This window comes from Ensifer sp. ENS02, from assembly GCF_014851885.1.
GTDB classification, from domain to species: domain Bacteria; phylum Pseudomonadota; class Alphaproteobacteria; order Rhizobiales; family Rhizobiaceae; genus Ensifer; species Ensifer adhaerens.
This window is the reverse complement of the sequence record NZ_JACVAO010000001.1, coordinates 722,538-890,803: the sequence shown is the minus strand read 5'-3', so window position 1 is coordinate 890,803 and position 168,266 is coordinate 722,538. Positions and strand designations below refer to the sequence as shown.

Here is a 168,266-nt window from a genome sequence, read left to right as displayed (position 1 = left end):
ATGCCATCCGCAACCCGCTGAATTTCGTCGGCTACGGCGAGCATTGCTGGGGCTTCACCGCAAGCGACGGTCCCGGCTGGACCAAGCGCACGGTGAACGGTGTCGAGCGGGAGTTCTTCGACTACATCGCCCGCGGCGCCCCCTTCGGTCCTGACGATGGGACCGTGTCGCCCTGGGCAGTCGTCGCCTCCCTGCCCTTCGCGCCGGAAATCGTCATTCCGACGGTCTGGAATTGTGCCCGTATGAATCTCGGCATGACCAGGCTTTACGGCTTCAGGCCCTCCTTCAACCGCAGCTTTCCGGCGGAAGGAACCGAATCCGGCTGGTGGGTCAGCCCCTATCATTTCGGCATCGACCAAGGCCCCGTGGTGCTGATGATCGAGAACTACAGGACCGGCCTGCTGTGGAACATCATGCGCCGCTGCGAGCCGATGGTGGTAGGATTGCGACGGGCAGGCTTCTCCGGCGGCTGGCTCTGACGGCCAAAGCAACAAAGGTACTCTGATGGACAGCCAGCCAGTGCCGATCAGAACAACCGCACTTCGCTTCGCACGGGCTGTCCGGATGCTGCTGACCTCCGAGGTCGGAGGCCGTGCCAAGTTGATGTTTGCCGGGCTTATTGCGCTGCTTTTCGGTCTGAACGGCCTCAACGTCGTCAACAACTACGTCGGCCGAAACTTTATGACGGCGATCGCCGAGCGCCAGATGAACGAGTTCATTCGGCAAGCGGTTTTCTACGTCTGCGTCTTTGCCGTTCTCACCGTCACCGGTGTTATCGCACGTTTTGTCGAAGAACGGCTGGCGCTGCTGTGGCGTGAATTCATGACGAGACGCGCCGTCGATCTCTATTTGGAGGAGGAGACCTATTATCGCGTGGAAGTCTCGGGGACGCTAAGCAATCCGGACCAGCGGATATCGGAGGACATCCAGGCGTTCACCGTCACCACGCTTTCCTACATCATCATGCTGTTCAGCAGCACGCTGACGGTGGTGACGTTCTCAGGCGTGCTCTGGTCGATCAGCCCGCTGCTCTTTGTCGTCGCTGTTTTCTATGCCGCCTGCGGCTCGTATATGACGATCGTGCTCGGTCGGCCGCTGATCGGCCTGAACTATGAGCGGCTCGACAGGGAGGCGAACTTGAGGTCGAGCCTCATGCACCTGCGCGAAAACGCAGAAGCGGTGATGGTGACCAGCGTCGAGGGGCAGCAGAAGACGCGATTGCTAGATCGCCTCGATGCCTTGGTCGTCAACATCTTGACGATTACCGCCGTCAATCGCAACCTGGCCTTTTTTACCAGCGGCTACAACTGGATGATCCAGATCATCCCGGATTTGATCATCGCTCCGGCTTTCATGCGCGGCGAAATCGAGTTTGGGGTGATTACCCAATCAGGTGCAGCCTTCGCCATGCTTGTCGGCGCATTCTCGCTGATCGTCAGGCAGTTCAACTCGATCTCGAATTTCGCCGTCGTCGTTTCTCGACTGAGCGCCTTGCTGGAGGCGATCGAGGAAAGCCGAAAAAGCAGCGTCTCGAGCATCGAACTGGTGAAGCAAGACGGCGATCTGGCCTTTGACCAGGTAACGCTGGGATCGGCAGTCACCCACCCATTGCTTCGCGATCTGTCGCTGTCGATCCCAATGGGAACGCCTGTGCTGATCTCAGGGCCGCATGCGGCCGCGGGGGCTGCGCTCTTCCGGGCCACCGCGGGAATTCCGACCGCCGGCACCGGGCGGATCGAGCGCCCGGAAAGTCTGATGTTTCTGCCGCAACGACCCTATCTGCCGCCGGGTCCTCTTCGGCAATATCTTCTGCCGCCTGGAAGTTCCGAAGGCATCTCCGATAGCCAGGTGCTCAATGTCTTGCGCAGCCTCGGTCTCGATGGGCTCGCCGATGGTGCCGAGGGGCTGGAGAAGGAACAGGATCGGGATATGTCCTTGGGCGACCAGCAGCTCCTGGCCCTCGCCAAGGTGCTTCTCGCCAGGCCACGGTATGTGTTTCTCGACCGGATCGAGGCAACGCTTGGTCGTGAGGCCTTGCGCAACACCCTGCGCCTTCTCCGCCAGAGTTCGATCACCTGCATCAACAACGGCGAGGAAGGCGATACACGCGACCTTTACGGCGCCTTCCTGGATTGCCGGGAGGATGGCAGCTGGACGTGGAAAGCCGATCGGACTTGATCAGCCCCATCCCGGCACGCAGTCAAGGCCGAGACCTGACCGGCATGCCCCGCCTGAGCGATCGCCCGATGACCGATTCTGACGCCGGCACTTACCGCGGCGCGACGATGCCCTGGTAGTAGTCGCCATCACCGCCGACGACCCGCGGCGGACCATTGTAGGTTTGTGAACAGGCGGCCAGCGTGGTGAGCGCAAGCAACAATACGATCGTTCTCATGAAGTCCCCTTCTGGCCTGCATGCCGGCTATGTCCTTGAGACTTGGGAGAATCTGAGGCGGAGCCGGTTAGAAAACAAGTACTGAAATGGTGGTATAACAAAATCTATGATCGTTGAAGATGCAATCTTCAACGATTGCCGCCCGCTATGGGGCGGCAATCCGGACACGGTCAACAATGGATGAATAGGTCGCCTAGATCGGGCGCTGCCGGTTGGTCTGTTCGCGCTCTCTCCAGTACTGCAGCCGAAGTCGCGGCGCCATGATCCAGGCGATGAACGGCGTGACGAGGAAACAGCTGACGACCACGATCGGGATCGCATATTTGGCGTTGGCCGTGAGGGCCGGTACCGACAGAACGATCAGGATCCCGATGGCGAACAGGATGGCGTTGATCATCAGGCCGACCATGATCGCGAGTTGCAGGCGGACGGACATTTCGACCTCCCGAAGCTTCGGGGCGCTACGCCCCTTAAGCGTGCATTTGCGCGGCGGATTGTAGCAGACAGCTCTCATTCGCGAAATGGTGGAGTTCGCGCGGCGTCTCGCCCCTGTCGCGGGCGCAAATCTGCTCTATGCTTTTAGGCGAGCGATTGAAGACGCACGCGCCGGCCCGGCAAGGCTCGGGGAACGTGGTCGATCCGCGCTCGCCCAAAGGAGATCGCATGACGAGCCCATACGAAACGCTCGGTGTCAGCCGCGACGCGACGCAAAAGGACATCCAGAGCGCCTATCGCAAGCTTGCCAAGAAGCTGCACCCGGATCTCAATCCGGGAGACAAGGGCGCGGAGGACCGCTTCAAGGCGGTTTCAGCGGCCTATTCCTTGCTTGGAGACGAAGACAAACGCGGAAAATACGATCGCGGAGAGATCGACGAGACCGGAGCGGAAACGCCGCCCCGGCACTACTACCGCGACTATGCCCAATCAGGCGATGCGGGGGCACGTTACGAAAGCGCGCATGGCTTTTCTGATTTTGCTGAAGCGGACGATATCTTTTCGAGCTTCTTTTCACGGCGCGCGGGCGGGCAGCAGCAGCGCCAGCGCGGTCGCGATACCCATTTCTCGATGGAGATCGCATTTCTCGACGCGGCCAACGGCACCAAGACCCAGATCACCCTCCCCGGCGGCGGACCGGCGCTCGACCTGACCATTCCGCCCGGCACGCGCGATGGCCAGACGCTGAGGCTGCGCGGCAAGGGAGAACCGGGTCGCGACGGCGCACCGGCCGGCGACGCGCTGATCGATATTCGCGTCCGCCCGCATCCGCTCTTTGCCACGGATGGTGACGACGTGCGCTACGAGGTGCCGATATCGCTGAGCGAGGCCGTGCTCGGCGGCAAGATCCGCGTTCCGACGATCGATGGTGCCGTGAACGTTTCGATCGCTCCGCACACCAACACGGGCAAGACGCTGCGGCTGAAGGGCAAGGGACTGCACAAGCCCGGCGGTGGCCATGGCGATGCCTATGTCAGCCTGAAGATCGTGCTGCCGCAGGCCCCCGACCCGGCGCTTTCCGCCTTCGTCGAAGGCTGGGCCGCCGGCAAGACGGAAGATCCGCGCAAGGGCATGGGAGGATGACCTATGAACGACCGTGAATTTTGCGAACATCTCGATATCGAGGTCAAGGTTCTGCGCATCTGGGTCGAGCAGCGCTGGCTGATGCCCCAGGAGGCTGACGCCGGCTGGCTGTTCGAGGATGCCGACCTTGCGCGCGCGCGTCTGATCCAGGATCTGACGGGCCCCATGGGGGTCAATGACAACGGCGTCGACGTGGCCATGCAACTGCTCGACCAGGTCCACAGCCTACGGGGTCGCCTAGCGGTGTTGATGAACGCCATTCGCTCCCAGGAGCCGGCGGTTCAAAAGCTCATCTTGTCGAGCGCCGAGGAGGATTAGGCAACGGCCGGCTCGTTCAGCAGCCCGATCGTTTCGGCGACAAACAGGGTATCGACGAACTCCGTAAGGTCGACGATCCGATCGTCCCGGAACGTGAACTTGTCGATGATCTCGGTTCGCTCGCGGGTCTGCGACGGGATGAAGCGAACAAAGCCGGCGCGGTGGACGATGACGGTATCGCCATCGGCATAGCAGCCGACCATCTCCATCTCGCTCAGGTCCCAGTTCTTGACGAGCGTCGTGAAACTGTCGCGCACTGTTTCCGGCGTGTTGACGGCCAGTGCCATCGTGCCGAGCCTGCCGCTTCCCACGATGCGGAAGCTGAAGTCCGGATCGAGTTGCGCCATCATGGTGTCGAGGTCGTTGACATCGCGGGCGAGATAAAGGGCCCGCACCCTGAATTCCAGCATGCTTCGCTCAGTCATGACAGCCTCCCCGTTTCTATTAGAACGAGTGTGTTTTAACTTTAGTGATCGCGCAAGTATTAGTGGTGTTCCGGCCCGCTTCGCACCGGTCGCAGTGACCATCGTTAGAGTTTTCCTAAAATGCAACCACCAGTTTTTACCCGCCTTCAGGTGAAACTGAGCGACAAGAATGAATTGCTAACGGGAAGGCAGAGAAAACGTGACACAGGTCGTCACAGTATCCGCAACGACGGCGGCTTATGCGGCAGAAGCGCTGAAGCCGTCTGCACGTGTGCGTGGCGACGGTCCGACCGATGAAGCGATCACGTTGCTCTCAGCGCGGCGCACCGAAGAGCCCAAGTTGACGCCGGTCTCGATCCCGAAGACCAAAGGCGCCCTGCCCCTCTCCTTCATGCTGGCCACGGCCGACGGCCGTCTGCCGGAGCGCTCGGAAGCCGAAGCCCTGCGCCGGTATCTCGAATTCATGCGCGATGACGACGGCGGTTCCGAGAAGCAGGAAAACGAAGGCCGGCAGGATGAACCCGCCGGCCAAGAGGATGAAAGCGACGCCGCCTGAGGCGGTATCGCGATTTCTCGGGTCAATGATGCTTTTGGCCGCCGGCTGCCTCACCGCCCTTGGCCGAGCCGACCGGGAACGTCGCATCGACCTTGCCGGCCTTTTCGAAGACGAGCGTGACGGGAACCGTATCGCCTTCCTTGAAGGGCGTCTTCACTTCCATGAACATCAGGTGCAGGCCGCCGGCCTTGAGCTCCACCGTTTCGCCGGCCGGCAATGCCACGCCGTCGTCGAGCTTGCGCATCCGCATCACGTCGTTTTCCATCTTCATCTCGTGGATCTCGACACGCGCGGCCGCAGGGCTCTCGACAGCAACGAGCCGGTCTTCACCTGCCCCACCGTTCTTGATCGTCAGGAAGCCGCCGCCGACCTTGGCGCCCGGCAGCATGGCCTTCACCGAGCCACCAAAGATATCGAGATCGCCGACCTTCGCCGAGCCGCCGGCCGCAGCCATATGTCCGCCATGGCCGGCGTGCGGATCGGCAGCATCGGCCATCGTCACCGTTACGGTCGGTGCCGGGCTTTTCAGGTCATGTGCGTTCTGGCCCTCGGCAGCCACCTGGTCCCAGACGACCTTGCCTTCGGTGCCGCAAAGCTGTGTGGTCGGGAAGGCCAGCACTGTCTCCTTGTCGAAGCCCGAGACTTTGCCGCGCACGACAAAGGTGTCGTAGTATTCGTTGGGAAGATTGCCGCCCTTCCACCGGATCTCCAGTGGGCCGGACGAGACCTTCTTGCCGTGATTGTCATAGGTCTTCTGGTAATCGCCCTTGATGATCTCGATTTCCCAGCCGGGCTTCGGCTGCGGTTGGGCGAAGACGAAGCCTTCCGGCAGCTTGATCTGTACTTCCGTCGTCGGCTTGCCGTCGCAGCCATGCGGAACCTGCAGCACCGCCTTGAAGGTGGTCTCCACCGGCGCCGTGTCTTTCTCGAAGGTGGCATGGGCGTGGGCGATGCCGCTTGCGGCAAGGGTAAGGCCGAGCGAAAGCAAAACGATCCTGGTCTTTGTCATGTCGTAATCTCCTGACCACGCGCCGGGCTTTGCCCGATGTCCGGTGGTCCAAGCCGCTTGAACGCGGCAAATTGTATTGGGATGCGAGAGGAGAATTACGAACGCGCCGGAGGCCCGCGCGAAGGCGGCAGCAACCGCAGATGCTGATGGGGTGTCGCGTATTCAGCGACAGCTGCCGAAACCTGCCACGCGCCCGTTTCGGCGCGAACGCTCTCGGTTGGCGGAGCCGGCAGCAGGATAGAGCCCGAAAGACGGCAGGCCTCGCAGACCGGGGCCATCGCCTTGCCCTTGCCGCTTTCGTGGTCGACGCCATCCATGCCGAAGCAGATTTCGGCGATCGTTCCGTCAGGCAATTGATAGGCGGAAATTTCGGCCGGGCTCAGGCTCTTGGCGCTGAGCGGCTTGTGGGCAAAGGTCAGGAAAACGAGCGCAAAGACGGCGATCAGCCGCACTGCTATCCCGAATTTTCCGTCGCGCCCTGTCATGGTTATCCCCGGTATCTGTCTTGGGTTATCCTCAACCGGAGAAGAATGCAAAGGCAGAATTGCCGCACCCTGCCCGGCTGCGTCTTTTGGTCATGCGACAAAAATGTGTTTCGGCGCGACACCGCCCCCTTGCCAAGCTCTGGCCTTCGCCGTTATCTGGAGACGATCTTGTTGGGAGAAGCCGGTTCACTCCGGTGCCGAAGGAGCAACCGCCCCGGAAACTCTCAGGCCAAAGGACCAGCAAGGTGCCGGTAGGACTCTGGAGAGAAGCGTTTTACGCTCGCCGAAGGGATAACAATCTCAGGCAAAGGGACAGAGGGGGCTCGAATCGACGGCGATTGACGCCGGAAGTGTGAGCCGGCGCGGGAGCGCCAGACCTGGAGGCCGGATTTGGAAAACAATCCTCATTTGAAACAGACGCCGCTGCATGCGCTGCACCTTTCGCTGGGCGCCCGCATGGTACCCTTTGCCGGTTACGACATGCCGGTGCAGTACCCCGATGGCGTGATGAAGGAACACCAGCACACCCGTGTTGCTGCCGGTCTCTTCGATGTATCGCATATGGGCCAGGTCATCGTTCGGCCGAAGTCCGGCAAGATCGAGGACGCGGCCCTGGCGCTCGAAAAGCTGGTGCCGGTCGATGTGCTCGGCCTTGCCGAGGGCCGCCAGCGTTATGGCCTCTTCACCAATGCCGAAGGCGGCATCCTCGACGACCTGATGATCACCAACCGCGGCGACCATCTCTTCCTCGTCGTCAACGCCGCCCGCAAGGACGCCGACTTCGAGCTCCTGAAGGCCGGTCTCTCCGATACCTGCGACGTGACGATGCTCGACGATCGCGCGCTGATCGCGCTTCAGGGCCCGCACGCCGAAGCCGTGCTCGGCGAACTCTGGGCTGATGTCTCCGCCATGCGCTTCATGGACGTCGCCGAAGCCGACCTGCATGACGTCACCTGCATCATTTCCCGCTCGGGCTATACCGGCGAAGACGGTTTCGAGATCTCCATTCCCGTTGCCTCCGCCGTCGATGTCACCCAGCGCCTGCTCGAACATCCCGATGTGAAGCCGATCGGCCTTGGCGCCCGCGATTCGCTGCGTCTTGAAGCCGGTCTTTGTCTCTATGGCAACGACATCGACACCACCACTACCCCGGTCGAAGGGGCGCTCGAATGGGCACTGCAGAAGGCGCGCCGCGCCGGTGGCGCCCGCGAAGGTGGTTTCCCCGGTGCCGATCGTATCCTCGGCCAGTTCGCCGCTGGCGCCTCGCGCCGCCGCGTCGGCCTGAAGCCCGAGGGACGCGCGCCGGTTCGTGGCGGCGCTAACCTCTTTGCCGATGCCGAGGGCAAGACCCCGGTCGGCCAGGTGACCTCGGGTGGCTTCGGCCCCTCGGTCGATGGCCCGGTCGCCATGGGCTATGTCGATGCCGGCCATATCGAGAACGGCACCACCCTTTTTGCGGAAGTGCGCGGCAAGTACCTGCCGGTGGCGGTCGCCGCCCTTCCCTTCGTCAAACAAACCTACAAACGCTGATCAGGAGAGAGCGCACATGTTGAAGTTCACTGAGGAACACGAGTGGCTGAAAATCGAAGCTGGTGTCGCAACCGTCGGCATCACCGAGCATGCCGCCGGCCAGCTCGGCGATCTCGTCTTCGTTGAACTGCCGGAAACCGGCTCGAACTTTGCCAAGGGCGATAGCGCCGCCACCGTCGAATCCGTCAAGGCAGCTTCCGACGTCTATTGTCCGCTTGACGGCGAAATCGTCGAAGTGAACCAGGCGATCGTCGACGACCCGTCGCTCGTCAACAGCGACCCGCAGGGCGCTGCCTGGTTCTTCAAGCTGAAGCTTGCCAACCCCAGCGATGCCGATGCCCTCCTCGAGGAAGCGGCCTACAAGGAGCTCGTCGCCTGATGAGCATGCCCAAGGATTTCACGTTTACGGACTACAAGCCGTATGATTTCGCCAATCGGCGTCATATCGGCCCGTCGCCGGCCGAAATGGACGAGATGCTGAAGGTCGTCGGTTACCCGACGCTCGATGCGCTGATCGACGACACCGTGCCGCCGTCGATCCGCCAGAAAACGCCGCTTGCCTGGGGCGCGCCGATGACCGAGCGCGAGGCGCTCGACAAGATGCGCGAAACGGCCAACCGCAACCAGAAGCTCGTGTCGCTGATCGGCCAGGGCTACTACGGCACGATCACGCCGCCGGTCATCCAGCGCAACATCCTGGAAAACCCGGCCTGGTACACGGCCTATACGCCCTACCAGCCGGAAATCAGCCAGGGCCGCCTCGAAGCGCTGCTCAACTACCAGACCATGGTCTGCGACCTGACTGGCCTCGACGTTGCCAACGCGTCGCTTCTCGATGAAGCGACCGCAGCCGCTGAAGCGATGGCGATGGCCGAGCGCGTTTCGAAGTCGAAGGCCAAGTCCTTCTTCGTCGACGAAAATTGCCATCCGCAGACGATCGCGCTTCTGAAGACCCGCGCCGAGCCGCTCGGCTGGCAGATCGTCATCGGCAATCCCTTCGCCGATCTCGATCCGGTCGACGTCTTCGGCGCGATCTTCCAGTATCCGGGCACCTACGGCCATGTGAACGACTTCACCGGCCTGATTGCCCGCCTGCACCAGACTGGCGCTATCGCGACCGTTGCCGCCGATCCGCTGGCGCTGGCGCTTCTGAAGTCGCCTGGCGAAATGGGCGCCGATATCGCCATCGGCTGCACCCAGCGCTTCGGCGTTCCGGTCGGCTATGGGGGTCCGCATGCGGCCTATATGGCCGTCAAGGATGCACACAAGCGCTCGATGCCCGGCCGCCTCGTCGGCGTCTCGGTCGACGCGCGCGGCAACCGCGCCTATCGCCTGTCGCTGCAGACCCGCGAACAGCACATCCGCCGCGAAAAGGCGACGTCGAACATCTGCACCGCGCAGGTTCTGCTCGCCGTCATGGCCTCGATGTACGCCGTCTTCCATGGACCGAAGGGCATCAAGGCGATCGCCCAGAGCGTTCACCAGAAGACCGTTCGTCTCGCCATGGGCCTCGAAAAGCTCGGCTACACGGTCGAGCCCGATGTGTTTTTCGACACGATCACCGTCGAAGTCGGCAAGCTGCAGGGCATCATCCTCAAGACCGCAGTCGCCGAGGAAGTGAACCTGCGCAAGATCGGCGAGACCAAGATCGGCATCAGCCTCGACGAGCGCTCGCGCCCCGTCACGCTCGAAGCCGTCTGGCGCGCCTTCGGTGGCGACTTCAAGGTGGAAGAGTTCGAGCCGGGTTACCGCCTGCCGCAGCCGCTGCTGCGCACCAGCGAATACCTGATGCACCCGATCTTCCACATGAACCGCGCCGAAAGCGAGATGACGCGCTACATCCGCCGTCTGTCGGACCGCGACCTGGCGCTCGATCGGGCGATGATCCCGCTCGGCTCGTGCACGATGAAGCTGAACGCGACCGCCGAGATGCTGCCGATCACCTGGCCGGAATTCTCGGAGATCCATCCCTTCGTGCCGAAGGATCAGGCGGCTGGCTACCAGCACATGATCGAGGACCTGTCGGAGAAGCTCTGCGCCGTCACCGGCTATGACGCGATCTCCATGCAGCCGAACTCCGGTGCACAGGGCGAATATGCAGGTCTCCTGACGATCCGTGCATACCACCTTGCGCAGGGCAACGCCCATCGCGACGTCTGCCTGATCCCGACCTCGGCGCACGGCACCAACCCTGCGTCGGCCCAGATGGCCGGCATGAAGGTGGTCGTCATCAAGGTCAGCGAAAACGGCGACATCGACATGGATGATTTCCGTGCGAAAGCCGAGCAGTATGCCGAAAATCTCTCGTGCTGCATGATCACTTACCCCTCGACGCACGGCGTGTTCGAGGAGAACGTGCGTGAGGTCTGCGAGATCGTGCACAAGCACGGTGGCCAGGTCTACATGGACGGCGCCAACATGAACGCCATGGTCGGCCTTGCCCGCCCCGGCGACATCGGTTCCGACGTCAGCCATCTCAATCTGCACAAGACCTTCTGCATTCCGCATGGCGGCGGCGGTCCCGGCATGGGCCCGATCGGCGTCAAGGCGCATTTGGCGCCATACCTGCCCGGCCACCCGGAAACGGACGGCCAGGACGGCGCGGTTTCGGCTGCTCCCTTCGGTTCGGCCTCGATCCTGCCGATCTCCTGGAGCTACTGCCTGATGATGGGCGGCGAAGGCCTGACCCAGGCGACGAAGGTGGCGATCCTCAACGCCAACTACATTGCAGCAAGGCTCAAGGGCGCCTACGAGGTGCTCTACAAGTCGTCGAAGGGCCGTGTCGCGCATGAGTGCATCATCGACACCCGTCCGCTGGTCGAAAGCGCCGGCGTCACCGTTGACGACGTCGCCAAGCGCCTGATCGACTGCGGTTTTCACGCCCCGACCATGAGCTGGCCGGTTGCCGGAACTCTGATGATCGAGCCGACCGAATCGGAAACCAAGGCCGAGATCGACCGATTCTGCGAGGCAATGCTTGCCATCCGCGAGGAAGCCCGTGCGATCGAGGAAGGTCGCATGGACAAGACCAATAACCCGCTGAAGAACGCTCCGCACACGGTCGAAGACCTGGTCGGCGAATGGGATCGGCCCTATTCGCGTGAGCAGGCCTGCTACCCGCCGGGCGCCTTCCGGGTCGACAAGTACTGGTCGCCGGTCAATCGTGTCGACAACGTCTTCGGTGACCGCAACCTCGTCTGCACCTGCCCGCCGCTCGAAAGCTACGCGGAAGCCGCAGAGTAACGACATCGACCGGCGGAGCAGCAATGCTCCGCCGGTTGTTTTCTCCGGCGTGGCCGCGCCCGGACGGATGCGCGCCTGTGCGCTCGACCCCATTCCCCCAAAAAAGTGGCGTGCAATACCGATCGCGTGAAGACAGCTGGCCTATCGGCGCGCGCTCATGCCCGGTGGCAGGATTGTGCTTTCGACCCAGAAGCGAATGAACGCTTCGGCGAAGCGACGATATTCGATGACCGAAGACGGCTTTGCCGCATAGGCATTGGCGCCGGCACCGTAGCAGTGAAGCACGTCGGCCGGATTGATCGAGGACGTCAGCACGATGATCGGGATGAGCGCAGTGGCACGGCTCTTGCGCACGCGCCTTAGGAGCTCGATCCCATCGCTGCCGGGCAGCTTGATATCCATCAGCACGTAGTCGAAGTGCCCGCTGGAGAGCTGTTCCACGGCCTCGTCCGCGTCGGTCACCAGGACGAGTTCGATCGATTTGTCGATCTGGGCAAAGGCGCGCATCACGAAACGCGCATCGTGCGCGTCGTCTTCCACCAAGAGCAATCGCTTTGGCGTCGAGGTCACCTTGTTCCGCCCTACTTCGCCTTCCTCAGCCACCTCGGAAGCAACACGACGAAACGTGCGCCTTCTCGGAAGCTCGTGTCAAGGCAGATCGAACCGCCATGGCTTTCGGCGATGCGTTTGGCGAGCGACAAGCCGATTCCCGTGCCGCCATAGACCGTCTCATCCTTGTGCAGCCGCTGGAACACTTCGAAGATGCGCGTCGCAAACCGCGGATCGATGCCGATGCCGTTGTCCTCTACGACCAGTTCCACCGTTTGGTGCAAAACGCTGCCGTGGATGCGGATGACCGGGGGGCGGTCGGCGTGCCGGTACTTGATTGCATTGCCGACGAGGTTCTGGACCAGGCGGCGCAGCAGCTCGGGATCCCCTTCCAGTTCCGGCAGTGGGCCTACCTCGAAGGTTGCGTTTGCGTCGTTTGCGTCACCGGCGAGAATCGTCAGCGTCTCCGAGACGACGTCGCTCAGCCGCACCTGGGTCCAGTCGGTGATGCGATGCGCGATCTGCGCATAGTCGAGCAGGCTGTCGACCACGCGGTTCATCCGCTGGACGCTGTCGCGCAGGTGCCGGGCATTTTCCGCAAGTTCGGTCTGATTGCCTGCCTTGAGGTCGTCTTCGATCATCTCGGAGAACATCGAGATGTGCCGAAGCGGCGCCTTGAGATCGTGGGAGACGGTGGCGGTGAACTGATCGAGCGCCTCGTTCTTGTGTTCCAGTTCCTGCCGTTGCCGCTCGAGCGCGAGCTCGGCGCGCTTCAGATCCGTGACATCGACACGCGCGACGACCGTGTTGCCATCCTTGGCCTTGATGTTCTCAACCCTCAGCCAGCGGTCGTCGGCATAGCGGTGGATCTTCGGCTTTCCGTCCGGATAGCGGAAATCGCGCAGACGCGAGGCGATCCATTCGTTGCCTTCGCGCGTGCCCGGCAAGGCGTCCGGGTAGTGACCGCCCTGGCGCGCCAAGAGCAGGATTTCCTCGGCGGTGATGCCGGGCTTGAGTGCCGGACCGGCAGGCCCGCAGATCGCCTGATAGGCCCTGTTATAGACGACCAGCCGTTCCTCCCTGTCGAAGATGGCAAAGCCTTCAGGCATTGCTTCGAGGGCTGCATTCAGCATCTCGGAAGCCTTCTGCCGTTCGCTCACCGCTTCGGTCAGGTCCGAAACGTCTCTGATGATACCGATAAGCGCCAGTTCCTCGCCTTGGTCGTTGATCAGGGGCGTGGTGCGCAGATGCCCGGAAAATGTCGAGCCGTCACGCCTGATATAAAGATAGTTCGAAGTCCGGGGGGCGGTTTCGTCCACGCGCGCCGCCCGGTTCTGCAGGCGCTTGGCATATTCCGCATCGGTCGCGTAGATCAGGCGCACGGATCTGTCGATGAACTCCGCGGACGGATAACCGAACTGGCGAAGTGCTGCATTGTTCGCGGAACGGATGATCCGCTCGGCGTCGATGATGATCACGGGATCGGGAAACGTTTCGTAGAGCGCCTTGAAGACGAGATCTTCGTTCAACGCCGCCATGTCCCTCTCCCTATTCCATAGATGTGTATCTCAGCAGAAAAAAGGCCCGGCGAAAACCGGGCCGACCTATTCAATTGAAGGAATGGTAAAACTCAGTTGGCGCGCACTACGGCGTCACCCTGTGCCGCAAGTGCGGCCAGATCGGCCGGCTTCAGCTCGACCGATTCGCCACATCCGCAGGCGGATGTCTGGTTGGGATTGTGGAAGGTGAATCCGGAGCGCAGCGTCGTCACTTCGAAATCCATCTGCGTGCCGAGCAGATAGAGCACGGCTTCCGGCGCAATCCAGACCTTGGCGCCCTGATGCTCGATCAGGTCGTCCTTGGGGTTCGGCTCGGTCACGAGATCGACGGCATATTCCATGCCGGCGCAGCCACCCTTCTTGATGCCGACGCGAATGCCCTTGGCATCGGCGCCGGAATTCTCGACGATCGCGCGCACGCGGCCGGCAGCGGCATCGGTCAGGCTCATCACGGCAAAGCCCATGGGCTCATTCTCCTTGTCGTCACCGGGGTAAAGGCCCGGCGCCTTACAGAATCAAATGTAGTATCCGTGCCTTAACGGATCAATACGCGAGGCTCAGTACCACCCGACGGCGACCTGTGCTTCCTCGGACATCCGGTCCGGCGTCCACGGCGGATCGAAGGTCATTTTGACCTCCACACCCGAGACGCCCTCGACGGCGCCGACGGCGTTCTCGACCCAGCCCGGCATCTCGCCCGCCACCGGGCAGCCGGGTGCTGTCAGCGTCATGTCGATCTTGACCATGCGGTCGTCTTCGATGTCGATCTTGTAGATGAGACCGAGTTCGAAGATGTCGGCCGGGATTTCCGGGTCGTAGACGGTCTTCAGCGCCGCGATGATGTCGTCGCTGAGGCGCGCAATCTCTTCGGTTGGGATTGCCGAATGCACGATGCCCTCGCGGACGTCGACCTTTTCTTCCGTTGCATCAAGGCTCATGTCGGCCTCCTGGACTTTCTCTAGTGGTTCAGCAGATTGGGATAAATCCCTGAACCTTTTACAAACTTCTTAGGCGAAGAACTTTCGTGCATGCTCCAGCGCGTCGACCAGCGCATCGACCTCGGCCCGTGTGTTGTAGAGCCCGAAGGATGCACGGCATGTGGAGGTCACGCCGAAACGTTTCAAGAGCGGCTGGGCGCAATGGGTACCGGCGCGAACAGCGACACCGGCACGGTCGATCACCATCGACACATCGTGCGAATGAATGCCGGCAAGCTCGAAGGCGAAAATGCTGCCCTTGTCGGGCGTGTTGCCGAAGACCCGCAGCGAATTGACCGACGAGAGGCGCTCGCGCGCATAGGCCGTCAGATCGGCTTCATGCGCCTGGATCGCTGCACGACCAAGCTTGTCCATGTAATCAAGCGCATAGCCAAGGCCGATTGCCTGCACGATCGGGGGCGTGCCGGCCTCGAAGCGGTGCGGCGGATCGTTGTAGGTAACATAATCCTCGGTCACCACCTCGATCATCTCACCGCCGCCGAGGAACGGTCGCATCTCCTTCAGCCGGTCCGTCTTGCCGTAGAGCACACCGACACCGGAGGGGCCGTAGAGCTTGTGGCCGGTCATCACGTACCAGTCGCAATCGATGTCCTGGACGTCGACTGGCATGTGCACGGCGCCCTGGCTGCCGTCGACGAGTACAGGGATGCCGCGCTCGCGGGCGATGCGGCAGATTTCCTTGACCGGAACGACGGTTCCGAGCGCATTCGACATATGGGTGATGGCGATGAGCTTGGTCTTGTCCGTCAGGCACTTGACGAAATCTTCGACGTGCAACGCGCCGTCGTCATCGACCGGGATCCAGACGAGCTTGGCGCCCTGGCGTTCGCGCATGAAATGCCAGGGAACGATGTTGGAGTGGTGCTCCATGATCGACAGCACGATCTCGTCGCCCTCGCCGAGCTTCGGCATGCCGTAGCCATAGGCGACCGTGTTGATCGCCTCGGTCGAAGACTTGGTGAAGATGACGTTGTCGACCGACGGGGCATTGAGGAAGCGGCGCACCTTTTCGCGTGCCGCCTCATAGGCTTCCGTCGCGGCATTCGACAGGAAATGCAGGCCGCGATGGACGTTGGCGTATTCGTTGGAATAGGCATGGGAGATCGCATCGATCACGACCTGTGGCTTCTGTGCCGATGCGCCGTTGTCGAGATAGACGAGCGGCTTGCCGTAGACGGTTTTCGACAGGATCGGAAAATCCTTGCGGATCGTTTCGACGTCGTAGGCGGGCACCGGTACAGAGTGTTCCATGTCTTCAATCCAATTTCGCCACGTCGCCGCGCGTCCCTGAGGACGCGCTAAGCGCACTGCAACATGTTGAAGTCCTGCGCAATTTTACCCCAAATCGACGCCGATTTAAGGAATTACGCAGACAGCCCGTCAGGCGTGCCTGTCGAGCCAGGTCGAGATGACCTCTTCCAGCGCCTCGACCAGCGCCTCGTCATCTTCCAGCTCTTCGACGATCTCGGCAACAAAGGCATTGACGAGCATGGCCCGAGCCTTGTTTTCCGGAACACCGCGCGCCATCAGGTAGAAGAGCTGCGTGTGGTCGATATCGGCAACCGTCGCACCGTGGCCGCACTGCACGTCGTCGGCGAAGATCTCCAGCTCAGGCTTCGCCGAGAGATCGGCGTCGTCGGACAGAAGCAGCGTGTTGCATGCCATCTTCGCGTCGGTCTTCTGCGCGTCCTTGGCAACCAGGATCTTGCCCTGGAACACGCCCTTGGCACGATCGAACACGACGTTGCGGATGATCTCCGTCGACGTGGTGTGCGGTACGTTGTGGCCGAGCGTGAAGGTCACGTCCGTGTGGCTCTCGCCGCCGAGCAGGTTGATGCCGCGCAGTTTGAAATCCGCACCCTCGCCGCTCGTCTTGCCATGGATCTCCTGGCGCACCAGCTTGCCGCCGGCGTTGATCACGAAGAGATGCAGCTTGGCATTCTTGCCGAGGTCGAAGCGGATCTGGCCGAGATGGGTATCGGCAGCGCCCTGCTGCTGCAGGATGATCCAGATGACATCGGCACCGTCGGCGAGCGTAATGTCGCTAACGGAGGAGACGAAGCTCTCGCCGTCTTTGGTCGACAGATGCCGCTCGATCACGGTTGCCTTGGCGTTGGCGCCGAACGTCACCGGGAAGCGCGTATGCGCCTGGCCGACACTCTGTACCAGCTGAATTTCCAGCGGATTTTCGACCGTTGCATCATCGCCGACGGCGATTTCGAGACCGCCGCGCACGAGACCGCCGTTGATGCGGCCGATCGCGTCGTCAAAGCCGAGCACAGCGAGGCCAGCCGTGGCCGAACCGTCGAGCAGGCTGTCGACATAGGAACGGACCGTCACGCCCTCGGGAAGGTTGCCCTTGACCTCGGCCTGGCCGTTTCGGACCGAAAACACCGTCGAGCCCGGAACCAGCGCGTCGATGCGATCGGCAAAAGCCGTCGGATCGGTAGCCGGCACCGCGCGCAGCAGCGTGCGCAGGTCGGTGTAGTGCCAGGATTCGACACGGCGGGTCGGCAGACCCGCAGTCCTCAGTTCGTGCACCAGCGTGTCGCGAACCGAAAGCACCGAACCGTCACCCGGCAGATCGCCGATCTGCGCGGTATAGGCGTCGACGAGCGCCGTCTCGGCCGCCGTCATCTTGATTGCCTGTTGCATATTCATTCGAACACTCCTTCAACAGGCTCTAAGCTGCGGCCTCGATGATATCCGCGTAGCCGTTGGCTTCGAGTTCGTGCGCCAGCGTCTTGTCGCCCGACTTGATCACCTGGCCCTTGTAGAGGACGTGTACGGTGTCCGGCACGATGTAGTCGAGCAGGCGCTGGTAGTGGGTGATGACGACGACGGCGCGATCCGGCGAACGCAGGGCGTTGACGCCGTCGGCGACGATCTTCAGCGCATCGATGTCGAGGCCGGAGTCGGTTTCGTCGAGCACGCAAAGCTTCGGCTGGAGCAGCGACATCTGCAGGATTTCGGCGCGCTTCTTCTCACCGCCGGAGAAGCCGACGTTGAGCGGGCGACGCAGCATTTCCGGTGCGATCTTCAGCTCGGCAGCGGCTTCCTTGACGCGGCGCATGAATTCCGGCGTCGTCAGCTCGTCTTCACCGCGATACTTGCGCTGTTCGTTCATCGCCACCTTCAGGAACTGCATGGTGGCAACGCCCGGGATTTCGACCGGGTACTGGAAGGCAAGGAAGATGCCCTTGGCCGCACGCTCGGACGCGTCGAGTTCCAGGATGCTTTCGCCGTTGTAGAGGATATCGCCTTCGGTGACTTCGTAATCTTCGCGGCCCGACAGGATGTAGGAGAGCGTCGACTTGCCGGAGCCGTTCGGGCCCATGATGGCGGCAACTTCGCCGGCCTTCACGGTCAGGTTCAGGCCACGGATGATCTCGGTGCCGTCTTCGGCGATGCGGGCGTGCAGGTTCTTGATTTCAAGCATTTCTATCGTCCTCTTGGGAAACGAACGTTCGTTCGCGCGCAAACTCTCGGTGCGCGCCATTCAATTTTCAGTCCAGGGCCTTAGCCCACCGAGCCTTCAAGCGAGATGCCGATCAGCTTCTGCGCTTCGACGGCGAATTCCATCGGCAGTTCCTGGATGACTTCCTTGACGAAGCCGTTGACGATCAGCGCGATCGCCGCTTCGGTCGGGATGCCGCGCTGCAGGCAGTAGAACAGCTGGTCCTCGGAAATCTTCGACGTCGTGGCTTCGTGCTCGAACTGTGCCGTCGAGTTCTTCGCCTCGATGTAAGGAACGGTATGCGCGCCGCACTTGTCGCCGATCAGCAGCGAATCGCACTGGGTGAAGTTGCGGGCATTCTCGGCCTTGCGGTGGGCCGAAACCTGGCCGCGATAGGTGTTTTCCGAGACGCCGGCAGCAATACCCTTGGAGACGATGCGGCTCGACGTGTTCTTGCCGAGGTGGATCATCTTGGTGCCACTGTCGATCTGCTGGTGACCGTTGGACACCGCGATCGAGTAGAACTCGCCGCGCGAACCGTCGCCGCGCAGGATGCAGGACGGATACTTCCAGGTGATCGCCGAACCGGTTTCGACCTGCGTCCAGGAGATCTTGGAGTTCTTGCCACGGCAATCGCCACGCTTGGTGACAAAGTTGTAGATGCCGCCCTTGCCTTCCTTGTCGCCCGGATACCAGTTCTGGACCGTCGAGTACTTGATCTCTGCGTCATCGAGCGCAACGAGTTCGACGACGGCGGCATGAAGCTGGTTCTCGTCGCGCTGCGGTGCGGTGCAGCCTTCGAGATAGGACACGTAGGCGCCCTCTTCGCAGATGATCAGCGTGCGCTCGAACTGGCCGGTGTTCTTCTCGTTGATACGGAAGTAGGTGGACAGTTCCATCGGGCAACGAACGCCCTTCGGCACGTAGACGAAGGAGCCGTCGGTGAAGACTGCGGAGTTCAGCGTCGCATAGTAGTTGTCGGTCGTCGGAACGACGGAACCGAGATACTTCTTGACGAGATCAGGGTGCTCGCGGATCGCCTCGGAGATCGACATGAAGATCACGCCGGCCTTCTTCAACTCTTCCTTGAAGGTGGTGACGACCGAGACGCTGTCGAAGACGGCGTCGACGGCGATCTTCGATTTCTGTACGCCGGCCAGGATCTCCTGTTCCTTCAGCGGAATGCCGAGCTTCTCGTAGACCTTGAGGATTTCGGGATCGACTTCGTCGAGCGACTTCGGGCCCGTCACGCCCTTGGGAGCGGCGTAATAGTAGATCTCGTTGAAGTCGATCTTCGGATAGCTGACGCGTGCCCAGGTCGGCTCGTCGAGCGTCAGCCAGCGGCGATAGGCCTCAAGACGCCATTCCAGCATCCATTCCGGCTCGTTTTTCTTCTCGGAGATGAAGCGAATGATGTCTTCCGAGAGACCCTTCGGGGCCTTCTCGACTTCGATGGTCGTCTCAAAACCGTATTTGTACTGGTCAACGTCAATCTGACGGACCTGATCAATGGTCTCCTGCACGGCAGGCATGTCGTTCTCCAATCTTGCCGGATCCAAGGTCCGGCAGCTTGTCAACACGATGCGCTTGGCACACCGCTTATGTAATGGCTAAAAGGCGCTTTTCACCCTGTTTGCCAAGCGGAAAATTGCTTTTCCGCAATTTCGTCCGGTCGTTCCGCTCAGGCTGCTTGCCCGGGCGCTCGTCTTCTTGCTGCTACCTTTGCAAAGACCGCGGCGCAACGGTCGATATCAGCCTGTGTCGTGCCCTCGCCGATCGAGATTCGAAGTGCGCCCTGGCGCGGATCGTAACCCATCGCCGTCAGCACGTGGCTCTGCCCGACCTTGCCCGAGGAGCAGGCGGAACCCGCCGACAACGCCACACCTTCGAGATCGAAGGCAATCTGCCCGGTCTCGGCCTTGAGGCCAGGGAGCGTGAAGAAGATCGTGTTGCCAACGCGCGAAACGTCGCGGCCGTGAATAACCACGTCGGTTGCCGCGGCCAGCATCTCGCCTTCGAGCATGTCGCGCAACGCGCTGACCACGCCCATTCGTTGGCCGACATCTTCGCCGACCTTCCGGGCGGCCGCTGCAAAGCCGGCAATCGCCACCGGATTTTCAGTCCCGGAACGGTGCCCCTTTTCCTGTCCGCCGCCGCGGATCAGCGGTGCGGGCATCATAACCTCGCCGCGCGCCACCAGCGCGCCGGCGCCCTTCGGGCCGCCGATCTTGTGCGAGGAGACGATCAGGAAATCGGCGCCGAGGTCTTCAATCGAAAGCGGCACGCGGCCGGCGGCCTGCACCGCGTCGACGACGAGAATGCCGCCATGGGCGCGAACGATCTCGGTGATCTCGGCGATCGGCTGGATGATGCCCGTCTCGTTGTTGACCAGCATGACGGCAACCATCGGCAAGCCGAGCTGGCGATCATGCGCGGATAACAGCTCCCTCAGCACCGGGAGATCGACGACGCCGTCTGAAATCACCGGGATTTCGCTGAGGGCTTCGCGCGGAAAGCGTCCGCCTTCGCGCACAGCCGGGTGCTCGATCGCCGAGGCATAGAGCCGGCCGATCTTCAGCGGCGTGCGGCCCATGCGGAAATCGGGCGTAAGCACCAGGTTGGCCGCTTCCGTGGCGCCGCTGGTAAAGATGACGCTGCCAGGCTTGGCGCCGCAGAGCGCTGCCACGTCGCGACGGGCGTTTTCGATCAGCGTGCGCAACGCGCGGCCCTCTCCGTGAACGGAAGAAGGGTTGCCAAGGAGGTCGAGCGCCGACAGGCAAGCCTCGCGCGCTTCGGGCAGAAGCGGCGCCGTGGCGTTCCAGTCCATATAGATGCGCGAACTCGACATGATTTCCTTCGCTAGATCAACAGGTCACAGGCCCGCAACCTCTGGCGATGCATTTTCCTTGAATTTTCCGCGCCGCTTGCCTTATGAGACGAAGCACAAGGCGGAATGCCCGCACAGAAGTTTTGAACGGTTCTAAACTAGGTTTTAGAAAAGCTGACTGCTTTCGTCAAGACTCATCGCGATCTGAACCCAAGATTCGAACCAGGAACACTCCCGGAGAGCCAATGCCCGAAATCATCTTCAACGGACCCGCCGGCCGCCTCGAAGGCCGTTATCAGCCTTCGAAGCAGAAGAGCGCGCCGATCGCCATCATCCTGCACCCGCACCCGCAGTTCGGCGGCACGATGAACAACCAGATCGTCTACCAGCTCTTCTATATGTTCCAGAAGCGCGGCTTCACCACGCTCCGGTTCAACTTCCGCGGCATCGGCCGCAGCCAGGGCGAATTCGACCACGGCGCCGGCGAGCTTTCGGATGCGGCATCGGCGCTCGACTGGGTGCAGAGCCTGCATCCGGATTCGAAGAGCTGCTGGGTTGCCGGCTATTCCTTCGGTGCCTGGATCGGTATGCAGCTCCTGATGCGCCGCCCGGAAATCGAAGGCTTCATGGCCGTCGCGCCACAGCCGAACATCTACGACTTCTCGTTCCTCGCGCCCTGCCCGTCCTCGGGCCTGATCATCAATGGTGATTCCGACAAGGTCGCGCCGGAAAAGGACGTCAACGGCCTCGTCGAGAAGCTGAAGGCGCAGAAGGGCATTCTCATCACCCACAAGACGGTGCCCGGCGCCAACCACTTCTTCAACGGCCAGGTCGAAGGCCTGATGACGGAATGCGAGGACTACCTCGACCGTCGCCTCAACGGCGAACTGACACCGGAGCCGGCCGCCAAGCGTATTCGCTGAAAACCCGGGCCACGTACAGGAGCGCCGCGTACCCCTTCGGGTGCGCGGCGTTTTCTTATGGACAAATGCGCCCCATGGTCGTGCGCCCGAAGGCTGCAACAACTCTCACCCGATAGGATGAGTTTCAGCGCCGTGTGATCGGCGTATAGTGCAAGTCTAGGCTGTCTGGGTGGGGCAGAGCCGAGCAGCATTCACGGGAGGGAGCCATGTCGCAGGTGTCGAATGTGTCGGCGTGCGAGCCGAGGTGGCTAACCCTGCCCGCCACTCCGCAGCTTCCGGCTGGCGGACGTGAGGGTGTTGTCGAGCTCGCGGACGCCAGGATCTGGCACGCGGTGTATGGTTCGGGTGCTCCCGTCATTTTGCTACATGGCGGGCTAGGCAATTCCGACTATTGGGGGCTTCAGGTCACGGAGCTCGCCAAAACCTGTCAGGTCATCGTGATGGACAGCCGGGGGCACGGACGCAGCTCCCGAGGTGGTGGGAGCATGAGCTATGAACTCATGGCAGGCGATGTCATGGCACTGATGGCTCACCTGACGTTGCCAAAGGCGGTCATCATCGGCTGGAGCGACGGCGCGATTATCGGGCTCCTGCTGGCGATGCGGCATCCGGATCTCATAGCCGGTGTCTTTTCCTTCGGGGCAAACAGCAATCCATCCGGAACACACGATTTTACCAAGAGCGTCGTCTTCAACGCCTATATCGCGCGAACGGGCGAAGAGTACGCCCTGCTGTCGTCGACGCCAGGGGGATTTAAGCGCTTCTTCGACGAGATGATGGCGATGTGGACTTCGCAGCCGAACATCACGGCCGACGACCTTCAGAAAATCCGGGTCCCTGTCTGGGTGGTGGATGGCGACCATGACGAAGCCATCAAACGGGACGACACGCTGTTCATCGCCGACAACATTCCGGGGGCCGGCCTGTTGATCCAGCCTGAGGTCAGCCATTTTTCGATACTGCAGAACCCGCACCAGTTCACCGAAGACATCCTCCGGTTTCTCCGAGAGAAATGCATCGGCTAGACGCCGGTCGTCTATGACCGCCCGATCCAGTGTGGAACGCTTGGGTTGACGACCGTGGTCGGTGCTTCGGCACATTCGACACGGTTGCGACCGTTGGCCTTGGCTGTATAGAGTGCCTCGTCGGCGCGCTGTATCACCGGATCGAGCGCCTCGCCGATGCCGACGGCCGTGACGCCGAAGCTCGCCGTCACCCTTGCTGCTTCCGGAAGTCCGCCGATCTGCTGGGACATGATCGCCGCACGCATGCCGTGGGCGACGACGCGTGCTTCGGACAGGTCCGTGCAGGGCAGAAACACCGCGAACTCTTCGCCGCCGAGACGGCCGGCGACGGCGCGGTTGGGCATCACGTCCATCAGCACCCGGGCGAATCGGCGAATGACTTCGTCGCCAGTGAGGTGGCCATAGGTGTCGTTGACCAACTTGAAGCGATCGAGGTCGGCAAGAATGACTGTTCCCGGCGTCTGGGTGGTGCGGGCGTGCAGGAGCGGCATGACCCGTTCGATGAAGCCACGGCGATTGTAGAGGCCGGAGAGCAGGTCGATTTCCGAGCGCGCCTGCGCGTCGTCGACAATCTCCTTGACCATCACGCCGAGCATGGCAAGGCCGGCGCCGACGATGAGGATCGCACCGAGCGCCTGCGAGATGAGCGCAAACGGGCTGGAAACATAGTCCTGGGCCGTTACGCCCGAGCCTGCGACGACCGCGGCATAGATCTTTACGAGGTAGTAGGCGGCCGAGAGCGCCAGCAGGCCGAACAACAGCCAGTCAAAGAAGGTGCGACGGCCGGAGCGAAGGACGACCGATGCCGTCCACGCCTGGATCACGACAAAGGGCGCCTGGTACGGGATCGCATGCTCCCAGGTGCCTCTCGGCAGGTCGTAGATCGCCAGGTCCAGGGAAACGCCGGCAACGAAGAAGGCGCCGAGCAACGGCACGCGCACCGGCACTTGATAGAAAAGGCCGAGGCCAAAACGCAGAAGACAGAAGCCGCCGAGCACGCAGGCAAAGGCGCTGACGGCAAAGAGCCGCGGGGTCGAGGAAAAGGGAACGATCGTTTCGCAGACGGCTGCAAGCGAGGCGACGGCAAATCCGGCAGCGCACCAGAGCGCCGCACGCCGCTGCCGGCTCTTTGCGGCAATGATGAGAAATGCGGCCGTGAAGATCTGCGCGATGATAAAATTCACGGCCAGCAGAGAAATCGCACCACCCATCGACGAACCCGAAACCCTCGTGCGGCACCAAGCCGCTCCTCGCCACCTCCAGTGGCAGCGGCTGAGATCCTAATTCGCTGTTGCGAAAATTTGATTAATCCGTTGGGATGACGGACTTATGGCGAAACGCGAGATCAACTTCAAGTTCTTGCCGCGCGCCGGCCGCCGCTGACCGGTTGCCGCGCGCCCGTCGTTCCCGGATAGGTAAGCGGCAGGCCTCGCAAGGCACGCACGGCGAGGTAGGCCCAGGCCTCGGCCTCCATCGAATCGCCGTTGAAGCCCACCGCCTCCGCCGCAAGCACTGTCGCGCCCTCTACTTCGGCAAGCGAAGCGAGGTCACGCATGATCACCGGATTGAGCCGGCCGCCGCCGCAGACGACATAGGTGACTGGCCGCTGTGGCAAGTGCCCCGCCGATTTGATGATCGCTGCCGCCGTGACATGGGCAAGCGTACGTGCGCCGTCGGCAAGGCCGGCATCGCTTCCGGCCGGTGGTGCAAAATCGTTCCGGTCCAGCGAGCGGCGCGTGGCCGCGGTGAAGAAGGCATTGGTGAGATAGCGTTCGGCAAGCGCCGGCAGCACCGTTCCCTCGCTGGCGATCATGCCGCCCTGGTCGAAGGGAATGCCGGCATGCGCTTCGACCCACTGGTCGATCAGCGTGTTGCCGGGGCCGCTGTCATAGGCAATGAGCGTCTCGCCTTCGCCAATGAAGGTCAGGTTGGAAATGCCGCCGATGTTGACGAAGACAACCGGTGCTGGAAGGCCGGCCGCGCCTCGCGCCAGTGCTGCGTGGTAGGCGGGGATCAGCGGCGCGCCCTGCCCTCCATGTTCCATGTCGTTGGCGCGCATGTCGTAGACGACATCGATGCCCGTTTCTCCGGCAAGGAGCGCGCCGTCGCCGATCTGCACCGTCAGGGCCTCGTCTGGGCGGTGCAGCACGGTCTGTCCGTGAAAGCCGAGCACGTCGATATCAGCCGCCGACAGGTTGTTCTGTTTGAGGAAGGTCCTGACCGCTTCTGCGTGTCGCAGCGTCAGGTCGTGCTCAAGCGCATCAAGGGCGCCCGGCCTTTGGTCACGTTGCGTGATCGCCTTCGCTTCAACCAGTCCCTGCTTCAAACGATCCCGAAATCGCGCGTCATAGGGAAAGCTGGCGGATGGTCCGCGCTCGACGACGGTCTCCCCGTCGGTTCGCAACAGGGCCACGTCGATGCCGTCCATGCTCGTGCCACTCATCAGGCCGATTGCGGTTCTTGTCTGTGTCATGCGGGTCAATATTTCCAGAATCACTTTTGAAGTGATTATGCGCAAAAACAGTGCTAAACGCCCGTTCGTTCAAAAACTCCCCCCGCAAGAGAGACAGATCATGTCCGGTTTCAAGTCCGATTTCCTTCACACCCTCAGCGAGCGTGGCTTCATCCACCAGATCTCCGACGAGACTGGCCTGGACGAACTGTTCCGGAAGGAAACCGTGACGGCCTATATCGGCTTCGACCCGACGGCGCCGAGCCTGCATGCCGGCGGCCTGATCCAGATCATGATGCTGCACTGGATGCAGGCGACCGGCCACCGGCCGATCTCGCTGATGGGCGGCGGCACCGGCATGGTCGGCGACCCGTCCTTCAAGGACGAGGCTCGCCAGCTGATGACGCCGGCGACGATCGACGCCAACATCGCCAGCATCAAGACGGTGTTCTCCAACTACCTCAGCTATGGCGAAGGCCCCAAGGACGCGTTGATGATCAACAACGCCGACTGGCTGCTCGGCATCAACTACCTCGAATTCCTGCGCGACGTCGGCCGTCATTTCTCGGTCAACCGCATGCTGTCCTTCGACAGCGTCAAGACGCGGCTTGATCGCGAGCAGTCGCTGTCCTTCCTCGAATTCAACTACATGATCCTGCAGGCCTACGACTTCGTCGAGCTGCACAAGCGCACCGGCTGCCGCCTGCAGATGGGCGGCTCGGACCAGTGGGGCAACATCATCAACGGCATCGACCTCGGCCACCGCATGGGCACTGAGCAGCTCTATGCCCTGACCTCGCCGCTTCTGACCACCTCGTCGGGCGCAAAGATGGGCAAGTCGGTCAACGGCGCCATCTGGCTGAACCCGGACATGCTGTCGGCCTATGACTTCTGGCAGTACTGGCGCAACACCGAGGATGCGGACGTCACCCGCTTCCTGAAGCTCTACACGACCCTGCCTATGGCCGAGATCGATCGGCTCTCCGAGCTTGGCGGCTCTGAGATCAACGAGGTCAAGAAGATCCTGGCAACCGAGATCACCGCCATGCTGCACGGCCGACCGGCCGCCGAGCAGGCGGCGGAGACCGCTCGGAAGACTTTCGAGGAAGGCGCGCTCGCCGCCGACCTGCCCTCGGTCGAGATCCCGACTGCTGAGCTTGAAGCCGGCCTCGGCCTGCTGACGCTGATCGTACGCGCCGGTCTTGCCGCTTCCAACGGCGAGGCTCGTCGCCATGTCCAGGGCGGTGCCGTCAGGATCAACGACGAGGCCGTCAGCGACGAGCGTCGGATCATCGGCACCGGCGACGTGACCGCCGACAATGTCGTCAAGCTGTCTCTCGGCAAGAAGAAGCACATTCTGGTGCGCCCGGCCTGAACCGGAGCGCCACTCAAGAATTTGAAGGGCCGGCCCGACAGCGCCGCGCGTCTGTTAAGACGCGCAAAGGTCGCTGTAGAACTTTGAAGTGCTGCATGTTTTGTCCTTAAATCGGCGACGATTTAAGGACATGCAGTGCGTCGGCCTTCTTCATTGGAACTCGAAGATGCTGCGGAAGACGCCCGGCGCGATGATCGACAAAGGATTGATCGTCAGCTTCGGCTGGTTGAACGGGCCGTTGAGCTTGAAGGTGATGCCGAGCAGGCCGCGGTCGCGGCCGTTGCCGAGCAGTACGCCGATCAGCGGCAGTTCGCCGAAGATGCGGTTCAGCCCATAGGCCGGCATGAAAGTGCCAGTCATGTCCATGATGCCATTGTTGTCGCGCACCGTTCCCTGGAAGGTCGCGCCGACATCGGTGCCGCGCAGTACACCGCCTTCGACGCGAATCGCGCCGCGATCGAGCGCCAGTTGCGCGAAGCCGCGTTCGAAGCGGGCCGAACTGACGTCGATGTCACGGCGCACGGCCTGGTTCAGGCTTCGGCCGTCGGCACCGGTGGGCGTCGACACCATCGATTGCAGGCGCTGCTCGCCGACCAGCTGGAACTTTCGGATATCGACGCTGCCGCGCCAGGAGCGTCCGCCACGGTCACGCAGTTTGAGATTGAGCAGGCCGCCGCGCATGTTCTGGTAGATGTCGGCAAACCGCGCCAGCGCGCCGGCATCGCCCGTGGTCAGCTCTAGCGTGTTGTCGGCACCGGCCTTGGCGAGCCGGGCAACCAGCGCCTGACCGCTGCTCGTCACGGCCGAGAGGTTGACGTCCTCGATCTGACGTCCGCGCTCGCCGTAGACCAGATTGACGTTCGAGAGCGATTCGCCATTGAAACCGGTGACGCGATCGAGCTGGGCCTTGATGGCAATGTCGTCGCCACCACCCTGGTTCTGGTCGCTTCCGGTCTTCAATTGCGCCAGGATCGGCCTGATATCGGCTGCAGCGCCGCTGAGCGACGCCGTGTAGCCGCCCCTGGTGCGGTCGATGGAGACTTTGAAGTCGTCGCCCTGCGCCAGGCGGACATTGTCGAGATCCGCCGAGAGCAGACCGCCATCGTCGATCTGCAGCTTGCCGCGCGCACCAAAGCCGTCGCCGGCAACCGCGAAATTGCTGATTGTTGCGATCTTGCCGTCCATCGAGGACGTGAACTGCGCCTCGGCCGGAATCCCGACGCCCTTGCTCCAGCCGATCCAGGGAAGCGAGAGCTGGGCTTTCGTGAGGTCGATCTCTGCCGTCTGCCGGCTCGCCTCGTCGATTGCAACGTCGATCGTGATCGGTCCGGAAACGATCCGAGAAAGCCCAGGTATCAGTTTCTGCCAGACACCCTGCTCCAGCGAGCCCGAAATCTCGCGCGAACGCTTGACGGTCGAACCGGAATCGACCGGTTCCGTCAGCGCGACCTTGACCTTCGCGCCTTCGATACGGGCATCCGCATCGAGGACCGCCTGCTGATTATCTACCCGAAATGTGCCGACCAGATCCTCTACGGCGCGCCCGAACATGGCCTTCTGGACCGTGACCTTGTCGAGCTGCATCTGTACCTGATAGAGCGGCTTCGGCGGCTTCTGATCCGAGATCAGGCCGAAACGGGCGCCCACGACGGCGGTCAGAGGACCGCTGAAATCTTCCGGCAGCAGCGGGGTCTTTTGCAGCGCCTGAATCGGCTTGTAGCTCACGAGCTCGGCGATCGCATCGGCATCGCCGCCAACCTCGATCTTCATCTCCGCCATCAGTGGTTTCGTGTAGACGTCGGGAAGGATGAAGTCGCCGCCGTTGAGCGCGACCGCGCGTCCAGACGGGAAGAAGGCGGTCCCCTTCTCGATCTCGGCTGTCATGCGCTGGCCGCTCAGCTTGAACTTGCCGGAGGTGTCGCGCAGCGGGGGTATCTCGCCGGTGATGTTGATGCGCGTGTCGTCGATATCGAAGTTGATATTGAGCTCCTGCTCGTTGAGCTTGAGCTCGCCTTCGTTGGAGGCGATCCGCCCCTCGGCGACCGATACTTCGATGCGGGCATTGGTGACCGTGCCGCCGAAGAGGTTGGCGATCGCCCAGCGCCGCGCGCCCTTGGCCAACCACCACGGCCACAATTGCTTGACGGCGGTCGCCTCCATGCGATCGCTGACCGAGGCGAAGCTGATCTGCGGTGATGTCTTGCCGAAGGCGACGGAAAGCGATCCGAACATCGAACCGAGCGGGGTCGACACGGCGAGCTGGTCGAAGATCAGTTGGCGCTTGTCCGCCACAAACCGGCCATTTGCCTTGGCATCGAAGATCAGTGGCGCGTCGGCGACGTCTTCCGGGGCGGAGCTTGCGTTCTTGAGCAGGAGGTCGATGGCAAACCCCTTCTCCGTTGTGCCGGCAATCTTGTCGAGGTCGATAATCGCCCCGGTAAACGGAAAGGTCGAACGGCCGATCTTGACGGCCGACGGCAGAATTTCGACGGACGAGCGCTCGAAGTCATAGGCGACGTCCATTTGCGAGGCATTGAGCGTCGAGACGAGGTTGCCCGCGTGGAACTCGCCCTTGGACGTGCGCACTGTCACGCGCAGATCCGGTTTCGCATTGCCGGCGGCCCGCGTCGCCTTCAGCGACAGCCCAGCCGATGCGACGACGCCGAAGGGCGGCTCCGAGCCGACTTTACCGTGGTAGAAGAACGGTGCGAGCGGCAGATTGGTGATCGACGCTTCGAAGCCGGTCATGTGCCCCTTGTCGCCAAGGGCGTCGGCGCTGAGATCGACGTCCACCCCGTCGACGGTGACGCTGCCCTTGACGCTCATCGAGCCGCCGGCGTCACGGTTGAACTCGAGCGCGTTGGCGACGACGGGCACGACGCGATCGCGGGAGCCGATGACGGAGAAGCTGAAATCCGACAGCGTGACCTTCTGGCTGCCGCGGCCGGCCGCCATCTGCGATATCCGGTCGACGTGGGAGAAGATTGCCTCCAGCGTATCGCCAACGTCGGCAATGCGGATCTTGGTGAGATCGAGCGGTTCGCCGCGCGGCAGCAACCCGGAATCGAAATCGCCGCCTTCCGCTTCGAGGTTGGAGACGGCGATGCGTCCGGTCATCAACGCCAGCGGGTCGAGCGCGATCGAGATCGCGCGGAGCTTGGCGACCGGCTGGCCTGAGGACGCTTCGCTGAGCGCCACTTCGCGGGCTCTGAGCGCAATCGCGCCGCTCGCGGTCATGCGCACCACAGTGCTGCCGACCTCTACGCGGTAGGCATCGCCGAGCGCTGCATTGAGTGCGGTGCGGGCGCGCGCGTTAAGCGTGCTGTCCATCACCCCGCTTTCGATGACGACAATGAGGATCGCCGCGATGGAAAGCGCGAGCAGCGATGTCAGCAGTGCGATCTTGGCACAGAAGCGCGCGGCTTTGTTCTTGCGCGGCGCGTGCACGATCATGGGTTCGTGCGCCTGCGCCGAAGGCAACGCATGCAACGCGACGATGTCTTTCTTGCGAAAGCCGACTTTTTCGCCGCGGATCTCACTCATCAGCGCGGGCGTCCTCCATACGATACGAGCTTCGTCGTCGCCCTCCGTCTCTGTCATTTCGGGGCGACCACTTCTCGCTTCTTGTAGACCACATGTCATCGTGCCGAGTCACCAAGGGACGCGGGACCATGCTGTGGAAAGCGACCACCTGCGATGGAATTCGCGCGCGCAGGCGACTGCAGCGTTTCGTAGCGGCCCATGCCGTCCGAAACCTGTCGAATCTAGCACAAATGCGCTGGACGGCAGTCGACGATTTTCGCTATGCCCAAGAGCGCCGCGCGCCTTGTGGCGCGCAAATGTCGCTCGACTAGCTTGAGCACTGCACGTTTTGCCCTCTGGTCGGCAAAGACCAATGAAAACATGCAGTAGCGCGCGATTGTCTGCAAAACTTGGCGGAAGGAAGGTTTAATCATGGCAAGACCCGCTCCCGGAGATGTCGCTCCCGACTTCACCCTGCCGCGTGACGGCGGCGGTACGATTTCGCTCTCGGCCCTGCGCGGCCGCCCGGTTGTTCTGTTCTTCTATCCGAAGGACGATACGCAGGCCTGCACGCTTGAGGCGATCTCGTTTTCGGAATTTGCCGACGACTTCGCCGCAGCCGGCATCGCCCTGATCGGGCTTTCGCCCGACTCGGTGAAGAAGCACGACCGCTTCGCCAAGAAGCACAACCTGACGGTGCCGCTCGCTGCCGACGAGGAGAAGTCGGTCGTCGAAGCCTATGGCGTCTGGGTCGAGAAGATGATGTACGGGCGCAAGTACATGGGTGTCGAGCGCAGTACCTTCCTGATCGGCGCCGACGGTGTCGTCGTCAGGGTTTGGGAAAAGGTGAAGGTGGACGGCCACGCCCGCGAGGTCCTTGACGCCGCAAAGGCGATCTGAGGGCGCCGATGGTCGAGTTGCCCGTGTTCCACAGCCTGCGGGGCGGTGCCATCGAAGCGATCCGCGCCGCCGACCTCGAGGTCAAGACGGCGCTCGCGCAGGAAGCCGCCCGGCGCTGGCAGCGCCGCACGCTGTCGCTGCGCTCGCCGCTCGACCGGCCGGTGCCGGTGCGCCCGGGCCGACCGGACAAGCCGGTGCTGACGCCGCCGACGCAGGTCAAGCGCCGGTCTCTCGGTTCGCTGAAGGGCCGAATCGCACTTCTGCACTCCATCGCCCATATCGAATTGAACGCCGTCGATCTCGCCCTTGATATCGTCGCCCGCTTTGCAACCGAGCCGGTGCCCAATTCCTTCTTCGACGGCTGGATGCGTGTCGCCTTCGAAGAGGCGAAGCACTTCTGCATGGTCCGCCAGCGCCTGAACGACCTCGGCGCCGACTATGGCGACCTGCCTGCCCATGACGGCCTCTGGCAGGCGGCGCACGATACGCGCAACGACCTGACGGCGCGGCTCGCCGTCGTGCCGCTCATTCTCGAAGCGCGCGGTCTCGACGTGACGCCAGCGCTTCAGGCCAAGATGCGCGAAACCGGCGACTTCGAGAGTGCGGCCGTGCTCGACGTCATCTACGAGGACGAGAAGGGCCACGTCGCCGTTGGCGCCAAATGGTTCCGCTTTCTCTGCGCCCGCGAGAAGAAGGACCCGGCAGCGACCTTCCAGCAGCTGGTGCGCGCCAATTTCCGCGGTCCCCTGAAGGCGCCGTTCAACGATATCGCCCGCGCCGAGGCCGGCCTGACGCCGTCGTTCTACCGCTCGATGACCGCTTCGACCAATCGATAGCGGACATCACCTTCCCGCAATCTTGCTTACCGATTGTTAACCCTAACAAAGTGTAATGATCCCCAGGTGATGCGAGGCAACGCGCACATGGCGGGAGAGAACGGGTGTCTGGACATCAGGCAAATCGTACCTTTGGAAAACGCAAGCAGAATCACGTCCTGATCCTGGCCAGCGGCGACAAGGTCCGGCACATGACCGTGCGCCCGTGGATGGCGGCGATCGCTGTCTCCTTTGCAGGCGTCTGCAGCATCGGCTATCTCGCGGCCACTTCCTATCTGGTTTTGCGCGACGACCTGATCGGCGGCACGATTGCCCGCCAGGCCCGCATGCAACATGAATACGAGGATCGGATCACCGCGCTGCGGGCGCAGGTCGATCGGGTCACCAGCCGGCAACTGCTCGACCAGCAAGTGGTCGAGGAAAAGGTCGAGAAGCTGCTGCGCCAGCAGATGGCGCTGACCTCGCGCAACGGAAAGCTCGGCGCCCTGGTCGAAAGGGCCGAAAATTCCGGCGTCACGACCGCAACCGATGCGCCTGCGGCCGTCGAGCCGCTTGCCTATGAAAAACGCGCCGATGCGAGCAGCAGCGGCAGTGTCAAGGCAATTGAGAAGCTGATGGGACTGAACGTTGCGCCGGTCAGTGCTGCAGCTGTCCCCGCCCTCGCCTATGCAGCACCCGATGCCGGCGAATCAAGTTCCGACCGCGCCGACCGGATTTTCTCAAAAGTGACGCTCTCGCTGAAAGATGTCGAGCGCGAGCAGATGACGCGGGTCCAGCGACTGACGGACGGCGCGGCGAAGACGTCGGATGCGATTCGCTCGATCGTCGGGCGCACCGGTGTCGACCTGCCCGTTGACGATGTCGCCGAGTTGATTCCGGCCAACGACATATCCGGCTCCGCCGAGACGGCGATCGGCGGCCCCTTCGTCGAGCCTGTGAACGATGACGATTTCGGCCGTTCGCTTGCCGCGCTCGATACAGCACTCCTGGAGCTAGACCGCACGCGCGCCGAGGTCCGCAAGCTGCCCTTCGGCAACCCCTCGCCGGCCAGCGACATCACCAGCGATTTCGGCAACCGGCTTGATCCGTTTCTCGGGCGTCTGGCGCTGCATGCCGGCATCGACTTTCGCGCAACGGTCGGCACGCGCATCCGCTCGGCAGCGCCTGGAACGGTGACCAATGCAGGGTTGACGGGCGGCTATGGAAACATGGTCGAGATCGACCACGGCAATGGTGTCGCGACGCGCTACGCCCACCTTTCCACCGTGCTGGTGAAAGCCGGCGACCGGGTGAAGGCTGGCGAAGTCATTGCCAAGTCCGGCAACACCGGGCGCTCCACCGGACCGCACCTGCACTATGAAATCCGGCTGAACGGCAATGCCGTGGATCCCATGCGGTTTCTGGATGCGAGCACCAAGCTTGCAAGCTATATGAACTGACGCTACCGCGCGGTTCCGCTTGACAAGAAATGCGACAGATTCGCCACTATTTACCTTTTACTGCTTCAACGTGCTGGATTTCTTGACTTTCGGCGGCGTTCAGCTTAAGAGCGCGGCCACGTGCTCGTGCGTTTTCCATCGATCGATCAGTGTTCTATTGAACCGGAACGGAAACAGATTTCCCTTTGACCAATTTTGCTGACCTTGGCCTGAGCCAAAAAGTTCTCTCCGCTGTCACCGATGCGGGCTACACAATCCCGACCCCGATCCAGACAGGCGCTATCCCGCCGGCGCTGCAGCGTCGTGATATTCTGGGCATCGCCCAGACGGGCACGGGCAAGACCGCTTCGTTCGTGCTGCCGATGCTGACGCTGCTCGAAAAGGGCCGCGCCCGCGCGCGCATGCCGCGTACGCTCATTCTGGAGCCGACGCGCGAACTCGCCGCACAGGTCGCAGAGAACTTCGACAAGTACGGCAAGAACCACAAACTCAACATCGCGCTTCTGATCGGCGGCGTGTCCTTCGACGAGCAGGACCGCAAGCTTGAGCGTGGCGCTGATGTGCTGATCTGCACGCCCGGCCGCCTGCTCGACCACTTCGAGCGCGGCAAGCTGCTGATGAGCGGCGTGGAAATCCTGGTCATCGACGAAGCCGACCGTATGCTCGACATGGGCTTCATTCCCGATATCGAGCGCATCGCCAAGCTGATCCCGTTCACGCGCCAGACGTTGTTCTTCTCGGCGACGATGCCGCCGGAAATCCAGAAGCTTGCCGACCGCTTCCTGCAGAACCCGGAGCGCGTCGAAGTCGCCCGCCCGGCTTCCACCGCTCAGACGGTGACGCAGCGCTTCGTTGCGGCGCATGCCAAGGATTACGAGAAGCGCGCGGTACTGCGTGATCTGATTCGCGCCCAGGACGAACTGAAGAACGCGATCATCTTCTGCAATCGCAAGAAGGATGTCGCCGACCTCTTCCGTTCGCTCGACCGCCACGGCTTCTCCGTCGGTGCGCTGCATGGCGACATGGACCAGCGGTCGCGCATGACGATGCTGGCCAACTTCAAGGACGGCAACATCAAGCTGCTCGTCGCCTCCGACGTTGCGGCCCGCGGCCTCGATATCCCTGATGTCAGCCACGTCTTCAACTTCGACGTTCCGATCCATGCGGAAGACTACGTCCACCGCATCGGCCGTACCGGCCGTGCCGGCCGCTCGGGCGCGTCCTTCACGCTGGTGACCAAGCGCGACACGAAATTCTCCGACGCCATCGAAAAGCTGATCGGCCAGAAGGTCGAATGGCTGAACGGCGACCTTTCCAATCTGCCTGAGCCGATGGAAAGCCACGATACCGGCCGCCGTGAACGCGGTCGTGATGGCCGCAAGGACCGGAAAAAAGATGGGGATCGCGGCTCCAAGGCCCGTTCCGATCATAAATCCGATACCGTGCGCGCCGATAGTGAGGCCGAAATTGAAACAGTCGTGGAAAGGGCGGAATCGGTGAAACCGGCACGCAGCGCAGAGAACAAGCAGGCACAGAACAACCGTGGCGATCGTCCGGTGCGTGCATCGAACCCTGCCAACGACGACAATCGCGACCGCCGCAACCGTCACCGCCGCGACTATGACGACGGCCCGACGCCCGTCGGCTTCGGCGACGAAATCCCTGCCTTCATGCTGATTGCCGGCAAGGCCTGATCCGAAAGGATGGGCCAGCCGGGCATCGATTTTCCGGGCTTCGGCTGCGGACTTGTCATCGTGCGCGATGGCAAGATTCTGCTCTACAGGCGCGTCAATGCGCCTGAGGCCGGGCATTGGAACATCGTCGGCGGCAAGGTCGATCACATGGAGCGTTCGCAGGCTGCGGCCTGCCGCGAGGCCGAAGAAGAATCCGGCCTCAAGATTGGCTCGACCGAATTCCTCTGCCTCAGCGAACAGGTGATCGACGCCGACCGCCAGCACTGGATCTCTATGATCTATGTGACCCGGGATTTCTCAGGTGAACCTCAACTCACCGAGCCGGACAAGCTTTCCGAATTCGGCTGGTTTAGCCTCGACGCCCTGCCCCAACCGCTATCCCGCTTTACCGCCGATGCCGCCGAAGCCTTGCGCAGGCATGAACAGGGCGTCGCCGCATAGCAGCCGCCCACCGGGGGCCGGTGTTCTTCGTACGTCCCTCGTTCTGCGCATTGCTGGTGCCGTTGTTGGCGGCGTTCCGCGGGCACCAACGGATCCGGGCGATGTCACTTAGGCGCGACGATGGGAAACGTGGTGATCGTGTCAATATTTTCATCTGAGGCGCAGCTGCCGCGCATAGGCTGGACGGCCTACTTCCTGGAGCGTAGCGCCGCCTCATAGGCAAGCCGAACCCACCGTGCCATCTCGTCGGGATCGTCGAATGCGTCGTCCGGAATGCTCCAATAGGGCATCTTCACCGGCTTGCCCTTGCCGTCATAGGCCCATTGCCGCGAACCGGCCGCCTCCAGCGCAGGCGCTGTTTGCTCGTCGCCCTTCAGCAGAATTTCGCCATCGACCTCAAGGGCGAAGATCACACCCTGGCAATACATGCCCTTGCCGCCGAACATCCGCTTGATGGTCACCGGCCCGAGGACCGCGAACATGTCTTCGATTGCGGCATTATCCACGCGTCTGTTCCTCCAAGATACCGCCGGCGGCGACGATCTGTTCCGGCGTGTCGAGATCGAGGCGCGCCGCCGCGCCGAGTTCGACATCGATGACCGGCAGCCCGCTCTTTTCGACAATGTCCCTTGCACCAACGTCTCCGACCAGTTGCTTGATCGCCGAAAACGTCTGTCGCGGCAGGATCACCGGATTGCCGCGCTGTCCGCCTGCGGTCGCGCGGATGATGGAGCGGCCACCTTCGGCGACGAAACGTTCGATGAGCCGGCGCAGATCGTCGCCGGTTATCCCGGGCATGTCTGCAAGCATCACCAGCATGCCCGGCGCCCGCGCCCCGACTGCCGAAAGCCCGGCCGTCAGCGAAGAGGCCATGCCCGAAATGTAGTCGGGGTTGGAAACGAACGTCACCGGCAGCCCTTGCAGCGCGTAGCGGATATCGGCCTCGCGGTGGCCGGTCACGACGCTGACCTTGCCCGGAGCGGCCTTAAGCGCGGCTTCGACGCTGCGGCGCACGAGCGGCACGCCATCGAAAGTTGCGAGAAGTTTATGCCCGCCGTCAGCGCCCATACGGCTGGCCCGGCCAGCGGCCAGAACGACGACTGAAACCGAGCCGGATGACAACTCCGTTGCATGTTCGCGTGGCTGCGGCCGCGTCGGGATCTCACTCAACAAGCCGCCGACGCCAAGGCCGGTAATATCGTCGAAACTCGGCCACTCGCCGGCAAGGATCCGGTCGAGGATCCAGTCGAAACCATTCTCGCGCGGGCTGCGGGCGCAGCCGGGTGCACCGATGACCGGCGTTTCGCCGACGCGGCCGAGAACGAGAAGATTACCGGGGTCAACAGGCATTCCCACATGATCGACCACGCCGCCGGCCCGCCGGATCGCCGCCGGAATGACGTCTTCGGGATCGGCGACCGCCGAAGCGCCGAAGACGATCAGCAGGTCGTGCGTTGATCGCATTTCGGCGATCGCCGCCCCCACGGCGTCTTCGCTATGCGCGACGCGCCGTTCGGTGGAGAGTTCGCTTCCGGCCTGTCGCAGCCGCGCCGCGAGGATGGCATGGGTCTTGTCCATGACCTGGGATTTGAGGTTCGGCAACTCCGTTGCTATCAAGGCCGCGCGGCGCGGCGCAAACGGCTTGACCTCGAAGGCGCGATGGTCGCGCAGAAGCCTCTCCGCCTGCTCGACGAAGGCGCCGGCGACCGCAAGCGGGATGATCTTGATCGTTGCGACCATATCGCCGGGCTGCACCGGCATATGGTCGTCGAGACAGGCGAAGGTGATGGAGGGATCTAGGCGGTTCAAGCGATCGACAATTTCGCGGCTCGCAACGAAGAGGCCGGCGACCTCGGAATAGACGTTGACGCGGCCGGTCGCTGCCCGCGAAAACCGGAGATGATCGGGGGCTACGGCCGCGGCAATGCGCGTGGCTGCCTCGTCTTCCGGGAGGTCACCGGCATCAAGGCGGGCGGCCACCACCTGCTCGACGCCTGCAGCGGTCAAAGCGACGATGTCGGCGGCTGTGACCCGGTGCCCCTTCGGCAGCCTGGCATCACCGACCTTCACCGCATGTGCGAGCATCGCGCCCTCTGCTTCTGCGACCTTGATCGGGCCGAACCTCATACTCCACTCCCTGCGGAAGCAACGTCCCGCCGTCGCAGCGCCTCGATGATTTCGGCGAGGATCGCAACCGCGATTTCGGCGGGACTTGCCGCGCCGATATCGAGACCGATCGGCGCACGGATGCGGGCCATGTCGGCATCGGCGACACCCGCATGCCGCAGTCTTTCGATCCGTGTGGCATGTGTCTTGCGGCTGCCGAGCGCACCGACATAGAAACAACCGGCCGACAGTGCCGCCCGGATCGGTTCGTCGTCGATCTTTGGGTCATGCGTCACGGCGGCAAGTGCTGTGAAGCGGTCGAGCGGTCTGAGTTTCAGGGCGTCCTCCGGCCAATCGGCGATGAGGTCGACGCCGGCAAAACGTTCCGGCGTGGCAAAGGCCGTACGCGGATCGATGATGGTCATGTCGAAGCCGGCAACGGGCGCAAGCTGCGCCAGGGCCTGTGAAATATGCACCGCGCCGATGACGAGGATGCGCGGCGGCGGCAGGTAGACATTGAGGAAGAAGGAGCCCTGCCCGGTTTCGACGATCCCGGCCCGGCCGGACCGCAAGGCACGGGCAACGGCTTCGCGCCAGGGTTCTGGACAGTCGTCGCCTTCGAGGTAGACGCGGACACCACCGGTAAGATCGCTGACGGTGACGGCGGCGCGGCGGGCCGCGCGCGCAAGATTGAGTGTTTCCAGGATCGCCTGTTCCATCGTCAGCCGTTAACCCGTTCCACGAGGACCCGGATCCGGCCGCCGCAGGAAAGCCCGACGCGCCAGGCGGTCTCGTCCGCGACGCCGAAGTCGAGAACGCGCGAGGTGCCAGAGGCGATCACGTCGGCCGCTTCGGTGATGACCGCGCCCTCGACGCATCCTCCCGAAACAGAGCCCTGAAAATTGCCCTCACTATCGATCACCAGATGGCTGCCGACCGGCCGTGGCGCCGAGCCCCAGGTCTCGATCACCGTTGCGATCGCCACCCGGCGTCCTTCCTTCAGCCAGGCTTCGGCGATGTCGAGCGGATCGAGAACATTGACTGCCTGCCTCATGCCTGCCACCTCCCATGCGCGCCGGTCACCGTGGCCCGGCCAGGATCAAGGAACCGCCGCGGGTCCGCCTGGCGGGAGCGCTGCCCGGACAGCGCCTTCACCAGTTCGCCAATCGATTCAAGATTGTGCACGGCCCGGAATTCGTCAACATGCGGCAGCATCGCCCGCACACCGCGCGCCCGCGCCTCGAAGCCGTCGAAGCGCAGCAGCGGGTTCAGCCAGATCAGCCGCCGACAGGATCGGTGCAGGCGGTCGATTTCGATTTCGAGATCGGCGACGTCATCGCGCTCCAGACCGTCGGTGATCAGAAGCACGATCGCGCCCTGCCCGAGCACGCGCCGCGACCAGCGCCGGTTGAACTCATGCAAGGTCTCGCCGATGCGCGTGCCGCCGGACCAGTCCTTGACCGCAGCGACGCAGTCGTCGATCGCCGCATCGGGATCGCGATTGCGCAATTGGCGCGAGACATTGGTCAGCCGCGTTCCGAAGAGGAAGGTATGAACGCGCCGCCGTTCCTCGGTCAGCGCATGCAGAAAGTGCAGAAAGATGCGGGTGTACTGGCTCATCGAGCCGGAGATGTCGGCGAGGACGACAAGCGGCGGATGGACGACGCGCCGCTCCCGAAACCGCGGCAGTATCAGTTCGCCGCCAAAGCGCATGGCGTCGCGCATGGTGGCGCGCGGGTCGATGCGGATCTGACGCTTCGAGGGGCGGAAGCGGCGCGTGACGACGCGGTCCATCGGTAGTGTCAATGCCGAAAGCGCGCGCTTGGCCTCGGCAAGCTCGGCAGCGCTCATCTGCGCGAAGTCGGCCTGGCGCAGAAGCTCGCGACCGGAGACCGTGAAACGTGCATCGACTTCGATCTCCGGTTCGTCGCGCGGCGGTCGATCGGCCTCGTGGCCAGAAAGCAGCGCGTCGCTGACGCGGGTCTCGCCTGCCCGGCGCTGCTGCCGTTCGCTCTCGCGTTCCGGCGCCAGCGGCGACATCATCGCGATCATTTTTTCGACGAGACCGCGCGACCGCCAGAACAAGCGAAACGCCTCGTCGAAGACCGGCTGGTCCTCGTGACGTTTGACGAAGACGCATTGCAGCGCGGCGTAGAACGCGTCGCGTCCACCGATCCCGATCAGCGCCACCGCATCGATGGCGTCGGCGATGGCGCCTGGTCCGATCTTGATGCCGGCGCGCCGGAGCGCGCGCGCGAAGAAGACAATATTGTCGGCAAGCCGTCCGTCGCCTGCCGCGATTGGCGGGGGAACATCGTCCCTGTGCTGTTCCCGCGCCTCCGTCATCAGCTTGCCGCCAGCAATTCCGCCTTGACCTCGGAGAGCAGCTTTCGCCCCTCTGCCCCCTCTATCCTGGCGATGTCGTCCTGGTATTTGAGTAGGGTGCCAAGCGTGTCGGCGATCGTCTCTGGATCGAGCGCCAGCCGGTCGAGTTCCGTCAGCGCTGTTGCCCAGTCGATGGTTTCGGCAACGCCCGGGTTCTTGAAGAGGTCGATCGTGCGCAGCCGCTGCACATAGGCGATGACTTCCCGTGACAAGGTGGCATTGCAGCCAGGAACCTTGCGGCGAATGATCTCCAGCTCCTGTGCCGCCTTGGGATAATCGACCCAATGATAGAGGCACCGGCGCTTCAGTGCGTCATGGATCTCGCGGGTGCGATTGGTGGTGATGATGACAACAGGCGGTTCGTGCGCCCGGATCGTACCAAGTTCCGGAATTGTCACCTGGAAATCGGACAAAACTTCCAGCAGGAACGCCTCGAAGGCTTCATCTGTCCGGTCGAGCTCGTCGATCAGGAAAACGGGGGCGCGTCCCGAATTGGAGGAAATGGCCTGCAGAACAGGACGGCGGATCAGGAAACGTTCGGAGAAGATGTCGCTTTCGACCCGCTTGCGGTCGACCTTGCCGGATGCTTCCGACAGGCGGATTTCGAGCATCTGCGCCGGATAGTTCCACTCGTAGACGGCCGAGGCGACGTCGAGCCCCTCGTAACACTGCAGCCGGATCAGCGGCCGGTCGAGCGCCTTGGCCAGAACCTTGGCGATCTCCGTCTTGCCGACGCCGGCTTCGCCCTCAAGAAAAAGCGGGCGCTTCATCCGGAGTGCAAGAAACAGCACCGTCGCCAGCGCCGTGCCGGCGAGATAATTATGTGCCTCCAGCAGTGCCATCGTCTCTTCGATGGACTGTGGCAGGCCCGTTGCCGCCTGTGTCGCCATGTCTCCTCCACCGCGGTCCGAATCGATCGCTGGATGCTGGAAGGGGGCGAAATCCACCGGCCAACTCAACGACTTAGAGCGATCTTCTCATGTTGCGATGAGCAGTCGACCGCTGAGCAAAAAACTTATAGCGAGTGGTATCCGCGGTCCACATAAATAAGCGGCGGGCGGGACGGCCCGATCGCGACGTCGACGACCTCGCCAAATAGTACCAGATGCGTGGCGATCGTCTTCACTTCGACCAGACGGCAATCGAAAGCGGCGGTGGCATTGACGAGGATTGGCGCACCGGTTGTAAGCCGTGTCCACTGTCCGAGCGCAAAACGCAGATCCATGTCGAGCTGGTCGCGGCCGGAGAAGCCATGGGCAAGCGCCCGGTGCTCGTCGCCGAGCAGGTTGAGTGCAAAGCTGTCGCTGCGCGTGAAGATATCGTTGCGCGGATTGGCGCCGTTCAGGCAGACGAGAACCGTCGGCGGGCTGTCGGAAACCGAGCAGGCCGCAGTCACAGTGACGCCGCGCCGCTCGCTGCCGTCAGCGGCGGTGATGATCTGCACGTGACCGGCCAGGCGGCTCATCGCGTCGCGATAACTGATAGGGTCCAGCCGGGTCTTCTCCAACACATCTTTCTCCGGGCGATGTCAGGCACATACATAGACGCTGGCGGAAAATATGAAACCCGCCTGAGGGAGAATCTTGCACATCTGCGACGTGGCCGTGACGCAGATTGAACCTTCTTCGCCAGGAGCGGCATCTTTTCCTTTGACGCCGGGAGGCACATCCTTAAAACATGCGGCAACGACCGTGCCTCGCGTCTGACGCGAGCGGCAACGGAACAGGAAGCTGTGGTGGCTCGCCGTAGGACTTTGCCCTGGATCGGTTCGGTCGGGAAAGCTTGCGGCGGCGGAGTAAGTGAATGCGTCGATCCATTGTCAGCAGCCTTATCCTTGCCGGACTGGTACAGGCAACGCCGGCTTTGGCGGCCGGCATCAAGGTGGCGGTCGTGGCGCCTGTGGAAGGTCCGTTCGCGCCGCTCGGCAAGCAGATTGTCGACGGCGCCGGCTTCAAGGCCGGTGATCGTGGCAGCGAGATCGTCGTCATTCCCGAGACCTGCGATACCGCCGGCAGCGAGGCACTGACCAAAGCGCTGCTTGCCGCAGGTGCCGAGGCCGCAGTCGGCTTTCTCTGCACCGAAAGCCTGGATGCGGCGCTTCCGGCACTGACCGAGGCGGGCTTGCCGGCGATCACGCTCAGTGTGCGCTCCGATATCCTGATGGAAGACGCGCTCAAGAACAAATGGCCGCTCTTCCGCCTCGCACCGAGCGGCAATGCCGAGGCTACGGCGATCGTCGATGCCATCGTCAACCGCTGGAAGGACAAGCCCATCGCGCTCGTCGACGATGGCACGATCCACAGCCGGGAACTGGTCGAGGCCGTGCGCGCAGCACTCGCCGAAATCGGCATGACGCCGGTCTTCAGCGACACCTACCGGCCGGCGCAGGAGCAGCAGATCAACCTCGTGCGGCGCCTGGTGAAAAGCGGTGCAACCCACGTCTTCACCGGCGGCGACAGGCAGGATACCGCCGTGATCGCCCGCGATGCCCTTGGCGAAGGCGCGAGCCTTACCTTGCTTGGCGGCGATGCCTTGAATGCGGCCGATCTCACTGTCCCGCTTGCCGATGGCGTGCTTGCGGTAACGCTGCCGGATGCGGCGCAGTCGCCGGAGGGCAAGCCCTTTGCCGACGAAATGCGCGCCGCCGGCATCGAGCCGGAAGGTTATGTGATGCCGGCCTTCGCCGTGATGGCGTTGCTGGAGGAAGCCAAGGACCGGGCAGCACAGGACGACAAGTCGCTGATCGAAGCGATCGCCGGCAAGGGGCCCTACCCGACCGTTCTCGGCCTCACCGCCTTCAACGCTGGGCACGAGCGCGCCGACAATCCCTACCGTTTGATGCAGTGGCAAGGCGGCCATTTCGCGCCCGCGGCCGCTGAAGGAGCCGCCCCATGATGCGTCCCGGACCGCTGAACCTGATCACCGATGTCAAAGGTCTGACGGTCGGCAACGCCGAGGACCATCGCCTGAAATCGGGCGTCACCGCGATCGTCTGCGACCCCCCGGCGACGGCTGCGGTCCAGGTCCTGGGCGGTGCGCCGGGAACACGGGAGACCGACCTGCTCGATCCGCACAATACGGTACAGACGGTCGATGCGCTCGTTCTTTCCGGCGGTTCAGCCTTCGGGCTCGATGCCGCGTCCGGTGCTCAGGCGGCGCTCAGGGAAATGGGTCGCGGCTTCGCCGTCGGCCCACACCGGATACCGATCGTACCGACGGCGATCCTCTTCGACCTCATCAACGGTGGCGACAAGGATTGGGGCCGCTTCCCGCCCTATCGCGAACTCGGCTTCGAGGCCGTCGGGCGGGCCGGCGCGACATTTTCGACCGGTTCGGCAGGCGCCGGCACAGGCGCGCTGACCGCGAGCCTGAAGGGCGGTCTCGGTTCGGCATCCACAGTTCTGCCGAACGGTATCACCATCGGCGCCCTCGTCGCCGTCAATGCGCTCGGATCCGCCACCGTCGGCGACACCGGGCATTTCTGGTCTGCGCCCTTCGAACTGGAGAGCGAGTTCGGCGGACTTGGCCTGCCCCACCCGATGCCGGCCGATGCGGCCGACATCCGCATCAAGTTCCGCGACCGTCAGGCCGCCGTCGCCAACACGACAATCGCGGTCATTGCGACGGACGCCGTGCTGACGAAGGCCGAAGCCAAGCGCCTGGCGATTGCCGCCCATGACGGCTTCGCCCGCGGGCTCTGGCCGGCGCACACGCCGCTCGACGGCGATCTGATCTTCGCGCTTGCGACCGGCGCCAGCGGCAAGACGCCGACAACAGAGGATTTCATCGATCTCGGCGCCGTTGCAGCCTCGACCATGGCGCGCGCGATCGCCCGCGGCGTCCACGACGCAACGCCGGCGGAAAACGATCTCATACCCTGCTGGTCAGAGCGTAGCTGACGCAGCTTTGATCGCAGGCATGTTGTTTGCGGGGCTCGGCGGTGCTATTCCCGCGGAAAACACGCTGGAGTGCGCCATGACCCACCCTATCCGCATTGCCCCGTCGATCCTGGCGGCCGATTTCTCCAAGCTCGGCCAGGAGGTTCGCGATGTCGTCGATGCCGGCGCGGACTGGATCCATCTCGATGTCATGGACGGTCATTTCGTGCCGAACATCACCTTCGGCCCGGATGTCATCAAGTCTCTGCGCCGCTACACCGATGCGACGTTCGACTGCCACCTGATGATTTCGCCGGCCGACCCGTTCCTCGAAGCCTTCGCCAAGGCCGGCTGCGATATCCTGACGGTGCACGCGGAAGCCGGTCCGCACCTGCACCGCTCGCTGCAGACGGTCAGGTCGCTCGGCAAGAAGGCCGGCGTGTCGCTCAATCCGGCAACGCCAGAAAGCGCGATCGAATACGTGCTCGATCAGCTTGACCTGATCCTCGTCATGACCGTCAATCCGGGCTTCGGTGGGCAGAAGTTCATCGACGCCACCGCGGAAAAGATCCGTCGCATCAAGGCGATGATCGGCGATCGACCGATCGAGATCGAAGTCGACGGCGGCATTGCGCCTGAAACGGCAGCCATTGCCACCGGCGCCGGCGCCAATGTTCTCGTTGCCGGCTCGGCGATCTTCAAGGGCGGCTCGGTCGAGGCCTATCGCTCGGCGATCGAAGCTATCCGTGCGCCGGCCGAGAAGGCCTATCGATGACGACACGCGCGGCAATTTCCGGCCTTTGTTGCCTGGCCGCGGCCGCCACTGCGTCGCCGGCGCTTGCTGGCGACTATGCCGCGCTTCAGCCGATCGGCTTTTCCGCCGATGGCAATGTCTTTGCCTTCGAGGAATATGGCGTTCAGGACGGCTCCGGCTTTCCCTATTCGACCATCTATGTGATCGACACGCGCAATGACAGCTTCCTGCCGGGTGCACCGGTGCGCGCTGTCAGTCGCGAAGATGGCAGCCCGCTGTCGAAGGCGCGCCATGAATCCCGCCGTCGGGCTGCGCCCCTGATCGATGCCTATCGCCTGGCCGATGCGCCCGGGTTGCTCGCAGCCTTCAACCCGATCACGGAAACCAACGCCAAGCCGCACTCGCTGACCTACGATGCCTTTGCAGCCGATGAAGCGTTCCGCGAGACCTATACGGTAACGCTCGAGGAAAAGACCTTCGAGCCGGACGGCATCTGCAAAGACTTCCTGAAGGAAGCCAAGGGTTTCCGTCTGTCGATGACGATGAAGGCGGGCGCACCGGCAAGCGACGTGCTTCAGGACGACAGCCGCATACCGGAAAGCCGCCGTTGCCCCACCGGCTACCAGGTGGGTGGCGCCATCACCCACCGCAACGACGACGGTTCGGAAACCCATGTGATCATGGTGCTTGTGAAGTCGCTCGGCTTTGAAGGCACAACGGACGGGCGTTGGATCGCAGTCCCGACGCGGATCGCGAAATGAACGAAGCGGCCGCCAGCGTCGAAGCGAAAGCAGGGCGTGCGGCGGTCGGTGCCCGGAAGCGGACCCGCCTTGCCCGGTCCGTGCCGAGCGTTCCGTTGCTGCTCCTTGGCGCACCCTTGTGGAGCGCGTCGATGACGCTATCGGCGTGGTTTGCGCTGTGGCTGCGGGAACGGGACATGACCTTTCATCTGGCCGAACTTCTTTGGGTCTTCGGGGCCGGCGCTTTGCTCGCCTGGCCGCCGGCGCTGTTTCTCGCCCGCTTCGCGGCGATCGGACGCGGAGTAGAAACGCGTTTCGCCGCCTATCTCTTCTTCCTTTCGCTCGGCACGATCGGGATGACGGCATTGCTCTTTGCGCTCGACTACCGCGAGTTCTATGCGCAGTGGCACGCCCCGATCGGAACCACGACCTGGCTCTTCCAGTTCGCCTTTACGACGCTGATCGCCTTCTACCAGTTTCTCGTCATGGGCCTTCGCCTCTATTTGCCGATCGGCGGTGTTATACTGTTCGCCGTCTGCCTGTGGCTGGCAAGCGGTCGCCGTGCGCAACGGCGTTGAGCTTCGCGGCTATCTTTGCTAGAGGCACGACCATCCCTCCACTGACGACGAAAGCTTAAGCCCATGATCCCCCGTTACTCCCGACCGGAAATGGTGGCCATCTGGTCGCCGGAAACGAAATTCCGCATCTGGTTCGAGATCGAGGCCCACGCCTGCGATGCGCTTGCCGAAATCGGCGTGATCCCGAAGGATGCTGCGCGCACGATCTGGGAAAAAGGCGGCGCTGCCACTTTCGACGTCGCCCGCATCGACGAGATCGAGGCCGTCACCAAGCATGACGTCATTGCCTTCCTGACGCATCTCGCCGAATTCGTCGGCCCGGACAGCCGCTTCATCCACCAGGGCATGACCTCGTCCGACGTTCTGGATACCTGCTTCAACGTGCAGCTGGTCCGCGCGACCGACCTGCTGCTGGCCGACCTCGACAAGCTGCTCGAAGCGCTGAAACGCCGCGCTTTTGAACACAAGGATACTGTGACGATCGGCCGTTCGCATGGCATCCATGCCGAGCCGACCACCTTCGGCGTCAAGCTGGCGCTCGCCTATGCCGAGTTCGACCGCTGCAAGCAGCGCCTGCTGGCCGCACGCGAAGAAGTCGCCACCTGCGCGATCTCCGGCGCCGTCGGCACTTTCGCCAACATCGACCCGCGCGTTGAAGAACACGTAGCCGAGGCGCTCGGGCTGAAGCCGGAACCGGTTTCGACCCAGGTCATCCCGCGCGACCGCCATGCCATGTACTTCGCCACCCTCGGCGTCATTGCCTCGTCGATCGAGCGCCTGGCGACGGAAGTCCGTCACCTGCAGCGCACCGAAGTGCTCGAAGCGGAGGAGTATTTCTCGCCGGGCCAGAAGGGCTCGTCGGCGATGCCGCACAAGCGGAACCCGGTTCTGACCGAAAACCTCACGGGTCTCGCCCGTATGGTTCGCGCCTTCTCGATCCCGGCCATGGAAAACGTTGCGCTTTGGCATGAGCGCGACATCTCGCACTCCTCGGTCGAGCGCATGATCGGCCCGGATGCGACGGTGACGCTCGACTTCGCGCTCGCTCGTCTGACCAGCGTCATCGACAAGCTGCTCGTCTACCCCGAGAACATGATCAACAACATGAACAAGTTCCGTGGGCTCGTGCATTCGCAGCGCGTGCTGCTGGCACTGACGCAGGCCGGCGTGTCGCGTGAGGACGCCTACCGCCTCGTGCAGCGCAACGCCATGAAGGTCTGGGAACAGGGCAAGGACTTCCTCGAAGAACTGCTCGCCGACGCGGAAGTTCGCGCGGCCCTTTCCGAGGAAGATATCCGCGAAAAGTTCGATCTCGGCTATCACACCAAGCACGTCGACACGATCTTCAAGCGCGTCTTCGGCTGAGGTTCCGCGCTGAGCGGACGGCCGTAGGCCTTTGGTTTTGTTGCCATGCCCGCATTTGGAGCACCTCGCTCAAATGCGGGCATTTGCGTTAGCAGGAAATTCACGCATTGCGTGCAAAGCTCAGGGTCTGTCAATCCAGGTTCTGAGGATCACATGGCCTACAAGGACAGTGTCGAGCGGGCGACGCAGCGCACGCAAACGAAAATTACAGGTACGGTGACCGTCAAGTCCGGCTCCAGCAGCGGCATCGTCAAGGACCTTTCAGCCGAGGGCATCTGCTTTCAGCTGCTCTTCGACATCGGCGCCAAGACGGGACAGGAAGTGACGATCAGAAGCGAGGAACTCGGCTTCCTGACCGGCATGGTGCGCTGGTATCGCGGCGACAAGATCGGCATCAAGCTCAACCTGTCGTCCAACACCGCGGCGCAGATCTCATCTTACTACAAGCATTTTCGCTAGGCCGGACTTCTCGGCGACACGCCACAAGCGCCGCAGGTCGATCGACATGCGGCGCTTTTTCGTTGAGCGGTTACATCCGCCTTCGGCTGTCGGCGATCAGTGTGAACGCGCGCGCGGACCGGGCTCCACCATCTTGCGATAAAGGTGCCAGGTGGCGTGTCCGAAGATCGGCATGATGACGGCGAGGCCGACGAAGACCGGGATCGAGCCGATAACCAGACCGGCGGCGACAATGAAGCCCCAGACGGCGACGGGCACCGGGTTGACGAGCGTTGCGCGAATGGAAGTCTCGACCGCCGATACGGCGCCGACGTCCCGATCGATCAGCAACGGAAACGACACGACGGATGTCGCCAGAACGATGACGGCGAAGACGAAGCCGACAGCGTTGCCGACGAGGATCAGGTTCCAGCCCTGGTCAGTGCCGATGATACCGTTCCAGAAGGCTGCAATCGAATCCGGCGGTTCCGCCCCGAAGATCTGCACATAGAGCGCCTGGGCGACGAGCAGCCAGATGATGAAGACAACGAACAGCATGGCGGCGACGGCCATGATCGACGGCAGCGCCGGAGAGCGGTGCAGGCGAAGGGCGTGCGGCCAGGAGTAGTCCATGCCGAGTTCTCGCCGTCGGCTGATTTCATAAAGCCCGATCGCAGCGACTGGGCCGATCAGAGCGAAGCCGGAGACAAGAGGATAAAGCAGCGGCAGCATGTTGGCGCCCGCGCTCCAGGTGATCAGAACGACACCGGCGATCGGGTAGATCAGGCAAAGAAAGACGTAGTGCGATGGTTTCTCGCGAAAATCGTCAAAGCCCAAGCGTAAGGCGTCGAATACATCCGCGACGCCAATCTTTTTTATTCCGGGATGGGCGACACTCGCGTCCGCTCCCGACAGGACATGGAATGTTGTCATGGCTCACACTCCTCAACGAACCAGAGCGGCCACGGAACAAAGATGCGACGAACCAAGCCGCACCATCCGCGACCGTCCCTTCGATTATACAGAAAATGCGACCGCTGTCGCCTGCCGCCTCTCGCCGCGTTAAGCGGCCTATTGGAACGCGAACATCGGGCTCGTCGGGCGGGCTCCCATGGGTGGCTTCGAGGCCCTGAAGCACGGGTAATGCTGAAGGTCTTGACTTCCGCGCCTTTCAGCGCCACATCGCGGCCACCATGAAAGTATCCGACGCTCATATCCTCATCGTTCCAGGCTACACCAACTCCGGACCGGAGCACTGGCAGACCCGCTGGGAGCGCAAGATGTCGACCGCACGCCGCGTCGAGCAGGCGGAGTGGGCAAAGCCTGTCCGCGAGGATTGGGTGGCGCGCATGATCGAAGAGGTCAATGCGGCGGAAAAGCCTGTGGTCATCGTCGCCCATTCGCTTGGCGTCGCAACCGCCGTGCACGCCCTACCCCATTTCACCAAGCCGATCGCCGGCGCCTTCCTGGTGGCACCTCCTGATGTTGCCAACCCGGCGATCCGTCCGAAGCATCTGATGACCTTCGGTCCCTACCCGCGCGATCCGCTTCCCTTCCCGTCGCTGATGGTCGCCAGCCGCAACGATCCGTTCGGTTCCTACGAGCATGCGGACGACATCGCCAACGCCTGGGGTTCGCTGCTCGTCGATGCCGGAGAGTCCGGCCACATCAACACCGAGTCCGGCCACGGGCCGTGGCCGGAGGGAACGATGGTGTTCGCCCAGTTCTTGAGCCGGCTTAAACCCTGACGCGCCCGATCAACCTGTCGACGCCGTATTAATCCGACGTTCATTGTCCGCGGTCATCATCGCCGGCACGACGCGACTCGTCTCATGATGGTGCCGAGCGCTGTCGAACCTTGATCTGCGCCGGCATTGACCGGATCGTTCCGCTTGGTTGCTCGGCCGCAGATACTGGACATGGGAAGTGGCCGTAAACGAACGTCTCACCAAAGGTGCGCAAGGCGCACCGGCGCATCCGGATGCTCTGACGCAGGCCACCTTGGAACGGTTGCCGGCAGGCGCTGTCGTTGTCGATGCGCACGGACGGATCCTGGCCGCTAACGTCCTTGCCGGCGACATGTTCGGCCGCACGCTTGTACAATTGCGACACGCCTTTCTGAATGACTTCGTGGCGGAAGAGGACCGGTCGCGCGTGCCGCCGCGCGCCACATCGACGGTCGCCGAGACGATCCATTTCCTTGGTCCCGACCGCTCCGTGCCGATGCTCGTTGCCTGTTCGCCGGTACGGTTCGCGGATGAAGCCGCCTGGCTGCTGCTGATGTTGCCGGCCGATGACTTCGTCAACGAGATCGCCGGATTGCGCAACGACGAGACCCGCTGGAAATATGCCCTCGACGGCGCGCTTGAGGGTGTCTGGGATCACGACTTCGAAACCGGAGACCTGTTTTACTCGGCCACCTGGAGGCGGCTTCGTGGCCTGTCCGAAGACGCCCAGGTGGATGGTACCCTTGAAAACTGGATCCAGAACGTTCACCCCGACGATCATGCGCATGTGCGCGCCGCGATCGAGCGGCAGGATTCCGGCGAGGCGATCTTCAACACTTTCGAGTATCGAGAGCGTCACGCCGACGGTCACTGGATCTGGATCGAAAGCCGCGGCGCCTCGGTTGCCTACTGGCCGGATGGCAGACCGAGTCGCATCATCGGGACGGATACCGACATCACCGCCCGCAAGGAGGCCGAGGCCCGGCTCGAGGAGGTCTCCCGCCGACTGAGGCTGGCGCTCGGCGTCTCGAAGATCGGCGTGTTTGACTTCAATCTCGATGCACTGCGCGACGACTGGGACGAGCGCATGTTCGAGATTTATGGTCTCGACCCCGCCGATGGCGCACCAAGCTCTGAGACCTGGGAAAACTCCCTTCACCCCGACGATCGCGATGCCGTGGTCCTCAGAACCAACGAAGGCATCGCCTCGGGTAAACCCTACAGCAATGCGTTCCGTATCGTGCGCCCGGACGGTTCTGTCCGCCACATCCGCTCCAATGCCGCGACCTATGTCGATCATCTCGGAACGCGCAAGCTCATCGGCGCCAACTGGGACGTTACAGAGGACATCGCGCTGCAGGAAGAACTGCGCCAGGCGAAAGCATCGGCCGAAGGGCGCAACCGTGAACTCGAGCAGGCGCGGATCAGGATCGAGTACAACGCGCTGCACGATTACCTGACCGACTTGCCCAACCGTCGCTACCTGGATCAGATGCTGACGGAGAATGTCGCAGTCAACGCGATCCTGCATATCGATCTCGACCGCTTCAAGCAGATCAACGATACGCTCGGACACCAGGCCGGAGACGCGATGTTAACGCATGCGGCCGCGATCCTGCGTGCCCACGCCCGCCACGACGATTTTATCGCCCGCATCGGCGGCGACGAGTTCGTCATTCTCTGCCGCCGGAACCGCGACCTGCCGCAGCTGACCGAGCTTGCCGAGCGCATCGTCCATGCCTTCCGCCGCCCCATTCCCTATGACGGTCAGCTCTGCCGCCTGGGCGCAAGCATCGGCATCGCCTTCAAGGGGGGCGAAGACATCGACGCCAAACAGATGCTGATGAATGCCGACATCGCCCTCTATCGGGCAAAGAGCGTCGGGCGCGATCGCGTCGAGGTGTTCTCCGAGCTCATTCAAACCCAGATCCTCAACGCCAAGCGCATCGGCGACGATATTCGCCAGGCGATCGAGGAAGGGCAGTTCACCGTCTATTACCAGCCCCAGTTCCATGCGCGCTCGCTGGAGATATCCGGCGTCGAGGCGTTGGTGCGGTGGAACCACCCGGAGCGCGGCATCCTCACCCCCTTCCATTTCCTCAAGGTGGCCGAAGAGATCAACGTCCTGCCGGCGATCGACAGGAAGGTGGTCGAGCTCGCCTATCGCGACTTTCAGTCCTGGCAAAACGAAGGGCTCGGCGTTCCCAAGATCTCGGTCAACATGTCGTCGCCGCGGCTGCGCGATCCAGGATTGATCGCCGATCTGCGCGACATGCGGATGCCGCCGGGCATCCTTTCCTTCGAGCTGCTCGAGTCCATCTTCCTCGATGACCCGGAAGACGAAATCGCCGGGACCATTTCAGCACTCGGTGACCTCGGCATCGAAATCGAGATTGACGATTTCGGCACCGGGCATGCCTCGATCATCGGCCTGCTCAACCTCAATCCGGCCCGGCTCAAGATCGACCGGGCGCTCGTCGGACCGATGACCGAAGGTGCCAAGCAGGCAAAGCTGGTGCGGGCGATCGTCGACATCGGCCACTCGCTCAACATCGCTGTCGTCGGCGAAGGCGTGGAGACCTGGGAGCACGCGGCGATGCTGCGGGACCTCGGCTGCGACGTGCTGCAGGGCTATGCGCTTGCGAGGCCGATGGATCGGCTGGAGCTGGAGCAGCGTTTGCGTCGCGGCTGGAAGCCGGTGTTGGGCGGTCCGGACAAATAAAAACCGCCCGGCCAGATGGACGGGCGGCGCTTCAATGGATGCGGCAACAGCCTCTCGGCTTACTTGCTCTGGAGCTGCTGGACGGCTTCGCCGAGCAGTTCGAGCATCCGCACGCGGATCTGCTCTTCGGTCTGGGCAACGCCTGCCGCGTCGAAATCCGCCTTGATCTTGCGAACGACGTCTTCATGGCCGGCTTCTTCGAAATCGGCAGCCACCACTTCGCTGGCATAGGCGTCGGCGTCGGCCTTGCCGAGCAGGCCGGCGGCCCACAGACCGAGCAGCTTGTTGCGACGCGCTTCAGCCTTGAACCTAAGCTCTTCGTCCATCGCAAACTTTGCTTCGAAGGCCTTTTCGCGATCCTGCATCGACGTCATCAATCAATCTCCCTGAGAATTCCATGTCTGAAATCAGTTTATCGCCATAAATCAAAACGCGGGTCAAACTGCAATGTGAACTTTTCCGGTTTGATGACTTTCATGTTACCCTTTGTGCGGTTCCTCAGATCGCATTTGATCAAGGATCAGGACATCGCCGCTTCGTGAGGCGGCAGCAACCTTGGCGCACTTTGAGAAGGCGCGCGGCGCCGCATGCAAATCAGGGGAACGGGCAGATACGCCGATTGTGAAATCGGTTCTTTTCGGCTATGGACCCCGAGAGATGTTCCACGCGCGTCCCGAGAGCGCCAACAACTACAGAGACAAAATCCATGAATCGTCGCCGCCGTATCTACGAGGGCAAGGCCAAGATCCTCTATGAGGGTCCAGAGCCGGGCACGCTCATCCAGTTCTTCAAGGACGACGCGACCGCCTTCAACAAGAAAAAGCACGACGTCATTGACGGCAAGGGTGTGCTGAACAACCGGATTTCCGAGTACATCTTCACGCACCTCAACAAGATCGGCATCCCCACGCACTTCATCCGCCGCCTCAACATGCGCGAGCAGTTGATCAAGGAAGTCGAGATCATCCCGCTTGAGATCGTCGTGCGCAACGTCGCCGCCGGCTCGCTGGCCAAGCGTCTCGGCATCGAGGAAGGCACGGTCCTTCCCCGCTCAATCATCGAGTTCTACTACAAGGCCGATGCGCTCGAAGACCCGATGGTCTCCGAAGAGCACATCACCGCGTTCGGCTGGGCAAGCCCGCAGGAACTCGACGATATCATGGCGCTCGCCATCCGCATCAACGACTTCCTCTCGGGCCTGTTCCTCGGCGTCGGCATCCAGCTCGTCGATTTCAAGATCGAGTGCGGCCGGCTGTTCGAAGGCGACATGATGCGCATCGTGCTTGCCGACGAGATCTCGCCGGACAGCTGCCGTCTCTGGGACATCGAGACGCGCGAGAAGCTCGACAAGGATCGTTTCCGCCGCGACCTCGGCGGCCTCGTCGAGGCCTACCAGGAAGTCGCCCGCCGTCTCGGCATCATGAATGAGAACGAACCCGTGCGCGGCACCGGTCCGGTTCTCGTGAAGTAACTTCGGGGAAAATCAAAGTGATCAAGGCACGTGTAACCGTGACGCTGAAGAACGGCGTTCTCGATCCGCAGGGCAAGGCAATCGAAGGTGCGCTCGGCGCACTCGGCTTCGACGGCATCGGCCAGGTTCGCCAGGGCAAGGTCTTCGACCTGCAGATCGAATCCGCAGACAAGGCCAAGGCCGAGGAAGACCTCAAGGCCATGTGCGAAAAGCTGCTCGCCAACACGGTGATCGAGAACTACAGCATCTCCTTCGCCTGATCCTGCAGGCGACGGAATCGTTCCGCGTCTTCGGGCGCGGAACCAGACGTTACGAAATGCCGGAGCAGCCGCTGGTCCCCTCGGGAACGCCGCTGCCATAGTCGCAGCAGATGCCAGCTCTTCGGAGCGCGCCATCAAGATTGATCTCGCCGTATCGGAGACAGAGATATGAAGTCAGCCGTCGTCCAGCTTCCGGGCCTCAACCGCGACCGCGACATGATCGCGGCCCTCACCAAGATCTCCGGCAAGGCGCCTGTCACCGTCTGGCAGACCGAGACCGAGATTCCGGATGTCGACCTGATCGTCATTCCCGGCGGTTTCTCCTATGGCGACTACCTTCGCTGCGGCGCGATCGCTGCACGCATGCCGGTCATGCAGGCGATCAAGGCCAAGGCCGAAAAGGGCGTGAAGGTTCTCGGCGTCTGCAACGGCTTCCAGATCCTCGTCGAGGCCGGCCTCCTGCCCGGCGCGCTGATGCGCAATGCCTCGCTGAAATTCGTCTGCCGCGAGATCAAGCTCGAAGTTGTCAACGCCGACACCGACTTTACCCGCGCCTATTCCAAGGGCCAGGTCATCCGTTCGCCGGTCGCCCATCACGACGGCAACTACTTTGCCGATGCCGAGACGCTGAAGACGATCGAAGGCAATGGCCAGGTGGTCTTCCGTTACGCCGAAGGCACCAATCCGAACGGTTCGATGAACGATATCGCCGGCGTCATGAACGCTGCGGGTAACGTTCTCGGCATGATGCCGCATCCGGAAAACCTGATCGAAGCCGCCCATGGCGGTTCCGACGGCCGCGGCCTCTTCGCGTCTGCGCTCGAAGTAATCGCCGCTTAACCATCGGGCTGTAGAAGGCATCCGACCCATTCCCATTTGCGAGCGAGACCGTCGATGCCTTCATTTGCCCCTGCACGCCTGACCGGCCTTGCCTGCACGGCCTTCGGCCTAATGCTTCTGGCCTCGTGCCAATCGCCGAAGCCGCCGGCCCCGAGCCCGAACACGGCGGCGCTGCCGACCATGGAGCGCGTGGCGCTCGGCGCCAACAGCTGCTGGTTCAAGTCGGGCGATGCGGAATTCAAGTCTTATCGCCTGGCGCCCGAGCTCAATTCCTTCTCCGGCCGTCCGCGCATCTTGATCGTGCCGCGCAAGTCGCCGGAGGCACGCCCCCTCGCCGTCGTTCAGGCCGAGGGCAATCCGGCCCGCCTGCAGGCCTTCGGGCCGCTGATGAGCGAGCCGACGGGAACGCGCATGGCCGCAGACATCAAGCGCTGGGCCGCTGGCGGACAGGGCTGCAAATAGCCCCAAGCTGAACTTGCCGAATTGATTAAAGGGCCGGTTGACCTCAAGGTTGCCGGCCCTTTGCATTTCGGACAGTCGGTCCTATCCGATCGGTTAGCGCCAGAATGGGACAGTCGATTCCTGACGCGCGTCCTTCTCCGAAACGCCGATATCCTTGAGCTGCCACTCGCTCATCTCCTCAAGCGCCAACCGGCCGCGTCGCTTCGCCGCCAGCTCGCAATAGCGGGTCCAAAGCCGCTTCAGCAGACCATCGCGTTCGTCCGAATAGTCGCCGCCCAGTAATGTGCCGGTGCAGCCCACGGACGTCGCTTCCGAGCGGGACAAACAAATTGTATCTATTGTACTCATTGACAACCCCAATGCAGCGATTGCTATCGTTGTCTTGGTGATAATTGACATATTTTCCGCTGTAATCTAAAGAATTGTCACTATGACAAATTGGCTCCCCGACATTCAGCAGGGTCACGGTCCGCTCTACGCACGGATCGCCGATCAAATCGAACTGGCAATTGGCAACGGGGCCTTGCCCGTCGGCGCCAAATTGCCACCGCAACGCAACCTCGCCTACGATATCGGGGTGACAATCGGCACGATCGGGCGCGCCTACAATATTGTCCGCGAGCGCGGGCTTGTGAGCGGCGAAGTCGGGCGCGGCACCTATGTGCTCGACCATCCCGAAAGCCGGCCGCCGGAGCAGGCGGACCCGCTGACGACGTCCCTTGCCGGCACCCGGCCCCTGGTCGCGCCCGTTGGCAAGCTCAGGTTCGACAGCACCGCCGCGCCGGATATCGGCCAGGGAACGGTGCTGAGCGAAGTGTTGAGCGAAATCAGTCACGAGCATCACGCCGATATTGCCAGCTACGCGCGGAACTTCCCGGATCACTGGTTCGAGGCAGGCTGCCAATGGCTGGCGCGCGGAGGGTTTCGTCCTAAGCCCGAAAACATCGTGCCGACGCTCGGTGCGCATGCGGCCGTCGTTGCCGTAATCGCGGCGGTGACGGCCCCAGGCGATCGCATCGCCTTCGAGACGCTCACCTATTCGCAGGTCAGCCGCAGCGCCGGCCTGATTGGTCGCCGCACGACGCTGGTCGAATCCGACGCCTTCGGCATGATCCCCGACGACTTCGAGCGCGTCTGCGCGCAGCAGCATCCGAAGCTCGCCTTCCTGATGCCGAGCGCGCAGAACCCGACAGTGGCCGTCATGCCGCTCGCCCGCCGCCAGGCGATCGCCGATATCGCCCGCAAATACGGCGTCTGGCTGGTGGAGGATGATCTTTACGGCGCCATGACCGGCGATCAAATGCCGCTGCTCGCCGAGCTTGCGCCCGAACGCACCTTCCTCGTCGGCGGTCTTTCGAAGTCGGTTGCCGCAGGCGTTCGCGGTGGCTGGGTCGCCTGCCCTCCGCATTTCGGCCAGCGCATCCGCATCGCCCACAAGATGGTCAGCGGCGGCCTGCCGTTCATCCTGGCGGAACTCTGCGCCCGGCTGGTGCTCTCCGGCTCAGCTGCAGCCTTGCGCAGCCAGGGCATCGAGGAGGTTCGCGCCCGCGAAGCAATGGCGCGCGAGGTCTTTGAGGGTATCGAGTTCGCGTCCCATCCCTGCATTCCGTTCCTCTGGATGAAGTTGCCTGACCCTTGGCTGTCAGGAACCTTCAAGCAGGCGGCTCTTCAGGAAGGCGTGCTCGTCGACGACGAGGACGAGTTCAAGGCCGGCCGTACCGATCGCGTCTTCCATCGGATCCGCATCGGCTTTTCCTCGCCACCGCAGCGCGCCGAGGTGAGAGCCGGATTCCAGACGCTGAAGCGGCTGCTCGACAGCGGCCGAGCCGGCTACGACAGTTTCGAGTGACTATCGAAATCGACGGGGTGACTTTCGCGCAAGCTTCCGCATCATACTGTTTTAGCAGTCTTGCGTAGATGATTCGCCCTCAAGGATTTCGCATGCCGCTATCGCTTCGCCCGGTTCCGTCCCGCCTGATTGCATCCCTTCTTTTCGTCACGACCACCTCCGTCATCGCCGCGCCGGCGGCGGCTCAAGATGGTGTCTTCGACGAAATGCGCTTCGGCGTGACGACATCGATCGCCAGCGGCGGCAAGCAGGAAGACGGCGTGTTTCCGTCGTTCACGCTCTACTTCGATCCGTTCAATGCGGACGGCGCCGCGGATCTCGGCGAAAAGCTGCTGCGTCCACGCGTCTATACCGGTGCTGCCGTGGCCACGTCCTCGAACGGCGTCAACCAGGCCTATGCCGGCCTGAGCTGGACCTTCGACATGACGCAACGCCTCTTCGTGGAGTTCGGCGCGGGCGGCACGGTTCACGACGGCGATCTCGACGATCCCAACGGTTCCGGTCCGCAACTCGGCTGCCGCGTCCTCTTCCGCGAATACGCCGCCGCGGGCGTGCGCCTCGACGAACACTGGAACGTCTCGGCGACCGTTGAACATGCGTCGCATGCCAATCTCTGCGACGGTCCCAACAACGGCCTGACACGCGCAGGCCTCGCCCTCGGCTACAAGTTCTGACGCAGGCCTGCGCAGTCGCGCTCAACAAAGCTTCATACGGGCATCAACCGCTGTTGATCGCCCGTATTTTTCTGTCGCGCCGCGCCGCAGCATAGGTTAAAGAAGCCGCAAAGCGCCCCCTGTTTCTGTTGCGGTTCGCACGCGCCATATTCCTCATTAGTGGATTGCGCGCCGCCCGAAGGATTTGACGGTCGACGATGACGATTTCCAACACCCGCCCCATCACCCCGGACCTCATCGCATCGCACGGGCTGAAGCCTGACGAATACGAGCGCATCCTCGGCCTGATCGGGCGCGAGCCGACCTTCACCGAGCTCGGCATCTTCTCGGCCATGTGGAACGAGCACTGCTCCTACAAGTCTTCCAAGAAGTGGCTGCGCACGCTGCCGACCAAGGGGCCGCGCGTCATTCAGGGCCCGGGCGAAAACGCCGGCGTGGTCGACATCGATGACGGCGACTGCGTCGTCTTCAAGATGGAAAGCCACAACCACCCGTCCTATATCGAGCCCTACCAGGGCGCGGCAACGGGCGTCGGCGGCATCCTGCGCGACGTCTTCACCATGGGCGCCCGTCCCGTCGCAGCGATGAACGCGCTGCGCTTCGGTTCGCCCGACCACCCGAAGACCCGCCACCTCGTTTCCGGCGTCGTTGCCGGTGTCGGCGGCTACGGCAATTCCTTCGGCGTTCCGACCGTCGGCGGAGAAGTCGAGTTTGATGCCCGCTACAACGGCAACATCCTCGTCAACGCCTTTGCCGCCGGCCTCGCCAAGAGCGATGCCATCTTCTACTCCAAGGCCGAAGGCGTCGGCCTTCCCGTCGTTTATCTCGGTGCGAAGACCGGCCGCGACGGCGTCGGTGGCGCGACCATGGCGTCTGCCGAGTTCGACGAGTCGATCGAAGAAAAGCGCCCGACCGTTCAGGTCGGCGACCCCTTCACCGAAAAGTGCCTGCTCGAAGCCTGCCTCGAGCTGATGACGACTGGCGCCGTCATCGCCATCCAGGACATGGGTGCAGCCGGCCTCACCTGCTCGGCCGTCGAAATGGGCGCCAAGGGCGACCTCGGCATCGAGCTCGACCTCGACACCGTGCCGGTGCGCGAAGAGCGCATGACCGCCTATGAAATGATGCTGTCGGAAAGCCAGGAGCGCATGCTCATGGTGCTCGAGCCCGCCAAGGAAGAGGTCGCCAAAGCGATCTTCGTCAAGTGGGGCCTCGATTTCGCAATCGTCGGAAAGACCACCGACGACCTGCGCTTCCGTATCCTGCACCAGGGCGAAGAGGTCGCGAACCTGCCGATCAAGGAACTGGGCGACGAAGCGCCGGAATATGATCGTCCCTGGACCCCGGCCAAGACCGCGGCACCGCTCGCAACCAACGACATTCCGGCAGCCGACGTCGCCGACGCGCTCGTCAAGCTCGTCGGTTCGGCCAACAATTCGTCGCGCCGCTGGGTCTATGAGCAGTACGACACGCTGATCCAGGGCAACTCGCTGCAGCTGCCGGGCGGCGACGCCGGTGTCGTGCGCGTCGAAGGTCATGCCTCCAAGGCGCTTGCCTTCTCCTCCGACGTGACGCCGCGCTACGTCGAAGCCGATCCTTACGAAGGCGGCAAGCAGGCGGTCGCCGAATGCTGGCGCAACCTGACGGCAACCGGATCGCTGCCGCTGGCAGCCACCGACAACCTCAACTTCGGCAACCCGGAACGCCCTGAGATCATGAGCCAGCTGGTTCATGCCATCAAGGGCATCGGAGAAGCCTGCACCGCACTCGACTTCCCGATCGTGTCGGGCAACGTCTCGCTCTACAACGAAACCAACGGCCAGGCGATCCTGCCGACCCCGACCATCGGCGGTGTCGGCCTGATCAAGGACTGGTCGAAGATGGCGCGCATCCGCTTTGCCGCTGAAGGCGAAACGATCCTCGTCGCCGGCGCGCCGGCCGGTCTCGGCTCGCACATCGCCCAGTCGGTCTATATGCGCGACGTTCACGGCCGCACCGATGGCCCGGCGCCCCATGTCGATCTGGCGCATGAGCGCAAGGTTGGCGACTTCGTCCGCGGCCTGATCGTCGACGGTCTTGTAACCGCCGTGCACGATTGCTCGTCGGGCGGCCTGGCACTTGCCGTTGCCGAAATGGCGATGGCTTCGGGCATCGGCGCCTCGGTCGACGCTGTTGCCGGCCATGATCCGATCGCGACCTTCTACGGCGAAGACCAGGGTCGCTACGTCGTGACGGTTGCCGCCGGCGCGCTCGACACGGTTGCCGCTCGTGCCAAGGCTGCCGGCGTCTCGCTCCCCGTCATCGGCAAGACCGGCGGCGACGCCGTCAAGCTTGGCGACGCCAAGGCCGTCTCGGTTGCGGATCTCCGCGCCGCCCATGAAGGCTGGTTCCCGGACTTCATGCAGGGCGACCTCGCGCCTGAAAACTGAGAGATCGATGACGGGAGCCGCACTTTCTGCGGCTCCCGTCATCCCTATTGCGTGCCTGCTTGCAGGCGCTGCCGACGGCGATCATTTGATCGTGTCGGCGCTGGCAACTACCCTCCCTCACCCAATTCAGCAATTGCGTTCCGCCCCTGAATCGTGGTTCCCTTGTTTCATGGACAACGTCGGCAGGCTGCTGACGTTGCAGAATAAAAAGGGAGTTGGCGTATCATGCCCATGACACCAGGCGACATCGAAGACATGATCAAGGCGGGGATTCCCGGAGCCAAGGTCACGATCCGCGATCTGGCCGGTGACGGCGACCACTATGCCGCCGAAGTCGTGGCCGAGGCGTTTCGTGGCAAAAGCCGCGTGCAGCAGCACCAGATGGTCTACAACGCACTGAAGGGCAATATGGGCGGCGTGCTGCATGCCCTGGCACTTCAGACGAGCGCGCCGGAGTAAGCTGGCGTGGCTGACCTGATCAAGGAACTCGTCAGCGGCGTCGTTGACAGCGCGCTCAAGGAAATTCTGAGGAAGACCGGCGTCAAGCGCACGGCCACCAAGCGGACGAAGCGCCGGACGCGGCCGGCGGCCTCTGGCGGCGGCATCCTCGCGGATATCCTTGAAGCCGCCATCCGCAAGCCGGCGAAGAAACAGGTCAGCCGGCGGAAAACCTCGGCGGCGCGCAGCAAGACGCGGCGCCGCACGGCTTGAGTGGTATTAAAACCACATCTTGAGGCCCATCAATATTTGTTGCGATTGGGTGGTGAAAATCACCAATATGCATGCTATCTAAGACCCAATCGATATCCGGCCCTTGAAGCCGGCGCAGGAAGGAAGACAGGATGAGCGGAATTCACGAATTCATCGACAACGAAGTCAAGACGAACGATGTGGTGCTCTTCATGAAGGGTACGCCGCAGTTCCCGCAGTGTGGCTTCTCCGGTCAGGTGGTCCAGATTCTCGACTACATCGGCGTCGACTACAAGGGCATCAACGTGCTCGCCGACGCGGACCTGCGCCAGGGCATCAAGGACTATTCCAACTGGCCGACGATCCCGCAGCTCTACGTCAAGGGCGAATTCGTCGGCGGTTGCGATATCGTGCGTGAGATGTTCCAGGCCGGCGAACTTCAGTCCCACCTTTCGGAGCAGGGTATCGCCGTCAAGGGCGCTGTCGCCTAACTCAAGGACGCCTTGTCCCGATCCATCGGAGAAGGCGGGCAACCGCCTTTTTTGATTCGGACGTCTCGTCCGGATCTCGATTTTCGTTGTCTTCCCAAAGGCTTTGCGCGCTTGGTTCGCGCAATGACCGTTTGAATGTTTGTGAAAGCAGGCTTCCTTCCTGAAACGTTTCCGGCGTTCTGCAGCGAGGCCTGGGGCCGCATTTTCGGCCTGTCATGAAGCAGTCGCGATCGTTCGGCATAAGCAGCAGCGGTTCCCGCTCCGGCCTCCCGGCACGGAAATGACCCCGTCGCTGCCGATCGATGCTCCCGCCGCTTCCTGCAGGCCCGGTCCATGTGGTGCGGCTTCCCGGTCGCTCCCGCCTGACATCCCTGTGCCGACCGGCATTTAGCCAGCCGACATCCTTCTTTTTCCGGAGCGGTCCGGACCCAGACCTGTTTCGCTTGGCGCCCACCGCGCCGCTAGGACTTTTGAAATGACAAGCACGACCAACGACGATGCCCTGCCCGGCCTCACGAAATTCCAGTTCATCGCGCTGATGGCCACACTGATGGCGACGAACGCGATTTCGATCGACATCATGCTGCCGGGCCTCCAGGAAATCGGGGCCAGCCTGGGCGTGGCGTCGGAAAACGAGCGGCAATACATCATCACCGCCTACCTGCTCGGCATGGGCGTGGCGCAGCTGTTCTTCGGCCCACTGTCGGACCGGTTCGGGCGCAAGCCGCCGCTTCTGGCGGGCCTTGCCCTTTATGCCGTCTGTGCGGTGGCAATTGCCATGGTGCCGACCTTCGGCCTCATGCTCGCCCTTCGCTTCATGCAGGGCGCGGGTGCGGCTGCCACGCGCGTCATCACCATCTCGATCGTCCGCGACGTCTATGGCGGCCGGCAGATGGCCGAGGTGATGTCGCTGGTCATGATGGTGTTCATGATCGTGCCTGTGATCGCCCCGTCGATCGGCCAACTCATCATCAGCTTTGCCGAGTGGCATATGATCTTTGTCATCGTCGCGCTTTATGCGGTGATGAACATCGCGATCGTGCTGTCGAAGCTCGGCGAAACGCTTGATCCGGCCCACCGCCGCGCCTTCACGCCGTCGGTAATCCTCAGCGGTTTCCGCATCGTGCTGACCAACCGGTTGTCGCTGCTTTATACGCTCGCGACCTCGGTTATCCTTGGCGCGCTCTTCGGCTTCATCAACTCGGCGCAGCAGGTGCTGGTCGGCGTCTACGATCTGGGCGTGTGGTTTCCGCTTGTCTTTGCGGCTTTCGCGAGTATGATGGCGGTCGCTTCCTTTACCAACTCCCGCCTCGTCCGCCGCTTCGGCATGCGGCCGTTGTCCCATGCGGCCCTCTGCGGCTTTACGCTCGCAAGCTTCATCTGGATGTCGGCCTCGCTCTATGCGCCGCTGCCCTTCCCGGCCTTCGTGGTCCTCTATTGCGCCACGATGTTCCAGTTCGGGCTGATCGCGCCAAACTTCAACGCCATGGCCATGGAGCCGCTCGGCCATGTCGCCGGCACGGCGTCCTCGGTTCTCGGCTTCATGCAGACGATCGGCGGGAGCGTGATCGGAGCCTTCATCGGCCAGTCCTTCGACGGAACGGCCACCCCGCTTGCCACCGGCTACTTCACCGTCGCGGCCATCGGCCTCGTCTTCGTGCTCATCGCCGAACGCGGCAAGCTGTTCAAACCGCACCATCAGCCGGCCGGCTGATCTCTAAAGCGCCAACTGTCGCTGTCGCGTTCTAAACCGCCGGCCAGCCTTTTCCAAAGATTGAATTTACGGGTTTTCCCAATGTCCACCATCACCAATCAATCCGAACATGTCGACGGGGTCTCGGGGGCCGAGCGCCTCAACATGGGCATCGTCGAATTCATCATCACCATCGCCGTCATGACGGCGAGCGTCGCCATCGCCATCGACAGCATGCTGCCGGCTCTGCCGGCAATCGGCCAGTCGCTGAACGTCGCCAACACCAACGACAGCCAGCTGGTGATCGGCGTCTTCTTCCTCGGCTTCGGCATCTCGCAGATCTTCTTCGGCAGCCTGTCCGATGCCTTCGGCCGCCGCAAGGTGCTGCTCGGCGGCCTCGCCTTCTTCACCGTGTCGATGTTTGCCGCCGCCCTCACCCAGAGCTTCGAGACGCTGCTGATCCTGCGCTTCATCCAGGGCATCGGTGCTGCGGCCATCCGCATCACCACCATGGCGATCGTGCGCGACTGCTTCGGCGGCCGCGAAATGGCGCGCGTCATGTCCTATGTGATGATTGTCTTCATGATCGTGCCGATCGTCGCCCCCTCGATCGGCCAGCTCGTCATCCTCTATGCCAACTGGCACTGGATCTTCATCCTGATCGGCGTCATCGGCGCGATCCTCTTCGCCTGGGCCTTTTCCCGCATGAAGGAGTCCCTGCCGCGCGAAGAGCGCATGCCGCTCTCCGTCGGTGCGGTCGCGTCGGGTTTCAAGACCGTTCTCACCAACCGCATCACTTGCGGCTACATGATCGGCATGACGATGTTTACCGCCGTCATCTGCGCCTACATCGTCACGGTCCAGCAGATCTTCGGCGAGGTCTACGGCCTCGGTGACTGGCTGCCGATTGCGTTTGCAGGTACTGCCGGCGGCATTGCTGTCGCGAACTTCGCCAACGGCTTTTTCGTCCGCAGCTTCGGCATGCGCCGTATCTCGCACGTCTCGATGATCCTGTTTACGCTGATCTCGGTTGCGGGCTTCGTGATGTCGCTCTCCGGCACGCCGGCCTTCGTCGTCAGCTATCTGATGTTCTCGGTGCTCCTGATGTTCTTCGCGGTCATCGCGACGAACTTCACCGCGATCAGCCTGGAGCCGATGGGGCACCTTGCCGGTACCGCTACGGCGATCACCGGCTTCGTCTCTACGACCGGTGGCGCGCTCATCGGCGGCGCCGTCGGCCAGCTCTTCAACGGCACGCTGCAGCCGCTGTTCGGCGGCTTCGCCCTCTTCGGGGCCCTGACGATCCTGGCAACGCTCTGGGCCGAGAAGGGCAAGCTCTTCACCCATCCCGGCGACAAGGACGTCAGCATGGATCACGGTGGCGGCCATATGTAACCGGCCGCCGTAAGGCAAACAAAAAGCCCGCCCGGAGCAATCCGGGCGGGCTTTGTATTTTGGGCTGCTTCGAACGGCTCAGACCGTGAAGACCTCGCGGCGCAGCGTCTCCCAGCTCTCCTTGTCGGTGGCAAGCAGCAGGCCGCCATTGAGATGCGACGGCAGATAGGGCGAGCCGTCGAAGCGGGCGGCATAGGCGCCGGCTTCCTGCGAAATCAGCGTGCCGGCCAGGTGATCCCACGGCATCAGCTTCTGGTACATCAGGAAGTGGATGTGACCGCCGGCAAGCATGCGATATTCATGCGCGGCGCAGCGGTAGCTGGTGGCGATGCGAACCTTGGCCATGTTGGCCATGACTTCGCGGCGTGCTTCCTGCTTGTAAAAACCGGTCGAGGCACCGCCGACCATGGCCTCGAGCGGCACGCCTGCGGTGACCGACAGGCGCTCCTGCGATCCATTGGCGCGGCACATCCAGGCGCCGGAGCCCTTCTCGGCGATCACCCAGTCGTTGCCGAGCGGATCATAGATGATGCCGGCAACCGTCTCGCCCTTGGCGACGACGCTTGCCATAACGCCGAAGAGCGGCACGCCGGCGGCGAAATTGAAGGTGCCGTCGATCGGGTCGACGACGACGGCGAGATCGGCATCGGCGAGCTTGTCGAGCAGCGCCGGGTCGGCCGCAACCGATTCTTCGCCGACGAAAAGTGCGCCCGGCGCGACGTCTTCGATGCGTGCCTTGATCAGCCGTTCGGCCGCTTCGTCGCCTTCGGTCACGAGGTCGATCGCTTCCGATTTCACCCTGACGTCGCCGGCTTCAAGATTGCGGAACCGCGGCAGGATCTCTTTGACCGCCGCTTCCTGCAGCAGATTGGCAAGGCCGGCAATGTCGACGGAATGGCTCATTCTTTGGGCTCCGGTGTGAGGGACTGGAAATCGAACAGCTTGGGATCGAGCAGGTGCGACCGGTTCACGTGGCCAAGCGCGCGCAGCATCGTGTCCTTGCGGCCCGGCATGCGTCGCTCAATATCGGCCAGCATCACCTTCATCGCATTGCGCTCGAGGCCGTCCTGCGAGCCGCAGAGGTCGCACGGGATGATCGGAAACTCCATGGCCGCCGCGAACTTGGCGAGATCGTCCTCGGCCGCATAGGCGAGTGGCCGAAGCAGCATCAGGTCGCCCTCGTCGTTCAAGAGCTTTGCCGGCATCGAAGCCAGCCGGCCGCCGTGGAAGAAGTTCATGAAGAAGGTTTCGAGAATGTCCTCGCGGTGGTGGCCGAGCACCAGCGCGTCGCAGCCCTCTTCACGGGCGATGCGATAGAGGTTGCCGCGGCGCAGCCGCGAACAGAGCGAACAGTAGGTCGCCCCCGTCGGCACCTTCTCTTTCACGATCGAGTAGGTGTCGCGATACTCGATGCGATGCTTGACGCCGATCGATGCCAGGTATTCCGGCAGGATGTGCTTGGGGAAGTTCGGCTGGCCCTGGTCGAGGTTGCAGGCAATGAGCTCCACCGGCAGCAGCCCGCGCCATTGCAGGTCCATGAGCAGCGCCAGCAGGCTGTAGCTGTCCTTGCCGCCGGAAAGGCCGATCAGCCAGCGCTTGGCGCCCTTCAGCATGCCGAAGTCGTCGAGCGCCTGGCGGGTCTGGCGAAGAAGGCGCTTGCGCAGCTTGTTAAACGAGACGGAGGACGGCATGCGGCTGAACAGCGGATGCGCGCCGGTGTCGATTTCGGTCTCAAAAATGGTTTCAGCCTGGTCTTGCGACACGTTGAGCGAAAGGTCCATGGCGGGGATCCTGTGCGGCAGGCAGGCGCAACCGGCGCCCGGCTAATCTTGGGCCAGCACTTGCCCGCTCCAGCCGTCAAGATCAAGGGAAATCGGCCGCACCGTGCAGATCGCCCTTGTCGGAGGAGTTCAGGGACCGAAGACTGACCAGCCAGTGCGCGCCGCGAGCATTTCGAGCGCCAGCGATCCGAGCAGCGAATTGCCGTTTTCGTTGAGGCCAGGCGACCAGACGGCAACCGACGCCTTGCCAGGTGCCACCGCCAGAATGCCGCCGCCAACGCCGCTCTTTCCTGGCAGGCCGACGCGATAGGCAAAATCGCCCGAGCCGTCATAGTGGCCGCAGGTCAGCATCAGTGCGTTGATGCGCCGCGCCCGCTGGCGCGAGACGACGTTATGGCCGGTCAGCGGATTGCTGCCGCCGGCGGCCAGAAACAGCCCGGCTTTCGCAAGCTGGCTGCAGGTCATGGAAAGCGCGCAGTGATGGAAATAGACGCCGAGCACGTGGTCGACGGGGTGGTCGAGCTTGCCGAAGGAGCGCATGAAGTTGGCAAGCGCGAAGTTCCGGTAACCGGTGGCCGTCTCCGAACGCGCGACCTCATGGTCGATGACGATCTGGTCGTCGTCGGCGAGATAGCGGACGAACTGTACGATCTCGCCGATCAGTTCCCGCGGCGTATGGCCGGCAAGGATCAGGTCGCTGATGGTGATGGCGCCGGCATTGATGAAGGGGTTGCGCGGCTTTCCGCCCTCTTGCTCGAGCTGGACGATCGAGTTGAAGGCGGAGCCTGAGGGCTCGCGGCCGACACGGTGCCAGATGTTCTCGCCGTGCTTGCCGAGCGCCAGCGTCAGCGTGAAAACCTTGGAAACGCTCTGGATCGAGAACGGCACCTCGGCATCGCCGACGCGATAGATCTGGCCGCCTGTGGTCACGATCGCCATGCCGAAATGCTTGGCGTCGACGCGCGCGAGCTGCGGAATGTAGTCGGCGACCTTGCCCTGGCCGAACCGCGGGCTCAGGTCCCGATGAATGTCGTCGATGATCGCCTGCAGATCCTGCGGCTTCTGCTCTTCGGGCATCGGGCTTCCCTCTTGGTCATCGCTTTCGGATCGAGGCGACGATAAGGCGCTTATTCGCTGGGGTCCGCGGTAGCGCGGATGCTGATCGGCACTGACAAAAAAGCCGCCCGTTTCCGGGCGGCTTTCGAAGTATCACAAGGCGAGAGCCTCGGATTAACGCGAATAGAATTCGACGACCAGGTGCGGTTCCATGACGACGGCGTAAGGCACGTCGGAAAGAACCGGAACGCGGACGAAGGTCGCGACCATCTTGTTGTGATCGGCTTCGATGTAGTCCGGAACGTCGCGTTCAGCGAGCGAAACCGATTCGAGAACGGTTACGAGCTGCTTGGACTTTTCCTTGACTTCGATGACGTCGCCCGGCTTGCAACGGTAGGAACCGATGTTGACGCGGACGCCGTTGACCTTGACGTGGCCGTGGTTGACGAACTGACGGGCAGCAAAGACCGTCGGAACGAACTTGGCGCGGTAGACGATCGCGTCGAGGCGCGATTCGAGCAGGCCGATCAGGTTTTCCGGGGTGTCACCCTTGCGGCGGTCAGCTTCGGCGAAGATCGCGCGGAACTGCTTCTCGCGGATGTCGCCGTAGTAGCCCTTGAGCTTCTGCTTGGCGCGCAGCTGTACACCGAAATCCGAGAGCTTGGACTTGCGGCGCTGGCCGTGCTGGCCCGGGCCGTATTCGCGGCGGTTTACCGGGGACTTCGGACGGCCCCAGATGTTTTCGCCCATACGACGGTCAATTTTGTACTTGGACGATTCGCGCTTGCTCATCGCATTTCCTTTCAAACAGTTACACCGGCCTGTTTCCAAACCGGATCAAGGAAACACGCCCTCCTCTGAACCCATTTTCGGGGCTCTGACAGGTTTCTCACGATCACGCAGACGGAGAAGCCACGGGACATGTCAAATGAAACACCGGACATTTCTGCCCGGCGTTGGGGCGGCTTTAGTGGGTCCGGCTGCTGTTGTCAAACGAAATCGTGACAAACAGCCGTTGATCAGGCCGGATCACTCGGTGGCGCTTGCTCCAACGAAATCAGCAGTTTCCTGAGGAGCGCCGCCAGCGCCGTGCGGTCTTGCTTGCTCAGCACCTCGAGGTAGCGCGACTCGCTCGCCATGTCGGCGCGAAAGGCGGTTTCCGCAAGGGCTATTCCCTTTTCCGTCAGCCCGACGACGCTGCTGCGGCCGTCGGACGCCGAGCGTTCCCGCTGGATCAATCCTGCCTTCTGCAGCCGATCGAGCCGGTGCGTCAGTCCACCGGACGAAATCATCAGCAGCGTATAGAGATCCGTCGGCGTCAGCCGGTAAGGCGGGCCGGATCGCCGCAGCGTCGAGATCACGTCGAACTCGCCGCGGTCGATGCCGAAAGAGGCGAAGGTCTCCTCGATCGAGGGGCGCACCAGATTGGAAAGCCGGTATGCGCGCCCGAGGATGGCCATAGGCTCGGTATTCAGGTCGGGCAGTTCGGCCGCCCACTGCGCTTGCAGACGGTCCACATGGTCCCTTCCCTCATTCTCATTCTGCATCGTTCACCTCGGTATCGTCAATATATCTTGACGAGAAGATAGTTTCGGATAATATCTTCTCGTGAAGATAATTCATTCCCGTTGGGAAGCCAACCCGGACGACGATGGAGGCCAGCATGTTTCATGTCATTCCCCTTACAGAACAGAAGCAGAGCCCAAACCGCACGATCCTGTTTGAAGGTGGGCAATTCGGTACGCCGATCTCGCTGTTCCTGATGGATGCCGAGCCTGGCCAGGGGCCTGCCCTTCACGTTCATCCCTATCCGGAAACATGGATCGTGCACTCGGGCGAAGCGGAGTTCACCGTCGGAGAGCAGAAGATCATGGGTAAGGCCGGCGATATCATCGTCGTCGATCCGGAGACGCCGCATCGCTTCGTCAATACCGGCACCGGCCGCCTGCAGATGACCTGCATCCACGCGTCCGATCACGTCATCCAGGAATGGGTCTGACGCCACGACACCGTAACGCGCCAGCGCCGTCTGAGCGTGGTCGGAATAGCTGATGCCTTTACGCGAAAGGTCGAGGTTCACTCCGCCGCAGCGGCAGCCGCAGCCGTCACATCCGGCCCGTTGGCGTCGCCTGGAGCGGTCTCGCTGCCAAGGTCCGGGAACGCGACGATGCGCTTTCCGGCAAAATCCGCATGGATGACGATCAACCCATGCTCCTCGAAGTAGCCGAGCAGACGGCGGGCCCGCCTTGCGGAGTGCGTGCCATAGGCGCGCGCGATCATCGCGTCGGAAGGGCACGGCAGGCCGCGGACGGCCGCCTGCGCCATCATCAGGAACACGGCCTGCAAGTCCTCGGTAACGCGATCGGCAAGCTGCAAGGCCTGCGCCCAGGTTTCTGTTGCCGCCGTCTCCGCGTCGATGCCGGAGCGCGCGACGGCCATCTTGCGGCGGAAGGCGCTCAGCGACAGGGCTGCACCGGATGGCAGCCGACGAATGCGGCATCGCACCAGAAAATCCTGGAACAGTTCTGCATCGGGGCGGAAGGCTGCTTCCGGATTGCTGAGGATTTCGACAAAGACGCTGTCGAGCAGGCTCTCTTTTTCCTCGGCGGAAAGTTCCGGCTGCGCCTGCCTTGCCTCGACCGGCGCGGCAGGCTCGGGCCGCGGGCGGGAGAGCTCGGCTAGGATGTCGGTCGTCGGGCGCGGCGGCGCAACGGCGCGGCGCATGATCGGCCGCGTCAGCTCCTCCGGATCCGGCGTGAAGATCAGATCCTCGACGTCCTGCGGCGCCTCGGGCAGCGGCATCAGCTTCGGGCTCGTCGAGCGCGCCGAGGTCTCGACCGCGCCGATCGTCACCTTGAGCGGCCGGCGCGACAGCGCCGGGCCAAGCGCCACGAAAGAACCGCGCTTGAGGTCGCGGAACATTTCCGCCGTGCGCCGGTCCATACCGAGCAGATCGGCTGCGCGCAGCATGTCGATGTCGAGGAAGGTGCGGCCCATCAGGAAGTTCGAGGCTTCCGCCGCCACGTTCTTGGCGAGCTTCGCCAGGCGCTGCGTGGCGATCACTCCGGCAAGGCCGCGTTTGCGGCCGCGGCACATCAGGTTGGTCATGGCGCCGAGCGAAATCTTGCGCACCTCTTCGGTGACGTCGCCGGCAACCGACGGCGCAAACATCTGCGCCTCGTCGACGACGACCAGCACCGGATACCAGAACTCGCGATCCGCATCGAACATAGCGTTCAGGAACACGCCGGCATTGCGCATCTGCTGCTCGATATCGAGACCTTCAAGCGAGAGCACGCAGGAAACACGATGCTGGCGGATGCGGTTGGCAATGCCGATCAGCTCGGCGTCGGTGCGCTCACCCTCGACAACCACATGGCCGAACTTGTCGGCGAGCGTGACGAAGTCGCCCTCGGGATCGATGATGCATTGCTGCACCCAGGGTGCGGACTGTTCCAGCAGCCGGCGCAACAGATGCGACTTGCCCGAACCGGAATTGCCCTGCACCAAGAGACGGGTGGCCAGAAGCTCCTCGATATCGAGCGAGGCCGATGTCCCTTCGGACGTCGCTCCCATGTCGATGCCGACCTTCATTTCCACCTCGTCATGTTAAATCTTACGCAGGTCCGGATGCGATACCGTTGCGCACTGTGCCTGAATACTCTTGATTGATTCGCGATCACGCGGAGACCGCCTATCGGGCGACACCTAGCACGGATTTCCCGGAAATCCTGCCGTCGGCGCACATAACCCACAGGGAATACGCTTTGGAAAGTCTCCTCGGAAAAGAACCAGCTGTAGACTCTGGATGTCACAATATAAAGTTGAATGTCGTACTTTTGCGAGAAGGCACGGACGTCCATATGCGATTTGGTCGAAGCGATTTGCCGGGGCAGGAATGCAGCACCACGAAACAGCGCAGCAGATGGAACTGAACAATCTCGATCGCCGTATGCGCGATGCTTACAAGGACACGCTACGGGTCGCCTCGAAAGACGACGCCGAACGCGCCAGCCGCATGCGCTTTCGCGCCGCCTGCGTGCTAGCTGTTCTGATCGGCCTGTTGCTGGCGATCTTCTTTTAAAGCGCCGTGCCGGCCATAGGAACGCATGAACAGGGCACTACCCGATCGCTTCGGCATGCCCTGCTCGCTTTTCCCCGATGGCATCAAGTGCCACCGTCAGGCCAAAGCCCTGCATCAGCCGCCGGGTGGCGAAATCCGGTCTGCCGGAGGTGAAGATCGCCGGGTCCTGGCCGTTCAGCGGCTCGAAGCCGTTCGGTTGCGGCACGAGCGAGCGCGCGCGCCGGGCAATCGCTTCGGCCGGATCCAGCCAGTCGACCGGCCAGGGTGCCAGCCTGCGGAAGACGTTCGCCATGAAGGGATAGTGGGTGCAGGCAAGCACGACGATATCGGTCTTCCTGCCGTCCATCTCGACGAAACACGGTGCGATCTCGGCTAGTACCGTTTCGTCGTCCAGTTTCTCGCCGCGGATATAGGCCTCCGCCATCTTGGCGAGGTTCTCGGAGCCGACGAGCCGCACATGGCATTGGCTGGCGAAGGACTGGATGAGATCGCGCGTATAGGCCCGCTTGACAGTACCCGGGGTTGCCAGCACCGAAACGAGGCCGGAGCGTGTGCGCTCTGCCGCCGGCTTGATCGCGGGCACCGTGCCGACAAAGGTCATCTGAGGAAAGGCCGCGCGCAGATCGGCTCCGACCAGCGTGAAGGCTGTGTTGCAGGCGATCACGCAAATTTCCGGATCATGCTCGGAAAGCAGCCGGCCGAAGAGCGCGATCACGCGCTCTTTCAGCGCCGCCTCTTCCCAGCCGCCATAGGGAAAGCCGGCATCGTCGGCGACATAGATGAAATGCCGCTCGGGCATCAGCACCCTCGCCTCACGCAGCACGGTCAAGCCACCGATGCCGCTGTCGAAGACGAGGATGGGTTTCAGTTCACTCGCTGTCACCTTTGTCTCGCGCTTTCCTGCTGTGTTCACCCGGAGCGCCGGAGCCGCGCGGGTTTTCCCGCGTGAACCGGTCGAGCGAAGAAATGACGCCGCGCAGCACCTGGATTTCGGATTCGGTAAAGGACGGCCTGGTCAGAACCGCGCGCAGGTTCTCGACCAATTTCGGCTTTTTGTCGGCGGAGCGGAAGTAGTTGCGCGCCTCAAGCGCTTCCTCGACATGTTCGAACAGACCCTGCAGGTGTTCCTTGGTCGCCGGCCGCTGCTCGATCGCCTGGAACGAGGTCTGGTCCTCAGACTCCATGCCGGTCTTCAGCCACTCATAGGACATCAGAAGCACGGCCTGGGCGAGATTGAGCGAGGCGAAAGCGGGATTGACCGGAAAGGTCACGATCTCGTCGGCCAGAGCCACCTCTTCGTTGGTGAGGCCCGTGCGCTCGCGTCCGAACAGGATGCCGGTTTTCTCTCCGGTCTGGAAGCGCTGGCGGAGCGTGCGCGCCGCGACGATCGGCGAACGCACCGGCTTGTAGCCATCGCGGTCGCGGGCGGTCGTGGCATAGACGAAGTTGAGATCGGCGATCGCCTCTTCGACCGAACCATAGAGCTTGGCAGCGTCGATCACGTGGTCGGCACGGCTTGCGGCTGATCGTGCCTTTTCGCTCGGCCAGCCGTCGCGCGGATTGACGAGCCGAAGCTCCGCCAGGCCGAAATTCGCCATCGCGCGGGCGACCATACCGATGTTTTCGCCGAGCTGCGGATAGGCGAGAATGATCGCCGGTCCTTCCGCCAGAAGTTCGCGCTCGCTGTTCGTTCCTGCCATTTCCTTAGCCTTCGCCTTTCGTTCGGCGTTTCCCTTGCACAAATGCGGGCGAAATTAAAGTCCACTACAAATGAAGCCGGTTGAGAGACACCCCGATCATTTCCAGACCAAGCTCCGCATCGTCCTTCGAAATCGGCAGGTGGCGATCGACCGGCGCACCGATCCGGCCGACCTGGTAGAAATAGGCCGAGGCCTTGTCGCGCACCGTCTGGACGAGCGCGAGATTGGCGTCGATGTCTGCCTTGAAATCGGTTCCTTCCAGCGCCGCATCCGTGCCGACACGCCGCGCGAAAACCCGTGCCCAGTAGGTGCAGGCCATGAAGATCGCCAGCGCCTGGCGCACATGACCGGGACGCGTCACCAACTGCCAGGGAAGCCCGAGCGGCTTTGCGGCGGCGGCCAGGTCACGATAGGCGCGGTCGAGCGCCTGCGAGCGGGTAATGAGCACCAGACCCGATGCCCCGTCCCGCGCCGCCTGCAGCAGGCCCTTGAGTTCGTCGCACCAGGTTGCGACGGCGGCATCGAGCGTCGTGCGGGTGCGCGTCGGAAACACGACGAAGGCGACCGCAGCACCGGCGATCGAGCCGATCATGGTTTCCTCCAGGCGCAGTTGCAGCAGATGCGGGCTCAGCACGCCCATCAGGCTATAGACCAGCGACAGAACGACGGAGATGAAGAAGGTCATCGTCGCATAGGAGACGGCGAGGAAATAGAAGGCGAGAAAGACGCAAAGTGCGCTGAGCGGCAGCACCAGGTAGATATTGCCGGCTACCAGCGTGCCGACGATGATGCCGACCACAATGCCAAACAGGGTGCCGGCCGAGCGCTGCAGCGCCTTGACCGCCGTATCGCCGCGCGAGCGCGTGTTGGTGAAGACGAGAAACGCCGCAAGCACCGCCCAGAACCAACGTTCCCGCGACAGCATCAACCCGAACACCATGGCGATGCCCGAAGCGAGCGTGATCTGGATCGCCGCCTTCAAGGCCGGATCGTTCAGCGACGGCCTCCAGCGGGCGGCAATGCCGCTCAAGTGCAGTGGCGGCTCTTCCAGATCGGCCGGCGTCAGCTTTGCAAGGCTTCGGGCGAGCCTTTGCCGGACGTTGCGCAGCCACAGCAGCGCCTTCACCGTTTCTTCGCGGCGCGGAGCGGCATCGCCGAGCCGCGTGATCTCCGCGTCGATCCGCTCGCCGTCGCGCGCCACCATCGCCTCCACCAGTGCCGGCGGCGGCATCGATTGGAAGCTGACGACCATCACGCTTTCGGCCGCAAGATGTAGGTCGAAGAGGTTGATGACGAGGTCGGAGGTCGTAAGGCCGGGCTGCGGTTCCGGCCGCCGGTTTTCCGTCGGAATGAAGCTTTCCGCCATCAGCACCGCTTCCTTCAGCCGCTCTTCGGCCGCATGCAGCTGACGACGATCGGCCGGTGACAGAACGGGCTTGCGGGCGATCTCCGCCAGTTGCAGCAGCATCTGATCGACGCGACGCTGCACGCTTGCGGTTGCGCGCAGGAGGTCGCGATAGCGATCATCCGGCAACAGCCGCGTGCGGACGAGATGCGCGACGGTGGCCGAGACCGCCGCCCCGAAGAACAGGGCCGGCAACTGATCGAGCGTTGGCCTCAGATAGGCGCCGGTGAAATAGGACATGAAGGCGAACATGCCGACGGCAAAACCTCGGGGGCCGAAGGAGCGGCCATAGACCGCGAGAAAGATGATCAGCAGGAAGACGACGTCGGAAACGTAGCGGTGATTCTCGAGAACCGACGCAAGCCCGACCATCGAAACGCCGACGAGGACGGCGATGATGCGGGTGAGCCGCTGGCCGGCAATGGTGCGATCGCGCACCGCCAGTCCCCCTTCGATCGACAGCGACGCCGCAAGTCCGAAGGCGGCCGGCGGCAGCGGTGCGACGAGGTAATGAAACGCCATCAGCAGCAGGATGGAAACGACGATCGTCGCGGTGATGCGCGAAGCCTGCCGCAGGCGGGAGAAGGCCGGATCGTTGGCAAGAAGCCAATCGCGCATACGGGAACGAAGTGCCATCGGAAGCCTTTGCCTGTCCCGCGGCCGCCTGTGGACGCGCGCCGCTTTCGCCGGTTCTTCCTGCATAGCGGCAGACGCGATCTTTGCAAGGCCGGCGCGACGAAAGCAGGCGTCGAAAAGCGGTGGCGAAGAGCCGCCCGAGGTCCGTCTCCACCTCCATCCAAAGTTTCAGCCAAGCATGCTTTGCCTTGTCGGTTCTGAGTGCTATAGGGCACAGGATTTTTCAGAGAGGAAGGGACATCGCTCCCGCTGTCCCGCATAAGCTACGAGGCATATTCATGGCAAAGATCAAGGTCGCCAATCCGGTCGTCGAACTCGACGGCGATGAGATGACCCGCATCATCTGGCAGTTCATCAAGGACAAGCTGATCCATCCCTACCTCGACGTCGATCTGGAATATTACGACCTCAGCGTCGAAAACCGCGATGCTACTGAAGACCAGGTAACGATCGACGCCGCCAACGCGATCAAGAAGCACGGCGTCGGCGTCAAGTGCGCCACGATCACGCCGGATGAAGCCCGCGTCGAGGAGTTCAAGCTGAAGAAGATGTGGAAGTCGCCGAACGGCACGATCCGCAACATCCTCGGCGGCGTCATCTTCCGCGAGCCGATCATCTGCAAGAACGTTCCGCGCCTGGTTCCGGGCTGGACCAAGCCGATCATCGTCGGCCGTCACGCCTTCGGCGACCAGTACCGCGCCACCGACTTCAAGTTCCCGGGCAAGGGCAAGCTGACGATGAAGTTCGTCGGCGAAGACGGCAAGGAAATCGAATACGACGTCTTCGACGCACCGTCGGCCGGCGTTGCCATGGGTATGTACAACCTGGACGATTCGATCACCGAATTCGCGCGCGCTTCGTTCAACTACGGTATCCAGCGCAAGGTTCCGGTGTACCTGTCGACCAAGAACACCATCCTCAAGGTCTATGACGGTCGCTTCAAGGACATCTTCCAGCAGGTGTTCGACGCCGAGTTCGCCGACAAGTTCAAGGAACTGAAGATCTGGTACGAACACCGCCTGATCGACGACATGGTCGCTTCGGCTCTGAAGTGGTCCGGCGGCTACGTCTGGGCGTGCAAGAACTACGACGGCGACGTGCAGTCCGACATCGTCGCCCAGGGCTTCGGCTCGCTCGGCCTGATGACCTCGGTTCTGATGACGCCGGATGGCAAGACGGTCGAAGCCGAAGCCGCGCACGGCACGGTTACCCGCCACTACCGCCAGCACCAGAAGGGCGAAGAAACTTCGACCAACTCGATCGCCTCGATCTTTGCCTGGACCCGTGGTCTCGCTCATCGCGCCAAGCTCGACGGCAATGCCGAACTCGCAAAGTTCTCCGAAACGCTTGAGAAGGTCTGCGTCGACACCGTCGAAGCCGGCTTCATGACCAAGGACCTGGCGCTCCTCATCGGTCCCGATCAGCCGTGGCTCTCGACCACCGGCTTCCTCGACAAGATCGACGAGAACCTGCAGAAGGCCATGGCTGCCTGATAGGCTCCAGTCCCAGAGACAACGAAACCCGGCCTCGCGCCGGGTTTCTTTTTTGGACCAATGAAAATTCCGGAACGCATCGGCGCCGGACTGCAGCCGGTACTCGCACGACTTCAAGGCGAGCGCGGCCATGCTACCGGCAGCGACTGCTAGAACATGTCGCGGCTGCTGCTGCGCGGATCGTCGCTGACGATATGCGGGTCGTAGATCCCGCCTCTCGCGCTCCGGCGCCATGGCCGGGCCGGATCGACGGGGTCCCTGCCGATATCCGCCACGACGATCGATGGTCCATCCCCGCTGCATCGGACCGCCCATTGCCCGTCGGGCGAAACAATCCCTGAAGGAGCCGTCAGGCCGGTCTGCGCGAGAACCGCAAAACTCGCCCAATAGCGATTGATTGAAGCATGCCCCTGCACCTCGGCGGCAAAGGCAATGTCGTTCGCCAGAGCGCCGCCGGAGGTCGAAAATAGCACGCAATCGACGTTCAGCTGTTCGTATTCGATGAAAAGCTCGGGAAAGTGGCACTCGATGCCGAGCGCGCAGCCGAAGCGGACGCCGTCGACCTCGAACGCCAAAGGGATCGTTCCGGGCGTGTACATGAACGAGACCTTGGTGTTCGACAGCATGCGCTCGTCGTAGCGTGTCGCGACCGCCCCCTTGTCCGAGATCACATAGAGGCTGTTGTGCGGGCGATGCGGTTCGGTGAGCTTGTGAACGGATCCAAGGACCGTCCATAGGCCGAGGTCCCGCGCCAACGTCCGTATGGCATCAAGCTCTTTGCGCAGAACCGTCCACTCGAAACGGCGCCAATCGGACTGGCCTATTTCGCGCGGACCGATCGTCGACATGATGCGCTTGTTCGGAAAGCACGTCGCGCCCTCGGGGAAATGCAGCACCCGCGCCCCGGCCCGATGCGCCTCCCGCATCAGGTGTCGGATCCCTTCGCCGGCATGGTGAAGGGCCGCCGCATCGCGGGGATCGTCGAAATAGCCGGATTGCGCCACGGCCAGGCGCAGCAATCTTGGTTGCGCCACCAAGTCTTCCGCCGACGCCTGGCGAAGATGCATGAGTGCAGTTGTATAGGATTCGCCGGTCTTGGCGGCACGGGCGCGAACGCGCCGTTTGAAATTTCGGTTTTCAGTCATCACAGGGCCTTTCGCGTCTCGGGCAAGTTCCCCAGCAACCGGACCCGAAACGGTGGGACCGAGATTGCGACCCGAGACTGAAGTCCCTTTGCCTCCGTGAAAGGATCGTGCTGGGGACGATCTTTGGAGGTTCGGCGCAGGCCACGCCGAACCAAAAGGTGCCGCTCGGACACTGATTCGTCAATTGCGGGTGTGTGCTCGGGTGTCTGTCACTTCAAAGGCAGATAGATCTCGCTCAAGAGTTCGGTCGGCGCAACTTCGCGGGGATTGTTGAGATATTTCTCGAACATCAGGCTGTCGCGGATATCGCGGCCGGACTGCGGCAGCCATGTGCCGTAGAGCCATTGGTAGGCCTTCGGCATATCCGCGTAAGGGCCTTTGTGGCGAAGCACCGCATAGCGGCCGCCGTCGAGATGCTGCGGGATCAACGGCGCCTCCGCCGGCATCGGTCCGCGCGCGCTGACGCAGGCAAAGGAGCGCAGTTTTTCCGCGGGCACCAGTTCCGGATCGTCGAGGTAGATGCCGATCATCTCCATGTCCGGCCGGAACAATTGCCGTGAAAAGAGGGTGCCATAGAGCGTCTCGAACGCCTTGCCGATCTCCATATAGGAGCCGGTGTGGGCGACGCCGACGAGGTCGAAGGCTTCGACGTCCTTCAGGGTGACTTCATACATGTCTGGAATTCCTTCCGTTGAAGCGGTTTCAAAGGCGACATGGCTCCCTTCCTTGCGGTATCGCGCCGGCGGCAGCCCATAGGCGGCCTTGAAGGTGCGGTTGAAGGATTGCAGATTGGGATAGCCAGAGCGCTGCGCGATCGTTTCGACAGGAAGATCGGTCTGGGCGAGATCGGCCGCTGCCCGCTGCAGCCGCAGCCGCTTCACCGTTCCTGCCAGCGTCTCGCGGTGAACGGCCCGGTAGATCCGGTGCCAATGGTGCGGCGACAGACAGGCAATCTCGGAAAGGCGATCAAGGTCGAGATCGCCGTCGAGATGACCGTAGATATAGTCGCTGACCCGGTGCAGACGCCGTTCATAGGTCGCCCACGCTACCCGCTCTTCCATGTCCAACCTTTCGCGCTTTGCTCACGGATGGGTAGACCATAGATCAATTTGACAAATCCTGCGGAGTTGCGGGCGTGCTTCGACAGAGATTTGTACGAGCCTTCCGCGCTATAGGACCCCAGAACGGTGCCTTGGCCAGCAATCACGTTTCGGTTTGACCGTCCGAGGCGCCGAGGCTCTGTTCGTGTGGGCTGGTGATCCGGCCGGGTATGACACGCACGACCGGAGGGGGCTCGCGGGACCGCGAGCGTGAAGCTACACAAGCCCTGCCCGATGCAAACAAAAAGGGCGCCGCAACGGACGCCCCTTTTCCTATTCTGCTGCGGGTAACAATCAGCCGGCGAGTGCGACGGCCACCGCTTCGATCGCTTCGGCCGCCTTGTCGCCATCCGGACCGCCGGCCTGGGCCATGTCGGGACGGCCGCCGCCGCCCTTTCCGCCGAGAGCGGCGGATGCGACGCGAACGAGGTCAACGGCGCTGAGCTTCGAGGTCAAGTCGTCGGTCACGGCAACGACCGCGCTTGCCTTGCCATCGCCGGAAACGCCGACGAAGGCAACGACGCCGGAGCCGAGGCTCTTCTTGCCGTCATCGGCCAGGCTCTTCAGATCCTTGGGCTCGACGCCCGAAACGACCTTGCCGAGGAAGCGAACGCCGGCGATTTCGCGGGCGGCATCGGCCGGACCCGCTTCGCCGCCACCACCGAGTGCCAGCTTCTTCTTGGCCTCAGTCAGCTCGCGTTCCAGCTTGCGGCGCTCGTCGAGCAGCGCCTCGACGCGGCCGAGCACGTCGCCCGGCTGAACCTTCAGCGTGTTGGCGAGCGTCTTCACGCGCTCGTCCTGCTCGTTCAGATAAGCGCGTGCCGCTTCACCGGTCAGCGCCTCGAGGCGACGAACGCCGGCGCCGACGGCGCTTTCCGAGACGACGCGCACCAGGCCGATGTCACCGGTGGCAGACACGTGCGTGCCGCCGCAGAGTTCGACGGAATAAGCGCGGTTGGCCTTGGAGCCGTGGATGCCGCGACCCATCGAGACGACGCGAACCTCATCGCCGTACTTCTCGCCGAAGAGCGCCATCGCACCTTCGGCAATCGCATCATCGACGCTCATCAGACGCGTGGTCACCGGCGTGTTCTGGACGATGATCTCGTTGGCCATCTCTTCAACGACCTTCAACTCCTCCGCCGTCATCGGCTTCGGATGAGAAACGTCGAAGCGCAGGCGTTCCGGCGCTACCAGCGAGCCCTTTTGGGCCACGTGGGTGCCAAGCACTTCGCGAAGGGCCTCATGCAGCAGGTGCGTTGCCGAATGGTTGGCGCGCAGGCGCGAGCGGCGGGCGTGATCGACGTCGAGCTGGGCGGCGTCGCCGGTCTTGACCGTGCCTTCGGCCACGGTCGCGAAGTGGACGAAGAGCCCCTCGCCGCGCTTCTGCGTGTCGGTGACGGTGAGCTTGCCGCTTTCCGTCGTGATCGTGCCGGTATCGCCCATCTGGCCGCCCGATTCGCCGTAGAACGGCGTCTGGTTGAGCACCACCTGGACGGTGTCGCCCTTGGCGGCGGTTGCTACGACAGCGCCATCGCGCACGATCGCCTGGATCACGCCCTCGGCGGTCTCGGTGTCATAGCCGAGGAAATCGGTCGCGCCGTGCTTTTCCTTGAGCTCGAACCAGATGGTCTCGGTCGCAGCTTCACCGGAACCGGCCCAGTTGGCGCGGGCTTCGGCCTTCTGGCGCTCCATGGCAACCGAGAAGGCGTCGGTGTCGACGGTGATGCCCTTGGCGCGCAGCGCGTCCTGGGTCAGGTCGAGCGGGAAGCCGTAGGTGTCGTAGAGCTTGAAGGCGGTTTCACCGTTGAACTGGTCGCCTTCAGACAGATCGGCAGACGCGTCGGACAGCAGATTGAGACCGCGCTCCAGGGTCTTGCGGAAACGGGTTTCCTCTAGCTTCAACGTCTCGGAGATCAGCGCTTCCGCGCGCACCAGTTCCGGATAGGCGCGGCCCATCTGGCCGACGAGTGCCGGCAAGAGCTTCCACATCAACGGATCCTGGGCGCCCAGCAGCTGGGCGTGACGCATCGCACGACGCATGATGCGGCGAAGCACGTAGCCGCGGCCTTCGTTCGACGGCAGCACGCCGTCGGCGATCAGGAAGGCGGACGAACGCAGGTGGTCGGCAATGACGCGATGGCTGGCGCGACGGTCGCCCTCAGCCTTGACGCCGGTCGCTTCTTCCGAAGCCGCGATCAGCGCGCGGAAGAGGTCGATGTCGTAGTTGTCGTGCTCGCCCTGGAGAACGGCTGCGAGACGCTCGAGGCCCATGCCGGTATCGATCGACGGACGCGGTAGGTTGACCCGCTCTTCCTTGGTGATCTGCTCGTACTGCATGAAGACGAGGTTCCAGATCTCGATGAAGCGGTCGCCGTCTTCGTCGGCCGAGCCCGGAGGTCCGCCCCAGATATGGTCGCCGTGGTCGTAGAAGATTTCCGAGCACGGGCCGCAGGGGCCGGTATCGCCCATGGCCCAGAAGTTGTCACTGGTCGGGATGCGGATGATGCGGTCGTCGGAGAAACCGGCGATCTTCTTCCAGAGATCGAAGGCCTCGTCGTCGGTGTGGTAGACCGTGACCAGCAGGCGCTTGGCGTCGAGGCCATACTCCTTAGTGATCAGGTTCCAGGCGAGCTCGATCGCGTTCTCCTTGAAGTAATCGCCGAAGGAGAAGTTGCCGAGCATTTCGAAGAAGGTGTGGTGACGCGCGGTGTAGCCGACATTGTCGAGGTCGTTGTGCTTGCCGCCGGCGCGAACGCACTTCTGCGCCGTAACGGCCGTCGAATAGGGACGCTGCTCCAGGCCGGTGAAGACGTTCTTGAACTGCACCATGCCGGCATTGGTGAACATCAATGTCGGGTCATTGCGCGGCACCAACGGGCTCGACGACACGACCTCGTGACCGTTCCTGCGGAAATAGTCGAGAAAGGTCGACCGGATTTCATTCACGCCGCTCATCTTGCGTCCTATTCTTAAGCACCGATTCCGGCCCGGGTACGGCCCATGCCGCGCCACTAAGCCATTGTCCCTAAACCCTGCGGCCACCCGTGGTGACCGCACCCTCCAACGCGCTGGGTCGCCGGAACCAAAGGCTTTTATCGCTCACATATCCGACTGTCCAGACGCCAGCAAAAAACCGGCCGCCCACGGGACGACCGGTTTTCTGGTAACCTCAGTGGGCCGAGCGGCTTATGCTTCCGGCGGCTCGTCACCGTCGTCCGCTTCCGGACCGCCATTCTCGAGGAACCGATCAGCGATCAGGCCGGCGTTCTGGCGCAGCGCCGTCTCGATTTCGCGCGCGAGATCCGGATTGTCGCGCAGGAACGTCTTGGCGTTCTCGCGGCCCTGGCCGAGACGCTGGCTGTTGTAGGAGAACCAGGCGCCAGACTTTTCGACGATGCCGGCCTTGACGCCGAGGTCGACCAGTTCGCCGGTCTTCGATACGCCCTCGCCATACATGATGTCGAATTCGACCTGCTTGAAGGGAGGCGCCATCTTGTTCTTGACGACCTTGACGCGGGTCTGGTTGCCGACGACCTCTTCGCGCTCCTTGACCGAGCCGATGCGGCGGATGTCGAGGCGAACCGAGGCGTAGAACTTCAGCGCGTTGCCGCCGGTGGTGGTTTCCGGCGAACCGAACATCACGCCGATCTTCATGCGGATCTGGTTGATGAAGATGACCATGCAGTTCGACTTGGAGATCGACGCCGTCAGCTTGCGCAGCGCCTGGCTCATCAGGCGGGCCTGCATGCCCGGCAGGCTGTCGCCCATTTCGCCTTCGATTTCGGCGCGCGGCACGAGCGCGGCGACCGAGTCGACGACCAGCACGTCGATCGCGCCGGAACGCACCAGCGTATCGGTGATCTCAAGCGCCTGCTCTCCGGTGTCGGGCTGCGAGATCAGGAGGTTTTCGAGGTCGACGCCGAGCTTGCGGGCATAGACCGGATCGAGCGCGTGTTCGGCGTCGACGAAGGCGCAGATGCCGCCCTTCTTCTGTGCTTCGGCGACGGTCTGCAGCGCCAGCGTCGTCTTACCCGAGCTTTCCGGGCCGTAAATTTCAACAATGCGGCCCTTCGGCAGGCCGCCAATGCCGAGCGCGATGTCGAGGCTGAGAGAGCCGGTCGAAACCGTCTCGATCTCAATGATGCTGTCCTTCCCACCGAGCTTCATGATCGATCCCTTACCGAACGAACGTTCGATCTGGGAAAGTGCCGCTTCAAGTGCCTTGCTTTTATCCACCGATTTGTCCTCTACGAGCCGCAAAGAGTTTTGTGCCATTTGGTCCACCTTTAGGTTATTGAAGCTACCGAGGCAATGAAGCCGCCGCAGGAGTTTTTGTACATGTTTTGTTCCGTATTTGCAAGAGCGCGACAACACATTGAAAAACAATAGCTTTCAACGATACGTTCGATTCTTGTTCACGGAACGAAACCAGAGTTTTCGAATGTTGGCGCAAGCCCTTCGAACCTGCCCGGCAAGGGTCGGCCGATTCGCCTGCGCATGAGACTTTGAGCAGGTCGGGCGCGTGGCGCTTTGCGACGCGGCATTGCAGGATGCCAACAGATATTCGGCCGATCGGCCAAGCAGAGGAACATTCATGACGCAAGCTGACATCGCCGTTTTCGGTGGCGCGCATATCGACAGGCGCGGCCGTATATCGGGAACGACAGCGCCCGGGTCGAGCAATCCGGGAAGCTGGTTCGAAGAAGCGGGCGGCGGTGGTTTCAATGCCGCGCGCAACCTGGCGCGGCTTGGCCACAGCGTGCGCATGATCAGCACCCGCGGCGGTGATGCGGCCGGCGAGATGGTGACCGCAGCCGCGGCCGCCGCTGGCGTCATCGACAGTCCCCTGACCTTTCTTGACCGCCAGACGCCGAGCTATACGGCGATCCTCGAAAACGACGGCAATCTGGTGATTGCGCTCGCCGACATGGAACTCTACCGGCTGTTCTCGCCACGGCAGTTGCAGCGGCGGGCGCTCCGCGAGGTCATCGCCGCGAGCAAGCTGGTGCTGACCGACGCCAACCTGCCGGAAGAAACGATCGCCGCACTTGCCCAGTCGGCTGCCGGCAACGGCCGCCTCGTCGCCGGGATCGCTGTTTCGCCGGCCAAGGTCATCCGCTACCGGCCGTGCCTCTCGCATCTCTCGTTCCTGTTCATGAACGAATCCGAGGCGCGGGCGCTGACCGGCAAGGAGGCGGCCGAGGCGGAAGAATGGCCGGCCCTGTTGCGCGGTCTGGGCATCAACGGAGGCGTCGTGACCCGGGGCGGCCGTACGGTCGTTGCCTTCGAGGGCGATAGCGCCTGTGTCGTCGTGCCGCCGGCCCTGCCCGCCCTTGCCGACGTCACCGGCGCTGGCGACGCGCTCGCCTCCGGCTTCCTTTCCGCCCGCCTTGCCGGCCGCAACATCGCCGATTGCCTGCGGCACGGCATCGCAGCCGCCGGTTTGACGTTGCGTTCTCCCTTGGCCGCATCCGAAGAGATGTCCGCGGCCAATCTCGAACAGGCGCTGGCCCTTGTGCCCGCGCCCCAAATGCTGTCATGACATTTGCCAGCAGAACTCCCAAGGAAAGACCATGACCAAACCCGCTTCCCCCTTCCTGCCGATGGAATATTCCGACGAGGTCGCAGCCGCCAAGGCGCGTGGCGCGCCGATCGTGGCACTGGAATCGACCATCATCACCCATGGCATGCCCTACCCGGGCAACCTGAACATGGCCCGCAGCGTTGAAGCGATCATCCGCGAACAGGGTGCCGTGCCGGCGACCATCGCCGTCATTCATGGCGTACTGCATATCGGCCTTGACGATGCCAAACTCGAAGAACTGGCCAAGACCCAGGGCGCGATGAAGGTCTCGCGCGCCGATCTCGCCTTCGCGATCGCCGAGCGCCGCACCGGCGCGACCACCGTCGCCGCGACGATGATCGCTGCTGCCCGCGCCGGCATCCGCGTCTTTGCGACCGGCGGCATCGGCGGCGTGCACCGTGGCGCCGAGCTCTCCTTTGACATCTCCGCCGACCTCGATGAACTCGCCCGCACCGGTGTCATCGTCGTCTGCGCCGGCGCGAAGGCGATCCTCGACATTCCGAAGACGCTCGAAGTGCTCGAGACCCGCGGCGTTCCGGTCGTCACCTATGACAGCGAAATCTTCCCGGCCTTCTGGTCGCGCGACAGCGGTCTCAAGAGCCCGCTGATGCTGAACAGCCCGGCCGCGATCGCCAACTTCCAGACCATGCGCGAGCTGCTCGGCGTCGAAGGCGGCATGCTGGTCGCCAATCCGGTTCCGGAAGCTGCCGAGATCCCGCGCGAAGAGATGGAGATCTACATCGCCCGGGCGCTCGACAATGCCGAGAACGACGAGATCACCGGCAAGGCGGTCACGCCCTATCTGCTCAGCAACCTCTTCGAAATGACCGAGGGCCGCAGCCTCGAGACCAACATCGCGCTGGTCGAGAACAATGCCCGGCTTGCCGGCGAGATCGCCGTCGCGTTGAACGTGAAGTAATCCGGTAAGAAACGGCGAGAAATAGAGAAGCCCGGCCCGCAAGCGCCGGGCTTTTTACATTGGCGAAGGCTGACGATGCGTTGGAAGTTTGATCAAGCACCTGATGTTGCCTGCGTTACCTGCCGCTCGTGGTCGCGATGGCGGAGGTCGTCGAGCGCCACACCGACCTCGACGAGATCGCCGATCTTCCTCCCGGCTGGTCGGCAACGCGCGCCTCGGCCAACGGGCCTTGGTCAAGGCAGCAGAACAACTAGGGGCGGAAGCCTAACGTACCCAGCGCCGGACCCCGGTCGATATTCCCTGGCGTTTAAAGGTCCTAGGAATCGAGCATTTCGCGCACGGATACCGCCAGCTGCTTCAGCGAGAACGGTTTGGGCAGGAAGCCGAACTTGGCATCCGCCGGCAGGTTGCGGGCAAAGGCGTCTTCGGCATAGCCCGAGACGAAGATGAACTTCAGGTCCGGGTATTTCTTGCGCAGTTCGGTCAGGAGCGTCGGTCCGTCCATTTCCGGCATCACCACGTCGGATACGACGATATCGACGGCGCCGTTGAGCTCGTCCATGATGTCGAGCGCCTCGACGCCGGAGCCCGCTTCGTAGACGGTGTAGCCGCGCGTTTCCAGCATGCGCTTGCCGCCGCGGCGAACAGCCTCCTCGTCCTCGACGAGCAGCACGACTGCCGAATCTCCGGTGAGATCGGTCGGCTCCTCGGTCTTGACCACGGGAGCCGCTATCGTCTGCACCACCGGCGCAGCAACGGTTCCGGTGCCTGCCTGCGCGGGCTCCTCGGGCGCAACCGGCACCTCGATATGGCGCGGCAAGAGGATGCGGAAGGTCGTGCCCTTGCCCACTTCCGATTCCGGATAGATGTAGCCGCCCGACTGCTTGACGATGCCATAGACCATCGACAGGCCGAGACCGGTGCCCTTGCCCACTTCCTTGGTCGTGAAAAACGGCTCGAAGATTTTGTCGAGGATTTCGGGCGCAATACCTGTTCCCTGGTCGGAAACTTCCACCATCACGAAGTCTTCGTCCGGCAGCTCACGGCGTCCGAAGGCCGAAACCTCCGCCGCCGGCAGATTGCGGGTGCGAAGTGTAATGATGCCGCCTTGGGGCATGGCGTCGCGGGCGTTGACCGCGAGGTTCAAAAGCACCTGTTCGAACTGGCCGAGATCGGTCCGGACCGGCCAGAGATCGCGACCATAGTCGACCTCGACCTTGACGTTCGTTCCGGTCATGCGGTCGACCAGCATGCGCAGGTCGCCGATCACGTCGGTCATGTTGAGCACCGTCGGCCGCATCGTCTGCTTGCGCGAGAAAGCAAGCAGCTGCCGCACGAGAACAGCGGCACGGTTGGCGTTGCGCTTGATCTCCATCAGGTCGGCGAAGCTCGGGTCGGCCGGCCGGGCAGACAGAAGCAGGTGGTCGGAGGACAGCAGGATCGCCGTCAGCACGTTGTTGAAGTCGTGCGCGATGCCGCCGGCAAGCGTGCCCACGGCGTTCATCTTCTGCGTCTGCGCCATCTGGTTTTCGAGCGCTTTCTGCTCGGTAATCTCCAGCGCATAGATGATCGCCGCTTCCTCCGGCGCCTGATCGGTCTGGTCGATCACGGCATTGACGTAGAAGCGGAAATGGCGCTCGCCATCGGTCGGGTGCAGCGCGTCGATCGGCGCGATGTCGCCCTGCCGGTCCTTGGCGGCCGCCAGCGCGTCGTGCAGGCGAAGCTTCTCGGTTTCGTGCACCACGGCATCGATCAGCGCGCCGCGCTCGACGTCGTCCTGCGAGACGAGACCGGAAAACAGCTTCAGGAACGGCGCGTTGGTGCGCAGGATCCGGCCATTGCCATCGACCGAGGCGATCGCCATCGGCGTATTGTTGAAGAAGCGGGTAAAACGCATCGCTGCGCTCGACGCCGACTGGTCGCTGTCCTCGCCGCCCTCGCGCGACATGACGATGGTGCGGCTTTCGCCGGGCGCGCCGTCGCGGGTCGAGGAGACACGGTGGATCATGCGCACCGGCAGGCTCTGGCCGTTCAACTTGCGCAGGTCGAGGTCGAGCATCTTGGTCTTCTTCAGACCCGGTTCGGCCTGCACCGCCTGGACGAGCGTCAGCCCCTCACCGGCCACCAGATCGCCAATACTTATCGAGCCCGGCTGGAACTTGGTGAGATCGATGCCGAGCCAGTCGGCAAGCGTGGCGTTGATATAGAAGATCTCGCCCTTGCGGCCGGCGGAGAAGAAGCCGGCGGGTGCGTGATCAAGATAATCAATCGCGTTCTGCAATTCCTTGAAGAAGCGCTCCTGGTCATCGCGTTCGGCAGTGATGTCGGCGATCTGCCAGAGATAGAGCGGATTGCGCTCGCTGTCTTCGAGCGGCAGCACGCGTGCCTTCAGCCGGAACCAATGGGCGCCGGAGCCGGTGGCCGCACCGGTCGCAAGCGGCTTCAGCAGGCGGAATTCCTCATGCCCCTGCTTGCCCTCGTGCAGGCCGTTGGTCAGCCGGTAGATTGCTTCCGTCGCCTCGCGATTGCGCGACAGGATCGTTTCGAGCGATTGGATGCCGGCAGCGTTCCTCGCGCCCGTGAGCGCGCCATAGGCGGCGTTGGCGTAGATGATCCGGCCCTTCCGGTCCGTGACGATCGTGCCATCCTCATGCGCATCGAGAAAGGCGCGCGCCAGTTCGTCCGGGCGCGATTGCGGCATCACCTCGATGAAGCCGATGACCGAGGACACGAGAAAGAAGATGCCGACCATGGCGAGAACGCCGAGGATGCCGAGCACGATCTCGTTTTCCATCTGGTTCCGGAAGATCACGAAGGCGATGGCCGAGACGGTGAGGACGATCGCGAGCAGCACGATCCGCAGCACGGTTCCGGGCCTGACGCCACGGTCAACAACCGGCATCTGGTAGTCGCCTGACTGCCGCAATTTCGTCATCGGGTCCTCTTACGCGGCCGGCGCCGCGCGCGGCGCGGCCCAGCCCTTCCGGCCGGCATCCGCTCAAACCGCCGGGCAAAATCGGCCATAGCCGACACGCCCTCGATCATTCGGACAAGAATCATCTTTAACAATCAGAGATAACAGCAAAAAGCACCTGTGCGGAAGCATTCGAGCCAATTCACAGGGAATGTCGGCGAAGTGCTTGTCCGAGCCCGAAAAAAGCCGTCAAATACTGGCACTCGAAAGGCAGAAGGAGTTCACCCTATGATGGAAACGATCATCGCCGACAACGGCAGCCGGTTCGTCATCGCCGCTGCAGCGGTCGCGATTGGACTTTTGTGCCTCGTGGCCGTGCTCTGGATCATGCGCAACCGTCCTTCCTCGCCATTCATCCGTGGCGGCAAGAACCGCCAGCCGCGCCTGGCCGTGCTCGATGCTGCCGCTGTGGACACCCGGCGCCGTCTCGTGCTCGTGCGCCGCGACGATGTCGAGCACCTGATCATGATTGGCGGGCCGACGGATATCGTCATCGAAAGCCGGATCGTCGCCGGCGGCGACGAGCGCCCGGCCGTCAGCGAACGCTCAGCTGTCATCGAACGCAAGGTGGCCGAACCGGTGGCTGAAAGCCGTCCGGCAGTCAGGGAACCCGTTCAGCAGCCCGCGCCGACAATGCAGGCCGAACCCGTCGTCGCGACGCCGGTTCGCCCCATCACCCGGACAGAGGAACAGCCGGTCGCTCGCGTCGAGCCGGTGGCGCCCATGCGCGTTACGGCCGAACAGCGCCCGGTGGCAGCACCTGCCCTTGCTGCAGAGCAGCGCCCTCTCGCTCGCCCTGTCGCCCAGCCCGCACCCGAGAGCCCGTCTATCACCTCCGTCGCAGCACCCGCGGTCAACGTCGATGCAGCCATGAACCGCCCTGTGGCAATGGCGCAGGCTGTACAGCCGCAACCCATTCAGATGCAGCCGGCCCAGCAGCTTCAGCGCCCCGCAGCGATCATCCAGTCGCAGCCTCAGCTCCAACCGCAGCCGGCTCCTGCGACCGCCCTTTCTGATTTCGAGCGCCTTCTCGACGCGGAGATCACCGGCGACCTGCAGCGCCTGGGTCCGGCAACATCGGTCACTCCGGAAAACCGTGCGCCGGCCCATTCCGGCCGTCAGGAGCCGACGCTTGGCGCGCCTGTCGCCGACGGCGGTCATAAGGAGCCGACAATCGAAGAAGAGATGAACCGCATGCTGGCCGACATTTCCGCCGGGCGAAAGCCCTGATTGCCGCATTGGCCTGGCGGCGACGTCAGGCATCGCGACGGCAGCGAGATACTTGTCTGAGCCCAGGCATCGAAGCGAAGAGCCGCTTCGTTGCTTCGGAATAAATTCGGGACAACGGAAAAAGGCGCGGTTTGACCCGCGCCTTTTTTCAGACTGTTACGAAAGCCCGAAAGCTTATTCGTCCCGGTAGACCTTTTCCCGCCGCTCGTGGCGCTCCTGCGCCTCGATCGAGAGGGTCGCGATCGGACGGGCGTCCAGTCGCTTCAGGCCGATCGGCTCGCCTGTTTCTTCGCAGTAGCCGTAGGTACCTTCGTCGAGACGCTGCAACGCCGCATCGATCTTGGAGATCAGCTTGCGCTGGCGGTCCCTGGCTCTGAGCTCGATTGCCCGATCAGTTTCGGAAGAAGCCCTGTCTGCGAGATCCGGATGATTGGCGCTCTCCTCTGCCAAGTGATCCAGTGTCTCGCGTGCCTCGCGAAGGATGTCGTTTTTCCAAGCGTTCAACTTGGCCCGGAAGTACGCCCGGTGGTTGGCATTCATGAATTCATCGTCCTCGGAAAGGACGAAGGTACTAAGATCGATCTTCTCACTCAACGCGATTCTCCTGAAGAACATCTCATTGCGGCGGTGTATAGACCTATGGAAGCCGTGATTCAAGCCTCGCAACAGACACTCAACCGTATTTTAATGTTGCTAGCGTTTCAGGCTAACTGACGAATATTTCATCAAAATTACACATCGGATCTTGATTTCCAACTTGCGCCCACCGAAGCCGCCGCCTCTGCTCGCTGAAAAGTGACAATGACGTGTTTGCGCCATTTTACCGTCCATTCACGACCGCGGCAAAGCGCAGCACCGGCAGTCCCCGAAAAAATCACGGCGGCCAGCTTGATCTTTATGGTGCGTGCGGGGAAAGGTGACGGTCTGCCGGCCGACATGAAAGCCGGCAAAATTCTACCCTGTCGCTGCAACCGGCAGGCAACGCCGGAACCGATCGATGCAAGACAGCGCCCCCAAGGCTCTCCGCCTCTACCTCCTGCGGCACGCCCGTTCCGGCTGGGCCCTGCCGGGCCAACGCGATTTCGATCGGTCGCTGGACGAGGTCGGCTACATCGATGCGGAGCGGCTTGCCCAGACGGCCGCAGACCAGGGCATCCGCCCCGACCGCATCCTCTGTTCGACGGCGGTGCGCTGCCGCGAAACGGCCGAGCCGTTCTTCCGCACGGTCAGCGAAGAGCTGGATATCCGCTACATCGATGCGCTCTACTCCGGTCCGACGAGCATCTATCTCGACCTCATCGATGCGCACCGGCATGTAAACGCGCTGATGCTCGTCGGCCACAATCCGATGATCGAACAATTGCTCTGCAACCTGGTGGGCGACGAGGCCGCCCGCGAAGCGCTTCCCGATGGATATCCGCCGGCTGGCCTGGCCATTCTGGATCTGCCGTCTGACGCTGCCTCCGCCCGCCTGGTATCGCTGCTGTTGCCAACGCCATGAAGGCGCACCGTAAGAAGAATTGACACGTGCGCGTTGCGGCGCCGCAATTAGTGCCTATATCGCGGAGGCAGCCCGCAGCCGATCGTCGTTCGGCGGGCTTGACGATGCGAACGACCCCGGGAAACACGCCGCAAGAAAGACCAAGACTTGGCGCCTAACCTGACCAGCTTCAAAGACGACGCGCTGATCGCGCTCGACAACCTCACCGACCGCGCCTCCGGCCTCGTCAATCCCTCGATCCGGCTCGGCGTTACCGGCCTGTCCCGTTCGGGAAAGACCGTCTTCATCTCGTCTCTGGTGCACAATCTGCTGAACGGCGGGCGCCTGCCGGTGTTCGAGGCGGTGCGTTCGGGCCGGGTCTCGAAGGTCAGGCTCGAGCCGCAGCCCGACGATGCCGTGCCGCGTTTCCAGTATGAGGATCATATCGCAGCCCTGGTGCGCGATCGCATCTGGCCAGACTCCACGCGCGCCATCTCGCAGCTGCGCATAACCCTTGAATATGAGAGCGCCAGCGGCTGGAACCGGCTGTTCTCGCCGGGCCGGCTGTCGCTCGACATCGTCGACTATCCCGGCGAATGGCTGCTCGACCTGCCCCTGCTCGCGCAGGACTTCCGCGAGTTCAGCAACAATTCGGTGGCGCGCGCCCGTGCACCTGGCCGTGCGAAGTTGTCGGCCGAATGGCGGACGCTTGCGTCGTCGGCTGGCTCGACGGCGACCGCCGACGAAAGCAGCGCCCGCCGGCTCGCCGAGAGCTTCACCGGCTATCTCAGGGCCTGCAAGGCGGACGAACGCTCGCCCTCGACCCTGCCGCCTGGACGTTTCCTGATGCCGGGCGACCTCGAAGGTTCGCCGGCGCTCACCTTCTCGCCGCTTCCGGACCTACCCGAGGGCCGTGCACCAAAGGGTTCGCTCTGGGCGATGATGGAGCGGCGCTACGAAGCCTATAAGAAACATGTCGTCAGCCCGTTCTTTCGCGAGCATTTCGCGCGCCTGGACCGGCAGATCGTGCTCGTCGATGCCCTGCAGGCGATCAACAACGGCCCGGAGGCGCTGCTCGATCTCGAGCAGGCGTTGGCCGACGTGCTTGCCTGCTTCCGTCCGGGGACCAACAGCTGGCTCTCGTCCTTGCTGACGCGACGGATCGACAAGGTGCTGATCGCAGCAACCAAGGCGGATCACCTGCATCACGAAAGCCACGACCGGCTGGAGCGCATCGCCGCGCGCCTCGTCGATCGCGCCGCCGAAAGCATCGGATTGAGCGGCGCCGGCCTCGAGGTCATGGCGCTCGCATCGGTCCGGGCCACCCGCGAAGCGACCGTCAACCACGACGGCCATGCGCTGCCGGTCATCGTCGGCACCCCGATTGCCGGCGAGAAGATCAACGGCGAAATCTTCGATGGAGAAAGGAAAACAGCGATATTTCCCGGTGACTTGCCGGAAGATCCTGAAGTTCTTTTCAAGACGATGGAGACCCGGTCCGGCGCGACGACCTATCTCGAAAGCGCTCATCCGCTGCCGGAACTCAGCTTTGTTCGCTTCCGCCCGCCACATCTTGAGGAAACCGGCGGCGGCTTGAAACTGTCGGTGCCGCATATCCGCCTCGACCGGGCCATGCAATTCCTGTTCGGAGACCGGCTCGCATGAGTGACGACAGCAACGGTCGCAGCCGCCGTCCCGGCGCCTTTTCAGTTGGCGAAGACAAGCCCGCCGAGGCCCGTCCGCAGCTGCGCGCGCGGCGCGCGCCCGCAAGTTTCGACGACAATGTGGTGCTGACACCCGATGCGGAAGACCCTTTCCGTGAGACCACGCTTGCGGTGGAGGCCCTCGCCTTGCCCGAAGCAAGTCCTAGCAAGCGCCGCCTGTCAGTTGGCAAGATCGCAACCGGCGCCCTCGGCATCATCCTGTCACTGGCTGCCGGCCTCTGGGTCGACCGCCTGCTTCGCGATCTCTTCGCGCGTGCCGATTGGCTCGGTTACGCCGCGCTTGCCGTCGTCGCGATCGGTCTGCTGGCGCTGCTGATCGTCGTTGGCCGCGAATTTTCGGGGCTAATGCAGCTCACGGCGATCCAGAAGCTGAAAGCGGAAACGGAAGCGGCGGCCGCTTCGGCCAGTGCGAAACCCGCGCGCGCGGCGCAGGCAAAGCTCGTCCATCTGCTGGCCAGCAATCCGCGGACGGCGCGCGGGCGCACACGGCTGAAGGAAAGCGAAGGCGAGATCATCGACGGTCCGCACGTGATCGAACTCACCGAGCGCGAGCTGCTCAGCCCACTCGACCGCGAGGCGCGGCGCCTCATTCTCGCGGCTTCCAAGCGCGTGTCGATCGTCACGGCGGTCAGCCCGCGGGCGCTCGTCGACCTCGGCTACGTCCTCTACGAATCCGCCCGTCTGATCCGCGCCATGGCCGAACTTTACGGCGGTCGCCCCGGCACGCTCGGCCTCTTGCGGCTGATGCGCGACGTGATCGCTCATCTGGCCGTCACCGGCTCGATTGCCGCCGGCGACAGCCTGATCCAGCAGGTGCTCGGCCACGGGCTGGCTTCGAAGCTCTCGGCGCGCCTGGGCGAAGGCGTCATCAATGGCCTGATGACCGCACGCATCGGCATCGCCGCGATGGACCTTTGCCGCCCGATGCCGTTTCGCGCGCTGAAGCGTCCCGGGATCGGTGATTTTCTCGCCGACCTCAGCCCCGGCGCCGGACGCGTGATTGGCGAAAGCGGCGAGAAATAGCGCGGTCGCGAAACTAGATCCCCGCATACCAGTCGTAGCCGAGATCCTCCCAATAGCCGCCGCGCCCTCGACCGAAGGGCGCGAGATCGGCAACGACTTCGATCGCCTGGATGTACTTCGCCATCTTGTAACCCAGCTGGCGTTCGACCCGGACGCGCAGTGGAGCGCCGTTGGCAACCGGCAAAGCCGCACCGTTCAGGTCATAAGCGAGGATCGTTTGCGGGTGATGCGCATCGACCATATCGATCGATTCGTAATAGGCGACCGAGCCGCCAAGGCCGAGCGGCATGCTGTCGAAGCAATGAAAGACCACGTAACGCGCCTCGGGCTTCACCCGGGCTTCATCGAGGACGCGAGTAAGGGCAACGCCGCTCCACTTGGCGATGCAGCTCCAGCCCTCGACACAGTCGTGTCGGGTGATCTGGGTGCGCGACGGCATGTTTCGCAGCTCTGCAAGCGTCAGGTGAAGCGGTCGCTCGACCAGGCCGGAAACGCGAAGCTGGTATCCGGCAAAGCCGTCCTGCTTCAGCGCGAGATAGGTCGCATCACCCGGGTCGTTGGAGCCGTTCGGTCGTTGCCCCTGCCGGATCTCGCTCTCGGCAAATTCCGGCGCCAGCCGATCAGCCGGCACCAGCAGCCGCTGTGCTCGGTAAGTAAGGCTGTTGGCGGATGCAAGAAAGTCGCGCACGCGACTGCCACTGCCAACGAGGCCGTCGAGTGCGTCGCACCCGGCAAGCGGCAACGACGAGGCCGTAGCCCCCGCCGCCGCCAGGAAGCGCCGGCGACTGAGGAGGAACGCGCTCATGTCCTTCCTCCCCGGTCCACCGAACGCCTGATGCGATAACGCCCAGTAATCATCGACCGCATCTCGTTGATCGGACCAGCGGCAAAAACCATGGCGATGTGCACAGTGAAGAAGCCGACGAGCAGAAGCATCACGACGAAATGGATCGTGCGGGCCGACTGCCTGCCGCCAAAGAGTTGAACCAGCCAGGGCCAGCCGGCGTCCATGCCCGGCGACATCGTCAGCCCTGTCGCGATCATGAGAGGAAAAAAGACCAGGAGAACAATGCCGTAGGAGAGTTTCTGCAAGCTGTTGTAACGCCCGTGATGTTCGAAGCGAAACTGCAGATGCGCGATGAAGGTCGCGGGCAAGGCGCGGATGTCGGCCAAAGCGGGAAGAATGTCCCGCCGCAGGTGACCGTTGATCGCGCTTGCGACCAGCCAGATGGAATAGACGACGGCAAACATCCAGGCGAAGAAGAAGTGCACGACGCGGCCGGTGGCGAGGTCCTGGTAGGACGGCACGGTCAACCAGGCCGGAAAAGCCCGATAGGCCCGCTCCTGTTCCGGCCCGCTGACGCCCAGGACACCAGTGGTGTCAACGCTCAGCCCCAAGACTGTCGTCAGGCCGCGAACCTCGCCGCTTCGTTCACGCACAGGCCCAATCGACAGGATGCTGTTGTCGAAGGCAAAACCCGACTGCTGCCCGACATAGAGTGCCGGGTGCGCGTTGAAGATCTGCAGGCCGCTGAGAAACAGAAAGAACAGCGCGCCGGCCCATCCCCAATGGGTAAGCCGGGTTGTCAGCCGGTGCCGCGATATCACCAGGCTCTGCTGTGCGTCTGACGCGGTCGATTCGGAATCATGTCCTGCTGTAACCATGGGAAATCTCCCGTTTCCCATGGTTATACGTAGCGCGATTGGGGCAAGTTTCATGTCCCCGCACAATGCTCGCCGAAATCCGCCAACCCACTGTATTTCCTAAGCCAAAAATGCTGTGGTCAATCCGCTTTTCGGCCACAAAGAAGCCGCGCCGCGCACCGCGCAGAAACCGTCCGTTAACCATTTGCGCGCAAATGTGGCTTTCAGTTTCGGACGTTGACCCATCAAGGATCGTTTATGTTCTCGCGCCCTTCTTTGATCGCTCGCGGCGCTGCCGCCTTCGCGCTTGCAGCCACCGTCGGCCTTGCGACACCGGCTTTTTCCGGCGCCAAGGACAAGGTCTTTTTCGAGAAGGTCGCGGGCCAGTGGAAGGGCCCGGGCGAGATCGTCGCGGGCAAGTACAAGGGCACCAAGTTCACCTGCGATCTCTCGGGCGAACCGGTTGCGGGCGATGACACCGGCATCAAGCTCGACGGCTTCTGCCGCGTCGGCGTGTTCAAGCAGCCGATGTCGGCGCTGATCACACAGAAGGGCAACACCTATACCGGCAAATTTCTCGACGGCGCCGAGGGCAAGGGCCTGGATATCATTTCCGGCAACGTCGCCAAGGACAAGGTCGTCGTCGGCATCAATCGCAAGAAGCTGAATGGCGCCATGATCGCCCGTCTGCAGGACGACCAGACGATGAACATCACCATTTCGGTCAAGGTCGAAGAAACGATGGTGCCGGTCATCGGCGTCAGCCTCAACCGCCAGATCGACGCGATCGCTGTCGGCTCGATCAAGTAACGTTCAACACCCGAATAAACGACGAAGCCCCGGCATCGACCGGGGCTTTGTCGTTTGTGGATTATGTTGCGGTCCTGTTCAGGCGCCTGCGCGCCACCAGCTCATGTCACCATCCGCAACCTCGATGCCTGCGACGTCAGCCTGCTGCAGCCAGTCGCCGACCGGACGGCCGCCAACAGCCATGTCGGCGGCGAAATCGGCAAGCGGCATCAGTACGAAACCGCGCTCGGTCATCCTCGGATGTGGCAACTCCAGCCGCCCGCCCGCTTGCGCCACGCCCTCGAAGGTCAGCACATCGATGTCGAGCGTGCGCGGCCCCCAGCGCTCGTCGCGAACCCTCTTCATCGACCGTTCGATATCAAGGCAGGCGTCGAGCAGGGCTTCGGGCTCGAGCGTCGTGTCGACCTTGGCGCAGGCATTGTAGAACCAGGCCTGGTCCGTCTTGCCCCAGGGCGGCGTGCGATAAAGGCGCGAGACGGCCTTGACCACGCAGTCGTCGCGGGCATCGAGCAGGCGAAGCGCTTCGGCCATCGCCTTGCGGGGATCGCCGAGATTGCCGCCAAGCCCGAGTGTCGCTGCCCGCCAACTCACCTCAGACGACATGCTCGACCGTCACTTCGACATAATCGAGCACACCCGGAACCGGCGCATTCGGCTTACGGATCGACACCTTGGCGCGCTTGATCTGCGGGAAGCGCACGCAGAGCGTCTTGGCCACTTCCAGCGCCAGCGCCTCGATCAGATAGCGGCGGCGGCCGGTGACGATGCGCTCGATCTCCTGGAAGGCGATGCCGTAATGCACGGTGTCTTCGATCGAGTCGTCGACCAGCGCCGTTCCCTGTTCGACTTCGAGCTCGGCGTCGACGAAGAAGCGTTGACCGAGAAGCTCCTCCTCATCGAAGACGCCGTGGCGCGCGAAGAAGGCGCAGTTCTTGAGGGTGATGATATAGGTCGCGCTCATGCTTCTCAGTCCCATCGGCTTTCTTGGATCGCCATGATTGCGCGGTCGAGCCGCTCAGCAGTCATGCGCGTGATTGGTAGTCACAGGTTCAGGCGGAATGCGGACGAGAAAATCTCACCTCGCTCTGGCGTGCAGCATAGCATCCGCCATCGCCAGTGCATCCTTGCTGTTTGCGACATCGTGTACGCGGAAAATTGAGGCGCCGGCAACGCGCAAAAGCGCCGTTGTCGCGGCCGTCGCCATGTCGCGATCGGCCGCCTCTCGGCCGCTGACCGCGCCGACGAAGCGCTTGCGCGACGTTCCGACCAGGAATGGCAGCTCGAAACGGTGCAACTCTGCGAAGCGCGCCATCAATTCCAGGTTCTCATCCGTGTCCTTGGCGAAGCCGAAGCCCGGATCGAGAATGATGCGATCCCGCTCCACGCCGGCAGCAGCCGCGATCTCAAGCGACCGGTCGAGAAAATGAAACTGATCGGCGATCACGTCTGCGAGTTTTTCACGGCCCCGGCCCGTATGCATGACGCAGATGCCAGCGCCGCTCTTGGCGGCGACAGTGGCAATGTCGGGTTCGCGCTGAAGGCCGTGCACATCGTTGACGATATGCGCGCCGGCGTCGACCGCAAGCTGGGCGGTCGAGGCTCTGTAAGTGTCGACGGAAATCAGCGCATCGGTATCACGGGCAAGCGCTGCGATGACAGGCAGGATCCGCGCCTGTTCTTCCTCGGCGCTGACGGGCGCCGCATCGGGGCGTGTGGATTCACCGCCGATATCGAGGATCAAGGCGCCCTCCTCCAGGCAGCGCATCCCTTGCGCGACCGCGGCAACGGCATCGATAAAACGGCCGCCATCGGAAAAAGAATCCGGGGTAACATTGACGATCGCCATCAAAACGCCACGCGGCCCCAGTTCGAGGCTGCGTCCATGCGCCAGCTTCCAGCTAAATTTCTGAAATGGATTGTAAGTCATTTTCCCTCACCATCCGCATACGGCCGGGAGCCATCGTTTTGCTGTTGCGCCGGCGCTGGCTATGCCCCAAGCTTGATCGAAGTTCAACCGAAGAGAACCACGCATTGATGTCCCGAGTACGCGTCCCGTTCAAAGTCGCCCTTCTTGCTCTCCTGGTTGCCGCCCCGCTTGGCACGGCCTCGGGCGAAACCGTGGTGAACAAGAGCTTCTCCTATTTTTCGATCGGCGGCCGGACTGCGGAAGAACTGGACAAGGCACTCTCGGCCAGCGGCCCGATGATGAAATCGACCGGCGCACGGCATCCGGGCGCGACCCGCATCAAGTTCGGCGGCTCGATCACCTATGTCAGCCGCAACGGACGCTGCGCCGTCGGCTCGGCCCGCGTCACTCTCAACACGCGCATCATCCTGCCCAAATGGAAGTATCGCCGCCAGGCCGGACGTGACCTCGCCCTCGTGTGGGACACTCTGTCGAGCGACATCAAACGCCACGAGGAGCGCCACGCGGAAATCGCCCGCAATCACGCGCGGCGGATGGAGAAGATGTTCCTGGCGTTGAAGCCGCAGGACACGTGCGAAGAGATGCAGGAAAGCGTTGCCCGCGTCAGCGCAACCGCGATCGAGGCGCATGACAAGGATCAGGCTCGCTTCGACCGCACCGAAGCCGCCAACTTCGACAAGCGCATGATCCGTCTTCTGCAATACAGGCTGGAGACGCTGAAGAAAGCGCAACAGTAGATAGCAAAGCCGGAACCCCGAAGAAGAGCCTGACTATAGTCGCGGCTCGGGCCATTTCAGCGGCAATACCCACAGTATTTTATTGGTGAAATATAACGATGGCTGCCGGCCGGCGACTCATCTATATTCAAACCAATGAGAGAGGGGTCGGGACAAAGACTAGCCCCACAAATTGAATAGGTTATGCGCGACGCGATTGCGGCGCGAAAAGCTTAGATGTTGCCTTTACTTTGAATTGCGCAACGTTGTTCACTTGAAAAGAAAAAAAAGAAATCGAACAGCGGAGCCGGAACGGGTTCTCCTGGCGTGTCTTGGTGCAGCAGATGTTCCCTCCCTCATCTGTATGCGATGCGCCCTCCTCGCCTCGCTTGTCCAACGACCGGCGAGGCGCTTTTTTTGTACGGAGGTCTGAAAGAAGGGGCGTGGGACGCAGGTGTTAGGCCTGGCGCTCCGGCACGTGCACGACGAGACCGTCGAGCGCATCGCTCATCTTGATCTGACAGGAAAGCCGCGACGTCGGGCGGACGTCGTAGGCAAAGTCCAGCATGTCTTCTTCCATGGCTTCCGGAGCGCCGACGGTCTGAGCCCAGGCATCGTCGACATAGACATGACAGGTCGCACAGGCGCAGGCTCCGCCGCATTCCGCTTCGATGCCGGGAACCGAATTGCGAACGGCGTTTTCCATGACCGTCGAGCCGTTCTCGACATCAAGTTCGTGGCGCGCGCCATCAAAGGCAACGATCGTAAGTTTTGTCATGTCTCTTTCCGGAATGAACTGGTGGATTGGCCGGGCGCAAAGCCTGTTGAGAAAAGAACCCCCGCGGGCGCAAATTCAGGGAAAGTTCTTCCAACAAATCGGCCGGCCAGTCAACAACGGCCGTCATTCTGTGCGTCGCCGCAGATCGCGCCGGTAGCAATGGCTGCCGGCACGGGGCCCTCTATGCGAGGCGCGGGCATCGTGCGACAGACAGGGGTCGGTTAGGCCCCCTGTCTGCTCGGGAGCCGCTAGCGGCAGAGCTTCAGAATGAAGAGCTCGGCTTCGAGCACGGCCGATGCGAGCTGGTCGCAGAGCGAAGCTTCGGCCGGATTGTGTTCGATCGCGCCGGCAACGCTTGCAACGTCGACGGCACCAACCGCAAGGGCTGCGCCCTTTAGCCGGTGGGCTGCCTGGGCACGGGGCGTGCCCTCGCCTTCGGCGATTTCCTTCAAGACCTGGCGCGCCTGGCGCGCAAAGAGTTGCAGCACTTCGATTTCGAGCGCCTTGTCACCCATCGTCTGGACGGCGAGGTGAGCAAAGTCGATCGGCTTTTTGCCTGACGCAGAAGAGTTTCCCGGACTATCCGGGGCTTCAAAGGCAATCCTGAGGGCCGCCATGAGCCAATTTCCCTATTGTTTGTTTGATGTTGGCCTGTTTCCGGCATCGCTTCATCGGGAGCGGTGCCGCCGCCCGCACTGTTCAGACTTCCATCTTCGGCGGGCTCCGGCACCTATTGGCTCAAATCCGGGCGCAATATAGGCAGTATTTTGGGAAAATGGTTAACGTCCGTTAAACTCTCTGATTTCCTTATCTTTTCCGGCTTTTAGACCTGCATTGCATTAAGATTTCATTAGCATTTTAATCAACCCCAAGCGCTCTTAATTGTAAGAACCCAGCTAATGTGTCACTACGATACGCTTAGGAACGGACCCGCGTACGAAAATGGCAACCGTTCCGGTGGATAAGCTCGACGCGTGGTCCCATTCGGCCACAAATGCGACTATCCGTCGAGGCAATGCAGTGGGTGATCAGTAGGGTATTGCGTAGATCCGATGCGCGTATCTTGCCGTCACCGCCCATGAGGAAGAGACCCTGCCCGCTAACGGGCCAGAGGCGCTTTCCGTTCTGGGCAAAAGGTAATGAGGCGTATCCCTATGGCGACGAAAAAGAGCAATGAGTCGATCGACGAAAAGGCGTTCCAGGCTCTGGAAGCTGCCCTGAAGATTGATTTCGACGAGCTTGCATCGAGCCCGAATGACAAGACTTCCTTGGATGATCCGGAGGAAAATGTGTCTCAGCCCACCAATCAGGCGGCGACGCCCGATCAGAATAAGAAAGCACGGCCCCAGCCGGAACAGTCCCGCGGGGCACGTGCTGCAGAAGCGGCCAAGACGCTCGCTCCGGAACCTGCGCCCAAGTCCCCGTCCCTTTCCGCCGCCAACGACGATGGTCGCCGTTCGCCGGCGGCGATGCTGCGTGCGCTCGACGTGCGCTCCAATCGCGCCGCGATCCGCGTTGCTGCGCTGGTGTCCGTCATCTGGGCGGTTGCCGGCCTCGGTGTCGCCAACCTTCTTTACGGGCCGCAGATCTGGCAGATCCGTTCGCTGAGCGACCTTGCCGCCACCCCTGGCGCCGTCGGCGTCGCGATCGGCATCGTGCTGCCGATCATGCTCTTCTTCTCCTTTGCCATCATGATCGCCCGCGCGCAGGAACTGCGCAACGCAGCGCGCTCGATGGCGGAAGTCGCCCTGCGCCTTGCTGAGCCGGAAACGGCTGCTGCCGATCGCGTCATGACGGTCGGCCAGGCCGTCCGTCGCGAAGTCTCGGCGATGAACGAAGGCATCGAACGCACGATTGCCCGCGCCACCGAACTCGAAACGCTGGTTCATTCCGAGGTCAACGCGCTCGAACGCAGCTACAGCGAAAACGAACTGCGCGTGCGCACCCTGGTGCAGGAACTCGGGCTTGAGCGCGAAGCCATCATCGGCCATTCGGAGCGTATCCGTTCGGCCATCTCCGGTGCGCATGGCAAGCTGAAGGACGACCTGGAACAGGCGAGCGAAGACATCGCTTCGCGCATTGCAATTTCGGGCGAAGCCTTTGCCTCGCTGATCGACACCCGCGCGGCTGCCCTCAGCGAGAAATCGGACGGCGCCTTGCAGTCGATCGGCAGCATGCTGACGACCCGCACCGATGCGCTGCTTTCGGGCCTGACCGCTGCCGGCCTCGGTCTCAGCACTGAATTTGACACCCGGCTTGACCAGCTCAGCGACACGCTGACGAAGCGCGGCGAAGACCTGCTCAGCCAGTTCGAAACGCGCGCCTCCTCGCTTGACGCCAGCACCGAGAAGCTGAATGCGGCGCTCAACGAACGCGCCCGCCAGCTCAACGAAACACTGATCGCCCGCACCCGCGACCTCAACGAAAGCCTGAGTGTTGGCCAGCACGCCATCACCGGTGGCCTCGACCACGTGCTCGCCTCGCTCAACGCCACGCTCGACGAAAAGGGCGCGAGCTTCCGCCAGAGCCTGCGCTCCAGCGCCGACGACGCGATCATGGACCTCGACCTTCGCGGCGGTTTCTTTGAAGAGAAGCTGCAGACGACCGTCGGCCAGCTCGCAACCGCCTTCGACGAGCGGTTCCACGAGTTTGCCTCCGCCTTCGACAAGCGTGCGAGCCTGCTCGACACCAAGCTCATGGAAAGCCTGCACCGCATCAACGAGACCGTCTCCGGCGGTTCGGAAGCGATCGGCGGCGCACTCGACAGCAGCATCGAGAAGATCGGCTCGGCCCTTTCCGACCAGTCGCTGACGCTTGCGACCACGCTCGGCGCGACCCAGGACTTCATCGAAGAGACGATTGCGAGCCGTACCACGGAACTCGGCAACATGATCGGCGATGCGCACACCCGCATCGACAGCGTGCTCTCCGAAAAGACCAGCGGCCTTATGGGTGCCCTCACCCAGGCACAGGACCGCATCGAAAACGGCTTCGGCCAGCGTGCGGACGCACTTTCGAGCGCACTGACGACGAGCGAACAGCGCCTGACCGAAGGTCTCGACAGCCGTACCGCTGCCTTCGTCGACGGCCTGCAGGCCGCGCACGCCCGCATCGAGCAGACCCTGCACGGCTCGACCGACGAGATCACCAGCGCGATCGCTGCCAGCCAGCACCGCCTCGACAACACCCTGTCGGAACGGACGCTCGCGCTGTCGACGATCCTCTCCATGGGCGCGGACTCGATCGACACCGCCGTCAGCGGCACGGCCGACCGGCTGGAGCGCGTTCTTTCCGAACGCGGCGAAGCGATCTCCGACGCGCTCACCAACCAGACGACGGCGCTTGACGGCGTACTCGCCGAGCGCGCCGCAGCCATCACCTCGACGATGTCGTCGCGTGCCAACGAGATGGCCAATACGCTGAGCCGTCACGCCGAAGACGTGGCCGACAGCCTGACCTTCCGGGCAACCGCCGTCGCCGAAACCATGACCGACCGTGTCGGTGATATCGAGCAGAAGCTCTCCGAGAGCGTCAACACGATCGCAGAAAACCTCGGCGGCCGCGTCAGCCTGATCTCCGATACGCTCACCCAGACGAGTGCCCGCATCGCCGAGGATCTGAGCGGCCGTGTCAGCAAGATCTCCGATACGCTGACCGAGACCAGCGCGCACATCGCCGATGCGCTGACGGCGCGCACCACCGAAGCGACCGCGTCGCTTGCCGGCAAGGCAGCGGAAATCGAGGAGACGCTGAGCGGCCGCGCCGAGCACCTGCGCGATACGCTCTCGTCCACGCACGAACAGATCCGCGTCACGCTCGACGACCGCATCAACGCCATCAACCTTGCCGTCGGCCAGGGCCGCGAGCAGCTCGAAGGCATGCTTGCCGACCAGTCGACCGCGATCGCCACGACGCTCGCCACCAGCGCCGGCATGCTGGAAATGTCGCTCGAAGAGCGCCAGTCGGCACTCGCCGGCGCAATCGACCGCAGCGGCGAAGTGCTCGACAGCCGTATGCGCTCGACCACGGGCCATATTGCCGAGCGCCTGGCCGAAACCGCCAACCAGATCAGCCTGGCGGCCGACAGCCTCACCAACCGCGTTGACCTGTCGATCAACGGCCTCAACGATCGCCTTGACGATACCGGCATGCGCGTTGAAACCAGCCTCGGCGCACTCGAAGAGCGCATGCGCGAGAGCGCCGGCAACATCAGCTCGATCGTCGACGAAACCGGCATGCATCTCGAGACCCGCGTTGGCGTCCTCGAAGACCGTATTCGTGGCACCGTCGGCAATGTCGGCGCCGTGGTCGACGACACCGGCGCACGGATCGAGAGCAATCTCGGTGCCCTCGAAAACCGCATTCGCGGCAGCGTCACCAATGTCGGCTCCGTCGTTGATGATGCGGCGGCCCGTGTCGAAGGTGGCCTCAGCGCGCTCGAAGACCGTATCCGTGGCAGCGTCAGCGGCGTCAACGCGATCGTCGGCGAGACCGGTGCACTGATCGAAAACAGCCTCGGCGTCCTTCAGGACCGCATCCGCGGCAGCGTCAACGACGTCAACACCCTGGTCGACGATACCGGCCTGCGCCTGGAAGTCAGCCTCAGCTCGCTGGAAGATCGGGTCCGCGACAGCGTCGGCAGCGTCAACCAGATCGTCGACGGCGCCGGACAGCGGATCGCCGACAGCCTTGGTGACCGCGCTGGCGACATCGACCGCATGAGCGAAGTTGCGGCAACCCGGATCACCGGCGCCATCGAGTCCGGTGCGGAACGCATCGCCGAACGCCTCGGCACCATGGATCGTGCCCTCAACATCGGCCTTGATAACGTCAACCGCACGATCGAGGGCAAGGCGGCCGTTCTGGTCACCAGCCTGCGCGGCGCCGTTCACGAGGCGACGCAGGATATCGACGCTGAAGCCAATCGCCTGGAAGGCAAGACGTCCGACATTGTCGCCAATCTGCGCAGCGCAGTCGGCGGCGTGGCTGAGGACTTCGATGCCGAAGCCGTGCGCCTGGAAGACAAGGCAGCCGGTCTCGCAAACACGCTCCGCAGCGCCGTTGGCGATGTCGCGCAGGAACTCGACGCAGAAACGTTGCGCATGGAAGACAAGGCTGCCGGCCTCGTCAACACGCTTCGCAGCGCCGTTGGCGACGTCGCCCAGGAACTCGACGCAGAGGCACTGCGCATGGAAGACAAGGCCGCCGGCCTTGTGAACAGCCTGCGCGGCGCCATCAGCGGTGCAGCTCAGGAAATCGACGCGGAAGCTGTCCGCTCGGCCGGGCTGCTGTCGAAGGCAGGCGACGATTTCGCCTCCGCACTTGCTGCTCGCCAGGCAGACTTCGCCAACACGATCGACCAGACGGCAGCCGCCACCGCCGCGCGCCACGCCGAGCTTGCCAACTCGATCGAGCAGAAGGCGGCAGCGACCGCTGCACGTCATGCCGAGCTTGCCCGCTCGATCGCCGACGCGGCCGACACCGCAAGCGCACGGCTGGCCGCAACGCACAGCCAGATCGCCAACCACGCCGACAACATCCACCAGGGCCTCAGCAATACGGAGAAGGCGCTGGAAGCCCGTGGCGAAGCAATCCGCACCACGCTCGACGAGCGCACCCGCGAACTCAACTCGATGCTCGCCGGCCGCTCGATGGAGCTGTCGCGCCTGATCGACGAGCAGGCACGCCCTGTCATCGACCAGTATGCCGCCACCGGCCGCGAGGCAGCCGAGCGCATCGCTGCCGTGACACAGGAAAGCGCCGACCGCCTGCGTGCGGAAAACGCCGCCCTCGTCAACGCCATCGCCGAGCGCACGGGCGAGACGCTGAACGCGATCTCCTACCGCGCCGAAGAGACGGCAAAGGCGATGAAGATGGTCGAAAACCGTCTGCAGTCGACCGCCCTTGGCCTGATCGACCAGCTCGCCAACAACAATGCGGCCATTGCCACGGTCATCGACCAGGCGAGCAGCAACCTCGGCGAAATGGACCAGCGTCTGGAATCGACGATCGCCCGCGTGTCGGAATCGACCCGTCAGGCCTCCGACATGCTGTCGACCTCCACCCGCCTCATCGAAGGCAAGGTCGACAAGCTCTCCGATATCTCCGCCTCGACCCTGTCGCAGATCGGCGGCATTGTCGGCCGGTTCGAAGACCACTCGCGCGTTCTCGGCCAGGCCTCCGACCTGCTCGGCGCGGCCCAGTCGAACCTCGTCAGCACGCTCGAGGAACGCCAGGATGCGCTTCGCACCCTGTCGGTCGGCCTCGTCCAGCGCTCGGAAGAGATCGAACGCACGATGCGTGCGCTCGAAGGCTTCGTCGACGGCGCCTTCCAGCGGGCCGAAGAACGCTCGGGCCACGTTGCCGGAAACCTGCGCAGCGGCATCCAGCAGTCCTTCGCCGATGTCGGTCGCCTGCTGACGAGCGCCGAACAGCGCGCGGCGGAAGCTGCTGAATCGATGCGCAACACGCTCGCCCAGGCCGGTGACGAAGCCGGCGCCTCGGTCGAGCAGGTCTTCAGCCGTGCCGAAGAGCGTTCGCGCCAGATTGCCAACACGCTTCGCTCGGGCGTCGAGACCTCGTTTGCCGACGTCAACAAGACGCTCTCCTCCGTCGAAGGCCGTGCGCTCGGCGCATCGGAAGCCCTTCGCCAGGCGATCGCCAAGGTCGGTGAAGATGCCGGTGCCTCGATCGAGGGTGCCTTTGCCAATGCCGAGGAGCGCTCCAAGGAAGTCGCCTCGCGTCTGCGCGGCAGCGTTGCGGCCTCGGTGTCCGACATCGAGCGCATGCTTGCCGAAAGCGGCAAGAAGTCCGATGGCGTCGCAGACCAGCTGCGTGACGCCGTTCGCGTCGCAATCGACGAGGCGATCGGCCGCTTCAGCGGCGCGACTGACGAGATCCGTCGCTCGGCTGGCGAGATCCGCAAGGAACTCGACATGACCCGCGAAGAGCTGAAGCGCGGCGCCTTCGACCTGCCGGAAGAAGCCAAGGAAAATGCGGCCGTCATGCGCCGTGCCGTCGGCGAGCAGATCAAGGCGCTGCAGGAACTGTCCGACATCATCGGCAAGTCCTCGACGCAGCTCGAAGTGGCCCAGCCGCTGCGCCAGCAGCCGGCCGCCGCTCCGGTCGCCCGTCCGGTGCAGCAGCAGGCAGCCCCGCAGCCGCAACCGGTCGCACAGCCGCAGCCCCAGCCGGTGGCACAGCAGCCTGTAGCGCAGCAGCCCGTCATCGAGCAGCCGCGCCGTCAGGAACCGGCACCGGCGCTGCGCGGCAGCCTCGGTATCGAGCAGCCCGCCGTTCGCCAGCCGGCGCCGACGCAGGCTGTGAGCAACGAGGTCGCCGAAGGTGGTGGCTGGATGCGTGACCTGCTCCGTGCGGCGTCGCGCGAAGAAGCACCCTCGCCCGCGCCGCAGCGTCCGGCCGAGGCTCAGCCGACGGCACGGGCCGGCGACAGCCGCAACCCGCGCCACGTGGTTGAATCGCTGAACTCGCTTTCGGTCGATATCGCCCGCGCCATCGATCATGATGCGTCGGTCGATCTGTGGCGCCGCTACCAGCGCGGCGAGCGCGACGTCTTTACGCGTCGCCTCTACACGCTGAAGGGCCAGCAGACCTTCGACGAGATCAAGCGCAAGTACGACCGCGAGCCGGAATTCCGCACCGCTGTCGATCGCTACATCGCAGATTTCGAGAAGCTGCTCGCAGATGTCGCCCGCAACGACCCGGACAAGCGCATCACCCAGACCTACCTGACGTCGGATACCGGCAAGGTCTATACGATGCTCGCCCACGCCGCCGGTCGCTTCAGCTAAGCGAGCCCGGATAGAAACAATCAAAACGGCCCCGTCTTGCGACGGGGCCGTTTTCGTTTGCAGGGATATCAGAGAAGAAAAGCGACGGATCACTTCCGCTAAGATACTGGCGATCCCTTATGATGCAGAGCGCTCCTTAAGGCGCTCCCGGCACGCGTACGACCGGACTCTGCCCCTTGTCGCAAGTTCGAGCCACTACCCGCTAATCACGGCTGCGCGAAGGGGATTTGGGTTCGTAGGCGGGTGTCGTGAACAACGGGCTGTCGACATGCTTTAGCCGCGCCTGGCGACGCGTGCTGACTGGACCGGCTCAACGCAGTGGCGAACAGCCGCCGACATTGGCGGGCTTGACCCGGCCCGCCTGCAGATCCTTCAGGTAAGGCTTGTTCGGGTCCGGTCCGCCGAGCGCGCCGTCGTAGGTCGCACGGTCGATCTTGAGCATGCGGCCGCTTGCGGTGAAGCTCACCATCTCCTTCTTGTTAACATAGGCAGAAGCGACGTTCAGCCGGCAAAAGAACGTCTTCTCTCCGTTGCCGACCACCCAGCCCCAGGCGCCGGACTTGCCCCTGGAGAGCTTGCCGGTGGCGTAGCCTTGCTTGGTGAGCGTCGCGTAACTCTCGGCCTGTGCAATACCGGGAACAAAGGCAAGAGCTACCACGGCGACCACCGCCAGGCGCTTGAAAGAAATAGACATCGAGATTCACCCCTCTGAAGAAACAATAACGCAGCCTTCTAGGCGGGCGCCAACGGTCTATGCAACCATAACATGCAGTCGTCCTTAACGGCATCCGGACGGCCAGACACTCTGCCAGCCAGACAGGTGGAACGCAGGAATGAATGTTGACATCATCACGCTCTGCATCTGAAGTTCGTCCGATGGATAGGGAGCTGCCTTGCACGACACAGCCGATTGAAATCTGCGATTGGTCCTCCGATTGGGCGGAGCGGTTTGCCACCAAGGCGAAGACGATCCGCCAGGTTTTGGGCGATCATGCCTTGCGTATCGACCATATCGGCTCCACCGCAATCCGTGGTCTGGCTGCCAAGCCGATCATCGATGTTCAGATTTCCGTTGCCGATCTGGAGTCCCTCGACGTGCTGGCGGAAAAAATGGCGGCGATCGGCTACCTGTGGCGGCCGCAGAATACCGATCTGGCGAAACGCTACTTTCGTGAGCGCCCTGGCGACGAACGCACGCACATCCACGTGCGCCGAGCGGGAAGCTGGCAGGAACAATGGTCGCTGCTGTTTCGCGACTACATGCGCGCCCATGCCGAGGAACACGGCCCATACGTCGAGCTGAAGCGGGCATTGGCAAGCCGACATCGCCACGACCGGGCAGCCTATACCGAGGGCAAGTCGGAACACTTGTGGCAGGTCATTCGACGCGCGGATCGGTGGGCTGCGGCAAGCGGCTGGAGACCAGGTCCTTCCGATGCGTAGGCCGGCCTTCCGCTGCCCGGCACAGCCTTAATCCGAGATCGGTGCGGTGGCCAATGATCGGCCGAATACGGTAGCTGCTGTCTGCATCGCAAGCCTGTCCTGCGAGCGACTGGTGTTTAGCCGCCTGCCCTTCGCCAAAGGAATGCGTGAAGCATCGCGAACTTGCTGCAGGTCCGGCCAAATTCCTCGCCCAAGGTCAACGGTGTCGGGATGCACGGTGGCAAACGAAAAAGGCCCCGGACGAACCGGGGCCTTTTTCGTTGGGTCTTGGTCGTACCGGCCTGAGCCGGAGCCGATCAATGTTCCTTGTTGGCGTAGACCGACTTCTTGGTGAGGTACACCAGGCCGGTGAAGATCAGCAGGAACACCATGACCATGAAGCCGGTGCGCTTGCGCTCTTCGAGGTGCGGCTCGGCGGCCCACATCAGGAACGCCGAAACGTCCTTTGCGTACTGGTCGACCGTCTGCGGCGTGCCATCGTCATAGGTGACCTGGTCGGCGGAGATCGGCTGAGCCATCGCCAGCGCGGCAGCGTTGGCGAAGTACGGGTTGTAGTGCGTGCCTTCAGCCACTTCGACGCCCTGCGGCGGATCCTGGTAGCCGGTCAGCAGCGCGTGGATGTAGTCCGGGCCGCCTTCCTGGTAGGGCCAGAACATGTCGAAGATGAACTGCGGGAAGCCGCGCTCGATGCCGCGAGCCTTGGCGATCAGCGAGAAGTCCGGCGGAGCTGCACCGTTGTTCGATGCGGCAGCCGCTTCCTTGTTCGCGTAAGGCGACGGGAAGTGGTCGGAGGCGACAGCCTTGCGGGTGAACATCTCGCCGTCGGCGTTCGGGCCGTCCTGAACTTCGTAGTTCGCCGCAAAGGCCTTTACCTGGCCTTCCGAATAGCCCAGGCCTTCCAGCGTGCGGAAGGACACCAGGTTCATCGAGTGGCAGGCAGAACAGACTTCGGCGTAGACCTTCAGGCCGCGCTGAAGCTGACCCTTGTCGTAGTGACCGAAGGGACCGGCAAAGCTCCAGTCCTGCTGTTCCGGCTTGTGGATCGGATAGTGGGGCGTACCGCCGCCATGCTCCTCGCCGCCCTTCGCCTCTTCGGCAACAGCCGTACCGAGACCGAGACCAGCGACGACAGCGAGTGACAGAATGCCTGTAACAAGCTTTTTCATTGTTGTGGGTTCCTTATCAATCGCTGTTCTGATCAGGCGCGCGCGGCAGCCGGCTGCGCCTTGGCATTCTGCTTTTCCAGCACCGCTTCGGTGATGGAGTTCGGAATGCGCTTCGGCGTCTCGATCAGACCGAGGACCGGCAAGATGACGAGGAAGAAGCCGAAGTAGTACAGCGTGCCGATCTGCGACATCACGACGTACAGGCCTTCCGCCGGACGCGAGCCGAGCCAGCCGAGCAGGATGGCGTTGGCCACGAAGACCCAGAAGAACAGCTTGTACCACGGACGGTAGACGGCCGAGCGGACCTTGGACGTGTCGAGCCAGGGCAGGAAGAACAGGATGATGATCGAGCCGAACATCACCAGAACGCCGCCGAGCTTGGAGTCGATCGGGCCGACATTGAAGGTGATGGCGCGCAGCATCGCGTAGAACGGCAGGTAGTACCATTCCGGAACGATGTGAGCGGGCGTCTTCAGCGCGTCAGCCGGAATGTAGTTGTCCGGGTGGCCGAGGAAGTTCGGCTGGTAGAAGACGAACCAGGCATAGATGATCAGGAAGACGGAAACGCCGAGTGCATCCTTCAGCGTCGCATAGGGCGTGAAGGGCACGGTGTCGGTCTTGGACTTGACTTCAACGCCGGTCGGGTTGGTCTGACCCGTTACGTGCAGCGCCCAGATGTGCAGGACAACGACGCCGGCGATCATGAAGGGCAGCAGGTAGTGCAGCGAGAAGAAGCGGTTCAGCGTCGGCTGATCAACGGCGAAGCCGCCGAGCAGGAACTGCTGGATCCACTCACCCACCAGCGGGAAGGCGGTGAAGAAGCCGGTGATAACGGTCGCGCCCCAGAAGGACATCTGACCCCAGGGCAGAACGTAGCCCATGAAGCCGGTCGCCATCATCAGGAGGTAGATGACCACGCCGAGGATCCAGAGGATTTCGCGCGGAGCCTTGTACGAGCCGTAGTAGAGACCACGGGCGATGTGCAGATAGACGGCGATGAAGAAGAAGGATGCGCCGTTGGCGTGCATGTAGCGCAGCAGCCAGCCGTGATTGACGTCGCGCATGATCTTCTCGACCGAGTTGAAGGCGACGGTCGTTTCAGCGGCGTAGTGCATGGCCAGCACGATACCGGTCAGGATCTGGACGATCAGCATGACCGAGAGCATGGCGCCGAAGGTGTAGGCGTAGTTCAGGTTCCGGGGAACCGGGTAGCTGATGAAGCTATCGTGAACGAGACGCGGCAACGGCAGACGGGAATCAACCCATTTCTCAATGCCAGTCGTCGGCGTGTAGGTTGAATGTTCAGCACTCATTATCAGTAGTCCCCTCAACCGATCTTGATAACTGTGTCGGATACGAACGAGAAGGTCGGCACGTGAAGGTTCTCCGGCGCCGGACCCTTACGGATGCGGCCGGCCGTATCGTAGTGCGAACCGTGGCAGGGACAGAACCAGCCACCGAAATCACCGGCCTGGCCAAGCGGCACGCAACCGAGATGGGTGCAGGAACCGATCATGACGATCCAGTTTTCCTTGCCTTCGCCGGCGGAACGATCGAGGTCGCTCGCGGAAGCGTCGGCCGGAAGGTTGGCGTTGCGCGCAACCTGGTCCTTAAGCTCGTCCAGCTTGACGGCCTTTGCCTCCTCGACTTCCTTCTCCGTACGGTTGCGGATGAAGATCGGCTTGCCGCGCCATTTCGCCGTCAGCGACATACCGGGCTGAAGGCTCGATACGTCGACCTCGATCGAGGCGAGCGCGAGCGTTGATGCATCCGGACGCATCTGGTCGATGAACGGCCAGGCGACGGCACCAGCGCCGACGACGCCTGCCATACCGGTAGCCAGATAAAGGAAGTCGCGGCGAGTGGGCTCGCCCAAGGCCTCGCTTGAAGTGTCGTGTTCGCTCACGGCTAAACCATCCTCTCACGCAATATTGCGGAAACCGCATCCGCCCCCGGCGAAATTCCTGCCCCTTGCGGTTTGATCCAGGTCAAGGAACCACGCCCTATTCATAGTGCTGTCGCCCCATCGCCTTGCGGTTGCAAATGCGACATCGGCACAGAATCCGAAAAGAATCGGCGCGCGCACAGCACGCAGAATCCCCGTCAATCCGGCGCGTTCTATGCTTGATCGCAAATTATGTCCAGCCTTGACAAGGGCATGTGGGCAGATTGTCGCGGGGAAAAGCGCGGCCAATTGGCACAAGGACTTGACGGCCATCAGTTGGGCGGAATTTGCGCCCGCCGGATGGGCTTGAAGGCGTCCGTAAAGCGCCCTACTCCGCCGCCTCTTCCCGGGCGAGAAATCCGCCGGACTGGCGTGACCAGAGCCCGGCGTAAAGCCCGCCGCGGGCGACAAGGTCGGCGTGCGTTCCCTGTTCGACGATCCGCCCCTTGTCCATCACCACCAGCCGGTCGAGCGCGGCGATCGTCGACAGCCGATGCGCGATCGCGAGCACCGTCTTGCCCTGCATCAGGCGGTCGAGATTGGACTGGATCGCCGCTTCGACTTCGGAATCGAGCGCCGAGGTCGCCTCGTCGAGCACCAGGATCGGCGCATCCTTCAGCATCACCCGGGCGATCGCGATGCGTTGCCGCTGTCCGCCCGAAAGCTTGACGCCGCGCTCGCCGACATGGGCGTCGAGCCCCTTGTGGCCGCGCTGGTCCTGCAGGTCGGCGATGAAGTCGTAGGCTTCGGCTTTCCGCGCCGCAGCGATCAGTTGCTCCTCGTTCGCGTCGGGACGGCCGAAGAGGATGTTGTCGCGGATCGAGCGGTGCAGAAGTGAAGTATCCTGGCTGACCATGCCGACCTGGGCGCGCAGCGACTCTTGCCTGACGGATGCGATATCCTGGCCGTCGATCAGGATGCGCCCGCTCTCAAGATCGTAGAAGCGCAGCAGGAGGTTGACGAGCGTCGACTTGCCGGCGCCGGAGCGACCGACGATGCCCACCTTCTCGCCTGGACGGACGACCAGCGAGAAATCGTCGATGACGCGGTCGCCCTTGCCGTAGTGGAAGCGGACGTGCTCGAAGCGGATTTCCGGCTTGCTCACGGCCAGTTCCGTCGCATCGGGCCGATCGACGAGACCGATCGGCTGCGAGACCAGTTCGGCCGAGTTCTGGATCGTGCCGATATTGCGCATGATCGAGTTGAACTGCGTCATCATGCGGCCAAGCAGCATGTTTAGCCGGAGCACCAGTGCCAGCGTGAAGGCGACCGCGCCGGAACTGATCGAGCCTGCGAGCCAGAGATGGATGGCGTAGACCGCGATCGCCGTGATCATTAAGCCGGAAAGCAGTGCCAGTGAGGCGCGCACGGCCGTCAAGAGCCGCGTGAACGGGATGACCGCGCGCTGGAACCGGTCGAAGCCGCCGCGGATATAGCGGTCGTTCTCCTCGTCGCGCCCGAAGAGCTTCAATGTCTGGATGTTGGAATAGGCATCGACCATGCGACCGTTCAGCATCGACGCCATTTCGGCGGTATCGCGGGCGTGCTTGCGGATGCGTGGAACGAAAAAGCGCGCCAGCACCAGGAAGACGACGATCCAGAAGCCGACCATCGCGGCCAGACGCCAGTCGAGCTGTGCCACCAGCGCCATGGTGGACGCCGTGTAGATGACGATGAACCAGACGACCTGCAGCAGCGAGACGAGCAGGTCGCTCGTTGCCTGCGCGCCGGCCCAGACCTTGGTGACGATGCGGCCGGAAAAGTCATTCTGAAAGAAGGTCAGCGACTGCCTGGCGACGTGCACGTAGGATTGCCAACGCACCAGGTTCAAAAAGCCTGTCGTGATCGCCTGTTCTTCGACGAGCGCCGCCAACGACACCGCGATGAAACGGAAGACCATGACCGTCAGGAGCATGAACAGAAGCTCCGGGCCATTGGCGGCGATCAACCCGCTCCAGCCAGCTTCCGGCTTCACGGTGTCGAGCAGATCGACGAGCCGCCCAACGAAGTAGAAAAGACCCGCCTCCAGCATGGCGACGAGGCCACCCAAGACGGCCATAGCGATGAACGGTCCCTTGGCCTGTCTGGCGTAGAACCAGGCAAACCCCCAGAGCGATTTCGGCGGCTGCAGGCGCTCGCGCGGTGCGAAGGGCTTGATCCAGTTCTCGAAGAGGCTGACGATGGCGCTGAGCATGGTTCCGATATAGGCGGTTCGGCAGGAACAGCAATCGGTTTCGACACAATTGCAGATTACAAATGCGTAACGTCTAACAAAGAGGCCCGCCGCTCTTTCGAACGGCGGGCCTCAGGTTGCTTACTCTGCGGCCTCTTCCTTCTCGACGTCGTCGGCGATGAAGCCACCCGATTGGCGAGACCAGAGGTCGGCGTAGAGACCGCCATGGGCAACGAGCTCGGCATGCGAGCCGGTCTCGACGATGCGGCCGGCCTCGAGGATCACCAGCCGGTCCATCTCCGTCAGCGTCGACAGGCGGTGGGCGATCGCGATCACCGTCTTGCCGGCCATCAGCGCGAACAGGTTCTCCTGGATCGCCTGTTCGACTTCGGAATCGAGCGCCGAGGTCGCCTCGTCGAGGATCAGGATCGGCGCGTCCTTCAAGAACACGCGCGCGATCGCGATACGCTGGCGCTGGCCGCCGGAGAGCTTGACGCCGCGTTCGCCGACCTGGGCGTCCAGGCCCTTGCGGCCCTGGTTGTCCTCGAGCCCCTGGACGAAGTCCCAGGCGTTCGCCTTCTTGGCCGCCGCAATGATCGCCTCGTCGTCCGCTTCCGGATGGCCATAGGCGATGTTGTCGCGAATGGAGCGGTGCAAGAGCGAGGTGTCTTGCGTCACAACGCCGATCTGGGAGCGCAGGCTGTCCTGCGTGACGGTGGAGATATCCTTACCGTCGATCCGTATCGCGCCGTCCTCCAGGTCGTAGAAGCGCAACAGCAGGTTCATCAGCGTCGTCTTGCCCGCACCCGAGCGACCGACGAGGCCGATCTTCTCACCCGGCTTGATGTCGAGCGACAGGTGATCGATGACGCCCTTGGCCTTGCCGTAGTGGAAGCGGATGTTGTCGAAGGCAATCGCCCCCTTGTCCGCTGTCAGCGCCTTGGCGTCCGGCTCGTCGACGATGTCGTGCGCCTTGGTCATCATGCCGATGCCGTCATAGACCGTGCCGATATTCTCGAACAGCGCCGAGACTTCCCACATGATCCACTGCGACATGCCGTTGATGCGCATCGCAAGGCCGACGGCGATCGCGATCGCGCCGACGGAGATCGCACTCGTCAGCCACAGATGGATGCCAAGCGCTGCGATCGCAAAGAGCGCGATACTGTTGTTGGCATAGACCAGCACGTGGAACAGCGTCACCTTGCGCATCTGACGATGCACGGTGTCGAGGAAGCCGTCCATGCCGTCGCGCGCATAGCCTTCCTCGCGGCCGGCATGCGAGAACAGCTTGACCGTACCGATATTGGTGTAGCTGTCGACGATCCGGCCGGTCATCATCGAGCGCGCGTCCGCCTGCTCCTTGGAGATCTTCTGCAGCCGCGGCACAAAATAGCTGACGATGCAGATGTAGATCGCCAGCCAGATGCCGAGCGGGATCACCAGCCGCCAGTCGGCGGTGGCGACGACGGCGAGCATCGTGACGAAGTAGCTGACGACATAGACGAAGACGTCGAGGATCTTCATCACGGTTTCGCGCACGGCTAGTGACGTCTGCATGACTTTCGTTGCCACGCGTCCGGCGAACTCGTTGGCAAAGAAGGTCATGCTCTGGCGCAGCAGGTAGCGGTGCATCTGCCAGCGGGCGATCATCGGATAGTTGCCGAGCAGCACCTGATGCATGATCAGCGAATCGATCGCCACGAGGCCCGGCAGGCCGATGAGGACGAGTGCACCCATCCAGAACAGCCGTCCGCTTTCGGCGGCGAGGAAGCTCTCGCGGTCGGCGCTCGACAGCCAGTCCACCATGTTGCCGAGGAACTGGAACAGCGCCACTTCGCCAATGGCGATCAGCGCCGTACAGACGGACATGATGATGAGCCACGGCGCAGCCGGCTTGGAGTAGTGCCAGCAGAAGCCGAACAGAGTCTTCGGCGGAACCGTCGGCTCCTCCGGCGGATAGGGATTGAGGCGGGATTCAAACCAGCCAAACATAACATTGCTCCTTCAGAGTATTTTGAAGGAAAGCGGGATTTCGCCCCGCATTCTTATGATGAAAAAGTCAGTCCGGAAATGCAGCCCGAAAAGGGCTTCGTCTTCCGGAGTCCCGGAAGCGCGTCGATCTCGGTTAAAAGATAGGTCGCGGAACCGGTCAGGCCAAACGGTGGCCCACTACTCCAGGAAGGCGTGTCAACATCAATACATTCATGTTTGCCTCCGTCGGTTCGCGTTGAAGAGGTCCGATCTCTACCCTTATTCGCGCTCGCATGCCAGATTGTCGCAGGCACTTTCTTGCCCAATTTTTCATCGCTCCGACCGCTGTTGCCGTTTCGGCACAGATTAGCGCAGGCAATATGAGCGACCTCAAAAGCAAGCAGCGCCGGACGTTTCGCAGCGGAGAACAAGGATGATCGCTTCATCGGACACGCCTCCTGACCTTCAAAGTGTCGGCTTTCTCCTGCGGCGCCCCCGCGAGGGTGACGCAGACGCGCGCCTGAGGCTCGGCCGCCATCCGGATATCTACCGGATGTTCGGTGCGGGCAGGTCGTTTCCCGGCCTCTTCGGCCACGGTGAAGCGGCCGCCTGGGTAACGCGCATCGCCGAACATCCGGCCGCCTGGATCATCGATCAGGACGGCCTCGTCGGCGAAGTGCGGCTCGACAACATCAACCGCGCCGATCGCCGCGCGAACTTCGCCATCGGCATTTTCGATCCGGATCGCCTTGGCAAGGGTCTTGGCACGGCGGTCATCAAGCGGGTATTGGCCTATGCCTTCGACGAACTTGCCCTTCATCGGGTCTCGCTGAGGGTCCTCGCCTTCAACGAGCGGGCGATTACGGCCTATCTCAAGTCCGGTTTCTCGATCGAGGGCCGCGAACGCGAATCGGCGCTGATCGACGGTGAGTGGCACGACGACATCATGATGGGCATCCTGGCTGCGGATTTCGATACGCGGCGCAACGCCCCCGGAAACGAGTAACCTGACGTGAGCAATCTGCGCATCGCCCTTTACCAGCCCGATATTCCCGGCAATACCGGCACGATCCTGCGCATGGCCGCCTGTCTCGGGCTTTCGGTCGATGTGATCGAGCCGGCCGGCTTCGACCTCTCCGACCGAAACCTGAAGCGCGCCGGCATGGACTACATCGCGTCGGTGGCGCTCACTCGTCACGTCAGCTGGGAGCGCTTCGAAGAGTGGCGCTCGGCGAGCGGACGTCGGCTGGTGCTCGCCTCCACCAAGGCTGCCCTGCCCTATACGCGCTATGATTTCCGCCCAGACGACATCCTGCTTTTCGGGCGGGAAAGCGCCGGCGTGCCCGATCACGTGCACGAGCGCGCCGATGGCCGCATCCTCATTCCGATGGCCGACGGCCAGCGCTCGCTGAACATCGCGATCTCCGCCGCGATGATTGCGGGCGAAGCGATCCGGCAGGTTTCGCCGATTTGATACCGTCTCCATAGCCGTCTCCTTGGCGGCAGGCCGAGCCTTTGAGGGCCCGGCCGAGAGCCCTCGTCTCCAACGTTACGCCGCGACTTCGTTGTAAGGTTTGCTCTTGCGCGCCTGCTTCAGCACCCGCGCCCACCAGGTCAGGCGATCCATCATCAAAAACAGCGGCGCGCGGAGCTCCTCCGGTTTATAGAGGTTGCCGGCAGCATCGAACTTCGACCACGCCTTCGGGAAGGCCACGCCGTCGCGCAGTGTCACCGTGTGCAACTCTCCAAACACCTGGCGCAATTGCTCGACCGCGCGAATGCCGCCCGAGGCGCCGCCGTAAGAGACGAAGGCGACCGGCTTTGCGTGCCAGGGCTCGTAGACAGAGTCGATCAGTTCCTTCAGCGCCGCCGGGTAGCCGTGGTTGTATTCGGGCGTAACGACGATGAAGGCATCCGCCTCGGCGATCTTGCGCTCCAGCCATTCGCCGGGATTGACCGCCGCGCCAAGGCCGCGCGACGTTCTGAGCCGCGCCGGGTCGATAATCGTCAGGGAGAAGGTGTCGGAAGCCGATAGTTCCCGGATCAGCCAATTGGCGACTGTGTCGCAGAAGCGACCCTGCCGCGCGCTGCCATAGATCACGGCGAGGGTCATTTTCTCAGTCATGGGGATCAAGCTCCTGTTGTCTCAGTCATGGAGCCAATGCTATAAAACCTCAAGATTAGTTGAGGTCAATAGCCGTTATGACGATTGTGAAACAAAGCGAATTGCGCCGCGAACTGACCGTGGGCGAAGTGGCGGAGCGCAGCGGCGTCGCCGTCTCCACCCTGCATTTCTACGAGGCCAAGGGGCTGATCCGCAGCAACCGCACCCGCGGCAACCAGCGCCGCTATCCGCGCGGCGTGCTCAGGCGCGTCGCCGTCATCAAGGTGGCGCAGCGCACCGGCATTCCATTGTCGGAAATCCAGGACGCTTTGTCGGTTTTGCCGGACGATCGTCCGCTGACGGTCGAGGATTGGGGCAGATTGTCCGAAAACTGGCGCGAACAGCTGAACGAACGCATCGCCAGCCTGATGGCGTTGCGCGACCATCTGACGAGCTGCATCGGCTGCGGCTGCCTGTCGCTGCGCGAATGTCCTCTGCGCAATCCGCACGACGTGCTGTCGATGGAAGGCGCCGGCCCAAGGCTCATGGATGAAGACAGCCACCCTTGAGCGGCCGCCACGACCAAAGGTGCCTACGCATGGTCATTGTGCGGAAAAGAAGATGAAGTCAGAACTAAGAGGTCGAGTTGCGATAGTCCTTCCTCTTCTCGCTCTCATCCTGTTCTCATGGTTCTATTATCTTGACGATCGCGCATGCGCCGCAGGGGATCAGCAATGCGTCGTCAATACATTCCTGGCGCTTGCCCTGGGGACCGTGATACTCGGGCTGATAGCCATCATTAATCTATTGATTCTTCTCGGAAAAACTCTGATTTTCTTTCAGGATCGAAATCGAGGTTGAGCGCTGTGCTACCTCGGCACGGCAGGGAATCTGACGCGTTTGTTGACGTGACCGGTGATCTCAGAAAAAGCGGCAGGGGCGATGGATCAATCCGCGGTCGGCAGGCGGCGCATCGTAAACTCGATCTCGTCGCCCTCGAGCTGGCGCCAGCTTTCCACCTCGGTCCAGTAGGCGGCCTTCGGCCAGGTATCGAACCATTCCCGCGCTTTTGCACGGGCAGCACTGCGATCGAGCCGAAAGGTTTCCCGCACGAAAAGGCCGTCGCCTCGTGTCGGATTGTCCCGGCGATGCCGGGCGATCTGCCGCCGCAATCCATCGAGCGGCGGGCCTGCAGGTATTCTTGCCATGGGCTATACCTCTGGATTGTAAGATAGTGAGGCAAGCCTGCCTTTGCCAGAGCTTTGTGTAGGCGGTTTCGCCGGGGCCAAGGACACGCCGCGACCGAGTGGCCGAAGCGCTGGACCGCCGTTGCCATCAGCGCCAAAGTGTGAACTGTGGCGACTTCAATCGAATCGGCGGCATCTCATCGGAAAATCCCGCCAACAGGACGTAATCTCATGGAACGACCGCAGCTACCCCAGGGGCTCCCCGCAGACATCGAAGATAAGAAGGCGGAGGCGCGTGCATGGTTCGAAGGGCTGCGCGACACCATCTGCGCCGCCTTCGAGGCGGTGGAGGATGAGCTGACCGGGCCGCTATCTGACCGCGCCCCCGGCCGCTTCGTTGCCAAGGACTGGAGCCGTGAGGATGGCAAGGGCGGCGGTGGCCGCATGTCGATGATGGAAGGCCGCGTCTTCGAAAAGGTCGGCGTGCACACCTCGACCGTCTACGGCGAGTTCTCGCCCGAATTCCGCAGCCAGATCCCGGGTGCAGCCGAAGATCCCCGTTTCTGGGCTTCGGGCATTTCGCTGATCGCCCATCCGGTCAATCCCAACGTACCGGCCGTTCACATGAACACCCGCATGGTGGTGACGACCAGCAACTGGTTCGGCGGCGGCGCCGACCTCACTCCGGTGCTCGATCGCCGTCGCGTCATGACGGATCCCGACACGCAGCTCTTCCACCGCGCGATGGAGATCACTTGCGGGCGCCATGCGGTCGCCGACCATGCCAAGTTCAAGAAGTGGTGCGACGACTACTTCTTTCTGCCCCATCGAAACGAGGCGCGCGGAACCGGTGGCATCTTCTACGACTGGCTGCATTCCTCGGAAGAGCAAGGCGGCTGGGACGCCGATTTCGCCTTCACCCGTGATGTCGGCAAGGCGTTCGCCATCGTCTATCCGAAGATCGTGCGCACCAATTTCAATGCGCCCTGGACCGAAAACGACCGCGACGAACAGCTGGTGCGCCGCGGCCGCTATGTCGAGTTCAACCTGCTCTACGATCGCGGCACCATCTTCGGCCTAAAGACCGGCGGCAATGTCGAGTCGATCCTGTCGTCCCTGCCCCCGGTCGTCCGCTGGCCGTAAACTCAGCAGCTTAGACAGGCAGAGAGAAGCGCTCGCACCGCGCAGATGCGCTTCTCTCCGGACCATTCACAGCGTGTCCGAACCTATGAGTGGCTCACTCACCACGGTCGTTCCGAACGAAGATCTTTGGACCTTCCCTGACGTCACTTGCAGATCCGCACCTTCTTCCAGAAGACCTTACCGTCGGCGCCATAAGCCCGTTCCGTTTTGACGACGCAACTCGGTTTGCAGCCGTAGCTATAGTTCGCGGCCTTCGCCGGCATGGCCAAGGCAAGTGCCATCGTCGTCGCCAGAGCGATGGCGAAGCAAGAACTGCGCATTTTGTATATCCCCGTGTAATCCGACCGCGACGGAGCCGCCCGTCGCCTGACACGAGCCATCGCACGGATCAGTCCCACCCCGCTGTTTCGAATGAAACAGGCGAACAAAGCCCGCTATCAGGCGTTTCACCTTCGTCGAGCGAGGTGAAAACAATGATCTTCAAGAAACGGACATTTTACGGCGATGAACCGGAGCGGCAGGTGGCCGATCACCCGGCCGAACTGGAGCGCCGCGTCGCCCATCTCCTGGCGGTCACGCCCGGCCTCGATGCAGCCGATGTCACTGTTACCGCCAAAGGCAACACCATTGTGCTTGCCGGTTTCGTGGCGACCGAAGGCGAAGTTTTCCGCGCCGAAGAGGCAGCAAAACAGGTGCAAGGCGTCGCGGAAGTGATCAACCGGATCGAGACGGTCACCGCAAGATAGAAGCGTCCTCGGTTCCTCAGATGGAGCCGAGCGTCCAGCTGACGATTTCTGCCGAAACACTGGCGAAGGCCTGATCCATGGCCTTGATGAAGGCCGTGTTGCCCGTGCCCTTGACTGCGGCCGTGGCGCGAAACGCCTTTTGCGCCAGCACCGTGCCGTTGCGATCGTTGAGGATCTTGGCGAAGATTTCGACATTGGCCGCGTCGGCGCCCTCGGTCGAAACCTCGAAGGCGCGGATTTCGGTGATGACCTGGTAGTCGATCGCCAGGCCCTGGCCGGGCTTGCCGACGCCGCCGATCTTGCCTGTGTCCTCGAAGGCCTGCACGAGCTTCGCCTGTACCAGCTTCGGCAGGCGGTCGCTCCACTGAGCCTTGGCGAGATATTGCAGTTCCGCGCCGGAGAGACGGATGACGACCTGATCGCTGTCGAGTGCCTTCAGAGCCGTCGGCTCCGGCACGAGGATCTGCTTGCCGGTCGATGCGCGACCTTCGACGGCTGGCCTCGCCGAAAGACTGTAGGTGTCGTTGGCCGCTTTGGTACCGCAGCCAGCAAGTCCTGCTGCCAGCATGATCATCAGGGCGGAGCGCCACGCTCCCGCTACTCGCACGCCCACCAGCCCTGGAAAACTCATACTGCCGTTACCTTTGTCCCACACAACTTCGGCGCATTCCCGATCGAAACACACCACCCGGCCCCACGCCGGCTGTGCCCACCGACTCAGCGTCGGGTGCGGCCATCATATTGCTTTACCGTCTCGCCGCCAAAGAGAAGGCGTTGCGGATCCTTGTCGAACGTCGAGATCGTGTTCTCGAGGCTCTGCACCGTGCGGCGCGTATCTGTGACGAGCGCCTCGACGTCGCGCAGCCCCGAATTCGAGAAGCGCTTGAGGTTCTCCGCAATCGGGCCGATCTGGGCGTTCAGATTGTCCGCCATCTTGCGGAACGAGGCGAGCGTCGCGCGGGCGTCAGCCGAAAGCGACGGCGCGTCCGCATCGCCGAGGAAACCGTCGACCTTCACGAGAATGCTGTCGACCCGGTTGGCCGAAGCGTTCAACTTGCTTGCCAGCTGCGTGACGTCGGTGATCGTGCGGTCGATGTCCTGCTGGCGCGCCGTGATCTTGTCGGCGAACTGCGAGATGTTGGCCACCGTCTTGCGGGCGTCCGCCGTCGCCGCTGTGATGTCGTTGACGACGAGCTCCACCTTCTGCTTGTCGACCGAGGCGACCAGCGTATCGACCCGCTCCAGCGTCTTCTGGGCGTTCTTGCCGAATTGCTCGTAGGTTTCGACCGTGCGCCGGAAGGCAGCGATGGTTTCGGAAACGCCGCCCGAGGCAGCCTTCAGGTCGGTGCTGATCTGCTCGACGTTCGAGACGATCTGATCGATCTTCTTCGGATCCACCGATTTCACCAGAGTTTCGGCAGATTCCAGAGTCGAATCGAGCTTCTTGGACGCAGCACTCACCGAACCGGAGAGTTCCGTCACGCTCTTCAGGAAGTCATCGATCGCGCCGGAATTGTTCGCGAGCGCATTCGAAAACGTCTCGGCATTGCCGATCGTCTTGGTCAGCGGACCGCGCACGTCAGTGACGAAGCCCTGGATGTCGGTGATGGCGCTGTTGGCGCGGTCCATAATCTGGTCGGCCGTCGCGAGCAGGCTGGTGACGCTCGACTGGTCCGCAAGGATACGCGCCTGCGTACCCTTCTCGATCGCAGTCTTCAGGATGTTTTCGTCGCCCTTGTGGCCACCGCTGAGTTCGATATAGGCCGCACCGGTCAGGCCTTGCACTTCCAGCGTCGCCTTGGTCGACTTGAGCACCGGCGCGTCGACCGAAACCTCGGTCAGCGCGATCGAATAACGCGGATCGTTGGCATCGATCGCGAGGTTGCGAACCGTGCCGACGGGAATGCCGTTGAAGCGCACCGGAGAGCCGACCGAAAGGCCGTTGGCCGACCCCGGAATGTTGACCACCAGCTCGATCATCTCGCCGCTACGGCCATACTGCGACATCCAGTAGACGAAGCCGAATGCGGCTGCGACCACGAACACCGTGAAGAAACCGACAATGGCGTAGTTCGCTTTCGTTTCCATTCGTACCGACTACCTTCGTGGCCGCTTCACCGGCTCTACCTCCGATCTCGACGCCTGGGCATCAAAATCGGCTTCTCAAGATTCATTGATCGTTCCGCACGATCGATCGTGCCCGCTTGCCACGGAAATAGGACTGCACCCACGGATCGTCGCAGGCCAGCATGTCTTCCACCGTGCCTTCGACCAGGACCTTCTTCTTGCCGAGAACCGCGATGCGGTCGCAGACCGAAAAGAGGCTGTCGAGGTCGTGAGTCACCATATACACGGTCAATCCCAGCGTGTCGCGCAGCTTGGCGATCAACTCGTCGAACTCCGCCGCCCCGATCGGATCGAGCCCCGAGGTCGGCTCGTCGAGGAAGACCAGGTCCGGATCGAGCGCCAGCGCGCGCGCAAGTGCGGCGCGCTTGATCATGCCGCCCGAAAGCTCCGACGGGTACTTTTCCGCCGCCTCCGGCGCAAGGCCGACCAGCTCGATCTTCACCCGCGCCAGCTCGTCCATGAGGCTCTGCGGCAGGTCGAGATATTCGCGCATGGGCACCTGGATGTTCTCGCGCACCGTCAGCGCCGAAAACAGCGCTCCGTGCTGGAAGAGAACGCCAAGACGCATGTCGAGCGCGATGCGTTCGCCCTCGGTGATGTTGTCGTAGTCCGCGCCAAGGATTTCGATCTTGCCGGACCGCTTCGCAAGCAACCTCAGAACCGTGCGCATCAGCACCGACTTGCCGGTGCCGGACGCTCCGACGAAGCCGAGGATTTCGCCGCGGTAGATCTCGAGGTTCAGCTTGTCGAGCACGATGTTGGAGCCGAAACCGACCGTCAGGTCGCGAACGGAAAGCACGGGCTCGCGCCCGTTCGCCTCGGTCGGCTGGTACCCCTCGTGACTCTTTTCGATTGGGTTCACGCTGTTCTCCGCATCAGAAATCAATGGCCGCGTAGAACATGGCGAAGAGCCCGTCGATCAGGATCACGACGAAGATCGACTTGACCACTGAAGACGTCACGTGGCGGCCGAGCGACTCCGCGCTGCCGCCAACCTTCAAGCCCTCGACGGCTGCCACGACCCCGATGATGAGCGCCATGAACGGCGCCTTGATCATGCCGGCGGCGATCGACGAAAAATCGATGGCTTCCTGCAATCGGGCGAGGAAGGTTGGGATCGTGATGCCGGAATAGCCCCAGGCAACGAGCGCCGCACCGACGAGCGCCGCGAAGTTTGCGATGATCGTCAAGAGCGGCAGCGCGACGGTCAGCGCCACGAGGCGCGGAAATACGAGTACGCCGACCGGGCTCAGCCCCATCACCTTCAGCGCATCCACCTCTTCACGCATCTTCATCGAGCCGATTTCGGCGGTGATCGCGCTGCCGGAGCGGCCAGCGATCATGATCGCGGTCAGCAGCACCCCGATTTCACGGAGCTGCAGGATGCCGACGAGATCGACGACGAAGACCTCGGCGCCGAAATAGCGCAGCTGGAACGCGCCCTGCTGAGCGATGATGGCGCCGATCAGGAACGACATCAGCGTGATGATCGGCACTGCCTTCACGCCCATGCGGTCGATCTGGTGAACGATCGCCGCCGGCGAGACGCCGCTGTGCCGTCCAAGCTTAAGCTGGGCGCCGCGCACCGCGGACCCCAGGATGTACATCGCAGCGACGATATCTTCCCACGTCGCCGCCATGACCTCGCCGACCGGGGCGAAGATGCGCTGAAACAGCGGCAGCCGTTCGCCGTTCTTTTCCGGCGAACGCAGTTCAGCCGGCAGGGCGTCGATCAGCTCGACATAGCGCTGTCCGCCTTCGGCGAAGTGAACGTTGTCGCGCGACGGGCCGACGACACGGGTCATGAAGCGGCGGATGATCCAGGCGCCTGCGGTATCCATCGCCGTCACGCCGGACAGATCGAACTGCGCGGCCCCGTCGCCCTTGCGCGCAAGGCCGTCGAGCTTTGCCGCCATCGCTTCGGCCGTCTCGTGCCGCCAGGTGCCGGTGAAGACATAGCTTCGCCCGCCGCCACTCTCGGACAGCGCGACATCGGCGGTCATCTTGCGGGCGGCTTGCGACACGTGTCTTCTGTTATCCCGATTTGCCTCTGCAAAACTCGTCCAATCTCGATAGATTTGAGGACAAGATTGTGCAGCAGACCTAAAGTGTTACCACGACTGTTGCGCGTCCGACCGGAGGCAACGACTGTGTAAAGATTCGTAAATCCTTCCACCGTCATAACGGCTCGCACCTTTGCTGTCACCCGAACGTTGCGGCGCTATGACGCCGGGCCAACAGATTACCTGCCGGAGACGCTTTCATGTCACTTTCCCTCGATGCCACCGTGGAACATTTCCCGATTGCGGGCACGTTTACGATCTCGCGCGGCTCCAAGACGACGGCAAGCGTCGTCACTTGCCGCATCGCAGACGATGTCCATACGGGCTCCGGCGAATGCGTTCCCTACGGCCGCTACGGCGAGACAATCGACACGGTGCTCGCCGAAATCGCCGCCATCCGCCACCACATCGAGGCCGGGCTCAGCCGCGCCGACCTGCAGCGCGAGATGAAGCCGGGTGCTGCCCGCAACGCCGTCGATTGCGCGCTGTGGGATCTGGAAGCAAAGCAGAAAAACAAGTCGGCCCATGTTCTTGCCGGCATTTCTTCACCGGAAGCATTGACCACGGCCTATACGCTTTCGCTTGCCGAGCCCGACGCGATGCGCGAGCAGGCCGCCAAATATGCCCACCGCGCGCTCCTCAAGGTCAAGGTCGGCACGTCGGATGATGCTGCCCGCATCCGTGCGGTGCGCGCCGGCGCACCGGAAAGCCGCATCATCCTCGACGCCAACGAGGGCTGGACGCCCGAAACGCTTGCCTATCACTTTGCGATCTGCGCCGAGGAACGGATCGACCTGATCGAGCAGCCGCTTCCCGCCGGCCGCGACGAGGCGTTGGCAACGATCGCCCGTCCCGTTCCGATCTGCGCTGATGAAAGCGTGCACGCGACCGGCGACCTCGCCGCTCTCGTCGGGCGTTACGACGCCGTCAACATCAAGCTCGACAAGACCGGCGGCCTGACCGAGGCACTGCGCATGCGCGATGAGGCGGTCTCGCTCGGGCTCAAGGTCATGGTCGGCTGCATGGTCGGCAGTTCGCTCGCGATGGCGCCGGCGATCCTGGTGGCGCAAGGCGCGGATTTCGTCGATCTCGACGGGCCGCTGCTGCTGGCGCAGGATCGCGAGCCCGGCCTGCGCTACGAGGCCTCGCTTGTCTTCCCGCCGGAGCCGCGCCTCTGGGGTTGAAGATACCAGGCGGTGACGGCAAAGCAGCAGCCGGCAAAGGCGACGACCGACATTGAATAGAAGCCGTTCACCCCGTACCAAGCGTAGAAATAGCCGGACAGGAACGTGAAGATCGCGGTGAAGATACCGGTATAGAAGAAGTAGAGCCCCTGCGCCGACGCTTCCTGTGATTCCACCACCCGCTCGACCAGCTTGTGCTGCATGCCGGTGTGCATGATCGCATAGGTGAAAGCGTGGAAGCACTGCAGGATGAAATAGCCGCTGAAGCCGAGATCCATCGGGAAGATGATCCAGCGCACCACGGCGAGAAAGCAGCCGGACAGGATCATCACCCAGACGCTGAAACGGCGGCTGATCGCCTTGGCGAAGATGAACATCGTCACTTCCGCCGCGACGCCCGCGCTCCAGAGCAGGCCGATCTCGGTACCGCTGTAGCCGATGTGCTGCCAATAGATCGCCGAGAAGGCAAAGAGCATCGCGTGGCTGGCGTTGACCAGCGTCACCCCGATCAGAAGCAGCTGCAGGTCGAGCTGCCGCAGCGACTTCGGCGGCGGCTCCGTCAATGCCGTGATCGGTGACGGCCGCCTCGGCTTGCCGACCCGTGGCGCGGCATAGGCCATGATGATCGTCAGGCCGAAGCCGATCGCCATCGCCGGCAGCACCATGTCGCTGCCGAAGATGCCCACCATCCAGCCGCCGAGCATCGTCGCGCCGATGAAGGCGACCGAGCCCCAGAGCCGCATATGGGCGTAGTCGAAGCCCCAGCGCCGCACGCCTGAAAGCGCGATCGCCTCGACGATCGGCACATAGGGAGAATAGACGGCCGACTGCAGCGTATAGATCAGCAGCACCGGCCAGAATTCGCGGAAATAGAACAGAACCACGGCCGTTGCGAGCGACAGGAAACCGGACCAGATCAGGACGATCGCCCGCTCGCCGAGCCTATCGGCAATGACGCCGGCGATCGGCGCCGTGATGACGCGCACGAACATCGGCAACGCCAGAACGACGCCGATCTCGAAGTCGCTCATCGACAGCGTGCTCAGCCACATCGGGAAATATGGCATCGCGAAGCCGTTGACGATCAGCGGCGCACAGAAGAGCAAAGCAATGCGAAGCGCAAAATGGCGCGGCGGAGGGCCCACATAGGCGGGCGCTTGGAAGGGAATCATCGTCTGACCTGATGGCTGTGCCCGATCTCTAGCACGAGCCGGGCGCTCCTCGCCATAACCTAGTTTTCGCGACAGGAATATCGCTGCGCCGCGAAGGTCAGGCCGCGCGCTGGGTCAGCAGTTGGGCGAGCAGTTTGTCCGCTTCACCAGAGGCTTCGCCTTCGCTGGCGCCGCCGCGCATCTGGTGCCAGGTGATCAGTTCCATCATGCCATCGTGGTGCTCGGCAATCGCCGTGCAGCTTTCCACCCAGTCGCCGGTGTTGATGTAGCGGATGTCGCCGATCTCCTCGATGACAGCATGGTGGATATGACCACAGATCACGCCCTGCGCATCGTGACGGCGCGCCTCCTCGGCGACCACCTTCTGGAACTCGCCGATGAAGTTGACGGCGTGCTTGACCTGAAGCTTCGCCCAGGACGAGAACGACCAATACGGCATGCCGAGACGTCGGCGGACCGCAGCAAGCCCGATATTGATGGCGATCGCCGTGTCGTAGGCCCAATCGCCGAGATAGGCGAGCACGCGGGCGTTGCGCACGACGACGTCGAATTCGTCGCCGTGCAGCACGAGATATTTACGGCCGTCGGCCCCCTCGTGCATGTAGCGTTGCGCCACCTCGATGCCGCCGAAATGCACGCCCGGAAAGTCGCGCAGGAATTCATCGTGATTACCGGGGATGTAAACGATGCGGGCGCCCTTGCGCGCCTTGCGCAGGAGCTTTTGCACCACGTCGTTGCAGTTCTGCGGCCAGTACCAGCTGCGCTTCAACCGCCAGCCGTCGACGATGTCGCCGACCAGAACGATCGTCTCCGCTTCATGATGCCGCAGGAAGTCGAGCAGGTAGTCGGTCTTGGCGGCCTTCGAGCCGAGATGGACGTCCGAGATGAACAACGTCCTGAGCTTTCGTACGGAGTTGTCTTGCTGCGCCGCCATCATGCGAGCCTCGTCTTCAGGTTATGCTTTCTGCCTTCGTGAAACCAGACTCGTGTTTCAGGAAGATGACATCAACATTGCGTCACCGGTCCCCCCGCTGAAATCAGCACTGCAAAACTGTACCTCGCTTCGAATTCATGCCAAAAGGCACGACCACGAATGAGGAATGTGAGAGCATGAATACGGGCGACAAGACGAAATCCCATACCGGTCCGGCCAGCGGCGACATCGACCAGCAGGCCCTTTTCTTCCACCGTTACCCACGCCCGGGAAAGCTCGAAATCCAGCCCACCAAGCCGCTTGGCAACCAGCGCGACCTGGCTCTTGCCTATTCGCCAGGGGTTGCAGCCCCCTGCATCGCCATTCGTGACAATCCGGAAACAGCCGCCGATTACACAGCGCGCGCCAACCTGGTCGCGGTCATCTCCAACGGCACGGCCGTCCTCGGTCTCGGCAATATCGGTCCGCTGGCTTCCAAGCCCGTCATGGAGGGCAAGGCCGTCCTCTTCAAGAAGTTTGCCGGCATCGACGTCTTCGACATCGAAATCGACGCGTCGAGCATCGAGCGCATGGTCGACGTAATCTCGGCGCTCGAGCCGACCTTCGGCGGCATCAACCTTGAAGACATCAAGGCGCCCGAATGTTTCGAGGTGGAGCGGCGCCTGCGTGAAAAGATGCAGATCCCTGTCTTCCACGACGACCAGCACGGAACCGCGATCATCGTCGCCGCCGCCATCCTCAACGGCCTCGAACTCGCCGGCAAGGACATCGCGACCGCCAAGATCGTCACCTCGGGCGCAGGTGCCGCCGCACTCGCCTGTCTCAACCTTCTCGTGACGCTCGGCGCCAAGCGCGAAAACATCTGGGTCCATGACCTCGAAGGCCTCGTCTACAAGGGCCGCGAGGTGCTGATGGACGAATGGAAGTCCGTCTACGAGCAGGATAGCAGCAACCGCGTGCTTGCCGACAGCACCGGCGGCGCTGACGTCTTCCTCGGCCTTTCGGCCGCCGGCGTCCTGAAGCCGGAACTGCTGGCGCAGATGGCCGAAAAGCCGCTGATCATGGCGCTCGCCAATCCGACGCCGGAAATCATGCCGGAAGCCGCCCGCCAAGCCCGTCCGGACGCGATGATCTGCACCGGCCGCTCGGACTTCCCGAACCAGGTCAACAACGTTCTCTGCTTCCCGCATATCTTCCGCGGCGCGCTCGACTGCGGCGCAAGCACGATCAACGAAGAAATGAAGATGGCGGCCGTACGCGCCATCGCCGGTCTTGCCCGCGAAGAGCCCTCCGATGTTGCCGCCCGCGCCTATTCCGGCGAGACCCCGGTCTTCGGCCCGGACTACCTGATCCCCTCGCCGTTCGATCAGCGCCTTATCCTGCGTATCGCGCCGGCGGTTGCGAAGGCAGCCGAGGAAAGCGGCGTCGCCACCCGTCCGATCCAGGACTATGACGCCTATCTCGACAAGCTGAACCGCTTCGTCTTCCGCTCGGGCTTCATCATGAAGCCCGTCTTTGCCGCCGCCAAGAACGCCCAGAAGAACCGGGTTATCTTTGCCGAAGGCGAAGACGAACGCGTGCTGCGCGCCGCCCAGGTGTTGCTCGAAGAAGGCACGGCCCGACCGATCCTGATCGGCCGTCCGCAGATCATCGAGACGCGCCTGCGTCGCTATGGCCTGCGCATCCGTCCGGATGTCGATTTCGAGGTCGTCAACCCCGAAGGCGATCCGCGCTACCGCGACTATGTCGAGGACTATTTTGCCCTCGTCGGCCGTCTCGGCGTCATCCCGGAAGCCGCCCGCACGATCGTGCGCACCAACACGACCGTCATCGGCGCGCTCTCGGTCAAGCGCGGCGAAGCCGATGCGTTGATCTGCGGCGTCGAAGGGCGCTACAGCAAGCACCTGCGCGACGTATCGCAGATCATCGGCAAGCGCGACGGCGTGCTCGATTTCTCGGCCTTGAGCCTGCTGATCTCGCAGCGCGGCGCAACTTTCTTCACCGACACCTATGTGAGCTACTGCCCGAGCGCCGAAGAGATCGCCCAGACGACGGTCATGGCGGCACAGGAAATCCGCCGCTTCGGCATCACTCCACGCGCCGCCCTCGTCTCGCATTCGAACTTCGGTTCGCGCGATTCGGAGAGCGCCACCAAGATGCGCACGGCGCTGCAGCTCGTGCGGGAACTCGCGCCCGATCTCGAGGTCGACGGCGAAATGCACGGCGATGCGGCGATCTCGGAAGCGTTGCGCCAGCGCGTCATGCCGGACAGCAGCCTGTCGAGCGAAGCCAATCTGCTGGTTTTCCCCAATCTCGATGCCGCCAACATCACGCTCGGTGTCGTCAAGACCATGACCGACAGCCTGCATGTCGGCCCGATCCTGCTCGGCTCGGCGCTTCCGGCCCATATCCTGTCGCCGTCCGTCACCTCACGCGGCGTCGTCAACATGGCGGCTCTGGCGGTGGTCGAAGCCAGCCATCCGGGTTGAGATGGCAACGCGGAGATCGCCACCGGTCTTCGCTGCATTCGGGCGCCATGCCGGCGCCGGCAAAACCGTATCCGGATGTCGCGCATGCTTCAGGCGCGGCATCGCTGGTTTTGCAGATCACCCGCGAATCAGCCCCTGTCACGCGGCCGATCGACGACCACAATCAAGGCGTGCGCAATTGGTCTTATACACCAATCGGGAAAGTTTGCGCTGGACAAAAGGTGAACCTCTAACCATGCTGGGGCCTCGGACGAGATTCGGTGTTGTGGCATGACTGAGCAGCAGGCTGTCCTCGACATGCTGGAAATCCTGGAATGTGGCGGCTGCGTCGAGCCCGCTCATTTCTTCACATTGATGCGTCGAACCTTCCGCATTGCCCATCTTCTCTATCTCGAAGCGGAGCCCTATGCGGACGAGCTCAAGGTTTGCCGGCTGCATCACACCTTCGGCGCCTACGCTGCCGAGATCTACCATGCCCGCAGCCTTCACCGGATCGATCCGATCCTGAAGCTGGCGCTTGGCGGCGTGCGGCCGGTGGAATGGACGATGGCGCGGCATCGCTTCCCGGAATGCGAACCGTTGTTCCAGGCAGCCCAGGAAATCGGCATATCCACTGAGGGCGTCGCCTTGCCATTGCCCTCGCCCGCCGGGCGCATGGCGTTGCTCGCAATCAACGTCAACATGACAGCCGGCGAATGGACGACCTATCGCCGCCATCACCTGCGCGATTTCCAGCTGGCCGCCAATCTCTTCCATGCCGCCATGCTGGAGCACGGCGCCATGGCCGGCAGCATTTCGACCCGAGAGATGCGGTTGACCGGCCGCGAGACCGAGGTCCTGACCTGGGCCGCCGCCGGCAAGAGCTATTGGGAAATCGCCACGATCCTCGGCATTTCCGAGCGCACCGTGCGCTTCTTCATGACCAATGCGCGACGCAAGCTGAATGTCGTTTCCAACACTCAGGCTGTGGCACAGGCCGTACGACACGCTCTGATACCCTCCGTTTGACACCCGACAATACGCCTCCACCGAAACCCCTCGAAATCTAGTGGCAAATATCGCGCATTTGAACTGTCGCTAGCGACAGTTACGCAACCGCCGCGAGCCTGACAGCATCGCCCCATCCCCAAACTCGGATGGAGAAAACGATGATCAGGATCCTGAACGGAAAGACCCGCGCACAACACCCGGCGGCCGTCGACGACATGTTCCGGTTGCGCAAGCGCGTCTTCCACGACTTCCTGAAATGGGACGTGCAGACCGAAGGCGACTGGGAAATCGACAACTACGACCAGGCAAACCCGCTCTACGTCCTGTCCTATGCGCCCGATACCGGCCGGCTGCGCGGCGCGCTTCGCCTCCTGCCGACACTCGGCCCAAACATGCTGGACGATACCTTCCCGATCCTGCTCGGCGATAATCCGGAAATCCGCAGCGCTTCGGTCTGGGAATCCAGCCGCTTCTGCATCGAGCCCGAGATCTCGCAGGACCGCGCCTCGAACCAGGTGACGGTCGCGGCCGCCGAACTGATGTGCGGCGTCGGCGAGCTGGGCCTTGCTTCCGGCATCAGCCACATCGTCACGGTGACGGATGTGTTCCTGGAGCGCATGTTCCGGCGCATGGGATGCCCGGGCGAGCGTATCGCCGAACCGCATCGCATCGGCTCCGTTTTCGCGGTTGCCGTCGCCTGGGAAGTAACGCCGGATCTGCTCACGCGGATGAAGGCGGTCGCTGCCATCGAAGGTACCGTGCTCGAACGTCCGATGTCGCTGGAAACCGCCCGCGCCGCCTAAGCGCATCAGTCGATCTGCGCTGTTAACGCAAACCGTCGCTTGTCGTTGCACGATCACCGACAAGCTCTATGATGGAGGCGAAACAGGAATGCCGCTGGCAGCCACCCGCAGAAGGTCGGCGCCGACCTGGCAACAGGAAGAGACTTTCGCCCGTGTTCACGCGCATGAAACACGTCGCTGCGGCCCTTGTGCCTCTGGTTCTGATCGGTGCCGGTCCGTCACTGGCATCGACGGCCTGCGACCGACTGAACGCGCGGCTCGCGCAACTGCCTGACTACGTCGCCAGCAATGCCGATGCGCGCGACTACGCAAGCGCGATCTCGCGGCAGAATATCGAGCTGCGGCGGGCAAAGAACGACCGCCGCCGCGCGGGTTGCGGTGGCGGCAACGCCATTGGCTTCGACGGCGGCGACCCCGACACCTGCTACGGCCTCAACAGCCTGATCGCCGAGATGGAAGACAATCTGCGCATGCTGAAGTCCGAGCGCGAGCAGATCGTCGCCGGCGGCAGCGACGACAGCCGGCGCCGCATCCTCGCCGCGCTGGAGATCAACGGTTGCTATGGTGACCGCGAGGAGTTCGCAAGCGTGGAACCGGACGTGCCGGAAAGCCACCGCAACATCGTTGCCGACCTGCCGCCGGAAGACGCCTACGGCCCGATGCTCGGCCGAGGCGAAGACGGCTACGCACCGCAGGAGCGCTACTATAGCGGCACGCTCAGAACCATGTGCGTGCGTACCTGCGACGGCGCCTTTTTCCCGGTTTCTTCAGATGCGACGCCGGCCGATTTCCCGCGCGACGAGCAGGCCTGTCGGGCGCGCTGTCCGGGGGCTGAGACCGAGCTCTATTTTCACGACCTCAACACGGAAGAGAGCGACAAGATGGTCTCGGCCGTGACCGGCCGTCCCTATACCGAAATGCCCAACGCCTTTGCCTATCGCACCCGCGCTGTCGGAAAACCCGGCCAGTGCGGCTGCCAGATATCGCAGACCGCCTCGACCACACCGAAGGCAAACGGAACGAAGATCGGTGACGACCAGTCGTCGATCATCGTCATCGAGACCAAGAAGCCGGAAGCGGCGAGCAATACCGCCAAGGCGCCGGCCGAAGAGCGGCCTTATGATCCGTCGAAGAACAAGGTTCGCGTCGTCGGCCCGACCTACCTGCCGCAGGAAGAAACCGCCATCGACCTCAAGCATCCGAAGGGACCGGCCTATCAGCCGGTCCAGAATTGATCGGACGAGGCCTTACGCCTTCTCCTTGCTGCGTCCCCATCCGTCTTCGAAAACCAGCTCGTCGAGCGGCAGGCGCTGGCGCCAGCCCTTCACGGCGAGTTCCGGCTGCTGATAGAGGCGATCGACATAGCCGAGGCAGAGCCAGGCAACGATCTCGATATGATCTGGGATGCCGAGAATCGCCTTGATCTCGGCCTCGTGGAAAATGCTCACCCAGCCGACGCCCACCCCTTCGGCCCGCGCAGCAAGCCAGAGGTTTTGCACGGCGCAGACGGTGGAATAGACGTCCATCTGCGGATTGTGGGTGCGCCCGAGTACGACGGCACCGCCGCGCGTGCGGTCGCAGGTGACACAGATGCTGAGCGGCGCCTTGCGGATGCCTTCCAGCTTCAGCGCACGGTACTTGGCCTGTTGTTCCGCCTCGAACATCAGCGCGGCCTCGTCATTGGCGCGGCGAAACGCCTGCCAGACGCGCTCACGCGTTTCTTCCGCCCGCACCAGCACGAAGTTCCACGGCTGCATGAAGCCCACGGACGGGGCGCTGTGCGCAGCGGCCAGCAGGCGCAAGATCAGATCATCCGGCAATGGCGCGGGCAGGAATTCATCGCGCACGTCGCGACGTGTCTCGATGGCACGGTAGACGGCCTCCCGCTCTGGCAGCGAAAAGGCGCCGGCAGCCGCAAGGCCGCCTTTCGGTTCAGTCAGCATCGTTCGATCCCCAACAATGCGAAAACCTCCCGCCGTCCACGCGGGGTTCGGTCTATCTCGCCAGGCCGGTCTTCTGACTTCGGTTCAACCGATCACCTCGCCTTCCCAGATCGATTGAAGATCCAGTGGCAAAACCTTGAATCAATTCAAGGCTCTCTTAGACGCGATCGTCCCCGTCACAGCGTTGGGCACGTTCCGGAATGACACCGGATTCCCGATTCTCCCGCTTTCGCGGGCACCTGACGACGGCACTAAGTGCACAGCCGTTTGAGAAAGACAAGCGGCGCCAACCCGGTCGAGACATGGCGCGCCACTTTCCGCCGGCTACTGTCGAGCTTAGTCGTTTGCCTCCGCCTCAAAGCGGAGCGACCGGATGCGGCGAGCCGTCATAGGCGCCCCAGACCGACTGATCGAAGCAAATCACCGATCCGGTCATCAGCCCGGACTCGGCCGACGACAGATAGGCGCAGGCCCGCGCCACTTCGGCCGGATCGACGAGCCGACCGAAAGGCTGGCCGGCCGCCGCCTTTTCAAGCCAATCGGCAGCCGCGCCATGAAACTCGCGCTGGATGCGGTCTTCGCCTTCGGACGCCATCCAGCCGATATTCAGGCCGTTGACGCGAATGCGGTTGCGAAGAAGCGCATAAGCCGTGTTTTTGGTCAGCGTTTCGAGGGCGCCTTTCGACGAACAATAGGCGGCAATGAACGGCTGGCCGGCCATCGCCGACATCGAGCCGATGTTGACGATCGTGCCCTCGGTCTTCTCCCGCCGCATGATCTTCACCGCCTCCTGCATCAGGAAGAACGGCGCGCGCACATTGATCGCGAACATGCGGTCGAAGAGTTCGGGCGTGGTATCGAGGATCGTGCCACGGTTGGTAATAGCTGCGGCGTTGACCAGCGCATCGACCCGGCCGAATTCCGCGTCGCAAGCGGCGACCACCTTGCGGGTGTCCTCTACTTTTTCCAGATCGGCCTCGACATAGACGACTTTCGCGCCGCTTGCCTTGCCGATCTGCTCGGCCTTCGCCCGCCCCTTGGCGGCGTTGCGGCCGCAGATGACGATGCCTTCAGCGCCGCGCTCGGCGAAAAGGCCAGCAATCGTCGCGCCCAGTCCCTGCGTACCACCGGTGACGATGGCGATCTTGCCTTGCAATTGTCCACTCATCGAATTCCTCCCTTGGAAATGATCGTTTGAAACGGCTGCGGCTCCCGGCTGAAACACACCGGGAGCCTGTCAAATTGTAACTCGCTCGTCAGCTCAGCTTGCGCTTCGCCTGCGCCTCCAGCACCGAGAGAAACTCTTGTTCGCCCGTCCCCGCAGTGAGAGCCTCGCGCATCAACTGCGCCTGCGTCTTCGGCGCCAACCCGCCGAGTGGCGGATCCCGGTCGAGATTGGTGGGGAACGAATAGCCCTCGGCACAGGAGGAGATCGCGTTGGCCGCTTCCGCCTGCGTCAGCGTCCCGCCCGCCAGCAAGGCCCGCAAGGCCGGATAGAGCGTCGCGCTCATGGTCAGTCGGTCAACGGTTTCCATTGCGCGACCGAAGGCCGAAGACACCTGCAGCAGGTTGGCCACGCGGCGGATATCCCGGGAGCGGTTGGTGCCGGCGGCATGGAAGAGCGCCGGGTTGAAGAAGACAACGTCGCCCTTTTCGAGGGGAAGCTGCACGTGGTGTGCGTCGAAATAGGCGCGGAATTCCGGCCGGTTGAGCGCCAGATAGCCCGGCACATAGGTTTGGCTATAGGGCAAGAACAGCGTCGGTCCGCTTTCGAGCGGCATGTCGCAATGGGCAACCGCCCCCTGCAGCGTCAGCACCGGTGAAAGCTTGTGCACATGCGCCGGATACTGCTCGATCACGGCCGCGGTCTGGAAGCCGAGGTGATAATCGCGGTGCGCCGATTGCGCCGCACCGCCAGGATTGACGCGATTGACCTGCGCCGTCATCTGGTAGTTCGGCCCGAGCCAAGCCTCGCTGACGAGCGCTATGACGGCATTGCCGTAATAGGAGGCGAAATTCTCCGGCGCGTTCAGGCAGTGCTTTTCCAGCGAGTTCCAGATGCGGTCATTGGCGCCGGGTTTGGCGAAGTGATCGCCGCCGCCGCTGTTGCTGCGATGTTGCTCTTCGATGATGGCGTCAAAGACCCCGCTTGCGACGTCGATTGCTGTCGTATCGGCAAAGGCGCGCTTGAAAACCGCCACGCCAGGCCCGGTCGCCAGTACCTCGCAGATCTCCGCCAGAACAGAACGCCGCGCCTCGGCATCGCCGCACGCCGCAATCAGCGCGGCGCTGTCATAGATCAGGATATTCTTTTCGCAGCCGGAAGCATGGGGGTAGTCGGACAGACTGGTTTGGCGTTCGACTTCCGCCCGGAACGCTTCGAGATCGCAAGCCTCTTCGGTGAGCCAGACGCGGTCGATCCGCTGGCGCGCTTTGTTGTCGGTCTTCATCGCGTTTCCTCCTCTGGAACATCCTGATGAACACGACTATAGGCGGCGGCAAAACATGATATAGAGCAAGAATCCATCAAAAATCCATCAGGAGAGCAAGGCGATGGCCCATCCGTTTCTGATCAAGGACATCGCCTTTCAGGCCGGGCTCAGCACCGCGACCGTCGATCGCGTGCTCAACGAGCGGCCGGGCGTGCGCCGCCAGACGGAGGCCCGGGTTCGCGCAGCCATCGAGGAATTGGAGAAGCAGCAGGCCGGCCTCGACATCCAGGGGCGCAAGTTTGCGATCGATATCGTCATGGAGTCGCCACAACGCTTCACCGATGCGGTGCGTCGCGCCTTCGAGAGCGAGGCGATGACCTTCGCGCCCACCGTCTTTCGCTGCCGGTTCCACTTCGCCGAGACGATGCGCCCACAGGAGATCGTGCAACTGCTCGACCGAATCCGGCTGCGCGGGACCGACGGCCTGGTGTTGAAGGCGCCGGACGTGCCCGAGATCGTCGCCGCAGTCGCCCGTTTCGAGATGGGCGGCACGCCCGTCGTGACGCTGGTAACCGACCTGCCCCATTCCCAGCGGACGGCCTATGCCGGCGCCGACAACCGGGCGGCGGGCGAAACGGCCGCCTACCTCCTCGGGGAGCGCTTTTCCGGCGCGCCGGCAACTGTGCTGGTGACCCTTTCGAGCGGCCGCTTTCGTGGTGAGGAGGAACGCGAGATCGGCTTTCGCCGGGTGTTGCGCGAGCGCTATCCGGCAATCCGGATCGTCGAGATCAGCGAAGGCCACGGCCGCGACAGCGAAACCGGCCGCCTGGCTCACGCGGCGCTCTCGGCCAATCCCGATATCAACGCGGCCTATTCGATCGGTGGCGGCAACCGCTCCGTCCTTGCAGCCTTCGAGCGTCTCGAACGTCACTGCGCGCTCTACATCGCCCATGATCTCGACGAGGACAATCTGGCGCTGTTGCGCGAACGGCGCATTCACTTCGTGCTGCATCACGACCTCAGGACCGATGCGCGCACCGCCTTTCGCACGATGATGCTGCGGCCCGGCGCCCAGGCGCCGGCAATCGGCCCGCAGCTTTCCGCCGTGGTGGTGATCACGCCCTACAATGTTCCGGAGTAACGCTGCTGCCGATCCGCGGGTAGCGTTCAGGCCGCCGACTGGCCGTCATTCTTCTCGGCCGGCAACACCATGTCGTCCGCCGTTTCGAAGCGGTTGCGGCCGCGCCGCTTGGCCAGATAGAGCGCTTCGTCCGCAGCCAGCAGCAACTGGCGTGCCGTCAGGCCATGCCGCGGCGCAAAGGCGATGCCGGCGCTGCCGCCGACAACGAGCATTTGGCCCTCGAAAGCGACCGGCGTCTGCGCGTCGGCGATCAGGCCGGCCGTCAGGCTGCGGGCGTCGGCCTCGCTGCAATCGCCGAGAATGACCGCGAATTCGTCACCCCCAAGCCGCGCGACCGTGCCCTTCGGGCCAGCCCGGTTGCGAAAGCGTTCGGCCATGGCCACCAGCACGGCATCGCCGGCGGCGTGGCCGTGGCGGTCGTTGACCTCCTTGAATTCATCGAGGTCGGCATAGACGAGCGTGAACGGATGCGTCGATGCCCGCAACAGGGCTGCCGCCAGCATGTCGTCGAAGCCGCTGCGGTTCATCAGCCCCGTCAGGCGATCGTGCTTGGCAAGGTGCCGGTTCAGCGCCTCGCTCTGCTGCAGGGCGGCAAAGAGCGTCGAGAACCGCAGCGCCACGAAGGCCATCAGCAGTGCTGCGACGATCGCCATGATAATGACGCTCGGCAACAGCTCCGCGCGGACGAACCCACCGGGCGATTTCGGCACCCAGGCGGCCACGAGACAGGACGAATCGGAGCAGCGCCCGACAGACGCATAGGCACTGCCTGCAGGCCGCTCGTTGAGCGGAACAAATGCCAGCCCGCGAATACCCAGCCGTGCCGCGATCTCGCGCGTCATTTTCGGCGTGACCGGCCGAACGGCGACCATCAGCACCGGATCGCGCCGTCCCGCCGGAACCACCAATGTCTCGGGGATGACCGCCTGCACCACGGCAACGCTCATGCGCCCGCCGATCTCGCGCAGGTCCACCGCGTGGATGCCGGGCACGGCCGGCATCACGGACTGCGCATCCGGCGTCGTGACATCGAGATTGTAGGTGCCGTCGTTGTTCCTGAGCGCATTGTCGTAGCGGCGCTTGGCTTCGTCTACGAGATCGTCGACCTCGTCGAGCGGCACGCGGGCCACCTCTGCCGGAACCGATGCGCCGTCCTTGAGCGCCGTCGAAACGGTGCGGGCCGGATCCGTGAAGATGATCCAGGAGAAGCCGTAGTCTTCCCAAAGCCAGCCCGAAAGCTCGTCGGCGACGAAACTCTCGCTGACATGCCCCGTCGCCAGCTCCTCGTAGGTCTTGTCCCAGAAGGACACCTGCGCCTGGAACTGAACGACCGCATCCATCTGGTGGCGCAGCTCGTTTGCGACAAGCCGACGCTCGGCCGAAAGGCCGAAGCGATCGGCCTCGGTGACGGACCGGTCGAGGACATAGATGAGGCTTGCAATGATCAGGACCGCGACCAAGGTACAGGCGGCATGGATCGCCCAGACCGTCTTGTCCCGTTTTGCCTGCCGCAACGCCTTTTCCACCACGCCAGTCCCCCTCGTCCGCACCGGCTCTGCCGGGCATACTAGCACTTGTGGAGGTGCGATGCGCAACGATGGCAGCCGATACTGCCGGCACCCTAGCGACCAAAATCGAAGTTTGGCTTAAATAAGCTGGTGATAAAATACTTAACGATTTCAACCGGCTGAATCGCCCGACAATCAGCGGTCGCAGCGGGGATCAGGAGAACGCGGGCGACTGCCCGCGCCTCCCTCTACGCATCCTATTGCGGCGCGGCCGCCGAAGCGCGCAGCAAGGCGACGATCTCCGCATTGCCTTGCTCCAGGGCAAGATCGCGTATCGACGGGCCGGCGGCGCCATCGCGCACGCGTGCATTCGCGCCCCTTTCGAGAAGCAGCCGCACCGTTCCTGCCTGCCCGTTGATCACGGCAAAGGCAAGCGGCGTCATCCAGTCGTGCTGTGGCTCCGGCCTGCCGCGCCCGCGGAACGTGCCGAACGGCGTTTCGATCAGATCCGGCTGCCGGTCGAGGATGTCGGCGAGGCGCGCGGCCACGCCAAAGGACGCAGCTGCGAAGATGTCGAGCGGCTGATCCTTCAGGAAAGTGACCATCGCGTCCTTGCCGTTGTATTTGGCCCAGCCGATCGGCGGTGCATGATGGTAGGGGTCGCGGGCTAAGGCATCGGCGCCGTGATCGAGCAGGCGCCTCGCCATCGCGACATGTCCATGCAACGCCGCCTCGTGCAACGGCGTGCGCGAGGTCATGCGGTTGACGTCGAAGCCGAGCGAGAGCATCAGCGCCACGGCGTCATGCCGGTCCTCACCCGCCGCCTCGTGCAGAATGGCGGGGTGTGTAGCCTGGGTTCGAGCGACAAGTGTCGGATCCCTATCGACAAGTTCCCTCGCCTCGTCGGCCTTCACTTCCCCAACGGCACGGGCCAGCCGGTCGACATCCTCCAGCGGCGCTTCGGTCGCGCCGCGCGACACGAGGTATTGTGCCAGTGCCGGATCGCCGCCGAGCTCCGCCCATTGATAGGGCGTGCGCCCCTTGATCGGGCGATTGACGTCGGCGCCGTGCGCAACAAGCAGCCGGACGCGATCGGACATGCGTCTTTCCAGTGCCCAGGCAAGCTGATAGTCGAAGACGCGTTCGCCATTTTCGACCAGGCCGCCATCGTTGCGCACCAGCCAGTTGTTGCGGTCGTCGGCATTGAGGCCATGGTCGAGAAGCAGCTGGAGGCAGGAATTGTCCGGTTCGAACATCCGGTTGTAGAGCGCCTGGCTGTCATTGGCTCGGGCACCGGCATTAAGCAGCAGCCGCGCAAAGGCAAGGCAATCCGGGTGCGATGGCTGCCGCTCCGGCCCCGCCTCGCCCTCGCCGAAGACGCCGGTCAAAGCCGTGAAACGATACTGGCCGTCGTCGAGCCAGTAAGCGTTCGGATCGGCCCCGCGCGCAATCAGGCGGGCGCCCGCCGGCAGCGACGAGCGGCCGGGAACGCGGGCATATGCGGCGTAGAGCAACGGCTCCCAGTCGAACGGACCGCCGCGCTTCTCTGCGAGTTTCGGGTCGCGATCGAGAAAGCGGTCGATCGCCGCGGCGTCGCCGAGCGCAGCGGCCACGTGAATGTTGTCCCCGGCAATCTCAGGATGGTCCTTGAGAAGGTCGAGTGCCTGAGCGAACCGCTCAGGATCGGCAGCGACGTCGCCGAAATAGGAGACTGTCGCCAGAGCGAGAAAGCGGTTTGCGACCTGTTCGGTCGACGGCGTGCCGGTCTCGGCTTTCTCCAGATGCCGCTTCAGCCGCGTCCAGCTGGCAAAGCCGAATTCGCGGGCAAGCACCAGCTGGGCATCCTGAAGGCCCATTGCGGTCGGTTCGGAGAAATAGGGAAGCGCCCGCTGTCTTGCACTGACATCGCCAGCCTTGACGGCCTTCAAAAAGGCCTTGGCCTGCTTGCGGATCGTATCGAGGGTAATGTTCGCGGAAAGATCGCGCGTGATCATGAAAGACCTCCTTTCATTCACGTCCGGTATCCGCGCCCACAGACTGAAAAGAGGTGTGGCAACCAAGTTCAGTGAAACAGGTGGGCCTTGCCCTTCCCGCGGATCGGATGCGCCCTGCGAACAACCTCATCGCTAGCATGGCCTCGATATACTTGTCCAGCGCGGTCAGCTTTCCGGTTCGTAGCGGACGAAGGCGAAACGATCGCCCGCGGGCGCCCAGTTGGGAACGTTGATCGTTCCCTGCCCGCCGAAGAGCTCGAACAGGATGCGGGCATTGCCCCCGTCCAGGTCCATCAGCCGCAACCGGACATCGAGATCCCTCGGATGATCGAAGACGTCGCCGTCATAGGAAAGCACCAGCAGGTGCTTACCGTCAGGCGACGGATGCGGAAACCAGTCGCCATAGGGGCTGTCGGTGATGCGCGTGACGTCGCTGCCGTCCGGGCGGATCCGCCAGATCTGCATCTGGCCGGTACGGCTCGAGTTGAAATAGATCCATTCGCCGTCTGCCGACCAATCGGGCCCGTCGTTGCGGCCCTCCCCATGGGTGAGCCTTCGCTCCTCGCCGCCGTCGACGGAGATCGTATAGATGTCGAAGACCTGGTCGCGGATGCCGCAATAGGTCACCGTGTTCCCGTCGGGCGACCAGCCGTGCCAATAGGAAGGCAGGTTGCGGGTGACGAGCCGCGGCGTGCCGCCTTCGACCGGCAGCAGGTAGATCGCCGATTTCCCGAACTCGGTCTTGTCGCTGATCGCGATCGTGGTGCCATCCGGGGAGAGGCCGTGGTCGTTGTTGCAGAGCGTCGCAAAACCGGTATCGATCTCCACCGGTTCGGAACCATCAAGGCCAAGCCGATAGAGCCTGCCGTCACCGTTGATGATCAGATGTGAGCCGTCCCGCGACCAGTTCGGTGCCTCGACCAGCCGGTCCGTCTGCCAGACAACCCGCGTTTCACCTGTTGCGATGTCATGGATCTCGACGGAACTCCGCATGCTCTTCTCTCCCGGACGAGGCCGCTATTTCTTGTCTTCACCCGCCGGCAGGGTCGCCAGAACCTTGGAACAGACCGATTGCATCAGAACGGAATCGCGTCGGTCCCGCCAGGTGGTGACCAGACCCCAGGCCAGCAGGAGCAGGATGCAGATGAAGGCAACGCCGACGACGGTGAGGCTTCCGGTCGCAAGGCCATAGACCCCAAAGATCGCAGGCGTCGCGAAATAGCCGATCTGCGCCGATAGCTGCCGGCCGGCGGAAACGTCGCTTGCCGACCACAGTCGCAGGAGCCGGATTTCCTCGTCCGTAAAATCTGGACGGCCCTGTCGGCCGTCCGTCTCTTCGGAGAGGATATCCATCGCCTAGCCCCGGTCGCGGAAGCGGTTGGTGATCGGGTAGCGGCGGTCGCGTCCGAAGTTCTTCTTGGTGATCTTGACGCCCGGCGCCGATTGCCGGCGCTTGTATTCGGCGATGTAGAGCAGATGCTCGACCCGGTGAACGGTCACCTCGTCATGGCCGCGGGCGACGATCTCGTCCGTCCCCATTTCCTTTTCCACCAGGCATTCGAGAATGTCGTCGAGCACCGGATAGGGCGGCAGCGAATCCTGGTCCGTCTGGTTGGGACGAAGCTCGGCCGAAGGCGCCTTGTCGATAATGTTCTGCGGAATGACGATGCCGGAAGGACCAAGCGCGCCCGGAGGAACCGTGGTATTGCGCCAGCTCGAGATGGCATAGACCTGCATCTTGTAGAGGTCCTTGATCGGGTTGAAGCCGCCGTTCATGTCGCCATAGAGCGTGGCATAGCCGACCGACATCTCCGACTTGTTGCCTGTCGTCACAACCATCGAGCCGAACTTGTTGGAGATCGCCATCAGGATCGTGCCGCGGGTGCGGCTCTGCAGGTTCTCCTCGGTGATGCCGGATTCCGTGCCTTCGAACGTATCGGAGAGTGCGCTGAGGAACCCTTCGACCGGCTCGGAGATCGGCACGATGTCGTAACGGCAGCCGAGGGCCTCGGCGCATTCCTTGGCGTCCTTCAGCGATTCCTGCGAGGTGTAGCGGTAGGGCAGCATGACCGTGCGCACCCGCTCCTCGCCGAGCGCATCGACGGCGAGCGCTGCGCAAATGGCGGAATCGATACCGCCGGAGAGGCCAAGCACGACATTTTTGAAGCCGTTCTTGTTCACATAATCGCGGAAGCCGAGCATGCAGGCGCGGTAATCCGCCTCCTCCCGCTCCGGCAGGCGCGACTTCAGGCCGTGCTCGCAATGCCAGCCGCTCTCGCCCTTCTTCCACTCCACGATCGAGATCGCCTCTTCGAACTGGCTCATCTGGAAGGCGAGCGACTTGTCGGTGTTGAAGGCGAAGCTGGCGCCGTCGAAGACCAGTTCGTCCTGGCCGCCGAGCTGGTTGGCATAGATCATCGGCAGGCCGGTCTCGATCACCTGCTTCAGCACGACCTGATGGCGCACGTCGACCTTGCCGCGATAATAGGGCGAACCATTCGGCGACAGCAGGATTTCAGCACCGCTTTCGGCCAGCGTCTCGCAGACGCCGAGATCGCCCCAGATGTCCTCGCAGATCGGAATGCCGATGCGCACACCGCGGAAATTGACCGGTCCCGGCATCTCGCCCGGATCGAAGACGCGCTTCTCGTCGAACTCGCCGTAGTTCGGAAGATCGACCTTGTCGCGGATCGCGATCACCTTGCCATCGTCGAGTACTGCCACGGCGTTATGTCGGCCGGTCTTCGACAGGCGCGGGAAGCCGATGATGACGCCCGGGCCGCCATCGGCCGTTTCGGCGGCCAGCTTTTCGACGGCCTGGAGGCAGGCCTTGAGAAAGGCCGGCTTCAGAACAAGGTCTTCCGGCGGATAGCCCGAAATGAACAGCTCCGTCAAAAGCAGGAGATCGGCGCCCTGTCGCGCCGCATCGGCGCGCGCCTCACGCGCCTTGGCCAGGTTTCCGGCGATGTCGCCCACGGTCGGATTGAGCTGGGCAACGGCGATACGAAGGAGCGAGGGGGCGTTTTTATGGGCGGTCATGAGCGGGCCTGTCGGTCTGTCCTGAACGATTGCATCTGACTTTCGCAATGTTCTTTAGCGCAATCTGCGGGAAAATACCCACAGCCAATCGCAGCCACGCGAAAAAAACCGAAAACTTCTGTTTTTCCCGATCCTTATACTGGGCCGTTCGTGCGGCTTCACGCCACGAAAAGCCACCCTCCATTCCCGTTAAGAAACCATTCATCCCCTGTTCAAAATGACGGGCGTATGACAGTTACACGACGCATTTATGAAATTGGAGAATATGTTGGCCAGTATCGATTCCGCTGTCGCGCGAGGCTCACGTGTCTATGCCGACCGACCCGGCTTCGCCGCACGGCACGCCAAGACGCTCGCTTCCACGCGCAGCGCCCTGTTCTCCCTGTTCGTTGCAACTGCCCTTGTCTTCGCCGTTGAACTGATCGTCCGTCAGTCGCTGACCGACACCCTTTCCTATGTCCTCGACCCGACGCGCCCGGCGCTGACGACCATCGGCATATTCTTTCTCATTCTGCTCGCTGTCGACGGTATTTTCGGCCGCGAGCACAAGTCCGCCGTGGTGATCGCGCCGCTGGCACTTCTTCCGGCCGTCATCTGCCAGCAGAAGCAGGTGTTCCTGTCCGATCCGCTCTATCCGACCGACTTCCTGTTCGGCCGCCAGATCATGGAGCTGATGCCCGTGCTGGTGAAGGACCGTCCGTGGACGGCGGTCGGCATCGCCGTCGGTCTGGTTGCCACCGTCGTCGCCATCGCCCTCCTGTTGCGCTTTGCCTGGCGGACCTTCCCGAAGCTGACGACCCGCGAGCGTGTCGCCCGCCTCGCCTTCGCGCTGCCGCTGCTCGTCGCCTTCTGGAACATCATGGATTACAACCAGTTCTCCTGGATCCGTGATCGCCTGAAGGTCATCCCGATCATGTGGGACCAGACCGAGAACTATAAGCACAACGGCTTTGCGCTCGCCTTTGCGATCAACCTGCCGATGGCCAATGTCAGCGCGCCCGCCGGCTACATGGCCGACGCGATCGACCGCATTCCGGTGAAGCCGCTTCCCGCCGGCACCTCGCACCGCGGCAAGCCCGACGTCATCGTGCTGATGAGCGAATCCTTCTGGGATCCGACCCGCCTGCCGAACGTCAAGCTGTCGCCTGACCCGATGCCGACGATCCGCGAAATGCAGTCGGGCAACGTCTTCTCGCCGGAGTTCGGCGGCATGACCGCCAACGTCGAGTTCGAGGCGCTGACCGGCTTCTCCAACGCGTTCCTGCCCTATGGCAGCATCCCGTACCAGCAGTACATCCGCAATCCGATCCCGTCGCTTGCCACTTTCTTCCGTGGCGAAGGCTACGTCTCGCGCGCCATCCATCCGTTCCAGAGTTGGTTCTGGAACCGCACCGCCGTCTACAAGGCCTTCGGTTTCGACATGTTCAAGTCGGAAGAGAACATGCCGCCGATGCAGAAGCGCGGCATCTTCGCCTCGGACGACTCGCTGACCAACGAGATCATCCGCCAGGCCGACGCGATGGACGACCCGTTCTTCTTCTTCGCCGTCACACTCCAGGGCCATGGGCCCTATGAGGCCAACCGCTACGCCAACAACACCATCAAGGTCGAAGGCGACCTGCCCGAGGCCGACCGCCAGGTGCTTGCCACCTACGCGCAGGGCATCAAGGAGGCTGACGACAGCCTGAAGAAGCTGATGGACTGGGCCAAGAACCGCGATCGCGAAACGGTTATCGTGCTTTTTGGCGACCATCTGCCGCCGCTTAACACCGTCTATACCAGCACCGGTTTCATGAAGGGTGTGACGGCGGAGCGCAAAGGTTCGAAGGAGCAGATGAAGGCGCAGCATGAAACGCCGCTCGTCGTCTGGTCGAACAAGACTGGCCCGAAGAAGAACGTCGGCACCATCAGCCCGGCCTTCCTCTCCTATCAGATCCTCAAGCAGTCCGGTTACGAGCACCCCTACTACACCGGCTTCCTCGGCAAGGTGTATGACCAGTACCGCGTTGTCGACCGCTACATGCTGATCCGCAAGAATGGCAAGGAAGTCGCCGAGTGGTCGCGCCAGCCGAAGGTGCCGGCACTCCTGCGTGACTACCGCTTCCTGCAACACGACATGATGTTCGGCGACCGCTTCTCGACCGACCGGTTCTTCAAGTCACACGCTGATCTCTTCGCCAGCGTCGAAACCCACTGATCGAAGACCGGAGCGGCCAGCAACCGCTCCGGTCCTTGCGGCATTTTCGCGTACCGCCTGATTTCCTTGCGGCGCTGACGCGCTAGATTGTCTCCGGCCAACTCCGGAGATCGCCATGCCGCACTTCAATGACATATCGAAACAGCTTTTCGGCAAGCCGCTCAGCGAGCTCGGGGAGATCGAGCGCCGCATTCTTACCCATGCCCGGGACCGACGCACGCTCGCCACCGATTCACATGCCGCCTTCACGGCACGGCTCTCCTTCGGCGACAGGCTCGCAGACAACATCGCCCGCGTCGGCGGCTCCTGGAGCTTCATCATCGGCTTTTGCGGGTTTCTCGTCTTCTGGGTTTTGCTGAACACCATTCTGCTCGCCACCGGCGCCTTCGATCCCTACCCCTATATCTTCCTCAACCTGATGCTTTCGATGCTCGCCGCGCTGCAGGCGCCGGTCATCATGATGTCGCAGAACCGCCAGGCGGAGCGCGACCGCTTCGCTGCCTCGAAGGATTACGAAGTCAATCTCAAGTCGGAAGTCGAACTGATCGCGCTGCATCACAAGGTCGACGACGTGTTGCTGCGCGAGATCTCCGAATTGCGCGCGGACCTGGCGACGCTCAACCGGCAGCTCGAACGCTATCGCACGCCCCCAGGACAGGAGTGACCGGACCCGGGCCGAACCGGGACGATGCGCTGGCGATAGGCAAGCCTGCTCTCGCGCGGATCCGGCGCCCGGACGCGGGCGCGCAGCCGCCGCGACAGGGCGAAAACTAGCTCATTTTCATAAATACTAATTCAACTGTGAATACACGTTTTGCAACATTCGCGAAATGCATGGGGATTCAACAACTTATCGGAGTATGAAAAAATTAATATTTGAGGATCACGTTATGGGTGCAGGGACATTCAAGAAATACAGCAACGTGGGTACGCGGAGATGCTGCAATGTCCAACTTCAAGCGCCTGATAGGCGGCCGGGACGGGGCCGCTGCGATCGAATTTGCAATAATAGCACCACTCTTCTTCATGTGCGTGCTGACCCTGATCGCCTATGGCGTCTATCTCAGTGCCGCCCATTCCATTCAGCAGATTGCTGCCGATGCCGCCCGCACAGCCATCGCCGGCCTCTCCCAAACCGAGCGTGAACGGCTCGCGACCGACTATATCCGTCGCACGACGATGGATCAGGCCTTCATCAAGTCGTCGCGCATGACCGTCACCGTCAGGGACGACGCCAACAACGCAAACCAGTTCACCGTCCGGATCAAATACGACGCCGGCGACCTGCCGATCTTCAACCTGTTCACATTCGCCATGCCGAGCGAACAGATCGAGCGCTTCGCAACCATTCGCATCGGAGGGGTCTGATATGCTGTGGAAACCCATGCGCTCCCTCGCCCGAGCCCGTAGCGGCAACATCGGTATCTCGGCCGCCCTGGCCATGCCGTTGGTGATCACGTCCATGGCCCTTGCGATCGACTACGGCTACCTAACCGTCCAGAAGCGTGAAATGCAGTCTTCGGTCGATCTCGCTGCGATCGCGGCAGCGGCCAACGTCTCCGCCGCCGAGAAGGCCGTGCTCAACCACTTCGCCAACAATGGCCTGAACTACGGCGTGTCGACGCCGAACGGTTTGTTGACCATCGACGGCAAGACCCTGCCGCCCGGTGACATCAGCACCGCCAAGCTTGATGGCGTCGCGACCGTAACGCGCGGGCGCTACGTCCCCGATCCGTCGGTCGATGCCGGCCAGCGCTTCATCAAGGACGCCACGCCCACGGACGCCGTGCAGGTGATGCTCGAAAGGAAGGGCGACATCTTCCTCGCCTCGATCTTCAGCGCCCCGCCGGACCTCAGCGTCTACGGCACGGCGGCGAGTTCGAAGATCGCGGCCTTCTCCGTAGGCTCCCGTCTTGCAAGCCTCAATGATGGGCTGCTCAACTCCATCCTCGGGCAGATGCTCGGAACGACGATCTCGCTCAAGGTCATGGATTACCAGGCGCTCATCGACGCCGATATCGATATCCAGCCCTTCCTGAAGATCATTGCGACCAGGCTCAACCTGACGGCTGCCTCCTATGAAGACGTGCTCAAGGCAAACCTGACGATGCCGCAGCTGCTTGCCTCCATGCGGCTGGTCCAGGGCCTGTCCGGAACGGTCACGACCGCACTCAAGAGCATCGAGCTTTCGACCTCGAACGACAAGCGCACCTTCACCGTGGCGCAGATCCTCAACCTCGATCCGAAGAAGAGCCTGCAGGTCGACGCCGGCTCCGATTGGGCGATGCGCGTAAGCGCGCTGCAGATCGTGTCGGCGGCTGCAGCCATCGCCAACGGCGAAAACCAGATCGCCCTCAATGCCGTGGCCGGCCTTCCCGGCATCGCATCTGCCAAGGTCAAGCTTGCGATCGGCGAGCCGCCCGTCGAAACGCCAAGCCACCGCCTCGGCACGCCCGGCGCAGCAATACGCACCGCCCAGACCCGCCTTGCCGTCGAAGTCAACGTCGATGGCCTGGCCGCCCTTGCCGGCATTCGCATCCGCCTGCCGATCTATGTCGAACTCGCCTATGCGGAAGCCAAGCTCGCCGACATCAGGTGCTATGGCGGCACGCCCGAAAATGCTTCGGTCAGCGTCGATGCGGTGCCCGGCATTGCCGAAATCGCCATCGGCGACGTCGATCCGGCGGTCCTGTCCAACTTCTCGTCAGACGCGCGGGTACAAAGAGCCAAGCTCGTGGACGCCCTGGTGGTCAAGATCGATGCGCTAGCCCATGTCGAGGCGCAAAACCTCAAGCCGACGCGCCTGAGCTTCAGCCCGTCCGAGGTCGCGGCCCGGTCGATCAAGACGGTCTCGACCAAGGACATCCTGACCTCGACGACGCAAACGCTCCTCAACAATCTCGACCTGAACATACAGGTCCTGTTCCTGACGCTCGGCAGCCCGACCATCGTGCAGCAGGCATTGGCCCAAACGCTCGGAGCCGTCACCAAGCCGGTCGACGATCTGCTCTACAACCTTCTGCTGCTCGTCGGCGTACGGGTCGGCGAGGCCGATGTCCGCGTCACCGGCGTCAAGTGCCAGTCGCCGGTCCTGGTGCAGTAGACCCGTTCAAACGGGGCGTTCGACGGCCACCGTCAACGCCCCGTTGAACAAATTCGGTTGCTGACACGTTATGCACAAGGTAGCCCTAGTAAAAGGAATGCAGCTGAGCGCGGCTGGCCGGCGGGGCACCGAGAATGCCCTTCACTTGGCGGGCCGCGCAAGCATTGGGGGTGTGCGCAGCAGATGCATGTGATGGCAGAGCAGGAAGGCGCAGCGCGGGATGGCTCGCTCGCCTTCACCGCGGAAGGTTTTCTTTGTCATCCGGAGTTACGCAACGTGCTCCAGGCGAGCGCGCGCGATCTGATGGCGGCCTACGACATGTTTCCCCGCATCGCTCGCCTTGTCGCCTCCCACCAGAAATGGACCCTCAGCCAGGCCGTCTACGCCCTGCACCTCGAGCGTGAGCCCGGCAATCCCGAAACGGGGGTTACGACCGCCCGCCTTCTCAAGTTCATCCATGAGACCGGCGGCGCCAGCCGCAATACCGCCGCTGCCTTCATCGCCGAACTGCTGACCTACAAGCTTTTGCGCGACGCGGAGGGCGGCCGGGGTCGCAAGAAGATCCGCCCGCTAGAGCCGACGGAAATCAGCGAAGGCGCCATGCTGCGCTGGTTCATGAGCCAGATGGGAACGCTCGATCGCTTCGACGGCCAAGGCCGTGTCGCCCGCGTCGAAGCCGACCGCACGGTTTTCGAGCGGGCTCAGCCGGTCGCCGCCCGCCTGCTGCTTTCGGATCGCCGGTGGACCCAGCCGCCGGAAGGTGTCGCGGCTTTCGTCTGGACCGAGTGCGGTGGCCTCCTGCTTGACGATCTCATGGCGCGGCCGAAGAACCTTGAGCCTGTGGACGGCAAAGTCTGGCTGGAGGCGAACCTCTCGGATCTCGCCACGCATTACATGATCTCGAACACCCATATCCGGCGGATCTTCACGCGGGCCCAGGATCTCGGCTTGCTTGGAAGAGCCGATGAGGGGCAGCGCGGCCTGTTCTGGTTGAGTGAGCGGCTGATCGAGGAATATTGCCAATGGCAGGCAGTTAAGCTTGCCGGCCTTGCCAACGGCTTCGAGCAGGCCGAGCGACAGGCGGCAAGCCCGCCGGCCTGAACCTCAGACGCGGCCGGCTGCGAATTTCGGCAGGTCGTCCTTGATCTCGTAGAAATCGCCCTGATCTTCGCAGAAGATATGGTAGCCCGGCTTCAGCACCGTCGGCTTGTCAAAGGCGCCCGCGAGGATCGACGTGTAATCCGAACCGTCCGCCTTCCAGAACAGCGCTGACCCGCATTGCCGGCAAAAGCCCCGGCTGGCCCTGTCACTGGCCCTGTACCAGGTTACGTTTTCCGCGCCCTTCAGCTCGAAGTCCTGGTCCTGCACGTTGGTGGCGGCGTAATAGAGCCCGGTCTGCTTCCGGCATTGGCTGCAGTGGCAGAAGATCAGCTCGCGCAGCTCGCCGCGCGCTTTGAAGCGAATGGTGCCACAAAGGCAGCCCCCGTGATGAATGTCCTGCATTGCCCCTCCCCAGGTTCATGACCCCACGATCCTGCCATGGAGCGTGCCGCCGCAAGCGACAGCCCGCGCCGCGCCCTGCTCCAGACACGAAAATGCCGGGCCAGCTTCCAGAGCCGGCCCGGCATTGTCAAATTCAAAGCATCCAAGCGACGTTCAGAAAACCTGAACAATGCCAGAGATTTAGATCAGCCGTTGACGACCATCTTCTTCTCGTCGCGGCCGCCCTTCATGCGTTCGGCGAGCAGGAAGGCGAGTTCCAGCGCCTGGTCCGCGTTGAGGCGCGGATCGCAATGGGTGTGGTAACGGTCGGCGAGATCGTCGCCCGAAAGCGCACGCGCACCGCCGGTGCATTCCGTCACGTCGTTGCCGGTCATCTCGATATGGATGCCGCCCGGGTGCGAACCCTCGGCGCGGTGGATCTGGAAGAAGCTCTCCACTTCCGACAGGATCCGCTCGAACGGACGGGTCTTGTAGTTGTTGAGCGTAATCGTGTTGCCGTGCATCGGGTCGCAGGACCAGACCACCTTCTTGCCTTCGCGCTCGACCGCACGGATGAGGCGCGGCAGATGCTCGGCCACCTTGTCATGGCCGAAACGGCAGATGAGCGTCAGGCGGCCGGCTTCGTTGGCCGGGTTCAGAAGGTCGATCAGCTCCAGCAGGCCATCGGCCGTCAGCGACGGACCGCACTTGAGGCCGAGCGGGTTCTTGATGCCGCGGCAGTATTCGATATGCGCATGATCGGGCTGGCGGGTACGGTCGCCGATCCAGATCATGTGGCCGGACGTGGCGTACCAGTCGCCCGAGGTAGAGTCGACGCGCGTCAACGCCTGCTCGTAGCCGAGCAGCAGCGCCTCGTGGCTGGTGAAGAAATCGGTCTCGCGCAGGCTCGGGTGGTTTTCCGAGGTGATGCCGATCGCCTTCATGAAGTCCATGGTCTCGGAGATGCGGTCCGCAAGCTTGCGGTAGCGTTCCGCCTGCGGGCTGTCCTTGACGAAGCCGAGCATCCACTGGTGCACGTTGTCGAGGTTGGCATAGCCGCCCATCGCAAACGCGCGCAGAAGGTTCAGCGTCGCAGCCGACTGGCGGTAAGCCATGATCTGGCGTTCCGGGTTCGGAATGCGCGCTTCCTCGGTGAACTCGATGCCGTTGATGATGTCACCGCGGTAGGACGGAAGCGTCACGTCACCCTGCTTCTCGATACCCGAGGAACGGGGCTTGGCGAACTGGCCGGCGATACGGCCGACCTTGACCACCGGCTGCTGCGCGCCGAACGTCAGAACGACGGCCATCTGCAGGAAGGCGCGGAAAAAGTCGCGGATCGTGTCAGCGCCGTGCTCGGCAAAGCTCTCGGCGCAGTCGCCGCCCTGCAGCAGGAAGCCGCGGCCTTCGGCGACATTGGCGAGGGCACTCTTCAGACGACGGGCTTCGCCCGCAAACACCAGCGGCGGATACTTCGCGAGGCGCGCTTCGGTCGCCTCAAGCGCTGCCAGGTCCGGATATTCCGGCACCTGCTGGATGGGTTTCTGCCGCCAGCTGTTTGGAGTCCAAGTCTGTGCCATTTCGATCACCTGTTGTCTGCCGCGGATCCAACCGCGCGGGTCACGCCCTGACGGCCAATGGCGGCCGCCCGGTATTCTGAAATTTCACTCAACATCCGCTCGCCCTGCCCCGGTCACTTGGCCAAGCCTCGTGCCCGCCCAGCCGGAAACGCCGCGGAATGCGGGCTTATAGACGTTAAGGAAACGCTTGGAAAGCCATCCTACCAGAATTCATTGCTTTGCAGGGCGCCCGGGGCGCAACGATATTTCCGCGGAGCGCACGATCCCGAAAGTCTTACTCCCTATATCGAAAGAACGATGCGCAGTTTCAATGGGATAGTGGCATCCCTGATGCTACAGCCGCCGCCAAGATAGGCGACAGATTGTTCAGCGATCGTGCCCGGCGGCTTGCGGCCGGCAATGGCTGGCCCTCACGTCCCAGCGCGCGCCTGTGCGTTCGGTGAGTGGCGCATCGGAACGCGTCAAGCGCGCGTCCGATCTGCGCCGGTTAAGCAGAAAAGAGAAGGCCGGCAGCACCCAGTGCAGGCCACGCCACTCCGGTCCGTCGAGCGGATCATCCAAGCCGTTGCGTGACCCGCGGCGACGTTCACGCTGCAGAACCGTCCACATGACCGCCCAATGTTCAAACATGGTCTCGCCTCCTTTGCCTTGAGACAATCGGAGACCTAATGTCTTCGCCGGCAGCGTTGTAGGCGCACCGTTGAAAGACGTCTTTCATCCGCGAACGGAAGTCAGGGCGGACGACCCGCGCTACTACGAGACAATGACCGCCATGGAGTGCTTATGGCCGAGGCAGCCTGGGACGATTTGAAACTCTTTTATCACGTTGCGACCGAGGGTGGCTTGAGCGGGGCTGCCACGCGAACGGGGTTGAGCGCGCCGACCATCGGCCGCCGCATGCTCGCGCTCGAGCGAGCGACCGGCAGGGCACTCTTCATCCGCAGTCAGCAAGGCTATCGCCTCGCCCACGATGGCCAGATCCTCCTCGAACATGTCCGTGCCATGCGGAATGCCGCCGCAAATATCTCCGACTGGCACCGCGACGCCTTCGCCCTGCCGATCGTGTCAGTCGCAAGCGACGCCTGGGTCGCAGGTTTCGTCGCCGATCATTCAACCGATATCCGCGCCGCTGGCGACAGTTTTCGCTTCTGCTGCAAGCATGCGCATCGCGGCCTCGACTTGACCTTCAGAGAGGCCGATGTGGCCGTCCTGTACGAACAGCCCCGCTCCGGCAACGTGGCAGTGCGCCGCTCGGTGAACATCGCCTATGCCGTCTATCGCGCCGGCAACATGCCGGAGCGCGAGGACTTTCCCTGGATATCGATTGGCACCGAAGTTGCCAGCTCGCCGGCTGAAAAATGGGGTCTTTGAAAACCGCGAGCAGCAGATCCATACGTGGACCGACAGTGCCGCCCTTCTCGTGCGGCTGATCCGCAATGGCGCCGGCCGCGGCGTCCTGCCCGCCTTCGTCGGCGAAGGTGATCCATTCCTGAAGCGCGAAGGCGAATTGATCGAGGGCCTGACGCATCCGTTGTGGATCGCGGCAAACGACGACGACCGGCGCCGTCCGGAAGTCCGGACGGTCATCGATCGCCTCGCTGATCTTTTCAAACGCGAGGAGGCGCGGTTTGCAGGAGCTTCCGCCTGAGGCGGCTCAGACCCGCTCGCCCTTGCGGATGCGATAGGACGGCGAATACATCGTTACCAGCTCTTCCGCCGCCGTCGGGTGCACCGCCATCGTCCGATCGAAATCGTCCTTGGTGCAGCCGGCCTTCAGCGAAATACCGAGCAGCTGCGCCATTTCGCCAGCGTCATGGCCAAGGATGTGAGCGCCGAGCACCTTGCGGTCGGCGGCATTGACGATCAGCTTCATGATCATCTTTTCCTTGCGGCCCGAAAGGGTCGCCTTCATCGGCCTGAACTCGGCGCGGTAGACTTCGAGTTCGTCGAACCGGCGTGCCGCTTCCTCTTCGGTCAGACCGACAGTACCGATTTCCGGCTGCGAGAAGACGGCAGTCGCGATCAAGTCGTGGTCCGGCGACACCGGATTGTTCTTGTACTCGGTCTCGATGAAGCACATCGCCTCATGGATCGCGACCGGCGTCAGCTGAACGCGGTCCGTCACATCGCCAAGCGCATAGATGCCGGGCGCGCTGGTGCGCGAGAAGGCGTCGACGATGATGGCGCCGCGCTCGTCCGTCTTGACGCCGGCGGCCTCCAGGCCGAGACCTCTGGTGTTCGGCACACGCCCGAGCGCCAGCATGACCTGGTCGACGACGATGTCGCCGTGCTTCATCGTGTGCGCGACGCGCTTGCCGTCGGCGTCGAGCGTGACGGACTGGATGATGTCCTCGCAAAGGATGCGGATGCCCTTCTCCTCCATCGCGACGTGCAGCCCGCGGCGCAGGTCATGGTCGAACCGCGAGAGAACTTCCTTGCCGCGATAGATCAGCGTCGTCTCGACGCCGAGGCCGTCGAAGACATTGGCGAACTCGACGGCGATGTAGCCGCCGCCGGCGATCAGGATCGACTTCGGCAGTTCCGCAAGGTCGAAGGCTTCGTTGGAGGAAATGCAGTGCTCGTGGCCGGGCAGCGCGTCATGCGGGGTCGGATGACCTCCGACGGCAATGACGATGCGTTCGGCCGTTACCGTCTTGCCGCTGTCGAGCAGGCGAACCGTGTTCGGGCCGACGAGCTCGGCGCGCGTATGCAGGATTTCGGCGCCCGCATTGTTGAGGCCCTTCTGGTAGAGCCCTTCGAGCCGGGTGATTTCCTGCTCCTTGGCGGCGACCAGCTTCTTCCAGTCGAACGTGCTTTCGCCGACCGTCCAGCCGAAGCCCGCTGCATCTTCGAAGTGCTCGGAAAACTGCGACGCGTAGACATAAAGCTTCTTCGGCACGCAGCCGCGGATAACGCAGGTGCCGCCATAGCGAAACTCTTCCGCGATCGCGACCTTCTTGCCGAGGCTTGCCGCCAGGCGCCCGCTGCGCACGCCGCCCGAACCGCCGCCGATTACGAAAAGGTCATAGTCGAAAGCGGGCATGGGCAGTCTCCTGAAAGCAAGCGGGCCGAAATGGCGATCTGAAAAGCGCGCCGAACGATCCTGGGCCGACACGCAACCGGGCGCAGCCGATGGCCGCGTCGCAGGCACATATAGTGGAGCCTCCGGGCAAAAGAAAAGCCCGGATCGCTCCGGGCTCCTCGAAACGTGATGAAGGCGCTCGGCGCCGCAGCTTATTGTGCCGGCGCCTGAACTGCACCTTCGGCTGCTGCCGGCTGGGTGGAGCCGACCTTCTCGTCGAGCGACTTGGTCGCTTCCTGGGTCAGGTCGCGCGATACGCCCGATGCCCAGATGTCGGCGGCCTTCAGGAGTTCGCGGGATGCGATCGGGCCGTCGTTCAGGAGCTTCTTGCCGGCGGCCGAGTTGTAGAACTCGGTGATCGCGTTCAGCTCTTCGAGCGAAAAGGTCTTGGCGTAGATCGTCGCGGCTTCGTTCTCGAGATCGGCGCGGCGGGCAGCAAGGCTCAGCGCCTTGTCGTCGACGGTCGCGGTGATCAGTTCCTGATGGTTCGGCGATGCCTGGATCAGCGTGTTCTTCAGGCGCTCGGCAAGGTTCGGCAGAATGTTGTCGAAGCTGTTGGTTACGCCGAGAGCGGCGATCGTCGCGCGCGCCGCCTTGATCTGGTCTTCGGAGACGTCCTGGGCCTTAACCGCCGGAACGGACGCGGACAGCAGAACCGTGGTGGCAGCGAAAGTGCGGACAAGACCTGCGAGTTTGTTCATTTTTACCCTTGCTCCTGTGTTTGTCGCATGCTGCCCGGGCGATTGCCGCCGCCAGGCCCGCATGTATGGAAACCTGTTGTCTTCACCGCTCCTGCCCCCGACGGGGCAGCGAAGCCGGCTCACGACGCAGTCAGCGTGCGTGCCCCTTGCGGCCCGGCAATGATTGCCAGCGAAGCGATGCCGATGAAAAGCCCGTGCTCGACGACGCCGGGAATGGCATTCAGCTCCCCGGCGAGCGCATCTGCATCAGGAATACGGCCAAAAGATGCATCGAGAATGAGGTGCCCACCGTCCGTCAGGAAGGCGCCGTCATGGGACTGGCGGACAGTGATATCGCCGGAAAGTCCGAGGCGCGAGGCAACCTTTTCGATCGCGATCCGGGTTGCCACCTGACCGAAAGGATTGACCTCGATCGGAAGCTTGAAGGCGCCGAGAACGTCGACCACTTTCGTCTCGTCGGCAATCACGATCATGCGCTTGGACGCAGCCGCAACGATCTTTTCGCGCAGCAGCGCGCCGCCGCCGCCCTTAATCAGACGCAGCTGACCATCGACCTCGTCGGCGCCATCGATCGTCAGGTCCAGTTCGGGCAGCTCGTCGAGCGACTTCAGCGAAACACCGAGTTCGAGGCAGAGCCGCGCCGTGCGCTCCGAGGTGGGAACGCCTTCGATGCGAAAGCCCGCTGCAACCTTCTCGGCCAGGAGCCGCACAAACTCCTCGGCCGTGGAACCCGTGCCGATGCCGAGACGCATGCCGTCTTCGACATATTCCAGCGCCGCGGCCGCGGCTTTGATCTTCATTTCGCGGGCGTCCATGCGCCGGTCGCTCCCTTGTGATTCGCACGGGCAGCAGGCCGCAATCAGCGAACGGCCGCCCGTTTTCCGCTGTGACACTTACACGCCCGACGACGCAAACAAAAGTCAAAATGAAATCGGCACTCAGGATTCCGTGTGCTTGCCGGCGTCGCTTGCCATTGCAATCGCCGATGAGTTCGCCTACCCGATCAACAACGGTTTTCAGCGCCAAGAGGTTTTCTCCTGTCTTCTCCCATTGTCGTCTTCGATCTCGACGGAACGCTCGTCGACACGGCGCCAGACCTGGTCGCCAGCCTCAACCATGCGGTTACCCAGGCCGGCGTCGAGCCGGTCACCTACGGCGACCTCACCCATCTCGTCGGCCACGGTGCCCGCGCCATGATCGAGCGCACCTTTGCGATGCGGCAAAAGCCGCTCGCCGAAGACATGCTGGAATGGCAGCTGAAGGAATTCGTCGATTTCTACCACGGCTCGATGCCGGGCGATTCGCGGCCCTATCCGGGGCTGGTCGACGCGCTCGACCGCCTATCCGGCGCCGGCTTCAAGCTCGCGGTCTGCACCAACAAGCCGGAAAAGCTCGCCACGCGTCTGCTCGAACGGCTCGGCCTGATCGAGCGCTTCGCCGCGATATCGGGCGGCGATACCTTCGAAGTGCGCAAACCGGATGCTGCCCACCTGCTGCGCACGGTGTCCAATGCCGGGGGCCTGGCGACCCGCGCCGTGATGGTCGGCGACAGCCTCAACGACTTCCTCGTCGCCCGCAATGCTCAGGTACCCTCGATCGCCGTTCCCTTCGGCTATTCCGATGTTCCGGTCGAAAGCCTCGACCCCACCGTTGTCATCAGCCACTTCGACGAACTGACCCCGGATCTGGTCTCGGGCCTGTTTTCCAAATAGCAGACAAGAAAAAGGCCGCTCGAAGCGGCCTTTTTCTTGCTTATCCTTCCGCCCGGCGTGCGCCGCGCGTCGCCTCGAAGGCCCGGTTCATATACATGTCGCGCTCATAGACGTCGTTGAAGTACTCGACCACGCCGTCCTTGTTCGGCCAAGCCGTGAAGTAGGCGACGTAGACGGGAACCTTCACCGGAACCTGCAGCGCCTTGTTGCGGCCGCCGGCGATCTCCTTGCCGACATCGTCGACGCTGGTGCCGAGCACGGCCGCCGCCATCAGGCGCGGATCGGCAAGCCGCACGCAGCCATGGCTGAGCGCGCGATTGTCACGCTTGAAGAAGCTCTTCGACGGCGTGTCGTGCATGTAGATCGCGTGACTGTTGGGGAACAGGATCTTCAACTCGCCAAGCGCATTGTCGCTGCTCGGCGGCTGACGCACGGCAACCGATGCGGTCGAGCCGTTCCAGTTGACCGATGCGGACGGGACCGGGCGACCGCCGACCTCGACCTGGTAGCCCATCCGGTCGAGATAGTTCGGGTCGCTCCTGAGCTTCGGCAGCATCTCGTTAACGATGATCGACTGCGGCACGCCCCAGTAGGGGTTGACCTCGACCGTCTGGATCTCGTCCTGGAAGAAGTAGGTCTGGTTCGCCTTGGACCCGACGACGACGCGCATGGAGAACTGCTCGGCGCCCTTGTCGGCGTAGGTGGCGGTAAAGGCCGGCTGGTTGATGAAGACGTAGCGGTCGCCGAGACCATCCGGCAGCCAGCGCGCCTGCTCCATGGCGATTTCGAGCTTGTTGATCTTGGAGGCGACCGTGTCGCCGCCCGTCAGGATGCGAAGCGACGCCTGGCCGACGACACCGTCGGCCTTGAGCCCGTGCTCCTGCTGGAAGGCCTCCACCACAGCAACCAGCTCCGGCGTGTATTCCGGCGTGCCCTGGTAGGCGGCAAGAACCGTGGCATGATCGGCCTTCAGCTTCTCCGAGCCCTTGAGGCGGATACCTGCGATGACGTTGGCGAGCTCGGGATTGCTCTGACCCGGCTTCAGCAGCGTGCCGGGCGCGATTTCGACGCGCTGCTCGACGCTCTGCTCGGAGCGCAGCTTCACCAGTTCGGCAGAAAGAGCGGCAAATTGCGCGCTCTTCGGGTTCTGCTCATTGAGAAGCGCGGTCATGTCGCTGCTTGCCGACATCTTGTCGAGAAGCGGCAGCAGATCCACCGTCTTGCGCTTGAAGTCGTGGTAGCCGGAGATCTTGTTCGGGTCGATGCGACCGCGCACCGTGTCCTGCACGTAGCTGAGCGTCGCTGCCGAAAGCGCGATCTCGAACTGCACAAGCTCTTTCTCGCGGGCGATCATGTCGCCGCGATCGAACGTGTCGGAGGGCACGCTGACGGCATAATCCTGCGGATCGAGGCCGACCTTGGCGGCGTCGGCAAGAACGGCAACCGCCGCCTTCGCCTTGGCGTTGACGCCTTCGGCGCCAATCCAGATGTAATCCATACGGGCGCCGTAATGGGCTTCGACCGCCTTTGCGACGTCACCCGAGGCGCGCACATTGATGCCGGGAAGGAACTGCCGCGCGTCAGCCAGCGGCATGCGCAGCACCGGCGGCAGCGCGTCGTTGCGCACGGAGCCGGTGACCAAGGGATCGAGCAGCTTGTCGGTTGCGATCCGACGCAGCGGCTCCGCCTTGTAGGTATAGTATTTCGGGCCGGTGATCTTCGGCAGCGGCTTGGCCGCCTGCTGCGGGTCAGCCATCGTGCCGACGCCGGGGAGCGGCTGGGTCGGTTGCACCTGCTGCGCCTCGGGCTTTTTTCTGCCTGCCCGAATGAAATCGCCGAACGTGAAGGCCGAAGCCGGCCGCGCGTCCATGGTCGCGATCGCACAGCCGCTCATGAGCGCCACGATCGCTGCCGTCTTAAGAACTCTCATATGAAACTACGTCCCCGTATCGCGTTGTCGCCGAATTCGGCTGAAGCCAGATTCTCGCCACGCCCTCGTGCGCTAAAAGTTATAGAAAAGGATGGTGAATGAAAAGGAAACGCGCCGATAACGATCGTCCTCGAACCTCCGTTTAGAATCTCCCCAACGCCTCATTTGCAGGACGTTCAGCGAGCGATAAAAATTTGATCCCACTGGATTTTATTTCGGTGCGCGCGTTGGCACGGGCGGCGGCCGGCGATCGGCGCTGGAAAAGAAGATGGCGTCTGTGACCGAAACATCACAACGCCGCCAAACGCCCGGCAAGGACCGAATCACGGTGACGCGGCATGCACCCGCCACGCCCAAGGGGTTTCAAACGATTGTAGCATGGCCAGCCATGGACCGCCCCTTTACAAGCTCCAGCCGTCGAGGCAGAGAGAGGCCCGGCACCCTGGAGAGATCGGCCACACGGCCCCTCGCCCAGGCTTGATGAACCGCATGATCAAGGCAGGTATCACGATGACATCGACGCGCACGGAAACAGATACGTTCGGCCCCATCGAAGTGGCAAACGACCGCTATTGGGGCGCCCAGGCCCAGCGTTCGCTCGGCAACTTCAAGATCGGCTGGGAAAAACAGCCGGCCTCGATCGTCCGGGCGCTCGGCATCGTCAAGCAGGCGGCCGCCCGCACCAACCAGGCGCTCGGCCGGCTGGATTCGACCGTCGCCGACGCCATCGTCAAGGCTTCCCAGGAAGTGATCGACGGCAAGCTCAACGACCATTTCCCGCTCGTCGTCTGGCAGACCGGCTCCGGCACGCAGTCGAACATGAACGCCAACGAGGTGATCTCGAACCGCGCCATCGAACTGCTCGGCGGCGTCATGGGCTCGAAGAAGCCGGTGCATCCGAACGACCACGTCAACATGAGCCAGTCGTCGAACGACACCTATCCGACGGCCATGCACATCGCCTGCGCCGAGCGCGTCATCCATGACCTGCTGCCGGCGCTGAAGCACCTGCACAAGGCGCTCGAAGCCAAGGTCAAGGCGTTCGACCACATCATCAAGATCGGCCGCACCCACACCCAGGACGCGACGCCGCTGACGCTCGGCCAGGAGTTCTCCGGCTACGCGGCGCAGGTCGCCTCCTCGATCAAGCGCATCGAAATGACGCTGCCGGGCCTTTGCGAACTCGCCCAGGGCGGCACGGCCGTCGGTACCGGCCTCAATGCGCCTGTCGGCTTTGCCGAAAAGGTCGCTGAAGAGATCGCCAAGATCACCGGGATCGCGTTTACCTCGGCGCCGAACAAGTTCGAAGCGCTCGCCGCCCATGATTCCATGGTCTTCAGCCATGGCGCGATCAATGCGACAGCCGCCGCCCTCTTCAAGATCGCCAACGACATCCGCTTCCTCGGCTCCGGCCCGCGCTCGGGTCTTGGCGAACTGTCGCTGCCCGAAAACGAGCCTGGCTCGTCGATCATGCCCGGCAAGGTCAACCCGACCCAGTGCGAAGCCCTGACCCAGGTCTGCGTCCAGGTGTTCGGCAACCACGCCGCACTCACCTTCGCCGGCAGCCAGGGCCATTTCGAGCTCAACGTCTTTAACCCGCTGATGGCCTACAACTTCCTGCAGTCGGTACAGCTGCTGGCCGATGCGGCCGTATCCTTCACCGACAATTGCGTCGTCGGCATCGAGGCACGCGAAGACAACATCAAGGCGGCACTCGACCGCTCGCTGATGCTGGTGACGGCGCTTGCTCCGAAGATCGGCTACGACAACGCCGCCAAGATCGCCAAGACCGCCCACAAGAACGGCACGACGCTGCGCGAAGAAGCAGTCGGCGGCGGCTATGTGACGAACGAAGAGTTCGACGCGGTCGTTCGTCCGGAAACAATGATCAGCCCGGCCTGATCCATTTTGATACACCACGGCGCCTCCAAGGCGCCGTGGCTTTGATGTCGCGAACGCACTGTCGATCGGCAAAATCTGCCGTGATCGGTCATGATGCGGCGGCGCGACGGCGGCAAATATTAAGACTTCGCAAATCATTTGCCCCTAAAAATAATGACCGATAAGCAGCGTTTCATATTAGGGGGTTTGCAGATGCAAACGGCAAGCTCGGGCAAGGCTCAGACGCCCGATATCGCAGCGCAGGTAACCCATGCGATGCGCATGATGGGCGTGGCGCCCATCCCCCGCAACTACGAGCTCTATTACGAAGCCTATCTCGGCTCCAACCCGCAATTGTCGAAGGAGCTGGCAGCGCTCGGCAGCCGCGCGACCCAGGAAGAACTGGATGCAATCGGCGCGCAGTACTTCAGCCACATCCATCGCTCCACCGGCATCGAACGCGCCCACACCACGCTTGCGGCCAAGCTTGCCGAACTCGTCACCCTGTTGCGCGACGAGCAATATGCGCTCGAGAACTACAACAAGGTTCTCGACGAGGCCTATGTCAACATCGTCAGCAAGAGCGCGTCGAGCGCCGATATCCTGCGCAACGCAATCGGCATCCTGACCGACGCCACGGCCGAGACGATGAGCCAGGGCAAGGAACGCGTCGAGACTGTCGTGCAGAAGTCCTTCGAGATGGAGGTCATTCGGCAGGAACTCGACGAGTACAAGCGTATCGCCAACACCGACTCGCTGACGCGGCTCGCCAACCGCCGTGCCTTCGACGACAATCTGGCGGCCGTCTACAACAACGAGCACCTGCGAAACTTCACCGGCCTGCTCGTTGCCGACATCGACCATTTCAAGAAGGTCAACGACACCTTCGGCCATCCGGTCGGCGACAAGATCCTTGCGACCGTCGGCGGCGTACTGCGTGCCAACCTGCGCCGCGAAGCCTTCGTCGCGCGCACCGGCGGCGAGGAGTTCGCCATCATCCTCGGCGACAGCAGCCAGGAAGAATGCCTCCAGATCGCCGACCGCATCCGCACCGTGCTGGCCGCAACGCCCTTCCGCAACTCCAAGACCGGCGTCAATTACGGCCCGATCACGCTGTCCGTCGGCGTCTGCATGGCGACGGCCGCCGAAGACCCGGTCGACCTCTACAACAAGGCCGACATCGCGCTCTACTCGGCCAAGAACGCCGGCCGCAACAAGACGGTTCTCTTCGAAGACGGCATGCGCAAGGAATCCGGCCGCAACTGGCTGATCTACCGCCGCTGAGACCGCAGTGCCTACCTGAAATGAAACCGACAACGGGCGCCTTCACGGGCGCCTTTTGCGTTTCATGGGCAACGAGCCCGCTTTCCGCTCAAATGCGTTACCGGCGGCAGGAATCGGCGCCTGCGGCGCGAGCGATTGCGATGATCTCCGGCCGGTACTCGAAGTGCATCGTGTCGAAGTGATACCAGCGGCCGCCCCAGATGAAGCCGTGTTTCTCGAAGGCTTGGACGATGTCCAGCGGATAGCGGTTGCGATAGCCGCCCCTGGCCTTTCCGGCCCAACGCCAATAGTCGGCAAAGCGCGTGTTGATATCGATGGCCGCACCGAAGCTGTGGACCGACAGCGTCGCAGCGCCGGCAATCGGCCGCCAGTTGAAGGTACCGGCACTCGGGCTGAGATAGCGCTTGAGTTCGGCTTGCCGCGAAAGGTCCGCAATAACAGCCTTCAGCGCCGCCGCCATCCCGTGCTTCCTCGTCACTTGCAGCCGCTCGCCGAACCAGTCCACGCTCACGAGATCCCGCCGGACGGCTGCAGCGCTGCCGCCATAGAGCCGTTTCAGCAGCGCATCGCTGCGGATGCGCCCCGGGTCGAAATCGACCGCCGGTGGCGTCGCACAGGCGCCGAGCGGATAGATCTGCGACAGGCTGTCCTCGACGTCTCCTGCCGCGAGTTTCTCGGCATGGCTTTTCGCTCGGCCGTCGTCGATGACGATCGGCGGTCCGCCATCCCTGAGGACCAGGGCATTATTCTCGATGCGCTCGATGGCATCAGGGTAGCGGGCTGCCAGCAGCCTGAGCTTCTCCGACAGCAACGGCTCGGTGGCAGACGCCTTGCCGATTAGGAGAGCGAGCAGGAGTGCACCTGTCATAGCTTGCCGCAGCACCCTCGCCTCCAGCCTCTGTGCTTGGCCAATCGTGCCGATCAGCCGGGACGCAGCCTACCACATGGTCTTGGCGGCGCGCTCCGCCCATTCGCGGTCATAGGTGTCACGGTCGAAATCCGCCTTGGCGGCCTTCAGAAGCGTGCCAGGCGTCGGCAGCGATTCCGGATCGAGGAAGCGGTCTGGGTTCCAGAGCTGGGCGCGCATGACGGCGCGGGCGCATTGGAAATAGACCTCACCGATCGTCACGACGATAACGCTGCGCGGATGTTTGCCGTCGACCTCGAAGCTTTCCGTCAAGCCAGGATCGACACTGAGGACCGCCGTGCCGTTGATTCGCATCGTCGTGTTCGAGCCGGGGATCAGGAACATCAGCGCCACGCGCGGATCGCGCACGATATTGGCGAGCGAATCGACGCGGTTGTTGCCGCGCCAGTCCGGAATCAGCACGGTCCTGTCGTCGGCGATCCGCACGACGCAATCATCGTCCCCGCGCGGCGAGCAATCCAGGCCCTCCGGACCGACGGTCGCGAGCGCGCAGAAAGGCGATGCCTCGATCATCAGCCGGTATTCAGCCGTCAGCGTCTTGGTGACCTTGGCCACCGATGCTTCGCTGACGCCGCCGTAGAGCGCGTTGAGTTCCTCGACCGAGGCGATGATCGACATACCGTCCTCCAATGCTGCCAGAGTTCCCCGGGGAACGATCAGGGCGCTGATCTGCGCGCCGAATCCCGGGCCAGTGACCCTTCGGCCGATAGCATGACAGACTGATGACGACGTCAACGAAAAATAGTCAGGCGGCGGCTTTTTGATCTTCCGCGTGTATGAAGGCGTTGATTCGCGCAATCACCGGTGCGGCCGAAACAATGCGCCTGTGGCCAAAACCGTTTGCCCAGTGCATCTCGACATTCGGCCCGGCCGCCGCATAACGGCGCGCATGGTCGGCGGAGACTTCCTTGTCGTCTTCCGCATGGATGATGAGCGTCGGCACGGCACGCGCCTGGATCACCCGCGCGGCATCGAAATCATCAAGGCGCCGTCCGGACAGACGCTCGACCACGCCTTCGAAAGCCGCCTGCGCCTTTGGCGACAGGCGAAGGATTTTTCCGAACCCTTTGAAAAGCCAGGTCATCTCGCTCGGCGCGCCGATCAGCACCAGCTTTCTCGGCATATGGCTGTGCACGTCGCAGACGATGCCGCCGGCCGCACAGGCCAGGCTGCCGCCGCCGAAGGAATGGCCGACACAGACGTCGAAATTGCCGAAATGCCGCCAGGCCGCGTCGATCGCTCGAACCGCCGCCGGCATCGTCAGCGTGCGCCCCGGCGAAGCGCCGTGCCCTGGCCAATCGAGCGTCACCACCTCGGCGCCGCCCTTGACCAGGCCGTCGATCATCGCCGCCAGATAGTCGCTGCGCGATCCCCAGCCGTGCACGAGGAGAATGCGCTTGGTGTTGGCAGCCTCGCGCGGTGCGGCGAACTTGCGCGCCAGCACCCAGCCGCCGGCATAGGAGAGCGTCACCGGCTGCCCCCTGGCGATCACCGGAGCTGCAGCCGCAAGCGCCGCCCTTTCCTTGGCATTCTTCGGCCTTCTGCCGGGCGTGAGGGTGAACAGCCTGAAAGCGAGCCGCCCGGCCGCCTCGGGTGAAAACGCGTCGACGCCTTTCAGCGCGTTGCGGATGACCTTGATCGCAAAGGATGCCATAGTGAGAATCTCTAAAAATGTTCAATGCTGAACATAATTGTACAACGATGAACAAAAATCAAGTGACCACAGAACATCATTTTCCCTGGGACCACCCTCGCTTCCGCAGCTGGATCGCGGTTGCCCGTGCCTGCCAATTGATGCAGCAGACGGTAACCCGCGAGATCGCCCATCTCGATATCAAGCCCCCGCATCTCGACATCCTGATCAATCTCTACCGGTTCGACGGCATCTCGCAGCAGGAACTGGCGCGCAAGCTCCTGGTCGGCCGCTCCAACATGAGCATGCTGCTGCCGCATCTGGAAAAACGCGGCCTGATCCTGCGTCGCGGTGACGAGAAGGACAAACGGGTGCTCAGGCTATCGCTGACGCCCGAGGGCCGCACGCTGACGGAGGCCGCGATGGAGATCCACACGGCGCTGATCGAAAGATTGCTCGACGATGAGTCGATCGATGACTGCCTGGTGGTCACCCGCTCCATGGAGCGGCTGATCGGCCTGCTCTTGCGGGAGGAAGGCGAATTGGCCTGAGGTGGGCGCCACGCGGCCGTAGCGCCCCTGAAACCACACGCGGGCGCACGGTCGTCGTCAGCGAGGCTTCTCGGCCTTGTCCCGTGACATGCCCTTCTCCACGAGCTCCTGCTCGTAGCCGGCAAACAGTTCCGCACCCTTTTCGCCGAGTTCGCGCAGGTAGTTCCAGGTGAAGATGCCGGTGTCGTGGAAGTCGTCAAAGCCGATGCGCACCGCATAGTTGCCGGTCGGCTGCACCGAAATGATCTGCACGTTGCGCTTGCCGGGCACGGTCACCCGCTGACCGGGACCATGGCCCTGCACTTCGGCCGACGGCGAAAGCACCCGCAGCATCTCGGCCGAGAGATCGAAGGAGGCTCCGTCGTTGAACGTCACCACAAGCCGGTGGCGATCCTTCGACACCCGCAATTCCGTCGGCCAGACTTCGCTCATTTCGCTGCTTCCTTTCGCGTACGACAAACCGGATGCCGGCCATTCGCCGTAATCTGCGTCCCCCGATGCGGCATTGCTCTGAAGGACAACAATGCACTAGCGCAGAAATCGGCGCGCGAGAATTACCCGTCTCTTCCGATCAACACTTTGCGACAGTATGCGCCTTGACGCGACGATCTTCGACGACGACATTGAAGGGGCTGGGAGAAAGACGCTTGAACACAGCAACGATAGACAGATCTGGCGCTCTGCCGCTGGAGCAGAAGACAGCCCCGATGATCGACCCCTTCGGCCGGGCGATCACCTATCTGCGCGTGTCCGTTACCGACCGCTGCGATTTCCGCTGCACCTATTGCATGGCCGAGCACATGACCTTCCTGCCGAAGAAGGATCTGCTGACGCTTGAAGAATTGCAGCGTCTCTGTTCCGCCTTCATCGAGAAGGGTGTCCGCAAGCTCAGGCTCACCGGCGGCGAGCCGCTGGTGCGCAAGAACATCATGTTTCTGGTGCGCGAACTCGGTAGCGAGATCGAGGCCGGCCGGCTCGACGAACTGACGCTGACGA

The 168,266-nt window shown here is 62.9% G+C and carries 156 protein-coding genes, 1 pseudogene and 2 riboswitches (1 of these 159 only partly in view); of the genes and pseudogenes, 73 read left to right on the top strand and 84 right to left on the bottom strand.

The annotated features are described in order from the left end of the window. Together IB262_RS04450 and IB262_RS04445 are read left to right on the top strand one after the other, a co-directional pair. Positions 1–479, top strand: a 479-nt coding sequence (locus tag IB262_RS04450) for a glucoamylase family protein (protein ID WP_281435713.1), incomplete at its 5' end; no start/stop codon positions are given. A 25-nt stretch (positions 480–504) separates the two neighbouring features. Then, a complete protein-coding gene (locus tag IB262_RS04445; RefSeq protein WP_060585144.1) occupies positions 505–2,178 on the top strand; it encodes an SbmA/BacA-like family transporter in 1,674 nt (557 codons plus the stop codon). Between the two features lie 91 nt (positions 2,179–2,269). Here IB262_RS04445 and IB262_RS36450 read toward each other — a convergent pair whose 3' ends face one another. Together IB262_RS36450 and IB262_RS04440 are read right to left on the bottom strand one after the other, a co-directional pair. After that, on the bottom strand, positions 2,270–2,395 hold the full coding sequence (locus IB262_RS36450) for a hypothetical protein (protein WP_255380881.1): 126 nt from the start codon (positions 2,393–2,395) through the stop codon (positions 2,270–2,272). A gap of 193 nt (positions 2,396–2,588) precedes the next feature. After that, positions 2,589–2,831, bottom strand: a complete 243-nt coding sequence (locus IB262_RS04440; RefSeq protein ID WP_060520773.1) for a hypothetical protein — start codon at positions 2,829–2,831, stop codon at positions 2,589–2,591. Positions 2,832–3,058: 227 nt separating this feature from the next. Here IB262_RS04440 and IB262_RS04435 point away from each other — a divergent pair, with 227 nt between their 5' ends. Further along, positions 3,059–3,973, top strand: coding sequence for a J domain-containing protein (locus IB262_RS04435; protein WP_060585138.1), 915 nt, complete (start codon positions 3,059–3,061; stop codon positions 3,971–3,973). Between the two features lie 3 nt (positions 3,974–3,976). Next, complete coding sequence (locus tag IB262_RS04430; protein ID WP_060520771.1) at positions 3,977–4,291, top strand: chaperone modulator CbpM; 315 nt, start codon at positions 3,977–3,979, stop codon at positions 4,289–4,291. On the opposite strand, the gene IB262_RS04425 is transcribed toward IB262_RS04430, so the two are convergent. Then, entirely contained in the window at positions 4,288–4,716 is a 429-nt protein-coding gene (locus tag IB262_RS04425; protein WP_112976725.1) for a nuclear transport factor 2 family protein, read from the bottom strand. The genes IB262_RS04430 and IB262_RS04425 overlap by 4 nt on opposite strands. A gap of 199 nt (positions 4,717–4,915) precedes the next feature. On the opposite strand from IB262_RS04425, the gene IB262_RS04420 reads away from it, so the two are divergent. Continuing rightward, positions 4,916–5,272, top strand: coding sequence for a hypothetical protein (locus IB262_RS04420; protein WP_034794298.1), 357 nt, complete (start codon positions 4,916–4,918; stop codon positions 5,270–5,272). 22 nt (positions 5,273–5,294) lie between these two features. On the opposite strand, the gene IB262_RS04415 is transcribed toward IB262_RS04420, so the two are convergent. Beyond that, positions 5,295–6,281: a DUF1775 domain-containing protein gene (locus IB262_RS04415; protein ID WP_112976726.1), complete on the bottom strand. Its 987-nt coding sequence runs from the start codon at positions 6,279–6,281 to the stop codon at positions 5,295–5,297. 95 nt (positions 6,282–6,376) lie between these two features. Further along, positions 6,377–6,766 carry a hypothetical protein gene (locus IB262_RS04410; RefSeq protein ID WP_192493400.1) on the bottom strand — a complete coding sequence of 130 codons (390 nt, stop codon included), beginning with the start codon at positions 6,764–6,766 and terminating at the stop codon, positions 6,377–6,379. Positions 6,767–6,928: 162 nt separating this feature from the next. Beyond that, positions 6,929–7,016: riboswitch (glycine riboswitch) on the top strand. Positions 7,017–7,156: 140 nt separating this feature from the next. Here IB262_RS04410 and gcvT point away from each other — a divergent pair. The 3 genes from gcvT to gcvP are packed head-to-tail and all read left to right on the top strand — an operon-like array spanning position 7,157 to position 11,539. Further along, positions 7,157–8,296, top strand: coding sequence for a glycine cleavage system aminomethyltransferase GcvT (gene gcvT / locus IB262_RS04405; protein ID WP_192493399.1), 1,140 nt, complete (start codon positions 7,157–7,159; stop codon positions 8,294–8,296). 16 nt (positions 8,297–8,312) lie between these two features. Beyond that, a complete protein-coding gene (gene gcvH / locus IB262_RS04400) occupies positions 8,313–8,675 on the top strand; it encodes a glycine cleavage system protein GcvH (protein ID WP_034794310.1) in 363 nt (120 codons plus the stop codon). Continuing rightward, complete coding sequence (gcvP, locus tag IB262_RS04395; RefSeq protein ID WP_192493398.1) at positions 8,675–11,539, top strand: aminomethyl-transferring glycine dehydrogenase; 2,865 nt, start codon at positions 8,675–8,677, stop codon at positions 11,537–11,539. Before gcvH ends, gcvP begins: the two co-directional genes overlap by 1 nt. A 141-nt stretch (positions 11,540–11,680) precedes the next feature. Here gcvP and IB262_RS04390 read toward each other — a convergent pair whose 3' ends face one another. The 9 genes from IB262_RS04390 to IB262_RS04350 form a co-directional block, all read right to left on the bottom strand. Beyond that, on the bottom strand, positions 11,681–12,109 hold the full coding sequence (locus IB262_RS04390; RefSeq protein ID WP_143556334.1) for a response regulator: 429 nt from the start codon (positions 12,107–12,109) through the stop codon (positions 11,681–11,683). A gap of 11 nt (positions 12,110–12,120) precedes the next feature. Then, positions 12,121–13,626 (bottom strand): ATP-binding protein, encoded by a 1,506-nt coding sequence (locus IB262_RS04385; RefSeq protein WP_192493397.1) that lies wholly within the window; start codon positions 13,624–13,626, stop codon positions 12,121–12,123. 92 nt (positions 13,627–13,718) lie between these two features. Next, positions 13,719–14,111, bottom strand: coding sequence for a Fe-S cluster assembly scaffold SufA (sufA, locus tag IB262_RS04380; RefSeq protein ID WP_034794319.1), 393 nt, complete (start codon positions 14,109–14,111; stop codon positions 13,719–13,721). Positions 14,112–14,204: 93 nt separating this feature from the next. Then, positions 14,205–14,585, bottom strand: a complete 381-nt coding sequence (locus IB262_RS04375) for an SUF system Fe-S cluster assembly protein (RefSeq protein ID WP_034794321.1) — start codon at positions 14,583–14,585, stop codon at positions 14,205–14,207. 69 nt (positions 14,586–14,654) lie between these two features. After that, complete coding sequence (locus IB262_RS04370) at positions 14,655–15,896, bottom strand: cysteine desulfurase (RefSeq protein ID WP_089044088.1); 1,242 nt, start codon at positions 15,894–15,896, stop codon at positions 14,655–14,657. Between the two features lie 129 nt (positions 15,897–16,025). Continuing rightward, complete coding sequence (gene sufD / locus IB262_RS04365; RefSeq protein ID WP_192493396.1) at positions 16,026–17,306, bottom strand: Fe-S cluster assembly protein SufD; 1,281 nt, start codon at positions 17,304–17,306, stop codon at positions 16,026–16,028. Between the two features lie 22 nt (positions 17,307–17,328). After that, the gene (gene sufC, locus IB262_RS04360) at positions 17,329–18,084 is read right to left on the bottom strand and encodes a Fe-S cluster assembly ATPase SufC (RefSeq protein WP_034794631.1); all 756 of its coding nucleotides are present in this window, start codon (positions 18,082–18,084) and stop codon (positions 17,329–17,331) included. A gap of 80 nt (positions 18,085–18,164) precedes the next feature. Continuing rightward, a complete protein-coding gene (sufB, locus tag IB262_RS04355) occupies positions 18,165–19,634 on the bottom strand; it encodes a Fe-S cluster assembly protein SufB (protein ID WP_060585120.1) in 1,470 nt (489 codons plus the stop codon). Positions 19,635–19,783: 149 nt separating this feature from the next. After that, complete coding sequence (locus IB262_RS04350; protein WP_192493395.1) at positions 19,784–20,950, bottom strand: cysteine desulfurase family protein; 1,167 nt, start codon at positions 20,948–20,950, stop codon at positions 19,784–19,786. Positions 20,951–21,174: 224 nt separating this feature from the next. Between IB262_RS04350 and IB262_RS04345 the strand changes: the two genes are divergently transcribed. Both IB262_RS04345 and IB262_RS04340 read left to right on the top strand, forming a co-directional pair. Beyond that, positions 21,175–21,852, top strand: a complete 678-nt coding sequence (locus IB262_RS04345) for an alpha/beta hydrolase (RefSeq protein WP_034794344.1) — start codon at positions 21,175–21,177, stop codon at positions 21,850–21,852. Between the two features lie 206 nt (positions 21,853–22,058). Then, entirely contained in the window at positions 22,059–22,877 is an 819-nt protein-coding gene (locus IB262_RS04340; RefSeq protein ID WP_112976732.1) for an alpha/beta hydrolase, read from the top strand. Between the two features lie 11 nt (positions 22,878–22,888). Here the strand turns inward: IB262_RS04340 and IB262_RS04335 are convergent, their stop codons facing one another. Both IB262_RS04335 and IB262_RS04330 read right to left on the bottom strand, forming a co-directional pair. Beyond that, positions 22,889–24,088 (bottom strand): GGDEF domain-containing protein, encoded by a 1,200-nt coding sequence (locus tag IB262_RS04335; RefSeq protein WP_060585115.1) that lies wholly within the window; start codon positions 24,086–24,088, stop codon positions 22,889–22,891. 140 nt (positions 24,089–24,228) lie between these two features. After that, the gene (locus IB262_RS04330; RefSeq protein WP_112976733.1) at positions 24,229–25,350 is read right to left on the bottom strand and encodes an anhydro-N-acetylmuramic acid kinase; all 1,122 of its coding nucleotides are present in this window, start codon (positions 25,348–25,350) and stop codon (positions 24,229–24,231) included. A 100-nt stretch (positions 25,351–25,450) separates the two neighbouring features. Here IB262_RS04330 and tyrS point away from each other — a divergent pair, with 100 nt between their 5' ends. Beyond that, entirely contained in the window at positions 25,451–26,704 is a 1,254-nt protein-coding gene (gene tyrS / locus IB262_RS04325) for a tyrosine--tRNA ligase (RefSeq protein ID WP_034794357.1), read from the top strand. 150 nt (positions 26,705–26,854) lie between these two features. Here the strand turns inward: tyrS and IB262_RS04320 are convergent, their stop codons facing one another. Beyond that, positions 26,855–30,247: an AsmA-like C-terminal region-containing protein gene (locus IB262_RS04320; RefSeq protein ID WP_112976793.1), complete on the bottom strand. Its 3,393-nt coding sequence runs from the start codon at positions 30,245–30,247 to the stop codon at positions 26,855–26,857. A gap of 411 nt (positions 30,248–30,658) precedes the next feature. Here IB262_RS04320 and IB262_RS04315 point away from each other — a divergent pair, with 411 nt between their 5' ends. From IB262_RS04315 to IB262_RS04295, 5 genes are all read left to right on the top strand, one after another. Further along, a complete protein-coding gene (locus tag IB262_RS04315; protein WP_112976735.1) occupies positions 30,659–31,126 on the top strand; it encodes a peroxiredoxin in 468 nt (155 codons plus the stop codon). Positions 31,127–31,134: 8 nt separating this feature from the next. Then, positions 31,135–31,962 (top strand): ferritin-like domain-containing protein, encoded by an 828-nt coding sequence (locus tag IB262_RS04310; RefSeq protein WP_112976736.1) that lies wholly within the window; start codon positions 31,135–31,137, stop codon positions 31,960–31,962. Positions 31,963–32,066: 104 nt separating this feature from the next. Then, positions 32,067–33,401: a M23 family metallopeptidase gene (locus IB262_RS04305; protein ID WP_060585112.1), complete on the top strand. Its 1,335-nt coding sequence runs from the start codon at positions 32,067–32,069 to the stop codon at positions 33,399–33,401. Positions 33,402–33,586: 185 nt separating this feature from the next. Then, positions 33,587–35,095 (top strand): DEAD/DEAH box helicase, encoded by a 1,509-nt coding sequence (locus IB262_RS04300; RefSeq protein WP_034794369.1) that lies wholly within the window; start codon positions 33,587–33,589, stop codon positions 35,093–35,095. Positions 35,096–35,104: 9 nt separating this feature from the next. Beyond that, a complete protein-coding gene (locus IB262_RS04295; protein WP_060585110.1) occupies positions 35,105–35,536 on the top strand; it encodes an NUDIX domain-containing protein in 432 nt (143 codons plus the stop codon). A gap of 188 nt (positions 35,537–35,724) precedes the next feature. On the opposite strand, the gene IB262_RS04290 is transcribed toward IB262_RS04295, so the two are convergent. From IB262_RS04290 to IB262_RS04260, 7 genes are all read right to left on the bottom strand, one after another. Beyond that, positions 35,725–36,042 (bottom strand): TfoX/Sxy family protein, encoded by a 318-nt coding sequence (locus tag IB262_RS04290; protein ID WP_112976737.1) that lies wholly within the window; start codon positions 36,040–36,042, stop codon positions 35,725–35,727. Then, positions 36,035–37,663: a molybdopterin-binding/glycosyltransferase family 2 protein gene (locus tag IB262_RS04285; RefSeq protein ID WP_112976738.1), complete on the bottom strand. Its 1,629-nt coding sequence runs from the start codon at positions 37,661–37,663 to the stop codon at positions 36,035–36,037. Before IB262_RS04285 ends, IB262_RS04290 begins: the two co-directional genes overlap by 8 nt. Further along, positions 37,660–38,361: an XdhC family protein gene (locus IB262_RS04280; protein WP_112976739.1), complete on the bottom strand. Its 702-nt coding sequence runs from the start codon at positions 38,359–38,361 to the stop codon at positions 37,660–37,662. The genes IB262_RS04285 and IB262_RS04280 overlap by 4 nt, the downstream gene beginning before the upstream one ends. Before the next feature lie 2 nt (positions 38,362–38,363). After that, positions 38,364–38,696: an XdhC family protein gene (locus tag IB262_RS04275; protein WP_034794382.1), complete on the bottom strand. Its 333-nt coding sequence runs from the start codon at positions 38,694–38,696 to the stop codon at positions 38,364–38,366. Continuing rightward, positions 38,693–39,988, bottom strand: a complete 1,296-nt coding sequence (locus tag IB262_RS04270) for a VWA domain-containing protein (RefSeq protein ID WP_112976740.1) — start codon at positions 39,986–39,988, stop codon at positions 38,693–38,695. Before IB262_RS04270 ends, IB262_RS04275 begins: the two co-directional genes overlap by 4 nt. After that, complete coding sequence (locus IB262_RS04265; RefSeq protein ID WP_112976794.1) at positions 39,988–40,917, bottom strand: MoxR family ATPase; 930 nt, start codon at positions 40,915–40,917, stop codon at positions 39,988–39,990. Before IB262_RS04265 ends, IB262_RS04270 begins: the two co-directional genes overlap by 1 nt. 125 nt (positions 40,918–41,042) lie before the next feature. Beyond that, a complete protein-coding gene (locus IB262_RS04260; protein ID WP_082566476.1) occupies positions 41,043–41,492 on the bottom strand; it encodes a flavin reductase family protein in 450 nt (149 codons plus the stop codon). A gap of 338 nt (positions 41,493–41,830) precedes the next feature. Between IB262_RS04260 and IB262_RS04255 the strand changes: the two genes are divergently transcribed. The 7 genes from IB262_RS04255 to IB262_RS04225 all read left to right on the top strand — a co-directional run bounded on the left by IB262_RS04255 (position 41,831) and on the right by IB262_RS04225 (position 47,801). Then, entirely contained in the window at positions 41,831–42,922 is a 1,092-nt protein-coding gene (locus IB262_RS04255) for an ABC transporter substrate-binding protein (RefSeq protein ID WP_060520750.1), read from the top strand. Further along, positions 42,919–43,926, top strand: coding sequence for a P1 family peptidase (locus IB262_RS04250; RefSeq protein WP_192357195.1), 1,008 nt, complete (start codon positions 42,919–42,921; stop codon positions 43,924–43,926). Before IB262_RS04255 ends, IB262_RS04250 begins: the two co-directional genes overlap by 4 nt. A 76-nt stretch (positions 43,927–44,002) precedes the next feature. After that, complete coding sequence (rpe, locus tag IB262_RS04245; RefSeq protein ID WP_034794395.1) at positions 44,003–44,680, top strand: ribulose-phosphate 3-epimerase; 678 nt, start codon at positions 44,003–44,005, stop codon at positions 44,678–44,680. Next, positions 44,677–45,420: a DUF2259 domain-containing protein gene (locus tag IB262_RS04240; protein ID WP_112976741.1), complete on the top strand. Its 744-nt coding sequence runs from the start codon at positions 44,677–44,679 to the stop codon at positions 45,418–45,420. The genes rpe and IB262_RS04240 overlap by 4 nt, the downstream gene beginning before the upstream one ends. Beyond that, positions 45,417–45,977: a hypothetical protein gene (locus IB262_RS04235; RefSeq protein ID WP_112976742.1), complete on the top strand. Its 561-nt coding sequence runs from the start codon at positions 45,417–45,419 to the stop codon at positions 45,975–45,977. The genes IB262_RS04240 and IB262_RS04235 overlap by 4 nt, the downstream gene beginning before the upstream one ends. A 63-nt stretch (positions 45,978–46,040) precedes the next feature. After that, the gene (gene purB / locus IB262_RS04230; RefSeq protein ID WP_060585098.1) at positions 46,041–47,342 is read left to right on the top strand and encodes an adenylosuccinate lyase; all 1,302 of its coding nucleotides are present in this window, start codon (positions 46,041–46,043) and stop codon (positions 47,340–47,342) included. A gap of 153 nt (positions 47,343–47,495) precedes the next feature. Then, positions 47,496–47,801 (top strand): PilZ domain-containing protein, encoded by a 306-nt coding sequence (locus IB262_RS04225; protein WP_034794416.1) that lies wholly within the window; start codon positions 47,496–47,498, stop codon positions 47,799–47,801. Positions 47,802–47,897: 96 nt separating this feature from the next. Here IB262_RS04225 and IB262_RS04220 read toward each other — a convergent pair whose 3' ends face one another. Then, positions 47,898–48,713 carry a DUF2189 domain-containing protein gene (locus IB262_RS04220; protein WP_112976743.1) on the bottom strand — a complete coding sequence of 272 codons (816 nt, stop codon included), beginning with the start codon at positions 48,711–48,713 and terminating at the stop codon, positions 47,898–47,900. A gap of 260 nt (positions 48,714–48,973) precedes the next feature. Between IB262_RS04220 and IB262_RS04215 the strand changes: the two genes are divergently transcribed. Continuing rightward, positions 48,974–49,528, top strand: coding sequence for an alpha/beta hydrolase (locus IB262_RS04215; RefSeq protein WP_034794640.1), 555 nt, complete (start codon positions 48,974–48,976; stop codon positions 49,526–49,528). 178 nt (positions 49,529–49,706) lie between these two features. Then, complete coding sequence (locus IB262_RS04210) at positions 49,707–52,229, top strand: EAL domain-containing protein (protein WP_192493394.1); 2,523 nt, start codon at positions 49,707–49,709, stop codon at positions 52,227–52,229. Between the two features lie 59 nt (positions 52,230–52,288). Here IB262_RS04210 and IB262_RS04205 read toward each other — a convergent pair whose 3' ends face one another. After that, the gene (locus IB262_RS04205) at positions 52,289–52,603 is read right to left on the bottom strand and encodes an ATPase inhibitor subunit zeta (RefSeq protein ID WP_034794424.1); all 315 of its coding nucleotides are present in this window, start codon (positions 52,601–52,603) and stop codon (positions 52,289–52,291) included. Positions 52,604–52,935: 332 nt separating this feature from the next. Between IB262_RS04205 and purC the strand changes: the two genes are divergently transcribed. From purC to IB262_RS04185, 4 genes are all read left to right on the top strand, one after another. Beyond that, on the top strand, positions 52,936–53,700 hold the full coding sequence (purC, locus tag IB262_RS04200) for a phosphoribosylaminoimidazolesuccinocarboxamide synthase (protein ID WP_034794646.1): 765 nt from the start codon (positions 52,936–52,938) through the stop codon (positions 53,698–53,700). A gap of 17 nt (positions 53,701–53,717) precedes the next feature. Further along, positions 53,718–53,960: a phosphoribosylformylglycinamidine synthase subunit PurS gene (purS, locus tag IB262_RS04195; protein ID WP_034794427.1), complete on the top strand. Its 243-nt coding sequence runs from the start codon at positions 53,718–53,720 to the stop codon at positions 53,958–53,960. Positions 53,961–54,128: 168 nt separating this feature from the next. Then, on the top strand, positions 54,129–54,800 hold the full coding sequence (gene purQ / locus IB262_RS04190) for a phosphoribosylformylglycinamidine synthase subunit PurQ (protein WP_034794430.1): 672 nt from the start codon (positions 54,129–54,131) through the stop codon (positions 54,798–54,800). Between the two features lie 54 nt (positions 54,801–54,854). Beyond that, positions 54,855–55,262, top strand: coding sequence for a hypothetical protein (locus IB262_RS04185; RefSeq protein WP_034794436.1), 408 nt, complete (start codon positions 54,855–54,857; stop codon positions 55,260–55,262). Between the two features lie 93 nt (positions 55,263–55,355). On the opposite strand, the gene IB262_RS35865 is transcribed toward IB262_RS04185, so the two are convergent. Then, on the bottom strand, positions 55,356–55,508 hold the full coding sequence (locus IB262_RS35865; protein ID WP_226020710.1) for a DUF1127 domain-containing protein: 153 nt from the start codon (positions 55,506–55,508) through the stop codon (positions 55,356–55,358). 184 nt (positions 55,509–55,692) lie between these two features. On the opposite strand from IB262_RS35865, the gene IB262_RS04175 reads away from it, so the two are divergent. Together IB262_RS04175 and IB262_RS04170 are read left to right on the top strand one after the other, a co-directional pair. Further along, entirely contained in the window at positions 55,693–57,111 is a 1,419-nt protein-coding gene (locus tag IB262_RS04175) for a PLP-dependent aminotransferase family protein (protein ID WP_112976745.1), read from the top strand. Between the two features lie 92 nt (positions 57,112–57,203). Then, the gene (locus IB262_RS04170; protein ID WP_034794442.1) at positions 57,204–57,785 is read left to right on the top strand and encodes an acyloxyacyl hydrolase; all 582 of its coding nucleotides are present in this window, start codon (positions 57,204–57,206) and stop codon (positions 57,783–57,785) included. A gap of 43 nt (positions 57,786–57,828) precedes the next feature. On the opposite strand, the gene IB262_RS04165 is transcribed toward IB262_RS04170, so the two are convergent. Beyond that, on the bottom strand, positions 57,829–57,996 hold the full coding sequence (locus tag IB262_RS04165) for a hypothetical protein (protein ID WP_156400741.1): 168 nt from the start codon (positions 57,994–57,996) through the stop codon (positions 57,829–57,831). On the opposite strand from IB262_RS04165, the gene purL reads away from it, so the two are divergent. From purL to IB262_RS04135, 6 genes are all read left to right on the top strand, one after another. Beyond that, positions 57,983–60,214, top strand: a complete 2,232-nt coding sequence (gene purL / locus IB262_RS04160; protein ID WP_112770854.1) for a phosphoribosylformylglycinamidine synthase subunit PurL — start codon at positions 57,983–57,985, stop codon at positions 60,212–60,214. The genes IB262_RS04165 and purL overlap by 14 nt on opposite strands. Before the next feature lie 225 nt (positions 60,215–60,439). Next, entirely contained in the window at positions 60,440–60,673 is a 234-nt protein-coding gene (locus IB262_RS04155; RefSeq protein ID WP_034794447.1) for a BolA family transcriptional regulator, read from the top strand. Positions 60,674–60,679: 6 nt separating this feature from the next. Further along, the gene (locus tag IB262_RS04150) at positions 60,680–60,925 is read left to right on the top strand and encodes a hypothetical protein (RefSeq protein WP_060600739.1); all 246 of its coding nucleotides are present in this window, start codon (positions 60,680–60,682) and stop codon (positions 60,923–60,925) included. Positions 60,926–61,056: 131 nt separating this feature from the next. Further along, entirely contained in the window at positions 61,057–61,395 is a 339-nt protein-coding gene (gene grxD, locus IB262_RS04145; protein ID WP_034794485.1) for a Grx4 family monothiol glutaredoxin, read from the top strand. Between the two features lie 475 nt (positions 61,396–61,870). Then, entirely contained in the window at positions 61,871–63,109 is a 1,239-nt protein-coding gene (locus IB262_RS04140; RefSeq protein WP_034794489.1) for a multidrug effflux MFS transporter, read from the top strand. An 81-nt stretch (positions 63,110–63,190) separates the two neighbouring features. Next, on the top strand, positions 63,191–64,483 hold the full coding sequence (locus IB262_RS04135; RefSeq protein ID WP_112976746.1) for a multidrug effflux MFS transporter: 1,293 nt from the start codon (positions 63,191–63,193) through the stop codon (positions 64,481–64,483). A gap of 78 nt (positions 64,484–64,561) precedes the next feature. Here IB262_RS04135 and IB262_RS04130 read toward each other — a convergent pair whose 3' ends face one another. From IB262_RS04130 to IB262_RS04110, 5 genes are all read right to left on the bottom strand, one after another. Then, positions 64,562–65,386, bottom strand: coding sequence for an inositol monophosphatase family protein (locus IB262_RS04130; protein ID WP_034794509.1), 825 nt, complete (start codon positions 65,384–65,386; stop codon positions 64,562–64,564). After that, complete coding sequence (ttcA, locus tag IB262_RS04125) at positions 65,383–66,264, bottom strand: tRNA 2-thiocytidine(32) synthetase TtcA (RefSeq protein WP_112976747.1); 882 nt, start codon at positions 66,262–66,264, stop codon at positions 65,383–65,385. Before ttcA ends, IB262_RS04130 begins: the two co-directional genes overlap by 4 nt. A 129-nt stretch (positions 66,265–66,393) precedes the next feature. After that, a complete protein-coding gene (locus IB262_RS04120; RefSeq protein WP_060520738.1) occupies positions 66,394–67,341 on the bottom strand; it encodes a glutaminase in 948 nt (315 codons plus the stop codon). A 153-nt stretch (positions 67,342–67,494) separates the two neighbouring features. Further along, on the bottom strand, positions 67,495–68,112 hold the full coding sequence (gene rpsD / locus IB262_RS04115) for a 30S ribosomal protein S4 (RefSeq protein WP_034794529.1): 618 nt from the start codon (positions 68,110–68,112) through the stop codon (positions 67,495–67,497). Positions 68,113–68,339: 227 nt separating this feature from the next. Then, the gene (locus IB262_RS04110) at positions 68,340–68,867 is read right to left on the bottom strand and encodes a MarR family transcriptional regulator (RefSeq protein ID WP_034794535.1); all 528 of its coding nucleotides are present in this window, start codon (positions 68,865–68,867) and stop codon (positions 68,340–68,342) included. A gap of 116 nt (positions 68,868–68,983) precedes the next feature. Here IB262_RS04110 and IB262_RS04105 point away from each other — a divergent pair, with 116 nt between their 5' ends. Continuing rightward, positions 68,984–69,319: a cupin domain-containing protein gene (locus IB262_RS04105; RefSeq protein WP_034794649.1), complete on the top strand. Its 336-nt coding sequence runs from the start codon at positions 68,984–68,986 to the stop codon at positions 69,317–69,319. Between the two features lie 77 nt (positions 69,320–69,396). Here IB262_RS04105 and IB262_RS04100 read toward each other — a convergent pair whose 3' ends face one another. After that, a complete protein-coding gene (locus tag IB262_RS04100) occupies positions 69,397–70,914 on the bottom strand; it encodes an ATP-binding protein (RefSeq protein WP_034794538.1) in 1,518 nt (505 codons plus the stop codon). Positions 70,915–71,218: 304 nt separating this feature from the next. Between IB262_RS04100 and IB262_RS04095 the strand changes: the two genes are divergently transcribed. Then, positions 71,219–71,404 (top strand): hypothetical protein, encoded by a 186-nt coding sequence (locus IB262_RS04095; protein ID WP_112770856.1) that lies wholly within the window; start codon positions 71,219–71,221, stop codon positions 71,402–71,404. A gap of 37 nt (positions 71,405–71,441) precedes the next feature. Here the strand turns inward: IB262_RS04095 and murI are convergent, their stop codons facing one another. The 3 genes from murI to IB262_RS04080 form a co-directional block, all read right to left on the bottom strand. Further along, positions 71,442–72,287 (bottom strand): glutamate racemase, encoded by an 846-nt coding sequence (gene murI / locus IB262_RS04090; protein ID WP_060600753.1) that lies wholly within the window; start codon positions 72,285–72,287, stop codon positions 71,442–71,444. After that, positions 72,274–73,104, bottom strand: coding sequence for an RNA methyltransferase (locus tag IB262_RS04085; RefSeq protein WP_060520734.1), 831 nt, complete (start codon positions 73,102–73,104; stop codon positions 72,274–72,276). Before IB262_RS04085 ends, murI begins: the two co-directional genes overlap by 14 nt. A gap of 64 nt (positions 73,105–73,168) precedes the next feature. Further along, the gene (locus IB262_RS04080) at positions 73,169–75,145 is read right to left on the bottom strand and encodes an FUSC family protein (protein WP_112976796.1); all 1,977 of its coding nucleotides are present in this window, start codon (positions 75,143–75,145) and stop codon (positions 73,169–73,171) included. Positions 75,146–75,423: 278 nt separating this feature from the next. On the opposite strand from IB262_RS04080, the gene IB262_RS04075 reads away from it, so the two are divergent. Then, entirely contained in the window at positions 75,424–76,638 is a 1,215-nt protein-coding gene (locus IB262_RS04075) for an NADP-dependent isocitrate dehydrogenase (RefSeq protein WP_043614565.1), read from the top strand. 149 nt (positions 76,639–76,787) lie between these two features. Here the strand turns inward: IB262_RS04075 and IB262_RS04070 are convergent, their stop codons facing one another. From IB262_RS04070 to recA, 4 genes are all read right to left on the bottom strand, one after another. Then, a complete protein-coding gene (locus IB262_RS04070; RefSeq protein ID WP_112976749.1) occupies positions 76,788–77,783 on the bottom strand; it encodes a carbon-nitrogen hydrolase family protein in 996 nt (331 codons plus the stop codon). A gap of 209 nt (positions 77,784–77,992) precedes the next feature. Further along, entirely contained in the window at positions 77,993–78,844 is an 852-nt protein-coding gene (locus IB262_RS04065; RefSeq protein ID WP_112976750.1) for a GyrI-like domain-containing protein, read from the bottom strand. 333 nt (positions 78,845–79,177) lie between these two features. Further along, positions 79,178–81,841 carry an alanine--tRNA ligase gene (gene alaS, locus IB262_RS04060; RefSeq protein ID WP_112976751.1) on the bottom strand — a complete coding sequence of 888 codons (2,664 nt, stop codon included), beginning with the start codon at positions 81,839–81,841 and terminating at the stop codon, positions 79,178–79,180. A gap of 231 nt (positions 81,842–82,072) precedes the next feature. Then, positions 82,073–83,161: a recombinase RecA gene (gene recA, locus IB262_RS04055; protein ID WP_043614579.1), complete on the bottom strand. Its 1,089-nt coding sequence runs from the start codon at positions 83,159–83,161 to the stop codon at positions 82,073–82,075. Positions 83,162–83,480: 319 nt separating this feature from the next. Between recA and IB262_RS04050 the strand changes: the two genes are divergently transcribed. After that, positions 83,481–84,428: a carbohydrate kinase family protein gene (locus tag IB262_RS04050; RefSeq protein ID WP_112976752.1), complete on the top strand. Its 948-nt coding sequence runs from the start codon at positions 83,481–83,483 to the stop codon at positions 84,426–84,428. 31 nt (positions 84,429–84,459) lie between these two features. After that, positions 84,460–85,389, top strand: coding sequence for a pseudouridine-5'-phosphate glycosidase (locus IB262_RS04045; protein ID WP_034794581.1), 930 nt, complete (start codon positions 84,460–84,462; stop codon positions 85,387–85,389). Positions 85,390–85,705: 316 nt separating this feature from the next. Here the strand turns inward: IB262_RS04045 and IB262_RS04040 are convergent, their stop codons facing one another. Then, positions 85,706–88,324, bottom strand: coding sequence for a PAS domain-containing sensor histidine kinase (locus IB262_RS04040; RefSeq protein ID WP_090293870.1), 2,619 nt, complete (start codon positions 88,322–88,324; stop codon positions 85,706–85,708). A 267-nt stretch (positions 88,325–88,591) separates the two neighbouring features. On the opposite strand from IB262_RS04040, the gene IB262_RS04035 reads away from it, so the two are divergent. After that, a complete protein-coding gene (locus tag IB262_RS04035) occupies positions 88,592–89,593 on the top strand; it encodes a flagellar biosynthetic protein FliO (protein WP_112976754.1) in 1,002 nt (333 codons plus the stop codon). 174 nt (positions 89,594–89,767) lie between these two features. On the opposite strand, the gene dksA is transcribed toward IB262_RS04035, so the two are convergent. After that, positions 89,768–90,187: an RNA polymerase-binding protein DksA gene (gene dksA / locus IB262_RS04030; RefSeq protein ID WP_034794589.1), complete on the bottom strand. Its 420-nt coding sequence runs from the start codon at positions 90,185–90,187 to the stop codon at positions 89,768–89,770. 403 nt (positions 90,188–90,590) lie between these two features. Here dksA and IB262_RS04025 point away from each other — a divergent pair, with 403 nt between their 5' ends. The 3 genes from IB262_RS04025 (at position 90,591) to IB262_RS04015 (ending at position 93,820) form a co-directional block, all read left to right on the top strand. Further along, a complete protein-coding gene (locus IB262_RS04025) occupies positions 90,591–91,094 on the top strand; it encodes a histidine phosphatase family protein (protein ID WP_112770860.1) in 504 nt (167 codons plus the stop codon). A gap of 147 nt (positions 91,095–91,241) precedes the next feature. Further along, positions 91,242–92,738, top strand: coding sequence for a YcjX family protein (locus IB262_RS04020; RefSeq protein ID WP_112976755.1), 1,497 nt, complete (start codon positions 91,242–91,244; stop codon positions 92,736–92,738). Then, positions 92,735–93,820 carry a TIGR01620 family protein gene (locus tag IB262_RS04015; RefSeq protein ID WP_112976756.1) on the top strand — a complete coding sequence of 362 codons (1,086 nt, stop codon included), beginning with the start codon at positions 92,735–92,737 and terminating at the stop codon, positions 93,818–93,820. The genes IB262_RS04020 and IB262_RS04015 overlap by 4 nt, the downstream gene beginning before the upstream one ends. A gap of 13 nt (positions 93,821–93,833) precedes the next feature. Here IB262_RS04015 and IB262_RS04010 read toward each other — a convergent pair whose 3' ends face one another. Both IB262_RS04010 and IB262_RS04005 read right to left on the bottom strand, forming a co-directional pair. Beyond that, entirely contained in the window at positions 93,834–94,625 is a 792-nt protein-coding gene (locus tag IB262_RS04010) for a molybdopterin-binding protein (RefSeq protein WP_192493393.1), read from the bottom strand. Then, positions 94,622–95,485: a cytochrome b/b6 domain-containing protein gene (locus tag IB262_RS04005; RefSeq protein ID WP_112976758.1), complete on the bottom strand. Its 864-nt coding sequence runs from the start codon at positions 95,483–95,485 to the stop codon at positions 94,622–94,624. Before IB262_RS04005 ends, IB262_RS04010 begins: the two co-directional genes overlap by 4 nt. 237 nt (positions 95,486–95,722) lie before the next feature. Between IB262_RS04005 and IB262_RS04000 the strand changes: the two genes are divergently transcribed. Then, positions 95,723–96,274: a hypothetical protein gene (locus IB262_RS04000; RefSeq protein ID WP_034794604.1), complete on the top strand. Its 552-nt coding sequence runs from the start codon at positions 95,723–95,725 to the stop codon at positions 96,272–96,274. Positions 96,275–96,352: 78 nt separating this feature from the next. Here IB262_RS04000 and folK read toward each other — a convergent pair whose 3' ends face one another. The 3 genes from folK to folP form a co-directional block, all read right to left on the bottom strand. Continuing rightward, entirely contained in the window at positions 96,353–96,877 is a 525-nt protein-coding gene (gene folK, locus IB262_RS03995) for a 2-amino-4-hydroxy-6-hydroxymethyldihydropteridine diphosphokinase (RefSeq protein WP_112976759.1), read from the bottom strand. Continuing rightward, positions 96,867–97,235, bottom strand: a complete 369-nt coding sequence (gene folB / locus IB262_RS03990) for a dihydroneopterin aldolase (RefSeq protein WP_034794609.1) — start codon at positions 97,233–97,235, stop codon at positions 96,867–96,869. The genes folK and folB overlap by 11 nt, the downstream gene beginning before the upstream one ends. Before the next feature lie 114 nt (positions 97,236–97,349). Further along, positions 97,350–98,201: a dihydropteroate synthase gene (gene folP, locus IB262_RS03985; protein WP_034794612.1), complete on the bottom strand. Its 852-nt coding sequence runs from the start codon at positions 98,199–98,201 to the stop codon at positions 97,350–97,352. A 107-nt stretch (positions 98,202–98,308) separates the two neighbouring features. On the opposite strand from folP, the gene IB262_RS03980 reads away from it, so the two are divergent. After that, positions 98,309–98,938 carry a DUF922 domain-containing protein gene (locus IB262_RS03980; RefSeq protein WP_034794616.1) on the top strand — a complete coding sequence of 210 codons (630 nt, stop codon included), beginning with the start codon at positions 98,309–98,311 and terminating at the stop codon, positions 98,936–98,938. A 436-nt stretch (positions 98,939–99,374) separates the two neighbouring features. Here IB262_RS03980 and IB262_RS03975 read toward each other — a convergent pair whose 3' ends face one another. Then, a complete protein-coding gene (locus tag IB262_RS03975; RefSeq protein WP_034794619.1) occupies positions 99,375–99,695 on the bottom strand; it encodes a 2Fe-2S iron-sulfur cluster-binding protein in 321 nt (106 codons plus the stop codon). 248 nt (positions 99,696–99,943) lie between these two features. Further along, positions 99,944–100,312: an Hpt domain-containing protein gene (locus tag IB262_RS03970; protein ID WP_034794621.1), complete on the bottom strand. Its 369-nt coding sequence runs from the start codon at positions 100,310–100,312 to the stop codon at positions 99,944–99,946. A 537-nt stretch (positions 100,313–100,849) separates the two neighbouring features. Here IB262_RS03970 and IB262_RS03965 point away from each other — a divergent pair. Further along, the gene (locus IB262_RS03965; RefSeq protein ID WP_034794624.1) at positions 100,850–107,506 is read left to right on the top strand and encodes a kinesin; all 6,657 of its coding nucleotides are present in this window, start codon (positions 100,850–100,852) and stop codon (positions 107,504–107,506) included. A gap of 310 nt (positions 107,507–107,816) precedes the next feature. Here IB262_RS03965 and IB262_RS03960 read toward each other — a convergent pair whose 3' ends face one another. Beyond that, positions 107,817–108,200 (bottom strand): hypothetical protein, encoded by a 384-nt coding sequence (locus tag IB262_RS03960; RefSeq protein ID WP_112976760.1) that lies wholly within the window; start codon positions 108,198–108,200, stop codon positions 107,817–107,819. Between the two features lie 182 nt (positions 108,201–108,382). Here IB262_RS03960 and IB262_RS03955 point away from each other — a divergent pair, with 182 nt between their 5' ends. Beyond that, positions 108,383–108,949, top strand: coding sequence for a GrpB family protein (locus tag IB262_RS03955; protein ID WP_034794983.1), 567 nt, complete (start codon positions 108,383–108,385; stop codon positions 108,947–108,949). A 296-nt stretch (positions 108,950–109,245) separates the two neighbouring features. Here IB262_RS03955 and IB262_RS03950 read toward each other — a convergent pair whose 3' ends face one another. The 5 genes from IB262_RS03950 to IB262_RS03930 form a co-directional block, all read right to left on the bottom strand. Beyond that, positions 109,246–110,115 (bottom strand): cytochrome c1, encoded by an 870-nt coding sequence (locus tag IB262_RS03950; RefSeq protein WP_034794986.1) that lies wholly within the window; start codon positions 110,113–110,115, stop codon positions 109,246–109,248. Between the two features lie 32 nt (positions 110,116–110,147). Next, positions 110,148–111,428: a cytochrome b N-terminal domain-containing protein gene (locus tag IB262_RS03945; protein ID WP_034794990.1), complete on the bottom strand. Its 1,281-nt coding sequence runs from the start codon at positions 111,426–111,428 to the stop codon at positions 110,148–110,150. Positions 111,429–111,442: 14 nt separating this feature from the next. Further along, positions 111,443–112,021, bottom strand: a complete 579-nt coding sequence (gene petA / locus IB262_RS03940) for a ubiquinol-cytochrome c reductase iron-sulfur subunit (RefSeq protein ID WP_034794992.1) — start codon at positions 112,019–112,021, stop codon at positions 111,443–111,445. A 367-nt stretch (positions 112,022–112,388) separates the two neighbouring features. After that, positions 112,389–114,254 carry an ABC transporter ATP-binding protein gene (locus IB262_RS03935; protein WP_112976761.1) on the bottom strand — a complete coding sequence of 622 codons (1,866 nt, stop codon included), beginning with the start codon at positions 114,252–114,254 and terminating at the stop codon, positions 112,389–112,391. A 120-nt stretch (positions 114,255–114,374) separates the two neighbouring features. After that, a complete protein-coding gene (locus IB262_RS03930) occupies positions 114,375–116,228 on the bottom strand; it encodes an ABC transporter ATP-binding protein (RefSeq protein WP_060600799.1) in 1,854 nt (617 codons plus the stop codon). A gap of 412 nt (positions 116,229–116,640) precedes the next feature. Here IB262_RS03930 and IB262_RS03925 point away from each other — a divergent pair, with 412 nt between their 5' ends. Next, positions 116,641–117,213 carry a GNAT family protein gene (locus IB262_RS03925; RefSeq protein WP_112976762.1) on the top strand — a complete coding sequence of 191 codons (573 nt, stop codon included), beginning with the start codon at positions 116,641–116,643 and terminating at the stop codon, positions 117,211–117,213. Between the two features lie 6 nt (positions 117,214–117,219). Beyond that, positions 117,220–117,681, top strand: a complete 462-nt coding sequence (locus IB262_RS03920) for a tRNA (cytidine(34)-2'-O)-methyltransferase (RefSeq protein ID WP_060585038.1) — start codon at positions 117,220–117,222, stop codon at positions 117,679–117,681. Between the two features lie 75 nt (positions 117,682–117,756). Here IB262_RS03920 and IB262_RS03915 read toward each other — a convergent pair whose 3' ends face one another. Then, the gene (locus tag IB262_RS03915; protein WP_034795007.1) at positions 117,757–118,332 is read right to left on the bottom strand and encodes an NADPH-dependent FMN reductase; all 576 of its coding nucleotides are present in this window, start codon (positions 118,330–118,332) and stop codon (positions 117,757–117,759) included. A 77-nt stretch (positions 118,333–118,409) separates the two neighbouring features. Between IB262_RS03915 and soxR the strand changes: the two genes are divergently transcribed. Next, the gene (gene soxR / locus IB262_RS03910; protein WP_034795010.1) at positions 118,410–118,880 is read left to right on the top strand and encodes a redox-sensitive transcriptional activator SoxR; all 471 of its coding nucleotides are present in this window, start codon (positions 118,410–118,412) and stop codon (positions 118,878–118,880) included. A gap of 52 nt (positions 118,881–118,932) precedes the next feature. Beyond that, the gene (locus IB262_RS03905; protein ID WP_112976763.1) at positions 118,933–119,172 is read left to right on the top strand and encodes a hypothetical protein; all 240 of its coding nucleotides are present in this window, start codon (positions 118,933–118,935) and stop codon (positions 119,170–119,172) included. Positions 119,173–119,258: 86 nt separating this feature from the next. Here IB262_RS03905 and IB262_RS03900 read toward each other — a convergent pair whose 3' ends face one another. Beyond that, positions 119,259–119,519, bottom strand: coding sequence for a hypothetical protein (locus IB262_RS03900; protein WP_060585034.1), 261 nt, complete (start codon positions 119,517–119,519; stop codon positions 119,259–119,261). Positions 119,520–119,729: 210 nt separating this feature from the next. Here IB262_RS03900 and hemF point away from each other — a divergent pair, with 210 nt between their 5' ends. Then, positions 119,730–120,641, top strand: coding sequence for an oxygen-dependent coproporphyrinogen oxidase (hemF, locus tag IB262_RS03895; RefSeq protein ID WP_060585032.1), 912 nt, complete (start codon positions 119,730–119,732; stop codon positions 120,639–120,641). Positions 120,642–120,784: 143 nt separating this feature from the next. Here the strand turns inward: hemF and IB262_RS03890 are convergent, their stop codons facing one another. Continuing rightward, positions 120,785–120,961, bottom strand: coding sequence for a hypothetical protein (locus IB262_RS03890; RefSeq protein WP_162728850.1), 177 nt, complete (start codon positions 120,959–120,961; stop codon positions 120,785–120,787). A gap of 153 nt (positions 120,962–121,114) precedes the next feature. Between IB262_RS03890 and IB262_RS03885 the strand changes: the two genes are divergently transcribed. Further along, complete coding sequence (locus IB262_RS03885; protein WP_060585030.1) at positions 121,115–121,387, top strand: BON domain-containing protein; 273 nt, start codon at positions 121,115–121,117, stop codon at positions 121,385–121,387. Between the two features lie 16 nt (positions 121,388–121,403). Here IB262_RS03885 and IB262_RS03880 read toward each other — a convergent pair whose 3' ends face one another. From IB262_RS03880 to IB262_RS03865, 4 genes are all read right to left on the bottom strand, one after another. Then, positions 121,404–122,018 (bottom strand): ABC-type transport auxiliary lipoprotein family protein, encoded by a 615-nt coding sequence (locus tag IB262_RS03880; protein ID WP_112976764.1) that lies wholly within the window; start codon positions 122,016–122,018, stop codon positions 121,404–121,406. Positions 122,019–122,104: 86 nt separating this feature from the next. Further along, positions 122,105–123,475, bottom strand: coding sequence for an MlaD family protein (locus IB262_RS03875; RefSeq protein ID WP_034795040.1), 1,371 nt, complete (start codon positions 123,473–123,475; stop codon positions 122,105–122,107). A gap of 82 nt (positions 123,476–123,557) precedes the next feature. Then, entirely contained in the window at positions 123,558–124,367 is an 810-nt protein-coding gene (locus IB262_RS03870) for an ABC transporter ATP-binding protein (protein ID WP_112976797.1), read from the bottom strand. Positions 124,368–124,389: 22 nt separating this feature from the next. Next, complete coding sequence (locus IB262_RS03865; RefSeq protein WP_034795042.1) at positions 124,390–125,538, bottom strand: ABC transporter permease; 1,149 nt, start codon at positions 125,536–125,538, stop codon at positions 124,390–124,392. Between the two features lie 239 nt (positions 125,539–125,777). On the opposite strand from IB262_RS03865, the gene dgcA reads away from it, so the two are divergent. After that, positions 125,778–126,761: an N-acetyl-D-Glu racemase DgcA gene (dgcA, locus tag IB262_RS03860; protein WP_112976765.1), complete on the top strand. Its 984-nt coding sequence runs from the start codon at positions 125,778–125,780 to the stop codon at positions 126,759–126,761. Here dgcA and IB262_RS03855 read toward each other — a convergent pair. Together IB262_RS03855 and IB262_RS03850 are read right to left on the bottom strand one after the other, a co-directional pair. After that, positions 126,713–127,933: an MFS transporter gene (locus IB262_RS03855; RefSeq protein ID WP_060520705.1), complete on the bottom strand. Its 1,221-nt coding sequence runs from the start codon at positions 127,931–127,933 to the stop codon at positions 126,713–126,715. The genes dgcA and IB262_RS03855 overlap by 49 nt on opposite strands. A gap of 97 nt (positions 127,934–128,030) precedes the next feature. Beyond that, entirely contained in the window at positions 128,031–128,870 is an 840-nt protein-coding gene (locus IB262_RS03850; RefSeq protein WP_112976766.1) for a UDP-2,3-diacylglucosamine diphosphatase, read from the bottom strand. Between the two features lie 173 nt (positions 128,871–129,043). On the opposite strand from IB262_RS03850, the gene IB262_RS03845 reads away from it, so the two are divergent. The 4 genes from IB262_RS03845 to IB262_RS03830 all read left to right on the top strand — a co-directional run bounded on the left by IB262_RS03845 (position 129,044) and on the right by IB262_RS03830 (position 134,384). Next, entirely contained in the window at positions 129,044–131,356 is a 2,313-nt protein-coding gene (locus tag IB262_RS03845; protein ID WP_192493392.1) for an NADP-dependent malic enzyme, read from the top strand. A 270-nt stretch (positions 131,357–131,626) separates the two neighbouring features. Then, the gene (locus IB262_RS03840; RefSeq protein ID WP_034795050.1) at positions 131,627–132,364 is read left to right on the top strand and encodes a LuxR family transcriptional regulator; all 738 of its coding nucleotides are present in this window, start codon (positions 131,627–131,629) and stop codon (positions 132,362–132,364) included. Positions 132,365–132,504: 140 nt separating this feature from the next. Further along, positions 132,505–133,149: an acyl-homoserine-lactone synthase gene (locus IB262_RS03835; RefSeq protein ID WP_034795052.1), complete on the top strand. Its 645-nt coding sequence runs from the start codon at positions 132,505–132,507 to the stop codon at positions 133,147–133,149. A 164-nt stretch (positions 133,150–133,313) separates the two neighbouring features. Beyond that, a complete protein-coding gene (locus tag IB262_RS03830; protein ID WP_192493404.1) occupies positions 133,314–134,384 on the top strand; it encodes a DUF2865 domain-containing protein in 1,071 nt (356 codons plus the stop codon). Between the two features lie 12 nt (positions 134,385–134,396). On the opposite strand, the gene bluB is transcribed toward IB262_RS03830, so the two are convergent. The 3 genes from bluB to IB262_RS03815 all read right to left on the bottom strand — a co-directional run bounded on the left by bluB (position 134,397) and on the right by IB262_RS03815 (position 137,542). Further along, on the bottom strand, positions 134,397–135,092 hold the full coding sequence (gene bluB, locus IB262_RS03825; protein ID WP_112976767.1) for a 5,6-dimethylbenzimidazole synthase: 696 nt from the start codon (positions 135,090–135,092) through the stop codon (positions 134,397–134,399). Between the two features lie 45 nt (positions 135,093–135,137). Beyond that, positions 135,138–135,350, bottom strand: a riboswitch (cobalamin riboswitch). A 97-nt stretch (positions 135,351–135,447) separates the two neighbouring features. Next, the gene (locus tag IB262_RS03820) at positions 135,448–136,260 is read right to left on the bottom strand and encodes an SDR family oxidoreductase (protein WP_112976768.1); all 813 of its coding nucleotides are present in this window, start codon (positions 136,258–136,260) and stop codon (positions 135,448–135,450) included. Between the two features lie 88 nt (positions 136,261–136,348). Then, on the bottom strand, positions 136,349–137,542 hold the full coding sequence (locus IB262_RS03815) for a phytanoyl-CoA dioxygenase family protein (protein ID WP_112976769.1): 1,194 nt from the start codon (positions 137,540–137,542) through the stop codon (positions 136,349–136,351). Between the two features lie 103 nt (positions 137,543–137,645). Here IB262_RS03815 and IB262_RS03810 point away from each other — a divergent pair, with 103 nt between their 5' ends. Continuing rightward, positions 137,646–138,665 carry a LacI family DNA-binding transcriptional regulator gene (locus tag IB262_RS03810; protein ID WP_112976770.1) on the top strand — a complete coding sequence of 340 codons (1,020 nt, stop codon included), beginning with the start codon at positions 137,646–137,648 and terminating at the stop codon, positions 138,663–138,665. A 26-nt stretch (positions 138,666–138,691) separates the two neighbouring features. Here IB262_RS03810 and IB262_RS03805 read toward each other — a convergent pair whose 3' ends face one another. From IB262_RS03805 to IB262_RS03785, 5 genes are all read right to left on the bottom strand, one after another. Continuing rightward, positions 138,692–140,194: a diguanylate cyclase gene (locus tag IB262_RS03805; RefSeq protein ID WP_112976771.1), complete on the bottom strand. Its 1,503-nt coding sequence runs from the start codon at positions 140,192–140,194 to the stop codon at positions 138,692–138,694. Between the two features lie 236 nt (positions 140,195–140,430). Continuing rightward, on the bottom strand, positions 140,431–142,167 hold the full coding sequence (locus IB262_RS03800; protein WP_112976772.1) for an ankyrin repeat domain-containing protein: 1,737 nt from the start codon (positions 142,165–142,167) through the stop codon (positions 140,431–140,433). A 165-nt stretch (positions 142,168–142,332) separates the two neighbouring features. After that, positions 142,333–143,160, bottom strand: a complete 828-nt coding sequence (locus tag IB262_RS03795; protein ID WP_112976773.1) for a TolB family protein — start codon at positions 143,158–143,160, stop codon at positions 142,333–142,335. 24 nt (positions 143,161–143,184) lie between these two features. After that, complete coding sequence (locus tag IB262_RS03790) at positions 143,185–143,520, bottom strand: hypothetical protein (protein WP_060520695.1); 336 nt, start codon at positions 143,518–143,520, stop codon at positions 143,185–143,187. Between the two features lie 3 nt (positions 143,521–143,523). After that, a complete protein-coding gene (locus tag IB262_RS03785) occupies positions 143,524–145,206 on the bottom strand; it encodes an NAD+ synthase (protein WP_034795073.1) in 1,683 nt (560 codons plus the stop codon). Between the two features lie 268 nt (positions 145,207–145,474). Here IB262_RS03785 and IB262_RS03780 point away from each other — a divergent pair, with 268 nt between their 5' ends. From IB262_RS03780 to IB262_RS03760, 5 genes are all read left to right on the top strand, one after another. Further along, positions 145,475–147,403, top strand: coding sequence for an LTA synthase family protein (locus IB262_RS03780; protein ID WP_082572785.1), 1,929 nt, complete (start codon positions 145,475–145,477; stop codon positions 147,401–147,403). A gap of 115 nt (positions 147,404–147,518) precedes the next feature. Further along, positions 147,519–148,067, top strand: coding sequence for a DUF1003 domain-containing protein (locus IB262_RS03775; RefSeq protein WP_034795080.1), 549 nt, complete (start codon positions 147,519–147,521; stop codon positions 148,065–148,067). Positions 148,068–148,348: 281 nt separating this feature from the next. Beyond that, positions 148,349–148,771 (top strand): TadE/TadG family type IV pilus assembly protein, encoded by a 423-nt coding sequence (locus tag IB262_RS03770; RefSeq protein WP_060600829.1) that lies wholly within the window; start codon positions 148,349–148,351, stop codon positions 148,769–148,771. Position 148,772: 1 nt separating this feature from the next. After that, a complete protein-coding gene (locus IB262_RS03765; protein ID WP_246802563.1) occupies positions 148,773–150,506 on the top strand; it encodes a TadG family pilus assembly protein in 1,734 nt (577 codons plus the stop codon). Between the two features lie 192 nt (positions 150,507–150,698). Further along, on the top strand, positions 150,699–151,607 hold the full coding sequence (locus IB262_RS03760) for a hypothetical protein (protein ID WP_246802562.1): 909 nt from the start codon (positions 150,699–150,701) through the stop codon (positions 151,605–151,607). Between the two features lie 3 nt (positions 151,608–151,610). On the opposite strand, the gene IB262_RS03755 is transcribed toward IB262_RS03760, so the two are convergent. From IB262_RS03755 to IB262_RS03745, 3 genes are all read right to left on the bottom strand, one after another. Continuing rightward, the gene (locus tag IB262_RS03755; RefSeq protein WP_112976775.1) at positions 151,611–152,009 is read right to left on the bottom strand and encodes a GFA family protein; all 399 of its coding nucleotides are present in this window, start codon (positions 152,007–152,009) and stop codon (positions 151,611–151,613) included. 185 nt (positions 152,010–152,194) lie between these two features. Further along, entirely contained in the window at positions 152,195–153,568 is a 1,374-nt protein-coding gene (locus IB262_RS03750; RefSeq protein WP_034795289.1) for a 3-deoxy-7-phosphoheptulonate synthase class II, read from the bottom strand. A gap of 366 nt (positions 153,569–153,934) precedes the next feature. Then, complete coding sequence (locus IB262_RS03745; RefSeq protein ID WP_060585013.1) at positions 153,935–154,198, bottom strand: hypothetical protein; 264 nt, start codon at positions 154,196–154,198, stop codon at positions 153,935–153,937. Between the two features lie 153 nt (positions 154,199–154,351). Here IB262_RS03745 and IB262_RS03740 point away from each other — a divergent pair. Continuing rightward, a pseudogene (locus tag IB262_RS03740) lies at positions 154,352–155,216 on the top strand (LysR family transcriptional regulator). Between the two features lie 6 nt (positions 155,217–155,222). Here IB262_RS03740 and gor read toward each other — a convergent pair. From gor to rpiA, 3 genes are all read right to left on the bottom strand, one after another. After that, positions 155,223–156,611, bottom strand: coding sequence for a glutathione-disulfide reductase (gene gor / locus IB262_RS03735; RefSeq protein WP_112976776.1), 1,389 nt, complete (start codon positions 156,609–156,611; stop codon positions 155,223–155,225). Between the two features lie 191 nt (positions 156,612–156,802). Further along, the gene (locus IB262_RS03730) at positions 156,803–157,351 is read right to left on the bottom strand and encodes a DUF2059 domain-containing protein (RefSeq protein ID WP_112976777.1); all 549 of its coding nucleotides are present in this window, start codon (positions 157,349–157,351) and stop codon (positions 156,803–156,805) included. Positions 157,352–157,470: 119 nt separating this feature from the next. Further along, complete coding sequence (gene rpiA / locus IB262_RS03725; protein WP_034795102.1) at positions 157,471–158,166, bottom strand: ribose-5-phosphate isomerase RpiA; 696 nt, start codon at positions 158,164–158,166, stop codon at positions 157,471–157,473. Positions 158,167–158,388: 222 nt separating this feature from the next. Between rpiA and IB262_RS03720 the strand changes: the two genes are divergently transcribed. Beyond that, complete coding sequence (locus tag IB262_RS03720; RefSeq protein ID WP_112976778.1) at positions 158,389–159,063, top strand: HAD family hydrolase; 675 nt, start codon at positions 158,389–158,391, stop codon at positions 159,061–159,063. Positions 159,064–159,103: 40 nt separating this feature from the next. On the opposite strand, the gene IB262_RS03715 is transcribed toward IB262_RS03720, so the two are convergent. Further along, on the bottom strand, positions 159,104–160,993 hold the full coding sequence (locus tag IB262_RS03715) for a murein L,D-transpeptidase (RefSeq protein ID WP_034795105.1): 1,890 nt from the start codon (positions 160,991–160,993) through the stop codon (positions 159,104–159,106). 510 nt (positions 160,994–161,503) lie between these two features. Here IB262_RS03715 and fumC point away from each other — a divergent pair. After that, positions 161,504–162,895: a class II fumarate hydratase gene (gene fumC / locus IB262_RS03710; protein WP_034795294.1), complete on the top strand. Its 1,392-nt coding sequence runs from the start codon at positions 161,504–161,506 to the stop codon at positions 162,893–162,895. Positions 162,896–163,087: 192 nt separating this feature from the next. Continuing rightward, positions 163,088–164,158: a GGDEF domain-containing protein gene (locus tag IB262_RS03705; protein WP_060585010.1), complete on the top strand. Its 1,071-nt coding sequence runs from the start codon at positions 163,088–163,090 to the stop codon at positions 164,156–164,158. 97 nt (positions 164,159–164,255) lie between these two features. Here the strand turns inward: IB262_RS03705 and IB262_RS03700 are convergent, their stop codons facing one another. The 3 genes from IB262_RS03700 to IB262_RS03690 form a co-directional block, all read right to left on the bottom strand. Next, the gene (locus IB262_RS03700; protein ID WP_112976799.1) at positions 164,256–165,026 is read right to left on the bottom strand and encodes a M15 family metallopeptidase; all 771 of its coding nucleotides are present in this window, start codon (positions 165,024–165,026) and stop codon (positions 164,256–164,258) included. Between the two features lie 69 nt (positions 165,027–165,095). After that, entirely contained in the window at positions 165,096–165,704 is a 609-nt protein-coding gene (locus tag IB262_RS03695) for a pyridoxamine 5'-phosphate oxidase family protein (RefSeq protein ID WP_112770881.1), read from the bottom strand. Positions 165,705–165,831: 127 nt separating this feature from the next. Then, entirely contained in the window at positions 165,832–166,740 is a 909-nt protein-coding gene (locus IB262_RS03690; protein ID WP_060520681.1) for an alpha/beta fold hydrolase, read from the bottom strand. A 47-nt stretch (positions 166,741–166,787) separates the two neighbouring features. Between IB262_RS03690 and IB262_RS03685 the strand changes: the two genes are divergently transcribed. After that, on the top strand, positions 166,788–167,270 hold the full coding sequence (locus IB262_RS03685; protein WP_034795119.1) for a MarR family transcriptional regulator: 483 nt from the start codon (positions 166,788–166,790) through the stop codon (positions 167,268–167,270). A gap of 57 nt (positions 167,271–167,327) precedes the next feature. On the opposite strand, the gene IB262_RS03680 is transcribed toward IB262_RS03685, so the two are convergent. Continuing rightward, positions 167,328–167,702 carry a DUF971 domain-containing protein gene (locus tag IB262_RS03680; protein ID WP_034795121.1) on the bottom strand — a complete coding sequence of 125 codons (375 nt, stop codon included), beginning with the start codon at positions 167,700–167,702 and terminating at the stop codon, positions 167,328–167,330. Positions 167,703–167,917: 215 nt separating this feature from the next. On the opposite strand from IB262_RS03680, the gene moaA reads away from it, so the two are divergent. Continuing rightward, on the top strand, positions 167,918–168,266 hold the start of the coding sequence (gene moaA / locus IB262_RS03675; RefSeq protein ID WP_112976779.1) for a GTP 3',8-cyclase MoaA. Its footprint extends 701 nt past the window's final position; 349 of the gene's 1,050 nt are visible here — the first part of the coding sequence; it begins with the start codon at positions 167,918–167,920; the stop codon falls past the right edge of the window.

What these genes read in the sequence shown, in the direction of transcription:
- IB262_RS03800 (WP_112976772.1), bottom strand. Translation starts at nt 142,167, where the DNA reads ATGATCACGCGCGATCTTTCCGCGAACATTACCCTCGATACGATCCGC.
- IB262_RS03945 (WP_034794990.1), bottom strand. Translation starts at nt 111,428, where the DNA reads ATGAGTGCTGAACATTCAACCTACACGCCGACGACTGGCATTGAGAAA.
- IB262_RS04015 (WP_112976756.1), top strand. Translation starts at nt 92,735, where the DNA reads ATGAGTGACGACAGCAACGGTCGCAGCCGCCGTCCCGGCGCCTTTTCA.
- IB262_RS04430 (WP_060520771.1), top strand. Translation starts at nt 3,977, where the DNA reads ATGAACGACCGTGAATTTTGCGAACATCTCGATATCGAGGTCAAGGTT.
- tyrS (WP_034794357.1), top strand. Translation starts at nt 25,451, where the DNA reads ATGTCCGGTTTCAAGTCCGATTTCCTTCACACCCTCAGCGAGCGTGGC.
- IB262_RS03955 (WP_034794983.1), top strand. Translation starts at nt 108,383, where the DNA reads ATGGATAGGGAGCTGCCTTGCACGACACAGCCGATTGAAATCTGCGAT.
- gcvP (WP_192493398.1), top strand. Translation starts at nt 8,675, where the DNA reads ATGAGCATGCCCAAGGATTTCACGTTTACGGACTACAAGCCGTATGAT.
- IB262_RS03685 (WP_034795119.1), top strand. Translation starts at nt 166,788, where the DNA reads ATGAACAAAAATCAAGTGACCACAGAACATCATTTTCCCTGGGACCAC.
- IB262_RS03785 (WP_034795073.1), bottom strand. Translation starts at nt 145,206, where the DNA reads ATGACCGCCCATAAAAACGCCCCCTCGCTCCTTCGTATCGCCGTTGCC.
- IB262_RS04205 (WP_034794424.1), bottom strand. Translation starts at nt 52,603, where the DNA reads ATGACGTCGATGCAGGATCGCGAAAAGGCCTTCGAAGCAAAGTTTGCG.
- IB262_RS04075 (WP_043614565.1), top strand. Translation starts at nt 75,424, where the DNA reads ATGGCAAAGATCAAGGTCGCCAATCCGGTCGTCGAACTCGACGGCGAT.
- IB262_RS03915 (WP_034795007.1), bottom strand. Translation starts at nt 118,332, where the DNA reads ATGACTGAGAAAATGACCCTCGCCGTGATCTATGGCAGCGCGCGGCAG.
- IB262_RS04220 (WP_112976743.1), bottom strand. Translation starts at nt 48,713, where the DNA reads ATGACAACATTCCATGTCCTGTCGGGAGCGGACGCGAGTGTCGCCCAT.
- IB262_RS03695 (WP_112770881.1), bottom strand. Translation starts at nt 165,704, where the DNA reads ATGTCGATCATCGCCTCGGTCGAGGAACTCAACGCGCTCTACGGCGGC.
- IB262_RS03705 (WP_060585010.1), top strand. Translation starts at nt 163,088, where the DNA reads ATGCAAACGGCAAGCTCGGGCAAGGCTCAGACGCCCGATATCGCAGCG.
- IB262_RS36450 (WP_255380881.1), bottom strand. Translation starts at nt 2,395, where the DNA reads ATGAGAACGATCGTATTGTTGCTTGCGCTCACCACGCTGGCCGCCTGT.
- IB262_RS03760 (WP_246802562.1), top strand. Translation starts at nt 150,699, where the DNA reads ATGGCAGAGCAGGAAGGCGCAGCGCGGGATGGCTCGCTCGCCTTCACC.
- IB262_RS03930 (WP_060600799.1), bottom strand. Translation starts at nt 116,228, where the DNA reads ATGTTTGGCTGGTTTGAATCCCGCCTCAATCCCTATCCGCCGGAGGAG.
- purQ (WP_034794430.1), top strand. Translation starts at nt 54,129, where the DNA reads ATGAAGTCAGCCGTCGTCCAGCTTCCGGGCCTCAACCGCGACCGCGAC.
- IB262_RS03815 (WP_112976769.1), bottom strand. Translation starts at nt 137,542, where the DNA reads ATGAAGACCGACAACAAAGCGCGCCAGCGGATCGACCGCGTCTGGCTC.
- IB262_RS04050 (WP_112976752.1), top strand. Translation starts at nt 83,481, where the DNA reads ATGACGCAAGCTGACATCGCCGTTTTCGGTGGCGCGCATATCGACAGG.
- IB262_RS04045 (WP_034794581.1), top strand. Translation starts at nt 84,460, where the DNA reads ATGACCAAACCCGCTTCCCCCTTCCTGCCGATGGAATATTCCGACGAG.
- dgcA (WP_112976765.1), top strand. Translation starts at nt 125,778, where the DNA reads ATGTCACTTTCCCTCGATGCCACCGTGGAACATTTCCCGATTGCGGGC.
- IB262_RS03905 (WP_112976763.1), top strand. Translation starts at nt 118,933, where the DNA reads ATGAAGTCAGAACTAAGAGGTCGAGTTGCGATAGTCCTTCCTCTTCTC.
- IB262_RS04295 (WP_060585110.1), top strand. Translation starts at nt 35,105, where the DNA reads ATGGGCCAGCCGGGCATCGATTTTCCGGGCTTCGGCTGCGGACTTGTC.
- IB262_RS03890 (WP_162728850.1), bottom strand. Translation starts at nt 120,961, where the DNA reads ATGCGCAGTTCTTGCTTCGCCATCGCTCTGGCGACGACGATGGCACTT.
- IB262_RS04415 (WP_112976726.1), bottom strand. Translation starts at nt 6,281, where the DNA reads ATGACAAAGACCAGGATCGTTTTGCTTTCGCTCGGCCTTACCCTTGCC.
- IB262_RS03775 (WP_034795080.1), top strand. Translation starts at nt 147,519, where the DNA reads ATGCCGCACTTCAATGACATATCGAAACAGCTTTTCGGCAAGCCGCTC.
- folP (WP_034794612.1), bottom strand. Translation starts at nt 98,201, where the DNA reads ATGACTTACAATCCATTTCAGAAATTTAGCTGGAAGCTGGCGCATGGA.
- folK (WP_112976759.1), bottom strand. Translation starts at nt 96,877, where the DNA reads ATGTCGTCTGAGGTGAGTTGGCGGGCAGCGACACTCGGGCTTGGCGGC.
- IB262_RS04285 (WP_112976738.1), bottom strand. Translation starts at nt 37,663, where the DNA reads ATGAGGTTCGGCCCGATCAAGGTCGCAGAAGCAGAGGGCGCGATGCTC.
- IB262_RS03770 (WP_060600829.1), top strand. Translation starts at nt 148,349, where the DNA reads ATGTCCAACTTCAAGCGCCTGATAGGCGGCCGGGACGGGGCCGCTGCG.
- IB262_RS04185 (WP_034794436.1), top strand. Translation starts at nt 54,855, where the DNA reads ATGCCTTCATTTGCCCCTGCACGCCTGACCGGCCTTGCCTGCACGGCC.
- IB262_RS04155 (WP_034794447.1), top strand. Translation starts at nt 60,440, where the DNA reads ATGCCCATGACACCAGGCGACATCGAAGACATGATCAAGGCGGGGATT.
- IB262_RS04370 (WP_089044088.1), bottom strand. Translation starts at nt 15,896, where the DNA reads ATGGAACACTCTGTACCGGTGCCCGCCTACGACGTCGAAACGATCCGC.
- IB262_RS03845 (WP_192493392.1), top strand. Translation starts at nt 129,044, where the DNA reads ATGAATACGGGCGACAAGACGAAATCCCATACCGGTCCGGCCAGCGGC.
- IB262_RS03820 (WP_112976768.1), bottom strand. Translation starts at nt 136,260, where the DNA reads ATGAGTGGACAATTGCAAGGCAAGATCGCCATCGTCACCGGTGGTACG.
- IB262_RS03795 (WP_112976773.1), bottom strand. Translation starts at nt 143,160, where the DNA reads ATGCGGAGTTCCGTCGAGATCCATGACATCGCAACAGGTGAAACGCGG.
- IB262_RS04140 (WP_034794489.1), top strand. Translation starts at nt 61,871, where the DNA reads ATGACAAGCACGACCAACGACGATGCCCTGCCCGGCCTCACGAAATTC.
- IB262_RS03950 (WP_034794986.1), bottom strand. Translation starts at nt 110,115, where the DNA reads ATGAAAAAGCTTGTTACAGGCATTCTGTCACTCGCTGTCGTCGCTGGT.
- IB262_RS03840 (WP_034795050.1), top strand. Translation starts at nt 131,627, where the DNA reads ATGACTGAGCAGCAGGCTGTCCTCGACATGCTGGAAATCCTGGAATGT.
- gcvH (WP_034794310.1), top strand. Translation starts at nt 8,313, where the DNA reads ATGTTGAAGTTCACTGAGGAACACGAGTGGCTGAAAATCGAAGCTGGT.
- IB262_RS04315 (WP_112976735.1), top strand. Translation starts at nt 30,659, where the DNA reads ATGGCAAGACCCGCTCCCGGAGATGTCGCTCCCGACTTCACCCTGCCG.
- IB262_RS04260 (WP_082566476.1), bottom strand. Translation starts at nt 41,492, where the DNA reads ATGAGCCGCCTGGCCGGTCACGTGCAGATCATCACCGCCGCTGACGGC.
- folB (WP_034794609.1), bottom strand. Translation starts at nt 97,235, where the DNA reads ATGAGCGCGACCTATATCATCACCCTCAAGAACTGCGCCTTCTTCGCG.
- IB262_RS04345 (WP_034794344.1), top strand. Translation starts at nt 21,175, where the DNA reads ATGCCCGAAATCATCTTCAACGGACCCGCCGGCCGCCTCGAAGGCCGT.
- grxD (WP_034794485.1), top strand. Translation starts at nt 61,057, where the DNA reads ATGAGCGGAATTCACGAATTCATCGACAACGAAGTCAAGACGAACGAT.
- IB262_RS03850 (WP_112976766.1), bottom strand. Translation starts at nt 128,870, where the DNA reads ATGATGGCGGCGCAGCAAGACAACTCCGTACGAAAGCTCAGGACGTTG.
- IB262_RS03810 (WP_112976770.1), top strand. Translation starts at nt 137,646, where the DNA reads ATGGCCCATCCGTTTCTGATCAAGGACATCGCCTTTCAGGCCGGGCTC.
- IB262_RS04095 (WP_112770856.1), top strand. Translation starts at nt 71,219, where the DNA reads ATGCAGCACCACGAAACAGCGCAGCAGATGGAACTGAACAATCTCGAT.
- IB262_RS04035 (WP_112976754.1), top strand. Translation starts at nt 88,592, where the DNA reads ATGATGGAAACGATCATCGCCGACAACGGCAGCCGGTTCGTCATCGCC.
- IB262_RS04385 (WP_192493397.1), bottom strand. Translation starts at nt 13,626, where the DNA reads ATGGCGGCGTTGAACGAAGATCTCGTCTTCAAGGCGCTCTACGAAACG.
- purB (WP_060585098.1), top strand. Translation starts at nt 46,041, where the DNA reads ATGATCCCCCGTTACTCCCGACCGGAAATGGTGGCCATCTGGTCGCCG.
- IB262_RS03875 (WP_034795040.1), bottom strand. Translation starts at nt 123,475, where the DNA reads ATGGAAACGAAAGCGAACTACGCCATTGTCGGTTTCTTCACGGTGTTC.
- IB262_RS04235 (WP_112976742.1), top strand. Translation starts at nt 45,417, where the DNA reads ATGAACGAAGCGGCCGCCAGCGTCGAAGCGAAAGCAGGGCGTGCGGCG.
- IB262_RS04375 (WP_034794321.1), bottom strand. Translation starts at nt 14,585, where the DNA reads ATGAGCCTTGATGCAACGGAAGAAAAGGTCGACGTCCGCGAGGGCATC.
- IB262_RS04085 (WP_060520734.1), bottom strand. Translation starts at nt 73,104, where the DNA reads ATGGCAGGAACGAACAGCGAGCGCGAACTTCTGGCGGAAGGACCGGCG.
- IB262_RS04280 (WP_112976739.1), bottom strand. Translation starts at nt 38,361, where the DNA reads ATGGAACAGGCGATCCTGGAAACACTCAATCTTGCGCGCGCGGCCCGC.
- IB262_RS04445 (WP_060585144.1), top strand. Translation starts at nt 505, where the DNA reads ATGGACAGCCAGCCAGTGCCGATCAGAACAACCGCACTTCGCTTCGCA.
- IB262_RS04425 (WP_112976725.1), bottom strand. Translation starts at nt 4,716, where the DNA reads ATGACTGAGCGAAGCATGCTGGAATTCAGGGTGCGGGCCCTTTATCTC.
- ttcA (WP_112976747.1), bottom strand. Translation starts at nt 66,264, where the DNA reads ATGGACCTTTCGCTCAACGTGTCGCAAGACCAGGCTGAAACCATTTTT.
- IB262_RS03880 (WP_112976764.1), bottom strand. Translation starts at nt 122,018, where the DNA reads ATGAGTTTTCCAGGGCTGGTGGGCGTGCGAGTAGCGGGAGCGTGGCGC.
- purL (WP_112770854.1), top strand. Translation starts at nt 57,983, where the DNA reads ATGACGATTTCCAACACCCGCCCCATCACCCCGGACCTCATCGCATCG.
- IB262_RS04410 (WP_192493400.1), bottom strand. Translation starts at nt 6,766, where the DNA reads ATGACAGGGCGCGACGGAAAATTCGGGATAGCAGTGCGGCTGATCGCC.
- IB262_RS04170 (WP_034794442.1), top strand. Translation starts at nt 57,204, where the DNA reads ATGCCGCTATCGCTTCGCCCGGTTCCGTCCCGCCTGATTGCATCCCTT.
- IB262_RS04340 (WP_112976732.1), top strand. Translation starts at nt 22,059, where the DNA reads ATGTCGCAGGTGTCGAATGTGTCGGCGTGCGAGCCGAGGTGGCTAACC.
- IB262_RS03935 (WP_112976761.1), bottom strand. Translation starts at nt 114,254, where the DNA reads ATGCTCAGCGCCATCGTCAGCCTCTTCGAGAACTGGATCAAGCCCTTC.
- IB262_RS04310 (WP_112976736.1), top strand. Translation starts at nt 31,135, where the DNA reads ATGGTCGAGTTGCCCGTGTTCCACAGCCTGCGGGGCGGTGCCATCGAA.
- IB262_RS03730 (WP_112976777.1), bottom strand. Translation starts at nt 157,351, where the DNA reads ATGAACAAACTCGCAGGTCTTGTCCGCACTTTCGCTGCCACCACGGTT.
- IB262_RS04275 (WP_034794382.1), bottom strand. Translation starts at nt 38,696, where the DNA reads ATGAGGCAGGCAGTCAATGTTCTCGATCCGCTCGACATCGCCGAAGCC.
- IB262_RS04335 (WP_060585115.1), bottom strand. Translation starts at nt 24,088, where the DNA reads ATGGGTGGTGCGATTTCTCTGCTGGCCGTGAATTTTATCATCGCGCAG.
- IB262_RS04070 (WP_112976749.1), bottom strand. Translation starts at nt 77,783, where the DNA reads ATGACTGAAAACCGAAATTTCAAACGGCGCGTTCGCGCCCGTGCCGCC.
- IB262_RS04215 (WP_034794640.1), top strand. Translation starts at nt 48,974, where the DNA reads ATGAAAGTATCCGACGCTCATATCCTCATCGTTCCAGGCTACACCAAC.
- IB262_RS03925 (WP_112976762.1), top strand. Translation starts at nt 116,641, where the DNA reads ATGATCGCTTCATCGGACACGCCTCCTGACCTTCAAAGTGTCGGCTTT.
- IB262_RS03830 (WP_192493404.1), top strand. Translation starts at nt 133,314, where the DNA reads ATGAAACACGTCGCTGCGGCCCTTGTGCCTCTGGTTCTGATCGGTGCC.
- IB262_RS04130 (WP_034794509.1), bottom strand. Translation starts at nt 65,386, where the DNA reads ATGAGCCATTCCGTCGACATTGCCGGCCTTGCCAATCTGCTGCAGGAA.
- IB262_RS04270 (WP_112976740.1), bottom strand. Translation starts at nt 39,988, where the DNA reads ATGACGGAGGCGCGGGAACAGCACAGGGACGATGTTCCCCCGCCAATC.
- rpsD (WP_034794529.1), bottom strand. Translation starts at nt 68,112, where the DNA reads ATGAGCAAGCGCGAATCGTCCAAGTACAAAATTGACCGTCGTATGGGC.
- IB262_RS03750 (WP_034795289.1), bottom strand. Translation starts at nt 153,568, where the DNA reads ATGGCACAGACTTGGACTCCAAACAGCTGGCGGCAGAAACCCATCCAG.
- bluB (WP_112976767.1), bottom strand. Translation starts at nt 135,092, where the DNA reads ATGCTGACTGAACCGAAAGGCGGCCTTGCGGCTGCCGGCGCCTTTTCG.
- IB262_RS04005 (WP_112976758.1), bottom strand. Translation starts at nt 95,485, where the DNA reads ATGGTTACAGCAGGACATGATTCCGAATCGACCGCGTCAGACGCACAG.
- IB262_RS03980 (WP_034794616.1), top strand. Translation starts at nt 98,309, where the DNA reads ATGTCCCGAGTACGCGTCCCGTTCAAAGTCGCCCTTCTTGCTCTCCTG.
- IB262_RS04330 (WP_112976733.1), bottom strand. Translation starts at nt 25,350, where the DNA reads ATGACACAGACAAGAACCGCAATCGGCCTGATGAGTGGCACGAGCATG.
- sufB (WP_060585120.1), bottom strand. Translation starts at nt 19,634, where the DNA reads ATGCCTGCCGTGCAGGAGACCATTGATCAGGTCCGTCAGATTGACGTT.
- IB262_RS03965 (WP_034794624.1), top strand. Translation starts at nt 100,850, where the DNA reads ATGGCGACGAAAAAGAGCAATGAGTCGATCGACGAAAAGGCGTTCCAG.
- IB262_RS04435 (WP_060585138.1), top strand. Translation starts at nt 3,059, where the DNA reads ATGACGAGCCCATACGAAACGCTCGGTGTCAGCCGCGACGCGACGCAA.
- IB262_RS04000 (WP_034794604.1), top strand. Translation starts at nt 95,723, where the DNA reads ATGTTCTCGCGCCCTTCTTTGATCGCTCGCGGCGCTGCCGCCTTCGCG.
- IB262_RS03715 (WP_034795105.1), bottom strand. Translation starts at nt 160,993, where the DNA reads ATGAGAGTTCTTAAGACGGCAGCGATCGTGGCGCTCATGAGCGGCTGT.
- IB262_RS04065 (WP_112976750.1), bottom strand. Translation starts at nt 78,844, where the DNA reads ATGGAAGAGCGGGTAGCGTGGGCGACCTATGAACGGCGTCTGCACCGG.
- sufA (WP_034794319.1), bottom strand. Translation starts at nt 14,111, where the DNA reads ATGGGCTTTGCCGTGATGAGCCTGACCGATGCCGCTGCCGGCCGCGTG.
- fumC (WP_034795294.1), top strand. Translation starts at nt 161,504, where the DNA reads ATGACATCGACGCGCACGGAAACAGATACGTTCGGCCCCATCGAAGTG.
- IB262_RS04350 (WP_192493395.1), bottom strand. Translation starts at nt 20,950, where the DNA reads ATGTCGAGTTCGCGCATCTATATGGACTGGAACGCCACGGCGCCGCTT.
- recA (WP_043614579.1), bottom strand. Translation starts at nt 83,161, where the DNA reads ATGGCACAAAACTCTTTGCGGCTCGTAGAGGACAAATCGGTGGATAAA.
- hemF (WP_060585032.1), top strand. Translation starts at nt 119,730, where the DNA reads ATGGAACGACCGCAGCTACCCCAGGGGCTCCCCGCAGACATCGAAGAT.
- IB262_RS03885 (WP_060585030.1), top strand. Translation starts at nt 121,115, where the DNA reads ATGATCTTCAAGAAACGGACATTTTACGGCGATGAACCGGAGCGGCAG.
- IB262_RS04120 (WP_060520738.1), bottom strand. Translation starts at nt 67,341, where the DNA reads ATGCCCGAAGAGCAGAAGCCGCAGGATCTGCAGGCGATCATCGACGAC.
- IB262_RS03835 (WP_034795052.1), top strand. Translation starts at nt 132,505, where the DNA reads ATGATCAGGATCCTGAACGGAAAGACCCGCGCACAACACCCGGCGGCC.
- IB262_RS04250 (WP_192357195.1), top strand. Translation starts at nt 42,919, where the DNA reads ATGATGCGTCCCGGACCGCTGAACCTGATCACCGATGTCAAAGGTCTG.
- IB262_RS04100 (WP_034794538.1), bottom strand. Translation starts at nt 70,914, where the DNA reads ATGAAGGTCGGCATCGACATGGGAGCGACGTCCGAAGGGACATCGGCC.
- sufC (WP_034794631.1), bottom strand. Translation starts at nt 18,084, where the DNA reads ATGCTTGAAATCAAGAACCTGCACGCCCGCATCGCCGAAGACGGCACC.
- IB262_RS03970 (WP_034794621.1), bottom strand. Translation starts at nt 100,312, where the DNA reads ATGGCGGCCCTCAGGATTGCCTTTGAAGCCCCGGATAGTCCGGGAAAC.
- rpe (WP_034794395.1), top strand. Translation starts at nt 44,003, where the DNA reads ATGACCCACCCTATCCGCATTGCCCCGTCGATCCTGGCGGCCGATTTC.
- soxR (WP_034795010.1), top strand. Translation starts at nt 118,410, where the DNA reads ATGACGATTGTGAAACAAAGCGAATTGCGCCGCGAACTGACCGTGGGC.
- IB262_RS03900 (WP_060585034.1), bottom strand. Translation starts at nt 119,519, where the DNA reads ATGGCAAGAATACCTGCAGGCCCGCCGCTCGATGGATTGCGGCGGCAG.
- rpiA (WP_034795102.1), bottom strand. Translation starts at nt 158,166, where the DNA reads ATGGACGCCCGCGAAATGAAGATCAAAGCCGCGGCCGCGGCGCTGGAA.
- IB262_RS04010 (WP_192493393.1), bottom strand. Translation starts at nt 94,625, where the DNA reads ATGAGCGCGTTCCTCCTCAGTCGCCGGCGCTTCCTGGCGGCGGCGGGG.
- IB262_RS03790 (WP_060520695.1), bottom strand. Translation starts at nt 143,520, where the DNA reads ATGGATATCCTCTCCGAAGAGACGGACGGCCGACAGGGCCGTCCAGAT.
- IB262_RS04080 (WP_112976796.1), bottom strand. Translation starts at nt 75,145, where the DNA reads ATGGCACTTCGTTCCCGTATGCGCGATTGGCTTCTTGCCAACGATCCG.
- IB262_RS04040 (WP_090293870.1), bottom strand. Translation starts at nt 88,324, where the DNA reads ATGACGAAATTGCGGCAGTCAGGCGACTACCAGATGCCGGTTGTTGAC.
- IB262_RS04175 (WP_112976745.1), top strand. Translation starts at nt 55,693, where the DNA reads ATGACAAATTGGCTCCCCGACATTCAGCAGGGTCACGGTCCGCTCTAC.
- IB262_RS03700 (WP_112976799.1), bottom strand. Translation starts at nt 165,026, where the DNA reads ATGACAGGTGCACTCCTGCTCGCTCTCCTAATCGGCAAGGCGTCTGCC.
- IB262_RS03975 (WP_034794619.1), bottom strand. Translation starts at nt 99,695, where the DNA reads ATGACAAAACTTACGATCGTTGCCTTTGATGGCGCGCGCCACGAACTT.
- IB262_RS03755 (WP_112976775.1), bottom strand. Translation starts at nt 152,009, where the DNA reads ATGCAGGACATTCATCACGGGGGCTGCCTTTGTGGCACCATTCGCTTC.
- purC (WP_034794646.1), top strand. Translation starts at nt 52,936, where the DNA reads ATGAATCGTCGCCGCCGTATCTACGAGGGCAAGGCCAAGATCCTCTAT.
- IB262_RS04025 (WP_112770860.1), top strand. Translation starts at nt 90,591, where the DNA reads ATGCAAGACAGCGCCCCCAAGGCTCTCCGCCTCTACCTCCTGCGGCAC.
- IB262_RS04265 (WP_112976794.1), bottom strand. Translation starts at nt 40,917, where the DNA reads ATGGCGACACAGGCGGCAACGGGCCTGCCACAGTCCATCGAAGAGACG.
- IB262_RS03690 (WP_060520681.1), bottom strand. Translation starts at nt 166,740, where the DNA reads ATGGCATCCTTTGCGATCAAGGTCATCCGCAACGCGCTGAAAGGCGTC.
- IB262_RS04225 (WP_034794416.1), top strand. Translation starts at nt 47,496, where the DNA reads ATGGCCTACAAGGACAGTGTCGAGCGGGCGACGCAGCGCACGCAAACG.
- IB262_RS03745 (WP_060585013.1), bottom strand. Translation starts at nt 154,198, where the DNA reads ATGTTTGAACATTGGGCGGTCATGTGGACGGTTCTGCAGCGTGAACGT.
- IB262_RS03855 (WP_060520705.1), bottom strand. Translation starts at nt 127,933, where the DNA reads ATGATTCCCTTCCAAGCGCCCGCCTATGTGGGCCCTCCGCCGCGCCAT.
- IB262_RS04105 (WP_034794649.1), top strand. Translation starts at nt 68,984, where the DNA reads ATGTTTCATGTCATTCCCCTTACAGAACAGAAGCAGAGCCCAAACCGC.
- IB262_RS04255 (WP_060520750.1), top strand. Translation starts at nt 41,831, where the DNA reads ATGCGTCGATCCATTGTCAGCAGCCTTATCCTTGCCGGACTGGTACAG.
- IB262_RS03960 (WP_112976760.1), bottom strand. Translation starts at nt 108,200, where the DNA reads ATGTCTATTTCTTTCAAGCGCCTGGCGGTGGTCGCCGTGGTAGCTCTT.
- IB262_RS03680 (WP_034795121.1), bottom strand. Translation starts at nt 167,702, where the DNA reads ATGAGCGAAGTCTGGCCGACGGAATTGCGGGTGTCGAAGGATCGCCAC.
- sufD (WP_192493396.1), bottom strand. Translation starts at nt 17,306, where the DNA reads ATGAATATGCAACAGGCAATCAAGATGACGGCGGCCGAGACGGCGCTC.
- IB262_RS04110 (WP_034794535.1), bottom strand. Translation starts at nt 68,867, where the DNA reads ATGCAGAATGAGAATGAGGGAAGGGACCATGTGGACCGTCTGCAAGCG.
- IB262_RS04320 (WP_112976793.1), bottom strand. Translation starts at nt 30,247, where the DNA reads ATGAGTGAGATCCGCGGCGAAAAAGTCGGCTTTCGCAAGAAAGACATC.
- IB262_RS03765 (WP_246802563.1), top strand. Translation starts at nt 148,773, where the DNA reads ATGCTGTGGAAACCCATGCGCTCCCTCGCCCGAGCCCGTAGCGGCAAC.
- alaS (WP_112976751.1), bottom strand. Translation starts at nt 81,841, where the DNA reads ATGAGCGGCGTGAATGAAATCCGGTCGACCTTTCTCGACTATTTCCGC.
- IB262_RS04440 (WP_060520773.1), bottom strand. Translation starts at nt 2,831, where the DNA reads ATGTCCGTCCGCCTGCAACTCGCGATCATGGTCGGCCTGATGATCAAC.
- IB262_RS04240 (WP_112976741.1), top strand. Translation starts at nt 44,677, where the DNA reads ATGACGACACGCGCGGCAATTTCCGGCCTTTGTTGCCTGGCCGCGGCC.
- gor (WP_112976776.1), bottom strand. Translation starts at nt 156,611, where the DNA reads ATGCCCGCTTTCGACTATGACCTTTTCGTAATCGGCGGCGGTTCGGGC.
- IB262_RS04135 (WP_112976746.1), top strand. Translation starts at nt 63,191, where the DNA reads ATGTCCACCATCACCAATCAATCCGAACATGTCGACGGGGTCTCGGGG.